Genomic DNA, 227281 nt, shown 5'->3' with positions numbered 1-227281 from the left:
CTGTCCCTTGCCTATACTGTGGACAACAGTTTTTATAAAAGTGAGGGGTTAGAGATGTTATTTCTTCATGATGTGTGGGTCAATTGGTTTGAAGGGGAAGAAAATGGCTACAATGTATGCCACTTTCACGAATGGCGCAAGGAAGATACGGTTGAGCTTTTGGATCAGGTGCCGCTGTTAAGGGTGCCGTCGGTACTGTTTCATTACATAGAAAACGATTTGTCTGAGCTTCCGAAAGGTTTGCTTGACGACGTACATCAGAAATCGTACATTCGGAAAAATCATGAGCGGACAAAGCTTGAGTATTGTTTTGTTGTAACAGACGGAATCGGCATTTTGGCTGTCGACACGATCGGCTACACGATCCCTGTCAGAAAAAGCCGTTTGATCCCAAGGCAGGAGCAGCTCGTTTATGAAATGGTAAAAGATGTAGAGCCTGAAACATATGAATTTGAGCCAAAGAAGCTGGAATCCTCTAAAGAATATCACATTTTATCATTAGCACCAGAGCACGTCAGAGGGCTGACAAGAAAAGAACGGCAAATCAAGCAGCTGATGTTTATGGCGCTGGACCAATTAAAAGGGCTGAAAAACCGCGCTGAAATCGGCTACTGGTACACAGAGTGGAACCCGCATATGTACGAACAAATCAAACGGATGAGCTTTGAAGAGATTTGGGACATGCTGTATAACGAAACAATTGAAGGCTGGTCGGACAAGCATCTGGCATTTTGCGAAAACCTGATAAAAGGACAGCCTTTTTTCGAAAAGCTATGGGAAATGGAAAATGAATCAAAGGTAAACTAAAAAAACCGCTCTTTGCAAAGAGCGGTTTTTTGATTAGCGTCTTTTTCGGCCAAGGCCCATGGCGTTCTCCATTTTTTTTAGCATTTTGTTCGCTGTCCGGTTTGCCCGTTCCGCGCCTTCATCGAGAATCCGGTCTAATTCATCAGATTCAATTAGTTCATGATAGCGGTCCTGGATCGGTTTTAGTGCGTTAACCACGACTTCTGCCAAATCACCTTTAAACTCGCCGTAGCCTTTCCCTTCGTACTTTGCTTCAAGCTCTTCAATTGTCGTATTACCGAGGATTGAATAAATCGTAAGAAGGTTGGAAACGCCTGGTTTGTTTTCCTTATCAAATTTTACAATGCCTTCAGAATCTGTCACAGCGCTTTTGATTTTCTTTTCAAGAAGCTTCGGTTCATCCAGTAATGTAATATAAGCTTTCTGGTTCGGATCGGATTTGCTCATTTTCTTCAGCGGATCATTCAGAGACATGATGCGTGCGCCGACTTTTGGAATTTTCACTTCCGGAACCGTAAAGATGTCGTTATATTTTTTGTTGAAGCGTTCTGCGAGATTTCGCGTCAGCTCAAGGTGCTGCTTTTGATCCTCGCCGACAGGCACAAGATCTGTTCCATACAGCAGAATATCAGCGGCCATCAGCGGCGGGTATGTTAACAGGCCGGAGACAACAGCTTCATTGCCTTTGGATTTGTCTTTAAATTGGGTCATCCGTTCAAGCTCGCCGATATACGCGACACACTGCATCATCCATCCGGCCTGTGCATGCGCGGGAACCTCTGACTGAATAAACAATGTTGCTTTTTCTGGATCAAGTCCGACAGCTAAGTAAAGCGCCGCCAGACTGCGGATATTCTTTCTTAGCTGAAGTCGGTCTTGAGGCACGGTTATCGCATGCTGATCCACGATGCAAAAATAGCTGTTATAATCATGCTGCAGTTCGACAAACTGCTTCATTGCACCGATATAGTTGCCGAGCGTAACGGAGCCGCTTGGCTGAATGCCTGAAAAAATCGTTTGTTTCATGAAAACATCAACCTCATTTCTTAAAACATAATAAAAAAGGCCCATTCTTCCCCTATAAAAAAGGGACGAATGAACCGTGGTACCACCCTGATTATTCCATTAAAATGGAATCACTCTGACGTTTGTAACGGAGACTGCTCCGGCTGAGCCTACTTTTTCGGTTTCGGTCAGCTGCTCCAAAGTCCATTCCACATTGCCCGTTATCTGCTCCCAGCACCGCAGACTCTCTTCAAACGGGTGAAATGTGTACTACTCTTTTTCATAGCACGCTTTTCTTTTGATTGCTTCATTATAAATCAATTATAACCAATTGTCATCATGAAAAAACATTCTTTTTTCCAGTAACATTGTAAAGATATAAATACCACTGGTGCTGTAAAACCCCTAAATGATAACTGCTATCAGCGTGAAAACAGCTAGATATTATATGTAAAAAGCAATATGGATAGAAAACTTATCAAATAGTTTTTAATCAATTTATGCTTTAAATGGTAGAAGGATATTATGTTCGTGGAAGAAAAACTAACGAAGTTCAAATATTTTAAATTGATAAAATAATATTGCAATAAATTATTTGTTTCATTATAATGAACTTGTTCACTCTATTGTTACAGCTTTTTTACAAAAATAATCAGAAAAGACGGAACAGAATAAAAGTTATGGAAACTCAGGTTCATTTGTCTGATATTTCTGAGGATTTAGCCGTAAGGAGCTGAAAAATTATTATTAGGGGGTTTGCGATAATGAAAAAGCGTTGGTCGATTGTCACGTTGATGCTCATTTTCACTCTCGTGCTGAGCGCATGCGGCTTTGGCGGCAGCGGATCAAACGGTGAAGGGAAAAAGGACAGTAAAGGAAAGACGACACTTAATATTAATATTAAAACTGAGCCGTTCTCCTTACATCCGGGATTGGCAAATGATTCAGTATCAGGCGGTGTCATCCGTCAGACTTTTGAAGGATTGACACGTATCAATGCAGATGGTGAGCCTGAAGAAGGCATGGCTTCTAAAATTGAAACGAGCAAAGATGGAAAGACATATACATTTACAATTCGTGATGGTGTGAAATGGTCTAATGGTGACCCTGTAACAGCACAAGATTTTGAATATGCTTGGAAATGGGCACTAGATCCTAATAACGAATCACAATACGCTTACCAGCTTTACTACATAAAAGGTGCTGAAGCGGCGAATACCGGCAAAGGCAGCCTTGATGATGTGGCAGTAAAAGCTGTAAATGACAAAACGCTAAAGGTTGAATTAAATAACCCGACTCCATATTTCACTGAATTAACAGCGTTCTATACGTATATGCCGATCAACAAGAAAATTGCAGAGAAAAATAAAAAATGGAACACAAATGCCGGAGATGATTATGTATCGAACGGACCGTTCAAAATGACGGCATGGAAACACAGCGGTTCTATCACTCTTGAAAAAAATGATCAGTATTGGGATAAAGACAAAGTCAAACTGAAGAAAATCAGTATGGTTATGATCAACAATAACAATACTGAACTGAAAAAATTCCAAGCTGGCGAACTTGATTGGGCCGGTTTGCCGCTCGGACAGCTTCCGACAGAATCTCTTCCTACCCTGAAAAAAGACGGTTCTTTACATGTTGAGCCGATGGCAGGTGTCTATTGGTACAAATTCAACACTGAAGCTAAGCCGTTAGACAATGTAAATATCCGTAAAGCATTATCTTATGCGATTGATCGTCAATCGATTGTTAAAAACATTACGCAAGGTGAACAAATCCCGGCAATGGCTGCGGTGCCACCGACAATGAAGGGATTTGAGGATAACAAAGAAGGCTACTTCAAAGACAACGATGTCAAAACGGCAAAAGAATATCTTGAAAAAGGCCTGAAAGAAATGGGCTTAAGCAAGGCATCTGACCTTCCGAAAATCAAATTGTCTTATAACACTGATGATGCACATGCGAAAATCGCTCAAGCCGTGCAAGAAATGTGGAAGAAAAATTTAGGCGTGAATGTTGAGCTTGATAACTCAGAATGGAATGTATATATTGATAAGCTTCACAGCCAAGATTATCAAATCGGCCGTATGGGTTGGCTTGGCGACTTTAACGATCCTATTAACTTCCTCGAGTTGTTCCGTGACAAAAACGGAGGTAATAACGATACTGGCTGGGAAAATCCAGAATTCAAAAAGCTTCTGAATCAGTCACAAACTGAAACTGATCCAACAAAACGTGCAGAGCTGCTGAAAAAAGCAGAAGGTATTTTCATTGATGAAATGCCTGTAGCGCCAGTTTATTTTTATACGATTCCTTGGGTGCAAGACGAAAATCTGAAAGGAACCATCATTACTGGAACCGGAGAAATTTATTTCAGAAACTCGTACTTTCAATAAGTCTTATTTGTGAAAACAAAAACCTCAAGGTATATGGGGACCTATTTCCCATATACCTTTCTTACTGAAAGAGTATAAAAATGTAAAAATCATGGAGGTGTTCCCCCTTGCTAAAATATATCGGAAGACGCTTAGTCTATATGATTATCACATTATTTGTGATTGTAACTGTGACATTCTTCTTAATGCAGGCAGCACCGGGTGGGCCATTTTCAGGTGAGAAAAAGCTTCCGCCTGAAATCGAAGCAAACTTAAATGCGCATTACGGCTTGGACAAGCCGCTGTTTGTACAATACGTCAGTTATTTGAAATCAGTTGCAATGTGGGATTTCGGACCGTCATTTAAATATAAAGGTCAGAGTGTTAACGACCTAATCAGTTCAGGTTTCCCCGTTTCATTCACTCTTGGAGCAGAAGCTATTCTCCTCGCTTTAGCGTTAGGTGTATTGTTTGGGGTCATAGCAGCCCTTTACCATAATAAGTGGCAGGATTATACCGTCGCGATTTTAACGATATTTGGCATTTCAGTTCCGAGCTTTATCATGGCGGCTGTTCTGCAATATGTGTTCTCCATGAAGCTTGATCTGTTTCCTGTCGCGGGTTGGGAGTCCTGGGCATACACCTTTTTGCCTTCAATCGCACTTGCTTCCATGCCGATGGCGTTTATTGCCAGACTTTCTCGTTCAAGCATGATCGAAGTGTTAAACAGTGATTATATTCGCACAGCGAAAGCAAAAGGGCTGTCCCGTCCAGCAGTTACAGTGCGGCACGCCATTCGAAACGCGCTTTTGCCAGTCGTTACATACATGGGCCCGATGGCAGCGCAGGTCTTAACGGGAAGCTTTATTATTGAGTCCATCTTTGGTATCCCGGGGCTTGGTGCACAACTTTGTAAACAGTATTACAAACCGTGATTATACAGTCATTATGGGTGTAACGGTGTTCTTCAGTGTCATCTTGCTATTGTGTGTATTAATCGTAGACGTGTTATATGGCATTATTGATCCAAGAATCAAGCTTTCAAAAGCAAAGAAAGGAGCCTAGGCCATGCAAAACATTCCAAAAAACCTGTTTGAACCAGCCGCAGCGAATGCCGGCGATGCAGAAAAAATAAGTAAAAAGAGCCTTTCCCTCTGGAAAGATGCGATGCTTCGCTTCCGCAGCAATAAGCTTGCAATGGTCGGGCTTATCATTATTGTACTCATTATCCTTATGGCAATTTTTGCGCCAATGTTCTCAAGATACGATTATTCAACTACTAATCTCTTAAATGCGGATAAGCCGCCTTCAAAAGATCACTGGTTCGGAACAGATGATCTTGGACGGGATATTTTCGTCCGTACTTGGGTAGGTGCGCGAATCTCAATCTTTATCGGTGTTGCAGCCGCTGTTCTTGATTTGCTGATCGGTGTGATTTGGGGAAGCATTTCAGGCTTCCGCGGAGGCAGAACGGATGAAATTATGATGCGTATCGCTGATATCCTTTGGGCAGTTCCTTCATTATTAATGGTCATCTTACTGATGGTTGTGCTTCCGAAAGGGCTATTTACGATTATTATTGCCATGACAATTACGGGCTGGATTAATATGGCCAGAATCGTGCGTGGACAAGTGCTGCAGCTGAAGAATCAGGAGTATGTGCTTGCTTCACAGACACTTGGTGCAAAAACATCCCGTCTGCTGTTTAAACATATCGTGCCAAACGCAATGGGTTCCATTTTGGTCACGATGACATTGACAGTTCCGACTGCGATTTTCACAGAAGCCTTTTTAAGCTATTTGGGACTTGGTGTTCCGGCTCCGCTGGCAAGCTGGGGAACGATGGCTTCTGACGGATTGCCTGCATTGACCTATTATCCGTGGCGTCTATTCTTCCCTGCCGGTTTCATCTGCATTACGATGTTTGGCTTTAACGTTGTCGGCGACGGATTAAGAGACGCATTGGATCCTAAGTTACGTAAATAAGGGAGTGATACGGGTGACACGCCTATTAGAAGTAAAAGATTTAGCGATTTCATTTAAAACATATGGCGGAGAAGTTCAGGCGATCCGCGGAGTGAATTTCCATCTGGATAAAGGAGAAACGCTGGCCATTGTCGGAGAATCAGGTTCCGGAAAAAGTGTGACCTCTCAAGCGATCATGAAGCTGATTCCAATGCCTCCGGGTTATTTCAAACGAGGTGAGATCTTGTTTGAAGGAAAGGATCTGGTGCCGCTGTCCGAAAAAGAGATGCAAAATGTCCGGGGAAAAGAGATCGGGATGATATTCCAGGATCCGATGACCTCTTTAAATCCGACGATGAAGGTCGGCAAACAAATTACGGAAGTGCTTTTTAAACACGAGAAAATTTCAAAGGAAGCGGCTAAAAAACGCGCGGTTGAACTGTTGGAATTAGTCGGTATCCCGATGCCGGAAAAGCGGGTTAACCAATTTCCGCACGAATTTTCAGGCGGGATGAGGCAGCGGGTTGTCATCGCCATGGCGCTTGCGGCGAATCCGAAGCTTCTGATCGCCGATGAGCCGACCACTGCTCTTGATGTAACGATTCAAGCGCAAATTCTGGAATTGATGAAGGATTTGCAAAAGAAAATTGACACGTCCATCATCTTTATCACACACGATCTTGGTGTTGTGGCTAACGTTGCTGACCGGGTCGCTGTCATGTACGCGGGACAGATTGTAGAAACCGGTACGGTAGACGAGATTTTCTACGATCCGAGACATCCGTATACGTGGGGGCTTCTTGCATCCATGCCGACACTGGAAAGTTCAGGAGAAGAACAGCTGACTGCAATTCCAGGCACGCCGCCTGATTTGACAAACCCGCCAAAAGGAGATGCTTTTGCGCTGCGGAGCTCTTACGCGATGAAAATCGATTTTGAACAGGAGCCGCCAATGTTTAAGGTGTCCGATACTCATTATGTAAAATCGTGGCTGCTTCATCCGGACGCGCCAAAGGTAGAGCCGCCTGAAGCGGTAAAAGCGAAAATGCGTAAACTGGCAAATACCTATGAAAAACCTGTCTTAGTGAGAGAAGGTGAATGAATTGAGTGAGAAACTATTAGAAATCAAACATTTAAAACAGCACTTTGTCACGCCAAAAGGAACGGTTAAGGCTGTAGACGATTTATCATTTGATATCTATAAAGGTGAAACATTAGGGCTGGTTGGTGAATCTGGCTGCGGTAAATCGACAACAGGCCGAAGCATTATTCGGCTATACGAAGCGACCGATGGTGAGGTGCTGTTCAACGGCGAAAATGTGCACGGGAAAAAATCGCGGAAAAAGCTGCTGGAATTCAACCGCAAAATGCAGATGATTTTCCAAGATCCATATGCATCCCTAAATCCGAGAATGACAGTTGCTGATATTATTGCTGAAGGCCTCGATATTCATAAGCTGGCGAAAACGAAAAAAGAGCGGATGCAGCGGGTCCACGAGCTCTTGGAAACAGTCGGTTTAAACAAGGAACACGCGAACCGTTATCCGCATGAATTTTCCGGCGGCCAGCGCCAAAGAATCGGGATTGCCAGAGCTCTCGCTGTAGATCCGGAATTCATTATCGCAGATGAGCCAATTTCCGCTTTGGATGTATCCATTCAAGCGCAGGTCGTGAATTTAATGAAAGAACTGCAAAAAGAAAAAGGGCTCACATACCTGTTTATTGCCCACGATTTATCGATGGTCAAATACATCAGCGACCGCATTGGAGTCATGTATTTCGGGAAACTGGTTGAACTTGCTCCGGCAGATGAGCTTTATGAAAATCCGCTTCACCCGTATACAAAATCATTGCTTTCTGCGATTCCGCTTCCTGATCCGGACTATGAGAGAAATCGCGTCCGCCAGAAATACGATCCGTCCGTCCATCAATTAAAAGATGGGGAAACGATGGAATTCCGTGAAGTCAAACCGGGACATTTTGTGATGTGCACGGAGGCAGAATTTAAAGCTTATTCATGAATCAAAAATCCTTCAAGAGATTTCTCTTGAAGGATTTTTTTCATAATCATAGAAAGTGAGAGTGATAACATTTACAATTAGAGGAAAAAGCGGAGGCGAAATACGATTCAATTTCTGCATAACAAAAATGTTTTTGCGCTATTACTGTCTCAATCTCTTCAATCTTTAGCAGGAGTTCTTGTCACAATCGTATTAATGGTCAGGGTCTATCAAATGACTGACTCCGTCTTTTTGGCGGGTCTTGTTTTATCATTCATGTCGTTTGCGAGTATAGCGGCAAGCTTTTGCATTTCCCCAGTGCTTCGCAATCTCGGTTTTAAAAAGGTGCTTGCGGGTGCAAATCTGCTGAGAGCGGTCTTTACAATACTGATGGCTTTTAGCGTCAGTCATCACGAACAGGTTTTCTTTTGGATAACGCTGCTGTTTGTCTTCTGTTTTTCCTTCGCGGGCGCCTTTTTTCAGCCGGCAAGATTCGCGCTGCTGCCGATTATTGTTCCAAAAGAGCAATATGTAAAAGCGAACGGTGTGATCTCCCTCTCGAATCAATTGTTTTTAACAGCAGGCTGGGGCCTTGGCGGCCTTCTGACGTATGCCGTACCTTTTGAACTCGTTGTCGGTGCAGCCATTTGCTTGTTTGTTCTTTCGGGAGCTTCCCTCATTGTGCTTCATATAAATGAAAAAACGACTGATGGAATAGCTGAAAAAGCATCTGCCAAAAGTATATGGAAGGATTTAATGATGATCCCTATTGTAAGAGACATTACTCTAATGGACATGTTAGAAGCTTTGGCGGGTTCTGTTTGGTCGTCTGCTATTCTTCTCGCATTTACTGCGGCTGTTTTGCATGAAACAGAGGTGTGGTGGGGGATGTTTAACGCTTCTTATTTTATAGGTGCGATTGTCGGCAGTGTGATTGCCATTCGTTTTTCTGCTTTTTTTGAGCGGAACATGGGCTACGCTATTATTTTCTGCTCGCTTGTGATGGCGGTGCTGACCCTTCTGTTCTCATTTTCTCCAATCCCGTTTTTATGTGCTCTGGCTTGTGCTGCAATGGGGCCTTTTTATCAGGTGCGTGATATTTGCCAGGAAACCTTGCTGCAAGAGGTCATTCCCAAGCAGAAGCGTATCGGGATCATGGCTGCCAAAAATGCGATTTTGACTCCTTGGTCAGGCGTCACCTACTCCATTATGGGGCTCATGGCTGATGCTGCGGGTGCGAAAACAGCTTTTATCGCGGCAGCTGCATTATATATCATGACGTTTCTTATTGCACTGGTGCAGCCCCGCCTGCTTCAGTACAAGCAGGAAAGCCAAGCTTAATGAAAGCTTTTTACATACACTTCAAAATGAACGGAGCATCTGACTCCGTTTTTTGCTGAAAAAAAATGAAACCATGGCGGAAGTTTGTACGTCTTTATAGATGTAAAGCTGTTTAAACAATATGAAATGGGGTATATCTAAAAGTATGAAGACAATGAACTCATAAGGAGCAAATCAATGAACTGGTATGAAAAGCTTAGCGAGTACTTTCCAATTGAAGAAATGAAATCAAAAGCGCATATGGAAGCTCTTCTGAAAGAGCGGAGCGATATTTATCATAAAGATGAAGGCAAACATCATATCTTAATGTTTGCGGAATTCGATTCTTTTATCTTCGTTGATTATCTGTATGTGTCTAAGGATGCAAGAGGGCAGGGGCTTGGCGGCAAATTGATCGCGAAGCTGAAAAAGAAAAATAAGCCGATATTGCTCGAGGTGGAGCCTGTGGATGAAGATGATACTGATACAGAAAAACGCCTGAGGTTTTATCAAAGAGAGCATTTCAAACATGCTCAGTCAATTGGGTACCGGCGCCGGTCATTGGCTACGAATGAAGTAAACAAGATGGAGATTCTGTACTGGTCACCGAAAACAGAATCAGAAGAAGAAATTCTTGAAGCCATGAAACAGACATATGAAAACATTCATACTTATAAAGATGAGAAATGGTACGGGGAATCGTACGAAAAAACAGATGAGGTCCTGAAACTCATTGATGAAGAAAAACAAAAAAATATTTTCGATCAGTTAAGCTAATTGAGAATTAGAACATATCATTAAAATTAAAAATTTGCCGGATTGACACATTTTTTTCTTAGGATACTGTTCACACTTACTTTTTTATAGTATAATACCTATAAAGATTCCTTTTTTAGAGTAATTTCAATTTAAGAATAAAATAGATGTTCATCCTACTAATTAGAGGAGTGAAGATGAATGGTTACACTATACACATCACCAAGCTGTACTTCATGCAGAAAGGCGAGAGCGTGGCTTGAAGAGCACGATATTCCATTTGAAGAAAGAAACATTTTCTCTGAGCCTTTATCAATTGATGAAATAAAACAAATTCTTCGAATGACTGAGGACGGAACAGATGAAATCATCTCAACCCGTTCAAAAGTATTCCAAAAACTGAATGTGAACGTTGAATCTATGCCGCTGCAAGATTTGTACCGCTTGATCAACGAGCACCCAGGTTTGCTTCGCCGTCCGATTATCATCGACGAAAAACGTTTGCAGGTCGGATACAACGAAGACGAAATTAGACGTTTCCTGCCAAGAAAAGTCCGCTCTTTCCAATTAAGAGAAGCACAGCGTTTGGCAAACTAATAGATCGTATCATCAAAAGAAGGCTGAGTGATCAGCCTTCTTTTTTAGATAGTTGACAAAATCCAAAAACGGTTTTTTGTTTTAGGATTTTGTTACCTTTTCAGTTCAGCGTGATTGAAAACCTTTGAAGTCTAGGAAGGCCGAGCATTGGAGCACAACGAATATGTTTATTCGTGAGCACCGACGCACAGGTCTGACAACGAATGCGAAGGTTTGTCGACACGCTGAAAGAAGGCTGAGTGATCAGCCTTCTTTTATTTTTCCACCTGCTGATAATAAATACTCGCCAGGATGACAAACGCGACCGTTAAAATGGGGAGGAGCGTTTCGACTGTGCCGTGCTGCGCCATAAAAAAAGACAGCTTTTTGTCCCTGACAATCATTTCTCCTCCTGTATAAGCAAGCAGACCGCTTCCCGCGTAAATCAGAACCGGTATTTTCTCAAGTGCGATGTGGATGAGTTTGCTGCCCCAAATTATAACCGGCACCGATACACACAAACCTATGACCACGAGAGAAAACTCACCGTGTGACGCTCCCGCAACTGCTATGACGTTATCCAGCGACATAAAGAGATCTGCAAGCACAATCGTTCGTATCGCTCTCCACAGGGAGGTGCTGCTTTTGATGTGCTGCGTGTCTTTTTTTTCAATCAGCAGCTGATATCCTAAATACAGCAGGAAAATTCCGCCGGCGCACTGCAAGAACGGAATGTTCAAAAGGTATACCGCTGCGCTTGTTAATCCGATTCTCATGGCAACGGCGATAAATGTTCCGAGAATAATGGCTTGCTGTCTTTGCTTGTCCGGCAAATTTCTGCTAGCCATGGCAATGACGACCGCATTATCTCCGCCGAGGATCAGGTCGATCCCAACAATAACAAGCAGAGAAATCAGATAGTCATGCTCCATGATCGGCACCTCGCTTTCGTTCCATCGCTTGTACTACTACTATATGAGACAGGTCATATTTTATGATATGAGCCGCAGATCTGCCGTTTTTTAGGTGAAGGTGCATTTTTATTTCTTTTGTGACTGTTTTATCATAAAATAGAAATACAAAGGAATTCACACTGGCCTTGCATCAAGGTTAAGATGTGGACGGAATGGGTAAAGTGTAGTAAAGTACTATTAATCGGGAGCTTAGATGTCCCTTCAACATCTTATATAGAAGGGAAGGTTGGCAAATGGAAATTGAAAGAATTAACGAGCATACAGTAAAATTTTATATGTCTTACGGAGATATTGAAGATCGCGGTTTTGACAGAGAAGAAATTTGGTATAACCGTGAGCGCAGTGAAGAACTTTTCTGGGAAGTCATGGATGAAGTTCATGAGGAAGAGGAATTTGCTGTGGAAGGCCCTCTTTGGATTCAAGTTCAGGCACTGGACAAAGGATTAGAAATCATCGTCACAAAAGCCCAGCTTTCCAAAGACGGACAAAAGCTCGAACTGCCGATTCCTGAGGATAAAAAGCAAGAACCAGCATCTGAGGATCTTGACGCCTTGCTGGATGATTTCCAGAAAGAAGAGCAAGCCGTCAATCAGGAAGAGAAGGTGCAAAAGCTTCAATTTGTCTTGCGGTTTGGCGATTTTGAGGATGTTATTTCTCTATCTAAATTGAACGTTAACGGAAGCAAAACGACTTTATATTCGTTTGAGAACCGATATTATTTATATGTAGATTTTGGCAATATGACTGATGAAGAGGTTGAAAATCAGCTAAGCATCCTGTTGGAGTACGCAAATGAATCCTCAATCAGCATACACCGTCTTGAAGAGTACGGCAAGCTGATTATTTCAGAGCATGCTCTGGAAACGATAAAAAAACACTTTGCATCATAGCAAACCGATTTCTTTCCGGAAATCGGTTTTTTTTATGCAATGAAATGCTATGTTTGAGACGTGAAAAATCAAAAACATACATACAAGAGAAAATACGGCGAACAGGAGTTGATCATCTTTTCCAGAAAGTATACCTCATCTGGAAAGGAGAGATGACAATTGTTTAGTGCTGTGACTGAAGACGGCCAAATGTTTCACCTTCTAGGCGCTCGGCAAAGCCAGAAATTAAAGCGGAGACGATTCTTCTGCCCGGTGTGCGGGGGTGAGCTTGCTGTGAAGCTCGGACTCCAAAAAGCACCGCATTTCGCCCATAAACAGAACAAATCCTGTTCGATAGACATAGAACCGGAAAGCGCCTACCACTTAGAAGGAAAAAGGCAGCTGTATATATGGCTGAAAACGCAACAGGCTTCCCCGAAATTAGAACCGTATATCAAGAACATCAATCAAAGACCGGACATCATGACAAAGATCAAGGGACGCATGCTTGCTGTTGAGTATCAATGTGCCACTCTTGCTCCAGATGTCTTTCAAAAGCGAACAGAGGGCTTCAAACAAGCAGGAATCATCCCGCAGTGGATTGTGGGACACAGCCGCTTAAAACGCTCTGCTCCATCCTTTTATCAGCTTTCTGCTTTCCATTGGCAGTTTATCAATGCAAGTCCATACAGGGAACTGATATGTTATTGCCCGGAAACACGTTCTTTCCGCCGGCTCAGCCACATCATTCCGTTTTACACAAACCATTCTTATTCCTCCGTTCAAACGATCCCTATCCATCGGGCTGCTGCAAACGATCTTTTTTTTACTGAACCGACGCCCGCATTTCAATATTCCGGCTGGACGAAAGCGATTCACCGTTTTCGCCATAAAGCCCATCGGTTTATCTCCAAGGAAACAAATCGCCTCAGGCTGCTGTTTTATGAAAAGAGGCAGACACCCCTTTCTTTTCTTCCGACGGAAGTGTTTGTCCCTGTTATAAAAGGGGCTGTTTTTCATAGTCCGGTTTTTGTGTGGCAGGGGTTTTTATATCTGTTTATTACGGATCTGGGATATAAACGCGCGCCAATTCGCTTTTCAGCCGTTTTACAGCAGTGCAAACTGCACATTCATAAAAAGAACATTTCACTCAGATACAAATGCAGCGAAGATTGTCTTTCTGAAGCGGTGAAACAGTACATTGATTTTTTGTGCAAGAAGGGATTTTTAAGGGAGACTCAGAAAGAAGTATATGTGCTGAATCAGCCTGCAGAGGGCGTACGCTCATTACAGGATCTCATAGAAAGTGACCGCAGCTGTTTTATAGAATGAGTTTGTCTCATTTGGCTCACCCTAAGACAAAGGTGGTGGGCTGGCTGTGAAAGGCACAAAAGAAAAGGTTTTTCGTGTTTTTACTGCTTTTTTGGCATTCGTTCTCTTCATTACTGCATATGATTTGACAAAAGGCAGTGAAAAACCGGAAGATATTCACAACACAAGTTTATTGAGAAACAGCGGTTTTTTCAATTGGCTTGAATCAAAGAAAACGAGGGGGATCACCATGGCTGAGGAAAAAAAAGCAAACCAACTGCCTGACAGAAGTGAGGTAAAGGCAGAAGACACATGGAGACTTGAGGATATTTTTCCTACTGATGAGGCCTGGAATAAAGAATTTCAAGCTGTAAAAGAATTAATTCCGAATTTATCTAAGTATAAAGGAAAGCTGGCAGATTCAGCCGATCATTTATACGAAGCTCTTACGTTCCAAGATAAAGTGATGGAGCGGCTGGGCAGGCTGTACACATATGCGCATATGCGCTCTGACCAAGATACCGGGAACTCTTTTTATCAGGGGCTGAATGATAAGGCGGGAAACCTATATACACAGGCCGCAAGCGCGACAGCTTATTTGGTTCCGGAAATTTTATCCATAGAAGAAGACAAACTGCAGCAGTTTATTCTTGAAAAAGAAGAACTGAAACTGTACTCTCATGCGATTGAGGAGATTACAAAGGAACGCCCGCACGTGCTGAGCGAGAAGGAAGAGGCGCTGCTTGCTGAAGCTTCTGATGTGCTGGGTTCATCTTCCAATACATTCAGCGTATTAAATAACGCCGAGATTACATTCCCGTCCATTAAAGATGAAGAGGGGAATGAAAAACAGATCACTCACGGGAATTTTATTAATTTCTTAGAAAGTGAAAACCGTGAAGTCCGCAAAAATGCCTTTGACGCAGTATATAAAACATACGGTCAATATAAAAACACAATGGCCACGACGCTAAGCGGCACTGTGAAAAAGGACAACTTCTACGCGAGAGTGAAAAAATACAAATCAGCACGTGAAGCGGCGCTTTCTAACAACAGTATTCCTGAGGAGGTATACGACAACCTCGTCAAAACGATTAATAAGCATTTGCCGCTCCTGCACCGCTATATCGCGCTGAGAAAGAAAGTGCTTGAGCTTGATGAGGTGCATATCTATGATCTGTATACACCGCTTGTGAAGGATGCGGGGATGAAGGTCACGTACGAGGAAGCCAAAGATTACATGCTGAAAGGTCTGGCACCTTTAGGGGAAGAATACGCATCCATCTTAAAAGAAGGGCTGGAAAACCGCTGGGTCGACGTTTATGAAAATAAAGGCAAACGAAATGGCGCTTATTCATCAGGAGCTTACGGCACGAATCCGTATATCTTGATGAACTGGCATGATAACGTCAATAATCTCTTTACGCTCGTGCACGAGTTTGGACATTCCGTACACAGCTACTATACGAGAAAGCACCAGCCATATCCATACGGCAATTACAGTATCTTTGTCGCGGAAGTTGCGTCTACGACAAACGAAGCGCTTCTTGGCGAATACCTGCTGAACAACTTAGATGATGAAAAACAGCGCTTATATATTCTCAACCATATGCTTGAGGGCTTCAGAGGAACGGTCTTTAGACAAACGATGTTTGCTGAATTTGAACATCTGATCCATACAAAGGCGCAAGAAGGGGAGCCACTTACACCTGAGCTTCTGACAAATGTCTATTACGATCTGAATAAAAAGTATTTCGGAGACGGCATGGTGATTGATAAGGAAATCGGCCTTGAATGGTCACGGATTCCGCATTTCTATTACAATTACTATGTGTATCAGTATGCGACAGGGTACAGTGCTGCCCAAGCGTTAAGCAGCCAGATTTTAAAAGAAGGAAAGCCGGCGGTTGACCGTTATATTGACTTCCTGAAAGCGGGAAGCTCACAATACCCGATTGATGTCCTGAAAAAAGCGGGCGTTGATATGACGTCTCCAGAGCCGATTGAAGCTGCGTGCAAAATGTTTGAAGAAAAACTTGATGAAATGGAAGAGCTGCTGATGAAAGTCAAGCAGTCTTAAAAAAGAAAGCCTGTGCAAAAATGACGCACAGGCTTTTTTAAAACCCTTTAAAGGTTTTCCGATGGTTCAGGCGATAGAGGGTAAACAAAATAGACAGAAACAGCAGAGGAGAGGTAATATAAAGCGGCAGCATATGCATCATGCCTAATATATTCAAACAGAAAAAAACGGCAATGCACACAATTAAGATCACAGTATACATCATGGCGGTCCCCCTCGTCCTTTTTCCTTATTAGGATATGAGTGAATGTACTTCGTTATGTTTTGTGACAAAAATATGAACATTAAGCATAGAGGTTGTCAACAGTCGACATCTTTTGTTATCATAAGGATGTGAAATTGATCACAAACAAACATTACCCCTTTGTTTGACCGTGAAAAATTTCTCCCATCCCCTTTGTTGTCGTTAAGACATATGAAACCGCGCTTATCCCGGCGCGGTTTCTTTAGTGCTATGGACAGAACGTATGTTTGGTGTCGGTGCAAAAAAACAGCCTCAAGCATATACACGCCTGCGGCTATTTTTCACATGATTGATATTCATCAGTATAAGTGCTGAGAGACTTCCAAAACATTCCGTGTTTGGCTTCCACTTTGGCAACCTTTTTAGCAAATGCCAATTTTTTCATTTCTTTTTCTACCTCTTCAAGGCTCAGGTCATAAACTAGAGCAATTTCCTTGGAGGCAACGAAGCGGAAATATTCAATAAAACATTCCAGAGGCGGTGTTTCCGACGGCTTCGGCTCGTCGCCAAGCATCTCAAATAAGATTTCTTCATATACATCATATGAATAGCTGCCGGGTACTTTAAGTCCTTCGTCCTCATGCTGTGTATTGAAAAACGTCAGTGTCGGATTGACGGAAACATCCATCTCAGCGGCAATTCTCATATCACATTGAAGCGCCTTGACCGCGCTTTGAGAATGCAGGTCATTTTTGAACTCTTCAAGATCGAGACTCGTTTTTTCTGCGATTTCCAAAAGCACGTTTTCATCCGTGATATTTTTCTTTGAAACAAACAGACTCTCCTGCATATTTCTGAGAAATTGCATGCCGACTTTTCTTCCTTGCAGTTCGGCTGCTTTAAAAGCGAGAGCAGCCATATAAGGCGATGAAAGCGGCTGATCCTGCTCGAACCAGACATTGCCGTCACACGACATGCCGGAGCGGCTCGCGATCTTTTCCCATGCTTCTGCGAGAAGATGCTTTTTCCGTTTCTTATTTAACGCGGTAAGGCTTGCGGAAGCTATAATGCGTAATGTGAAAAAGCGTCCGTATCTAATTTTCAGCTTTTTAATGACGGGCTCTAAGGACCAGCATTCAGGACATAAAGGGTCTACAAACATGTAAATTTCAAGCGGTTTTTTTGGATGGCCGTGGCAATGGGCGAAGTATTGCTCATGCTGATAGTTTGTCAAGATGATCGATCCTCCGCTTCCGTTTGATTCACCATATGCCTTGCTGTCAATTCCAGCCGGCCAAACAAAAACTCACGAATATCGCCCTCCAGCCCTACATGGTCCATTGCGTCCTTCATACAGCTGAGCCACGCATCAGCTCTCTCGTTTGTAATTGGAAAGGGAAGATGCCTTGCTCTGAGCATGGGGTGGCCGTGTTCCTCAGTATAAAGCGGAGGCCCGCCTAAATACTGAGTCAAAAATTGCTTCTGTTTCCTGGCGGTTTCTGTTAAATCGCTCGGAAAAATTGGCTTCAGCAAAGGATGAGACGCGACACGCTCATAAAAAGTATCAACAAGTTGCGATAGAAGTTCCTCTCCAATCGCTTCATAAGGTGCGTTAAACGATTGTCCCATGTTGACTACTCCTTTAAATATGGCTAATAGGAATCATAAATCCTATTGCAAAAAGTAATTTTCTGTATTTCAACATTTCATCTAAATTTATTTTAGCAACAAGGCATCATTTCTACAAACAAACTGCCTTTTATGCGTTTGATGACTAGTTTCGGCTGTAAGCCAGGGTTTGTATTTCATATCATATCACATAAAAATCAGGAATGCGTAAGATTTCACTTCGCAAAAAAACCAGAGGGCAGAAGCCGCTCTGGTTACGCGTAATAAGCTGAAGTTATTTTTTTTACATAGTTTTGCGTTTCTTGAAAAGGAGGAATACCTCCGTATCGGTCAACATTTCCCGGTCCGGCGTTGTAGGCTGCTAATGCCATAGACACATTGCCGTCGTATTTATTCAGCATTTGTTTTAAATATTTCGTTCCGCCCTCCACATTTTGCTGCGGATCCAGCGGATTAGAAACGCCAAGTGAGCTTGCCGTTGACGGCATGAGCTGCATTAGGCCCATTGCACCTGCTCCGCTGACCGCTTTTGCATTAAAGCCTGATTCCTGCTTGATGACGGCACGGATTAGTTTTTCATCGACGCCATATTTATCAGCTGCTTTTTTTATAGCGCTATCAATGGAGAAGTCTCCCGAACTGATCTGTTTTGCTTCATGTTTGTTTGAAGGTGAATCTGCAGCAGCTGTTTCGGTGCTTTCTGCCGCTTTTGTGATATAACCTGAATTGCTATTTGTATATGAATTAAGCCCATAAGCTGAAAGCAGTGACGGCGCTGTTGAAGAAGCGCTGTTCAGCAGACTGAGCGGGCTTGACGTTGCAGAGGATGCTGTTGGTTGCGGAGTCGCCAGACCGTTTGTATATTGGCTAAGCAAAGAGCTGAAGCTTGAGAGCGGGCTTTCCGCATCATTTTGAGTGCCTGTGCTGCGTGCATTAGATATGGACTGTAATGCTTGAAGCTGAAGTAAAGCTGCCCAATTCGTTACATTCACGATGTCATTCCACCTTATATAGACTTTCGTTTTTCTTCATAAAAACGCAGAATTTTATTTTTGGTTTCGCGCTGAGGAATGCTGAATTGCTGAAGCAGCTTCTCAAAGGCTTGTTTGCCCTCATGCCAGTCTGCCGCCTCAAATTCGATTTCATAGTCCTCTTTATTTAAATATCGGCTATGGTCTAAAACTATTAAGCCTTTTTCTGTTTCTTTTTCCGCGCGGTTTGTTGCTAAAGATCCAAAGTATTGAATGGCATCTGTATCGATCTGAAGCTTGTGCAGCTGGTCCTTCACAGGGCCTTCGGGAACTGAAAAGCCAGTAAGGTCTGATACCTCTGAAAGCCGCTGGTGCGTTTCCAGAAGCCCTACATCTGCCGGTTCTTTTAACGTCAGGACATACTCTCCGTTTTTTCTGCGGATTCGCAGCGCAGCGTGTTTTTGTTTCAGCGCAAAGCTGCCTGTGTCAAAATAATGATTCTTTTGATCTGTAAAATCTTTTTCTGTCAGCTTGAGTGCGGCTGTTATCGTTTCAAATTCTTGTTTGGTCAGCATGTTTTTAAATTCTATTTCAATTTCTTGGCTCATGATGCTCTTCCTTTCCGCCCTGTAAATCTTATTTTTACTATTATCTCTTTAGATGTTAGGTTTATCAATATCCAGCTTGATATGATAAAATGAATCTGTACTTTGTTTAAAAAGGAGAGCATTATGCAAAACAGAATCGAAATCTTGAACGCAACATTATCGGATGATCAGCTTCGCCTTGCCTGTGAGACGGAAGGAAACGAAGCAGAACGCAAGCCGTCAGGTCAAATGCTTGTTGATTCTGACCACTTTGCTTTTGTATACATACTTGAATTAGCTGATTCTTTTGAATATGTCATTATAAAGGAACATGTATGGCCGGAACTGAAGCAGGCTCATGCACAAAGAATCCCGATTGTTTTAGAGGCCGGAGGCAAAACCATTGAACTGGCAGGCTTGCATGAGGAACTGGAGTATCTTTTAGAAAATATTAAAGATAATGCAAACTACGGAGAAATGGAAGAAAAAGTGAAACGCGTGTTTTTATAGAAACTGGTTCGGAATTGGGGGATGTATGATGGATGACAAACAATGGGAGCGTTTTTTAGTGCCGTACCGCCAGGCTGTCGAAGAGTTGAAAGTGAAACTCAAGGGGATCCGCACATTATATGAATACGAGGATGACCATTCTCCGATCGAATTTGTGACCGGGCGCGTCAAACCTGTGGCGAGCATACTTGAAAAAGCGAGACGGAAAAGCATACCGTTACATGAAATTGAAACCATTCAGGATATCGCAGGCCTTAGAATCATGTGCCAATTTGTCGATGACATCCAAATCGTAAAAGACATGCTGTTTGCCAGAAAAGATTTCACCGTTGTGGATCAGAGGGATTATATTGCGGAACATAAAGAGAGCGGGTACCGGTCATATCATCTTGTTGTGCTATATCCTTTACAGACGGTGTCCGGAGAAAAGCATGTTCTTGTGGAAATACAGATCCGTACGCTGGCGATGAATTTTTGGGCGACCATTGAGCATTCATTGAATTATAAATACAGCGGAAACATTCCTGAAAAAGTAAAATTAAGGCTTCAGCGTGCTTCTGAAGCGGCTTCCCGGCTTGATGAAGAGATGTCGGAGATCAGGGGTGAAGTACAGGAAGCTCAAGCTGCCTTTTCAAGAAAGAAAAAAGGAAGCGAGCAACAATAGGTAAAGGGGAAGAAAAGCATGAAATTTGCCGTATCATCAAAAGGTGATCAAGTTTCTGATACGCTGAAAAGCAAAATACAGGCGTATTTGTTGGATTTTGATATGGAACTGGATGAAAATGAACCGGAAATCGTCATTTCAGTTGGGGGCGATGGAACGCTTTTGTACGCTTTTCACAGATACAGCGACCGCTTGGACAAAACAGCATTTGTCGGCGTTCACACGGGTCATCTGGGGTTTTATGCCGACTGGGTTCCTCATGAAATTGAAAAACTTGTTCTCGCGATTGCGAAAACGCCGTATCATACCGTCGAATATCCGCTTCTCGAAGTGATTGTGACCTATCACGAAAACGAGCGGGAAGAAAGATATTTAGCATTGAATGAATGCACGATTAAAAGCATAGAAGGAAGCCTTGTGGCTGATGTGGAAATCAAGGGACAGCTCTTTGAAACCTTCCGGGGCGACGGCCTCTGCCTGTCAACGCCATCTGGCAGCACCGCCTACAATAAGGCGCTGGGCGGAGCGATTATCCATCCGTCTATTAGAGCGATCCAGCTTGCGGAAATGGCTTCTATTAATAACCGCGTATTCCGGACGGTCGGATCGCCGCTGCTTCTCCCTTCCCATCATGATTGCATGATTAAGCCGAGAAACGAAGTTGACTTTCAAGTGACGATTGACCATTTAACCCTTCTTCATAAGGATGTAAAGTCGATCCGCTGCCAGGTTGCATCCGAAAATGTGAGGTTTGCGAGATTCCGTCCGTTTCCATTTTGGAAAAGAGTCCAGGATTCGTTTATCGGAAAAGGTGAATAGAAAGAGGACGTATCGTGGATTATTTTTTTATCAGAAAGAACATTACTTCCGCTGAAAACGGGATAACTCTAAAAGAATATGCCGCTGAACTGGGAATTTCGAAACGTCTGCTGACCGATATCAAGTTTGGCGGTGGAGACCTGCTTATCAACGGTGAGCATGTGACGGTCAAATACGTTTTGAGAGAGGGAGATCTTCTTGTCGTCAAGTTTCCTGAGGAACAGGTAAGCGAGACGCTATTGGCAGAGCCTGTTCCGCTCGATATCCTGTATGAGGATGAACATGTACTTGTGATAAACAAGCAGCCGTATGTGTCATCTATCCCTTCGAGAGAGCACCCATCCGGCAGCATTGCCAATGGAATTATCCATCATTATCAAAAAAACGGAGTGCGGGCGACGGTTCACCTTGTAACCCGGCTTGACCGGGATACATCTGGTGTCATGCTTGTTGCCAAGCATCGCTTTGCCCACTCCATTTTATCGTCAGCGCAAAAAAACGGGCTTGTGAAACGCCGGTATGCGGCAGTGGTCCACGGGCGGTTGACACAGGCGGAGGGAACAGTCGATGCTCCGATTGGCAGACATCCTGACAGTATTATTGAACGGACGGTGACACCGGACGGCCAGAAGGCTGTTACTCATTTTTATGTCACATGCGCAAATGACGACTTGACCTCGGTGACATTGCAGCTTGAGACTGGACGGACCCACCAAATTCGTGTTCATATGAGCTATCTCGGGCACCCGCTGTGCGGCGATACACTGTACGGCGGAACGAGGCGGGAAATTGGCCGCCAGGCCCTGCACAGCGAGCAGCTTTCATTTATCCATCCGCTGACACAGGAGAACATGACGTTTCATGCTTCACTGCCTCAAGATATGAAAGAACTGATAAAAGGAGAGAATCAATGATTCTCTCCTTTTTTATATGGGGCGAAATCTTGATTCGTCATAAGGCAGGGAACTTGGAACAGAGACGGTTTCTATTTCTGGAAAGCGAAAGCCTGTCAGTTTATTTCCGAACACGCAGCCTGTATCAATGTTGATGGTGCGATTGACCTTCCGAGGCTCTTTCACAGGTGTATGGCCGTATACGACCCAAGCCTTGCCGTTATAGGCTGCCGCCCAATCACGTCTGACGGGTCTGCCGTCCGGATACGTTTCACCCGTCACATCACCGTAAAGCACAAAGTCTTTCACTCTGCGGGTATATTTGCCGATATCGTCAGCCTTTATGCCAGCATGGGCGACAACTAATTCTCCGTTATGTAAGATGTCGTAAAGCGGCGCTGTTTCGTACAGATTCATAAACTGTTCGCTTACTGCTGTTCTTTCTTCTTTAGAAAGTTCTTCAAGCTCTGCCGCTGTTGTTTCGAGACCATGCATCACTTTCACCGGATTTCCTTTTAAGTAGCGGAACAGCTTATTGCAATGATTTCCCGGGACATAACGTACAGCGCCTTTTTCGTAAGCGCCCGCTACAAAGCGGATGACCTCTATCGATTTGGGTCCTCTGTCGGTTAAATCTCCGGCAAAAACAAGCATCCTGCCTTCCTCGTGGACAGGTACTCCATTTTTGATCGTATAGCCAAGCTTTTGGATTAATGCAGTCATTTCGTCATAGCAGCCATGAATATCGCTGATTATGTCGTAAGCCATTCGGCATCCTCCTTACCAATGATTTTATTTATTATGATGCAAAGTGTTGTGAGTCATCACAAGCTTTTATGTGCAAATTATAGAAGAATCATTTTCTAAACAGGATTTAGACCATATTACTTTATTTTTTATCATCACCCTTGTTAAAATCGCGTTATGTTTTTTTAAAAATTGAGGTTTTGTTCTTTGATTAAGAACTGGCATAACCCTGATCTAAAAAGGAGGTTCTGATTATGGCGCATACATCTGTCGCATCTTTAGTTGTTGTACTTATCGTTGCATTTTTGACACCCATCCTTTTGCATCGGTTTAAACTCAGCATCCCGGTTGTTGTTGCTGAAATCATTATGGGATTGATCATAGGAAAAAGCGGCCTTAATTTAGTTGTGGAGGGTGACACATGGCTCCAGACGCTTTCTATGCTCGGATTTATCTTTTTAATGTTTTTAAGCGGGCTTGAAATTGATTTTTCATCGTTTGAGAAAGGAAAGAAAAAGCAGCTTATGCCGAACGGCAAAGAAGCGCCTAATACGTTTGCTGCGGCATCTATTATCTTTGGCGGTATTTTTATTTTATCATTGCTGCTGTCTTATGGGTTCGTCTTGGCAGGATTTATCGAAAATGCATTCTTAATGACGCTTATTATTTCAACGATTTCATTAGGCGTTGTCGTTCCAACGTTAAAAGAAGAACGAATCATGAATTCAAATATCGGGCAGATTATTTTGCTCGTTGCTGTTATTGCTGATTTGGCTACGATGATTCTTCTTGCTGTTTTTTCCTCTTTATACGGAGAGGACAGCGGAAACATGTGGCTTCTGATGATCCTGTTTGCAGCCGGAGTGGTGCTTTACTTTTTCGGCCGGGTCTTCAAACATCGCTCTTTTGTTCAATCCATGTCAAAAGGGACGATCCAGATCGGAACGCGCGCGATTTTTACGTTAATTATCGTACTCGTTGCCCTGTCTGAATCACTTGGGGCAGAAAATATTCTCGGCGCTTTCTTAGCAGGGGTTCTCGTTTCCCTTCTTTCACCAAACAAAGAACTTGTTCAGCAGCTGGATTCATTCGGCTACGGGTTCTTAATTCCGATTTTCTTTGTGATGGTCGGTGTGAAGCTGGATATATGGACCCTTTTCCAAGATCCGAAAATATTAATCATGATTCCACTTCTGCTTTTGGCGCTGTTAGTCAGCAAAATCATTCCTGTCCTGTACTTGAAGAAGTGGTATGATAACCGAACCGTTTTGGCATCTGGTTTCCTGCTGACATCAACGCTTTCGCTCGTGATTGCCGCTGCGACAATCGGCCAGCAGCTTCACGTGATCAGCGCAAATATGTCAGGAGCGCTGACGTTAGTAGCCGTCATTGCCAGTATTTTTTCGCCGGTCTTCTTTAAAAAATTGTACAAACGGGAGGAGCAGCCGGAGGAGAAAAAGACGATTACGTTTATCGGTGCAAACCAAATGACATTGCCTGTTACTCTTGAGCTGCCGGAGGAAGAGTATGATGTGCGTGTTGTACACGTATACCAAGAGAATGCGGAGGAAAAGCTGTCAGAATCAGTATTTACTGTCGAAACGATTTCTGACTATGAACACGAGACGCTTGAGTCACTCGGCATTTTTGATACGGATATCCTCGTTGTTGCGACAGGGAATGAAGACATGAATGCGGACATTGCATTACTTGCAAAAGAAAAAGGCACAGAAAGAATCATTGCCAGCGTAGGATCACCGGAGAATGAAGCAGCTCTGAAGGAGCAGGGAATCAGCATCTTTTCTATTTTGTTGTCAACAAAAACACTGCTTCGCGCTCTGATAGAAGCGCCTGGAGTCATGAGGCTTCTCACGAACCAGGAGTCTTCGCTGTATCAAATTAATATGGAAAACAGCACTTACGACGGTGTGATTTTGCGGGAATTCCCTTTAACAGGCGACGTCATCTTTGTCAGGATTTTCAGAGGTGTGGATAGCATCGTTCCACATGGGGACACAAGGCTGAAACTGGGAGACCGCTTAATTGTTACCGGATCTCGCGGGTACGTAACGGAGCTTAAGAAAACATTAGAAGGATAAACCTTGACCAAATAGGGATTCGTGTTAATATAGAGGTGCAGAACAATTCAATATGTATTCGTATAACCACTAGGGGTGTCCTTCATAAGGGCTGAGATAAAAGTGTGACTTTTAGACCCTCATAACTTGAACAGGTTCAGACCTGCGTAGGGAAGTGGAGCGGTATTTGTGTTATTTTACTATGCCAATTCCAAACCACTTTTCCTTGCGGGAAAGTGGTTTTTTTATTTATCAGACAGGGGGAATGACGTGTGAAGTTTTCAGAAGAATGCCGCAGTGCAGCCGCAGAATGGTGGGAGGGGAGTTTTGTCCATCCGTTCGTTCAGGGAATCGGTGATGGAACGCTTCCGATTGACCGTTTTAAATACTACGTGCTTCAGGATTCTTATTATTTAACGCATTTTGCGAAGGTGCAATCGTTTGGCGCCGCTTATGCGAAGGACCTTTATACAACGGGACGGATGGCAAGCCACGCCCAAGGTACATATGAGGCGGAAATGGCGCTTCATCGCGAGTTTGCGGAGCTGTTGGAAATCAGTGAGGAAGAGCGTAAGGCGTTTAAGCCGTCTCCTACGGCATACTCTTATACATCCCATATGTACCGTTCGGTTTTGAGCGGGAATTTTGCTGAGATCTTAGCTGCCCTGCTGCCATGCTACTGGCTTTATTACGAGGTAGGTGAGAAATTGCTGCATTGTGATCCGGGGCATCCGATTTATCAGAAGTGGATCGGCACATACGGCGGTGACTGGTTCAGACAGCAGGTCGAAGAGCAAATCAATCGGTTTGATGAGCTGGCGGAAAACAGCACGGATGAAGTGCGCGCCAAGATGAAAGAGAATTTTGTTATTTCCAGCTTCTATGAATATCAATTTTGGGGAATGGCCTATCGAAAAGAAGGCTGGTCCGACCGCGGCATAAAAGAGGTGGAGGAATTTGGAGCTTCACGCCATAACTGATGACTGCAAGCCGGTTGAAGAGTTAGCGAGAGCCATCATAGCTATTCGGAATGAAGTTGATTTTATACACATTCGGGAACGGTCAAAATCGGCGGCCGACATTTTGAAACTGCTCGGGCTTATTTCCGAAGGCGGTGTTGATAAGCGAAAACTGGTCATGAATGGGCGAGTGGATATTGCGCTTTTTTCTACGATTCATCGCGTGCAGCTGCCGAGCAGCAGCTTTTCGCCGAAGCAGGTCAGAGCCAGATTTCCTCACCTTCATATCGGTCGGTCGGTGCATTCGCTTGAGGAAGCGGTTCAAGCAGAAAAGGAAGACGCTGACTACGTGTTGTTCGGCCATGTGTTTGAAACGGATTGTAAAAAGGGTCTTGAAGGCAGAGGTGTGTCATTGCTGTCAGATATCAAACAGCGGATATCCGTCCCGGTTATTGCGATCGGCGGAATGACGCCGGACAGATTAAGAGACGTAAAACGAGCAGGAGCAGACGGTATTGCAGTCATGTCGGGAATTTTTTCTTCCGCTGACCCTTTGGAAGCTGCCAGACGATATTCCCGCAAGCTAAAGGAGATGCGCTATGAAAAGGCATTATGATGCAGTTGTCATTGGAGGCGGAATTATCGGTTCCGCGATTGCTTATCATTTAGCAAAGGAAAACAAAAACATCGCATTGTTTGAAAGTGGAACAATGGGCGGCAGAACAACAAGTGCTGCTGCCGGAATGCTGGGCGCCCATGCCGAGTGCGAGGAACGTGACGCGTTTTTTGACTTTGCCATGCACAGCCAGCGTCTGTACAAAGGTCTTGGAGAAGAGCTTTACACATTATCCGGTATTGATATCAGACAGCATAACGGCGGTATGTTTAAGCTTGCGTTTTCTGAAGAAGACGTGCAGCGGCTGAGGAAGATGGATGACTTGGATTCTGTCAGCTGGCATACAAAAGAAGAAGTTTTAGAAAAAGAGCCGTATACGTCTGGTGACATTTTCGGGGCAGCCTTTATTCAAGATGATGTGCATGTTGAGCCTTATTTTGTTTGTAAGGCATATGCGAAAGCAGCGAAAGCGCTTGGGGCGGAGATTTTTGAGCATACTCCTGTCCTGCATGTCGACCGTGACGGTGAGGCGCTGTCCATCGAGACGCCGAATGGTAACGTATGGGCGGATCATGTCGCGGTTGCCAGCGGGGTGTGGAGCGGAATGTTTTTTAAACAGCTTGGGCTGAACAATTCATTTTTCCCTGTAAAAGGGGAGTGCCTGTCTGTTTGGAATGATGATATACCGCTGACAAAAACACTTTACCATGACCATTGCTATATCGTACCGAGAAAAAGCGGCAGACTGGTTGTCGGCGCGACAATGAAGCCGGGTGACTGGAGTGAAACACCGGATCTTGGCGGATTGGAATCAGTAATGAAAAAAGCAAAAACAATGCTGCCGGCCATTCAGAATATGAAGGTGGATCGTTTTTGGGCAGGACTGCGGCCGGGAACAAAGGATGGGAAACCGTACATCGGCAGACACCCTGAGGACAGCCGTATTTTATTTGCAGCGGGCCATTTCAGAAATGGGATTCTGCTCGCTCCGGCAACGGGCGCTTTGATCGGTGATCTCATGATGAATAAAGAGGTCAATCAAGACTGGCTGCACGCATTCCGAATTGATCGCAAGGAGGCGGTTCAGATATGATGCTACAGCTGAACGGTAAAGACGTGAAGTGGGAAAAAGACACAGGTACAATTCAAGACCTGCTGGCGTCTTATCAGCTTGAAAATAAAATTGTTATCGTTGAAAGAAATAAAGAAATTATCGGCAAAGAACATTATCACGAGGTTGAACTTTGTGATCGCGATGTTATTGAAATTGTCCATTTTGTAGGAGGCGGATGAGCATGTTAACAATTGGCGGGAAATCATTTCAATCAAGATTGTTGCTGGGCACGGGGAAATACCCATCGTTTGAAATTCAAAAGGAAGCGGTGGCCGTTTCCGAGTCTGATATTTTAACATTTGCTGTGCGGAGAATGAACATCTTTGAAGCGTCTCAGCCTAATTTTCTGGAACAGCTTGATTTATCCAAATATACGCTTCTGCCGAATACAGCGGGCGCCAGCACCGCTAAAGAAGCGGTCCGGATTGCAAGATTGGCAAAAGCGTCAGGGCTTTGTGACATGATTAAAGTCGAAGTCATCGGATGCAGCCGTTCTTTGCTGCCTGATCCTGTTGAGACATTAAAAGCGTCCGAACAGCTTCTTGAAGAAGGCTTTATTGTGCTCCCGTACACGTCGGATGACGTTGTACTGGCAAGAAAACTGGAAGAGCTTGGCGTGCATGCCATCATGCCGGGGGCATCTCCGATCGGATCGGGGCAAGGAATCTTAAATCCTTTGAATCTGTCATTTATTATTGAACAGGCGAAAGTGCCGGTCATCGTGGACGCCGGCATTGGATCGCCTAAAGACGCGGCATACGCAATGGAGCTTGGAGCGGACGGCGTACTTCTCAATACGGCTGTATCAGGCGCGAATGATCCTGTGAAAATGGCGCGTGCCATGAAGCTTGCGGTGGAAGCAGGGCGCCTTTCTTATGAAGCGGGGCGTATTCCGCTTAAGCAATACGGAACGGCAAGCAGTCCGGGAGAAGGTCTTCCTGTATGACGGACAGGTACTCCAGACAGGAGCTGTTTGCTCCGATCGGCCCAGCCGGCCAGAAGAAATTGAAAGAAGCGCGCGCCGTGATCATCGGCGCCGGCGCGCTTGGAACAGCGAGTGCTGAAATGCTGGTCAGAGCAGGAGTCGGCTCTGTGAAAATTGCCGACAGAGATTACGTTGAATGGAGCAACCTCCAGCGCCAGCAGCTGTATACAGAAGATGATGTCAAAAAAGAAATGCCGAAAGCGGCCGCTGCTGAGCATCGTCTCCGTTCGATTAACAGCGATGTCGATGTGACTGGCCTTGTCATGGATGTGACAGCGGAAAATATCTTCGAGCTGATTAAGGGCGCTTCGATCATTGTGGATGCGACTGATAATTTTGAAACCCGCCTGATCGTAAATGATGCTGCGGTCAAAGAAGGGATTCCTTTTCTCTACGGCGCCTGTGTAGGGAGCTACGGCCTCACCTTTACCGTAGTGCCGGGATCAACCCCCTGCCTGCATTGCTTGCTCGATACACTTCCGATTGGAGGAGCGACATGTGACACAGCCGGCATCATCAGTCCGGCTGTTTTGCAGGTAGCGGTCTTTCAGGTGACAGACGCGCTGAAGCTGCTGACGGGAGAGGGGTGCGAGCCAGTGCTGCGCTCCTTTGACTTGTGGAAAAACGAACGGTCAGAGGTGAGAGCGGCGGGTCTCAAACATGACGCATGCCCAAGCTGCGGCACAAAGGATTTTCCGTTTTTGTCATATGAAAACCAAACAAAAGCGGCTGTATTGTGCGGCAGGAACACGGTGCAAATCAGATCATCCTTTACAAAAGAAGCGGATCTTGAAGTGCTTGCCGGTCAGCTGAAGCAAGCAGGGCTTGAAGTAGCCGCGAACCCGTATTTAATTTCCTGCCGCTCGGATGATATGAAAATGGTGCTGTTCCGGGACGGCAGAGCATTGATCCATGGAACAAATGATATTGCCCGGGCAAAATCTATTTATCATAAATGGATTGGGTAATAAAAGGAGTGTAATGTATGAGTATATATAAAGCATTGACAATCGCCGGCTCTGATTCAGGCGGCGGCGCAGGGATACAGGCCGATATTAAAACCTTTCAGGAGCTTGAAGTTTTCGGAATGTCTGCGATTACGGCGGTAACCGCCCAAAATACGCTTGGCGTCCATGGGGTGTATCCGCTGACTGTAGAGGCACTGAGACAGCAAATTGACGCTGTTGCCGAGGATTTGAAACCGGACGCCGTAAAAACGGGAATGCTCTGGAATGCCGAAATGATTGAAGAAGTGGCGAGAAAAATTGACGAGTACGGGTTTAACCGTGTGATTGTTGATCCGGTTATGATCGCAAAGGGCGGTGCATCCTTGCTGCACGATGAATCAGTTGCTACCTTAAAAGAGCTGCTCATTCCGAGGAGCTACGCGATTACGCCGAATGTTCCGGAAGCAGAAACGCTGACAGGAATGACAATCCGCTCGCTGGATGACCGAAAAAAAGCAGCGGAGCAGCTCGTAAAGATGGGGGCGCAGCATGTGATTATCAAAGGCGGGCACCAGCCTGAGGACAATCACATTACTGACCTTCTTTTTGATGGAAACATGTTTATGCAAATCAGCCATCCTTATATCGATACGGAGCATACGCATGGCACGGGCTGTACCTTTGCTGCGGCTTTAACGGCTCAAACAGCTAAAGGAGACAGCATCCATCAGGCATTCGAGGTTGCGGCCAACTTTGTCCGCGAAGCGGTGGAAAATACGCTCGGCATCGGATCGGGCCACGGGCCGACAAACCATTTCGCCTTTAAACGAAACAGCTTAAAAACAAGCCAATGAGATCACCAGCGGATGGTGATCTCTTTCACGTTTGTCTATCGTATGCGCTTTTCATCTGGACAAGGTTATGATATGATAGGAATTAAGATCAGGTACTAATACTATGTCTTTATAAAATATAGGAGGCTTTATACATATGAATTTTTCACTTGAAGGCCGCAACATTGTTGTGATGGGGGTAGCCAACAAACGCAGTATCGCGTGGGGAATTGCGCGCTCTTTACACGAAGCGGGTGCACGTTTGATTTTCACATACGCAGGAGAACGCCTTGAGAAATCTGTTCACGAGCTTGCCGGTACGCTAGAACGCAATGATTCCATTATCCTTCCTTGCGACGTAACAAACGACGCGGAAATCGAAACTTGCTTCGCAAGCATTAAGGAGCAGGTCGGTGTGATCCACGGTATCGCGCATTGTATCGCGTTTGCCAATAAAGAAGAGCTCGTCGGCGAATACTTAAACACAACTCGTGACGGTTTCCTTTTGGCCCATAACATCAGTTCATATTCTCTGACAGCTGTTGTGAAAGCTGCACGTCCGATGATGACTGAAGGCGGAAGCATTGTCACTTTGACTTACCTTGGCGGAGAGCTTGTGATGCCGAACTACAACGTCATGGGTGTAGCGAAAGCTTCTCTTGATGCAAGTGTGAAATACTTAGCTGCTGACTTAGGAAAAGAAAATATCCGCGTTAACAGCATTTCTGCCGGCCCGATCAGAACATTATCTGCTAAAGGCATCAGCGATTTCAACTCCATCTTAAAAGACATTGAAGAGCGTGCGCCGCTTCGCCGCACGACAACACCTGAAGAAGTGGGCGATACAGCTGCGTTCTTATTCAGCGATATGTCCCGAGGCATTACAGGTGAAAATCTTCACGTTGATTCAGGTTTCCATATCACTGCCCGCTAAGCAGGATCTATGTCAAGCAATCCCGAACAGGGATTGCTTTTTTATTTCTTCTGATTTTCAGCTTTCTGTCATATAGATAGAATATGACACAATCGGAGGGATGAAGATGTCTAATAAGAAAAGAAACGCGGATAAAAAACCGCTCATGTATATTGTTCAGCCGGATTATGCAGAAACAGCAAGATCATCCATGCAGGAGATTGTCATCAAAAAAAAGGCTAAACCCGCTCCGCCAAAAGCAGAGGAAAAGCCGGCCTACCATGAGAAACAGCAGGAGGAAGCCGTGGCAAAGGAGGTCCAGCAAGCAGACCAAAAGCCTGCAGCTGAGCCAGTGAGTCAGCAAACACAAGAGGTGAGAGAGCCAGAGAACACAAAGAACCAGCAGGAGCAGGAAGCAGAGCCGCAGGCCATTGAAGAAACCGTCGAACACGAGCCTCCGAAAGCAGAAAAAAAGGAAGAGCCTGCGCTTGAGGCCCGGAAGCCTGAAAAAGAACCGGAAGCTGTCCACAGTGCTGATAAAGCGGAGGAAAAAGCACCGCCGGCACGAAAAGTGAAAAAGCCGATGAGCAAGATGACGATTCATGAAAAAATTGATTTTTTAACAAAGCTGCCTCATAACATGCCGAGAGCGCTTTGTTTGATTGAAGCCAATGGAAGAACGTACAGGGGCGTGATTGTCGGAAGAAGAAATGATTCCGTCCTGCTCCGGACGACTGGAAACGGTGCGCCGACTGAACTGTCGATTGATGAAATCACCTCTTTACATCCGCTCGGTTTTTAATAAAATGAAAAAAGCTGCCCGGCAGATCTTCCCGGACAGCTTTTTTACATAGAGAAAAGCCTGCAGGCCTGCAAGCTTTTCCAGCTTATGATTAATGGTGATGATGCGTGCGATTGATTAATCGTGGATTTAAGCAGTTGATTGCGCAAAAGCAGTCTAAGTCCACTTCAATGCAGTAGTTCGTTTTTTCAAGTCGGAACACTTCACAAACCGTATCTGTATCGGTGAAGTCCAAAATGTGTTTGTGTTCGTCAAATGCGATTAATAATGACAGTGTTGCGCAGCTGTCATGAACTTTTTCCACTCTGAAAAATACTGTATTAAAGCAAGGGCCGTTATCGAGTTCGCCGACATTTCCGAAGGCCACTAAGGGCTTTGATTTTGATGTAAATATTGCAAAAGGCACCGTATCGCCTAGCGAATGGGTTGGTGACAAAAGCTTTGAATGGCAGCTTGTCGGGCAGTCCTCTTCAACAGCGTGTTGCAGTTCTTCAATATTTTCTACAGCTTCACGCACGCAGCATGATGTTTTCTGGCTCATATTATCCCTCCTGCCTTATAAATTTGAGACTGGCGAAATGATGGAGAGTCAGCTGCCTCACGCTGGAAGCAGCTGAATAATTTGCACCTGTAATAGAGTTTGGAAGGGGATTCCTCTTTACAAGTGTTTATCCATTGTGATGATGCTTTTTATCTCTGTTAGGGGATGTTCTGTCAACTAACTCTGGCGACAGGCACTGAATGGCACAGAAGCATCCAAGATCCACTTCAATGCAGAAATCTGTTTTTTCAAGCCCGAAGAAATCCGGGTCGCAAGGGTGGCAAACACTTAAGGTATCGCCTTTGACATCGACCGGGCGTAAAATAGACAGTGTTGCACAGCAATCGCATAATTTTTCGACGCGGAAGAAAATGGATTCAAAGCATTGCATATCATCCACAAATCCCCCCACGTTTCCGAATGTGGAGAACAATCCGCCTTTTTTATCAAAAACGAGAAACGGAATTGTGTCTTTTCCAGCAATCGTAGGGTTTAAAAGGTTGGTATAGCAGCCAGTCGGACACTGTTCTTCAACTGCCTCCTGCTCTGCTAAAATCTTTTCCACTGCATCGCATACACAGTTCTCATGCCGGCCATGGGTTTTTCCGCAGCTCATTGATTTCAGCTCCTTCTTTATAGGGTATTTGACTTTAGTCCTTAACAACATATGTACCCGTGCCCCACTTGGTGTGGGTGAACGTCTATATATTCATCATATGCTTGGAAAATAAGAAAAAGCAGAGCGTTTTTAGCTCTGCTTTTAAGTCCTAGAGGACAAGAGTAATAACTAGGATAGCTACGAGGGTATTTGTTGCTGTAGAGATAAGTGTTGCGATATCGGCATCTACTGTTGAGACGTTTACGCCGCGGGAGCATTCGATGAGAACTTTTTGGCGGTTTACTTGTTTGTTAGCTGTAAGCTGCAATAAATCTTGTGCGACTAATTCGGCAATTACTCCGTCTGCAATGGATGTCAGAGTAGCTGTAACTACAGCGGCATTAAGCGCTGTTACAACTGATGTTACTGCTTGAACGTCTGTAGATGTAACGTTAATGTCACAAGAATCTCTGATAATAATCGTCTCATCGGAGACTTGTTTGTTGAGATTTGCCTGAGCTAGATCTTGGTCGATGAAGGCGTTGTCGTTGCCAAAAAACCCATTGCCATTACAGCAAACATCGCAATGACATTTTCTTTCGTGTTTTTCTTTCTCTTTCTCTTTGTCATCTAACGGATGGTCACAGTCAGGATCAAGTGCAACCCAAGAATATGGTCTGCTTTCCATATCTATTCCTCCTTTTCTTTTACTGTTATTAAATGAGCGAGCCTCTTACTTTGACTGAGTCATATATCTTGATGAAGCGCCCTATTTTTTATGATTAATTTGAATTGTTATTATTTTGCCGTCTTTGTCTGAGCTGTTCAATTAGCTGTTCTCTGCGGCTTAGCGGTTTTGCGTTCTTTTGCTCTTGCACCGATTCTTCTTTCTTCTTCTTCTTTTGGTTTTCAATTAATGCTTCTGATTTAGCCTGCAAATCCTTTACCAGATTCAAGAGCATTTCTTTTTCTTCGTCTGATACTTCTTTCATTTTGTCTTTCGTAACACCATGTTTAAGAAATATATTTTGGACCAGCATTTTCGTCATCGGATCAACTTCCGGAAGCTTAGCAAGCTCTTCTTTGATTTTATCGTTGTCTGACATTTGTTTTCACCTCGACTTTTAAGTTTGTGAAAAAGAAAGGGTTAAAGGACGTCAAGTTCATTGAGAATGCTGTTTAACACCTGAAGCAAGATTTGTACAAAGGTTATTATCTCGTCGGCAGACAAAGTAATTGTGATGTTTCGGCTGTTGATAATTTTAATAATGGTTCTTTTTTTGATTTGGGAGTTATCCAGAATAAGAATTTCACTTGCCACTGCGTCAGCCAAATCCTCGTCGGCGATGACGAGCTGAGTCGCCAGGATAATCATGGTTGTCACAAAGGCTTGTATAGAAAGGGCAGATGTTATATGTGATGTATCTATTGTGATATTTTCGCAATCAATGACTTCGATCTGCTGTTCGAATTCGCTTGATAATTGCTCAAATATTGCAGGGTGCAGGGATTCAACTTCTTCTTCAAACGACATAACCTTCACTCCTTTCTTATCCATACTCTATATAATGCAAATGGGGTGCAGAGCGGAATAATAAAAATAACCAATTTTCCGCCGGACAAGATACAATTCATGAAGAATAGGGTTTTGGCATATATGTGAAAGGGATCATGATTGGGAAAAGGAGTGAACAAGTGGTTATTAATGGGCTGACAATTGTTCTTCTTTCGCTTGCGGTCTTTCGGCTCGCTCGGCTGCTGGTGTTTGACACGATTATGGCGCCGCTTCGCAGCCTGTTTCATGAAGAGAAGGAGGAAAAGAATGCAGACGGGAACATTGAAACGTATATCGTGATTAAGGGAACGGGGGTAAGGGCGTTTATTGGTGAATTGCTGAGCTGCTATTGGTGCACAGGCGTGTGGTGCGCCGGCTTTTTGATTTTATGCCAGGCATTAATCCCGCAAATTGCCCAGTGGCTGATTTTGCTGCTGGCGATCGCCGGTCTTGCCGGTATTATTGAAACACTTGTATCAAAATGGCTGCAGGAATGAGGCGTTCCCACCAGCAACTTTTCACTAGCATCCGCATAAAGTAGCATATATGACATAAGGAAAGGAAGGGACCATAATGAATCAAATCAATAAACCTTCCCAAAAAACTCCATATACGGATTCATCGTCTCAATCAAAAAAGATCAAAAAGAAAGGCTGCGGGTGCGGAAAGAAAAAGAAAAAACCTCAATAACCTGGCAAAGAAACCGGAGATTTCCGGTTTTTTGTTTTTAACGGAGCGGTCTCACTCAGCATATATCATGAGTGGGGGGATGCCAGTGAATGAGTTTGAAAAATGGATTGACGGGAGATATGAAGCTCACGAACAAAAGCAAAAAGAGCATGAAGACACTATGAGCAGTATCAGAAAAGACTTGGATGCATTTGATGGAGCCGGTTTGGCGTTTGAAGAGGAGATTGAAGAACTGGCTGAAAAAACTGAAGCCTTGCTCAAAAAACACAAGGCTCAGTACGAACAATCATAAATCCGCAAACGCCCTATGCGAATATCCAAGCCGATTAAGGCTGCACACATAGTGTATAGAGAGTAAAGGAGGTGCTTATCTATGGGCTTTGGATACGGATTCGGAGGAGGCTACGGCGGCTGCGGCTATGGCGGCGGTTATGCTGGCGGTTACGGCGGCGGCTATGGTTCAACATTTGTTCTTTTAGTCGTATTGTTCATTCTCCTTATCATCGTGGGTGCATCTTTTTATAACTTCTAAGGTTTATTGAGGGAAGTACGGGTGATGTCCCGTACTTCCTTGCCTTGTGTTCATTTTTTATTTTTGGAAAAAGCACATTGAACAATGGGTATTCATACAATACCGTATCACTCCGCCAAAAGGAGGCGTATTATGGATAATCAATTTTTTAAGAACATCGAAAAGAAAACAGGTGTCAATATGCAGGATGTCATGAATCTTGCCGGATCCCTTCAAAACGCCAATTTTAAAGACGAAAACACAGTCCGCAGTGTCATTAAGCGCGTAGCGCAGCTGGCAAACAGACGCGTGCCGAAAGAATTAGAAGATAAGATTGTTCAGTCCATTACAAGCGGAAAAGAAAAGCTTGATTTTGGTACGATTTCTAAAATGTTGGATAATAAATAAGCAGAGGGCCTGGCTGACTCATTTCAGCGGGCCTTTTTTATAGAAAAAACCCGGCAGATCACTGCCGGACTGTTAGTTATGCAAGGGATGTCTTGCTTGCTGTAAAAGAGGATATAAAAATCTTGAACGGTGGGCCGTTTTGCCGCGCCTGTTTGCGGGACAAGACAAATATAAATGCTGTTTGGCCCGGGTCATGGCGACATATAAAAGGCGTCTTTCTTCCTCAAGAGGAGCTTCATCTCCTTTTCTCGCTGTTTCTAATGAGAAATCGTGCGGAATCGAGCCATCTACCGTGCCTAACACGTAGACGGTTTTGAATTCAAGCCCTTTTGACCGGTGAATGGTCATCAGCTGAACGCCATTTTCATCCGTTTTGTTTTTCTCAGCGGCTCTCATATGGTCTACGTGGGCGAGAAAATCAGGAATCGTTTTGAACTTCTTGGCGACGACCTTGATGTCACGCAGGTCATCGGATCCTTTTTCCAGCTTGTTGCTCTCATTGCCCCGTTTTTTTAAATACTCGGAGAAGCCCATTTTTCCTTCTGCAAAGGTGATCGCTTCCACCGGCTTCATTGTGCGGAGGCTTGCGAAAAACGGTACGATCTTCTTGATTTTGTCCAGCTGGAATGGCTTTAGATCAGACAGTTTGGCCAGCGCTTTAATCATGGAGCAGTCCTCGGTAATCGAGAGCGCCTTCAGCGTGTTCAAAGCGGACTGTTTTAAGAACAAGGCTGGCAGCAAGTGCTTAATCGCCTCAGTGTCATCCTCATTTTGGCTGGCGTACAAGTATGCGAGAATCTGGCGGACGATCCGTCTGCTGTAAAACGATTGGACGCCGCGGTCTGCTGTATATGGAATTGACGAATGATGAAGTCTTTCGTATATAGCACGGCCTCCGCTGTTTGTGCGGTAGAGAACTGCAAAGTCTTCAGGTCTTGCCCCGTTTTGAATTTTTTCTTTGATATCGGAAACGACCATTGTTGCTTCTTCCTCTTCGTCATAAGGATAAAACAGCACAGGGACCTGGACGTCATCTCGCGCCGCTTCAAGCATTTTGGCATACCTGTTTTTGTTCTTTTTCACGACGATATCAGCACTGGAGACGATCGGGTGCGTAGACCTGTAGTTCGCGGTTAAATAGATCGTCTTCGCTCCAGGGTAATCCTTTTGAAAATCAAGAATAAAAGACGGATTGCTTCCGCGGAATGCGTAGATAGACTGGTCATCGTCACCGACGCAGCACAGGTTTTGCTCCGGGCTTGCCAGCATTTGCATGATTTTATATTGAACCGGGTTAATGTCCTGAAACTCATCAATTAAGATATAAGTAAACCGAGATTGATATTGTTCCAGAAGATCCGGCCGATCGATAAACAATTCATAGCAGGCTGAAGCCATGTCATCAAAATCAAATTGGTTGTGCTCTTTTTTCTGGCGTTCATAATGTTCATATAATCGATAGACTTGTTTTTCCCACTCATCTTGTAAAGGGATGCGTTCATTCGGCACATAAGTGTTTTTCCAGAAACCAATCTGCTGCAGGGCCTGATCAACAGGGAAATCCTTCTCATCTATACCTTCTTCATAGAGTGCTTTTTTGATATATTGTTCCCGCTGCCACTCCATTTTCAGCAGATGCTCGCCGTTCCATTTAGCAGAATCATAGTGATACAAAATCTTATAAAACAAGCTGTGGAATGTTCCGGTGACAAGTCTTCTCACTTTTGCAGGCTGTAATCCGTACTGCTTCGCCATACGCTCTTTCATTTCGGCGACGGCTTTTGTCGTAAAGGTGACAAGCAGCATGTTTTCCGGCGGTATGTCTAAGTGTTCAATCATGTGGGCGGCGCGAGCCGTTAGCACCCGTGTTTTCCCGCTTCCCGCACCTGCAAGCACTAGCAGTGGGCCTTCCGTTTCCGTGACAGCTTTCAGCTGATCCGTGTTCAAGCCGACAGACGGAAATAGATTCGTATCAGGTTCTATTGTTTTTTGAACAAATGGTGTTCCGGGTTTAATGCTTCTCGGCCGCTTCCATTCAGTGACAGCTGAAGACGATTCAGCAGCGATCGCTTTTCCCTTGGGCAAACGAAAGACACCGGATTCCTGATCGTCTTCTTTTTTCTCCTCTTTAGCGGGTTTCGTTTCGCAGGCTTCCTCACATGCCGGAAAATGGCCTGGCTGGCGGTGGATAAACTCCGGCGGATCGGTGATATTGAGCCTTAACAAAACGGGTTTTCCGCAATGAGAACAAAATAAATGTCCTTTTATTCCTTCTTCAAAGAGGAATTGGTAATGTTCTCTCGAATATGTATGTAAATGTATAGTTCGATCATTCAGTCGGGCGCATTTCAAACAGGGATCCTCCCAATCAAAAAAAGGTGTTCATTACAGACAAAGACTATCATATCAAAAGAAACGTGTTTCAAAAAGTAAGTTTAAGGGAAAAGAGACAGCAGAAGGGTGGGTATCGTATGATATATGCAGGTCAAATTCAGAACCAGCAATACGCTCAATATGCAAATAGAACGATTGGACATAAGCAGGATTACGCCGGAACCGAAAAAATCAACTATGTCTCGTTTCAGCGGGTATACAAGGAACTTGAAAAGCAGCAGGAGAATCAAACGGCCGCTGAAAGAAAAGTAAACGAGACAAAACGTAAGCGCTCTCTTTATAAGAGATTGCGAGAAAAAGGAATGGGCACTTATATTAATCGATATGTATAAAAAACCGTTCACATCAAGAGAACGGTTTTTTATGTGCGGAAAAAATCCGGATCTCAATAGACCCGGATGCTGTTTAGTCTTTAATCATTTGTAAGTGGGGAATGCCGGCATCGAGAAATTTTTTTTCAGAAAGCACGCGATACCCGTGTTTCTTGTAAAACGGCACAGCCTGCGTTTGCGCGTTTAAAATGAAACCGGAAGCGCCGCCGTCTGCCGCCGCTTTTTCGAGTGCCTTCATAATGATGCCGCCGACACCGGAGGAGCGGTGGCTTTTCAATACGCAAATCCGCTCTAACTTGCCGTAGCCGTCCTTCATACGCCATCTTCCGGCGCCGACAGGCTTTCCGCCGTCATACACGACGATATGCTCCGACTCATTTTCAAGTTCGTCAATTTCTTCTTCAGCAGGTACGTTTTGTTCTTTGACAAAGACTTCTTTTCTTACATAAAATGCATCTTTCATTTGTTCTTCATTTTTTGCGATAACTGCTTCCAAACGATTATTCTCCTCCGCCTAGCAAGAAGGTTTCATATACTGTCCACGATCCGTTTTCTAGCTGGTAAAGCAAGTGGAAACGATCAACGATTTCTTCATGCGACACTTCCTGCATTTTTAATTGTCCCAGCACATCTGAATGCTCATCGTCGGAAAGATTTTGGCCGACCGTCACATGCGGAACGAAATTATATTCCTGTTCACCAGCCAACACACCGGTGTATAATTTTTCATTGAGTGTTTTTAATTCTTCCGTCGGCTCTGCTTTGATGTAAATGACATTATTGACAGGCGCAAATGAGCTGTATTTTGTCATTTTGAGAACGATCGGATGGGACTCCTTTGCGATGTTTCTCAGATGTGATACAAGCTGATCCGCTTTCTCCTCTTTACATTCAAACGATGCTCTCAGCGTCAAATGGGGCGGGATCAGGGAATAGCTCGGATCATAGCGCTTTCTGTAAGAGTTCGCAAGGTCTTGGAGTTTTTTTGATGGAAATAAAACGATTCCGTATTTCATATTATGTCCCTCCTGGAAATAAAGTATGATAGAATATCAAAGCATTTTTTTCAGCGCCGGCGTGATGAGCGGCTGCCAGTATGTCCATTTGTGATCTCCGTCAAATGATTCAAAATAATAATCGGAAAGCTTCTCCTCCAGCAGCTGTTTCAGCTCCTGATTCGGTTCTGTAAAGTCCAGAATGTTTCCGTCTGTCGTGTGGACGTCAGTTTCTTTTGTTCCGATTTGGTGATAAATAGAGAGGTGTTTGATATCGTCTGACTGTTTCACAGCTCCCAATACATGTTTGTCAACATAGGGAGACTGCATGATGATGTTTCCGAACATATTCGGATAATCAAGCGCTGTCATAAGAGAAACGGTCGCTCCGAGAGAATCACCGATCAGCGTCCGACCGTAGCCGACTTGATAGGTTGGATACTCGTCATCCGCAAACGGAACGAGCTCATGGGCGATGAACCGTTTATACGCCGAAAATTTTGAGCCTTCCGGATGATAGGTTTTTCTGCGCTCTTTTACATCCTTATAAGGAACACCGATAATAATGCTCCGGTCTATTTCTCGCTTGGACAGCAATTCTTCGACCTGTCTGCCGATTCTCCCCAGCCTGAAATAATCGTGGCCGTCCTGCGCGATAATGACATGGTATTTATAAAGCGGGGAGTAGTTGGACGGCAGATAAACGAGCAATGTCATTTCCTCGTTAAGCTCTTTTGAAAAGAATTTCTTTTCTTGCACTGTGCCGTTTTTCGGTGCCATAATGCATTCCTCCAGGACATCACTAGACTTTCTTGCTGTTTTCCATTATTGTACCATGAATTATTAGAAATTTCTCTCTTTAAACTGTTCGGAACTCGAAGAAAAAAGTGTTGAAATAAACTGCAAATTGCGCTAATATAAAACAATCAGAAAATTGAAATCGATATTTCTTATCGTGAGAGGTGGAGGGACTGGCCCTTAGAAACCTCAGCAACCGGCTTGTTTTGCATTATGTGCAAAACGCCAAGGTGCTAAATCCAGCAAGCGTTTTTTATGCTTGGAAGATAAGAAGAAGCGTTAAACCCCTTCTTCTTATGAGGAAGGGGTTTTTTATTTTGAAAAGGGAAGGTGTCAGCTATATGTCACAGCACGTTGAAACGAAATTAGCCCAAATTGGAAACCGAAGCGACGAAGTAACGGGAACAGTGAGTCCTCCTATTTATTTATCAACAGCATACCGCCACAGAGGAATCGGAGAATCTACCGGATTTGATTATGTCCGCACAAAAAATCCGACACGCCAGCTTGTTGAGGACGCGATCGCCAGCTTAGAAAACGGAGCGAGAGGGCTTGCCTTCAGTTCGGGAATGGCTGCCATCCAAACGATTATGGCGCTGTTTAAAAGCGGAGATGAACTGATCGTTTCATCGGACCTATATGGCGGCACATATCGTCTGTTTGAAAACGAATGGAAAAAATATGGATTGACCTTTCATTACGATGATTTCAGCGATGAGGACTGTTTACGCTCTAAGATTACGCCGAATACAAAAGCGGTGTTTGTGGAAACACCGACAAATCCGCTCATGCAGGAGGCGGACATTGAAAAGATCGCCCGGATCACAAAAGAGTACGGTCTTCTGCTGATCGTTGATAATACATTTTATACACCGGTCTTGCAAAGGCCGCTTGAGCTGGGAGCCGACATTGTGATTCACAGTGCAACCAAGTATTTAGGCGGGCATAACGACCTGCTTGCGGGACTTGTCGTTGTAAAGGATGAGCAGCTTGGTGAGGAAATGTTTCAACACCAAAATGCGATCGGCGCCGTCCTGCCTCCGTTTGATTCGTGGCTTCTGATGAGAGGAATGAAGACGCTGAGCCTCAGAATGCGCCAGCATCAGGCAAACGCGCAGGAGCTTGCGGCGTTTTTAGAAGAGCAGGAAGAAATTTCTGATGTACTATATCCCGGAAAAGGCGGCATGCTGTCCTTCCGTCTGCAGAAAGAAGAGTGGGTCAATCCATTTTTAAAAGCGCTGAAGACCATTTGTTTTGCAGAAAGCCTCGGCGGGGTGGAGAGCTTTATTACATACCCTGCCACACAGACGCACATGGATATTCCTGAAGAAATCCGCATCGCAAACGGAGTCTGCAATCGCTTGCTGCGTTTTTCAGTCGGAATTGAACATGCGGAAGATTTAAAAGAAGACTTAAAACAGGCGTTATGTCAGGTCAAAGAGGGAGCTGTTTCATTTGAGTAATCACAATTGGACGCTGGAAACCCAGCTCGTGCACAATCCATTTAAAACAGACGGCACAACAGGAGCGGTCAGTGTACCGATCCAGCACGCATCAACTTTTCACCAATCTTCATTTGAAGAGTTTGGCGCATATGATTACAGCCGCTCAGGAACGCCGACAAGAACAGCACTCGAAGAAACAATTGCCGCACTGGAAGGCGGAACGAGAGGATTTGCTTTCAGTTCAGGCATGGCTGCGATCTCAACAGCATTTTTATTGCTGTCACAGGGTGACCACGTTCTTGTGACAGAAGATGTATATGGCGGAACCTTCCGCATGGTAACAGAGGTGCTGACCCGGTTTGGCATTGAGCACACGTTTGTTGATATGACGGATAGTAACGAAGTGGCGCGGAATATCAAGCCGAATACAAAGGTCATTTATATGGAGACACCGTCAAATCCGACACTTGGGATTACTGATATTAAAGCGGTTGTTCAGCTTGCAAAAGAAAACGGCTGTTTGACCTTTCTGGACAATACATTCATGACACCTGCACTGCAGCGTCCGCTTGATCTCGGTGTGGATATTGTGCTTCACAGTGCAACAAAGTTCTTGAGCGGACACAGTGATGTGCTCTCAGGCCTGGCTGCTGTAAAGGATGAAGAGCTTGGGAAGCAGCTGTATAAGCTGCAAAACTCGTTCGGCGCCGTCCTTGGCGTGCAAGATTGCTGGCTTGTGCTGCGCGGATTAAAAACATTGCAGGTCCGTTTAGAAAAAGCAAGTCAAACAGCTGAGCGGCTTGCGGAATTTTTCCAGAAGCATCCGGCGGTGAAGCGCGTGTATTATCCGGGGCTGGCTGATCATCCGGGCGCTGAAATCCATAAAAGCCAGTCAACGGGAGCGGGCGCCGTGCTATCTTTTGAGCTTGAAAGCAAAGAGGCCGTTAAGAAATTAGTAGAGAATGTATCACTTCCGGTCTTTGCTGTAAGCCTCGGCGCCGTGGAATCGATTTTGTCTTATCCGGCAACGATGTCTCACGCGGCAATGCCTAAGGAAGAGCGTGAAAAACGCGGCATCACAGACGGCCTGCTCCGTCTTAGCGTGGGAGTCGAACATGCAGACGATTTAGAACGTGATTTCGCACAAGCGCTGAAAGAAATTGCGCCAGTGGCGGTTCGATAAAAAGAAGCCGGGGATGGCCCCGGCTTCTTTTGTTATTCATCATCAGGATTCAGAATCGCGAGGACTTGATGATCCTCCCAAACGCCGTTGATTTTCACATTTTTTCGGGCGATGCCCTCTTTATGAAATCCCGCTTTTTCCAATACACGCATGGACCCGAGGTTGCGGGGCATCACACCGGCTTCAATACGGTGCAGTTTCAATTCGTGAAACGCAAAATCAACAATCAATTTGACGGTCTCTGTCATAAGGCCCTTTCCATTATGGGCTTTGTCTAAAAAATACCCGATGAACGCAGTTTGCAGCGCCCCGCGAATGATTTGAAAGAGCGAAACCGTCCCGATTAATGTATTGTCTGACGCAGCGAAAATGCCAAAATGATACTCTTCATCTTCCTCCAGTCTTTGCTGATACTCTGCTATTCTTTTTCTTTGCCCCTCAACCGTATAGTAATCGTCTGCGCGTATCATGGAGAACTGTTCAAAGAAATCCTGGTTTTCGCTTTGCAGCCGCAGATTTTCTTCCGCATCCTTTACTTCTAAAGGTCTTACATAGATGTTTTTTCCTTTTAACATATCAGTGATCTCTCCGTTCTCATGTCAGCATTCCTCTTACATTATTCTGAGGAAAGTGTAAAAATCCTTTTTATAAGAAAGAAGAAAACCAGTTTCCCATAAAGGTGCCGACATAGTTCCCAATTAAGTAGCCGAGCGTACCGACAAGCATGATCGGGGCGACAAGCTCCCGCCATCCCTTGGCAATTGCCATCGCAGCTGCGGTCGTAGGCCCCCCGACAGCAGCGTTGACAGCGAGCAGAATTTCTTCAAGCCGCACGCGGAACAATTTTCCGACGGCTAAGGAAACAGTTAAATTGCTAATCGCAATGATAAACACAAATAATAGAATAAAAGGCGCATTGGTAACGATTAAGCGCAGATCTGCAGGAATGCCGATCACCACAAAAAACAAATATATCAAAAAGGTTCCAAGCTCTTGAGATCCATTAAGCCTTTCAAAAAAACGCGGGAATAGAAAAATGATAAAAACAGTTAAAGACGTGAGCATCAGATACTGATCGCCAAGCGTTCCGGTCAAAAGGGGATGAGAAAAAAGGCTTTTAAAAAAGCCGGAAATCTTCACACTAACTGCAACAAGCGCAAAAGCAGCACCAGCATTAAAAGCGATATCCTTTAAGGAAATGTCCTTCCGTTTCCAATAGCTTTCTGCACTGTTTCCGCTCTTTCCATCGGCTTTTACTTTTTCTTCAAACGGCATAGCATAATGCCGCTGAAACCATTTAACTGCAGGAATGCTGATTAATATAAAAAACAAAAGCGCCATCATAACATTATCAGCCACAACGGTAGCTGACACATATTCCCCCGGTGTCTCAAATTTTGCTGCCATCGCCGCAAAGTTGATCCCGCCGCCGATATATGAGGCGCTGATCATCCCGCCGATTTTATCGAGATAAGGAATATGCTGTTTGAAAAGAAAAAAAGAGAGAACGCTCCCAAGCACAGTGCCAGCAGAGCTAATCAGAAAAATAAACAGCAAACGCCTGCTTTCCTTAAAAATCTGCCGCACATTGATCTGAAACAGCAAAAGGGGAATCGCCAGGGGCACCACATAAGCCCACACAGTATCATACACAGGCGACTCAACAGGAAGCACTCCTATATTTGTAAACACCATAGCACCTAAAAGCGCAATGATAGCACCCGACACAGCGGACGCCCACTTAAAGCGCTGCTCCAGCCCGATGCTCACTGCCGCCCACACCGCAATAAACCCCCACAATACCCAAACATCATCAGAAGAAATCAAAGAATGCAAAACCCCATCACTCCTATTGTTGGAAAATTAAGACATATTATAATAGCCGGGGAACGGAACAGCAAGTCCGAAAAAAGTTTTTCTGAAAAAGCAGTTGACGAATAGAAGGGAAGGTTATATAATAGAACTTGTCAGAAAGACAACAACATACCCAGCAACACATACATATCATGATTCCGTAGCTCAGCTGGGAGAGCGCTACCTTGACAGGGTAGAGGTCGCTGGTTCGAGCCCAGTCGGAATCATAGCTTAAACCCTTGCGTAGCAAGGGTTTTTTACTTTGCTTATTTATTGATTTTGTCATCATTCATCGAGTTGGGGACGAATTGGGGACGAAATTATTTTTTTGAGCTGATTTTGAAGGGGAATTCAAAATCAACTCTGTTTTTGTGCTAGGTTTCTAGGATCGAACTGGTTAAAGTGTTTTACTGTGCTGTTTTCGAGTTTCTCGGTAACATGACCATAAATATCACTAGTTGTTCGAGCGCTGGCATGTCCAGCTCTTCTTTGAATAGCACTGAGACTTTCGCCAGCTTCCATAGGGAGAGCCACCATAGTATGCCGCAAGTCATGAAGACGAATATCTTTTAGGCCGTACTTCTTTTTTATTTTAGCCCATTTTGCGGTAGGGGTTGTATAGTAGTAAGGTTTTCCTTTACCACTGTGAAATACATATTGATGTTCTCCGCCTTCCCAGGCATCGCCAAGCGACAATTTTTCTTTTTTCCGTATGCGATAATATTTAGCCAACTCATCCATATAAAAATCAGGCATTTTAACGAATTGTTGAGGAACTTTTTGACTTTGGACTTTTGACGTGAGGTTCTCCGTTAATTGTTTTAGAAATTGATCTATTTACGTATATTCCACCTTTGGCCCAATCTACATACAAGTGCCATTCATAAGCAAGAGCTTCTCCACTACGAAGCCCCCCGATCAGAGCTGCAAGATAATATAATATCTATTTCATACAACACTTTAATACATTCAGCTGCTTCTTCCGATTCAAGAAAGTTCATTTCCTTATTCTCAGCTTCAAGTGAATTCAATCCCTCCATAGGATCATCTTTTATCAATTTCCATTCCTCTGTTGCGGTTTTAAGGACCCTTAAACACACAAAAAACACCGAAGCAGAGCCCGGCGCTTTGATATGAACTGGTACTTCTATCATAGCACAGGGGGGCGCTAAGAATGTACAACCCAAGAAAAAATAATTTAAGCAAAGATACAATAATCCAGCAGGCAATCGAGCCGGGCAAAATACAAATTCTTATTTTAGATGGGAACGAGGGCACTGCATATGTCCTTGAAGCCCCAGAACACGGAGAAACAATCATTCAAACAATTAAGGGCGGTCTGGCTCGTTTAGATTAAATAGCAGGGGCTTTCCCCTGCGGGGGAGGAACGGACATGTAAGAGAGAATTGAACGTCTAAAAAAACTGACATACATTCCTCAGAAGGAAATTGCTTGGCTTATCGAGCAAGCTGAACTGGCTGTTAAGCAACGAGAAATCATCGAGGAAAACAAACGCCAGCAGGAAGTAACGTTTCATCAATTCCGGCAGGCTCAAAAGGACATTCAGCATTTAAGCGGGGATAGGAAACGATCCAAACAGGCATTAGAGAAGATCATTACTAATCTGAATTTCACAATAACAGTTGGCCAAAACGAATTGGAGGGTGATGTGAAATGATCCCTTTACAAGTTGAGCTCCAGTGGGCAGTCAAAGCCACGAAAGACGAAGCGATGACAGTTGAGCAGGCGGCGGAATATTTGAAAGTGCATCCAGATTACATACCGGTGCTCGTTGCAAAGTCAGACGATCTGAAAATGATCGGTGAGGAAACTATCATTGCAAAACGTGATAAGACAAATGGCTGGCTTCTCGGTGGGGTTGCGGTGGTTTTATTCTTTGCAATTGCGGTTCTGCCGGGGATAGGGGGATAGGGACTTTTTATAAAGCCCCATAAGGAAAGTGAGTTAAACCATAAAGAATGGCTGCAGTTGCTAAAACACTGAATAAAATTCCAGCCAGTGGTTTTTCAAGAACAAATCTTATGTAGTCCAAAAACTTACCTCCAAACATATTTGATTAGTTCAATAGTAACAAATGGAAGAGTGAATTTCTGTTAAATCTTCATTACAAAAGGAAAGGTGAGCATGATCGAATACAGCTGCCCTGAATGTGATTAAGATAGATTAGAAAGGTAATGGGTTTGTCCAAAAAAAGAGATAAGAGAAAAATCTCTTATCTCTCAGATAATCTTAATACCAACCTTGGTATTCACCAGTCCATGTGCCATCACTGTTCTGCCAGGCATCTTTTAAATAGTATTTAACACCACTAAATACTGTTACATTAAGAAGTTCTCCACGCGTATTAGCTTTGATATATATAGTTTTTAACACAGCCTGAGGAGTTGCAGTTTTATGACTCGCGCCATCTGCGGTAGGGCCTGCAGCAAAAGCAGGAGCTGCGGAAACGAGTAAAGCAAGGGACAATGCGGAACCTGTTAAAACTTTTTTCAATTTCATTTTAAACACTCCCTTTGGTTTTTTAATACAACTGTATTATTGCATAGAATACAAAAATATCCAAGGGAATTTTTGTTAATGTTTTGTGAACTTAGTTGAAATATAGAAATCCGCCCAGATGTCTGCTGCCCGTAATACAGCTGCAGCATGGGCGTTGAGGAGGAATTTTGTGTGGGTTAATGGGAGGAGTAAGGTGAAGAGGCAAAAGGTTATTCTAACCAAAAGAAGAGCCAATATTTGGCCCTTCTTGATGGTTGGAAATATTTAAAAGATTATTTTACAGTTACAGTTACGACTCCGAGTATTGACCTGTCAGACTTAAATAAAGTAATGTGGGCAGTCCCTTTACTAACACCAGTAACAACACCATATTTATCTACTTTGGCTATTCCACTAGCATCAGAAGAGTAAGTTTCAGCTACTGGATTAGCTACACTTGCAGTTTTGCCTACTGCCAAATCAATTGAATAGTCTTGTACTTTTATAGGACCGGAAACAGTCGTAACACTTTCCGCTGTATTACTTGGAGAAATCTGTACTTCTTTTGCAGAGGCTGCACCACTAACCGCCAAAGCTAATGCTGATACTGATAATGCAGAAACCAACGTTTTTTTGAAATTCATTTTGAAACACTCCTTTAAAGTTTTTTGTGTGGCATATAATAGATGCGCCAAAAGTAATTATTTTCCTTGTAAATAAATGTTAATCATTTGTGAACAATAGGGGGATTGGATGGCACTCAGAATATTGTTTTTGCTGATAGGATGCGGGTTCTGGATTTATTTCCAACACGATTACAGGCCGGACATGAAAGCGAACCTTGCTTTGATCGGGGCAATCATTTCATTTACGGCTGCGGCTTACTTTAAAGATATTGATAAGTATATAAAGAAAGAGGAGAAAGGGTAATTATTAACCCAATAAAATCCTTAATAGAAATCGTATTAAAGCCGATATGATAAAATAGGGTTTATTGTAAATAATCGGTTTCAGGAGGAAATGGTTTGAAGGATGTTTTGTCTCTATTTGATTCACCAGAAGCTCTTTCTGCGTTGATGTCAGTATTTTTTAGCCTTACCTTTCTCTTTATAACAGTTTTTACTGTTATAAAGAGAAAACATGAAGAGAGATACTTAAGGACATTGAGGGAATTTGAATTTCTTAAAGAACATACTAAGAATCTCGATGAAAAAGAAGAACAAGAAGCACAAAAAAATGTGATGAAACAAGAACAAGAAGTAAAGTCTCATGAAAGACCCTATGAAAAACCTTATAAAAAACTTCATGAAAAACCATATGAAAGAACATTGGGTATATATCAACAACAAGCTACTAATCATTCAAATTTGCAATTCTATGTTGGTCTAATTATGTCTATAGTTGGTTTTATCCTTTTAATAGGTATCATCATTTTTGCTGTTGGCTCAGACAACACTGTTAGTAGTGCAATTAGTGTTGTTGGAAGTTTAATTTTTGAAGGGATTTCACTTATGTTCTTAAAGGAGTCACAAAAGCTACGGATACGTGTAAAGGAATACCATGATAGTGTATTAGAAAATTCTAATAGAAAAGAATCAATAGACTTGGCGGATAAAATTCAAGATGAAAAATTACGTTCATTAGTACAGGCCCAATTAGCTTTTCATTTAATGGGAATTGATCCTGGCACATTGAACATTTCAAATCTTTCAGACAATAATAGTTCTCTAACTGAGGATAATTCAAATTAAATAAGTCCAAGACGGAAAGCCTGCGGACACTGAACTTACAGCATTGCGCTGTTTGTTCGGTGTCCGTTTTTTATTTCGCAACTATCTGGATGTCTATCGCGATTACTAGCAATGAAAGGAGTGATTGGACATGAAACAAGCCAAAAAGAAATCATCACAGAAGCAACAGGAGCGCTCAGATCGTTTCTGGCAATCAATGATGAACACAAACATGCAAACACTCAGACGCGGCAAAGGCGGCGCTTATAAACGCAGAAAGTAAAAGGGGAGTTTCAGGATGAAATACGGATTCGCTTATAAAAACGGAAAGCTTGTAAATATCTTTTGCGGCAAAGAAGAGCTCTATAACGAGCTGAAAGCCTTCCTAGTCAAAACCTTCAGTATCAGCGTGAAAGAGGTATCAAGGCTTCAGTATATCACAAAACAAAAAGCAAACAACTGGCATGATACGTATTCATTTTGAAATAAAGGAATGATGGCTAATGCAGGATTTAATTCTTGAATATAAAAGAGCATTAAAAGAAGCGAGAAAGATGTATCGGGCATTCTCGGAAACACCAGAAATTGAAATGACAGCCAAACAAAAGAACGATAAGAAAATCATTGGCAGTATGATCAGCGATATTGAATTTACTCTCGAATGGCTGCAGAACGGAAGACAACCAGGAGCACGCCGGGGAGCTGATAGAAGGGACGTTTACCAAAGAACGATTCTTGCTGATCCTCGTATCATTGATGCAATGCCAGAGGAATATGCGATCAATCAGGAGCCAGAAGGAGAGGTAAGCGATTGGGACAAAGAAAGAATTGCTGATGCCCTTTCTGTCCTTACTGAAAGAGAGAAGGACATTTTCATTATGCACACTGTGCAAAACATGTCCTTTGAAGAGATCGCCCAGCTGCTGGACATTAAAAAAGGAACAGTGCAGAAAAACATTGAGCGTTCCCGTTTGAAAATGAAAAATAGAGCAGAACACAGCCTATTCTGTTTAGCATGAATAGGTTGTTTTTTTTGTCTAAAAACAATATTTTTTGGTAAAAAGCCTAAATTTTCTCTGTATTTATATTGACGGTGGTAAATATGGATGGTATAATTAAAGTATCGAAAGGAGGTGTTGAAAGAGCATGGAAATGGTTGAAATTATCCTTCGGGACTTGGCTTGGCTGGTTGCAATCCTTACCGGAATTACAACGATGGTCAAGAACATCAAGGAAATGAAGGATAATAAAAACAAAAAACGACGTTCTCCCGCCAAGAAGAAACGTCGCAAATAAGTCACCGAGGGGATTCACTTCCCCTCACCTTATTATAACACTTTGAGTTCCATGCTCAAACAAATGAAAAAATTAGTAGACGGGTCAACGGTAATATTCTTTGTTATGTTCGTGGCAGTGTTTGCAAACTTTGATTATGATCATCTTGGTACTTTGGATATCATTACAATGGTTTTGGCTCTTAGTTGGTTGGTAATCACTATTATAAATATCATCCTAAAATGGAGGAACACGCGGAATGACTAAGTTTGTTTTTGAAAGTATTGACGAGCTGAGAGAGTTCATGGACAAAGAAGTCATAACGACATCTGAAGCCATTGAGATTATCGGATGCAGCCGGCAGAACCTCAAGCAGCTGGTTGATTACAAAACATTGATTCCGATTAAAACAACAAATAGAGATCGCCTATTCTTGAGAAAAGACATTGAAGGCTATAAAAAGAAACGTTGATGGCACCCGCAGCTGAAGGGTGCTTTTTTATTTATCGTCATTATTTTTGCATACCTATTATTAAAATATGTTATTTACTGTCGATATTTGGTGTATTATACTAAAAAAAGTTGATTCAATTTGCTTGAATTATCTTAGAAAGGAGCATAGTATGAATGTATATCCAATCGTAAAAGAAGTCATTACAATGCTTTATTATATTGCTAGTATTGGGTTAGCTGCTGGTATTTTTATTGCAATTAAACAATTAAATCTAATGAAAGAAGATATGAGAACTAAAAATAAGCGAGCCTCAATTGAAAAAAGTATAGAGTATCTTAACTGGTTTGCAACTTCTTTTATACCGTTACAAATGGAGTATTCTTCAAGACTGGAAGGCAAACCTATTAAACTTACTGAAAGAAACCATAAAAAAGAATTTTTGGCTTCGGAAATTTTAGATCCTGCAAGTTTGGAATGTAAGTTTGATGCAGGTGTAAGTCATCTTGCTAATCAGTTAGAGTTTTTTAGTGCAGCTATGATGAGTGGTTTAGCTGATGAAGAATTGGCATTTAATCCACTTTCTCATATCTTTTGTGAATTTATAGATCATAATTACGATGTTTATTGCTACCTCAGAACGGATATAGAACATAACTTTAGTAATACAGTTCGTCTGTATAAAATGTGGGCAGAGAGAATACATTCCAATGAGCTTATGAAGGAAAAACAGGAAATTAGTGAGAAGTTGGCTAAACTGAACCTTAGTAAAGTTAATACGATTGGAAATGAAATTTAGAGGGGAGAATTTATATGTCAGTAATAGCATTCCCAACTCCAAAGACAAAATCTAATGAAGTACATAATTATGCTGAATTGTTATCTGAAGCATTTAAAGTTTTACAGGAGCAATCCGAATCTAAAAAATAATACCTGAAAAGCACCTTAAAGGTGCTTTTTTTTGTCTTACGACTGCCACCTATTTATGAAGGGGCTTTCGTTCGACAAATTTTGCAAATTATTCCTTTATCACGCTCCTTATCCGATAATAAGGTGGGAGGTGAGAGTATGAATGTAACTATAAAAATGAGTAATGGTGATAATTTTATAATAAATGACTTAAAAGATACAGAAGTACTGGAAGTCGCACTATACGATTTCTTAGATGGTGAGAAAGTTTTTAAAAACCGCATGATTCCACTTAGCGACGTTGATTTTATAAATCCAACACAAATATCATCAATTAAAATTGAAGAATAAAAAGGGAGAGCCATTCTGGCTCTTTTTTTATATTCTCTGTAAACCGGGTCCAGTGAATCTCAGGTAAGACTATTGGCGGCTGACGGCCTCTGAGTTTGGGCTTGGTTTAGAGAGAATATATAGTTTAGGTGGAAAATCTTTGATATATTATTTTTTAGATAGAGAGAGAGGTGATAAACATGGCGACCTATAAAATCACTTTTATAAATGGTGAAGTAGTTCATCATCAAGGTCGATTTAAAGCTGATCTTGACGACATTAGTAAAGGCAAAATCAAATTTTATGAATTTGACGGAGTCTTATATAATGTAGATCACATTTTTTCCATTGAGGAGATAGTTGGATAATCGTCACTAAGAGCCTATAGGGCTCTTTTTTATTTTCCGAAACAACACGAATCAGAAGGGGGCGGCGGTGAATGTAGATGGCCGAAAAGCACATTCAGGCGTATAAGGATTACGTCAAAGGCATGAAATACAAGGACCTTGCCGAAAAATACGGGGTGTCAGTGAACACCATAAAATCGTGGAAGCAGCGGCATGGTTGGGAAAGGAAAAAGGGTGCACCCTCTGAAAAAAGTGTGCACACAAAAAAAGGCGGGCAACCGGGCAACAAAAATGCAGTCGGGAACAACGGGGGCGCACCACAGAGGAATCAAAACGCTGTGACTCACGGCTTTTTCTCTAAATTCCTGCCAGAAGAGACGCTTGAAATCATGGAAGAGATTCAAGAGCGTTCGCCTGCTGATATGATATGGGATCAGATTCAGTATGCGGTTATTCTCCGGGCACAGCGTATCATGTTTGTTCAGGATAAAGACGACATGACTAAGGTTTTGAAAAAAGAGAAGCCGGGTGCATTTGGCGATGAGCAAGAATGGGAGTTCCAATTCGCTTGGGATCGTCATGCTACATTCCTGAATGCTCAATCTCGGGCAATGGGAGAGCTCAGGAGCTTAATTAAACAGTTTGACCAGCTGGCTCATGAAGAGGACGAGCGGCGCCTTAAATTGGAGCAAATACGCTTGAATATCGAGAAAACAAGAACATGATCGGAAATACCAGTTCAACGAGTTTCCACTTTGTTGTTGATGATAAAGAGGTAAGGCAGGGCATCCCAACAGACCGCAATGCATGGCACACGGGAGACGGCAAAAACGGCACGGGGAACCGTAAGTCTATCGGTGTGGAAATCTGCTACAGCAAGTCAGGGGGACCTAAATACAGGGCTGCTGAAAAGTTGGCCATCAAGTTTGTGGCTCAGCTTCTTAAAGAACGCGGATGGGGTATTGATCGTGTGCGGAAGCACCAAGATTGGAGCGGCAAGTATTGCCCGCACCATATTTTAGACGAGGGACGGTGGAATGAAGTTAAAGCGGCGATTGATGCTGAATTAAAAGCACTTGGCGGCAAATCATCCATCAAGAAAACAACTTCATTCAAAACGGTGAAAAAATCAAGCTCAAGCAAAAAGAAATCATCTTTTAATCTGCCTTCCGGCATCTTCAAAGTGAAAAGTCCAATGATGCACAGTGCTGCTGTTGAGCAGATTCAAACAGCGCTGGCCGCATTGCATTTCTATCCGGATAAGAAAGCCAAGAATTTCGGGATCGATAGTTATTATGGACCAAAAACGGCGGATGCGGTCAGACGATTCCAGCTGATGAATGGATTAAAAGCTGACGGCATTTACGGACCAGCTACAAAAGCAAAACTTGAAGCACTATTGAAGTAATAAAAAGGTCCCTTGAATTTCAAGGGACCTAAAAGCCTCAATCAACGCTCTTATACCTTTCCGGGATCTTGTCTCTCCAAACAAGCATAAGGTTTTTAAGTTTTTCTGTTTCCATGGAACTTTTGTCGTTTTCACTTTCTGTATAAAGGTGTTCTACGACTGTTTGATCTTTTTTTATATATGCAATGGTGGTGTTTAATTGAATCTCATATTCTTCAGAAGAGCCATCCAATACTTCTTGAATAATTTTTAAGTATTCATCAGCTTCATCCACCGAAACAATGTCTTCAATGAAATCAGAAAAGTAATCTAGTTCAGTAGGAAGAACTATTCTTAAGTATCCTAAAGGGTCTCTTTTAAATTCAAATGAATATTCCATGATCAATCATTCCTTTGGTTTTTTATATAAAGGATATGCAGTTGCTATTGAGCCATCCTTATTCATGTACATCTCCACATCAATTCCTGATGAAGTTTTGCCGATATACTTATTATCTCGTATTTGTTTTTTGTTTTTGTAAGCTTCGGAAATTGTATTGTAAACTTTTACTCTATCCCATTCTTTTGGAAAGAAAGATGACTTCGCTACTTTTTTTACTCCTTTTACTTCTACCTTAGCTCTATATACCCCGTTTATATCAGGTACTTCTTCTGTTCCTGGAATTATTCTGCTACCACTCATCATACTCTCATGATGATAACCGACAGCTTTGTTTTTTCTGTTAATTTCTCCATGATATACGTGCTTTACTGTTTTTTTAGTAATACCATTTGTGCCTCTATTACCATTTGGATTGACAGATTTAGTGAGAACACTCTCTTTTTTATCTTCCGCAATACTTTTTAGCAGCGGAGTATTTTTCACGTTAATGGTTTTCTCAGCATCTTGAAGGATTCCTTCTAATGCAGGAGTATACCGATTGACAGGAGATTTGACAAACTGTTTTACGGACTGACCACTTTTCTTAATTGTGCCACCAGCTGCTTTCCCAACTTTAGCAAGATCCTTCGAGCCTGTTGAGACAGAGGACTTTCCACCTTTCAACAACAGAAGACTTCCGCCCAAATAAGTAACATAGTGCAGCCGTGTGTATGCATCCCCGTGAATCATTTTTTTATCCCAATCATCCTTCAATGTGTCAACCATACTTTGAAAGGCAGCTTGATAGTCGTATTCCAGAACTGTATCCAACACTTTTTGAGGATCCTTGTTTAAGTTGTCAATTGTCCAACCGATATTCCATCCGAGTTGAATAGCTCCTTCACCGGTATCCTTGGCAAGATCGTATACACCAACAATCGCACCTTTGGCGCCATCACCTATGATTTGCAACACTTCTTTTCCGTTATCTAAGAAAGCTTTACGCTGTTCGAGAAATGAAACAAATTCAAGCTGTTCAGGGGTAAGGTTCTCATAGCCGACCTTCTTGGAAATTTCTAAGTATTCATCCGGGTCCGTAACTCCGTCAGCTAGCTTCTTCTTCAATTCTTTGATTTCTCGTTCTTTCGCTTCGTCTTTCTTGATCTTCAAATAAGCTTCAGTTTGTTTCTCAATATCGCCTTTTTTCTTATGTATATCACTTTCTCGATAAGCTTTGGCATTGTAGTGGATGGGTGTAGCATTTTTGCCTTTACCAGTTGATTCCTCAAGCTTATGGAAGTCCTTCTTGATGAATTGCTCGTTTGGCTCTGACTGGGCGTATTCAGTAACAAGTGCTTCGTCCACGCTTCCTAATTTATCGACTGTTTTTTTGCGTTTGTCCTCTGCATCTGCAAGTTCGTCTTTAAAGTCTTCTGTCGAGAACAAATCAAGCGGAAGAATATCGTCGATATCATTTAAGATATCTTTCATCGCTTTCTTCTGTTCAGACATAATGGATTTTGATTTTTTGTAGGCGTTAGCCAGCTCGTGTTCTAAGAATGATTCTTCTATGTATGCGTCAGACAAGCTGGCGTCCTCTAAAGCGCCTGAAATGCTTGTCAAGAAAGCAATTTTCATATCAAGTAAGTCAATCCAATTGTCAGCTACACCTGCGTGGTCTTGATAAAATGCTTTAATGTTGTCGGCGCCTTTGCCGGAAAACTCACTGTCATCTAAATCAGCTACAGCTTTAAAAGCCTTTTTTAGATTGACCATCTGACTTCTTAATTCCTTGTATTCTTTTGCGCGTTTATCTGCTTCGGAAAGCAACGTTTTAGCTTCAAATACTTTCATGTTCATATCCTTTCATTCATGCGGAATTAGCAACAAAATTTTACCACATGACCTAAGACAAAATTCGAAAGGAACCTCTTTATATGGAAAATGAAACTTTAGGATTAGGTGTAAATACCTAAGTGTGATTTAGGACAACAAAACTTTAGCAACGACAAAACTTTGCGGTTTTTTTGCGGACATACATATTTTTGGAAATGTTAGAATATTACATAAAAGGTGTTTGAGGAGGGGTCTCGTGAATCCAGTTTTACCGTCGTCTAAAGTTGGCGTAAAGATCAATGAATGGTATAAGATGATTCGTCAATTCAGTGTCCCAGATGCAGAAATTTTAAAAGCTGAGGTGGAACAAGAGATCAATCAGATGGAAGAGGATGAATATTTGCTAATTTATTTCTCATTAATGAAATTCCGTCATCAGCTGATGCTAGACTATTTAGAACCAGTAACTACACGCATAAGACCAACTATTGACGAGTTACTCGAAAAAATAGAGGCGTCAAATAAAGGGATATCCGGTTTATTGTCTTACTACTCCCTGTTTTTTCGGGGGATGTATGAATTTGATCAGAAGCAATATGTGAAAGCAATCGCCTATTATAGGGAGGCAGAGAAAGAACTTATCCATGTCCCTGATGAAATCGAAAGAGCAGAGTTTCATTTTAAGTTAGCCGAAGCGTATTATGGAATGAAGCAAAGTCATGTATCTATGCACCACGTTAAACAAGCATTAGACGTTTATAATCAATATGAATTGTATAAGGTACGGAAAGTTCAATGTCTCTTTGTTATTTCAGGGAATTATATTGATTTTAAGCGTTATGAAAAAAGTCAGCCACATCTTGAAAAAGCGTTAGAGTTATCCAGAGAATTAAATAATAAAAGGCTCATTAGTTCCGCACTTTATAACTTAGGTACAAATTTTGCGGACAGAGGGGATTATCAGCAAGCAGAAGTTTTCATGAAGCAAGCTGTGGAGATTACTGAAAAAGAAAAGTTGACGAATTTGCCACATTCTTTATTTTCTTATGCGAAAATCCTTTTCAAACAAGGAAAAATGAACGAAGCTATCCAAGTAAGTAAGAAAGGGTTGTCGGCAGCTATTTATCAAGGAGATGAGCTTTTCGCGAAATTACAGGGTTATTTAAAAGCTCTTTATGTCGATGCAGTGGACCAACAAGGTGTTAATAAAACAATAGAATACTTAGAAAGAAACAAGAACTTTTCGTATGTAGAAGACATTGCCTGTGAGACTGCAGCTGCTTACGCAAGCTCTAAAGAATTTGAAACATCTTATGTTTATCATCAGAAAATGATTGAAACTCAAACACAAATTCAAAGGGGAGAATGCCAGTATGACTTTTAAAAAGAAGGTATGCCTTATCTTGGGGTTGTCATTCGTTTTAGTGTGTGGGTTTGGATCCAGCTTAACAGAAAATCAAACTCAAAATTCATTTCAAATTACATCGGATCGTCTTCAAACATAAGCATCATCAATTCTAGAAAGCCCTTCTAAATTAGAGGGCTTTTATTTATGTGTTAAATAAACAGACAATAACGAATCGAATAAAATAAAGATATTACGGACCGAAAACAGCAAACGCGGTCAAACGGTTCCAGTCAGTAAATGGCCTTACTCCTGAGGGTATTTATGGGCCTGATACCAAAGCATAAAATAAGCGGAGACCCTTTCCTTCAATTTGAAAGTTTGTTAAATTTATAATGAGAATGAAAAAACACAATTCGGTTGGTAGTCCGGATGCATTTTTAAAAATGTCAGTAACCTTCCCCTCCTCGGGATGTCCATCATTCTTCAGTAACTTTTGGAGAAGGGAATCGTTATGAAATTAACGGTTTACTACGATGATCAGTTTTGGGTAGGAGTAATTGAAGTTGTGAATGATGGGAAATTAAGAGCAATTCGTCATTTGTTTGGACAAGGGACAAGAGCCAAAGGATTTAGAAATAATGCATTTTGTTAATAATCAACTTTTACAGACTATCTCCCACACTGAACAAGAAGGGGTTTGTGTTAAAGCAAAATCTAAGAAGTTAAACCCAAAAGATTGCAACGACAAGCTTCTAAAGAGATGAAAAATATCGGGATATCAACTAAGGCACAAAAAGCGATAAAACAGGAGCTTGAAACAAGAAAAGAAAAGAAAAAACAACTCAATAGAAAACAAAAAGAAAAAATAAAGGAACAAAAATATTTAATCAGAAAACAAAAAGCTAAAGAAAAGCATAGGGGCAAATATTTGGAGAACCCTATGAAGCCTTCTGATTAAAAAGTTGAGCGATATCAGTTTGTTTCTTCGGACTGATTTAAAGAAAAAGAATTAGAAGTCAGAGCCCTTCTCGAGATGAGGAGGGTTTTTCTGCAATTTATTTAAATTCACCTTCATCAATAAATGCGGTCAAACGATTCCAGTCAGTTAATGCTCTAATTCCTGACGGCATTTACGGATCTAAGACCTAAGACTAAAGCGAAAATTGAAGAGAAATTGAAGTGAAAATAGAGCCCTCTCATATAAAAGAGGGCTTTTATGTGAATAATTATAGAATTATCTGTTTTTTGTTGATTTCTGTATGGGAATAAGTTACATTTTTTATAGATCGACCTAAAGTATGGAAAAAAACAGGAGGTATTTGATGGGGAAGAAAGGATTTTTTTCACTGTTAATGGCTTTTACACTTTCATTAGTAACCATTTTTTCTTTTAATACTAGTGTTAAAGCTAATTCGAATGTTTTCGGGAAAGCAAAAACAAATTGTGAGTCATGTCAATCAGGGGTGCCTTAGTCATCAGGCTCAAAAGAAGATCAACAAAAAGCAAAAGAAATTGTTTATGCTTCAAAGGAATTCAAACAAAACAAGTTGGTAAAAAAGCCTGAAAAAAGTCTTTTCGGACTATCAAATGAACAAGATGAAGAGATTGTAAACGTAAAAGAAGGGATGGCTGTTGTAACAATTCCTGTTGAGGATATGGAATCAGGTCTAACCTCAGCACAATATTTTGTTGATCTAAATACCGAACAAATTTTTGATACAATTGAAACCTATATCACTTTTGATGAATCAACAAAACTTCTTAATTTGCAAATAAAACAATCTGGTGAAATTACGGAAGATGTTAAACTAACTGAAGGTGGAAAAGTCAAACTAAATGACGGAACTGAAGTTAGTGTAGAAGATTACTTGAAGGGTTCAGAGTCAGCTGAAGAAACAAAAGCATCGACAATGATGAGCTGCAAATCAGCAGTATCATGGTTATATGATATTGCGAATGGTGGATCTTGTGCTCTTTCGTGCTTGCGGGTTGCAGCCATCAATCTTGCAATTGGGATTGGATGCGGAGCAGTTTGTGTTATAATCAAGAACAATTCAAAAAGCAAAGCAATAAAATTAATTTGCGGATAAATAGGGAGAGAGGGGAGAAAATACCCCTCTTTTTTATAATTATAATGATGCATTGAAAATATCTAGGTGCATATTATGATATTTAGGAAATATTGTTATAAGGTGGTTGCGAATTACTCATGAACAGTATTCACAAAGAAACTGAAAAGAGTAATGCATCTAGGGATTGGTTAATTTATATCACAGTATCTATTGTATTTTTAATAGCAGTGTCGGTATTTAGTCTTTTTGAGCCTGAATTTGATTTTAGCATTATGGCTCTTCGATTGTTTGATGCTTTAATCAGTTGTATTTTAATTGTAAACGGACTTTATTTTATGCAGAGAAACAAAGGAATTGCATATGTCTCTTTCCTTTTAGGAATAGTAAATCTAGGGATATTAGCTACTCTTTTGTTTCGTTAATTAAAGGGGATAGAGGAGCCCAACTCACATGAGGTGGGCTTTATATAATCCATATTTTCTTTTCTTTATCCCAAGAAAGCGCAACTTTTCGAATCAAATTTTTTGTAGCCTCACGTATTTCCTGTTCGCTTTTCCCGGTCTTTCTTTTAGTTCTGGCAAAGTCGGGTTCTTTCCATCAGTCAATAGCAGTCTATTAAGATCGTAAGAGAGAGCAGGTGTAATACCTGCTCTTTTTTAGGAAACCTATTGACTATCGTAAATATTTAGTGTGGCAAGAGGAGAAATTTCACAATTTTTGAATAAGAGGGGATGCTTAATACTGTTGAAATTGTTTTGTAAGTATTTAATTCGGTAGGAAGTTGTGAGTATTTCCAGGCGCCCACAACCAAATCTTTAACGCTAAATATCGTACCGTCAATCGCATCATTAACTCCATCATTAAACCCCATCAATCAATTACTGTCTTAATTTCGTAGTTGTTTTTATTTTTCAAGAAAATGTTATAATGAAAAGCCATAAAATGATATGAAGAGGAGAATTTCGATGCATTACATAACGGCATGCTTAAAAATCATCAGTGATAAAGACCTTAATGAAATAATGAAGGAATTCAAAAAACTTGAGGAAGAAACGAACAAAGAAGAAGGGTGTATCAAATTCCATGCTTATCCGCTTGAGCCATCAGAACGTAAAATAATGCTTTGGGAGATTTGGGAAAACGAAGAAGCTGTGAAAACCCATTTCACGAAAAAACACACAATAGACGTTCAACAACAAGAATTAACGGAAGTAGAATGGTTAATGAAAAGCAATGTGAATGATTAAAAGGCTTCTTAAAAAGAGAGATAAAGTTGGCAGTTTGTTGTCCAACTCTATCAACAATCATCATTTTCATTCAGAAGTCATCAGATGTACAATTCAATAGCCTTGAAGTTATAGGGCTGGTCAGAATCGAATATACTTGTTCAAAAGGCATCAACTATCTTGACAGGGGAGAGGTCGCTAGTTCGAGCCCAGTCGGAATCATACACGGCGGTTAGAGGCGTTATCACGTTTCTAGCCGTTTTTTTGCGTTGACTTAGTCGTATTAAGGCGGAGAATAGCGGTGGACCATTACCGTGTCTGAGCGTTTCTTATTCTATTAAATGGGAATGGGAAGCGGGTAACTTACTTGATCATAGAACACTCTAATAACATAAAAAAACCTTTTTTCCGGAACCTTCGGTAAAAAACGAAACTTTTGAATCTATGATTTTACGTTATAATGTAAACGGTTACATTTATAGTATACTTATACTATCTATTTGTTCAAGTGGATATTGACAGGAAGGATAGAAAAACAGATGAAATACATGAATACAAGGCAAAAAGAGATTTTGTATCTGTTGTTATCTGAACCTGATGACTATTTAGTTGTGCAAGATTTCGCAGACAGGGTACAGTGTTCTGAAAAAACGATCAGGAATGATTTGAAAGCGATCGAGGATTACCTCAATGAACATTCTCATGCTCAGCTCATTCGGAAACCAGGGTTAGGCGTCTTTTTACATATAGATGAACAGGATAGGACCTGGTTAAGCCAACAATTACATACAGAACATTTTTATTCTAGGCAGCGAACCGATGAGGAAAGAATGTTGCAAATTGCTTATGACTTATTAATGAATCTAAAGCCTGTTTCTGCAAAAGAAATTGCCGCTCAGCATTTTGTCAATCGATCTTCCATTAAAAAGGATTTATGTGCGGTAGAGGAGTGGCTGAAGCGATTTGACCTCACGCTGGTTTCGAGGCAGCGGCTTGGTTTGAAGGTTGATGGGAACGAAAAAAATAAAAGAAAAGCATTGGCAAGAATATCTGATTTGATTGATAACACGGAGTTTACTAGCCAATTTATTAAAAGTAAGTTCTTAAGTCACGAAGTAGATTTTGTAGCGAAAGAAATCAAATCATTACAAAAAGAGCATTCGCTTTATTTCACAGATGAGACGTTTGAGAGTTTGCTGTTGCATACATTGTTCATGATCCGCCGAATCAAAATGAAGCAGCCGATCTCGATATCTCCAAGAGAACTGGCAGCAGTAAAAAAGAAGAAAGAATATCAATGGACATTTGCTTGTTTACAACGGCTTGAACCGGTTTTTGCAATCCGCTTTCCTGAAGAAGAGGCCGTGTATTTGACATTACATATATTGGGCGGGAAAGTTCGATATCCATTACAGAAAGAAGAAAACCTTGAAAATGCAGTACTTCCAAAGGTTGTAAGGCATTTAATCAACCGTGTTTCAGAGCTGAAAATGCTGGATTTTCATAAAGATCAGGATTTGATCAACGGATTGAATATTCATCTCAATACAGTGTTACAGCGGCTGAGCTACGATCTTTCTGTATCAAATCCTATGCTTAATGACATCAAAAAGATGTACCCTTATTTGTTTCATCTGATCATTGACGTTCTGGAAGACATCAATCAAACGTTTGATCTTCATATCCCTGAGGAAGAGGCAGCATATTTAACGCTGCATTTTCAGGCAGCAATCGAACGGCTGCATCACAGCAGTGATACACATAAAAAGGCGATCATCGTTTGTCACATGGGTATTGGGATGTCACAATTGCTGCGGACAAAAATTGAACGGAAATGTCATCAAATCGCTGTAATGGCCTGTATCGCAAAAGCCGATTTAAAGGACTTCATAAAACAGCATGAGGATATCGATCTTGTCATTTCAACCATAGCTCTGGAAAATATAACGATCCCATATATTGTTGTATCTCCGCTTTTGGAGCCTTCAGATGAGAAGGAATTACTTGCATTTGTGCATCAGCTTGATAAACCACAGCGCCAAAAACAAAAAACCTTTCAGATGCTGAACAATACGACTCCTTTTTTGGTTTTTTTACAGCAAGAGGCAGAGCACCGCTATAAGGTAATTGAACAGCTGGCGACAGCTTTGTTTGAGAAAGGCTATGTTGAAAAGGAATACGCGGTTCATGCGGTGATGAGGGAAAAAATGGCGGCGACAAACATTGGGGCAGGCATAGCCATTCCTCATGCGAACGCTAAATATATCAAACAATCAGCAATCGCAATTGCCACATTAAAAGAGCCGCTTGATTGGGGAAATGAGAAAGTATCGCTTGTTTTTATGCTGGCTGTCAAACATGAGGATCAAAATATGACAAAGCAGCTGTTTCGTGAGCTTTCATACCTGAGTGAGCAGCCGGCCTTCGTGCAGAAGCTGACGAAAGAAACAAACGTCATGACATTTTTATCTTATTTGGATTATTAAAAGCAGGGAGGCATTCCTTGCTTTTTTTGTTTATAAGGAAAAATGCCGTTATTTCCGGAACTTATGGTAAAAAAAAGCGATTTTAACGGCATGATTTCGGTATACAGTTGAGACAAGATCTTGTTATTCACACTTTAAAGGAGGTTTCGTATGAAACTGTTAGCGATTACATCTTGTCCGAACGGAATTGCCCATACGTATATGGCAGCGGAAAATCTGCAAAAAGCAGCTGACAGATTAGGCGTTAGCATCAAGGTTGAGACCCAGGGCGGAGTCGGGGTAGAAAATGAGCTAACCGCAGAGGAAATTCGGGAAGCGGACGCGATCATTATTGCGGCAGACCGCTCGGTAAACAAAGATCGATTTATAGGCAAAAAACTGCTGTCTGTCGGGGTTCAGGACGGCATCCGCAAACCGGAAGAATTGATTCAAAAAGCACTTAGCGGGGATATACCGGTCTATCGTTCCGCTTCAAAATCGGAATCCGGTAATCATCAGGAGAAGAAACAAAATCCGATTTACCGTCATTTAATGAACGGCGTTTCATTTATGGTTCCTTTTATTGTTGTCGGCGGATTATTGATAGCGGTTGCATTAACGCTTGGGGGTGAGAAAACACCTAAAGGCTTAGTTATTCCGGATGATTCCTTCTGGAAAACGATTGAACAGATCGGCAGTGCTTCATTTTCATTTATGATTCCGATTTTAGCCGGCTATATCGCCTATAGCATCGCTGATAAGCCGGGGCTTGTGCCGGGGATGATCGGCGGATATATTGCAGCGACTGGAAGTTTTTATGACAGCGCAAGCGGCGCCGGTTTCCTCGGTGGAATCGTTGCCGGATTTTTGGCTGGCTATGCTGCACTTGGGATAAAAAAATTAAAAGTGCCAAAAGCAATCCAACCGATCATGCCAATTATTATCATTCCGGTGTTTGCATCACTGATTGTAGGTTTAGCGTTTGTGTTTTTGATCGGCGCACCTGTAGCTCAAATTTTCACATCTTTAACGGTTTGGCTGGCGGGGATGAAAGGATCGAGCTCGATCCTTCTGGCACTGATTTTAGGCGCGATGATCTCATTTGATATGGGCGGTCCCGTAAACAAGGTGGCATTTCTGTTTGGCTCGGCCATGATTGGAGAAGGAAATTATGAAATTATGGGGCCAATTGCCGTCTCCATTTGTATTCCGCCGATTGGCCTTGGAATTGCAGCGTTTTTTGGAAAAAGAAAATTTGAGGCGTCGCAAAGAGAAATGGGGAAAGCGGCATTTACGATGGGGCTCTTTGGCATCACTGAAGGAGCCATTCCATTTGCGGCACAGGATCCTCTTCGAGTCATTCCCAGTATTATGGCAGGTTCTATGACGGGTTCTGTGATAGCGATGATTGGCAATGTGGGAGACAGAGTAGCGCACGGCGGGCCTATCGTTGCAGTGCTTGGTGCAGTTGATCATGTCTTGATGTTTTTTATTGCTGTATTGGCGGGATCTCTTGTCACTGCTCTGTTCGTCAACGTACTAAAAAAGGATATTACGGCGGCGTCCCCTGTGCTCAGCGAAGCGGCACCCCCAAGTGAAGCTGCTGCAGCAAAAGAAATACCGCAGCCGATTCAAGCCGAAAGCCAAAAAGCTGAGATGACGGAAATCAAAAAACTGACAGACATCATCATGCCCGAGCTGATTGAACCACATTTATCAGGGGAAACCAGGGATGACATTATTGATGAAATGATTCAAACATTGTCCCGCAATGGTATGCTGCTGTCCGAGAGCGGGTTTAAACAAGCCATTTTGAATCGTGAACAACAGGGAACAACGGCGATTGGCATGAATATCGCAATTCCGCACGGGAAATCTGAGGCGGTCAGGAAGCCGAGTGTTGCCTTTGGAATCAAACGATCAGGTGTTGACTGGAACAGCCTAGATGGATCAGATGCAAAATTAATATTTATGATTGCTGTACCGAAAGAGAGCGGAGGGAACCAGCATTTGAAAATATTGCAGATGTTATCCCGAAAACTAATGGATGATAGCTATAGGAAGCAGCTGCTCTCCGTGCAAACAAAAGAAGAAGTATACAAGCTACTGGATGAAATCGTGTAATGCGGGGGGATTTTCATGACGGCTGAACCGTTATTTTTCAAGCCTGTTTTCAAAGAGAGGATTTGGGGCGGCACCGCTTTATCTGCTTTCGGCTATAACATTCCGTCAGAACGAACAGGGGAGTGCTGGGCTTTTGCTGCTCATCAAAATGGACAAAGCGTTGTTCAAAACGGAATGTATAAAGGGTTTACGCTCTGCGAATTATGGGAGCAACACAGATATTTATTCGGACATCTTGAAGGGGACCGTTTCCCTCTTCTTACAAAAATGTTAGATGCAGACCAAGATTTATCCGTTCAGGTGCATCCGAATGATGAGTTCGCCAAAATACATGAAAACGGGGAACTCGGAAAAACCGAATGCTGGTACATCATTGATTGCGAAAAAGATGCTGAGATCATTTACGGACACAACGCAAAAACAAAGGAAGAACTGATCTCGATGATTGAACTTGGAGAATGGGACGAACTTTTGCGCCGGGTAAAGGTAAAGCCGGGGGATTTCTTCTATGTGCCAAGCGGTACCGTTCATGCGATTGGAAAAGGCATTCTCGTTTTAGAGACGCAGCAGAATTCAGATACAACCTACAGATTATATGATTATGAACGAAAAGATGCAGAAGGTAAGCTGCGCGAGCTTCATCTGGAGAAGAGCATAGAAGTGATAGAGGTTCCATCTATCCTAGATCGGCAAACAGTTCATCATGAACAAATAGAGGAGTTATTTACAACAACATTGATTGAATGCGCTTACTTTTCGGTAAAAAAGTGGAATTTGTCAGGATCAGCAAGCCTACAACAACAAAAACCATTCCTTCTTATCAGTGTTATTGAAGGGGAAGGCCGAATGATATCCAGTGGGTATGTCAATACCTTCAAAAAAGGAGATCATATGTTGCTGCCCTACGGTTTTGGAGAATTTAAACTGGAGGGACAGGCAGAGTGCATTGTCTCTCATCTATAATTGTTTAATGTAGCAGACTAAAGTGTTGCTGAATGTGGAAAAACCCTTCTTAAATTGGAGGGTTTTTATGTCCTTTATTTTAGTCCCACCCGCATTCACGATTTAAAGCCTGACGTTCTTTAAGTTCGTGGTTTTACATTATTTTGTTTAACTTTGTTAATTAAACCTTGAATCGGCTGTAACACATTTTTTCTGCTGTTATTTTTTCTTAAAACAATTGCAGCTATACTAGCTCCTCAACCTAAAAGAGACACCCACATCATCCCTCTGTTTCGGCGGTTATTCACCGGAAATGATTCATTTTAGAGCAAGTTTCTATCATAATTTTTGTTTCGATACTTAGTTTTCGAGGAATTGATATGCTGGAATGATAAAGATGGAATTCAAGAAAGAATATATAAGAATGCAACGAATTAAAGTAAACATGCTGGACAAACTTATAGGGATTAAAAAGAAGAAAGGAGGATGGAAATGAAAAAATGGCTGCAAATCGTTAGTGTGTTGTTTCTATCGAGTTTTGTATTAATGGGCTGTAATAATGGTCAAGATAATAATGATAATAATAACAATGCTCCGGATGTTGAGGAGAACGATCAAGATAATAACGGCAACAACCAAGATACTGACAATAACAACGCTCCAGGTGTCGATGAGGATGATACCATCAATAAAGATGATGAAAAAGATAATGATCCTGATCCTGAAGATCCAGTTGAGGATCCTGAAGATACCGATAAAGATAGAAAAGACGAGTAAGGAAACTGTACAAATATTGTTTGAAGAAAAACCCGCTCTCAGTTTAGAGGGAGGGTTTATCTCTTTGTTTTATTGTTTTACATGGTAACGTATCTCCAATGCATAAAATCTTCTGACTTATGCTCCAATTCAAACCCTAAGGTCTCTAAAATATGTTGTGAACCAAAATTGTTATGTTCACATCTAGCTGTGATATGGTTCACCGTATCTTGGCTTAAGGCCCAGTTTATTATTTTTTGGGCAGCCTCAACACAATACCCTTTGCGGCGTTGGCTTTTATTTGTTGCAAAGCCGATTTCAATCATGCCATTCGTATCCGGGTCACCTAAAAATCCGGTTCCTCCTACAATTTCATGATTGTCCTTCTTTACAATAATCCATGAATCAAATCCTTTTGTTCCATTGTTTTTAACTAATTTCTCGCGGAAATAAGGGATGGCTTCAAAAAAATCAGGATTTGGCCATTCACCATTTGTTTCATAACCTAGGTCTTTAATGGCCTGATGATCTCGTTTAGATGCAGCGTTAAGAAGGGGAATATCAATCGTTTTTAAAAGCAGCCGATTTGTTTCAAGAACCATATATCTAATCCTCTTTTCTTTTAACTGGTAATCATGATAACATATTGAAATATTTATCGGTGCAAAAATTCTTGGACATGAAGAACATGAGCTGAATTTGAAATGAATTGTTTTATTGAAACCAAATTTCTACGGGCACCAACTTCCTTTCGCACTGTCTTGACGGGGAAAGATCGGAAGTGTCATAAATCCAAAACGGGTAGGAAAGCGCTGATATCAAAGCGTTCCTACCCGTTTTTCTGTTTCTGCTGAAAACATTTTGTACTACCTTTTCGCAATCAAGTAAAGCGATATCGCTCTTTGGGTTTGAACAGGGTTATGAATGATTATGACCCATTGGTTTCTTCTCCTTGGAAAGCTTGCGATTGCATACAATGGAGCAGTATCGCGTGGGGTAAACCCGCCATTAATCACTTGTATATCTCTTCCTTCAAGATGACAAACAAGATATTCACCAGGATCTATTACCTGTTGGCCAGTCCATGCGAAGGAATAAAAGCCGTCTCCGAGATCCTCAGAGGAAGATGGCGGTATAATGCCATCTACATTCAGTGTGATTTCTCTTCTTCGCTGTCTTTCTGAAAAGTCTGGATTTCTTTGAGTGTTATGAGTATGTGTAAAGTAAGGAATTAACGCGGGACCATAATAGTAATGATACAAAGCAACCACTCCTTAATTTTACATTCATACAAATTGTATGTTATTACATGTCGTTCATTCCTTTTTGTTTCGTATTTTGGCTTTCTAGAGGTTTTTCTCTCTTTTGAACATGCAGGTTAATAGCATATGTCTGTTTTCGATGATAGTATTTATATATTAATCACAGTATATTTAGGTTTTTTTCGATAGTGGGGGAAAAGTATGGCGAAAAAAATGGCAAAAACAAATGCGGTTCGTTTGATAGAACAGCAGAACATCTCCTATGAGTTATTAGGGTATAAAACAGAAGGCGGCCAACCGGTAGATGGCATCTCTGTTTCGGAAAAAATCGGTTATCCTTCAGAATATGTATATAAAACATTGGTGGCAACAGCAGGAGCAAAAGATTATTACGTCTTTGTTGTACCCGTTGCAGAAGAATTAGATGTAAAAAAGGCAGCAAAAGTAATAGGAGAAAAGAAAATAGAAATGATTGCGATGAAGGAATTATTAGGGGTAACTGGCTATGTTCGCGGCGGCTGTTCACCAATTGGCATGAAAAAATCGTTCCCGACCTATATTGATGCAGCCGCTGAAACACTTGATTTTATCATTGTCAGTGCAGGGAAAATCGGTATGCAGCTAAAGGTGGCGCCTCAAGATTTAGCGAAAGCATGCGATGCCGCATTTGCAGAAATTGTATAGATGGCACGCAATGAAGATAAACCGAAAAAGCTTAGTCATATGGACTAAGCTTTTTCCACATCTCTTTCAAATATGATCTCAAAATAAGCAGCTGCTCCATACCCATCTATACTGGGAGCGAAAATCTGAATGAATGTCCAGCCTCTTTTCGCATAGTCATGGATGATTTGCTGGTAGTCTTCTTTAGGCCTTCTTCTCATCGTACTCAGTTCAACTCTTACGAATTCATACTCTTTCATCGTTTGATCCCTCCTATTAAGGTATACGTAAGAGTGAGAGGGATGTTCCGAAAACATGGGTGTAGGGCAAAAGTAAAATTTGTAATAGAAATAAGGCCTTACGAGTGTCCACTTTCTCAATGTCTTCTTTATAAATGGCAACACATGAAATTCTTTTCCGCATCTGCAATGACCCCAACAATAACAAGCGTAAGTTTTCAATGAAATAGGTCTGCAACAAGCTCGCTTCCACTAACTTTGGCAGCGGGTTCCGTTTCAATTTTCTAGACTTCCAAATCTATGAACATAGGCAAACTATCATATGGATAATCGGTACAATTTCTCTTACTGTTCTTGCATGCAGATAAAGAAAAATTCTTTTTTTGTTTGTTTTTGGCTTATAATACCTGATGATGGAAAAAAAGTTCGAGTTTATAGAGCGAACACCCGATAGTAAGCTGGGGGACGTGCTGTCTTTTCGTTTATGGGTTTATTTTTTCTTGTATCGGCTTTAAGAAAAAAGTGCATTTCCCGATTGACTTATTCTAATGTTCTTATTTTCATTAGGCGAGAGTACAGCAGCAGACGGTTCGAGCTTTCCGCTGCTTAGTTTATCGCAAAAGATCTGCTTTTTCTCTGAAGCAGTTTTCATCTGTTTGCCTGAACTTTGCAAAATGGCTGGCTGAAAAAAACAAGGATATCATTCAATTAAAACATGCAACGATGCAGACATGTTTTGTATCCGACTGGACTTTACCTCATCATTTATTTTGCATTTCAGTAATATTTTAAGAAGGCGATGGTATTTCATGAACAAAGAAACTTTAAAAAACATACTCATGATTTTTTCAATATGCGCAACCCTCCGAGAAACCGATGGTATGCGTATTGGCCATAGCTGGATTTTGAGTGAAATCGTCCGATTTTTGATTTGCATGGCTGTGTTTTTGATCGTGACATTTCTATTAGATGCAGTTTTTCCAAATAAAAAAGAGTCACATTAATGTGTGGCTCTTTTTGCATAACATCATCTGATCAAAAACATCACAAATGAATCAACCATCATGATCAAAAACAGCAAGCAAAAATAAATGAGCGAGTAGACAAACATATCCTTTGCCCACTTGACGTCATCTTCCGTTTTGAATCCCTGAATGCTTTTTTTGATCCATATGCCTCCGAGAACCAGGGCAGCTAAGAAATAAAATGGGCTGATATGGCCGGTGCCGAGAGAAAAAGGAAATAATAGCGTGACCGGCACCAGAACTGCAATATATTGAATCATTTTTATTTTTGTTACATGATTTCCTTTTACAACCGGCAAGAGCGGAACGCCTGCTGCCCGATATTCCTCTTTGCGTCTGATCCCAATCGCCCAAAAATGCGGGGGCTGCCACAGAAACATAATCGCGTACAACAGCACTGCAGTCATACTGATGTCTCCGGTTACCGCACAATACCCCATCAACGGCGGCGCAGCTCCCGGGAAGCTCCCGACAAATGTGCTCCACACAGAGGTTCGTTTCACCCATACTGTATAGATTATTGCATAAAAAATAAAGGCAGCCAGTCCGAGAAGGGCAGTTAATGGATTGAGGGAATACAGCATTGCAAGGCCTGCGATTCCTAAGACGGAGCCATACGTTAAGATCATGGCAGGCGGCATTTTTCCTGTGACGGAGGCCCTGCTGCGGGTGCGTGCCATTTTTGCGTCCATATGCCGATCAAAAAAGTTGTTATAAACAGTGCCAGAAGCCATTACAAACGCAGTTCCAAGCATTGCTGTCACCATTGTCATCAAAAAAGCCATTCCGGTTAATGGTTTTTCTGCGCTTGCAAACGCGATCCAAAATCCGCCGAAGGCTGCTATCGAGTTTGATATGATAATGCCGGGTTTTGCAAGTTTGATAAAATCGTAAACTGTTACCCGGTTCGAAGCTTTTATGTATTTCGTTTCAGATAGAGCTGCAGAATCTCTTGTATTCTCCAAAAACAGACGCCTCCCCCAAAACTGCATGCTTTTGTTATCGTAACAAGAGGGCTATGGAATCACAATTATTTCCTATATTTGTCATGATATTGTCATTTTTTAAAACAAAAAAATGGGGAGCTGGACTGCCCCCATTTTGGTAAACGGCGTTTAGTATCCGTATCCTCCGCCGTATCCTCCACCATATCCTCCGCCGTAACCGTACCAAGGGTAGTAAGGCGGGCGTGGGCGCGGGTAATAGTAAGGCGGACGCGGATAAAACGGATAGAACGGTCTTGGGTAATAATAAGGCGGATAAAATGGCGGTCTCGGGCGCTGATAATAATAAGGCTGTCTTTCATCATAAGGTGTAATTTGTTCAAATGTCTGTTCATTCAAAGGATAATCCAAGAGGAAAACCTCCCTAGTTTTTTTATTCCTTTTACCATATTCTTGATGTTTAGGTTGGGTGTATGTACATTCGAGAAATCGGATTTTTTTTATGATGAAATCCCTGAAAAAGGATTGACAAGAACTTCTAAATCTCATAGTATTACAAATGTGAAATAAATGTTACTCTAATGTTACAAAAGTATTTCTAAATAGATACAGTTCTAACTGATGAAAAATAAATCGAAACGGTTATGAAAGAAGGAATTTGGGTTGTTGGCAAAAAGAATCAAATGGTTTCATGTATTAATAGCAGTCGTATGTGTGGCGGGCCTTATCGGCTTTTTTCATAATTCATTAAAAAAAGAAACGGTTATGAATAAAGTGAAAACTGATTCTCAGTATGGGAATGTGGAGATCGCAACGCTTGTGAATGACGGGAAAACCTTCAATTATGCGGTCAACTATCCCGTTTTCAAAAATAAAAAAATGGATTCGGTATTAAAGAGTTTCGCAGAGAAAGAGGTTCGCCAATTTCAGAAGGAAACAAAAGACGTTGACCAGGAACATACGACAAAGCGCAACGAATTAAATGTTGATTATAAAATTGTCCATTATGCCAAGCAGACTGTAGCGATTGTATTTAATGAATATAAATATATCGGCGGTGCACACGGGCAAACTGTGAAAAAAACGTTCAACTATGATTTTAGTAAACAAGCTTTTCTTTCAATCGATGATATTTTCAAAGAGGACGCTGACTATTTACATAAGCTCTCGTTAATCGCTTATCATGAGCTGAAAAAGGATAAGGACATTGCTGCAGACGATGCGCTGTTAAAGGAAGGAACGGCACCGAAAACAGATAATTTCAGCCGCTTTGCCATCAAGGAAGATTATATCGAATTTTATTTTGATACATATCAGGTCGCAGCAGGTTATCTTGGAGAGCAATCGATTGCCATTAAGAAAAGCCTTTTGAAAGACATCGTGAAAGAACAATATATTGATAAAGCAAAAAACAAAAATAAAATCAAAGAGAAAAAGCCGAAGCATGAAGTAATTTCTTTGCCCAAAGAAGAAGCGGTTGATCCAAATCAAAAAGTCATTGCGCTTACTTTCGACGACGGCCCGAATCCTGCGACAACAAATCAGATTCTGGACTCCTTGAAGAAATATAAGGGACATGCCACGTTTTTTGTTCTCGGGAGCAGGGTGCAATATTATCCGGAAACGCTAAAAAGAATGCTAAAGGAAGGAAATGAGGTGGGGAACCATTCGTGGAGCCATCCGCTTCTCACAAGGCTTTCAGTGAAAGAGGCGTTAAAGCAAATCAATGACACGCAAGATATCATTGAAAAAATAAGCGGATACCGCCCGACGCTTGTAAGACCTCCATACGGCGGGATTAATGATGAGCTGCGGAGTCAATTGAAAATGGATGTCGCGTTATGGGATGTTGATCCGGAAGATTGGAAAGACCGAAACATAAAAACAATCGTTGACCGTGTCATGAGTCAGGCGGGAGATGGAAGAACCATCTTGATTCACGACATTTACCGCACCTCTGCTGATGCTGCCGATGAAATTATCAAAAAGCTCACTGATCAAGGCTATCAATTGGTGACGGTCTCTCAGCTTGAAGAGGTTAAAAAACAAAGAGAAGCAAATTAATACGTAAAGGCTGCCGCGGATATTGCCCGGACAGCCTTTTTTCTTTTTAATAAGAGCCTGTGGTGGCCCAAACATTCAGGTTGGGTCCTGAATACTTGCCAAAAGCGTAAGAAGTCCTTGGATCTAAATCATATACCATCGGTGTATAACAAGATTTTTGCCCGGCCACCGCTTTTCCATTGCCGCCTGCAGAATCACAATTATATCTCTTTCCGTCCGTGTTTCGGGTAATCTCCGCATTTGCTTCAAAGCCTGACGTCAATGTATGATTCATCGTGATTTTTGCCCAAGCCGTTTTACATGTACTGCTGAATTTAAGCTCGACTACTCCGATGACTTGATTGTTGGCATTCACTAAGTTTGAGGATTTTTTTGTAGAGCCGCTGGACGCACAATCATTGTAATAAGGGCTTTTTCCATCATAGGCATGGGTTTCCGCATTGGCGGGCGCTCCTTTGACGGCAAAAACAAATACAACTGCGAATAACACCAATGAAGCCTTCGTAAACAGTTTTTTCATGTCCTTTATGACCTCCTTAATATGGCAAACAATAAATCATACGGAGGAACAATCAAAACATGCATGCTTTTTTGTGAACAATAAAGGCGGCCGGGAGGATGGAGTTCTTGGCCGCCTTTGGTGTGGGGGTTAACCTTTTATATCAATGGTTTGTCCGAACGTCGGATGCTGAATCATCTTTAAGGTTTGATCGGCATTTTGCTGGGCGGTGTCCAGCATTTTTTTCGTTAAGGCGATATCAACATTTTGGGCAAGGGATGCTTGGTGCATCGCAACTGATAAAGCAGGAATATCCATCGTTCCACCTCCTATGCCTTACCTATCGGCGGCTTTGGATGATTTTACAGTGAAAAATGGCTTAATTTTCCCTGTTGACCCTTTCGCTGCGGCATACCGTATGTTTTTGACAAGGGGGGAATCAGGATGAATCTTGCAATGGAAAAGACCTTTGAGCAATATGAAAAGCTGTTTTCAATGGTAGAAGAGAAAAGAGAGGATGAATTTCGGTATATGATGATGAGGCCGTTTGAAAAGATGTGGAGCGCCATCCAAGTTCCCCTGAGAGCGAAGGAGCCGAACGGCTATGATGTAATCATGGCTGTGAAAATGCTTGGTTATTTGGATGTCCGTGATGCTGAAGCCGGGCAGCAAGCATTAAGGATACTGAAAGAATCACATGCTGCAGAGACAGCTGAATCTGCGCTCCGGCAATGTATCTATTTTGCAGAGCGCGAACAGCTGCGGGTGAATGCAGACGAGATCAAATTCGGCCTTTACATCGCCGATCCAAATAAGCTTCAGCTGCAAAAAGGCTACTGCGGATTTGGCGGGATACCGGGCTTTATACATGTATGGGTGAATCCGAACAGCTATAACCTGCCAAGGATACCTTCAATTATTGCTCATGAGTTTCATCATAATTTGCGGTTTTCGTATGTTGATTTTCATCATGGCTCTGTGAGTGTCGGAGATTATCTTGTGATTGAAGGGTTGGCTGAATCATTTGCCAGAGAGCTGTTTGGCGAGGCTCAATTGGGTCCTTGGGTAACACGCTTTGATCAAGAAGATTTGCAGTATTCCATTGAAGTCATCAATGAGGTGCTGGATGTGAAAGGCTTTTCGGAAGTAAGCCGTTATATGTTTGGTGATCCAATTGCGAAAGTCCAAGGCTTTGAGCCTGCCGGATTATCGGCTTTTGCGGGTTATGCCGTTGGATATCACGCCGTTCAGTCATTTATGGATAAGCATCAAGTCACGATAAGCGAGGCCACGCTCTTGGATGCGGAGACCATTCTGTCTCAGTGCGGGCTGTTTTCCAAATGAAAAAAGCGTCACATATAGCGGCGCTTTTTGATCCCCAGAGCCAGCAGTTCTATGGCGGCACAAAAGGCAATTCCAATCGTATACGCTTCGATATCGCTCCATAAAAATCCGTACCCCAGTACAAGCCCGCCAAGAGAAGTGTCTCTGATCCGGTCGATCCACTCGGCGTGATACAACTGGCTGATTTCAATGATAAAACAGAAAGAAAGACTGATAATGCCCGACAACATTGTCTTCATTTTCTGAAATAGAAACCCGCATCCCGTAAAGATCATGGCAGCCCAAAGCGAGTCTCCCAGATAAGTATTGATGGTATTGGGCAGAACATTGGAGAACGCTCTTGATCCCAGCCCCAGCACCATGATCAGAATGGTGACAGCTACATATATCCATCGATTTCGCTTCATTGAGAATTGATACCCCGTCTCTGCTTCATCTCCCATGTATTGTAAGGAATATATCTTCTATTTGTCCAATAAAAAAGCGCTGAACAGCCGCATGATGGGTTTATTTTGCTTTAAGGTTTACATGGTCAGCGGTCTGGTCCTTGCCAATTACAAAATGAAGTTCATATCGGCCTGTGTCATATACATAGTCGATTTCATCGGTAAACGGGACGGTTAACACTCGATTCGCGGGGCCTATTTCATTCCGCAGCATTTCCGGGGTAACTCCGCCTAAATTCAGCTGCCGTTCGACACCGGTTCCAAAGTAGCGGATTTCTGAAATGGTCATGTCTTTATGATAGGAAAATCCGTAGCCTGGGTTCCCCATATTCCAGTGATATAAATCAAACCGATTGTCTCCTCGGGACGGTCGTTCGGGTTCCCCTAATGTAGCATGAACATCACCTTTCGTGCTTTTGTTGATGGTAAGGCCTTGCACCCGCTGAGGCATTTCCCCTGTGTAGGCGGAGTTGTAAAGATTTTTGACAAGCTCGGCGGCTGATTGGTTTGTGTTTTCAGAGAGCGAGGTTGTTTGAGTTACGGCGTTTGCCGGTGTTGAAAAGGACGCCGCCCCAAAGCCGGAAAGAGAGCCTGTCAGTGCTGCTGCCACGGTTAGAACAGACATTGCTTTTTTCATGCTGATCCCTCCTTTTTCATCTACCCTCTCGTTTCCCGGTGATGATGCAATAAAACATGTGAGTGCGCTTTGTATGTTTTATTGATCCCTTGCAAGGGAAGAGAACTGGGTAATTCGGTATATACACAAGCAAGAAAGGGGAATGGAGATGGCTGAACAGAAAAAAATCACAATAAACGGCGTTGAAATGGAAGCATCCGAAGAACAGACGGTGCTTCAGCTTTTGAATAACAGTTCGATTGAAGTGCCACAAGTTTGCTATCATCCAAGCTTAGGGCCGATTGAAACATGCGATACGTGCATCGTCAGCATCAATGGCGAGCTGAAGAGGTCGTGCTCCGCTGAATTAAAGGATGGCGACGTCATTGATACGCTTTCGCCTGATGTGAAAAAAGCGCAGGTCATCGGGATGGACAAGATTTTATATAATCATGAGCTTTACTGTACAGTTTGCGATTACAACAACGGAGGATGCGAAATACATAATACGGTGAAGGAAATGAAAATCAATCACCAAAGCATCCCGTTTGACCAGAAGCCTTACCATAAGGATGAATCTCATCCGTTTTACCGGTATGATCCAGATCAATGTATTTTGTGCGGACGCTGTGTCGAAGCGTGCCAGGACGTTCAGGTAACTGAAACACTGACCATTGACTGGGAGCGGAAACGCCCCCGCGTCATTTGGGATAATGATGTGCCGATCAATGAGTCATCTTGTGTATCATGCGGCCACTGTTCTACCGTCTGTCCGTGTAACGCGATGATGGAAAAAGGAATGGAAGGGGAAGCCGGGTATTTAACAGGCATCAATGACAAAACACTGCGTCCGATGATTGAGATCACGAAAGGCGTAGAGACAGGTTACGGCTCGATTCTCGCCATTTCTGATATGGAATCCGCCATGCGTGATGAGCGAATCAAAAAAACGAAAACCGTCTGCACCTATTGCGGTGTCGGCTGCAGCTTTGATGTCTGGACAAAGGGCAGAGACATTCTGAAAGTTGAGCCGCAGGAGGAAGCGCCGGCCAACGGCATTTCTACTTGTGTGAAAGGAAAGTTCGGCTGGGATTTCGTGAATAGTGAGGAACGCCTGACAAAGCCGCTGATCCGCGAAGGCGACCATTTCCGTGAAGCGGAGTGGGAGGAGGCGTTATCACTGATCGCCAGCAAGTTCACGGATTTAAAAGAAGAGTTTGGCCCGGATTCACTTGCCTTTATTACATCATCTAAATGTACAAACGAAGAATCCTACCTCATGCAAAAGCTGGCGAGAGGGATCATTGGCACAAATAATGTGGACAACTGCTCGCGCTATTGCCAATCTCCTGCGACTGCCGGCCTCTTCCGGACAGTCGGCTATGGCGGTGACTCAGGGTCGATTACAGATATCGCGCAAGCGGACCTTGTGTTGATTATCGGTTCGAACACGTCTGAGTCGCATCCGGTCTTGTCCACTCGCATTAAACGGGCTCATAAGCTGAGAGGGCAGAAAGTGATCGTAGCGGATATCAGAAAACACGAAATGGCAGAGCGTTCAGATTTATTTGTCCAGCCGCGTGCCGGATCAGATATCGTCTGGCTGAATGCCATCGCCAAATTTTTGATTGAAAACGGCAAGGCCGATGAACGCTTTTTACAGGAAAGAGTGAACGGACGGGATGAATATGTGAAAAGCCTGGCACCGTATACCCTTGAATATGCCGAGGAGAAAACCGGAATTGATCAAGAAACCCTCATCCAAATGGCAGAGATGATTGGTCAGGCTGACAGTGTGTGCGCCTTGTGGGCAATGGGCGTGACACAGCATATTGGCGGAAGTGACACAAGCACGGCAATCTCAAATCTGCTGCTTGTGACAGGAAACTACGGAAAACCGGGAGCAGGCTCTTACCCACTGCGCGGCCATAACAACGTCCAGGGAGCAAGTGACTTCGGAAGCATGCCTGACAGAATGCCGGGGTATGAAAAAGTGACGGACGAACAAGTCCGCCAAAAATACGAGCGGGCGTGGGGTGTACCACTGCCGAAGGAGCCGGGCATGACCAACCACGAGATGATCGAAAAAATCCATTCCGGCCAGCTGAAAGCGATGTATGTAAAAGGTGAAGAAATGGGTCTGGTCGATTCCAATATCAATCATGTACACGCCGCATATGAAAAGCTTGATTTCTTTGTGGTGCAGGATATTTTCCTTTCACGTACAGCTGAGTTTGCTGATGTTGTTCTTCCTGCGAGCCCAAGCCTTGAAAAAGAGGGAACCTTTACAAACACTGAACGCCGTATTCAGCGGCTGTATCAGGTGTTTGAACCGCTGGGCGAATCAAAGCCTGACTGGCAGATTATTATGGAGGTTGCCAATAAGCTCGGTGCTGACTGGCACTATGAGCACCCTGGAGACATTATGGAGGAAGCAGCCATGCTGTCGCCGATTTATGCCGGCGTCACCTATGAGCGCCTTGAAGGGTACAACTCCCTGCAATGGCCTGTAAGCGCTGATGGAAAGGATTCGCCTTTACTTTTTACTGAGCGCTTCCCTTTCCCAGACGGCAAAGCCATTCTCTATCCTGTTCAGTGGACAGAACCTGAAGAGTTCGGTGAGGAATATGATATCCACGTCAACAATGGGCGGCTCTTGGAGCATTTCCACGAAGGGAACCTGACCTACAAATCAAAAGGCATTTCGAAGAAAACACCGGAAGTGTTCTTAGAAATTTCTCCTGAACTCGCGGCAGAACGGGGGATTCAGGACGGAACCCTTGTCAGACTCACATCGCCTTTTGGAAATGTCAAAGTGAAGTGCGTGATCACTGATCGTGTCAAAGGGAAGGAAGTATACCTGCCAATGAACGATTCAGGGGAAGCAGCGATCAACCTGTTAACAGGCAGCCATGCCGATAAGGATACCGATACGCCTGCTTATAAAGAAACATCAGCCAAGATGGAAATTTTGAAGTACGACGGAAGCAATCCGCTGCCTAAGATCAATCACCGCAACGGCAATCCGCAGCCGCAAATCGGTGTGCAGGTACAAAAGAAATGGGCGCGGAAGGATTATATTTTCCCTGGCGACGCTGTGAAAAGGGGGATTGGGCATAATGGCTAAAGCGATTAAACGAATTCAGAAAATCGAGATAACCGAAGAGGATCAGAGAAAGCGTGATATGAAAGAAATTGAAGATGCATTAGTCGAGAATAAGGAAGCCATTCTTGAAACGCTGCATATGATTGGCCACATGACCGAGCGTGGTGTTTTGCCATTGCTCCGCGGCCTTTTTGGCCAAGGAGATAAAGTCCTTGACATCTTAGTGAAAAAGGCAGATACAGAGGAAACAGCCAATACGTTGAAAAATTTGCTTCTTCTGTTTGGAACGCTAGGCATGCTGGATGTGAAACAGCTGGAGCCCCTCATTTTGAAAGTGAATGCGGGTGTGGCAAACGCGGTGGAACAGAAGGACAGCGAAGAGAAAACAGGTTATTTTGATATCATCCGCTCGCTCAAAGACCCGGAAATCAACAAAGCAGTTACACTGCTTTTCTCCTTTTTAAAAGGAATGGGACAAGATACAAAGGAGCTGGAACGCACGACTCAGCCTCCCGAGCACCAAAAACATCATCAGGAACCCCGAGAGAAAAGGGAAATGAATAAGCGAGATTGATCACCTGCCCGAGCCGGCTGCTGCCTGCTCGGGTTTTTTGTGAGATGAGCCTCGGGAACTAGGTATAAACACCCAAATTAGAAGCTAGACAAAGAAGCTTTTTGTTTTGGAAAATGATATGCCATCACCGGCCTGTCCAGTATTTTTTCCAGTAAAGGATAAATATCTATGTCATTGGCTGACCTATACTATGAATGGATATGATAGAGTAATTTGTTACTTTGTTCCCTGTTAAGAAAAGGAAAAGCGTGATTATAATAGAAAACGATTACTTTAGATGGAGGAACAGCAATGAAAAAAGCATTATTCATTTTGTTTGTGCTAACGATTGGATTTGCGCTTTCTGCGTGCAGCCAGTCCAGTGATGCGTCAGCTGAGCAAAAGACAGAAAAGAAAGAAGCAACAGCAACGGAAAAGAAAACAGAGGAAAAAGAAATCAAAACGGATGAAAAGGTGCATAAAGTAGGCGAAACTTTTAAAGCTTCCAGCACAAATTTCTCGGTCAATAAAGTATATACGACGGCAGAACAAGGCGAGTATAAGACAAAAATTGGCGACAAAGAAAAAACAATAAATAATAATGAAGAATTTTTAATAGCTGAGGTAACGATCGAAAATACAAGCGACAAGTCTTTCAATTATACGAGTGGCGGTTTTGAATTGAAAGACAGCAAAGATCAATCGATCAGAGCCAACATAGTATCTACTGCTGACCTGAAAACAAGCCTTAAATCAGGAAAGTTAGCCTCGGGTAAAAAGGTAACAGGCACAGTCAGTTTCGTGATTCCAAAAGGAGAAAAAAACCTTAATCTGTCATATAATCCATCATTTTTAAATTTTGAAACAGAGGATATTACATATTTCGTAAAACTGAATTAAGGTATCTTTTGAGCATGTCACCGGAAAATCGGAGCATGCTTTTTTTATTTTAAAAGAGATTGATAGTATAAAATGGTAGTGAGGTGATCAATTATGCAAACCAAATGGCTAGAACGTGCACAACGGATTCGGGCAATCGCACAAGCGGGGCTGGCTTTTTCCAAGGATGTGTATGACAGGGAAAGGTACGAAGAGCTGATGAAGCTCAGCGTAGAGATGATGGCGGATTACTCTCAGGCGGAAATTGAAGTTATCACTGATTTATGGAAGGGCGAGATAGGCTATCCGACACCGAAAGCGGATGTTCGCGGAGCAGTATTTCGAGAGAATCAGATTTTGCTTGTTCGGGAGAAGCATGATGAGCTGTGGTCACTGCCGGGCGGGTTTTGCGAGATTGGTTTATCACCGGCTGAAAACGTGATCAAAGAAATCAAAGAAGAGTCGGGTTACGATACTGAACCGTCCCGATTGCTGGCCGTGCTAGACAGCCATAAACACCCTCATCCGCCTCAGCCATATCATTACTATAAGATATTCATTGAATGCAGCATAACAGGCGGGCAGGGGGAAACAGGAATTGAGACGAACCATACCGCTTTTTTTCCGGAAGACAGGCTCCCGCCGCTTTCTCCAAAACGAAACACACCTTCACAGCTCAGCATGCTATTTGACTTTTTGCGCCATCCAGAAAAGAATACGATATGTGACTAAACAAAGAAAGAGCCCGGAAGGCTCTTTCTTTTTTATAGCGCAATATGTTTTTCATTGGCGAGTTTCAGAAGGGTCAAAATAGAATCGGCTTGTTTATGGCCGAGTTTTTGCTTTAATTTGTTTTCTTCAACTAATCGGCTGCCGTAAATCTCGACAGAGGCTTTGTCAACGACAGTATGCCAGTTTTCCTGCTTTTTTCCCTCAACAAGCGGTTTTTCATGTCTCTCAGAAAAAGAGAACACAAACAATACAAATGCAAGTGAAAGTAGGATGCCGACAACTTGTTTTTTGAAATCAGTCTGTGCTGCCATGTTGTTCTCTCCTTCACCTTTTACCTTTTATTTAATCATAGAATCAGCTTGCTTTATATAATGGAAAAGTCATTTTTTTAGGTTAGTGCTATTGGTTGGAAATAGGGGTATTTTCTGATTGGAGCGGTGCAATTGAATGCATATTGGATTTGCGTGCTTATGCCTAAGGTCACGTTGTGAGCCAAAACAGCAGTGCAGAATAGAAAAAAATTGAAAGATTATGGTAAGATGAACGAAATTCGAGGGGGAATATATGATGCCTGCATCGAACATCGTGATCGCCTGCCTGCTGTTATCAATTTGATTATATTTGGTAGTCCCTCTCTTTTTCGAAAGCGAGAGGTGAAATGGAACGTCAATTGCTGAATTCTTTCAAGGGGAGTGACAATGCATGAATGTGTTAAACCGCCGGCAAGCCTTGCAGCGAGCGCTGCTCAATGGAAAAAACAAACAGGATGCTTATCATCCGTTTCCATGGTACGAATCGATGAGAAAGGATGCGCCTGTTTCCTTTGATGAAGAAAACCAAGTGTGGAGCGTTTTTCTTTATGATGATGTCAAAAAAGTCATTGGGGATAAAGAGCTGTTTTCCAGTTATATGCCGCAGCAGTCGAGTTCTATTGGAAATTCCATCATTAACATGGACCCACCGAGGCATACGCAAATCCGTTCTGTAGTGAATAAAGCCTTCACGCCGCGTGTGATGAAACAATGGGAACCGAGAATTCAGGAAATCACAGATGAACTGATTCAAAAATTTCAGGGGCGAAGGGAGTTTGACATTGTTCACGGTTTTTCATATCCGTTACCGGTTATCGTGATATCTGAGCTGCTCGGAGTGCCTTCGGAGCATATGGATCAGTTTAAAACATGGTCTGATCTTCTGGTCAGCACGCCGAAGGATAAAAGTGAAGAAGCTGAAAAAGCTTTTTTAGAAGAACGAAACAAGTGCGAGGAAGAACTGGCCGTGTTTTTTGCCAACATCATTGAAGAAAAGCGGAACAAACCGGCACAGGACATCATTTCAATTTTAGTGGAAGCGGAAGAAACAGGCGAGAAGCTGTCCGGAGAAGAGCTGGTTCCGTTTTGCACGCTGCTGCTGGTGGCTGGGAATGAAACCACGACAAACCTGATTTCAAATGCGATGTACAGCATATTAGAAACGCCGGATGTGTATGATGAACTTCGCAGCCATCCTGAACTAGTGCCTCAGGCTGTTGAGGAGGCCCTGCGTTTCAGGGCGCCTGCACCGGTTTTGAGGCGAATTGCCAAACGGGATACGGAGATCGGGGGACATCTCATTAAAGAAGGTGATATGGTTCTGGCTTTTGTGGCATCTGCAAATCGTGATGAAACGAAGTTTGACAGGGCACACCTGTTTGATATTCACCGCCATCCTAATCCGCATATCGCGTTTGGACACGGCATCCATTTTTGTCTTGGGGCACCGCTTGCCCGTCTTGAAGCAAAGATCGCGTTAACGTCTTTGATTTCTGCTTTTCCTCATATGGAAAGCGTCAGTATCACTCCGATTGAAAACAGCGTGATATACGGATTAAAGAGCTTCCGTGTGAAAATTTAATAGATAAGGAGACTGGAGATTCATGAAAAAGCACCATATTTCGATGATCAATATCCCGGCGTACGGGCATGTCAATCCTACGCTTGCATTAGTGGAAAAGCTTTGTGAGAAAGGGCATCGTGTCACGTATGCGACGACTGAGGAGTTTGCGCCCGCTGTTCAGCAAGCCGGTGGAGAAGCATTGATCTATCATACATCCTTGAATATTGATCCTAAGCAAATCAGGGAGATGATGGAAAAGAATGACGCGACGCTCAGTCTTTTGAAAGAATCACTCAGCATTCTGCCGCAGCTTGAGGATTTATATAAGGATGATCAGCCTGATCTGATCATTTATGATTTTGTCGCGCTGGCTGGAAAATTGTTTGCTGACAAGCTTAATGTGCCGGTCATTAAGCTCTGTTCGTCATATGCCCAAAATGAATCCTTTCAGCTCGGAAATGAAGACATGCTGAAAAAAATAAGAGAAGCAGAGGCTGAATTTAAAGCTTACTTGGAGCAAGAGCAATTGCCGGCTGTTTCATTTGAACAATTAGCTGTGCCGGAAGCATTAAATATTGTCTTTATGCCGAAGTCATTTCAGATTCAGCATGAGACGTTCGATGACCGGTTCTGTTTTGTCGGCCCTTCCCTTGGAAAACGGACGGAACAAGAAAGTTTGAAAATTGAAAAGGGTGACCGCCCGCTTATGCTGATTTCATTGGGAACGGCGTTTAACGCCTGGCCGGAATTTTACAAGATGTGCATCGAGGCATTTCGGGGTTCTGCATGGCAAGTGATCATGTCGGTCGGGAAATCGATTGATCCTGAAGGCTTGGATGATATCCCTGCTAACTTTACCATTCGCCAAAGTGTGCCCCAGCTTGAGGTATTGGCGAAAGCCGATTTGTTTATTTCTCATGGCGGAATGAACAGTACGATGGAAGCGATGAATGCCGGTGTGCCGCTTGTCGTCATTCCGCAAATGTATGAGCAGGAGCTCACTGCTAAGCGTGTCGATGAATTAGGCCTTGGTGTTTATTTGCCGAAAGAGGACGTTAGTGTTTCCAAGCTACAGGAAGCAGTGCAGGCCGTATCCAATGATCAAGAGGTGCTCAGCCGCGTCAAGAATATGCAAAAGGATGTAAAAGAAGCAGGCGGAGCGGAGCGTGCAGCAGCTGAGATTGAAGCGTTTATGAAAAAATCCGCTGTACCGCAATAAATCACAAAAACCGAAATCAAAAATTAGATTTCGGTTTTTTGTTAAATATTTTTTTTCATCCCGCATCTCCGGCATTCTCTAAGAAATTTTCCGCCTTTTACAGAGCTTTTGAACAGTGTGTAATCACAGTTATCGCAGCGCCCGCTGCGGACGTCCGGATATTCATTGAATTCGTAAACGATCGATGTATCGTAGCCTTTTGTTTCATATTCTTCTTTTTTTGTTTCCATGGCGATCCCCCGTTAGCAAACGTATCTGCTGTCTATATTACAGCAAGCTTCAGGTGTATTCAAATGGATTTTAGAGGCTTGGGTTTATCTTGATTTCTCCCTTGGTTTGCGCCACAATAGCTTTATTAAACTTGTATACATAAAAAGCCTATGCAAAGAGGAGAGAAACGGGTATGGGAAAAGGGTTACATGGAAAGCGCGTGGCAATCGGGGGCTCCCGAAAAACGGAAGAAATCAGCACGATCATTGAAAAACAGGGCGGAACTCCTGTCATCCGGCCTCTCCAAGGCACGGTTTACTTAGCAGAGAAGCAGGTGGAGCCGGATTTGCGGACGTTTGTGGAGGAAAAAGCTGACTGGGTTATTTTCACGACAGGCATCGGCACGGAGACTCTTGTCGATATGGCAGAGAAAATCGGTCTGAAAGATGAGTTTCTGCAGGCCATTCGCCAAGCGAAAGCGGCATGCCGAGGATACAAAACGCTGGCTGCGCTGAAAAAGCTTGGGATCACCCCGGAAGCTTCAGATGAAGACGGGACAACAAGAGGTTTAATCCGTTCCTTGGAACCTCACGACTTTTCAGGAAAAACAGTCATGGTGCAGCTTCATGGAGAAAAAGCACCGGTCCTCATGGCATTTCTTGAAGAAAAGGGCGCGTCTGTCCTGCCGATTCTGCCTTATCAGCACATCCCGCCAGAGGAGGAAACGGTGGAGCGGTTATGCCGGGAGCTGATGAACGGTGAGATCGACGCCGTTTGTTTTACAACGGCAATTCAGGTTCGTTCCCTGTTTGATTTTGCCAAGGGGCACGGCTATATTGATGAAGTGAAGGCTGTATTCGAAGAGCGCGCCATCGCTGCGGCTGTCGGAAAAGTGACTGCTGAAGCACTTCGGGAAGAAGGCATCACGAGACTGCTTGCGCCGGAGATTGAGCGGATGGGCGCGATGATTGTTGAGCTGTCCAAGTATTATGAAGAAAAGGAATAACCAGTACAAAAAGCCGCTTTCCAAGGGAAAAGCGGCTTTTGTCTGTCATCCATTCTGCTTCAGCTGCTGATGCGCGGTGAATAATGACGGGTATGTCAGCACGCTTAAAATCACACATGTCAGCGCCGCTGACGCCATCGTTGTAAACACGATTAAGAGCTGAAAACGAACCGCCTGAATTGGGTCCGCGCCCGCTAAAATCTGGCCTGTCATCATGCCTGGAAGCTGAACAAGCCCCAGTGTTTTCTGGCTTTCCAGCGTCGGGATCATACTCATTTTCATCGCAGAAGTAAGAATACGCTGTATGGATTGCTTCGGTGTGCCTCCAAGAGACAATATTAATTGAATTTCTTCTTTGCGAACTTCGACTTCTGAGCTGAGCCGGTTTAAAAACAGGCTCGAGAGCACCATCGAATTTCCGATGACCATTCCGCTGATCGGAATGACATATCGGGCCGTAAGCGGGATGATATGAAGAGACAGCAGAATTCCCTGCGTTACAATTTCTACAATCGCTAACGCGGCGAACACTCTCCAAAACGAGCCGATTGTATTTTTCTTTCGTTTGATGACATTTTGCGCCGCCACCGCCAGCATTAACAGCACCATCAGCAGGATAAAAACGGGATGGTCTCCGCGGAAAATCAGCGACAGTACATAACCGATGATAAGCAGCTGTACCGCGGCCCGGATGGTGGCGATGATCATGTCTTTTTCTACGCCTGCTTTAAAGGATTTTGATAAAAACAAGGCGATCAAAACAAAGATCATCGTTAAAGAGAGGGAAAGGTAATCCATTACCGAGTGCCTCCCTTCAAAAAGTCTCTCGCTGCTTCATGTTGCGGATTGGAGAAAAATGTTTCGGTTGCTGCAGTTTCCAGAAGCCGTCCATCCGCCATAAACCAAATGGTATCGGCAACTCGTTTTGCCTGCTCCATATTATGAGTCACCCACATGACCGTCCATTTTTTCTCTTGATGCTGACGTTTGATCAGCTTTTCAATTTCAAGAGCAGAAACCGGGTCCAAGGCCGACGTGATTTCGTCTAATAATAGAATAGAGGAAGGATTTGCGAGCGTTCTGGCTAGTGACAGCCTTTGCTGCTGTCCGCCCGATAAGTCCTTGGCGCTTCTGTCTAACAGCTCTGGCGGGAGCCCTGTAAGAGAAGCGAGCTCTTCAGGGGAGTACAGCTGTGATTGGTGAAGCCTTTGGACCAGACTTAGATTATCACGCACTGTCCCGTCGAGGACGGGCGCCGATTGAAATGCGAGGGCTGCCGTTCGCCTCAGCTCATTGACATTCCATTCTCGGACTTCCTTTCCGTATATATTTACTTCGCCGCTGTCAGGCGTTCTCATTAAATTGCACATGGACAGGAGGGTGCTTTTGCCTGAACCGGAAGGACCTAAAACGGCCACGATTGTGCCCTGTTGAATGTCTCCGGTGACATCCTGCAATACATCATAGGTTTGTCCGTCTTGTTCATAGCTTTTTTTGACTGATCTGAAGGAGATGGCTGGTTTGTATTGTGTTTGATTGTTTGCTTCCATTACAATAATCACCTTTCAGTAAAGTAGGCTTATACTATATTTAACTATAACGTGAAACAGATGCCTTTTGGTAGCAAAAATAAAGGAGAACAGGCTTTCACCCGTTCTCCGGCAGATGCTACGCGGTCAGATTTGACCGTGTTTTCTTTTTCGGTTTTCCCGGCTGTGAAGCGAAGGTATGTAACACCATCCCCGCTATAATAATGAATAAACCGGCAAATGATAAAAGAGATGGGAAAACGCCTGACAGTAGAACAATTTCACCAAGCAGCGCGAAAATCACTTCACCGGATTGAGTTGCTTCAACGGCTGCGAGTTTTTGCGGATTGTCTCTGACCATATCAGTGGCCCAGAAAAATAAAACGGTCGCAATGATGCCTGAGCTGACGGCCACGATAAAGGATTGAACGGTTTGGCCAGCTGTCGGAAGGCCGTCTGACCACCAGCCGTAAGCTGCTACTATAAGCCAGAATGGAAGGCTAGCCAAGGTCATCCCCAGCACACGCTGAAATGTATCAAGCCGGCCCCCGTATTCTTCGAGCATTCTCCGGTTTCCTAGCGGATAAGCAAAAGCCGCAATGACAACCGGCAGCACACTGAAAAGCAGCATCTTCCCAGAAAGCGATTCTGCATGCTGAAGCTGTATCAGTGCCGCTCCGATCAGGATGATCACGGAAGTGCCAAGTGAAACTAGGGGAATCTTTTGCCGAACGAGCTGCGGCCCGTCCGGCATGTCTTTTTTGACATAGAAAAATGGAGATAGCAGAACACCGGCTACAATTGTGATTTGCCAGGTCCCGGCTACGAGCCAACCTGGACCGTATGCAGCTGCAAATGTGATCGGCGCGTAAAAAAGCACGAAGCCGACAAAGCTCCATTTAATCCAAAAGAACGGCTTTTTCCGCATCTCTTGTAAGAGAGGGGCGAATGTCCCTCTCATGATGACTATCAAACATAAAAACGGAACCATAAAAATAAAGCGCAGCGAAGAGCTCCAAAGCCAGCTGCCTCCGGATAACTCCATGGCTCTGTTTAAAATAAAGGTAACAGCGAAAAAGAGTGAAGCCAATATTCCGATAACGATTGCTTTCATGATATCCCTCATTCTGGCATTATTTTTTTATACTATACTATTCGATATCGCACAGATCAATGGAGTCGTGAGAAAATAAGCATGTTTTGCGAACCGCTAAGTGTGGAAGACAAAAAATGGAGGTGAGATTGTTGGAAGCAAGGACACAGACGTACTTCTTTCAGGATGACGGCAGGATTCCGAATCACCCTGATTTTCCGCTTGTTGTGTATCAAAACGCACTCAAGGACACCGGTCAGGCAGAGCGGATCGTCAACCGGCATGGCTGGTCTAACAGCTGGTCAGGGAGTGTTTTTCCATACCATCATTATCACAGCAATACGCATGAAGTCCTGATTGCAGTTAGGGGAGAGGCTGTGATTCAATTTGGGGGAGAAAAAGGGGCCGCCATACCTTTCAAATCCGGCGACGTAGTCGTGATTCCAGCTGGAGTCGGCCATAAAAAGCTAAGCTCAAGCGCCGATTTTACCGTCGTTGGCGCCTATCCGGGAGGCGTTCAGTATGATATGAAGACGGGAGAGCCGAATGAACGGGAGGAAGCGATGAAACAGATCAAGCAGGTGTCATTGCCGGCGAAAGATCCGATCACAGGAAAAAGAGAACCTCTATTGGGAATATGGGTAAAGTGAAGGGGAGAAAATTGCTGGATTGTCAATAACTAGTGTCGCAGAAATGTTATGACATGGGCTCCATATAAATTAATTTCATAATCGAAGCAATTCACGTTCAAATTTTGTTCAAAAAGTGTTATCATATAGAAGGTAATCGAATTGGAGTTTTTTGTGTTTGCTATTTTCAGAGAGAGTAAAGGATTTTTGACTTATTCAATTGTTTATTTTTGAGATAAAAATAATACTGAATATGGCAAGATGAAAAACTGGGTAGTAAACATTTATTTTTGTAAATGATTGTGCATGAATTCACAATCCTTATTCTTATGCTTTCATGCATGAGACCAGGGAGAGGCACTACCCTTTCCAAAAAAATCTGCAAACTGCTTATAGTAAAGGAGAATTGGATATGCCAGAAACAATCGATCAAACAAATGCGTCTGTCAGCCAAAGCCAGCAAGATCTTATTGATCAGCTGTTAAAGCCGGAAGTTCAAGAATCACTGACCGTTTTAGTTGACCAGCTTCCGAAGCTGACTGAGTTAGTGAATATTTTAACGAAGTCTTATGATTTCGCTCAGTCTGTAGCAACTGACGAAGTGCTAAAAAGCGACACTGTCGGTGCTATCACTGAAATTCTTGAGCCTGTAAAAGAAACAGCGAAAGAAGTAGCTGCGACTGCAATCGAAGCGAAAGACCGCGCGGATGCAAGCAACGAAACGATTGGTCTTTTCGGCCTGTTGCGCATGCTGAAAGATCCTCAAGCTCAAAAGCTGTTCCGTTTTGCTAACAGCTACCTTGAAGTCATGAACGAACGCGAAAACCAAAAATAATCTCAGATTCAAATTGATATAAAGGACGGAGGATATACGATGTCAAAACATATTGTCATTCTAGGCGCTGGTTATGGCGGAGTTCTTTCTGCTCTAACAGTTCGCAAACATTACACAAAAGAACAAGCACGCGTGACTGTGGTAAACAAATACCCAACTCACCAAATCATTACGGAATTACACCGTCTTGCAGCAGGCAACGTGTCTGAAAAAGCGGTTGCAATGCCATTAGAAAAACTTTTCAAAGGCAAAGACATTGATCTTAAAATCGCGGAAGTAAGCTCTTTCTCTGTTGATAAAAAAGAAGTTGCGCTTGCTGACGGTTCTACATTATCTTACGATGCGCTTGTTGTAGGTCTTGGTTCTGTAACAGCTTACTTCGGCATCCCAGGTCTTGAAGAAAACAGCATGGTATTGAAATCTGCTGCTGATGCGAACAAAGTCTTCCAACATGTTGAAGATCGTGTGCGCGAGTACTCTCAAACGAAAAACGAAGCTGATGCAACAATCCTTATCGGCGGAGGCGGCTTAACAGGTGTTGAGCTTGTCGGTGAGCTTGCTGATATCATGCCGAACCTTGCGAAAAAATACGGCGTAGACCATAAAGAAATCAAATTGAAACTGGTTGAAGCAGGTCCGAAAATCCTTCCTGTTCTTCCGGATGATCTTATCGAACGTGCGACTGCAAGCCTTGAAAAACGCGGCGTTGAGTTCTTAACAGGTCTTCCTGTTACAAATGTAGAAGGAAACGTGATTGATCTGAAAGACGGATCTAAAGTTGTTGCCAACACATTTGTTTGGACTGGCGGCGTACAAGGTAACCCATTAGTCGGTGAATCAGGTCTTGAAGTGAATCGCGGACGCGCGACAGTAAATGACTTCCTGCAATCTACATCTCATGAAGATGTATTTGTTGCCGGTGACAGCGCAGTTTACTTCGCTCCAGACGGCCGTCCATACCCGCCAACTGCACAAATCGCATGGCAAATGGGTGAGCTGATCGGTTACAACCTATTCGCTTACTTAGAAGGCAAAACGCTTGAAACATTCAAGCCAGTAAACTCTGGTACACTTGCAAGCCTCGGACGCAAAGACGCGGTTGCCATCATTGGTGCTAATTCTACACCGCTTAAAGGTCTTCCTGCTTCCTTGATGAAAGAAGCAAGTAACGTACGCTACTTAACACACATTAAAGGACTTTTCAGCCTGGCTTACTAATCCTTTTTGTGGACTCGGGCATTGCCAAAAGCGTTCCTTTCGGAATGCTTTCCGGCAATGTCTTTTTTTTATTTTTCTGCTAACGTTAACATTTCATTTTCAAAAAAGAGATTGATCCTAGAGGAATATAAAGGTAAAATAAAATTAAATCAAAATGTTAACGTTAACATTTTGAAATAGAATGAAAGACGGTGAGGACATGGAACCCTTTATGGGCGAGAATTTTTTGCTGAAAAATGAAACCGCTGTCAGCCTCTATCACAATTATGCGAAAGACATGCCGATTATTGATTACCACTGCCACTTAAGCCCGAAAGAAATCTATGAAAATAAGACATTTCAAAACATTACGGAAGCTTGGCTGTATGGAGACCATTACAAATGGCGCATCATGAGAGCCAATGGGATTGAAGAGACATACATTACCGGCGAAGCGGCAGATGAGGAGAAATTTATGGCTTGGGCGAAAACCGTGCCGATGGCGATTGGCAATCCGCTCTACAATTGGACTCACTTAGAACTGCAGCGTTTTTTTGGCATTTATGAGATTTTAAATGAGCAATCCGCGCCGGCTATATGGAAACGGACGAATGAACTGCTTCAAGGAGAAGGCTTCGGGGCAAGGGATTTAATCGTAAAATCAAATGTAAAGGTCGTTTGCACAACTGATGATCCTGTCGATTCTCTTGAATACCATCTATTATTAAAAAAAGTCAAAGATTTTCCTGTCAGCGTGCTGCCTGGATTTCGGCCGGATAAGGGACTTGAGATCAATCGTGAAGGCTTTCCTGATTGGGTGCAGGCACTTGAAGATGCCGCAGCCATATCGATTACAACCTACGATGAATTTCTAAAGGCACTGGAAAAACGGGTGCGATTCTTCCACTCAGCCGGCGGCAGAGTGTCTGATCACGCGATAGATTCGATGGTATTTGCCGAAACGACAAAAGAGGAAGCGGGACGGATTTTTTCTGACAGATTACAAGGAACAGAGGTTTCTTATGAAGATGAGAAGAAATTTAAGACGTATACGCTTCAGTTTCTTTGCGGTTTGTATGCGGAGCTCGATTGGGCGATGCAGTTTCATATCAACGCTTTAAGAAACACGAATACAAAAATGATGAAGAGACTTGGACCTGATACAGGCTATGATTCTATGAATGATGAAGAAATTGCTAAGCCTTTATATAAGCTGCTGAACTCAGTTGAGATGAAGAACAAGCTGCCGAAAACGATTTTATATTCACTTAATCCAAATGATAACTATGTCATCGCCAGCATGATCAACAGTTTTCAGGACGGTGTCACCCCGGGAAAAATACAATTCGGTACAGCCTGGTGGTTTAACGATACAAAAGACGGGATGCTCGAGCAAATGAAAGCGTTGTCAAACGTCGGGCTTTTCAGCCGCTTTATCGGCATGCTCACCGACTCCAGAAGCTTTCTTTCCTATACGCGCCACGAATATTTCAGGCGGATCGTCTGCAATTTGATCGGGGAATGGGTGGAAAACGGCGAAGTGCCGCGTGATATGGAGCTTCTGGGAAGCATTGTTCAGGGAATTTGCTATGACAATGCGAAACACTACTTTCAATTTCAAGAAGAGAAAGCAAACGTGTAACCAAATGTCCGCTCAGCAACGAGATCATGCGTCATCCTGAGCGGACCACTACCCGAAAATTCTTAAGACACAGAGGTGGAAGATGCGAACTGAACTGGCAAATAAGGTTGTGTCGATCGAAACGGAGAAAAGGCTTTCGTTGAAAGAGAAAATTTCCTATGGATTTGGTGATTTTGGCAACGGTTTTATGTTTGATCTCGGCCAGATTTATTTATTAAAGTATTTTACTGATGTAGCGGGAATCCCGGCTGCGATGGCCGGCGGCATTTTTTTAGTCAGTAAGCTGTTTGCGGCGATAACAGATCCAATTGTCGGCTCATCTATTGATTATCGCAAAAATATCGGCAAACGGGGGAAATTCAGGCCTTATCTATTAATCGGCAGCATCGTGCTTGCGGTGCTTACTGTTCTTATTTTTCTGTCTCCCAATGTATCAACGACCGGAAAACTCATTTATGCATATGCATCCTATATGGTTTGGGGCATCGGCTATTCATTTGTGAATATTCCGTATGGCTCATTAGGGGCAGCGATGACTCAAAATTCTGAGGATCGGACCTCTATTTCGACTTTCCGCCAAATCGGATCACTTGGGGCTTTGTTTATCACAAGTGTGGCAGTGATGCCGCTGCTCGTCAAGTTTGATAATCCGAAGGTCGGCTACCCGGTGGTCATGGGCTTGTTCGCCGCACTCGGTGTGATTTGGTTTTATATTTGTTACCGCAATTGCAAGGAGCGCATTGTCATATCGGAAGCGCCAAAAGAAAAATTAACACTCTCATCTGTCGTCAAAACATTTATCTCGAATAAACCGCTGTTAACCCTTGTCCTGATGACGATTTTTTCAATTTCCGCATACAACATTAAATCCGCCATGCTAGTCTATTTCGCACAATATAACCTGGGCAATGTTGAATTAATGGCTTATATGAACTTTATTATTATCGGTTCTTCCTTTTTGGGCGTCGTATTTCTGCCAAAGCTCGTCAAGATGTTTGGAAAGAAACGAACGGCAATGATCGGCTTCGGCATCAGTGTAGCCGCGGATCTGATCAACTTTATGCTGCCATCAAACGTTTATGTGTTTACGGTTCTTGCCAGTATCGCCTTTATCGGAATCAGTATTCCAAATGGCATCACGTGGGCGCTTGTCTCCGATATTATTGACTATGGCGAATGGAAATCCGGTGAACGGAAAGAAGCAACGACATATTCACTTTTTAATTTCTCCAGAAAGCTTGCTCAGTCATTGTCCGGTTTTCTCTCGGGAATCGGTTTGGGGCTTATCGGCTATGTGCCGAATGCAGTCCAGACAGCACAGGCGCTGATCGGAATCAAAGCGCTTCTGCTTCTGTATCCGGCCATTGCTTTGGCATTAGCGATGATCATTATCGGCTTTCTTTATAAACTCACAGACCAGCAGCATGCACAGATTGTTCAGGATCTTCATCAAAAGAGCTGACAACGTAATATAAAGAATATTTAAAATAATTTGTAAATATGATGTATTTGTAAGGGTTTTCGCTTAGGAGTGCCCGAAGAACTGAAAAGAAAGGAGGCACTTTATTGAAAACGGTAACGATACCAGCTGAAGAAGCAAAGGAACTCGTTCGGGTCAAGCTGATCGGTGCCCATTTGAATGAACGAGACGCTGAAAAAGTAGCAGATGTCCTCGTGCACGCCGATTTACGCACTGTACATTCGCATGGGGTGCTGCGAACAGAGCACTATGTGAACAGGCTAAGGGCGGGAGGGATCAACCCCGAAGCACATCCTGTTTTTAAAGAAACGGGGCCTGTGACCGGCGTGCTTGACGGAGATGATGGTTTCGGCCATGTGATTTGTGATATGGCGATGGACCGTGCAATTGACATGGCGAAGAAAAACGGAGTCGGCATGGTCACGGCCGTAAACAGCAGCCATTGCGGAGCGCTAAGCTATTTTGTGCAAAAAGCAGCTGAAGAAAAGCTGATCGGAATGGCAATGACACATACGGACAGTATCGTTGTTCCATTTGGGGGGAGGTCTCCTTTTTTAGGGACAAATCCGATTGCTTACGGTGTTCCGGCTAAGCATAAGAAACCGTTTATCTTAGATATGGCGACATCCAAAGTGGCCTTTGGGAAGATTTTGCATGCCCGTGAAGAGGGCAAAGACATTCCTGAGGGATGGGGGGTCGATGAAAACGGAGAAGCAGTAACCGATCCTTACAAGGTCGTCTCACTTTCAACCTTCGGCGGCCCGAAAGGCTATGGACTATCTATTGTGGTAGATGTGTTTTCCGGATTGCTGGCGGGCGCGGCTTTTGGCCCTCATATCGCCAAAATGTACAGCGGCCTTGATCAAAAAAGAAAGCTGGGACATTACGTTTGCGCGATCAATCCGTCCTTTTTTACCGACCGGGATACGTTTTTAGAGCAGATGGATGCCATGCTCAATGAACTGCAGCAGTCACCGCCGGCTGCTGGAGTCGAGAGAGTGTATGTGCCCGGCGAGATGGAGCAGCTGCATGAAGAACGAAATAAGGAACACGGAATATCAATTGCTCGAAGCGTGTATGAATTCTTAAAAAGCAGGTGAGAAAAATGAAAGCGGTTCAAGTGCGAAAAGCGTATGATCTGGTGACTGCGGAGATGAAGAAGCCGGTTCTTTCAAAGGATGATGAAGTGCTCGTGAAAGTCAAGCGAGTCGGGATTTGCGGCTCAGACATGCACATTTATCATGGCACGAATCCGCTCGCCACCCTCCCGAGAGTCATCGGACACGAGGTAACGGGACAAGTAGAGGAAGTTGGGGCGAATGTACAGAGCATAAAAACCGGTGACCACGTTGTGATTGAGCCGATTTCTTATTGCGGAACGTGTTACGCCTGCCGCAAAGGGCGCCCGAATGTTTGTGCCAAGCTTTCTGTGTTTGGCGTACATGAGGATGGCGGCATGCGGGAATATGTTGTGCTTCCGGAAAGGCAGCTTCACGTTGTATCAAAGGACTTGCCTTGGGAAGAAGCGGTCATGGCCGAGCCTTACACGATAGGCGCCCAGGCAGTGTGGAGAGGCCAGGTGGAAAAAGGTGATACCGTTCTGATTCAGGGAGCGGGACCCATCGGGATCTGTGTGTTGAAAATGGCTAAGCTGGCGGGCGCTGCCGTCATGATGACTGACTTGAATAACGAGCGGCTGGCATTTGCGAAAGAAAACGGTGCCGACGCTGTCGTGAATGCCCAAACAGAAAATGTTGCTGAGCGGGTCCGGGAATGGACTGGGAATGAAGGAGCCAATGTGGTCATTGATGCGGTTTGTCTGCCGGCGACTTTTGAGCTTTCAGTTGAGGTCGTTTCTCCCGCGGGACATGTGGTTGTGCTTGGATTTGATGAAAGAGCGGCACAAATTTCTCAGCTGCCGATTACAAAAAAAGAAGTCATGATAACCGGATCGAGATTGCAGACCAATCAGTTTCCCAAGGTGGTAGAGCTTTTGAATAAAGGACGGTTAGCGCATAACGGGCTGGTGACCCATACATTTTCAGTAGATGACGTCCATCACGCATTTCAGTTTATCAAGGAGCATCCAGATCAGGTGCGAAAAGCCGTTATCACGTTTGATTAATCCACTGAATCCGGAGGTGTACACATGAATATGACATTTCGATGGTATGGCCGAGGCAACGATACAGTCACACTGGAACACGTGAAGCAAATTCCCGGAGTCAAAGGCATCGTCTGGGCTCTCCATCAAAAACCTGTCGGCGATGTATGGGAAAAAGAAGAAATCAGAGCCGAGACCGAATATATTCAATCCTATGGTTTTCATACTGAAGTTGTAGAAAGCGTGAATGTTCATGAAGCGATTAAACTCGGTAACGAAGAACGCGGCCGGTATATTGAAAACTACAAACAAACCATCCGCAATCTTGCCGAATTTGGCGTGAAAGTGATCTGCTATAATTTTATGCCGGTTTTTGATTGGACACGCACGGACATGTTTCGTCCACTGGAAGATGGATCAACCGCTCTGTTTTTTGAAAAGGCCAAGGTAGAGAGCCTTGAGCCCCAAGAGCTGATTCGGACGGTGGAGCAAGCATCTGACATGACACTGCCGGGGTGGGAGCCCGAAAAATTAGCTCGGATCAAAGAGCTGTTTGCAGCCTACAGAACGGTCGATGAAGAACAGCTATGGGACAATCTATCATTCTTTTTGCAGGAAATTCTTCCGGTTGCAGAAAGTCACGGTGTTCAAATGGCCCTTCATCCGGATGACCCGCCATGGCCGATCTTCGGGCTGCCGCGTATTATCACAGGGGAGGCAAGCTATAGGAGGCTAAGGGCGATATCGGATTCACCGTCTAATTGCATCACTCTTTGTACAGGTTCAATGGGAGCCAATCCCGCTAATGACATGGTGGAGATTGCTAAGACGTATGCCGGCATCGCTCCATTTTCACATATTCGCAATGTGAAAATTTTTGAGAATGGCGATTTTATTGAAACATCTCATCTGACGAAAGACGGTTCGATCAACATTCAAGGCGTGATGGAAGAACTGCATAAGCAGGATTACAAAGGATATGTCAGACCGGATCATGGGCGCCATCTTTGGGGTGAGCAATGCCGCCCGGGATATGGCCTATACGATCGGGCACTTGGCATCATGTATTTGAACGGGCTGTGGGACGCCTATGAAGCAATGGCAAAAAAAGAGGTGGAAGTATGATCCCGCTGCATGAGAACCTGGCTGGTAAAACGGCTGTCATCACTGGCGGCAGCGGCGTGCTTTGTTCAGCGATGGCCCGGGAGCTTGCCCGCCATGGCATGAAGGTGGCGATATTGAATCGGACGGCTGAAAAAGGCCAAGCGGTCGTGAAGCAGATTATGGCGGCTGGCGGCACAGCTTGCTCTGTTTCTGCGGATGTGCTGGACAGGAGGTCACTTGTGCAGGCAAAGGAGGACATCCTCGGCCGATTTGGCTCTGTCGAACTGTTAATTAACGGGGCTGGCGGCAATCATCCTGACGCGATAACCGATGTGGAGACATATGTAGAAGCAGGAGAAGGCCAATCCTTTTTTGATATGGATGAGGGGGGCTTTTCAACTGTATTCTCTACCAACTTCACCGGTGCGTTTCTGGCCTCTCAAGTGTTTGGAAAAGAGCTGCTGAAGGCTGATTCACCGGCGATTATCAATCTATCTTCCATGAGTGCTTATTCACCTATGACGAAGGTTCCGGCATACAGTGCCGCCAAAGCATCGATCAATAACTTTACGATGTGGATGGCCGTTCATTTTGCTGAAACCGGACTGCGGGTCAATGCGATTGCCCCAGGCTTTTTTCTGACAAAACAAAATCATGATCTGCTGATCAATCGAGACGGAACCTTAACCGGACGTTCTAACAAAATTATTGCGGGAACACCGATGAAGCGTTTTGGAAAACCGGAGGACCTGCTCGGCACACTTCTTTGGCTGGCGGATGAATCCTATTCCGGTTTTGTCACCGGGGTCACTGTTCCTGTCGATGGAGGATTTATGGCTTATTCAGGCGTGTAACGAAAGCAGCGCAACAGAAGCTGAACCAACATAGGGGTGAGGTTGAGATGTTCTCAAAAGATAAGCTTCCCGTTATCCTTTTTTTGTTCCTGGCAGGAGTGATTAATTACCTGGATCGCTCGGCACTTTCCATTGCAGCTCCTTTTATTCAAGATGATCTCACATTATCTGCCACGCAAATGGGCTTGATTTTCAGCAGTTTTTCGATTGGTTATGCCATTTTTAACTTTCTTGGGGGCGTGGCATCTGACCGCTACGGGGCAAAGATGACCTTGTTTGTCGCCATGGTCGTTTGGTCGCTGTTCAGCGGAGCAGTCGCCCTCGCCTTTGGTTTTGTCAGCCTGCTGATTATACGCATCCTCTTCGGAATGGGAGAAGGCCCGCTGTCTGCGACCATCAACAAAATGGTGAATAACTGGTTCCCGCCGACCCAGCGGGCGTCCGTTGTCGGTGTGACCAACAGCGGAACGCCGCTCGGGGGAGCCATTTCCGGCCCGATCGTCGGCATGATCGCAATCGCGTTCAGCTGGAAGGTATCCTTCGTTCTCATTATGGTTATTGGATTAATATGGGCAGTGCTCTGGTTCAAGTTTGTCAAAGAGAAGCCGCCAGTAGCGATGGGGGATGCACCGGCAATCAAAGCAGAAACGCCTCCTAGAGAAAAAATTCCGCTCACCTTTTACCTGAAGCAAAAAACAGTCCTGTTTACGGCGTTTGCTTTTTTCGCTTACAACTACATCCTCTTCTTCTTTTTGACGTGGTTTCCGAGCTACCTTGTTGAAGAGCGGGGACTAAGTGTTGAATCGATGAGTGTCATCACGGTCATTCCGTGGATTTTAGGCTTTATCGGCCTTGCAGCGGGGGGATTTGTTTCCGACTATGTGTACAAAAAAACAGCCCGAAAAGGTGTGCTGTTCTCGCGCAAGGTTGTGCTTGTCTCATGTTTGTTTTCCTCAGCGGTCCTGATTGGTTTGGCCGGGCTTGTGACAACTACTGCGAGCGCTGTCACACTTGTCGCTTTATCAGTGTTCTTTCTCTATTTGACAGGCGCTATCTATTGGGCTGTCATTCAAGATGTGGTTGATCAAAACAATGTCGGTTCTGTAGGCGGATTCATGCATTTCCTTGCTAACACGGCAGGAATTATAGGCCCGGCTTTAACCGGCTTTATTGTTGACCGAACGGGCACGTTTTCTGGAGCATTTTTGCTTGCCGGAGGGTTAGCTGTCTTTGCTTCACTAGCTGTTATTCGTTTTGTCCGTCCGATCATCGGCAAACCAGCAGGAACAGAAGCGGAGAATCCGGTGTCTTATTAATCTGGAAATATAGTGGGAGAGGCGGTATGTTTGATGATACAATATACAGTAACTAATCGCAGCCGGTATGATAAGGAAGGGAATTAGATGGTAACCATAAAAGATATCGCAAAACTCGCAAACGTATCCCACACAACCGTTTCCAGAGCACTCAACAACAGTCCTTACATCAAAGAACATACGAAGAAAAAAATATTAGAGCTCGCAGCACAGCTCAACTATACACCAAATGTAAACGCGAAAAGCCTGGCGATGCAAAAGTCACATACGATCGGGCTTTTCTTTACAAGCATCACAAACGGAACTTCACACAGCTTCTTTGCTGACACAATCAAAGGCGTAAATCAAGCCATAAGTGAGGATTACAATCTCTATGTCCGCGGCATCGATGATCTGAAAAACTATGACTCCGTTACGCCGATGAGATATGACGGCATCATTTTAATGAGCCAAAGTGACATTGATAATTCTTTTATTTATCATATTCGAGAAAAAAACATCCCGCTTGTGGTACTGAATCGCGATATTGATGACCGCAGCATCACGAATATTTTGTCCAATGACAAAGAAGGCTCTCAGGAAGCTGTAGAATACTTCATTAAGAACGGACATCAAGATATCGCCATCATCGAGGGAATCGAAGGCTTTAAATCCTCCCAGCAGCGTAAGGAAGGCTACTTAGCCGCACTGATTCATCATCATATTCCGATCAAACATGAATACAGTGTCAAAGGGCAATACGATATGGAAAGCGGCTTTCAAGCGATGGAGCGGCTGCTGGCACTGCCGAATCCTCCAACTGCTGTCTTTTGTTCGAATGATGACATGGCAATCGGAGCGATGAATGCGATATTCGCAAAGGGCCTGCGCGTCCCTGATGATATTTCAGTGATCGGTTTTGATGATATTGGATTTTCACAATACATTACGCCAAGGCTTTCAACAGTGAAGCGTCCAGTAGAGAAAATCAGCGTGCTTGGCGCGCAAAAACTATTGACGCTGATCAGCGAGCCGGAAACAAAAGCAGAAAAAATCTTGGAAAACACAGAATTCATGGTGCGTGATTCAGTCAGACGATTGACGACGTGATGGCCCGTTTTCAGCGGGCATTCTTTATACAGAAAAATGTTAACGTGTGCATAAATGAGAGAGGGAGGCAATGAAGATGCAGAAGCTAAATAAAAGTGTGTACGATCACTATACTCAGTATCCGGAAAAAATTCTCCAATTCGGAGAAGGGAACTTTCTTCGAGGATTTGTCGATTGGCAGATTGATCAATTGAATCAACACACTGATTTTAATGGGAGCGTCGCAGTTGTGCAGCCAAGAGGGTCAGAAAAAATCAAAAGGTTAAATCAGCAAGATGGTTTATACACGCTTTTTTTACAAGGAATGAAAAACGGAGAAGCGGTAAACGAGCATATGATTATCAACTCAATCAGCCGCGGAATTGATCTGTTTTCTGATTATGAAGCTTACAAAGAATTGGCTTCAAGTGAAGAGCTGCGGTTTATCATTTCCAACACCACTGAGGCCGGTATCGTATGTGATGAAAAAGATCGTTTAGAGGATAGGCCGCAAAAAACATTCCCTGGGAAATTAACGGCATTTCTCTACTTTCGCTATCAAGCTTTTAAAGGAGATCAGACTAAAGGCTGTGTCTTGATCCCATGTGAGCTGATCGAGAATAATGGCGAAAAGCTGAAGGAAACGATTCTTCATTATGCAGATCTATGGAAGCTGGAAGAAGGGTTTACACAGTGGATTCATGATGCCAACACGTTTTGTAATAGTTTAGTAGACCGCATTGTCCCGGGCTTTCCTGTCGACAGCATTGATGAGATTACTGCAGATCTGGGCTATCAAGATGAACTGATAGTTGTGGGAGAGCAGTATTATTTATGGGTTATCGAGGGGCCGGATTGGATTGGGGAAGAACTGCCTTTTGCAGCTGCCGGGCTCCATACAAAGATTGTCAGCGACCTGACCCCTTACAGGATTAAAAAAGTGAGAATTTTAAATGGCGCTCATACGGCAATGACGCCAGTTGCTTTATTATACGGCTTAAAAACTGTGCGGGATGCTGTCGAGCATCCGGAAGTGGGGCAGTTTATCAAAGATATGATCGGTGATGACATTCTTCCTGTTTTAAAAATGGAAGGGCTTTCTCAATATGCTGATGATGTGCTGAATCGTTTTAAAAACCCGTATATTAAGCATTATCTAGAAAGCATTGCATTGAACTCCGTTTCCAAATTCAAAACGAGAAACCTGCCGACCATTCAGGAATATGCTGAACAGAAGGGACAGCTTCCTGAACGCTTGGTGTTTTCTTTCAGCGCTCTTTTGTATTTTTATCAGGGAAACGAGAAATTGCAGGATGATCCGGCTGTTCTTCAATTTTTCAAAGAGGTGTGGCATCAGGAGAATGGAGACATGCTGCGTATTGCCTCAAGGGTGTTAGGCGTAGAGCGGCTGTGGGGGGCAGATCTGAACGAGATACCGAGGCTGACTGAGAGAGTCGCTGATTACTTGAATCATATTCATGAGCTGGGAATGCAGCGGGCTCTTGAACAATGCTACACACAAAGGGGAGAGGTACGATGAAGTCATTTATAAAGATTCATAAACAAGATAATGTCCTTCTTGCTCTGCGGGATATTGAGAAGGGAGAGCGGCTGAATGCGGATGGCATGTCGATTGAAGTGAAGGATGATATAAAAAGAGGCCACAAGATTGCGCTTCAGCCTATCAAAGAAAACGACAGCATCATCAAATACGGGTTTCCAATCGGGCATGCAACACAAGATATATCCATCGGAGAGCATATTCATGTCCATAATACAAAAACAAACCTGTCTGATATCCAAACATACAGCTATACACCGAGATTTGATGAAAATCCGTACTCAAATGAGAACCGGACGTTTAAAGGATTTAAAAGAGAAAACGGAGCTGCCGGTGTACGCAATGAATTGTGGATTGTGCCAACTGTCGGCTGCGTCAATGGGATAGCTGAAAAAATGCTCCAGCGTTTTGTAAGAGAAACGGGGGATATCGCTCCATTCGATAACGTGCTCGTGTTAAAACACCAATACGGATGCTCGCAGCTTGGCGACGACCACGAAAATACGAAGCAAATCCTGCTGAATGCCATTCGCCATCCAAATGCCGGAGGTGTCTTGGTGTTAGGGCTTGGCTGTGAAAACAATGAGCTGGCAGGAATGAAGGAAGCACTGCAGGACGTGAATCTGAATCGGGTGAAGTTTCTCGAATCCCAGTCTGTGACCGACGAAATGGAGGCAGGCGTTGCTTTGCTGAAGGAGATTCATGAAGCGGCCAAAGGGGATAGGCGAGAAGACATTCCGCTGTCCGAACTGAAAATCGGGCTGAAATGCGGAGGTTCGGACGGTTTTTCCGGTATAACGGCAAACCCGCTGCTTGGACGTTTTTCAGATTATATCATCGCACAGGGAGGGAGTACGGTGCTGACGGAAGTCCCGGAAATGTTCGGTGCGGAAACCATCCTGATGCAGCGGGCTGCCAATGAAGAAGTGTTTCATAAGATTGTCCATTTAATCAATCATTTCAAACAATATTTTATAAAACATGATCAGCCGGTGTACGAAAATCCTTCACCGGGCAATAAAGCAGGAGGGATTTCTACGCTTGAGGATAAATCGCTGGGCTGCACGCAAAAAGCGGGGATTTCTCCTGTCGCGGATGTCTTGAAATACGGCGAAGTGCTCAAGACAAAAGGGCTGACGCTTTTGAGCGCGCCGGGCAATGATTTGATCGCTTCCTCAGCATTGGCGGCGGCGGGCTGCCAAATTGTCCTCTTTACAACGGGGAGAGGCACGCCGTTCGGCACCTTTGTCCCGACAGTGAAGGTAGCGACAAACACTCAGCTGTACGAGGCAAAACCGCATTGGATTGATTTTAACGCAGGTCTTTTAGCGGAGGATGATGTGCATGAGGAATTTGTGCTGCGGGAGTTTATCCACTATATGATTGAAGTGGCCAGCGGTCAGCTTGTGAACCATGAAAAAAATGATTTCAGAGAACTTGCCATTTTTAAATCGGGTGTGACGTTATAATGAAAAAGGCTATCCTCCGGAGGATAGCCTTTTTCATTAGATCAATTTTAAGCCGCTGACCAAAATGATGGACGCCATAATAAATTGCAGCGGACGCGGGGAGAATCGAGGCGAGAGATGGCTCCCGATAAGCACGCCGGGAATCGAACCGATCAGCAGATTAGCTGCCAGCATGTAATCCACGCTTCCGAAGCTTGCGTTCAAAATGCCTGCTGCCGTAACGAGAAGAAAAGCATGCGCGATATCTGTTCCGACAATCTGTGACGCTTTCATGTTGAATAAGTAGATCATGGCAATTGCAAATAATGACCCGGAACCGATGGATGTTAATCCGACAATAAATCCAAACACAACACCAATAAGAATCGTCAGCGCCCGCTTGTTTTCAAGCGGCATCAGCTGCCAGCGGTTCGGGCGAAGCTTTCTATCCAAAAACAAACGAACGATGATTGAAATGGCAACAAGCGTTAACACATAGCCAAGAGCGTGCTTAATAATTTCTTCCTGATGCTGATGAAAGGCGGGGAACAAATGCAGTATGCCAATGGCTAGCGACGCACTCGGAATACTGCCGATGGCTAAGTATTTTACTAATTTAAAGTTAATCGTTTTCTGCCGCCAATGGGAGGCAACGCCAAACAGCTTTGTGATCGAGTTATATACAAGATCCGTACCGACCGCGATGGAAGGATTAATTCCAAGCACAATTAAAAGAGGAGTTAATAAGGCCGCTCCGCCCACTCCCGTCAATCCGACTAAGGCTCCGACAAACAAACCCATCAATATGATGCTTACACTCATGATAAAGGCCTCCTGAAAACCCGACTATTTTTATCAGATTATATATGATTAGGTCACGTTAATCAATTAAATTTTTTGAATATTTGCACGTTAGCTTCTTGGGATTTTGGTTTGCTCAATATCTTTATTCATTTGACCTATAATGAGTGTCTGGACGAAATCTGGAAGTGAGCCGGAGGCATAAAAAAAGATACCCTAAACAGGTATCTTTTTTCTCGTTTACGTTACATGCGCTGCTGATAGAAAGGAAGCTCTGTGTGGCCCATTTCCCGCACATAAACGAACAGGTTGCCTTTATGATGAATTTCATGCTCCATTGCTAGCTGAAGCAGGGCGCTGCCTGTGACTTTTCTGCCGAAAGCGGCTGTCAGATCAATTTCTCTATCCAGTTGCTCTTCAGTCAGCTGTTCAAGAATAGCGGCCGTTTTTTCTGTATAAGCTTTTGCCAGAACATTGAGATCTGTTTCTGTTTCTTCCTGCTTGTTTTGAAATGGTGAAGCATTGCCTTCTTTAATGACATTTGCGAACAAGTGGAAAGACGTAAGAATGTGTTTGACCAGCTCTTCCGCTGACATTGACGTTTCAGCCGGTTTGTAGCCGTAATGGTCTTTGCTGATTTTTTCAGCAAGCTCATTGGTCACGTTTCGATGGGATAAAAAATGGCTGACAATTTGATTGGATTGGCTCAATATGATCTCCTCCATATGTAAAAATGAATGGTGCAATGAAATCCTATATCAACGGTTATCAATTCACAAGTAATATGCTGTGGGATGAAACAAAATGCTATGTCAATCGTATATATAACGTTCACAAAATATGAAATGGAGTATAAACATGACAAACATACCTTTCATTTATCAGTACGAAGAAAAAGAGAATGAAAGAGCTGCAGCGGGCTACGGCACTTTCGGTTACCTTATCACACGGATTGAAGAAACGCTTTATGATCAATACGGTATATTCTATGAGCTCTATGCCAGTGATGACCCGAACACGGAATACTGGGAGCTTCTTGTAGAAGATGTCCGCAGCGGTTCATTGGAGCCTGAGCATGTGGCATATATATTTGAAAAGCTTGAAAAGAAAACCTTTGCTTACGATGAAGATGAAAAAGAACCGGATTATACCGTCCATAAGTCTATAAGAAACAGTGTATACGCGTATCCTGAAAAGGGAGTTGCTTTTGCCAGAATTCCTTATTTTCAAGATGGGAGCATCATGAGTTTCGATTGTCTGTTTGCGGTTAACGATGAAAAGATGCGTGCATTTCTGGAGGGAGTCAGACCGCGTCTCTGGGAAAAAAGCAAGCGGAAAGTGACCGTTTTTACGGATGGAGATGGAGGAACTTCAAGAGAGCAGGAAGCGATTGTCAGAGAGGTTCAGCGGAGTCAGGTAATCATGAATCCGCTATTGAAAAAAGAGATATACAGATCAATTGATCAGTTTTTTCATAGTGATAAATCGTTTTATCAAACGTATGACATCCCTTACAAGCGCGGCATTCTGTTATATGGACCTCCTGGAAACGGAAAGACGACATTAGTGAAGTCGATCGCAGGCAGTATCGATGCACCTGTTGCCTATTGGCAAATTACTGAATTTACGTCGAGCGAGACAATAGAAGAAGTCTTTCAGGCAGCGAGACGCCTCGCTCCTGCAGTTCTCGTCATCGAGGATATAGATTCGATGCCGGAAGATGTGCGATCCTTTTTTCTCAATACGCTGGACGGCGCGACATCAAAAGAGGGGCTATTTCTCATCGGCACGACAAACTATCCCGAAGAGATCGATCCAGGTTTGATGAATCGTGCAGGACGATTTGACCGTGCCTATGAAATCGGGCTTCCGGATGAAGAGCTGCGGCTGGAATATATGAAAATGAGAGGCTTTGACATCTTTTTGAGTGAAGAAGAAATAAAAAACGCCGCAAAGCTTACAGAAGGCTTTTCCTTTGCACAGCTGGGAGAATTATATGTATCTTCAGCGCTTCAATGGCACCAAGAAGGGAATCATTATATTGAAACCATGGTGAAAGACATGACAGGAGAGCAAAGAAAAAGCCGGCAGGGAAGCTGGATGGAAAGAAACAAAGTCGGTTTTCACTAAAAGAAAGCACGGGTTTTTGAAAAACCCGCGCTTTTTTGTTGCGGTTAGCCGAAATTCGACAATTGCGGTCTTTTTGCGTTCTTCTTTTTCTTGTAAATATGATAAAATATGACATATCTCGGGTAACTCAAAAGGGGGGATTAATTGAGGATGAAGCAGACGATTCCGTCCTCTTATGTCGGGCTTAAAATTAATGAATGGTATACCCATATCCGGCAGTTCCACGTTGCTGAAGCCGAACGGGTCAAGCTCGAAGTAGAAAGAGAAATCGAGGATATGGAAGAAGACCAAGACTTGCTGCTGTATTATTCTTTAATGGAGTTCAGACATCGTGTCATGCTGGATTACATTAAGCCTTTTGGAGAGGACACGTCGCAGCTAGAGTTTTCAGAATTATTAGAAGACATTGAAGGGAATCAGTACAAGCTGACAGGGCTTCTCGAGTATTACTTTAATTTTTTTCGAGGAATGTATGAATTTAAGCAGAAAATGTTTGTCAGTGCCATGATGTATTATAAACGGGCAGAAAAGAATCTTGCCCTCGTCTCGGATGATATTGAGAAGGCAGAGTTTGCTTTTAAGATGGCCGAGATTTTTTACAATTTAAAGCAAACCTATGTTTCGATGAGCTACGCCGTTCAGGCATTAGAAACGTACCAAATGTATGAAACGTACACCGTCCGCAGAATCCAATGTGAATTCGTTATTGCAGGAAATTATGATGATATGCAGTATCCAGAAAGAGCATTGCCCCACTTAGAACTGGCTTTAGATCTTGCAAAGAAAGAAGGCAATCCCCGCCTGATCAGTTCTGCCCTGTACAATCTCGGCAACTGCTATGAGAAAATGGGTGAACTGCAAAAGGCAGCCGAATACTTTGAGAAATCTGTTTCTATTTGCAAGTCGGAAAAGTTCGATAATCTTCCGCATTCTATCTACTCTTTAACACAGGTTCTGTATAAACAAAAAAATGATGCCGAAGCGCAAAAACAGTATCGTGAAGGATTGGAAATCGCCCGTCAATACAGTGATGAATTATTTGTGGAGCTTTTTCAATTTTTACATGCGTTATATGGAAAAAACATTGACACAGAATCAGTCTCACACACCTTTCAATTTCTTGAAGAACATATGCTGTATCCTTATATTGAAGAGCTGGCGCATGATGCTGCCCAATTCTATATAGAAAACGGACAGCCCGAAAAAGCACTTTCATTTTATGAGAAAATGGTGCACGCACAAAAACAAATCCAGAGAGGAGATTGTTTATATGAAATCTAAATGGATGTCAGGTTTGTTGCTCGTTGCGATCGGGTTTAGCTTTACTCAGGTAATGGTCCATGCAGGAGAAACAGCAGACGCAGAGGGGAAAACATTCCATATTGCGGCACGCAATCAAACATGATGATGACAAAAAAGACCCTCAGGGGTCTTTTTTATTTTAGCTTCCATTCTTTTATGGTCAGCTCAGAAGATCCGCTTGCCACCAGAGGATCTGCATGTCCGATTTCCGCCGTTTCTTCCAGCGAACCTGCTTCGATGACGTAGGCTCCGCCTGTGGCGTCGCTGAATGGCCCGAACATTTTTAAGCGCTTTTCTGCCTGTAAGCGATCCAAAAATTCATAGTGGCCGGCTACATGCTCCTGATTGAATTGATCTGTTCTCGTTGTCAGCATTAAGTACGTATTCATCTCGTATCCCTCCTATTGAACTTCAGTTTAACACAATTATCCATATACCGGTGACGGATGATATGAGCTTTTCGTCCTACGAATGCCACCTATTTATGAAAAAGAAAAAGGAGAGATGATAGGTGAGCATTCAAGTGAAGAAAAATTTGGTTTCTGAAGCGAAATACGCGCTGAAGTGCCCCAATGCGATGTCCGCTGAATACATTACCATTCACAACACGGCAAATGATGCATCAGCGGCTAATGAAATCAGCTATATGATTGGGAACACCAGCTCGACAAGCTTTCACTTTGCGGTGGATGATAAAGAGGTGATTCAGGGTCTGCCGCTAAACCGAAACGCCTGGCACACGGGTGACGGCACTAACGGTACAGGAAACCGCAAATCAATCGGCGTTGAGATTTGCTACAGCAAATCGGGAGGTCCAAAATATGAGGCCGCCGAAGCCTTGGCGATTTCTTTCGTGGCTCAGCTTTTGAAAGAGCGCGGCTGGGGAATAGACCGAGTGAGAAAGCATCAGGACTGGAGCGGAAAGTACTGCCCACACCGTATTTTATCAGAGGGGCGCTGGGATCAAGTGAAGGCGGCAATTGAGAAGGAGTTAAACGGAGCCGTGTCAGCGAAAAAGGCTTCAGTCTCTTCTTCGTCGTCTGAATACCATGTGAAAAAAGGCGATACACTGTCGGGGATTGCCGCATCACATGGTGTCAGTGTGAAAACGCTGCAAAGCATAAATCATATCACCGACCCTGATCACATCAAAGTCGGACAGGTGATTAAACTGTCTCAGGCGGCAACTTCTTCTAAAAGCCATGCCGCGTCTTCCTATCCGCTCCCATCGGGAGTGATCAAAGTGACAAGCCCGCTAACGAAAGGGACAAACGTAAAGCAGGTGCAGACTGCTTTAGCTGCCCTTTATTTTTACCCTGATAAAGGAGCGAAAAATCACGGCGTTGACGGCGTTTATGGCCCGAAAACAGCAAATGCCGTGAAACGTTTTCAGTCTGTCAGCGGATTAACGGCAGATGGCATTTACGGTCCGAAAACGAAAGCGAAAATAGAGGAAAAGCTGTAATCAACAAACGGAAGCAGCCAAGCTTCCGTTTTCTTCTTACATACAAACTGCGGCAAGAGCCTTTTGAATATCATAAATGCTATCGTCTTTTTTAAACTGCTTTGAGACAGCGGGAAGTTCTGCGCCGGAGATCCAAATTTTCAACTCTGAATCAAGATCAAAGCGGCCGGCAGTCTCCACGCTGAATCTAGAAATGCTTTTGTACGGAATCGATTGAAATTCCGTTTTCTTTCCTGTGATTCCCTGCTTATCTACAAGAATAAGCCGCTTGTCAGTAAAGACAATTAAATCGCGAACCAATTTAAACGCGGCATCGACATCCTCACCATCGAGTAAAATATGAGCCAGCTCTTCTTTCACCGCAGCCGTTGACAGTGTTGACGCATTGCCAAGTAATCCTTCAATAAATCCCATGATATACCTCCTAATACGTATTCTATCAAATCATACTATAAAAAAGGTTTTCATACATAGGCGAGTAGAGTAAACTGGTGCTGACTGGTAAAGGAGAGCATTCAAAATGAAAGATATGTATGACAGCTTTGCAGCCCTTTCTGCTTCTGAATCGGAGTACCGGATTATTTATGAGGAGAAAAACGAAAGTGAGCTTATCGTCCTCGGTCCCCACGGCGGCAGAATTGAGCCTGGCGTCAGTGAGCTGGTGCGGGCATTTTCCGATCAATGTTCCATTTATTTGTTTGAAGGTGTGAAGCAGCGAAACAACCGTTCCTTGCACCTGACAAGCACTCGTTTTGACGAGCCGCTGGCTTTAGAAAAAGTGAATGCCCACTATTACGCATTAGCATTTCATGGGTATCATGATCCTAAAACTCCGCATACATTGGTCGGAGGCGCGGACCGTAAAAAAGCCAAGCGCATTTGTGAGCAGCTGAATGAAGCTGGCTTCAGCGCCGAGCTCACGAGTGAGAAAGACCGGCTGGCAGGTGTCCATCCGAAAAATATTGTCAATCGGACGAAGAGGGAAATGGGACTGCAATTGGAAGTAAGCACGGCACAGCGAAAGGCGTTATTCCGCAATTTTGGCTGCCGTGATGAAAGTTACACACAAAACGATCTGTTTTATCGATATGTGGAAGCCATTAAGCTTGGCTTTTATGAATAAATATAACGGGACCTGCACGATCGGCCTATTCCTTCATACGCTGGGGTTGTGCGAAAGTGTAGGGAGGAATGAATATGTTTTATCATATAAAAGAGCTTCAATATCAAGCAAAGCCAGCACGTCCTGATCCTGTCTATGCAAAAAAGCTTCAAGAAATACTGGGCGGCCAATTCGGTGAGATCAGTGTCATGATGCAATATTTGTTCCAAGGCTTTAACTGCAGGGCGGACGCCAAATATAAAGATTTGTTATGTGACGTAGGTACTGAAGAGATTGCACACGTAGAAATGTTGGCGACGATGATTTCCAGGCTTCTGGATAATGCACCAGCCGATGTACAGGAGGATGCTTATAAAAGCAATCCCGCCATTGCAGCAGTTATGTCAGGAATGAATCCTCAGCATGCGATTGTGTCCGGTTTGGGTGCAATGCCAGCAGATAGTGAGGGCTATCCTTGGAATGCCAAATACATTATTTCAAGCGGGAATTTGCTGGCGGATTTTCGCGCAAACTTAAATGCGGAATCTCAAGGACGCCTTCAGGTGACTCGGCTGTATGCGATGACCGATGATCCAGGGGTAAGGGATATGCTGTCATTTTTGATTGCAAGGGATACTTATCATCAAAATATGTGGTATGCGGCTATTAAAGAGCTGGAAGAAAGAGAACGGGATATTGTCGTTCCAACAACATTCCCGCGTGAGCTCGAAAAGCGGGAAGTGGCCTATGACCTGTTTAACTTTTCCAGAGGGGATGAAAGCTCACAGGGGAGATGGGCTCATGGCGAAGCCTTTGACGGCCGGGGAGAATTCCGGTATATTCCGGCCCCGATTGCATTCGGGCCTGCGCCTCATCTTAAACCGGCGCCAATGTGGGTGCATAATACGATGCCCCCAATGTCAAAATGCTAGTTTTTCTGCCGGGCTGAGGATATATATTCCCAGCCCGTTTTTCATCAGCTGTATTTGCCGATATGATATAACGCTTTTTCTTCAGCGACCTGCAAGTGCTGCTGATCGCCTTCCTCGTACACAATTGGCCGCTTGTGTGATAATAAGTAAGCGAGCCGCTTCTGAAATTGAATACCTGCTTTACGCCGTTCAAACATTTCAAGCCTTTTTTCAGCAAATTCCTTTGTTACCCGGAATACCCCCGCGATTGTGGCAAGCGCCTGGCTTCTCCATTGCGGCAGTTCCATCTGCAACAGCATAAAGGTTGGCACACAGAAGTGGTACATAAATTGATTCGCCTGAAATTCCTGCAGTTCCCTGAAGAGCTTGTTCATCTGAAAATGATTGCCTGCATGCTTTAACACGTGGCACAATTCATGGCCAAAATCTTCCCATTGCTCTTCCCGTGATCTTCTCTGATTCAATACGATACTATACATGCCGTCGTATTTGACCATCATGCTCCCCATATCCTCAAAATGAACCCAAATATCCAGATCCTTTGCGATTTTCAGCATGTCAATGTGATGGGGGGAGGTGATGCCCAGCCGACTGTATAAATTTTTTACGTATTCCTCCAGATGTGATAGGTAATCGCCCAATTGAATACTCCCTTTCGAACGTGTGTTCTGTTTTTAGCGAGAAAGAAAAGCCCTTATAGGACTGGAAAGTGTGTTGAAATCTTTCCCTTTTCTTAAAAAAATAAACACTTTTTTCTTTATATCGGTCTATTTTTCATATGTTTTAGAGAACAGAGAAATATTTATTTATTTTTTGGTTTCCGATTTTTCTCTTTTTCTTTTAAATAGTTGATAAATTCAATGGCTTGCTGTTTGCTTTCTGGGGAAAAATCCTGCATATCACGGTATGCTACCTGCAAGTCCGGATCTGAGAACATATCGTCATCGGATTTTTTGTCTTTCCCTGTTAATAAGTAATCAGTCGTTACTTGAAAGTAATCAGCCAGCTTTTGGAGTGTGTCGTAATCAGGTTCGCTTCGCCCGTTTTCATAGTGGGAATATCGTGCCCTTGACACACCGATGTGAGATGCGATTTCTTCCTGTGTCCTTTTCCCTCTGAGACTCTTCAATCTGCTGCCTATCATACTATGACCTCTCTTTTTTAAACTCCCTAAGTTACTTATGATTATAGATACAATCTGTATCAAAATAAAGTTATGATAAAAAAAGTATCAAAAATAACTTGATGATACAGATTGTATCGTTTATACTTGGTAACAGTTGATACGAAATGTATCGAAAACAGATCAGGAGAGTGATCACATGTATCCAATCCAAATTGTTTTTAGTGAAAATCCCATAGATCAGCGCCATCTCGGACAAGCCGGCGGCACCATATCGTTTACGGCATGCGGCCTTCCGGTGTTCCACTTTGAAACGCGAGAACAGTTTCAAACATACATGATGTTAAAAGGAGAAGCGGCGTACAATGAAAACCGATAAAAGCTATCCTTTTCCTACGTATTCAGGGTTATTGAATTCAGAACATTATGACAAAATTGGTCCAGCGCTATGGCTGTTTCTCTGGTTCATCAGCGCAACAACAAAAGAAATTGAAAAAGACGGCGTATGCTGGGGAATCGTACTTGGCCATAAGCCGTTAAAAGCGAGAGAAATGGCGGCTGTTTTCGGGGTGAGTGAGAAAACCGTCAGAAGATGGCTGGAGCTTCTCGAAACCCATGAGTACATAAAGGCTGTCCGCGCGCCATACGGACTGATGATTTCTGTAAAGCATTCCAAAAAATTCAGTTTCAGATCGGACAAAACTGCACACCGGAGCATAAAGGAACGGCCATTTTCGCCGCAGGCACCGGACACAGACGTCCGCTCAGATAAAGATAAAACAAATATAAATACTGCTGCTGATGATGCAGTGGATTACATTGCGAAGCGGTTTACACAATTACGTTCGGCTCAAGAAGGACGCACCGTGTATCCTTCCTCCAGAGATTATCAAGCCATCGCCCGTATTGTTGCCATTGGCGTTCCTGTAACACAAACAATCAAATGGCTTGAGGAATGCTTTCAAGCCTTTGAAAACCGGCGGACCGCCGCTTCAGAAACAATCAAGGCCTTTCGCTACTGCTCAAAATTCATTGAAGACCGTTTTTTAGCGCAGCAGGCCAAAAACAATGCCGCAATTCAACATGAGAGGATGGAAAGACATGACAAAACGAACAATCGAGCAAATTTTAGAGGAGCTGCGAAGAGGGAGACGTCCATTACTGGCGGACAAACCGGCCGAATCAGACGCAAGCCGGTATGATTGCCCGCGATGCAAGGATCAGGGAGGCTATCTCATCCGGCAGAACGGCCTGGAAGTCTGGACAATGTGCAGCTGCATGGCAGAACGGAAAGTGAAGCGGCTGCTCGGTGCCAGCGAGATTACCCACGCCTTCAGACAACTGGACTTCAGAGAATTCCGCACGGAGGGAAAGCCGCAGGCCATAAAAGACGCGTTTGAATGCGCAAAAGAGTATGTGGCCGATTATGAACAAATCAAGGAGAGCCGGAAAAACAGCATTGCCCTTTTAGGACAGCCCGGATCAGGGAAAACGCACCTTTTGACCGCTGTTGCCAATGAATTAATGAGAACACGCCATGTGCCGGTCATTTATTTTCCGTTCGTGGAAGGCTTTACCGATCTGAAAAATGACTTTGACCTTTTGGAAGCGAAGCTGAGCCGGATGAAGCAAGCAGATGTACTGTTCATAGATGACCTGTTTAAACCGGTTAACGGCAAACCGCGCGCCACAGATTGGCAATTAGAGCAAATGTATTCGGTACTTAACTACCGCTACTTAAATCATAAACCAATTTTGCTTTCAAGCGAGCTGACGATTGAAACACTTGTACGGGTCGATGAAGCGCTCGGCACGAGAATCTACGAAATGTGCAGCGACTATTTAGTGATTATCAAAGGAGCAGCGTACGAGCTGAATCATAGATTGGAGGGTGTCAGATAATGTGCAAGCTTTGTCAAACAAAGAAAGTCATTGTGGAGCATATCGAAATTGGAGCCGTTTTTCATCCATGTCCGAACTGCCGGTCCGGCACTGATTTAACGCCGGTCATTCGAAAGCTGGAACAAATGTTGACAGCGGAAAAAGCGAGGCTGAATGTCCATGATTAAACAGCTGACTGCTCTAATTGCTTTGCTGTTTCGGGCAAAGCGAACAGAAAAAAACATTGAACAATGGTATAAGGATGACGGGAAGTGAAAGTGTTGGCAAAAACAAAACAAGCAGAGAAAAGCCCTGCGCCGTGGCGTGCTGTCCCGTGCGGGGATACGAAACCGATCTATATTTATTCAGCGTACAGTGAAGAAGAAAAAGAAAGATTCCCATATTCAAACGGCCGGCTGATCGCCGCTGTATTTGACCTCAGCTCTTATTCGCAAAAAAGCAATGCCGCCTTGATGGCGGCTGCACCTGAACTGCTGGAAGCGGCTAAAGCAGCTCTTGATTTTCTGAAAGGGAATTCTGTTCATTCAAAGGAGCGCATTATTCAGCTATTAGAAAAAGCCAAAACAAGCGCTGCACCGGAAAGGGAGGAAAAGAAACATGATCAATCCTAAAAAACTGCTAGATATTGATTCTATCACGCTGGAGAGCCAGCTGGAGGAGGGAAAAATCCGTGTGATCATTGTGGATGGCATCAAGCAAGAAGCATGGATCACAGAAGCGCCGGAGCATGGAAAAACGCTCGTCGAAACGAGAAAGGGAGACCTTGCCCGCGTGGAGTTTGAAATCGGCTACAAATTAAATTAAAGCGAAAACAGAATACGTCCAAGACGGAAAGCCTGCGGACACTGATCAACTGCACAGCATTTGTGCGTTGATTGGTGTCCGTTTTTTATTGCCAAAAATGAGGAGGATCATAGAATGCAAGACTTACTATTTGAATATAAACGCACGCTAAAACAAACAAGAACACAATATAAACCGCTCGCTGAAGCAGATGAATCCGTGCTTTCAGCTGAGGAGCTGAAAGATAAAAAGATCATTAGAAATATCATCACGGATCTTGAATATATAACAGAATGGCTTGAAAAAGGAAGACAGCCTGGCATCAGACGGGCGATTGACCGGCGTGATGCCTACCAGCGGCTGATGATCAAGGACCCGAGAATCATCGAATCATTTTCCAGCACAATGATGGTTGAGCCGGACGGGCAGGTATCAGAAGAAGACAGAGAGAGAATCCAAGAAGCGTTATCCCTGTTAACGGACAGAGAAAAAGAAATGTTTTTGCTGCATAAGGTAGAGTGCTTTTCTTATGAACGGATCGCTGATCTTCTCGGTGTGAAAAAATCGACTGTGCAAACGACCATCAAACGGGCAATCGCAAAGATGCAAAGACAGCAGGAAGAAATGAATCGATCGCTTGCCTGAAAGCTTGTCATACGTTTGCCACCTATAAGTGAATAGAGCATGACACATAAGCGGCTGGCACGATCAGCCGCTTTTATGAATAGACATCCATGCTGGAGGTGGCGGTGATGCCGTAGCATGAAAACACAACAGCGCGAACAAGCATTAGCAATCTATCAACAACATCAAGGAAAGATCACAAATCGGGCGATCGCGGACACAATCGGCGTTTCCGCGAAAACAATCGGCATCTGGAAAAAACAAGACAAATGGAAAGAAGCCTTGTTTTCTGAAACCAGAAACGAACAAACACAGCGCCGGATAGACAATGAGGAATTAAATGAACGCCAGCGGCTGTTTTGCCTGTATTACGTCAAAAGCTTCAATGCCACACAGTCAGCAATTAAAGCGGGCTATTCTCCGGACAGCGCCCATGTGACGGGCAGCCGGCTGTTAAAGAATGAAAAGGTCGCTGCTGAAATCAGACGCATTAAAAAAGAAATGGTCAGTGAAATGTTTATTGAAGCGATGGACGTGCTGCAGGTTTATATCAAGATCGCTTTTGCGGATATTACGGACTATGTGACTTTCGGAAAAAAAGAGGTCCAGGCTGTCGGGAAATCGGGACCGCTGTTTGATGAAGATGATAACCCGATTATGAAGGAAATCAGCTTTGTCGATGTCAAAGATTCCGGGCTCGTTGACGGCACCATTGTGACGGAAGCGAAGCTTGGCAAAGAGGGCATCGCCATCAAGCTCGCCGATAAAATGAAGGCGCTTGAGAAGCTGTCCTTATATTTTGATTTGTTTCCGGATCAATTTAAACAAAAAATTGAAAACGAGAAATTAAAGCTTGCCAAACAAAAAGCGGAGAAAACAGATGACAGCCAAGAGCCGATTGAAATCATGATCAAACGAAAAGAGTCCAAGCCATGATTGTAAAAGAAATCAACCCTCATTTCGAAGATTATGTGTTCAATTGGGAGCAGACGTACCAGTTTCTCGTCGGCGGCTACGGCTCATCCAAAAGCTATCATACCGCATTGAAAATCGTGTTAAAGCTGTTGAAGGAAAAACGGACGGCCCTTGTCATCCGCGAGGTGTTCGATACCCATCGGGATTCGACCTTTGCCTTGTTTCAAGAGGTGATTGAAGAGCTCGGCCTCACAAAAGCTGTGGCGTCCCTTTCTTCCCCGCTGCAGCTGCGGTTTCAAAACGGCAGCCGGATCATGTTCAAAGGAATGGACAATCCGGCAAAATTGAAGTCAGTTCATAACATTTCATTAATATGGATTGAAGAGTGCTCAGAGGTGAAGTATGAAGGCTTTAAGGAATTAATCGGACGTCTTCGCCACCCTGAGCTGAAGCTTCATATGATCTGCACCACTAATCCCGTCGGCACCTCCAATTGGACGTACCGGCATTTTTTTCGGGATGAACGCAATAAACGGTTTGTGCTTGATGACAGCGAACTTTACGAAAAGCGGACGATTGTTAAGGGAGATACGTATTATCATCATTCCACAGCGAATGACAACCTCTTTCTCCCGAAAAGCTATGTGAAACAGCTCGACGGGCTCAAGGCGTATGATCCCGACCTGTACCGGATTGCCCGTAAAGGACGATTCGGCGTCAACGGGATCAGAGTGCTGCCGCAGTTCGAGGTGCTCCCGCATGGCCAAGTAAAAGAACGCATCGCAGCCATCAGCAAGCCGATATTTCGCACAGGCATGGATTTTGGATTCGAGGAATCCTACAATGCCGTCGTCCGGCTCGCTGTCGACCCTGAAAAAAAATACCTCTACATTTATTGGGAGTATTATCAAAACAAAATGACAGATGACAGGACGGCTGAGGAGCTTCGTGAGTTTATTGACACACAGGAATTGATCAAAGCCGACTCTGCTGAGCCGAAAAGCATCCAATATTTCCGCCAGCAGGGTTTTCGGATGGTCGGAGCCAGAAAGTTTCCCGGCTCCAGACTTCAATACACCAAAAAGGTGAAACGATTCAAAAAAATCTTCTGTTCGGACCGCTGTGAAAATGTCATCTATGAGCTCAAGACGCTAACGTATGCTAAAGATAAAAACGGCGCGCTGATAGAGGATGAATTTACGATTGACCCGCATACGCTTTCTGCCATTTGGTATGCGCTAGATGACTATGAGGTTGCTGATATGAAAGAGACAGCACACAAACGAATCCGGCCCAACCGGGAAAGGAGGAGGTCATAAATGATGCACAATCAAACAGTCAGAGCGACTGTGTTCAAAGCCAATGCCGCCGTTCCTCAGACAAAGCAAATCTATGAAGATGACTTTTCTGAGCTGTACGGAGAGGATATTATCGCACCGCCCTACAACATCATCGAGCTTAAGACCATTGCTGAATATTCGACGATTCTTCAGCAATGCATTGATGCGTACAGAGTGAATATTACGGGTTTTGGATTCGATGTTGAGTACACGTTTGATGTTAACGCAAGTGACGTTGATCAGACGAAAAAGAAAAGAGCGGAAAAAGAATGGGCCAGACTTGAAGCCTTCTATAAATGTCTTCACTTTGACGAATCAGCCGAAATGATTTTAGGTTATGCCATCGAAGACAGAGAAAAAACAGGCAACGGTTTTATGGAAGTGCTTCGCGACGGGATGAGAAAACCGGCCGGCATTGAATATTTAGATGTGAAAAATATGCGTGTATGCGGAGCCGGTGAACCTGTTGAGGTCTCATTTGTATATGAAGAAAACGGGAAAATGAAAAGGATCAAAAGGCAAAAACGCTTCCGAAAATATGTGCAGATGATCAATGGAAAGAAAGTATTTTTCAAGGAATACGGCGATCCGCGAAAAATGGACATGCGCACGGGTGAATATGTAAACACATTAGCAGAAAAGCATCAAGCGAATGAAGCCATTCACCTCAAAATCGGAAGCGGCGTGTACGGCGTGCCCCGCTGGGTCGGCAATATCGTCAACTTATACGGAGCCCGAAAAGCGGAAGAGCTCAATTTTATGTATTTTAAGCAGGGCCGTCACGTACCCGCTGCAATCACAGTGGAAAACGGGATGCTGTCGGAAACTTCTTACCGAGAGCTGCAAGAGTATATGAATGATCTTGAAGGCGTGGAAAACGCGCATAAATTTCTTCTGATTGAAGCGGAAGGAATCGCAAAAGAGAAGGATCTCCATGGAGGCGAGGATATTACGCCAGTGTCCGTGGAAATCAAATCCTTGGCGGAAATTCTGCAAAATGACGCCTTGTTTCTTGAATATGATGAAAAAAGCAGAAATAAGCTGCGCTCGGCGTTCCGCCTCCCGCCGCTGTATACAGGCGAGGCTCAGGAATACAACCGGGCGACAGCTGATACGGCTAGAAAAATTACGGAGGAGCAGGTCTTTCAGCCGGAGCGAAAAACGCTCGTGAATAAACTGAACACGCTGCTTTTGCCGGAGCTGAATATTCATGATGTCAGGCTGACATTAAAAGGACCGGACTTTCGTGATCCGCTTGAGATTGCGAAAGTGCTCGGTCCTTTTATTACAGCCGGAGCGGTCTCGCCGAATGATTTACGCGACCTTGCCGGACGGGTGCTTGGAAAAACGCTGGAGGAGTGGCCTGAGGAAATTTATAAACGGCCTGCAGGACAGGATGCGGAAAAGACAAACCTGACTGCGCTCATGCAGGAGCTGAAAGAAAGCATCGAAGACATCAAAACGTCCTGAAGGGAGGTGAATCAAGCAGGTGGCGCGGGAATTAAGAAATGCCAAAATCAGCTTTGTCAGCTATGTGGACAAGGCGGCTAACCAGACAGAATTTTTCTTTACGAAGTCAGCCGGACCTCCGTCATTTGAAAAAAAGGTTCGGCTGTTTACAAAAAGTGAGCAGGATGAACAAAAGCTCGTGTACGGAATCGTGTATGAGCCTGATGTTCCTGATGCCCACGGCGATTTTATGACCGCTGAGGAAATTGAAAAAGCGGCGCACGGCTTTCTCGCGGAGGCACGGGAGATTGATATCAATCACAGCTTTGAGGGCGGAACCGGCGTCGTGGTCGAGTCATATGTGGCGCCCGATGATTTTATGATCGGGTCAAAGCAGATTGCAAAGGGTTCGTGGGTGCTCGTGACGAGAGCGTCTGACGAGGTGTGGGAACAGATTAAGGCTGGAATCATCACCGGCTACAGCATGGCGGGCACTGCTGATGTGTATGAGGAAGAACCGGTTGAAAAGGCGGGATTTTTCAGTGTGTTCAAGCAGATGCTGGCTGACAAAACAGGGAAGGAGACTGAAGAAATGAGAAAAGAAGACATGAAAGAATCATTCGAGCATGCGCTTTACCCTCTGCTCAAACGGCTTGAGCGGATTGAAAAAAACACAGACACGGAGGAAAAGCCGGAGCAGACGGGTGATGACGAGCGTCTGAAAAAGCTCGTTGAGGACCTGCTCGCCCCGCTGATTGAACGAATCGAGGCTTTGGAAAAAGCGCGAGGCGCGTCTAAGCAGACAGCGGACGATGCGGGCGGCAATACAGAGCAAGTTAAAAAATCAATCTGGAGCGGACTGCTGTAAACCAGTCAAAGAGGAGGAAATCAATTGAGAAATCAAGAGATCATTCGGAAAGCGGAAATGTCGCTTTCTGCTTTAAAAAGCGGGGGGCTTATGAATCCTGCGCAAGCATCGGCTTTTATCCGCATGGTGCAAAACACGCCGACCATTTTTAGTGAATCCCGCGTGATTCAAATGGAAAATGACTCGCAAAAATTTGAGAAAATCGGGTTCGGCCAGCGTATTCTGCGGGCTGCTCAAGAAGGAAAAGCACTATCAAACGACGAGCTGACAGTTCCAACGACAAGCACTGTCCAGCTGAACACGAAAGAAGTCATTGCGGAAATCAACATTACGTATGACACACTCGAAAACAATATTGAAAAAGACGGCCTACAGCAGACGATCATGCAAATTTTAGCAGAGCGCGCAGCCGTTGATATTGAAGAGCTGATTGTAAACGGCGATACAGCATCAGCTGATCCGTATCTGGCACAGCTGGACGGCATCCGCAAACAAGCGGTGTCCCACATCGTTGACATGAACGGTGAAGAACTGTCCAGAGCGACATTCAAGAAAGGCTTAAAGGCTGTTCCGCCGAAATATTTGCGTATTCCTCAAGAATTCAGATTCTATACGTCTCACGGCTTAGAAGTTGAATGGAAGGACCGTGTGGCAGACCGCCAGACAAACCTTGGGGACCTGGCTGTTCAGGGTGGTTTATCAACAGCATTCGGCGTACCGGTTAAAGGGGTATCCAATATTCAGCCGTACACAGTCGGTGAGGGGGATGCGCAATATGACGCTTCTGATATCATTCTCACACATCCGAAAAATATCATTCTCGGCTTCTCCCGCAATATCCGAATTGAAGTCGACAAAGACATCCGCTCCCGTAAATTCATTATTGTCTTAACGGCCAAGCTGGACAGCAAGTTCGAAGAAGAGGATGCCTGTGCGAAATTAATTAACGTAAAAGAATAATAGAAACGAGGTGGTCAGCTCATGCTCATTGAACCATCTGACGTAGCCTCCTATTCGGTCTATGCTCGGGTGAAAAACAGGCCGGAAGAATTGCTGGCGCAGGATATCATTGAGGCGGAAGCGGAAGCGGCTCTCATCACGGGCCACTGCTTTGAAGACAGCGTTTATGACCCGCTGCCCAACAAGGCGAAATTGGCTTTGCTGAAGCTTGCCCAGTATTTTGCGCTTGTAAATAGCGATGAATCAGCATCATCAAGCTATCAGTCTGAAAAAATGGGGGATTATTCGTACACGATTTCTGGAGAAGGCGGCATTCAGCGGCCAGAGGTGTATCATTTGCTCGAAGAGTTTATCATACCGGGCTACGTCCCTGAATCTTCCAGACTGAAGGTGAGGTCTTTATGAGTTATCAGCAGATGCTCATTCACCGCTGCGACATTTATCATGAAGCGGCGCAAGCGCCGTCTGCAGGCCGATTCGGGATTCCGGCAGACAAGCTGCAGCCGGTGATTTCATATCCGGACACACCCGATGAACAAGGTGTCCCTTGCTATTTTTCTGAAAAAACGCAGCAGCTGACCCAGGAGGAGCCGGATCAAACTGTATATCACAGCTTTCTCGTCCATTTTCCGTTGTCAGCGGACATCCGCGTGAACGATAAAATCATTTGGGAGAATCATAAATATATACTAAAGCTGCCGAAAAAGATCAGACATCATCATTGGGAAGTCATCGCGGTCAGGGATGAAAGCCTATGAAAATAGCGGGACTGAAACAGCTAAACACGTCATTAAAAAAAACGACATCAGGCGGCTTTTCACGTCAGGCATCCCGGTGGCTTGAGGAGTGCGGGCAAGATTTTCTGGAGATCGTCCAATCTGAACTCATCAGCACACAAACGATTGATACAGAAAAACTGCTCAGCTCGTTCGAGAAAGGCGCCGAAGACAATCTCTGGATTGTGCAAAGCGGCGGGCTATCGCTTGAGGTGGGTACACAGCTTGATTACGCCTCATTTCTTAATGACGGCCATTGGACGTCAAAACAAGATGTGAGATGGGTGCCGGGGCATTTCCAAGGCTCGCGGTTTATTTATAATCCCGCGGCTTCAACGGGAATGGCGCTCAAGAGAAAATGGATCCCGGGCACGAGCTACTGGGATCATGCGCTGCTTTTATATGAACAGCTGTTTGAAAAATCGCTGGAAAGCAAATTGCGCCATTGGCTGAAGAAGCTGTAAAGGAGGAGCAGGATGAACAGCGAAACAGGATCGATCATGGCGTTTTTGTACAGCCGGTGGTCTGTTCCCATTTATGAACGTGAGCTGCCTGATCAATTTCAGGTGCCGTCGTTATACGTCCCATCGCCATCTGTTTTCGAGGAAACAGATACGGTCTCCACATTTAAAAAAACCTACAGTCTCAATGTGAAGCTGTTTCATCATGACTCCGTTCAGGCGCTGGATGAAGCGGACAGGCTCGCGGATGCCATCAGAGAAGCGAGAAATATGGTTCCGCTGCTCAGTGAATCCGGTGAGAAGACGGGGGATATGGTTCGCGTTACCCGAATTGAGACAAGGGTAGGAGACAGGGGCGAGGCGGTCATGGTGATCAGGTGGAGCAGCCGATATTATTATCACAAAACAGAACAGCCTGTCTTACAGGATATCGACATGAACAGCGGGGTGAAATAAGCGGTGGCAAAGAACAAACAACAGAAGAAGGCTGTACATACGGAGAGCCGGGAAGCTCTTTTTGATACAGCGGATTTGATTAAGCACGCGAAGGAGCTGTTTGGCGTTAAGCCGGATATCCTTCAGGGGGCTTTATTTGGCGTGGATCAAACACGTATGACGAAATCAGAAGCCAGTCAATTGATTCAAACATTTCTAACCAAGGAGGTCATGTCATCATGAATGGCGGAACATTTACAACAGGCAAAGAAAAAGAACGTGCAGGCATTTATTTTAACTTTAAAACGACAGCGCAGGAGCGGGTGTCACTCGGTGAACGGGGGACAGTCGCACTTCCGGTTGCATCAAGCTGGGGCGAAGCGAAAACGTTCGTCTCCATTTCCAGCGTTGAGGATCTCAACAAAAAAGTGGGCCTCAGCATTGATGATCCATCTTTATTGCTTTTGCGTGAAGCAAAGAAAAATGCGAAAACGGTATTGATGTACCGTCTAACCGAAGGTGTCCGAGCGTCTGCTGATATTGCTGAAGGCGTCAAAGCCACTGCGGTATATGGCGGAACAAAAGGAAATGACATTATCATCCGCATTAATCCAAATGTGCTGGATGCTGCTTCTTTTGATGTAACAACGTATATGGATGAATCAGAGGTTGATAAACAAACCGTCAAAAAGGCTGAAGAATTAACAGCTAACGGCTATGTCACCTTTACTGGAACAGGCGATCTTTCTTCGACGATTCCGCTCACTGGATCAGAAGGAGACACTTCAGCTGAGACATTGAATGCATCTGCAGGAATCCGTTTATCCGGCGGTACGGATAAAGCTCCTGTCAACTCCGACTATACAGATTTCTTAGCCGCGGCTGAAACGGAGAACTTTGATGTGATTGTGCTGCCTGTTGCGGAAGGTGATCAGCTGAAGGCGACATTTGCTGCTTTCATTAAGCGTCTTCGCGACGGCCAAGGACAAAAAGTGCAAGGGGTCACAGCCAATTATGCAGGTGACTATGAAGGCATCATCAACGTAACAGAAGGTGTGCTGCTGGAAGATGGCACGGAAGTTACGCCAGACAAAGCAACGGCTTGGGTAGCTGGAGCGAGTGCAGGAGCAACCTTTAATCAATCACTTACATTTGTAGAGTACGAAGGCGCGGTTGATGTGTTACACCGCCTTGACCACGATACGATTGTTGAACGCCTGGGCAAAGGCGAATTTTTATTCACATTCGACGCCCGCGATAAATCTGTCAGCGTAGAAAAGGACATTAACTCACTCGTTACGTTCACAGCTGAGAAAAACAAAAAATTTGCGAAAAACAAAATCGTCCGTGTCCTGGACGCTGTGAATAATGATTTAACACGCGAACTGAAAGCCTTAATTAAATCAAGAAAAGGCAGCGGAAGCGATATTCCGGCGTCTGAAGACGGACTTCAATATGTGAAAACGATGATCACGCAATATATGACAACTCTTCAGGATGCTGGCGGCATCACTGGCTTTGATTCTGATGAAGATATCACAATTTCAATGAATGAAGACCGTGACGGCTTCTTGATTGACCTGGCTGTACAGCCTGTCGACGCAGCAGAAAAATTCTACTTTAATGTGGAGGTAAACTAATATGGCATTAAAAGCACAGAACACAATCTCAGGAAAAGAAGGCCGCTTATTTCTCGATGGTGAAGAAATGGCGCACATCAAAACATTTGAAGCAAATGTGGAGAAAAACAAGTCTGAAGTAAACATTATGGGCCGCCGCATGACAGGCCATAAAACAACAGGGGCAAACGGAACTGGAACAGCAACGTTTTATAAAGTCACATCAAAATTCGTGATTCTGATGATGGACTATGTCAAAAAAGGCAGTGATCCTTACTTTACGCTGCAAGCTGTGCTGGATGATAAGTCCTCCGGACGAGGCACAGAGCGAGTCACGCTGTACGACGTCAACTTTGACTCTGCCAAAATCGCAAGCCTTGATGTCGATTCAGAAGCGCTAGAGGAAGAAGTTCCATTTACCTTCGAAGACTTCGACGTGCCTGAAAAACTTTCTGACACGTTTTAATCAAAGCTGAACCAGCCATACGCAGACCTTTCTCAGAAAGGTCTGTTTTTTACATGATGAAATCTATTAAAAGAGATAAGGGAGTTTTTTACATGAGCGAGAAGAACGAAAACGTATATGATCTTTCCTTTTTTATGCCGGGAAAAACAATTGAAGCTGAGGAAATCAAAGTGCCAATCTCAAAGCGTTTTGTTGATAAAAAAGGGAACATCGTGCCATTTATTTTTAAAGCGATCACGACGGAGCGCATTGATGAATTAGAGAAAGAAACAACAACGTATAAAAATGTCAAAGGCAGAGGCCGTGTAAAAGATTTAGACAGCCAGCGCTTTTATGCCCGAATCGCAGTTGAATCAACCGTTTACCCTGACTTCCGTTCAAAAGAGCTTCGAGAAGCTTACAAAACGGCCGACCCGGTAGAAGTTGCGAAACGCGTCCTCTCAGTTGGAGGCGAATACGCGAACTGGTTAAACAAAGCGATTGAGATTAATGGCTTCGAAGATGAATTAGAGGATCTGGAAGAAGAAGTAAAAAACTAATCAAGGATGGGCATAAAGAAGCCGTGTACCTCTACTATGCGATGCACGAGCTTCATTATTCTCCATCAGATTTATTAAAACTGTATGAAGCGCCCAGAAACTTTAAGGCGCTTTTGTATGGACTGATCGGCTATAAGCTGGATCTCCTTGAAAAACAAGCAAAGAAGGGAGGGGCATCGTAATTGGCAAAGCTGACAGCAAGATTTGATATGGAAGACCGTGTAAGCAAAAAATTAAGAAAGATACAAAATGGATTTAGAGCGCTTGAAAAATATAGAAAAATGGCGCAGCGAAAAAGCGCTATCGATATAAGAAAAGATAGTAAAACTATATTAAGAACTATTGACCGCATACAAAAATCTCTAAAGAAAAAGCTTGGTTCTCAAATGATTTCCATCTCAGCTGAGGATAACGCCAGCACTGTCATTCAGCAGGTTCAAACTCAATTGCAGGGATTGCCGGCATCCGTATCTATTAAAATCGGCGCTAGTGATCAAGCAACAGAAAGATTTGAACGATTAAGAGAGCTCGTTGCAGGTTTTAAAGGTTTTACGATCACGTTGAGTGCAGAAGATCAAGTTTCGCCGGCTGTGCAAAAAATAAAGCGTTATATGGAAACCGCACTTAAAAATGGTTACTCTGTTACAATACGCGTGATTGATCACGTCATGAAAACAGTCGGTCGCATTTCAGCCGGTATTGATGCCTTAACAGGAACAGACAATAAATTGGAGCTGGCTATTAATGACAAGGTGTCAGATAAGCTAGATTCATTGCAGAAAAGAATTGACAGCATAAGAAGCTCAGGTTCACCCGATAAAGCAACCCCTTCAGCTGGAGGAAATACAGGTGATATTGCAAGCATGTTTGATCCAGAAACGATTTTGACAGCACTGGACAAATTTGCTGCATCATTCATGGAAAAAGTGGATGAGATCGCCACAAAATTCAGCCCGGAAACAATCCTGACAGAGCTGGACAAGTTCACAACATCATTTATGAGTAAGCTGGATGAGATCGCCACAAAATTCAGCCCGGAAACAATCTTGACAGAGCTGGATAAATTTACAACATCGTTCATGAATAAGGTGGATGAGATCGCCACAAAATTCAGCCCGGAAACAATCCTGACAGAGCTGGACAAGTTCACAACATCATTTATGAGTAAGGTGGATGAGATCGCCACAAAATTCAGCCCGGAAACAATCCTGACAGAGCTGGACAAATTCACAACATCATTTATGAGTAAGGTGGATGCAATTGCGACAAAGTTCAGTCCAGAAACGATTTTGGCACAGCTGGATAAGTTTACAACATCGTTCATGAGCAAGGTGGATGCAATTGCGACAAAGTTCAGTCCAGAAACGATTTTGGCACAGCTGGATAAGTTTACAACATCGTTCATGAGCAAGGTGGATGCAATTGCGACAAAGTTCAGCCCAGAAACGATTCTGGCACAGCTGGATAAATTTACAACATCGTTCATGAGCAAGGTGGATGCAATTGCGACAAAGTTCAGCCCAGAAACGATTCTGGCACAGCTGGATAAGTTTACAACATCGTTCATGAGTAAGGTGGACGCAATCGCTACGAAGTTCAGTCCGGAGACGCTTCTAAAACAGCTGGACAAGTTTACAGGTTCATTTATGAAGAAAGTAGACGAAATTGCAAGTAAATTCAGTCCTGAAGCTATTTTTAAGCAGCTGGACAAATTCACAGGCTCATTTATGAAAAAAGTAGACGAAATTGCAAGTAAATTCAGTCCTGAGGCCATTTTTAAGCAGCTGGACAAATTTACAGAGTCCTTTATGAAAAAAGTAGATGATATTGTAAGCAAATTTAGCCCGGAAACCATTTTTAACGAACTAGACAAGTTTACAGAATCCTTTATGAAAAAAGTGGACGATGTCGTGAGCAAATTTAGTCCGGACGCGATTATCACTAAAGCAGAAGACTTTGTAACAAATATTGTTGACAAAATCTCAGAAAAATTCAATTTCCTGAACCCAGATAAAATCGCCAATAAAGCGGAAAAGTTTTTTGATAATATTATCTCAAAAATCGCGAAAAAATTTGAGAAATTCAGCCCTGATAAAATTATTGAAAAAGTGGGAGAGTTTTTTGAAAAGATTATAAAAGGCATTGCTGAAAAGCTAGGGAATCTGGATATTGGAGGACTGCTTGGCGGCAAATCCAGCGGAAGCAAAGGCAAACAAAAAGCCTCAAAAGCCAATACAAAGAACTCTATTTCTAACAACTCAAACCGCACTAAAAAACCTTCTATGAATCAAAAAGCGTCAGGTTCTAAATCGAAGAAGTCAGGCGGCAAATGGGGCGGGGCTTGCGGATGCTGCTGTGCCGGAATCAGTACAGGCAAAAGCAAAAAAGTCAAAAATAGAAATGGTTCATCAAACAAAGGCAATAAATCAAATCCTATGAATACGCCTAAATCGGCAAAAGCAGCTAAAGGCGGATCAGGCAAAGGTTTTTCAGGCCTTCTGAAAACATTGGGAGAATCAAAAGGTTTGAAGGGCGGACTGAAGGGCTTAAAAGGAGCTGCAAAGGGAATACCGGGATTAGGAGAAATTTTGTCTCTTACTGACTTAGCCGGAATCAATAAGGATAATGCCGGTGAAAAGGTAGGTTCAGCCGGCGGAGGGTTAGCAGGAGCAGCTGCCGGAGCGGCTATTGGAAGCGTTGTGCCGGGAGTCGGAACCGCTATTGGTGGTGTTGTAGGAGGAATTGCCGGCACTTTCGGTGGTGAAAGTTTAGGGAAGGCAATTGATGCCGGCGCTCTAAATGATACATGGAACAGCATTACAGAGGGTGCGCAAAATGCCTGGTCAGCCATTCAGGGTACTTGGGGAACTGTATCAACATGGTTTACGGACAATGTTTGGACACCAGTGTCATCCGCGGTTATGGGAGTGGCTACAAGTATATGGTCAAACATCGTAAACGCATGGACAACGATACAAACAATTTTCAGTACCGTATCAACATGGTTTATGGACAATGTTTGGACACCGGTGTCATCCGCGGTTGTTGGTGTGGCTACAGCCATATGGTCTAAAATTGTAAACGCATGGACGACGATTAAAAATGTGTTCAGTACAGTTGCTTCATGGTTTATGAGCAATGTGTGGGGACCAGTCAAATCGGCTGTTATCGGAGCGGCAACCACAATATGGGATAAAATGACCGGCGCTTGGACTAAAATTAAGAGTGTGTTCAGTACGGTATCGGGATGGTTCATGGATACAGTCTGGAACCCGGTGAAAAATACAGTCTTAGATGTAGGCAAGGGAATTTCTGACGCTTTCAAAAAAGCTATAGACACCGTTAAGAACATTTGGAAGGGTCTGAGCGGCTGGTTTAAAAAGAATATTCAAGAACCTCTTACAAAGGTTGGAGAAGCCATTTCAGATGCTTTTTCTAAAGCGTTCGGCTGGGTGAAGCAAATTTGGGATAAAGCTGGCGGCGTAGCTAGTAAAGTGATTAATTTTGTAACCGGCGGCGGAGATCCGAATAAAGGTAAGGATCCGGATAAAAATGCCACAGGCGGCTACATCACCAAACCAACCATCTCTTGGATCGGTGAAGCCGGCAAGGAATTCGTTATCCCGGTTGATAACAACCGAGGCCGGGGGAAGATGCTTCTTTCACAAGCGGCGTCTAAGCTGGGTATGCAAGTCGTAGACGACATGGGAGCCGCCTCGTCTTCTGGTGGAAATCCGGTATCATCTGTTTCAGCAGGAGGAGCCGCTTCCAGTCCGTTAGCAGGATCAGCCTCTCCATCAATGGACACTGCAAATCTTACAGGCCAAGCGTCCACACTCGGACAGCAATTTTCAGAAGGCTTTGGTAAAGGCATCAGCAATCAGCCAGTCAAAATGGAAGATTGGAAAAAGAAAAACATCAATACGCCATTTACACAAATGATCTCTTCTTCACCAAATTACGGAAAACAAATGGTGAGCGGCTATGCCAAGGGTCAAAACGGCACTGCAACCGGAACAGATGGCTTTTTGCAATCCAAAGTTAAAACGCCGTTCCAAGCTACTGTGAACAAATCGTCCTCATGGGGCACAGGAACGGTCAAAGGCTTTGCACAAGGGCAAAACTCAACTCAAACAGGGACAGCACAGTATGTCAGCACACATGTTGACAAACCGTTCCTGCGTTCAAAAGACACATCCAACAGCTGGGGTTCAGGCATGGTCGGAAACTTTGTGACAGGCATGAATTCTAAATCCAGTGAAGTAAAACAAGCTGCAAAGGATATGGCGAAGAGAGTGGAACAGGCTTTTCGTGAGGAATTAGATATCCATTCACCTTCCCGCGTCATGATGAGCCTGGGGCGTTTTGCTTCAATCGGTGTTGTCAAAGGTCTTGGATCAGTAGATGTAAAGAAATATGCTGAAAAACAAGCTGGATCACTAGCTGCTGCTTATTCAGGGATAGGCGCTATGAGCGGGAATGTGAAACAGTGGATTATGGCCGCTCTCATGGCCACAAAGACACCGATGAGCTGGCTTCCGGGACTAATGACAATTGCACAGCATGAATCCGGAGGCAACCCGAACGCAATCAACCTGTGGGACAGCAACGCAAAAGCGGGGCATCCGTCACAAGGGCTCATGCAGACAATCCCAAGCACCTTTAATGATCATAAAGCACCAGGTATGGGTAACATTAAAAACCCGATTCACAACGCAGCTGCTGCGATCGGCTACATTAAAAGCAGATATGGGTCAATCAACAATGTGCCGGGGATTAAAAGCTTGAATCATGGCGGTCCCTATGTCGGTTATGCCAACGGCGGGCTGATTACAAAAGAACAAATTGCCCGTGTCGGTGAAGGAAACAAGCGGGAATGGATCATTCCGGAGGAGCGGGGCATACGCGGCCGCTACCTCCTTCAGAAAGCGGCGCAAGCTCTTGGTATGGAAGTGACAGATCCATCTCAATCCCAGCAGTCTGAGCTTTCTTCAGGACAAGTTTCAGCCGTTACCTCTGGAACCCGGCAGACGATACACACAGTCGGAACGAAAAAAATTAAGATTGAGTTTAACGGCGATCAGCATTTCCATAATGAACAGGATGCTGACAGCCTAGTAGCAAAAATCAAGCAGGCATTACTTGATGAATTACAAAAAGACATTAACACCGGATCAAAGGGGGTCGTGGCTTTTGACTAAGTCTGTCTATGAATTTTGGATATCACAGGGAAAAGAAAAGCTGCGATTCCCTATTCTTCCTGAAGCGATTGACATAGCGAATAGTGTACAAAATGACTCAGTAAAGATAACAGGACTTGGTGAACTAACGTTTATTGAAGAACCCGGAGCGAAAGAAATTTCATTTTCTTCTTTTTTTCCAAAAAAGTATACGCCGATAGCTGAATATCAAAATCTCCCGTCTCCGGAAAATGCCATTGCGAAAATTGAAAAATGGATGAAAGCTAAAAAACCTGTCCAATTTTTAATTACGGGAACAAAAATCAATATGACATGCAGCATTGAAAGCCTTAAATACAGTGAAGGAGACAATGAGATAGGAGATAGGGATTTTGATATTGTACTAAAAGAATACAAAACCGCTTCCCCCCGAAAAATCAAGCAGAAGAAAAAAACAAAGGCAAAACGCCCGTCGAAGGCTTCTCCGAAAACTTACACAGTGAAAAAGGGAGACACGCTGTGGGACATTGCCGGCAGGTTTTACGGGAACAGCACGCAATGGCGCAAAATTTGGAACGCCAATAAAACAGCAATGATTAAACGAAGCAAACGAAATATCAGGCAGCCGGGCCACTGGATTTTTCCCGGCCAAAAATTAAAGATACCGCAATGAAACAGGTGATGTATGATGATTGAACTGTTCGTCATTAAAGACACAGAGTGGCTTGAGCTGGTTGCAGAAAGCGTATCGCTGGAAGGCCACCGTTATCAGGCGCCGCGCTCCATTGAAGCGACCATCGTCATCAAACAGGGCGACCAGACGTATTACAGCGTCACAGAAGGAGATACGGTCTTATTTAAGTGGAAGGGAAAAGAGCTTTTTCGGGGCATTGTTTTTGCAAGAACCCCGGACGAGCATACGCTTGCTTTCAGCGCATACGATATGCTTCAGTACCTGGTCAAAAATCAGGATGTGTACGTGTTTTCCAATCAGCGCGCTGATCAAATGATCAAAAGGATCGCCAATGATTTTCAAATACCGACAACCTCGATTGCGAACACAGGCCATACGATTAAAAGCCTAGTCATTAAAAATGATACGACCCTGTATGACATCATACTAAAAGCGTTGAAACAGACGAAAAGCCAGACGGGACGACATTATCAGCTGTATTCGGAAAAAGGAAAGCTCGGTCTGCGCGCTTGGCCAGATCCGTCAGAGGTATGGGTGCTGGAAACAGGCGTCAACATCACGGGCTACCAATTCAGCACTTCTATAAACGACACTGCCACACGGGTGGTGCTCCGCCGGCAGAAGGACAATAAGACGTATAAAGCCTCTGCCAAGGACAGTTCAGGCGTAAACAAATACGGTGTGCTTCAATATACGGAAACGGTCACTGATGACATCAACCAGGCACAGCTTCAGCAGCGGGCAGATGTGCGCCTTGCTGAAAAAAAGGGCGTGAAAAAAGAACTGAAAAATATTCAGGCAGTCGGCATCCCAGAAGTGCAAAGCGGTTTGCCTGTCTATATTTCCATACCGGAGGCCGGGATCAAGAAAACCTACTGGGTGGATACGGACCGGCACGAGTTTAAAGGAACGAAACATATGATGACCATTGATGTTGTCGAAAAGAATACGATGCCGGAAGGAGTTTCCTGATGAGATTGAGTGAGGCTATTAAACATTTGGCCGTTGGCGCAGTTGACGCTGAGTCTCCGGTGGAGCTGCTGCCGGCTGAGGTGGTTTCGGTTTCTCCAGTTGAAATCAAATTAAAAGAAAACAGCAAACTGATCATACCGGCTGACGCCATCATCATCCCAAAACGAATGCAGTCCGGAGGAGAAGATGCACTCGAGCCGGGGGATCGCGTCATGACCGCGGCTCTGGCTGGCGGGCAATCGTTTTTTATTTTAGATAAAGTATAGACAAACCGCTTCGTATGAAGGGGTTTTTATTTAGCTTGTAAAAAGGAGTGGGCATCATGGCCCTGACACCAGAAGTGGAGTTTGAGGATATCGAAGATGACAGCGAAGTCATTGAAACCTCTAAAACATACAAAATAGATTTTGAAAACGGAAGAATTACAAATGAACTGATTACCGGACTTGAAGCGATCAGACAGTTCGTGTATATCGCCTTACAAACAGAACGATATGCGTACTCCGTATACAGCCATAATGTCGGAAATGAGCTTCAGGACGTGCTTGCAGATCATGAGACGACTGATGCCTACAAAAAAATGGAGATTCCGAGGCTGATAGAAGAGGCGCTGGTTTATGACGACCGGATATCTGCTGTAACCGATTTTGAGATAGAAAAACAAGGCGATGCGTTTCATGTTTCCTTTGTGGTGGAGACAGATGAAGGGACGCTTGAGATTGAGGAGGTGATTGGCGAAGATGTTTGAAGATCAGACCTTTGAAGAGATTATGGAGCGTATGCTGAACAGCATCTCCGCAGATATTGACACAAGAGAAGGCAGCGTCATTTATAATGCCTTAGCTCCGGCGGCAGCCGAGCTTGCGAAGTCATATATATGGCTGGATACAGTGCTTGAGCTAGTCTTCTCTGATACCGCGCAAGGCGAATTTTTAGACCGGCGTGCAGCGGAAGCGGGGATTGAACGGACAGCCGCGACAAAGGCGGTCAGAGCGGGAGAGTTTACGTCTGGGATTACTATTCCTGTGGGCTCCCGCTTCTATGTGGATAATCTTTATTTTCAATATACGGCGGACGGGACGCTCATCTGTGAAACACCTGGTGAAGCAGGAAACGCCAATTTGACCGGACGCAATTTACTGTCGCTGGATACCATTCCCGGATTAGAAACAGCCATTGTCAAAGAAATCCTGATCCCGGGGCGAGAGGAAGAAGGAGATGACAGCTTAAGAGAACGGTATTTTACAAGGGTTCGGCGCGAGGCTGTCAGCGCTAACAAAATGCACTATAAAGAGTGGGCTGAAGAAGTGGACGGTGTTGGAAAAGCAAAGATCTTCCCGCTTTGGAACGGAGACGGCACGGTCAAAATTGTCGTCACGAATGCGAATCTTGAGCCGGCTTCCGATATCTTAATTCAAAAAGTGAAAAACTATATCGACCCTGAACCAGGACAAGGGGAGGGACAGGCGCCAATCGGAGCCGTTGTCACAGTAGAAAGCGCGGTCTGGAAGGAAGTTGAGATTTCTGCCGAAGTGCTGCCTGAGATCAATCACTCAATTGATGAAGTGAAGTCAGAAATTGAAGAGGGCGTTTTAAATCTCTTTAAAAAAATGGCGTTCGAAGACAACGTCATCCGCCTTTCTCAAATTAACAATATCGTCTATAATTCACCGTCAGTCAGTGATTATTCCAATATTAAAGTCAACGGCACCTCCGAAAATTTGGTGCTGAGCGACGTGGAAATTCCTAAGCTGGGGCAGGTGAAGATCATTGAGCAAACAAGATGACATGACAGCGTATCTGCCTCCGTTTCTCACCAGCCTTAAAGAAATGGCAGAACTGCTGAAAGCGGAAGTGCCTGAGTTTGATAAACAGAATCACAGCATATTTGATCTGACGGATCAGCTATTTGTGCCGACAGCGACATGGGGGCTCAGCCGCTGGGAAAAGATTTTAAACGTGCCGCGGGAATCAGGTGACACCGATGAAATCAGACGATTGCGGCTCATTTCTAAAATGTCGAACATCCCGCCAATCACCTACAGGGCCATTGAGCAGGCCGTGAATCGTTTCTTAAAAAACCCGTCTGCACAGATCCGCCTGCTGCCCGGCGAATACCGATTTACCGTAGATATCAATGTTGATGACCTTCAGCACATGAATGAACTGATCGAAGCCATCGAAAACATGAAGCCCGCTCATTTAGCGTATACGCTCAGAGGCGGATTAAATGAGACGATTCAAATCAAAGATACAGTTATCCTGAATCACCGCAGATACCGAACAGCCAGTGAGCTGAAAGTCGGTTATTCTGTCACCCTTAACAACAATGAGGTGGTTTTAACTTGATTTCAACCATATACAGAGAACGTACAGCTGCTGATCTAAAAAGCAGAATTGCTCACGTGCTGCTTAACGGACAAAAAACAGAAATAGTAGAGCTCTCCATTGACGGAGCGACAGTCACCGTTCTGACAAAACGTGAGGAAGACATCAAGCATATCGAAACGGTACAAATTTTTGACGAACTGGGCAACATCATTACAGAAAGAAAAACAGACCTGGACGTCAGCGAAAACAGAACACTCGATTTCAGATTTACTTTTGAGGTGGTGTAAACATGGCATACGAAGAAAAAACAGACTGGCTTCCGGATGACCCAATCAACGAAGATGACGTCAACCGCTGGGAAAAAGGAATAAAAGACGCCCACACAGACCTGGCCGCCCACAAAAACGACATGAACAACCCCCATAACACAACAAAGGCACAAGTCGGGCTGGGGAATTTGGATAATGTTCAGCAGGCGGCGAAGAAGGATTTTGAACTGCATGTGCAAGATCAGGTGCGGCATATTACAGAGAAAGAGCGGGAGAAATGGAACGGCGGTCAGTTATCTAAGATTACGAAAGATGATGGTTCAGTCTTTATCAGTATTGATAATGGACAAGACTTTAACGAGGTAGCTGCTCAACAAAAGAGATCATTTACTTTTCACACAGCAAAAACAAGCGTGAATACACCCCCGCAACCTACTAATGGCATTTATTTGTACTCTTCTGAAAATGATGGGGAAGCAATCGCCATGACAAATGACGGAGGAGTTTGGAGAAAAACATTAACCAGCGGTGAGTGGTCCGAATGGGTATCTTTCGAGACAGAAGCTGGATCTAGGAGTAAGGCTGAACAGGCTGAGAAAAATGCTAAAAATTATATAGACAATCATACTGATAATAGCAGTATTCATATCACCAATGATGAGCGTGTGAAATGGAACGGAGCTCAACTGACAAAGTTAACGAAAGATAACGGCAGAAGAACCTGGGTACCTGATGGGACTGATATTCTATCATTATCAACGGGATTTTATTATGGAGTAGGAAAGTATGTAGTAAACAATCCAGTTGATGATGATAATGCTTGGTATAACTACGATGTGATAGAGGGTGAGAGCGGCAGAAAAACAATTGTTGCTTACCAAAGCTTTGAAGTCACCATGTGGATTGGAATGGTGCATACTGACGGGGAATTCAGAGGATGGAAACGTCTGGTCACATCAGAAGAATTGAATAGTGAAAATATCAATAAAATTGCCGATGAATCTCTTTATCAGGATGCATCATACTCAGGAAACAACTATCCTATTGGTATTACCACTGTCGGAATTCTTCAGGGGTCTACAGGATATCCCCATGAGTACGGTGAAGTGCTGAATATAAAATCTAGTAAATACCGTTTTGCTCAATTTTTCTTTTATGCCGGTAACACAGGCCAAAAGAAAGTATTTATTCGTCATTGGTACGATACTGTAGGCTGGACTGAGTTTATTACCATTCCTTCATCAGATGAGCTAGAATCTGTTTTAAATACAGCAAAGCTTTATACGGACAGTCATGCAAATAACATGGAAATCCATGTCACGCAGAACGATAAAACTAAATGGAATAACAGCCAGATTTTCAAATTGACTCAAGATGATGGAACGTTGGGAAAATTCTACAATGAAGATTTAAATAATATAACAAAAACAGGATTTTATTATATTTATTCTTCGACCACGGAATTAAATGCTCCAATTAATAGAAATGGGTATTTGCTTGTCTATAATGTTGAAACTTATCCTTATCAAGAGTTTACTTCTTATTCGGGATATTCAGATTCAATTCCAGACAATAGAAGAAAATTTATCCGAAATAAAAAGCAAGATTCAGAAGAGTGGACTCCATGGATGGAGATCGAATATTCACAAGGAGCACAAGCAAAAGCAGATAAAGCCTTAGCTGATGCTAAAAACTATGTTGATACAAATTATACAAATCAAAAATTAACCAAACTTTCAGGCTCTAATGCAGTAACAGATGCAAGAACTGGAGGGGATGAGTATCCTCAGGGACTAACTTTGATGGATATAGGTCAAGGAAATAATACCGGTTACCCACTTCGTTATGGCTTCGTGAAAAATGAGAAATACAGTGATTTTAGATTTGCTCAATATTTTTATGGGACTGGAAATGAATCTGGCAGTTATATTGATAGTACCGGTACATGGATACGTCACTGGTGGAGTGGTTCAGGCTGGACAGCTTGGCATAAAATTTCTGGATTCGCTCATGCGTATATCCGAACTACAGGTATTCAGTATCTTGATAAAGCAGCCCATACAAAAATTCAGTTCAATCGCAAAATTAAAGATAGTCACAATGCTTTTGACACAAAAAATAGTAGATTCGTTGCTCCTAATGATGGAATGTTTTTAGTAGGAGTTGGGCTGTATATGATAAATACACCGGCTTACATCAATTTTCATTTGAAACTCTATCTAAATGGATCATTGTATAAACCAATTGACCATAAGAGAGGGGACTTTGTTGATAAGGAAAATGAAATGAACCTTGACTTAAATGGTAATGTAACCGTTCCTATGAACAAAGGTGACTATATAGAGATCTATTGCTATTGCAACTATCATGGTACTGATAGAAGAGGTGTATCCGATTATAACGAAGTATACAATTATATAGACATTCAAGAACTTGGAGGGCTTAACTATCCTACAGTATAAGTATAGGAGGAAAAACGATGATCGCAGAAGCAATCATGTATAAATACCCTAATACAGATCCAACAAAAGATTTTATCGTTCAAAATGACGGGGAAGGGTCTTATATAGCTGAATGGAACCTGCGCGCCCCAATCCCAACCCAAAAAGAACTCGAATCCTGGTGGGAAGAGCTGCAAAAAAACCCACCGTATGAGCCGCCTGATCAGGTGGAGCTTCTCGCTCAGGAATTGTCACAAGAAAAGCTGGCTCGTAAGCAGCTAGAAGAGCTGAACAAAACTTTAGGGAGCGAACTGGCAGATATAAAGCTCTCATTACTTTCTTTGAAAGGAGATCATGCTGAATGAATTATTGGGTGCTTGCCCTCTATTATGAGTGGGCGACAACGGATATGGTGAAACAGGCTTTAGCATATCAAGACTGTTCAATTGAGGATTTGGCAGAGGGGGTGAACAAAAAGCTGATTACATCTGACCAGTATGAAGAAATTACCGGTAAAGCCATGTAAGGCTTTTTTATTTTGCCTGTTTTTAGATCAAAAGGAGGATGAAGATGGTGAAGTATCAATATGAATTTCCTCTCGATAAGACTGGAAAAGCCGGAGCTGTAAAGCCCTATAGAGGAGAAAAAAATGATTTTGTGACACCTGTTTCGAACTTGTCAGGTGTTGCGGAGATTTTAACAAACGCTGCCTTAAAGGCGACTGAGGCATACAGTCAGCTCGGGCAAGACAGGCTGGGTGCAGTTTTGATTTCGAAAGTGAAGGGATGGGCGTATGCAGATCGTGAAGGCACGCTCTTTATAGAAGAAAGCGACAATAACAATGCTTGGACAACGACAGCAACAGTTAATGTCGCAGCGGGTGTCCTGACAGCGACAGACTGGGTGTACCTTTCTAAACGCTATTACCGCTTTCGTTATGTGAACGGGAACCTTCAGCAATCAGAGTTTGTATTATACCAATCAGTCGGCGCGGGAGAAATGGACGTGCGTGTAAATGAAAAAGCCCCTTTGCAGATAGACTTTTCGGAGATTCAAACAGGCGATGGACGGCTAAAAGTAAAAGCCAGCCAAACGTTTGACTTTGTCTTTCATGAAAATGCCGAGTCCGCCGGCGAGGGTGCCGCTTTACCAGTGGGCGGTGCCGCGCATTTACTCGTTGAAGTATACGGCACAGCGGAAACGAGTGAGGTGAAATTTTGGGGGAAATCAGTGTCAGGACAGAAACTTCCGATCAGAGGCGTGAAATCTGATGATGCGTCCTCAGCCTCGAGTACGTTAAGTAAAGCTGAGGCGTGGGCCTTTAATATTAAAGGGTTTAAGGAGATCATCATGGAGATCGCCAGTATCACCGGCGGGACTCTTTCGATAAAAGGAACCGTGGTTTCATAACCATTTCGGCCTTCGGAAGGGAGGTGATCCGCATGTAAAGGAGGAGTGAGTGATGCAGCAAGAGATAGATGTAAATGTGGTTCAGCAGGATTTAGCAGACATGAAAGGTGAGCACAAAGCGCTGGAGCAGAGGGTTTCCGTATTAGAACGAGTGTCTGACCGGCAAGATCAGCAAATCATGACGCTGAACGAAAAATTAAACAAAATTGATGAAAATACAACGTGGATTAAACGCACCATCACAGGTGCCATCATTACAGCAGTATGCACAGGGATCATTGGCGGAGCCATCGCCATTATGTATAACCTGCTGCAGCATTAAAGGGGGATTTTTATGAAAACGTTTGACAAAGGCACGGTCATTAGGACGGTGCTTCTTTTGGTTGCATTAATCAACCAGACCATGCTGATGCTTGGCAAATCACCATTGGACATTCAAGAGGAGCAGGTCAATCAGCTTGCCGACGCACTTTATTCTGCCGGATCTGTCATTTTCACAATTGGAACGACACTTGCCGCTTGGTTTAAAAACAATTATGTAACAGAAAAAGGGAAAAAACAGCGTGACTTGTTAAAGGAAAACAATCTGACCAAATAAGGAGAGATCTAAATGGTAAACATTATTCAAGACTTTATTCCAGTTGGTGCAAATAACCGTCCAGGCTACGCAATGACGCCGCTTTACATTACAGTGCACAATACAGCGAACACTGCAGCCGGAGCGGATGCTGAGGCGCATGCCCGCTATTTGAAAAATCCTGATACGGCGACAAGCTGGCATTTTACAGTTGATGATACAGAAATTTATCAGCATCTGCCTTTAAATGAAAACGGCTGGCATGCAGGAGACGGAAACGGCAGCGGCAACCGGGCTTCTATTGGGATTGAAATTTGTGAAAATACCGATGGGGATTTTGTACAAGCAACAGCTAATGCCCAGTGGCTCATCAAAACATTAATGTCTGAACACAATATCAGTCTCGCCAATGTCGTCCCTCATAAGTATTGGTCTGGGAAGGAATGTCCGCGCAGACTATTGGATACGTGGGATACATTTAAAGCAGGGATTGGGGGAGGCGGCAGCCAAACTTACGTTGTGAAACAAGGTGACACGCTTACATCCATAGCGAGAACGTTCGGTGTTACTGTTGCTCAGCTGCAAGAGTGGAACAATATCGAAGACCCGAATTTCATCAAGGTCGGTCAAGTGTTAATTGTAAGTGCGCCATCGTACGCTGAAGAACCAGAACTCTATCCGCTACCTGACGGCATTATCAAACTAACAACGCCTTACACCTCAGGAGAACACGTCTTTCAGGTGCAAAGAGCATTGGCGGCCCTCTATTTTTATCCTGATAAAGGAGCTGTTAACAACGGAATTGACGGCATTTACGGGCCGAAAACAGCTGATGCAGTTGCGCGTTTTCAGTCTGTTAACGGTCTAACCGCCGACGGTATTTACGGGCCGGCGACAAAAGCGAAGATTGCAGCACAATTAAGCTGATCACAGCGCACGGAAAATCCCGGAGTTTCTCCGGGATTTATTTTTTCTTCTTTAACTTTTTTAAAATTCCTGCACTCCGCTCTCTCACCCGAAGCGAATACCCGGAAAGGCCAAACTTTCCGTAATCAACAAACTTCACACGCCTCACCAATTTTTTCACTGTATCACCTGACAATATCCTCTGTTTGTTTTATTATATGTAACCCTTATAAGAAAAGGAATAAGGACAAGAGCTGTTTTCTCTTGTCCTTTTAGTGTGATCATGCTTTTTTTCGTTTATACTCGTCAATCAGCCGTTCGTTTTCTTTGAAGATTCTTGCAGTATGCGGACTGACTTGATAGCTCGCGACACTGGTAGTTGAACGTTTTTTCAGGATTTTAAACGGCTTCGCCGCTCGGGGCTCGCATCCGTTTTGAAATGCGCGTTCCATTATCCTTCACCTTCCTCCTCAATTGGAAGCACTAAATCATATATGCTTGTTAATGATGTGAAAAGCAAATAATCAAATTCCGTGACAATGCTGTCAGACGTCAGCTTGATGACGTAACTCTGTGTCTCGATGGTAAAAGGGATGAGAACCACTTTTCCGTATTGGTCGTAATAAACATCCTTTCGATCAAGCCGAGTTTGCACGTCTGCCGGATCGTCCATATGCTCGGTTAACCGGTCTTTATCAGCCTGTGTCGAATAGTGACAAAGGGAGGCCGTTAAGTTCATTTTATCGGCATAGGTTTTCAGCAGTTTATCAATACCTTCAGCATATGCTTCTATACTTCCATAATAAACGTGGATCGGTTCGTTTTTCAATAGGTATTGGTATGTTTTCAGACGATTGAGATACATGTGGAGCATTTCGTTGTTTTCTTCGAGGATTTCTCTTGTGTCTGTTTCCAGTTCGCTGCCGGCCAGTTTTTTGACGTATGCACTTAAGAAGATGAAAGCGTCAATTAAAGCAAAACTGACGGCGACAATGAGATACCGTTCCCAGTGAGTAAACAGGGAAGAGGAATCATATGTCCAGTATACCATAGCGCCCAGAACAAACAGCAAATACCATGTTTTCCGGATGGCGGACATTTTTTCTTTGACCTTCGATTCGAAACGCCACGTGGCATACACGTATAAGCCCAATCCGGCCATGATGCACCAGACCATGATCTGAAAGAATAAAAGCATACATCAATCCCTCACATCTGAAATAGGTTCTGCTTATTGTATTCGAGAGATACGGCTGGTTTTCCTGTTCCATCAAAAAAACCGCTCCTTTGACAGAAGCGGTGTAACATTAAAAAATCATATTTAAAATAAAGTAGGCGATGGCACCAAGTGTCGCTGAAATCGGAAGTGTGATGACCCATGTAATGAGCATCCGCTTGGCCGTACCCCAGTTTACGCCTTTTACCCGGTGTGACGCGCCGACGCCAAGGATTGATGAAGAAATGACGTGGGTTGTACTGACCGGCAAATGAATAAACGTGGCGCCGAAAATAATAGCTGCACCGGTTAAGTCAGCAGAAACACCGTTTACCGGACGAATTTTCATGATCTTTCCGCCAACGGTTTTGATGATTTTCCAGCCACCGATTGATGTTCCGAGACCCATGGCTGTCGCGCAGGCGAATTGCACCCAAGTTGGAATATCGTTAGACGAAGTATGTAAATTCGCTGTAATGAGAGCCATTGTGATAATTCCCATTGCTTTTTGAGCATCGTTTGTTCCGTGTGTATACGATTGCAGGGCAGCTGTTATAATCTGCACTCTGCGAAATTGCTTGTTCGTTTTCGCCAAATTGCTGTCTTTGAAAATCAGCTTGACGATGCTGTAAAGAATAAACCCAAGGACAAAGGCAATAATTGGTGAAAAGATAAGTGCTTCAATGATTTTAATGAATCCCTTATAATTTAACGCAGCAAATCCGGCTGACGCAATGGCGGCACCGGCAATAGCTCCGATGATGGCATGGGATGAGCTGCTTGGGATGCCGTAGTACCATGTGATCAGGTTCCAGGCAATCGCAGCGATTAATGCAGCCAAAATTACGACAGAGCCATTTTCTAATGTATAAGGGTCTACAATGTCTTTCGTAATGGTTTTGGCAACACCTGTAAATGTCATTGCTCCGATAAAGTTCATCACAGCCGCCATTATAATGGCATGGCGCGGTTTCAGCGCTTTTGTCGATACTGAAGTCGCAATTGCGTTCGCCGTATCATGAAACCCATTGATGAAATCAAACGCCAGAGCACAAATGACTATTAGTATCGTTAATATTAATAGAATATCCATTTTAACCCCTCGTTACGCGTTTTTCATAATGATGGTTTCAAGATTATTGGCAACACTTTGGCAAGAGTCGGCTATTTCTTCAAGCGTTTCGTAAATTTCACGATATTGAATGACTTTGATCGGATCTGTTTCATTTCCGAAAAGATTCTTTAATGATTTTCTGTGCAGGTTGTCACAGCTGTGCTCATACTCTTTAATTTTGATCGCGTGAGGCTGAATATCTTTTAAGCGGTTTTCTGCCAGCAGCTCAATTGTAATTAAAATTTCTTTGGCACATTCTCTGATGTATCCGCTGAATTTATCGATATGCTCGTCTGATGAAGTAATCGAGAAAATCTCCATCATAGCAGAGAAGTGTTCGATTCCGTCGAGCACATCATCCAGGCTGTTTGTCAGCTGAAGGATATCTTCGCGTTCAATAGGAGTGATGAACGCTTTGTTAAGCTCTTTAATCATGACATGAACATGATTGTCACCTTTTGTTTCAAATTCTTTTAACGTATCTGCGAATTCTTTAAGCGTCGTTTGGTTTGTGACCTTAAAGTTCACAAAATATTCGGCAGTTTCGTCTATATTTTTTGCGATTTCTGTTAAAAGGAGTGAGAACTTATCTTTTTTTCTTCTTATCATTAAAAACCCTCCATAGTTTGAATGAGACAATGCACACATCAAATTATTATATAGCCTTTTGTCGAAAAAAAACAGGTTAAGTCGAAAAAAACACGGCTTGACTTTTTCGGCAAATCATGTCCACTTATTTTGGCCTACTTCGGTTTAAAAAAACGACCCAAGTTTGCACAATCTTTCAGCTTAACGTAAAAAGTATATCAAAAGTTGTATTTTTCCTGTCAACTTTTATCTTCTGTTTCACCAAAAAACGGTTCCCTAAACAAGGGAACCGTTTTATCAGCTTGCTTTTCGTTTTTTCATCCAGTAGTAAACAGGCAGTCCGGCAAGGCCGATGAGGATGGATAAACCGCAGCTCAGTGTATCTGTAATGAGTGTGCTTCCTAACACAAAGAATGAACCTGCGATGGCCAAAATCGGCATGAATGGGTATAGCGGAACACTGTAAGCGCGCTTTTCTCCCTTTGTTCGCTTGCGGAGGATAAATACCGCAAAAAAGGCCATCACATAAAAAATGTAGATCATGAAAATAGAGATTTCCGAAAGCTTATCAGGGTTGCTGATCAGCATCAAAATCAAAGCCACGATAATTTGGAAGGAAATCGCAATCCATGGTGTGCGGAACGTCGGGTGTACTTGTGACAATTTTTCAGCAAATGGCAGCTGTTTACGTTCTGCCATCGCAAATGATACACGCGGGAAAGAAAGGACCTTTCCGTTTAAGCAGCCGAAGATGCTGACAATAATCCCGACACTGATCAGCTTTCCGCCAATTGACCCGAACAGCATGGTGGCAGCAGTGCTTGTCGCATTTTCACCAAGTGTGACAATTTCGTTCGCAGACAGGATGTGAAGCAATGCAAAATTAATGAAAATATAGATGGCTGTTACGATTAATAATCCGCCCGTCATTGCGCGTGGCAGCAGCTTTTCGGGATTTTTCATTTCTCCGCCGAGAGCGGCCAGAAGAATCCATCCGTCGTAAGCAAACAATGTAGCCAAAATCGCTGCTCCGAAATTCATATCGGCAATGCTTTCGTTTACTGCTGTGAAGATGTGCTGATCGCCTTTCCAAAGGCCAAAGATGATGATGCATGCAATCGGAATCAGCTTTCCGACCGTTGTCAGTGTTTGGACAAAGCCGCCGTATTTTGTACCGATAATATTAATGACACATAAAAAGAGAACTGCTATAATTCCGATTACTTTTGATAGTCCAGATCCCCAGCCGAAAAGATTGGCCATTAAAGATCCAAAATATAAACCCAGCGCACCGATAATCGCCGGACCGTAAATGATAATCTGCACCCAGCCGCACAAAAATCCCCAAAACTCGCCGTATACTTCCCCAAGGTACGTATAAAGCCCGCCGGTTTTTGGAATCTGCGTTCCGATTTCCGCGATTGTCAAACCGCCTGCCAATGTTAAAATACCGCCTAACAGCCAGGCGAACAGCGCTGTCTTTGAATCACCTGAATAAGCGAGCACAGCGCCAGGCTTCATAAAAACACCTGAACCGATAATGGTTCCGATGACAAGAGTAAGGGCAAACAAGAGGCCTATCTCTTTTTTCAAACCGTTGTCTTCAGTATGCATGTCCTTAACCTCCTATGATGTTGAAGCTTCATGAGAAGAATCTTTTTTCATATTGTAAACCCTATTTTAGAAAAGTGAAATAAAATAAATTTTCTGATTTTCGATATTTGCTTTGTTTGTGGTTAGTAAACCTGTGAAAACGTCTGATTTAATAAGTGATAAGCGAATAAATATATGGTTTTGTAGTTAGAAAGTTCGTGTTTTTCGGGCGGGATTTAACCGAAACTGAGGATGCGATGAGAACCCAGCAAAATAACGAACCTTCGCTGAAGCTGATATGTTGACTTTCCCATGCGAATAAAATACCTTGTAATTAGAACAATAAATATACAACTATGATATAATATCTCGAAATCGAGATAAAATGACCTGGAGGGACAGTATATGAAAGTCAATGGCATTCACCACGTGTCGGCATTAACGGCCGACGCACAAAAAAACTTAGATTTCTATAAGAAAGTATTAGGATTAAAACTTGTCAAAAAATCCGTCAATCAGGATGAACCGACAATGTACCATCTGTTCTACGGAGATGAAGTGGCAAATCCGGGAACTGAGCTGACGTTTTTCGAGATCCCCCGCATTGCGCCGTTTCATGCGGGAACAAACAGTATTTCTTGTATTGGTTTGCGCGTTCCAAGCACAGAAGCCCTGCATTACTGGAAAGAACGTTTTGAAGAGCATCAGGTGGCGCATAGCGGCATCACCCAAAGAGCGGGACGTGACATATTGGCATTCCAAGATCATGAAGGACAGCGCCTTGTGCTGAGTGCTGATGAGAAAGGAAAAGGATATGGCCTGCCTGTTAAACAAAGCGACATTCCAGAAGAATTTTCGTTTCGCGGGTTAGGGCCGGTTGAACTGACTGTGCCATATGCTGAACCAACCTTACACGTATTGACGAATATTCTTGGATTTACAGAAAACAATCGTGAAACAGTCGAAGGACAAGGAACCGCCGTTATTTTGGAATCTGGAGAAGGCGGTGCTGCAACGGAAATCCATTTAATAGAAAGAAACGATCTTCCCCGCGAGCGCCAAGGCAAAGGAAGTGTTCACCATGTTGCATTTCGGGTAAGAGATGAAGAAGAACTTGCCGGGTGGCACCAGATCATCAGCCGGGAAGGCTATAGCAATTCCGGCATCGTTGAACGCTACTACTTCAAGGCGCTGTATTTCAGAGAGCCGAACGGCATTTTGTTCGAGTTATCAACAGACGGTCCGGGCTTTATGGTTGATGAAAACCTTGATGAGCTCGGCCAAACGATCGCACTTCCGCCGTATCTTGAGCATCGAAGAGCTGAAATTGAAGCAAAACTAAAACCGATTCAATAAATTGTAATTGATTTGCCTTCCGGCGCTGCCGGAAGGCTTTTTTTTAATATCGTCATACATTTTGACATGAACAGGATGGCTTATTGGGGAGGAACTATCAGATACCGATTGGGAGAAATGGCTTAAACCCCGTTGTATATATGGGCGATTGGCATGAAATGGTCTCGGCAAAAATATTGTCTTTGTTTATTAATAGTTTATTCATATTTGCTTGTTACACTATTTCAAAGTTAGACAAAAAGGAGTGAAAAAAAGTGGAAAAGAAAAAACGCGAGCTGGATATTGTCCTCATCCTCATTTTGCTCGCATCTGCATTCTTAAATATCTATAACATTTGGACGGACGACACGGTGAATCCTTATTACACCGCGGCAGTTACAAGTATGATGCAAAGCTTTCATAATTTCTTTTATGCTTCGTTCGATGCTGCCGGCTTTATAACAGTTGATAAACCGCCTATTACATACCAAATCCAAACGATCAGTGCATTGATATTTGGTATGCATGGGTGGAGCGTCATTCTGCCTCAGGCATTAGCGGGTGTAGGTTCAGTCCTCCTTATGTACTTGCTGATTAAGCCGACATTCGGAAAAACAGCGGCGCGCATTGCCTCATTTGTTATGGCATGTACACCGATTGCTGTAGCTGTAGCACGTACAAACAATGTTGATGCATTACTAGTATTTTTCTTATTGCTGGCCACATGGCTTCTCTTTAAAGCGATCAGAAAAGGAAAGCTGATCTGGCTGTTAGCAGCATTTTTCGTTGTTGGAGTAGGCTTCAATACAAAAATGCTTCAGGCTTATATGATTTTGCCGGCCTTCTTATTGTTCTATCTGATTGCGGCAAACGCCACAATAAAGAAAAAAATCATTTCCTTGGTAAGTGCTTTAGCCGTATTAGCAGCCGTTTCCTTATCATGGCCGCTCATTGTTGACAATATCCCTGCAAGCAAGCGGCCTTATATCGGAAGCAGCCAGACCAACTCCGTTTTGGAATTGGCTTTCGGATATAACGGGATTCAGCGGCTGACAGGCCAAAATTCCGGCGGCGGCCAGGGCGGACCAAACGGAGACGCTTCAAAAGAAATGTCTTCTTCTGATAACAGTTCAACACAAAATCAAGCACCGCCTAATCAGTCATCAAGCAGCAGCTCATCAAGTGATGACAAATCATCAAATGGCAATATGACGGCACCTCCATCCAATGGTGAAATGCCAAGCGGCGGTCAAGGAGGCCCTCCAAGCGGCGGAGATGGCGGCCAAGACGGTCCTGGTGGAGACGGAGGGAAAGGCGGTGCAGGAACCAGCTCGAAAATGCAATCAGGTTCAGGAATGTTCGGAACGGGAACACCTGGTCCGCTGCGGCTTTTCCAACAAGAATTATCTGATCAAATCAGCTGGCTTCTGCCATTTGCGATCTTTGGAATCGCAGGCTTACTGATCGCTGGGGCAAGAGAAAGAAGAAGATTATCTGCAGAGCAGAAGGAAACGGTGTTCTGGGTTGCATGGCTTGTTCCGATTGCCGGATTCTTCAGTGTTGCAGAATTTTTCCATCATTATTATCTCATTATGCTGGCACCGCCGATAGCGGCTCTTGTCGGTGCGGGATGGGTTGCCCTTGTTCACCTGCACCGCAATCAGACAGGCTGGAAATCATGGCTACTGCCGGCAGCGATTATTGCGACAACTGGATTTGAATTGTTTATTCTCAGAAACTACAACGATCAAATTGGTGCAGGCTGGAGCATTGGCGTAGGTATTATCGGCGTGATGTCAGCGATTGCTCTGCTGCTGTTCAAACAGCGCCAAAAACCGATCAGTTATTATGTATCACTTGCAGCTCTTCTCGCATTGCTGGTGATGCCGATTTATTGGGCAAGCACACCGCTTCTGTACGGGGGCAACAGCTCACAGCCTGAAACAGGTCCTCAGCTTGCATCCACCATGAGCGGAAAAGGCATGGGAATGTCTGATGCAACTGTAAATGAAAAACTGATCAAATATTTAGAGGAGAATAACTCCGGAGCTGAATACCTGTTCGCCACAACCGACTCGAACACAGCGGCGCCATATATTATTAAAACGAAAAAAGCTGTCATGGCTATTGGCGGATTCAGCGGTTCTGACCCGGCTATCACGCTGACTCAATTCAAAAAGCTTGTAAAAGAAGGAAAAGTGAAATACTTCTTAGCTTCTGGAAGAGGAAGAGGCGGAAACAATGACATTGTTGAATGGGTTGAGAAAAATGGGAAAGAAGTGTCTTCAGATAAGTGGCAATCAAGTTCTGATCAACAATCATCATCTGATCAGAAAACAGAAAATACTGATTCAGCTGATACTTCAAACAACAGCAAGTCTTCAGGCGAAAACAGCCAAATGGGTGGCGGACCTGGCGGAATGAATCAGTCAGCTACATTATACGAACTACATGCTGATGAATAGGAGGAAAAAGCATGAGCAGACATATTCAATATTCAGTTGTTGTACCTGTGTATAACGAAGAGCTTGTCATTCATGAAACCTATCAGCGCTTAAAAGAGGTCATGGATCAAACGAAGGAAAACTACGAGCTGCTTTTTGTCAACGATGGAAGCAAAGATCGCAGTATTGAGATTTTAAGAGAACACAGCCTGATCGATCCGAGAGTGAAAATCATTGATTTTTCAAGGAACTTTGGGCACCAGATCGCCATTACAGCGGGTATGGATTATGCACTGGGGAATGCAATCGTCGTCATTGACGCCGATTTGCAGGACCCTCCTGAACTGATTTTAGATATGATTGACAAGTGGAAGGAAGGCTATGAGGTCGTATACGCCGTACGGACAAAACGAAAAGGGGAAACCTTTTTCAAAAAACAAACTGCGGCTATGTTTTACCGGCTTCTAAGCAGCATGACGGATATTGATATCCCGATTGATACAGGGGATTTCCGCCTCATGGACAGAAAAGTCTGTGATGAAATGAAGAGATTAAAAGAAAAAAATCCTTTTGTCAGAGGGCTCGTCAGCTGGGTGGGCTTCAAACAGACAGCGGTCGAGTATGTACGTGATGAAAGGCTTGCTGGAGAAACAAAGTACCCGCTGAAGAAAATGCTGAAGCTTTCAATGGATGGCATCACGACATTTTCGCACAAACCGCTGAAGCTGGCGAGCTATGCGGGGATGTTAATGTCAGGTGCTGGATTTCTGTATATGTTTATCGTGCTGTATCTGAAGCTATTCACAGACAGCACGATTACCGGCTGGTCATCACTTATTGTGATCCAGCTCCTGTTCAGCGGCATCGTTCTTCTAATTCTGGGCATGATCGGCGAATATATCGGCAGAATCTACGATGAAGCTAAAGACAGGCCGCTTTACATCGTTCAGAAATCATATGGAATTGAAAATAAAAGACTCTATAGAGACCAGCATATGTCGTAACCTGAAACCCCTGTCCGTGACGGACAGGGGCTTTTTATGTTCTGCGCGATGATCAAAGCAACAGATGCTGATCGTTTGATAGGACTAAGGGATTGTGAACTTGCACTGCGGTTCAGTCATGCTGAAATAAAAACAGCAAAGCTTAAAGATTTCGTCTTCGGCTTTGCTGCATGTCAGCTGTTATATTGAGGGGCTTTTAAGAAACGCATGATCACTGCCGTACCAGTGACGTTTAATAGAATACTGGTACCCAGTACAACTCCCCACGTCAACGTCGATTCAGAGAGAAGAAAGCTTAGCAAGAGAAAAGCCAATCCTGCGCAGATCATACTCAATCCCACGGTTTTCATGTTCATACCTCCTTGCAAACGATGTCTCAAGCATCGGATGAGAATGATGTCAGTCTGTCATATATACGGATGCCTCGGAAGAAAGTTTCATAGAGCAGTTAGGTCTCTAGTCTAATAAAAAAGCCTCAGACCGCTTTTGCGGCCTGAGGCGTTATGTCTTACGAAGTTGTTTCTTCTTTTTGGTCGAGTTTGATTTTTTTCGTCATTTCTTTGCCGTTTCTGAGAATTTTCACTTCAACAGTGTCACCGATGTTTGCGTCCTTATATAAGATATTGCGCAATTCACTGCCTGTATCGATTTCTTTGCCTTTCAGGCTGATGATAATATCCTCCGCTTTCAATCCAGCCTTTTCAGCAGGAGAGCCTGAAGCGACCTCACGGATGTATACGCCCTTATTTAGCTGATTGCCGAACAGGCCGAGTGTGCCTTCTTGGTAGTTTTGCGGCACTTGTTCTAAATCAAGCATGCTGACACCGATATACGGACGTTCAATTTGTCCTTTAGACAGCAATTCTTCTGCAATCGGTTTTACGTCATTGCTTGGAATTGCAAATCCGATGCCCTCTACATCATCTTCACTGATTTTCATACTGTTAATGCCGACAATTTTGCCGGAAGTATTTAACAATGGGCCGCCGCTGTTACCTGGGTTAATTGCCGCGTCAGTCTGTATCACATTAATGCTTGTTTGACCGGCTGATGTTGACATTGAAACCGTTCTGTCCACACCGCTTACAATTCCTTGTGTTACTGTGCGGGACAGGTCTTTTCCGAGCGGATCTCCAATCGCAATGACGGTCTCGCCTGTTCTGAGATCAGATGAATCACCGAAGCTTGCCACTTTTGTTACGTGGTCATCACTGATTTGGAGGACCGCTAAATCTGTTAAGGAGTCACTGCCTACCAGCTTTGCTGTCACCTCAGTGCCGTCATATAAAGAGACCTTCAGTGAAGATGCCCCTTCTACGACGTGGTTATTCGTAATAATATAAGCCTTGCCGTTCTCTTTTTTGAAAATGACACCAGATCCTGAACCGCTTTCTGTATCTTCGCTGGAACCAGATGAACTAGAGCCGAACAAAGAGCTGTTTGACTGAGCTTGAAGATTTGTAATACCGACAATCGCCGGTGAAATGTCTTCCACCATATCTGAGATTTTAGAAGAATCCTCGCTCTTAAATGCAGATGAGCTGCTTGTGCTTGACGTGCTTTTGCCAGATTCAGAGGACGTGCTTTTAGCTGTAACAGATTGTGTTTGCTGCTGGCTGGCTGATTGTTTTGCAGTGTCCTGAGAATCATGGTCGCCAAGCGGTGTAAACGTGTAAATGCCAAGGGCGAGACTGCCGCCGATCACTCCGCCAAGCAGCGGTCTGAACCATCCGAACCCACGTTTTTTCTTCTCCTGATCATGAATGACATTGCGGGCTGAGTAGGAGGTGCTCTGATCGTTCTCTTTCGCTAGAAAGACCTCACTCTCATTGCCTTCCGTTCTGTTTTCGTCACGATAGTTATCCATCATGTTCACTCCGTTTCTCTATTTTCACTAATTTCTTTTTGATTATGATAGGTTTATGACTTGAGTTTATCATAAACAAAAACTGTGGGATAAAAATGAAAAGATTATGGGAAATTGTGAAAAAGTGCGGAAAACGGTACACTTCATATTGTATATGAAAGGACTGAGTCGATGGAACAGATTGGATTGATTGGATATGGCAGCATGGCCGATATGATCGCCAGGCAGCTGTTGAAGCATGAACAAATCAAGGAGCATGAGCTCTTTATTGAAACAAGAACGAAGGGGGAGCGGCTGCAGGCGCTGATGTCAGATTATCCAAATGTATCGGCTGATTCGCTCGAGAACTGGGCGGCAACGTGCCGTTTGATTTTTATATGTGTCCCGCCGCTAAATATGATTGAAACGCTGCGCCGTCTGCACCCGTATGTGAACAGGAATACGCATATCGTTTCCATTGCTGCCGGTGTGCCGTTGCGTCTTTTGGAGGCTGAAACGGAAGCCGGTATATCACGTTTCATTCCTGCGATTACATCCGAAGCAGGAGCGGGCATCTCGCTTGTCGTTCACAGTGAAACACTGACAGCGGATAAAAAAGAACGCCTGAATGAACTGTTATCGGTTTTCAGCCGTGTACGAGAAATCAAAGAATCGAATTTGGATGCCGCCAGCAATTTGACGAGCTCGGCACCAGGGTTCATAGCTGCAGTCTTCGAAGAACTGGCTCTGTCTGCAGTCAGAAACAGCAGCCTGTCCAAAGAAGAAGCCTTTGATTTTCTGATTCATTCACTATACGGAACTGGCAAGCTGCTGATCGAAAAGAAGATGTCTTTCGAGGAAACGCTGGAACGTGTCGCAACGAAAGGCGGAATTACAGGTGAGGGAGCTGAAGTGATACACGCCTCTGTGCCGGACGTTTTTGATGAGGTGTTTGAAAGAACCTTGAAAAAATATAAGCTTCTTACAGAACAGGCGGAGAAACAGACATGAATCCTTTGAAAGAGGATTCTTCAGCGTGTCGACAAAGCCTCGCATTCTTTGTCAGATCTGTGCGTTGGTGTTCACATTCTCAAAGGAACGGCGATGTTCAGGCGTCCTGCCTGAACATCGCCGTCATCACATCCTGTGAAAGGCCTGCTCCAATGCTCGTCCTTCCTAGACTTCAAGGGTTTTCAATCACGCTGAAATGATGACAACATCCCAAAACGAAAACCGTTTTAGGATGTTGTCAACTATCTGTTGAATCCTTAAAAGAGGATTTTTTTTATCATTGAATCGTTGTGATTTCCTTCAGTTATATTGCATTTTTCCTCTTTTTTTAATATAATTTGTTAGAATATTCATAATTTAGTAAAAAAGGAGGAACGTTATGAAACTGTACATGTCAGTAGATATGGAAGGTATTTCGGGTCTTCCGGACGATACCTTTGTGGATTCCGGCAAGCGCAATTATGAACGCGGGCGGCTCATCATGACTGAAGAAGCAAACTACTGTATTGCCGAAGCGTTTAACAGCGGGTGTACCGAGGTGCTTGTCAATGACAGCCATTCGAAGATGAATAATCTGATGGTTGAAAGGCTTCACCCTGAAGCAGACTTGATATCCGGTGACGTCAAACCATTTTCAATGGTAGAGGGGCTGGATGATACGTTTACAGGCGCTTTGTTTCTCGGTTATCATGCGAGAGCTTCAACCCCCGGTGTGATGTCACACAGCATGATTTTCGGCGTCCGTCATTTTTACATAAACGATCGGCCTGTCGGTGAGCTCGGGTTAAATGCATACGTTGCCGGTTATTATGATGTCCCGGTCTTAATGGTAGCCGGAGATGACCGGGCGGCAAAGGAAGCGGAAGAGCTCATTCCGAATGTTACGACAGCCGCTGTCAAACAAACCATTTCAAGATCCGCAGTGAAGTGTTTGTCCCCTGCGAAAGCCGGCCGGCTGCTGACAGAAAAAACCGCATTTGCCCTGCAAAACAAGGACAAAGTCAAACCGCTCACACCGCCTGACAGACCGGTTCTGAGCATTGAGTTCGCCAATTACGGCCAAGCAGAATGGGCGAATCTGATGCCGGGAACTGAAATAAAGCCGGGAACCACAACCGTTCAATTTCAGGCGAAGGACATGCTTGAAGCCTATCAGGCGATGCTTGTCATGACTGAGCTTGCGATGCGGACATCATTCTGCTAAAGGGGTGTTGAGGCTTTGGCGCGATACATGATGAAGCGTTTTTGGGCAATGGTAGCTACGATTTTGGTGATTACCACCCTGACTTTTGTTCTCATGAAGGTCATTCCCGGATCTCCTTTTAACGAGGAGAGAGGTACAAATGAAGCCGTTCAAAAAAATCTCGAAGCCTACTATCACTTAGACGATCCTCTCATTTTCCAATACATCATCTACCTAAAATCCATCATTACATTCGATTTCGGACCTTCAATTAAAAAACCGTCAGACAGCGTAAATGATATGCTGGAACGCGGATTTCCCGTTTCCTTTGAGCTTGGAATGACAGCCATTGTCATAGCCGTGATCTCTGGGCTGGTGCTGGGCGTAATCGCTGCGCTCCGCCGCAATGGCTTTTTGGACTACGCCGCGATGAGTCTCGCGGTACTCGGCATCTCCATCCCGAATTTTATTCTGGCAACATTGCTCATTCAGCAATTTGCCGTCAATCTCAAACTATTTCCCGCTGCCACATGGACGAGCCCGGTCCATATGGTGCTTCCGACCGCAGCGCTTGCTGTAGGACCAATGGCGATCATTGCTAGGCTGACACGGTCAAGCATGGTCGAAGTCCTGACACAGGATTATATCCGCACTGCAAAGGCAAAAGGGCTTTCTCCGTTCAAAATTATCGTAAAACACGCACTCAGAAATGCACTCATGCCCGTCATTACCGTCCTGGGCACACTCGTCGCAAGTATTTTAACAGGAAGCTTTGTCATTGAAAAAATCTTTGCCATTCCGGGAATGGGAAAATATTTTGTTGAAAGTATTAATCAGCGGGACTATCCCGTGATTATGGGAACGACCGTTTTTTACAGCGTCATTCTGATCATCATGCTGTTTTTGGTCGATTTGGCCTACGGTCTGCTGGACCCGCGCATTAAACTGCATAAGAAAGGGTGAAGCGTGTGAATCTCCCTGTACAAACAAATGAACGCCAGCCAGAGCAGCACATTCAGGTGCCGGATGAGTGGTTTGTCTCGAATCAGGAAAAAACTCGAGAAGCCGATTCGGTCAAGCGGCCGAGTTTGTCATACACGCAGGATGCTTGGAGGAGGCTGAAGAAAAATAAATTAGCGATGGCGGGACTCTTTATTCTTTTATTTCTTTTTGTCATGGCAGTTATTGGGCCCTTTTTATCGACCCATAGTGTCGCGCGCCAATCGCTGACCGAGCAAAATCTCCCGCCTTCAGCCGATCATTGGTTCGGCACCGATGAGCTCGGCCGGGATGTGTTTACCCGAACATGGTATGGAGCGAGGATTTCGTTATTTGTCGGAGTGATGGCAGCGCTGATTGATTTTGTGATCGGTGTCATTTACGGAGGCGTTGCCGGCTATAAAGGCGGCAGGACTGACAGCATCATGATGCGGATTATCGAAGTGCTGTATGGCTTGCCGTATCTCCTTGTTGTCATTTTGCTGATGGTGCTGATGGGGCCGGGACTGGGCACCATTATTGTGGCACTGACTGTGACCGGATGGGTCGGGATGGCGAGAATTGTAAGAGGACAGGTGCTTCAGATTAAAAATTATGAATACGTACTCGCATCGAAAACCTTTGGTGCGAAAACCTTTCGTATCATCCGGAAGAATCTGCTGCCGAATACAATGGGAGCGATCATCGTACAAATGACATTAACCGTACCTGCCGCTATATTCGCAGAATCTTTTTTAAGCTTTCTCGGCCTCGGCATACAGGCTCCGTTTGCAAGCTGGGGTGTGATGGCGAATGACGGCCTGCCTACGATTTTGTCCGGGCATTGGTGGCGCCTGTTTTTTCCGGCCTTTTTCATCTCCTTGACGATGTATGCGTTTAATGTGCTGGGGGACGGATTACAGGATGCGCTCGACCCTAAGCTGAGGAGGTAGCTGTATGGAAAAAGTTCTGTCAGTCAAAAATCTGCACGTTTCTTTTACGACTTACGGCGGGACGGTTCAGGCGGTCAGAGGGGTGAGCTTTGATTTGTATCAAGGTGAAACCTTTGCAATCGTCGGCGAATCCGGCTGCGGCAAAAGCGTTACCTCCCAAAGCATCATGGGCCTGCTTCCGCCCTATTCGGCGAAAGTGACGGACGGCAGCATCCTATTTAAAAACAAAGACCTTTGCCGTCTCTCTGACAAAGAAATGAGAAGCATAAGGGGAGCCGACATATCTATGATTTTTCAAGACCCGATGACAGCATTAAACCCGACGCTGACTGTCGGAGATCAGCTGGGGGAAGCGCTCCTGCGCCACAAAAAAATGAGCAAAAAGGCGGTACGGGAAGAGGTACTGTCCATGCTGTCATTGGTCGGCATTCCCGATCCCGAAGAGCGTCTCAAACAGTATCCCCATCAATTCAGCGGCGGCATGAGACAGCGGATTGTCATTGCGATGGCGCTGATTTGCGAGCCAGACATCTTAATCGCAGATGAACCGACCACTGCCCTTGACGTGACCATTCAAGCGCAGATTTTGGAGCTGTTTAAAGAGATTCAGAGAAAAACGAATGTGTCTGTCATTTTGATTACACACGATTTAGGGGTCGTTGCCCAGATTGCTGACAGAGTTGCAGTTATGTATGCCGGTAAAATGGCGGAGATCGGCACGAGAAAAGATATTTTTTATCAGCCGCAGCACCCTTATACGAAAGGGCTGCTGAACTCTGTCCCGAGGTTGGATATGGAGGGCGCGGAGCTGATTCCGATTGACGGAACGCCGCCGGATTTATTTTCACCTCCGCCAGGCTGCCCGTTTGCCGCCCGCTGTCCGAACAGGATGATCGTGTGTGACAGGATATACCCGGGCAAGACCATCAGATCTGACACGCACACTGTCAACTGCTGGCTGCAGGATCAACGGGCTGAACATGCAATGCTGTCCGGAGGTGCGAAGGATTGATCATGAAAAGGGGGAAGAGGATGAAACGAGTGAAAAAGCTATGGGGAATGGGCCTTGCATTAGGACTTTCGTTTGCGCTGATGGGATGTACAGCGAACGAACAGGCCGGAAAGGAAAGCGGTAATGATAAGGCAAAAACAAGCGGGGAAAAGGTGCTGTATATAAATAACGAAAATGAACCGACTTCGTTCGATCCGCCGATCGGTTTTAATAATGTGTCGTGGCAGCCGTTAAATAACATCATGGAGGGGCTGACACGTCTTGGCAAAGAGAATGAGCCTGAACCGGCAATGGCGGAAAAGTGGTCTGTATCAAAAGATAAAAAAACCTACACATTTACGATTCGAGAAAATGCGAAATGGACAAACGGAGATCCGGTAACGGCCGGAGACTTTGAATACGCGTGGAAACGGATGCTTGATCCGAAAAAAGGCGCTTCATCTGCGTTTCTCGGCTATTTTATTGAAGGCGGCGAAGCGTATAACAGCGGGAAAGGGAAAAAAGACGGTGTGAAGGTGTCGGCAAAGGATGATCGAACCCTTGAAGTAACACTTGAAGCACCGCAAAAATATTTTCTCAGCGTCGTGTCCAATCCGGCGTATTTTCCAGTAAACGAAAAGGTCGATAAAGAAAATCCAAAGTGGTTTGCTGAGGCAGATACATTTGTCGGGAACGGTCCGTTTAAGCTGACGGAATGGAAGCATGATGACAGCATCACAATGGAGAAAAGCGACACGTATTGGGATAAAGATTCCGTGAAGCTTGATAAGGTGAAATGGGCGATGGTCAGTGACAGAAATACAGATTATCAGATGTTTCAGTCTGGTGAACTGGATACCGCTTATGTCCCTGCTGAATTAAGCGATCAGCTGCTGGATCAGGACAATGTCAGTATTGTTGACCAGGCGGGCCTCTATTTCTACCGGTTTAATGTGAACATGGAGCCGTTCCAAAATGAAAACATCAGAAAAGCCTTTGCGATGGCTGTCGATCAGGAGGAAATTGTAAAGTACGTCACGAAAAATAACGAAAAACCGGCACACGCCTTTGTATCGCCTGGATTTACGCAGCCTGACGGCAAGGATTTCCGTGAAGCGGGCGGAGACCTGGTCACACCAAATGAAAGCAAAGCGAAGCAGCTGCTGGAAAAAGGCATGAAGGAAGAAAACTATGATAAGCTTCCTGCGATTACTCTTACTTACAGCACAAAGCCGGAGCATAAAAAGATTGCTGAGGCGATCCAGCAAAAATTAAAAAATACCCTTGGAGTCGATGTGAAGCTGGCCAATATGGAATGGAACGTATTTTTAGAGGATCAAAAAGCGCTGAAATTTCAATTCTCTCAAAGCTCATTTTTGCCTGACTACGCGGACCCTATCAGTTTTCTGGAAGCCTTCCAAACAGGAAATTCGATGAACCGCACAGGCTGGGCCAATAAAGAATACGATCAGTTGATCAAGCGGGCGAAACATGAAGCCGATGAAAAAACGCGTTTCTCCCTAATGCATCAAGCGGAAAAGCTGCTGGTCAATGAAGCGCCGATCATTCCGGTTTATTTCTACAACCAGGTCAACCTGCAAAACGAAAATGTAAAGGGAATCGTCCGGCATCCTGTCGGCTATATCGATTTAAAATGGGCGGATAAAAACTGACGCCGGCGATTGGGAAAATACTGCTTCTTTATGCGAAGGAGCGGTATTTTTTCTCTTTCTTGCACGTATACGTAGGGTGCAGAGCAAATGAAAGGAGTGATTCAGTTGAATCACAAGCCGAAAGCGCTGAAAAAGGGTGACACAGTCGGAGTGATTGCGCCTGCAAGCCCGCCGGATCCAAAGCAGCTTGACACCGCGCTTTTATTTTTAAAAGAGCTCGGACTTCAGGTGAAATTGGGCAAGGCACTGAAAAACCAGCACGGCTATTTAGCGGGACAGGATGATGAGCGGCTGGCTGATCTCCATGAGATGTTCAGAGACGAGGAGGTAAAAGCAGTGCTGTGCGCATGCGGGGGTTTTGGGACAGGACGTATCGCCGCCGGCATTGATTTCAGCTTAATCCGCAAATATCCTAAAATCTTCTGGGGATACAGCGATATTACGTTTTTACATACTGCCATCCATCAAAACACAGGTCTTGTCACCTTCCATGGCCCGATGCTCAGTTCAGATATTGGTCTCGACGACGTTCACCCGCTGACAAAAGCGTCGTATGAGCAGCTCTTCCAAGAGAGGGAATTCACCTATACAGAAGACCTTTCTCCGCTGACCGTGCTTGTTCCTGGAAAAGCGGAAGGCGAACTTGTCGGAGGAAATCTCTCTTTACTGACGTCTACGCTGGGCACGCCGTTTGAAATTGATACGAGAGGGAAGCTTCTGTTTATTGAAGATATTGACGAGGAGCCATATCAAATCGACCGGATGCTGAATCAGCTGAAAATGGCGGGAAAGCTGACGGATGCAGCCGGAATTCTTGTTTGTGATTTTCACAACTGTGTCCCGGTGAAGAGGGAAAAGTCTCTGTCGCTTGAGCAGGTGCTTGATGACTATATTGTATCAGCGGGCAAACCTGCTCTGAGAGGTTTTAAAATCGGCCACTGTTCACCGAGTTTCGCCGTTCCGATCGGTGCGCAAGCTGCTATGAATACAACACAAAAAACAGTCGTGATCGAGGCGGGCGTTTCAGAAGGGGCGCTGAAGACATGAAAATCACGCGAATAGAAACAAGCCGAATCGCCGTACCGCTGACAAAGCCGTTTAAAACTGCGCTTCGCACTGTGCATACGGCTGAATCGGTCATAGTAAGAATCACTTATGACAGCGGCGCAATCGGATGGGGAGAAGCGCCCCCGACGATAGTGATTACAGGAGACAGCATGGATAGCATTGAAAGTGCAATTCACAATGTCTTGAAGCCGGCACTGCTTGGAAAAAGCCTGTCCGGCTGTGAGGCCATCCTGCACGACATCCAGCACCTCCTGACAGGTAATATGAGCGCTAAGGCGGCTGTGGAAATGGCGATATACGACGGTTGGGCGCAGATGTGCGGACTGCCACTTTATCAAATGCTTGGCGGATACCGAGATACGCTGGAAACGGATTATACAGTCAGTGTCAACTCACCTGAAGAGATGGCAGCTGATGCCGAGAATTATCTCAAACAAGGCTTTCAAACGCTGAAAATAAAGGTCGGAAAAGATGAAATCGCAACAGATATCGCCCGTATCCAGGAAATCAGAAAACGTGTCGGATCAGCCGTGAAACTGCGTTTAGACGCCAATCAGGGGTGGACGCCGAAGGAAGCGGTAACTGCTATTCGGAAAATGGAGGATGCCGGTCTTGGCATAGAGCTTGTCGAGCAGCCTGTCCATAAAGATGATCTCCCTGGGCTTAAAAAGGTGACAGATGCGACAGACACACCGATTATGGCCGATGAAAGTGTTTTTACGCCGCGGCAGGCGTTCGAAATTCTTCAAACCCGGAGCGCTGACTTGATCAATATTAAATTGATGAAAGCGGGCGGCATCAGCGGAGCAGAGAAAATCAATGCCATGGCTGAGGCGTGCGGAGTAGAGTGCATGGTCGGCAGCATGATTGAAACGAAGCTGGGCATTACGGCCGCGGCGCATTTTGCGGCAAGCAAAAGAAACATCACACGCTTTGATTTTGACGCGCCGCTGATGCTGAAAACAGATGTCATCAAAGGCGGCATAACATACAGCGGCAGCACGATTGCGATGCCTGACAGACCGGGTCTCGGAATCACCGGAGCTGCGCTTTTGAAAGGGGAAATAGAGCAATGATGCACACTGTCATATCAGCAGTGGCCAACATCTGGACAGCGCCTGATTCACCTCGGCCATCTGATCAAGCGATGCTTCGTCCGACCGTATTGATCAGAGACTGGCTGGAGCGCATGACGTATGATGAGCGGCTTGGATTATGTACAGACAATGTGATCCAAACTCAGGTTCTCTTTGGCGAAAAAGTACTGGTGACGGCGGAACAGGGTGAATGGGTTTCTGTGATCGTGCCGAGCCAACCATCCCGAAAAGATCCACGCGGATATCCGGGCTGGATGAAAAAGAACCAGCTGAAAAAAACAAGTCCCATCCATACACAAAAAGATGTCATGATCAGCAAACCTGCTGCCTTTTTGTACAAAAGCAATGGAGAAAAGGAGATCGAACTGAGCTTTTTGACGGTTCTTCCCCTCATTGCAGAAGAAAACGAATATTTTAAGGTTTCGACCGTTTTTGGGGAAAGGTTTGTGAAGCAAACTGATGCAGTGCCTGTCCGCGAACAGAAAGGGACTGCTGAAGACATCATTCAAACGGGGGCGTTTTTTCTCGGGCTTCCCTACCTGTGGGGAGGGATCAGCGGGTTTGGGTTTGATTGCTCCGGGTTTATGTACAGTATATTTAAGGCCAATGGATACAGCATCCCCCGTGATGCAGGAGATCAGGCAAAGGCTGGGAAGGAAATCCCGCTTGATGATATGAAAGCCGGTGACCTGCTGTTTTTTGCTTACGAGGAAGGAAAAGGAGCGATTCATCACGTCGGTCTGTCCGTCGGCGATGGGAAAATGATTCATTCTCCAAAGACGGGAAAATCAATCGAAATTCTTACATTAAAAGAGACAATCTATGAAAAAGAACGGTGTGCGGTGCGCCGCTGTTTTTCAGAATAAGGAGGGAGACAAATGACGCCACTGCCTTTGTTAGAGGTCAGCCAGCTGAAAATGCATTTTGACGCAGGAAAAAAGCGGACAGTTAAAGCCGTCGATGGGGTCACCTTTCAGATTCATGAAGGAGAAACGTTTGGGCTAGTCGGTGAATCAGGGTGCGGGAAATCAACCTTGGGGAGAGTGCTGATGCGCCTTTATCAGCCAACAGAAGGAAGTGTGAAATACCGCGGCACCAACCTCCACTCACTGAGTGAGAAAGAGCAGTTTGCCTTTAACCGCAAGCTGCAGATGATTTTTCAGGATCCTTATGCTTCGCTTAACCCGCGTATGACCGTTCGAGAAATCATTTTGGAGCCGATGGAAATCCACAACCTTTACAATACCCACAAAGCGCGGCTTCTCGTCGTGGACGAGCTGCTTGAGGCAGTAGGGCTTCACCCTGATTTTGGCAGCCGTTATCCCCATGAATTCAGCGGCGGGCAGAGACAAAGAATCGGGATTGCCAGAGCGCTGTCGCTGAATCCTGAATTTATCGTGGCAGACGAACCGATTTCTGCACTTGATGTCTCGGTTCAAGCGCAGGTGGTCAACCTGCTGAAGCGGCTTCAAAAAGAGAAAGGGCTCACGTTTTTATTTATTGCCCATGATCTTTCGATGGTGAAGCATATCAGTGACAGGATCGGTGTGATGTACTTAGGGCACATGATGGAAATAACAGAGAGCGGCACCTTGTATCGCGAACCGCTGCATCCCTATACAAAGGCGCTTTTGTCCTCGATTCCGATTCCAGACCCTGAATTGGAGGACAAGCGTGAGCGCATCCTCTTAAAAGGGGAGCTGCCGAGCCCTGTCAATCCGCCGAGCGGCTGCGTGTTTCGGACCCGCTGTCCGGAGGCGATGCCTGAATGCGGGGAATCCCGCCCTCAGCTTCAGGAAATTGAAGCCGGTCGATTTGTCGCCTGCCATTTGTATCGAAATGCTGAGACGACAGAAAAGGTAAGATAGTCAAAAAAGACTGGCTCCGGAGCCAGTCTTTGCTTTTATCATTGATGTAAAAATTTCACACAAACCGGGTAAGGGACAGAGACAGTTGATGGAAGCACTGTCAATCGGCCGGTTTCTTTGTCTCTTTCAAACAGGACAAGGTTGCCTGTTTCTTCATTTGAAGCAACAAGGAATGCTTCCGTTGGATCAAATACAAAGTCCCGAGGCCAGTTTCCTTCTGTCGAAACTCTTTCCACAAAAGCCAGCTCGCCTGAATATTGATTCACTTCAAATACAGCGATACTGTCATGGCCGCGGTTTGCGACGTAAACAAAACGGCCGTCCTGTGTGACATGAATTGCACTTCCCTGGCTGTTATCTGTAAAATCATCAGGGATGGCAGAGACGACTTGGATTTCTCTGAATTCGCCGGCTGTCGGATTGTATTCAAGCGCAACCACTTCATTGCTTAATTCTGTCATCACATAAGCGTATTTTTCTTTCGGGTGAAAAGCGATATGGCGAGGCCCTGCGCCGGGAGCGAAGGAATGGCTTCCGGATTTAGCCAATACGCCGTCTTTCAGCTTATAGGTGTACAGCTTATCGGTCCCTAAGTCAACCGCTACGACATAGTTATGTTCAGGTGTGAACCCTGCGTAGTGTGTATGCGGCTTTTCCTGTCTTTCGTGCGGTCCTTTTCCTGTGTGAGCGGCTTCTGCAGCAGGAGATTGCAAGCTTCCGTCTTCCTGAACCGGAAAAGCGTGTACCTTCCCGCTGTGATAATTGGCAGTTAGTACGAACTGACTTTGATCATCGACGCTTACGTGGCATGGCGATGGCCCATCAATTAACTGATGATTCAGAAATGTCAATTCACCGCTGTTTTTATCGATTTGATAGGCAGCAACTCCGCCTTGGCCGTCTGCTTTTTCAATTGAATAAAGAATGGTGTTGTCTTTATTCGGTGTTACATATGTCGGGTTGCCCAGCTTAGCGGCAAGCTTTGGCTCGCTAAGTGTTTTTTTCTCAGTATCAAGCTCAAATGAATAAATCCCTTCGCTTCCGCCTTTTGTATATGTTCCGACATATCCTATGTACTTTGTCATGCGATTTCCCCCTTAAAATGATGTCATCTCTATATTAACGTATCTTGATAAAATAAGCTGTTCAAAACATGAAAAAGGGGAATTTCTTCACTCGCCGCGAATCAGCGGCATCGTACAGCATCTGAAGGAGCCGCCTGATTTAATAATTTCTGACAGGTCAATTTCGATGATATGATAGCCTCTTTTCGTTAGCTGTTGATTGACATGGCGGTTGCAAGGGAGGCTGATGATCGTTTTTCTACCGATTGAAAGGACATTGGTGCCAAGCGTAAATTGTTCGTCCTCGGGCACTTCAATGAGATCGTAACGTTTTGCAAGCATATTAACTGCCCCTGGTTCAAGGGCTTTAGGATAAATTAACGCTTCGTTTTCAGATACGATGTTAAATACGCAGTCCAAATGCAAAAATTTTTCATGCAGCTGCACGGGAACGACTGTATATTCAGGTAGCGCCTCTTTTAGCTGGCCAATGGCTGACATGTCGGTGCGCTGGCTGATGCCGACGTAGACGATATCTTCATCGATAATGACGTCACCGCCTTCAATGCTTGTATCAAGCATACGGGTGTAAGAAATGCCTTGGCTGTGAAAAAAATCTTTTATGATGGCTTCTTCCCCTTGGCGAATCGGTTCAGTCATGCTTGAGAGGAAGGCTTTTTCTCCGATGACAAACCCTATGTCCCTGGTGAAGACCTGCTCGGGGAGCCCATCGCGCACGGGCAAAAGAATGACTTCAATGTTGTGTGATCTGAGTGCTTTAATTAAGCGGCTGTGCTGATCTGTGGCGGTTTTGACATGAATATTGTCATCTTCAAAATGTTTTTGGGTTTCGTTAATGACATCTTTTATGGTCATGTGCTCGGGTCTGCATAAAATGACTTTCTGAAGTGTGCCGTATTCCGTTCGGCATACCGTTTTGTGCTGATGTTTCGGGATGGATAAGTCCATTGTTTGTCCTCCTGACCGTGTGAAGAATACATTTATTATTCCCTCATCATGAAAATCATTAAACGTTTTAGCAAGAAATCCTGACAGACAAAGCATTTTAAATTTTAGACAAATGGCAGAGAATATTGTTTAATAGGAGAATATGAGTGCATTTAACTAAACGATCAGACATCAAAGGGGAGAAAGGTATGGAAACACCGGAAACAAAATTTTGTAAAGAGTCAAAGGTTGTAAAAACCAGCAGGGTGTTCCCGCTTGATACAAACAATCATAATACGCTGTTTGGCGGAAAATTAATGAGCTACATCGACGACATCGCTTCTATTTCCGCGGCGCGCCATTGCAGACGGGAAACAGTAACAGCTTCGATGGACTCTGTAGATTTTTTGAAGCCAATCGGGCAAAAGGATTCTGTCTGCCTGGAGTCATATGTGACATGGGTCGGCACATCTTCCATGGAGGTGTTTGTAAAAGTCATTAAGGAGCACCTGATGACTGGCGAAAGGGAGCTCGCTGCGACATCCTTTTTGACGTTTGTCGCATTAGATTCAAATGGCAAGCCGGTGCCTGTACCGAGAGTTGTACCGGAAACAGAGGAAGAAATTATGCTGCATAATACAGCGGTTCAGCGCGCTAATGAACGAAAGAACCGCAAAAAACACAGCCAAGCGCTTGCAAATGCGCTCGGAACTGAAAAGCCTTGGTAAACGTTAAACCCAAAACATATGTTGTTTTGGGTTTTTTTGTGCTTTTCACTTTTCTGATGGTGATAATTACAATGGTTAGTCCGTTTTTGCTAGGGGATTTTATAAAAAGCAACAATTGTCACGTTAAATTGATAATTTTGTGACAACTTTATTAAAGATTCATTTTAAATATATCTTTTATTCGTGAGATCATGTATTTTAAAGATATATTTTAAATACATCTTTTTGGAAGGGATTGTTTATACGATGTTAGATAATAAAACAATCGAAATCATTAAAAGCACTGTACCCGTATTACAACAGCATGGAGAAACCATCACTGGCCGTTTTTACGATCTGATGTTCCAAGACCATCCAGAGCTTTTGAACATTTTTAATCAAACAAACCAAAAAAAGAAAACACAGCGCGCTGCACTTGCAAATGCCGTTATCGCCGCTGCGGCAAATATTGACCAGCTTGGAAATATCATTCCAGTCGTCAAACAAATCGGCCACAAGCACCGCAGTATCGGAATTAAGGCTAAACATTACCCAATCGTTGGAAAATACTTGCTGATTGCGATTAAAGACGTTCTGGGAGACGCTGCGACACCTGACATTATGCAGGCATGGGAGAAAGCGTACGGAGTAATCGCTGACGCGTTCATTGGAATTGAAAAAGAAATGTATGAGCAGGCGGAGCAGCAAACTGGCGGCTGGAAGGAGTATAAGCCGTTCGTTATCGCGAAAAAAGAGCGGGAAAGCACAGAAATTACATCCTTCTATCTGAAGCCGGAAGACGGCAAGCCGTTACCTGATTTTCAAGCAGGGCAGTATATCAGCATTAAAGTGCAGATTCCTGATTCTGAATATACGCAAATCCGTCAATACAGCCTGTCAGATATGCCGGGAAAAGACTATTATCGCATTTCAGTGAAGAAAGACGGTGTCGTGTCTTCCTATTTACACGATGGACTGCATGAGGGAGATTCAATAGAGATCAGCGCACCGGCAGGGGACTTTGTTTTAGATGCTTCATCTCAAAAAGATCTCGTTCTGATCAGTGCCGGAGTTGGCATTACACCAATGATCAGCATGCTGAAAACGTCTGTTTCCAAGCAGCCTCAACGGCAGATTCTGTTCATTCATGCCGCGAAAAACAGTGAGTATCACGCATTGCGTCATGAGGTGGAAGAAGCGGCAAACCATTCTTCTGTCAAGACAGCATTTGTGTATCGCGAGCCGACAGAGGAAGACCGTGCAGGTGATCTTCAATTTCATGAAGGACAGATTGATCAGCAGTTCCTAAAAGAACTGATTGCCAATACAGATGCGGATTATTATATTTGCGGTTCACAGTCATTTATTACAGCAATGCATAAACTTGTGTCAGACCTTGGATCAGCGCCGGAGTCTATCCATTACGAGCTGTTCGGCCCGCAATTAAGTATGGCACAGTCCGTTTGATCACATAAATGAAACTCTTCTCTTTTCTGAGAAGAGTTTTTTATTGAGATAGAAGAAGGCGGACAAGCGCCTGCTTCTACATCCGGACAATCACTGACCCGCCTCCGCCGCTTGTGCATACACGGTTTTGCTGTTCTTGCATCGTTCTCAGCAATTCATTGTTTATCTCAATCGCTCGGATTAATTGCTCCATTTTCAGCTCTAAACCGGCTAGCCTGTCGAAAGACTGCTGTTGCTTATAGCCGGCGGGATGAGGAGCCGATGACAGATCATAGGGCCAATGGGTATTCGTTTTCTGATGTTTCATTTTGCGCCTCCAATCGATGTCATTTTCTATTATGTTATGTGCCGCCGATCTGCACGTTCGCCTATTTAGAACCGGATAAAAGGGAATGATGCATAGAGGGTCTGCCTCGGGGAACAATAGGCTCAAAATGACCAGCGGATGGAGGTAAGATCGGTGTTGTGGATGGTATGGGCATTTTTACTGAAGCCAATTATCGTATTTTCGATTGCGTATATTCTGTTTCGGCTTGCCGGTAAAAAAGCTGTGTCACAAATGAACAATTTTGATCTGCTTTTGACCTTCGCAATCGGAACCATTATCAGTGAGCCGATTCTTACATCCAGGCTGCCGATGTCGATTTATTACGCGGGCTCTTTTTTGGTGCTTTATCTTCTGATGAGCAAGCTCTCTCTTTCTAATAAATGGCGCTGGCTGCTGGTCGTAAGCCCGACTGTCTTAATCCGAAACGGGGATATTGATGAACGCGGACTTCGTAAAGAAAGGCTGACGGTTAATGAACTGCTCGGAAAACTAAGGGAAAAGGGCTATGCCGATCCGGCTGACATTGATCTTGCCATCATTGAAGAAACAGGAGAAGTAAGCGTCATTCCAAAAGAGGAAGCGAGAGCGGTGCAGGTGCGGGATTTGAATATGGAAGCTGAACGGAATTTTATCCCGATTCCTCTCATACTGGACGGCGAAATCCTTGATCATAATTTGAAATACCTCCAAAAAAACCGAACCTGGCTGTTTGAGAAGCTTGAGGAAAAAGGATACAGCCCAAAACGCCTCTCCTTGATCACGCTTGGCACGATGAATGCCCGCGGTGATATATCGCTTGATTTGAATACCTCAAACGAACCGCAGCATGATCCTTATTTATATAAACCGGGAAATAACAATTAAGATTGCTCTCTATTTTTAACGAGAGCTTTTTTCTTTTTTAAAGGGAATTTTTGTTTGGTGTCAAATGTACCTAGTTAGGAGGGGAACTGAACATGAAGGACTTATTCATTAGAAACGATATGGCACCAACGGTCAGTCTGTTGTATTCAGCAGTGGAAGAAAACAGTCTCCGTCTAGCTTCTATCGTAAGTCACATGACACACAATGAACTTTACTATAAGGGGCGCTGCCAAACAAAAAACAGCACAGCTCAGCTTTTGCACCATATCTCAAATGTTGATATCAGATGGGTCTGGCGTATCAAGGAAAACCGGATACCAGATCATATTGAACAGGTATACGGCCCGATGACAGATGAAAGCGGACGGCTTCCTGAACCGGAGAATCAGCCCGGATTAGATGAACTCCTGAAAAGACATCAGCATATGGTAAACGAGCTGAAATCATTATGTTACACCTTAACTGAAAATGATTTGCATCAGCCGCTTTCTTACGATGGTGACACCGCGACCATACGGTGGGGCATTTGGCATATGGCGGATCATAACCGCTATCATCAAGCACACATTGAAGCCCTCAAAAAAGAATGGAAGCAGGATGTAGCGAAATATGAGCGCTAAAACGAAGCTGCTGACCGATCGAATTCGTTTGCGCTGTATGGAAGATCGGGATCAAGCCTCTTTGTTTGAGCTTTTTAACGATCCTGACGTCATGAAATATTATTCCGGTTTAAAAGATAAAAGGCAAACCCGCGAGTGGATCAATTGGAACAAAAGAAATGAAAAAGGGTACGGCGTCAGTCTGTGGATCGCCGAAGATAAGCGGACAGGGGACTTTTTGGGGCAATGCGGCATCGTTCCTCAGCAGGTCGAAAATCAAACAGTAATGGAAATCGGCTATATGTTTGCCTGCCGCCACTGGGGGAACGGCTATGCGCAAGAAGCGGCTCGGGCCTGCCTGGACTACGGCTTCAACGAGCGGCAGTTCGGCAAAATGGCGGCTTTGATTGACCCTAATAACAAAGCGTCCATACGGGTAGCAGAGAAAATTGGCATGCTTTATGATAGAACGATCAGAAAATGGAATAAACCAATCGCAGTATATGAAAGAAAATCTTACAATTGAAAGATAGAGCTGAGTTTAGTATCATGATGTCAGGTAAAGTTTTCTAGGGTTCCGCGTGTCAATGGACATGGACTGGTCCGAGAGAAAACACATACGCGTAAATAGAGGCGTGTATGCACACGGAGGGAAAAAAGCCCGGGAGAGTCAATCTCATGAGAGACGACTGTCCGGGGTTTTTTTGTTTTCGGAGAATCTTACTGGAAAGAAAGGAATGACTTGAAATGAAATGGGGATTAGTCGTGCTTGCCGCCGTTTTCGAGGTGGTTTGGGTGGTAGGCTTAAAGCATGCTGACTCAGCTTTAACATGGAGCGGCACTGCCGTTGGCATCATAGTCAGCTTTTATCTTTTAATGAAGGCGACAAACAGTCTTCCTGTCGGAACCGTGTATGCTGTTTTTACCGGACTCGGAACGGCAGGGACAGTGCTGAGTGAAATCATTCTGTTTCATGAGCCGATTGGATGGCCGAAGCTTTTGTTAATCGGCGTGCTCCTCATCGGTGTAATCGGATTGAAGCTTGTGACACAGGATGAGAAAGAGGAAAAAGGAGGCGAGGCATAATGCTGCACTGGATCAGTTTATTGTGCGCGGGCTGTTTGGAGATGGCCGGCGTGGCCCTTATGAATCAATATGCGAAAGAAAAAAGCGTGAAATGGGTGCTGTTGATCATTGTTGGTTTTGCCGCTTCATTTTCCTTGCTGTCGTATGCCATGGAAACCATTCCAATGGGCACGGCTTACGCTGTCTGGACAGGCATTGGCACCGCCGGCGGAGCGCTTGTTGGCATCCTCTTTTACAAGGAGCCGAAAGACGCCAAACGGATCTTTTTTATCGCTTTGATTTTATGTTCAGCTGTCGGTTTAAAAATTCTGTCATAAATTGATTTTTATCAAATCTTCAGTATAATGGATAAATAGTTTAGACTTACAAAGATAAGAGGGATTATTCATGAAATCATATATGACACAGCGGTTGAACGAATACCGTGACGGAAATGAGGATAAAGGGCGTCTTTTGGTCAGCTGTCCCGATCAGCCTGGTATCGTCTCTGCGGTTTCCGCGTTTTTATTTGAACACGGCGCTAATATTATAGAATCCAATCAATATACGACAGACCCTGAAGGCGGCCGATTCTTCCTAAGAATCGAATTCGACTGCGAGGGTATTCGTGAGAAAAAAGAAACACTGCAGGAGGCGTTTGCGTCTGTTGCGGAAAATTTCGACATGACATGGAGCTTAACATTGGCAAGCGAGCTGAAGCGTGTCGCCATTTTTGTCTCAAAGGAGCTTCACTGCCTGCATGAGCTGATTTGGGAATGGCAAACCGGCAACCTGATGGCGGAAATCGCTGTTGTCATCAGCAACCATGAGGAAGCGAGAGAACTGGTTGAACGGCTGAACATTCCATTCCACTATATGAAAGCGAACAAAGACATCAGAGCGGAAGTCGAAAAGAAGCAGCTTGAACTGCTTGAGCAATATGAGATTGATGTGATCGTGCTTGCACGCTATATGCAGATCTTAACCCCTGACTTTGTTTCGGCTCATCCGAATCGCATCATCAATATTCACCATTCGTTTCTGCCTGCTTTTATCGGTGCGAATCCGTACAAACGGGCTTACGAGCGTGGCGTGAAACTGATCGGAGCGACATCTCACTATGTCACAAACGATCTTGATGAAGGGCCGATCATTGAACAGGATATTGAGCGCGTGGACCACCGCGATAATACGGAAGCACTGAAAAACATCGGAAGAACAATTGAACGCAGTGTGCTTGCCCGTGCTGTAAAATGGCATTTGGAAGACCGCGTTATCGTTCACGAAAATAAAACAATCGTCTTTAACTAGACGGCAAGATGCCCGCTCCATGCGGGCTCTTTTTGGTGACAAAAAACCTTGACAAGTGTCCTTTTTCTTTGCATAATATAAAAAAATCATTGAGCGTTGAAGAGGATTAGTAAGCAGACCTTTCTGTGACAGAGAGCAAAATGAACCGCTGAAACATTTTGCCGCATGAAACCTGCCGAACCTGCCTTGGAGTCTTAGGGGGAAAACCTAGGCGCGTAACCTGGCGTTACAGGAAAGCGGAGCGTGCATCAGCGCGTTCAATCAAGGTGGTACCACGGAAACCCATTTCGTCCTTATGAATCAGGATGAAATGGGTTTTTTTATTGTAAGTTGGCTGGCAAAAAGCCGCGGAGGAGAATAAATGAAAAAACAAAGAATAGTAGTGAAAATAGGAAGCAGTTCGCTCACAAATAGCAACGGAAGCATTGATGAGGCAAAAATCAGAGAGCATGTCCAAGCCATTTCCCTCTTGAAGAAAGCGGGACATGAAATGATTCTTATTACCTCGGGAGCCGTAGCGGCGGGGTTTTCCAGCCTCGGTTATCCGTCCCGCCCCGTTACCATTAAAGGAAAGCAGGCGGCGGCCGCGGTCGGACAAACACTGTTAATGCAGCAATATATGAATCAATTTAAACAATACTTATTGACTCCGGGGCAAATCCTTTTAACGAGAAATGATTTTTCGAAAAGAGAACGGTATCGAAACGCGTATGCAACGATAATGGAATTACTGGAGCGCGGCGTCATTCCGATTATCAATGAAAATGACTCTACATCTGTTGAAGAATTGACATTCGGGGATAATGACATGCTTTCTGCGTTAGTCAGCGGATTGATTCATGCGGACCAGCTCATGATTCTCACTGACATTAACGGACTGTATGATGCCAATCCGAATGAAAATCCTGAGGCGAAACGATTTGATTATCTGCCGGAGATCACGCCTGAATTATTGGGATATGCGGGCTCAGCCGGATCAAAGGTCGGCACCGGCGGTATGAAATCAAAGCTATTAGCCGCTCAAACTGCGCTGTCTCTTGGAGTGAAAGTGTTCATTGGAACAGGCAGCGGAGAGCAAAAGCTGGCGGACATATTGGACGGCAGGGGAGACGGCACTTATATCGGAGACAAAGAACTATCCTCGATTAACAACACGAGACAGTGGATTCAGTTCCACTCGCCGATAGCAGGAGAGATCCTCATTGATGCGGGTGCCGAGGAGGCGATGATCCATAACGGAAGCAGCCTACTGCCGGCTGGCGTAGTGGGCGTAAATGGAAGCTTTCCGAAAGGGGCGGTCGTGGAAGTCAGGGGACCGGGCGGCGTGATCGGCAAAGGCCAAACTCATTACTCCTCCGAGGAGATTATGGAGGCCAAAGGCAAACGAAGTAATGAACTTGATTTTGAGAGAACGTTTGAGGTTATTCATAGGAATGACTGGGTCAATTTAAAAGACTAGGAGGCAGAAAAATGAGTGAAGTTTCTGTAAAAGCGAAGCTGGCGAAAGAAGCAGCAGCCGAAATGATCATGAAAACAACGGTCGAGAAGGATGAGGCGCTCAGTCTCATTGCAAACGGACTCCGCAACGAACTGGACTTTCTCTTGTCAGAGAATGCAAAAGACATTAAGAACGGAAAAGAAAATGGTTTAACACCGGATGTCATTGACCGTCTCACGCTGGATGAGAAACGCATTCGTGACATTGCGGACGCGGTAGAGCTCTTAATCGACTTGGCGGACCCGGTCGGCGAATCTCTTGAAACGATTGAAAAGGAAAACGGCCTGTTTATTGAAAAAATCCGTGTGCCGCTCGGTGTTGTCGGAATGATCTATGAAGCGAGGCCGAATGTGACAGTCGACGCGGCGACCCTCTGCTTAAAGACGGGTAACGCGGTTGTCCTGAGGGGGAGCTCCTCAGCCATTCACAGCAATAAAGCACTCGTCAATGTTATTCACAGAGCACTCGAGCAATCAGCGCTTCCGATCAACGCTGTGCAGCTGATTGAGGATACGAGCAGAGAGACAGCAAAAGAGCTCTTTACGTTAAATGATGGCTTAGACGTATTGATTCCGCGCGGTGGCAAGAAATTGATCGATCTCGTTGTCAGAGAATCAACAGTCCCTGTATTAGAAACCGGAGCAGGAAACTGCCACATTTTCATTGACGAAACGGCCAAACCGCAAATGGCAGAAAAGGTTGTCGTAAATGCCAAAACGCAGCGCCCTTCCGTATGCAACGCGATTGAATCACTCCTGATCCATAAAGCATGGGCGAAGCAACACGGGAAAGAATTGCTGGCTCAGCTAGAAAACGCAGGAGTTGACATTCGCGGTGATGAATTTGTATGTGAACTTCATCCTTCAAGCAAACAAGCGTCAGAAGAAGATTGGGAAACGGAATTTTTAGCGCCAGTCATTAGCGTAAAGACGGTTGAGAACGTCCAAGAAGCTGTGAAGCATATCCAGCAATACGGCACCAATCATTCTGAAGCAATTTTAACTGAAGATGACAAGCACGCGGCTTATTTTCAAACGGCTGTCGATGCTGCAGCTGTCTATCATAATGCGTCAACCCGTTTTACCGATGGATTTGAATTCGGCTACGGAGCCGAAATCGGCATCAGCACGCAAAAGCTTCATGCAAGAGGACCGATGGGACTTCCAGCACTGACTTCTACAAAATTCATTATTAAAGGAACAGGGCAAATCCGCGAATAGCGGGGCAATATTCGATGAAAAAGCTTATCTCTAACGGGATAAGCTTTTTTTGTGCGCAGAAAAATTGACACTGTAAATTAGATTGTGTACAATTTAATTGTATAAAATATATTTAGGGGGATACAAAAATGAGTCAGCCATTATTTACAGCCACTGTTTCAGCGGTAGGAGGAAGAGAAGGAAAGGTGATTTCATCAGACCGCGTTCTCGAGCTCGATGTCGCAATGCCGGGGACACCGAGAGCAAAGAAATTAGAAAAAGCGACAAATCCGGAGCAGCTGTTTGCAGCAGGTTACGCAGCTTGCTTTGACAGCGCACTTCAGCTTGTAGCAAGAACAGAACGAATGAAAGTGGAGACAGAGGTTACAGCGCATGTCAGCCTGTTAAAGGATGAAGCAGATCAAGGCTACAAACTGGGTGTGACGCTGCAGGTGAAAGGAAAAGGAGTCAGTGCATCAGAATTACAGGCACTTGTGCAAAAAGCGCACGGCGTCTGCCCGTATTCAAAAGCAACCTCCGGAAATATCGATGTTACGCTTGAAGTAGCTGAATAATAGAAAAAAAGAGGATACCTCGTATAAGGTATCCTCAATTTTTTTGATGAAGTGTTTCCAGCAATGTATATAGAGCGGATTTTAACTGTTTCAGGTCCTCTCCGGACTGATTTGAAAGCCCTAGGATTGTCCCTGGAATGTCAGCCGCTTTTTCTTTTAGTAACTCTCCGTCCTCTGTCAGGCTGATCAACACGGACCGCTCATCCTCTTCAGATCTTTTTCTCGTAATCAAACCCTGCTGTTCCATTCGTTTTAGCATCGGAGTGAGCGTTCCCGAATCTAAATATAGCAGCTCGCCCATTTTTTTGACAGTTAGCGTTTCGTGTTCCCATAACAAAAGCAAAACCAAATATTGAGGGTACGTCACATTTAGCTTTTCAAGCAGCGGCTTGTATTGCTTTGTCATTTCCCGCGAGCTCGCATAAAGCAAAAAACATAGCTGATTCTCCAATTTCATATGGTCAAATTCATTTTCCATCTTGTTCACCAACTCTTTTTGTCATTCGATTCTATTGTATCTGAAAAACTTCACTTTTCCTATTCTCGGCTAACATAGCATGTTTAAAAAGATCAGAAAGGGAAATATAACAACTAGATACAAATAAGGAGGTTGGATAATATGGCACTATTTACAGCAAAAGTAACCGCGCGCGGCGGACGGGCAGGACATATTACATCAGATGACGGTGTTCTTGATTTTGATATTGTAATGCCAAATGCCAAAAAAGAAGGACAAACCGGCACAAACCCGGAGCAGCTCTTTGCGGCAGGATACGCTGCTTGCTTCGGCGGCGCGCTCGAACATGTGGCCAAAGAACAAAATATCGAGATTGATTCCGAAATTGAAGGACAGGTCAGCCTCATGAAGGATGAGAGCGACGACGGGTTTAAAATCGGCGTCACACTTGTTGTGAACACAAAAGATTTGGATCGCGACAAGGCGCAAGAGCTTGTCAATGCTGCTCATGAATTCTGTCCTTATTCAAAGGCAACCAGAGGAAATATTGATGTAAAATTAGAATTAAAATAATGAACGGCATCCTGAGGGTTCTCAGGATGTTTTTTTGTGGGGAAGCATGCGGGGCGGGCATGATCTTTTCGAAGTGTGAATACATGTAATATAGGTGAATTCAGACTAGAGAAAAGGTGAGTACATGAAGAGACCAAAGCTGTCAGTATGTATGATTGTGAAAAATGAAGAACGCCATATTGCCCGCTGTTTAGAGAGTGTGCAGCCTGTTGCCGATGAAATCATTGTGATTGATACCGGGTCAAACGATCGTACGGAAGACATTTGCACAAGCTTTCATGCCCAGGTGTATCATCATAGATGGGAGCAGGATTTTTCACAGGCGAGAAATGCCAGCCTGCAGCATGCCAAAGGTGAGTGGATATTGATCTTGGATGCCGACGAAGAATTAGATCCGGACACAGGCAGCCTATTGCCTTCGCTGCTGACTGACAGCCTGCCATCTCTCGGCTGCATGAAGGTTGTGAGCTATACAGGGAAGGAATGGGATGAAAACGAAGCGTTTGAACAAAGGCAGATCAGGCTGATCCGCAATCAGCAAAACATAACGTTTACGGGAAGGGTTTGCGAAAGGCCTGAGGGAGAAGAAGAAAGCAGTATTTTCTCACTTCCATGTATCATTCACCATTACGGGTATTTAGAGCAGGAGGCACAGCAAAAGCATAAACACAACATGAGCTTATTGAATATGGAATTGCTGACATCCAGTACTGACCCGTCTCTCCTTTATCAGAAAGCAGCTGAGTATGATAGAGGAAACGAACATGATAAAGCCCTCCGGCTGGCAGTGGATTGCATCAAGGAGTATAAAAGAAAAAAGCAAATTCCGCCGCTTGCTATCTATTATTTAAAGTATAAATTATTAATTGACGCAGAACGGTACGAAGAAGCGGAACGGGATATCCATGAAGCGCTGAGACATTATCCGGATTACTGCACGCTTCACTATTATAAAGGAATCATCATGTATCAGCTTAAAAAAGTCAGAGAAGCGATCACAGCGTTTGACACTTGCCTGCAAACCAATAATGAAAACCATCAGTACGTACAGGTGAAGGGGGCAGCTGATTATAGATCAAGCTGCTGGCTCGGTGTCTGCCATGCTGAATTGCGTCAGCATATGACTGCTGTTTTGTATTTGCAAAAGGCGCTGAAAGCCAACCCGAAGTGCATACGGGCACAGCGGCTTCTCAGCGAATTAACAAAGGATCAGGCCGCACATGCCTGATCCTTTTAATATTCTTTCTTATTGGCAAAATCCCGCCATGCCTGAAACGGGGATAAATGCTCCGTCAGCGTCACTTGATAAAAGGGGATCGTTCTTTCTTCAGCAGGTTTATCAATTTCTTCATAAATGAAAGAATCATCAAATCCGGCTTCAGCAGCATCTGTGTGCTCCGCTGCATAGTAAACAGCTTTGGGCCGGGCCCAGTAGATGGCGCCTAAGCACATGGGGCATGGTTCACAGCTCGTATATAAAATGCAGTCATCAAGCTGGTATGTTCCAAGTGCCTTGCAGGCGTTCCGAATAGCTGTCACTTCCGCATGGGCGGTCGGATCATTGCTTGTTGTGACGTTGTTCTGCCCCTCTGCAATAATGGATCCGTCTTTCACAATAATGGCTCCAAAAGGCCCGCCAACTCCTGCATTCACCCCATCACGAGCAAGATCGACAGCCCGCTTTAGGAACTTTTTATGATTCATCCCAAACCCTCCTGTCAATTGAGTGTTATAAGTATAGCCGAAAAAGGGGCAAAGAACATTCTCAAAAAAGTGCAAAATAAACAAAGTATTTGGGGGATTTGCTAAGATAAGAGGAGAAAAGAGGAGGGGTAATGATGCTGCATTTATATATTGCCAGGCACGGACAGACTCAATGGAACGTGGAAAAACGGATGCAGGGCTGGCTGGATTCTGATTTAACAGAACTTGGACTGTATAACGCCCGCGCTCTTGGGGAGCGTCTGAAGGATATTGAATTGAATCAGGTATACATCAGCCCGAGCAAGCGGACAGAAGAGACAGCAAAAACCGTACTGGGATCGCGGAGGCTCCCGCTGGTTAAAGATCATATGTTCAGAGAAATGTCACTGGGCTCATGGGAAGGGAAAAAACAAGAAGATATTGAAAGGGACGAACCAGATCTTTTTCATGCTTATTTTCATTATCCCGAAGCTTATCGCCAGCAGGGATGTGAAACGTTTTTTGACTTTGAAAACCGGGTAAGGCTAGCTCTCCAAACTATTTTAGACAGCCATTCTTCCGGTAATGTTCTCTTGGTTACCCATTCTGTCTTTATATTAATGCTGTTAAATATCATAAAGGGAAGACGCGTTCATGACATATGGAATTCTGCTTACATACATGATACATCATTGAGCCTTGTGGAATTTGATGAAAATGGAACAGCCAAAATATTAATAGAAGGGGACGGGAAGCATCGGAAACCGATTTCCGCTTTCTAATAGAAAAAACCATCTGCCAAAGACAGATGGTTTCTATTTTATACAAGCTGTGTCTGCTGAGCTCTTGCCTGTTTTGCGGCTTCAACCATGTTTTTCAATGCGGCAACTGTTTCTTCCTGCTGTCTTGTTTTCAATCCGCAGTCTGGGTTTACCCAGAAGCGGTCAGTCGGACAGACGGCAAGCGCGTCAACGATAATGTTGTACATTTCTTCAGTTGACGGTACACGAGGGCTGTGAATGTCATATACACCAAGGCCTAGCCCTTTCAAATACGGATGGTCTTTTAAATAATCTAAAAATCCTCCGTGGCTTCTGCTGTGTTCGATTGTAATCACATCGGCATCAAGATCATTGATCGTATCGACGATGTCTTCGAAGTTGCTGTAGCACATATGTGTATGAATTTGCGTCTCGTTTTTCACGGAAGAAGTGGTTAATCTGAATGCTTCTGCCGCCCAAGTCAAATACTCATCCCAATCTTGGGTTTTTAATGGAAGGCCTTCGCGCAGCGCCGGTTCATCCACTTGAATAATTTGAATGCCTGCGTCTTCAAGCGCTTTTACTTCTTTGCGAAGGGCAAGCCCGATTTGGAAGGCGATTTCTTTTCTCGAAATGTCGTTTCGAGGGAAAGACCAGTTTAAGATTGTAACAGGACCGGTCAGCATTCCTTTCACATGCTTGGATGTCAGGGACTGTGCATATACCGTGTCTTTCACTGTCATCGGTTCAATGAATTCAACATCTCCGTAAATGACTGGCGGGCGGACACAGCGTGAGCCGTATGATTGAACCCAAGCGTATTTTGTGAAGGCAAAGCCGGCCAGCTTTTCACCAAAGTATTCGACCATATCTGTCCGTTCAAATTCACCGTGCACTAGCACATCAAGATCCAATTCTTCCTGAATATCAATCCATCGTTTTGTTTCCGCATTGATAAAGTCTTGGTACTGTTCATCAGACCACTCATTTTTCCGCCATTTTTGGCGTGCGCTCCGCACTTCAGCAGACTGCGGGAAGCTTCCGATCGTAGTCGTCGACAAAAGCGGAAGGCCGAGAGAGTCATTTTGCAGGGCTAAACGTTCTTCAAACGGAATCGGGCGTTTGAAGTCTTTATCGGTTAATTGCTCAAGTTCTTTCTTTTGTTCAGAATTTGCGCCTGTTGCAAACTGTTTGAGCGCCTGAATATCAGCTTTCGCCTGCTGAATCTGTTCGCTGATCGCCGCTTTTCCTGATACTAAACCTTCTTTCAAAGCTGTCAGCTCGGCTAGTTTTTCTTTTGCGTAGGATAATCCGTTCAGCAGATCCTTTTCCAAATGCTCATCAGGGTGCTTCGCTACCGGAACATGCAGCAGGCTGCTGGAAGGCTGAATCCACAGTTCATCAACCTTTGCAGTGCTGAGAATATCAAGAACGGCATCGAGACGTTCTTCAAGATCCGCTTTCCAAATGTTGCGTCCGTCGATAACGCCGGCTGCTAGCACTTTGTCTGTTGGGAATCCGTGTGTTTTCAGCTGTTCCAGGTTTCTGCCTTTATCGTGAACGAAATCAAGGCCAATTCCCTGTACCGGGTAAGAGATCAGCTCTTCATAAGCATCAACAGAATCAAAATACGTCTGCAAAAGCACATTCAAGGATGAAAGCTCGTTAGTCATGCTTTCAAATAATTCTTTTGCGCCGCGGACATCTTCGGCAGAAGCTGTAACAAGCGCCGGCTCATCGATTTGAACCCATTTTACGCCTTCTTCTTCAAGCTCTTTCAGAAGCTGTACATATAACGGCACAAGGCGTTTTTGGATTGCTTTTGCTTCAGACGGTTCATAGCCTTTAGCAAGCGTGACGAACGTATAAGGGCCGACAATCACAGGTTTTGTTTCAACGCCGTATTCCTGTTTGATCCGGCGGTAATCTGTGAGCTGTTTGTTTCTTGTCAGGCGGAATTCAATGCTCTCGTCATATTCCGGAACGATGTAATGGTAATTTGTATTAAACCATTTTGTCATTTCACTGGATACGGCGTCTTTTATTCCGCGGGCGATAGCAAAGTATGTATCGGTAGCGTCAGTCAAATGTCTGAACCGTTTCGGAATCCAGTTGAAGCTGACTGCTGTGTCGAGTACATGGTCATACTGTGTGAAATCAGAAACAGGCACAACATCAATCTGCTGGTCAATTTGTGTTTTTGCTGCGGATAAAAATAGGTCGTCGATTTGCTTTAAAAACGTATCTTTATCAGTGCTGCCTTTCCAATACGCTTCAAGTGCTTTTTTCCATTCTCTGTTCAGTCCAATTCTCGGGAATCCTACATTCGATGTTTTGATGGTTGTCATTGTTTCTCCTCCTTTATATGTAAAACACTCTCGTTAACCCGCGGATACAGGCCGCTAAGAGGTTTTCTCACAATAAAAAGCCTCTTTCCCATGAGAGAAAGAGGCTTTTCTGCGTAAAACACTGCCTCTCTCATCTCTCAGACACAATCTGATGGAATTAGCACCGTGCCTTATGAGACATCAGTCTCGGCGCGAAAAGCAGTGCGCCCCATTTCACAATGGAATTACGGTCGGTTGCTGTTGGGGTCAAAAGGCCAATCCCTCGCCCAACTCTCGATAAGAGAAAATGTTATTAATTTTTTGAAAAGTTGAATCATTTGTTGGTAATCTTAACAGTAATTCAAATTCGCTGTCAACATAGAATTTGAAATTTTATTTACAATATTTGGTTTATGTTATATAAGAAAAATAATTTTATAGGGTCATCAAATGTGATTGCTCTGCTCTTTCTGCCAGCTCATCAGGAGCAGTTAAATACAGGAATCCATTGCCTGCCAGCGTTTTAGCAATATCAAGCGGAAGAGTCCTGCGGATCAGCTGTGCATAAACCTCAGATTCAGAAAGCTTTCTTTGAAATGATTCTTCTTCATAGCTTTTGATTAAAGCAAGCGCTCCGCTGACATGAGGAGCAGCCATTGAAGTGCCGGTAAGCTTACCGTACTTCTTGTTAGGAAGAGTGGATAAGATATTTTCTCCGGGAGCCACAAGGTCAATCTCTTTATTCGCGTTAGAAAATTCTGATAATTCTCGCGCTACCGAAACAGATCCGACCGCGATGACTTCATTATAAGCCGCAGGGTAGGAAAGCTCTTCTGTGCGTTCGTCTCCGTCACCCTCATTTCCCGCTGCGCAAACGACAAGCACTCCGTTTTTGACGGCGTTTTTCACTGCTTCTGCCAGCTCTGGCACATCGCTTGGTCCGCCAAGGGACATTGAGATGATATCGACTTTCTGTTCCACCGCGTAGTTAATGCCGTTAATAATCCATTCGTATTGTCCGCTGCCGTTTTCACCGCCAAGAACCTTTACAATCAATAGGCTTGCCTCAGGCGCGACCCCGGTAATGCCGCCGTTTGAATCGTTAGCTGCAATTGTTCCAGCGACGTGTGTGCCATGTCCGTTGTAGTCGGAGATCGCATCTTCCTTGCCGCCGTCATCATCCGTGAAGTTCTTTCCTCCGATGATTTGGTTCTTTAAATCAGGATGGCTTGTGTCGCAGCCCGTATCCAATACAGCAATTTTTACATTTTTGCCTTTTACCCCTTTTGCCCACATTTCTGGCGCCTTAATCACTTTAATGCCCTCAGGAAGCTCGTTTACATCCATGATCTGCTCATTCGTCACATACGGGATCAAGCGGATTTCACCATTCATAAAAAAGCCCTCCTTTTTTATGCTTTCAAGTGGATTCAAGGGTGTTGCCTCATATTATATGAAAAAATCAACCGCTCGGACAGAGCCATTTGAAGCATTTTGAAAAAATAGGATACAACCCAAAGAATTAGTAATTTTCAAAATATTGGATGGCTTCAGCATGTATGACTGGGATTCAGCTGTTAGTCAAGTTATAATAGTGTTGGGGAAAGGAGCAGTGTGATGAAACTGAATGAAAAATTATATGCATTTTTTTCAGAACATGTTGAACAAATGGCCGAGGAATGGATTGAAACGATGGAGGAAAGCGATCCGAATTCGCTTTACGCCTTACATAATGCTTCTGTAACGGAAGAATTGAAAGAGCAGGATAGAGAATTTTATCGGCATCTGAATTACATGTATGTTTTACCGGAAAAACAATTTCTCGAAGAATTTCAAGAGTGGGTCATTGAGCTGACGAACGATCAAAAGCATCTTGACACTCCGGTTCAGTATGTCATTCGGGAGTTTATGAGAAACCGGAGATTATATACGAAGTATTTTGAGAAGTTCGCAGAAGAAAACGAGTCGGCGTTTGAATCGGGAGAGAAACAAAAATGGGCAGATTTGATTGTAAAAGTATTTGATTTTACCATTTATACCTTCGTCGATCACGCTGAAATGAATGCCAAACAGCAATTAAACGCCCAAAGAGAAATGATACTAGAATTAAGCTCGCCTATCATTACCCTGAGCAAATCAACAGCTCTGCTTCCGCTTGTCGGTGACATTGATACAGAACGGGCAAAGTTTATTCTGGAAAACACGCTTCAGGCTTGTGCAAAAAGACGTGTGGAGCATCTGTTAATCGATCTGTCAGGTGTTGTGGTGGTTGATACGATGGTAGCACACCAAATCTTTAAATTGATCGAGGCGCTCAATTTGATCGGTGTTAGGTCAACCCTGTCAGGAATCAGGCCTGAAATTGCGCAAACCGCTGTACAGCTGGGGATTGATTTTTCGAATATTACAATTAAAACCAATCTTGCCCAGGCATTAAACTATCATCAATAAGAAAAAATCCGCTATCGCCGATAGCGGATTTTTTATGAGGCAAAACAGAAAGATACGAGAAAAGATCCTGCGAATAACAAGAGAACGAGGCAAAAGAACAGCCAGTCGCGCCGGTTGACGGTTAGTGTCCGGTAATATGTCCGGTTTCTGCTTCCAGTAAAACCTTTCGATTCCATCGCAAGCGCTGTCCGTTCCGCTTTTCTAATGGCGCTTGCCAAAAGCGGGATGGTATACCGCTTTAACGCGCTGATTTTCTCAATGAAGCTGCTCTCCGCCGCTCCTCCTCTGATCTTGTGAGCCTGCTGGATCAGCTGGACCTCATCCTTTAATAGCGGAAGAAAACGAAAGCCTGCAATGACGCCATATGCGAGCTTTGGTGAGAGCTTGCACTGCTGGACAAGGCTCAGCATAAATAAAATCGGATCGGTTGTAAAAACAAACATCATCGATAAGGCAGAAAAGCACAAAATACGAAACCCGAGAGAGATGCCGACAGATACATTATCGCTGTTGATCGAGATAGGACCGGCTTGAAATAAGAAATTATCCGGAGTTGTCGGAACCTTGCCAAAAACAGCGGCTGTCCATACGCATCCGAATGCCAAAATCAAAAACGGAATCGTAAACAAAAACCATTTTTTCAATGGGATTTTGGCCGCCAATAGGATACCCGCAACAATGATGATATAAAAACACGCAGGAGTGTAAGGATTGTAAATAAACGACAGCATGACAACACAGCAAAAAACGGCGGCCGCTTTCACTGTCGGATTAATGAGATGTAACGGCTGCTTCATCACGCACCTCCTTTTGATATGCCATCCATTCATATAAAAGGGGAAGGGTGAGCTTTGCTTTTTGGACAAGCCCAGTTTCCTGAGAAAATAACTGCGCTGGAGATCCGTCAAAGGCCAGGCCCGTATCGTGAAGCACTAGCACGCTGTCGGCATACGAAGACACAAGCTCCATATCGTGTGTAATCATGAGGACAGCGGTTCCTTCTGCCTTGATACGCTGAATCATGTCCATGCATTCAGCCGCCGTACGGGCGTCCTGGCCAAAGGTTGGTTCGTCTAATAATAAAACCTTTACGTCATGCATGAGCATGGTAGCGACGCTCAGGCGCCGTTTTTGCCCTTGGCTGATTGCAAACGGATGATGATCAGCCAAATGCGCAAGACCGAAACGATGCAGCAGGTGCTGCGCTTTTTTCTCAGTTTCAGCATTTACTTTCTGGCCGAACAGCAGCTCGTCATATACTGTGCCGGCGACGAACTGATGCTCCGGGTTTTGAAAAACAAATCCCATTCGTTTTCGCAGTTCAGTTTCTTTATACGATTGCAGCGGCTTATCATATAGAAGAATCTTGCCGCTTTTCGGCTTCATCAGACGGGCGAGGACGGATAAGAGTGTTGATTTTCCAGTGCCGTTCGGGCCGACAAGCGTCGTCAAAGAGCCTTCGCGCAATGAAAAGCTGATGTTTTTGAAAATCGTCTGCTGTCCTCTTGCGAACGAAAGGCCGCTGATTTCCAGCACACTCTTCCCAGAAGGAGCTTCCTTCTTTTCGGCATGCCCAGCAAAGGGTTCTTTGAAAAGCGTTTCTTTTGATAAAGTAAACGGCATACTGAGTTTTTCCTGCAGGCCACACACTTTTGGAATCGCGATGCCCAACTCCTTTAGGGTTTCCGCTTCGTGCTGAAATAGATCTTTCGTCCGGCCATCGAGCGCTTTTTTCCCTGATTTGTCCAGTACAATCGTTCTCTCAATCCAAGGCGTCCATTCTTCAAGCTGGTGCTCAATGACGAGGAGGCTGAAGCCTTTTTCTTGCTGAAGATCTTTCATCATGTGAACGAATTCCCGAGCTGAATAAGGATCTAATAAAGAAGTTGGCTCATCTAACATAATAAGCTCAGGCTCCATCGCCAAAATACAGGCGAGAGCCACTTTTTGTTTTTGTCCTCCTGACAGTGCAGATATTGTTTTTTCTTTTAAATGGGTAATGCGTAATTTTTCTAATACGGCATCAATCTTCTCCGCCATCTCTTCTTTCGGAACCTGCAGATTTTCTAGCCCGAAAGCGATTTCGTCCTCCACCGTCAGCATGCAAAACTGCTGATCCGGGTCCTGAAAGACGACCCCGGCATGCTGAGCAATTGTTTCGGAGGTTTCAGCACCAGTGACCGGCTTTTGAAATAAAAATACATGTCCGGACTGTATGCCGTCGCAAGCCTCCGGGTAAAGACCGTTTAAACAAAGGGCGAGCGAGCTTTTTCCGCACCCGCTCGGCCCTAACAATAAAGCGCATTCTCCTTTTTGAAGCTCAAACGAAATGTTTTGAAATACCGGTTTCTCGTCTTCTTCATAAGAGAAGCTGAGCTGGTCAACCGTCAGGAGGTCATCAAAGGCTTGCATGTTCTGATGCCTGCTTCCGTTTCTTTTTCAGTTCCTTTCCGAGTGCCATTCCGTTTAACACACCCGTATAAGCGAGAGAGTCACTGATCGCTTTTCCGAGCAGCCCCGCAAGCAACGCGCCGGAAATCAGACGGATGACAAGCATAATAAGAAGATAACCTGGTGAATAGGCTGCATAGCCAGAAACAAAGAGATCGTAGATAAAGCTGGCTACTGAAGATCCCATTCCTGCCAGCAGAAGTACAGGCAGAGAGTATACTTTCCAGCGTGTCGCGAGAAATACAGCCTCAGCCCCGAGACCTTGTACAATGCCGATGACGATGACCATCGGGCCAGACGGATTTCCCAGCAAGCATTCTACGAGAGCGGCAATGATTTCAGAAACTAGCGCCGCACCCGGTTTTCGAATAATGTACGCGGCGATGACAGAAACGATAAACCAAATGCCGTAAATCGGTTCATAGGCGATTGGCCCGAACATACCTGCAAGTACGTTTCCGAAATGCGTGAATAATAAATAAACAACGGCAAAAACGATACTGATAACGGACATGATGACAATTTCTTTTACTTTCCAGCTTTTCATTTTATCCCTGCTTTCTGTTTTTTCTTGATGGACTGTTAGCCGAGAGATTCACAGTCATGGTTACGTGGTTTGTTTGCTGTTCAGCCATGCGGAAAACGGCCTCCAGTGTTCTGAACACGTCATGCGCATCTCCGTCAAGCTCGCTCGCATAATGGACACCTTGTGCGAAGGTGCCTTCTGCTTTCGCAATATCGACAGCTTCCATGATCAAGCCCATATAATCCGGCTCATTCATCGGATAAAGCGCAAATTGGCACGGCGCTTCCGCGTTTAGGCTTCGGACAGCATCTTCATTGACACGCTTATCGTTCGCGGAAAGATATGTATCTCCCTGTGTATCGCCCGGGCATCCGATGGAAAACATGCCGTTCATGACGATGTGTTTTTCGCTGTTCGCCGCATAAAGATAAATGGCTTTGGCAGCGTCGAATACATGATCAATCGATCCGCGCAGAACTGTGCTGATATGGTCGGTTTTCGTCCAAACTTTAGATGTGTCTGTTTTTTTTAGCGCAGACTTGATCACACCGATAAAATCATCCGTCATCGGGTATAAAGAGAACCGAAACCCGGCAATTCTGCTTGTACCACAAATATGATCCATTTCTCCGACCTCCTGTTTTTTTTGTAAAATAAAAAACTGCATATCCTAAGGGAATATGCAGTCATAGATCGATTAAGCGCACAAAAAAATACACCATTCGGTCAACCTGCACTTCCCCACGCTGGTATTATCCAGATCGGGTCATAAGGGATCAAAGCGCGTGTTTGCGCGCTTTATCTCAGCCAAAACAGCACCCCTAGTGCTTTCCGTATACAATTTTTTATTTTGACATCATAATAGATGATAAGACTCATTTTGTAAACAATGAAATCATTTTTTTCATATAGGGACAGGAGAGGATGATCAAATTTGGAAAAAGGGCACATATTAATTGTGGAAGATGAAGAGAAAATTGCCAGGGTGCTCCAGCTTGAATTGGAATATGAAGGATATAGCGTCACTATTAAACACGATGGCACAGAAGGACTGAATGCGGCCGCGGAAGGCGGGTATTCCTTAGTGCTTCTTGATGTCATGCTTCCGGGACTTAGCGGCCTGGAAGTGCTGCGCCGCTTGAGAAAAACGGATCAGCAGACACCGGTCATTTTATTAACGGCACGCGACAGTATCCCTGATAAGGTAACAGGGCTGGACATCGGTGCGAATGATTATGTCACCAAGCCGTTTGAAATCGAGGAATTGCTTGCGAGAATCAGGGCGGCGCTGCGCCAAAATGGAACAAAAACAGAAGATATTGGCACCTTTCTTACATATGACGACTTGCGGGTGAACGAAAAAACCCGTGAAGTGAGACGCGGAGACAAAGAGGTGGAATTAACGCCCCGGGAATTTGATTTGCTCGTCTATATGCTGAAGCATCCGCAGCAAGTGCTGACACGGGAGCAGATTCTAAACTCGGTATGGGGATTTGATTATATCGGTGATACAAATGTCGTGGACGTCTACATCAGATACATTAGAAAAAAACTGGACTATCCTTACGAAAAACAGCTGATACATACCGTTCGCGGGGTCGGCTATGCCATTAAGGGGTAAACGATGAAGCTGAAGACCAAGATTCATCTGTACACATCAATATCGCTGTTGATTTTATTAATTTTGGTCCATACCGCAGTCTATCTCATTTTTTCGTCCGCGCTGACCTCAAAGGATGCAGCCCGGCTTGCAGATGAGACGGATAACATTGCCGAAGCGCTGCATGCTGCTGAAACAGAAGGAGTGGCTTTGCAGGACATGCTGCAGGCCTATCTTCCAGCAAACGGCATGGTTCGTGTAGTGAATGGTGACCAAAAAGCCGTCATGACCATGACAAAAGAAAAAGGGTATAAAGATTTTCCACTCTCTTTTCACAGCGGGGAAACGGCAGATGTAAGGAAACATGACGGCAAACTGTTTGCTGAAGCTGCTGTTCCGGTTATTTGGACCGATGGGCAAGTGGTATCTCTTCAGCTGGTTGAAAGGCTGGAGAACACAGAAGAGAGTCTGTTTCTGCTGAAAATCATTTTAATCGCTGCAAGTGCTGCTGTTTGTATCGCTTCTTTTTTTGCCGGCAGCTTGCTGGCCCGCCATATCATCAATCCGATCAGACGATTAATGATGACGATGAAAGACATACAGCGGGAGAAAGCATTCAAAACGATTTCCTTGGAAGGACAGTCGCACGACGAGTTATATCAGATGGGGCTGACATTTAATGAGATGGCGATGATGCTGAAAGAGCATTACGATAAACAGCAGCAGTTCGTTCAAGATGCTTCACATGAATTGAAAACTCCGCTCACGATTATAGAAAGCTACAGCAGCCTGATGAAGCGGTGGGGGGCAAAAAAGCCGGAAGTGCTTGAGGAATCGATAGAAGCCATTCACTCAGAAGCGGTGCATATGAAAAAATTGACCAATCAGCTTCTGGCGCTGGCCAAAAGCCATAAAGGATTTGAGCTTGACCTGAAAACAATCGATCTGGTTAAAGTATCGCGCGCCGTCATGCAAACGCTCCAGCCCGCCTATCAGCGTGACATTTTGCTTGAAACAGATAAGGAGAGCCTGCTTGTAACAGCTGATGAAGAACGGATCAAGCAGCTGCTGACCATTTTGCTTGATAATGCCATAAAGTATAGTGAAAAAGCCATTGTGATGTCAGCCGGAACGAGGAATGGACGGCCGTTTCTGTCTGTGAGAGATGAAGGCATCGGAATACCTGAGGAGCATATCCCGCACCTGTTCGAACGGTTCTACCGGGCGGATGAGGCACGAAACAGAAAAACAGGCGGGACGGGTTTAGGCCTTTCCATTGCCAAGCAAATCGCCGATGAACACGGCATTGAGCTGTCTGTCAAAAGCAAGCCGGGACAAGGAACAGCTGTCACCATACAATTCAGAGAACAGAATGGGGGAGGCCGATGAACAAAACAATCAAAGTAGCATCTGCTGCTGCAGCAGCGGTTTTAGCCGTCATCATCTGTGCGTTTCTCATCATTCGGCAAACCCATGAGGATGTACTGTCAAAGGAGGCTGTCGTAAAAAAAGTCGAAGCCTCTTATGAAGGTGAGGTCACGAAAGTAACACAATCAAAGGATAAAAAAACATATGATATGACCCTTGAAAATCCAAAGGGAACTTATTTTATAAAAACTGACGCAAAATCGGCTGACATTCTTTCGATGAACAGAGTAAAAGCGTTGAATCCATCTGCCATGACAGAAAACGAAGCCGAGCATCTCGCGCTTGAACGGGTGCCGGGAACCGTCAAAAAACAAACACAACAGAATCGTGTTGCCACATATACCATTCAAAAAGAAGATGGAGAAACATACGAAGTGAAGGTAGACATGCAGGCAAAAGCAGTCGTGTCTGCCGATCGAATCATCGGTGAAGATCAACCAAAAACACCGATTACGAAAAAAGAAGCCAAAACAATTGCTGAGCGAGAAACGGGCGGGACAGCGGATGACGCAGATCTCGAAAAAAGTGAGGGCACTCTCATCTTTGAAGTGGATGTTGATCTTCCGGATGATAAAGAAGCGACTGTGAAAATAAATGCCTACACGGGAAAGGTTGCAAACATTGTGTATGAAGACTGATGATTTCTCATCAAATTCTCATCTTTCTCTCGTTTTCCTTTCATGTTGAGTGTGTAAACTGTACTCATACAAAACAAAGGAGGAATCACATATGCTTAAGAAAAGATGGATGGTTGGTCTTTTAGCAGGGTGTTTAGCGGCTGGCGGATTCAGCTACAACGCGTTTGCAAAAGAAAACAATGAAAACACACAGCCTGCTTCTTCAAAGACTGATGCACTCACTGAACAGGAAGCGAAATCAATAGCCAAAACGGTTGTTGACGGAACAGTGGACGACATCGACAGAGACATTTACAACGGCAAAGAAGTCTATGAAGTGGAGATCGAAAAAGACGGTGAAGATTACGACGTTTATGTAGATATCAATACAAAACAAGCGCTCAATGACCCGTTAAAGGAGAAAGCAGAACAAGTCGTCATCACAAAAGAAGAAGCTGAAAAAATTGCCTTAAAGCAAACAAATGGTACCGTAACAGAAAGCAAGCTTGACGAAGACGACGGCGCTTACACCTACGAAATTGAGATCCAAACGAAGCAAGGAACTGAGGAAGAATTTGACATATCCGCAAAGGATGGACGTATCATCAAGCAAGAGATAGACGACTAATCAAAACCCCGCTGCTGCGGGGTTTTTTCATGATAAGAAACCTTCTTTTGGACAATCTAAGTAGAAAAGGAGGCGAAAAACGCATGGAAAAGAAAGAGGAGCAATACATCAATCAGGCTGAATATGTCCCTCATCCGACGAAGGAAGGAGAGTACGCTTTATTTCTTCATGAAACATATCATTTGCTCTCTGAAGATGATGAGACGCAAACAACAGAATAAGGGCTTAGGCCCTTGTTTTGTTCCGTAATTGTGATGAAAGCGCATTAATTAATTTTTTGAGTTGACACAGCTTGTTTTTTTCTGTAATCTCAGTGTGTCAATTCAATTAGGAACTTCGTTAGGTGAGGCTCCTGTATGGAGATACGCTGCTGCCCAAAAATGTCCAAAGACGCCAATGGGTCAACAGAAATCATCGACATAAGGTGATTTTTAACGCAGCTGGATGATTAGATCCTATGCCATACAGTGCTAAAGCTCTACGATTGAAGGCGCCCGCACGCTTTTTTTGCCGTGCTTCTTTCTCCTTCAATCCCGAAGGCTTTTTTTATGCCTTTAAAACGAAACTTATCAAAGGAGGTGCGGAGTATGGATTCTCCCCATTCGAGTCAATCTGAAGAAGTACCCATATACTATGACAGCAAGGCAATTGATTACACGATGAGGAGACGATCTGCCGCACCTTCAGGCGAGGCCGGCACGTCTCCGTAGAGGAGGTACGAGTCCCGATGGTTCAAAACATGACCTATGACGAACTCATTTTACGCATCATTATTTTATTGCGAGACGGGAAAATTAAGGATTTCAGAAGCGTGATTGATGAGCTTCAGCCCTATGATATGGCATTTATTTTTAAGGAAATGCCGGAAAAACACCGCGCCCGCTATTTATCTTATTTAACTGTAGATGATATCACTGATATGATTGGGGAGCTGGAACGCGAATATCAGCTTGCCGTCTTAAATAAAGTTGGAAAAACAAAAGCAACACTGGCGATGAACAAAATGGACAACGATGACCTCGCTCAATTGCTAGAAGAAATGGACGAGGAACTGAAGGAACAGCTTTTGTCCAGCATGGAAGCGTCAGAGTCAAAAGCTGTACAACTTTTGATGAATTATCCGGCTGACTCAGCGGGACGCATGATGACAAACCGCTATGTATGGATTCCTCAGCATTATACGGTAAAAGACGCGGTCGTCAAACTGAAAAGCTTTGCTGAAATAGCTGAATCGATCAACTACTTATACGTCATCAATGAAAGCAAACAGCTGGTTGGCGTACTTTCGTACCGCGATTTGATTCTGGGCGAGCCTGAAGAAAAGGTGCAGGATTTAATGTTTACCCGCGTCATATCAGCAGACGCTCTTCAGGATCAGGAGGAGGTTGCCCGCCTGATTGAACGTTACGATTTCTTGGCCATCCCGGTTGTGGAAGAAAACAACGTGCTTGTCGGTATTGTAACGGTCGATGATATTATCGACGTCGTCATTCGGGAAGCTGATGAGGATTACGAAAAATTTGCCGCTTCAGGTAAAGACATCACCTTTGACACAAAGGCTTACGTGGCGGCATACCGGCGCCTGCCATGGCTGATTTTACTCTTGTTTATCGGACTGATTTCAGGAAGCATTATCAGTTACTTTGAAGATGCGCTGCAGCAGGTTGTCGCGCTGGCGTTTTTCATGCCGATGGTGTCAGGGATGACAGGAAATACGGGAACACAATCCCTCGCAGTTGTCATCAGAGGTTTGTCTAAAGAAGAAATGAACAAAAAAACGATTGTACGCCTGATCTTCCGGGAGTTCAGAACAAGTATTTATATCGGAGCGGTTTGTTCTGTGCTGATTGCGATTGTCTCTATCTTATGGCAAGGAAACGCACTGCTGGGATTTGTTGTCGCCTCTTCACTGTTCTTCACTTTAATTATCGGCACGATGTCAGGAACGGTTATCCCTATTATTTTGCATAAGCTGAAAGTAGACCCGGCGATCGCTTCAGGGCCGCTGATTACAACGTTAAACGATATTTTGTCTTTATTAATTTACTTTGGCATTGCCACTGCATTCATACACTCATTATAAATGATAAAAGTCCGTCTCAATAGCGAGTCGGACTTTTATCATTTAACGGTTTTTGTACCGAAAGTGAGCATTAAGCTGCCCCTCCAGCATTTTTTTCCGCACTTGCGGATCGTTTTTTAACATTTGCTCTTTTTTGCGCATATCCTTTAAAATCTCTGCCGTCTGTACGCCGTCTTCACGCTTATTGGCAATATCCATCAGCCGCTCCACATCGGCAAAAGAATATTTTCTCGTTCCCCTTGAAGAACGCTGCGGATAAATGAGCTTTCGTTCCTCATAATACCTGATCTGTCTTACGGACAATCCTGTCAATTCACTCACAATCCCGATTGAAATCACTTTTTTGTCTTTATAAGAATGATCTTCTGTGGCCATTTTTCCACCCCTGGATGTCTTTTGATAATAGTATATAAAAAACAAAGCGAAAAAACCTGACGCTTGTCATATTTTCTAACATCAAATAGAAGATTTTTGAAAAAACACGGAAGAAAAATTAACAAGAATAATGCGTAACACACAATCGCGTTTTATCCTTTATGTAACGAATAACTGAGGAGGAAGGATAATCATGGAGGAAGAAAAAGCGGTCTCGCTGGCAAAAGAAATTATAGAGTTGGATATCAAGCGTGATGAAATGCTGGAGACGTTTATGCAGCTTGCCGGAGAACATGCTTTTCAATTATTAAGATCGGTTCAAAACGGACTTTACCGAAAATCTTCGTAGACATAAATTCTTTACATTAGATTCATACCACGTTCATTTAAAAAGAGTATCTTGTGTATAGGATACCTCAAAATGAAGGAGGACGCTATGAGTAATTTATTGAAATCCGCTTTAGAAAAAGAACGACGCCATTATTCTGAAAAACTCTGTCAAATTGGAGTTTATAATAAAGAAGTCATGAACAAAATGACGATTTCTGAGCTTCGGAAGGAATATGCTTATTTCTTTCGAAGCATTCAAAATCACAAAAAATATCCTTATACAAGATAATGTATAAGGATTTTTTTGCTTTCAGAAGGAATTTCTCGAATTATAGCGAATACGTATAGTAAGGGACTGAACTCTTATTATATGTAAGGGTTTTCATTATTTTTTTATAAAAATCCTATATACGAGGTAGATATGATGAGATTATCGTTTAACGAAGAAGAAGTTGAGCGTGCGATGAATTTGTACAGAGTTTTTGCAAGGGCTTTCAAAAGTGTGTCTGAACATAGTATCCGTGACAGCAAAGAGCACGGCTTTAATCCCACTGAGTTTGCTGTACTAGAGCTCCTGTACACAAGAGGCCCGCAAAAATTACAGCAAATTGGGTCGAGACTTCTGCTTGTGAGCGGAAACGTCACATATGTCATTGACAAATTAGAAAGAAACGGATTTTTAGTAAGGGAGCAGGATCCGAAAGATAAACGCTCCGTTTACGCGCATTTAACTGACAAGGGAAATGAGTATTTGGATAAAATTTATCCAATTCATGCTCTGCGTATTGCGAGAGCGTTTTCAGGCCTTTCGCCTGATGAACAGGACCAGCTGATCGACCTGCTGAAGAAAGCAGGCATTCACAGCCAGCATTTGCTGTTTCGTTAACTATTCTACACTCTCTGTTTCAGGGAGTGTTTTTTTATGTCATATCATTCTTTTTAAAACATCTACAATCTTCCGGTCAGATATTTCGCCAAGATATCCATTGACATGTTTTTCATATTCTTTCATCTGTTCATTCGATTGAAAAAATGCCGCAATACGCTCCTCTGCTTTCTGTATGTCCCAGTTTCTCATATCTGTGACAAGCTTCCGTTCCTTTAGAAGGTTCAAATTCATTTCCTCCTGTCCCGGCAGCGCATGATAAATAAATACCGGAAGCCGTTTCTGTAAGCATTCGCTAATGGTCACGCCTCCGGGTTTTGTCATGATGCCTGCTGCTTGATCGTATAAACGATTCATCTCTGCTTTGCTGTGAAGGTAGGGAATCGCCTCAATAAAAGGGTGGCGTAAACTTTTGACATAGCAGTAGAGCTTTTCGTTTCTGCCGCATAATATTTTGTATAAGATGTTTCCGCCTGGCGACAGATCCTGAACCCATTTTAAAATACCCCCGACCCCCATGCTGCCGCCTGTGATAATGATGGTATATGGCGGATGATGCTGACAGGTGTCTGCTGATTCCATTTCAAACATCCGGTGAACGGGAATGCCGGTCAAGTATATGTTTTTCTGATCGATTCCTTCAGACATGAGCTGCTTCTTGACATCCATGATCGGCACAAAATGGTAATCAATATTCTCCCGCCCCCATAATTGATTCATAAAAAAATCAGTATAAACATTCACAACCTTCATATTCGGATATTCCGGCTTTAGCCGGTTCAGCAGATAAGAAGGCAGCGCGTGTGTGCAGAAGGCAATATCAGGCTGTTTTTCTTTTAGGATGTGTCTCATTTGTTGTGTGAACAGCCATTCGTACATGGCATAGCGTTTGTCATTCTGATATTTTCCGCAGGCGAGGAGCCTGTAAATGCCGCTGTACGTTTTCGGGAAATATTGAATCCATTTTAAATACGCCTCAGAGGACAGTTTTTCTAACCGTCTATACGTATGTGAAAAGATATCAATTTTCTCAGCTGCCAGTCCTTGAGACTCCAGTTCAGCCTCCAAGGCATCTGCAACATGGTGATGCCCGGTAGATATACTTAAAAAAGGAAAAATGAGAATGTTTGTCATGGTGTCCTCCTAAAAAAATATGGCAACTATATTTTGGGGAGAACGTTCACAAAATATAAGGGTGTTTTTGATCATAAGGAAGGTGAAGAGATGAAAACCTGTTTCCTTTCTATTTGGAGAGTGGTTGACCCGATTTATTTCTTTTTTTCAAGACTGACCTTGATTGACAAAGATCGAAAAAGCGTCTTTCGAGTCAGGCTGACAAAGTACAAAGGACATCATGTTGTACTGAGCGATGGAACGCATATCAGAAAAAATGATGTGCTCGTTAAAATACACCTGCACAACATTAAGCTGGTCAGGGAGCTGCAAAGCATTGAGAGCGCAGTCAGAAAGGGAATCATTATCTATCAAAAAGTATATCAATCGATGCCGATTCTATTGGATTACATCAATAATCACAAAAAAAGTGAAAAAATTAAAGGGATTGTGGGCATTACAATGCTTGACAAAGGTGTCGAAAGGCTCGGTTTTGATGTGGTCACCCCGGTCAACCCTTTTTACAGGTGCTTTAAAAAGATCACACATATACCGATTTTTTATCTCACTTCAAAGCAGGTGAGCTTGCGGCGTTTACCGAATACATCCTATTTGTTTATTTCGAAAGAAAAGCTGCAGAAAACCTATCAAAAAAAAGACTGATGCCTTGGTCAGCACAGTCTTTTTTGATTATATCTGATGAAATGTCACTTCAGGGCGGCTACCGACACGGATATTTACACCGGTTTGTCCCAAGCCTTCGCTGATATAAAACGGTTTATCATGGTGATAATGAAGGCCTTTAACCATGTTCATGCGCACAAGCTTGCCCATTTTCGCCAAATGGTACGGTTTTGGCCAGTGAATTTGCCCGCCGTGAAAATGGCCTGAAAGCAGGTAATCATAATGAACATCTTTCATATCCAGAATAATGTTTGGGTCGTGTGTTAATACAAGATGGTAGCCGTTTTCTAGATTTTGATAAGAGCCGGTAATATTACTGCGATTCGTGCTGTAATCATCAATGCCGATAATATTGACAGGCCCTGCGGCCGTCTCGATTTGAACATGTTCATTTTGCAGTGTGATACAGCCGTTTTCCTCTAAAACATGCTTCAAACTCTGAAAGTCCTTTTCTTTCAATACATAATCGTGGTTACCGAAAACCGCGTACATTCCATATGCAGGCTTCAGCTTTTGCAATGCGTTCAAGTAACCTGCTAGCTTCGGGATATTACGTTTCCGATCTAGAAAATCCCCGGTAAGCGCGATGATGTCCACAGGCTGGTCTTTTGTTAAATGATATAGCTCTTCAGGTGAAACAGAAATGTTTTCTAAGTGAAGATCTGATAAATGAAGGATATTTAATTTTTTTCTGGCTGAAAGGCCGTCTTTTTGATCGATTGAAATGGTGTTGACCTTTACATCTTTTGTATTGCGGTTCGCTTTATATATAAATGGCACAGATACGAGTATGGCCAATGAAAGTAAGATTGTAAACAAAATATATCCCCTCCCCACCTATCAGTATAGTAAGTAATCGAGCCTTATGGATAGCGGGAATTAATGGGTAAGAGACAGGTTGAAAAACGGATTGTCATCTGATGAATGTTTTGGAAAGGAAAAGGGATAATAAATTTTGACACATGAGGTAGAACATGCCGGATATGGTGTCAGAATAACAGATGGATGTGTAAGCGATGTTACGATTAATGAGACAACACAAAAAAGAAACATATTATCTCTGGATCGCATTATTTCTCCTTTTGCTGTATGTATCCCCGCTTTTTATTTTAAAGGAAGATGCCCATATTCGCGTCCACGACAATTTAGATTCCAATATCGCTTGGTACAAGGTACTGGCAGATAGCGGAGAAATCATCGGCAAGGTTGACGCGGCCATTCCGCAAATCATTAACGGGCTGCCGCGGGATGCCTTTGGCACTGAGTTGAGCGGAATTGTTTGGCTGCACGCTTTCTTTTCTTCCATGACCGCCTATGCAATAAGCCAGACGATTACAAGGGTTGTCGCTTTTTTTGGAATGTATATGCTGCTGAAGAAACATGTAATTCCGGAGCCAAAAGCGGCTTTCATCCGGATAGGCGTATCACTGGCCTTTGCCTTAACACCTTTTTGGCCTTCGGGAATGCTAAGTACGCTAGGATATCCTTTGGCACTGTGGGCTTTTTTAAATATCCGAAAAGGGGATATCTCTTGGAGAGAGTGGCTGACGCTCGGTTTGCTTCCTTTATATTCAAGCTTTGTCTTAGGCTTCTTCTTTTTCTTGGCAGGAATGGCGTGCTTTTGGTTGTATGATGCCATCACAAATAGAAGATGGAACCTGATTTTTTTAGGCAGTATTGCATTTATGACGAGTATTTATCTTTTCGTTGAATATCGGCTTGTCTATTCGATGCTGTTCTCGCACGCACCGATGCATCGGATTGAATTTATTTCATCAAGGCATGACGTTTGGCATTCTCTCCGTCTCTCCGTCAAAAACTTTGTCTATGGGCATAATCATGTGATGACCGTTCATACCGTTGTCATCCTTCCGATCCTGCTGCTCGTATTTGCAGCTGTACTGTTCAAGCGAAACCGGACAAAGTTAGAAAATGTTTATCTGTTTTTATGTGTGCTTAATTACGGACTGTCATTATGGTATGCATTTTGGTTCAACAAAATATGGGCGGTGCCAAAGCAGAAATTTGCCTTTTTAGCCGAATTTAATTTTGCCCGTTTTCATTTTCTGCGGCCGCTTGTCATATACGTAAGCTTTGCGCTAGCTTTGTATCTCATTTGGCGGATGAGAAGAGGATGGAAATGGCTTGTATATGCTGCGGTTGCTGCTCAGCTGATGGTGTTGGCGCCTTTTAATGAAGAATATACGTATGGCGTTCACTACAATGCGCCGACATTCCGGGAGTTTTATGCATCCGAGCAATTCAAAGAGATTAAGGAATATATCGGGCGTCCTCAAGATTCATACAGGGTGGCAAGCATCGGACTGCATCCGTCTATTGCCCAATATAACGGGTTTTACACGTTAGATACGTATAACAATCTGTACCCGCTCTCATATAAATATGAATTTAGGAAAATCATTGAAAAAGAGCTGGAAAAAAACGCTCGGCTGAAACAATATTTCGATGAATGGGGCAGCCGCTGCTATCTTTTCGTTGATGAACTCGGGAAACGATATGATTTCAAAAAGAACTCGAAGAAAACGATTAACAATCTTCAATTAAATACAGATGTATTTAAAAAAATGGGCGGGCGTTATATTTTTTCTTCAGTTCCGATCAAGAATGCTGAGCAAAACCATCTTGCGCTCGTTAAGACGTTTGACCATAAAGATTCTGCCTGGCGCATTTATTTATATGAAACAAGATAAGGAGGATATCGATTGAAACAGTCACAGCCAGTATTAACCATCGTCGTTCCGTGTTTCAATGAAGAGGAAGTGTTTCAAGAGACAAGCCGTCAGCTGACAGAGGTTGTAGACAGCTTAATTGAAGAGAAGTTAATCGGTGAAGACAGTAAAATTCTGTTTGTCGATGATGGCAGCAAAGACCGCACCTGGGCCTTGATTGCTATGGAGAGCATAAGAAACAAGAAGGTTACGGGCTTAAAATTAGCCTGCAATGTCGGACACCAAAAAGCGCTTTTAGCCGGGCTGCATAAAGCGAAGAACAGGTCAGACTGCGTCATTTCGATTGATGCTGATCTTCAGGACGACATCTCTGTGATCCGTGATTTTATGCTGAAATATCATGAGGGCTGCGAAATCGTTTACGGTGTCCGCCGCAGCAGAAAAACTGATACCTTTTTTAAACGTACGACCGCTTTAGGGTTTTATCGCCTCATGAATAAGCTTGGGATTAAATTAATTTATAATCATGCTGATTTTCGTTTAATGAATAAAAGATCGCTTGAAGAGCTCGCTCGTTATCCGGAAGCGAATCTGTTTTTAAGAGGCATTGTTCCCATGATCGGCTTTAGATCAGCCGAAGTCTTGTATGACCGTAAGGAACGCTTTGCCGGCAAAACGAAATATCCGCTGAAAAAAATGCTATCATTCGCTTTTAACGGGATTACATCATTCAGTGTCGCGCCGATCCGATTCTTTACGATTTTAGGTTTTGTTTTATTTTTCTTCAGCGCTGTGGCAGGAGTTGGCGCATTTATACAAAAGCTGCTAGGCCATACAAATGCAGGATGGGCGTCGCTCATCATTTCCATTTGGTTTTTGGGCGGGCTGCAACTAATGGGAATCGGGATCATCGGAGAGTATATTGGAACGATTTTTTCTGAGGTGAAAAGACGGCCGAAATATGCGATTGATATCGATTTATATAATGAGCCGCTAAGCCCGCTCCAGCGCCAGGAAAAAGAGCGGTTAGAAAAAAAGTACAGTTGAATGGAAAGAGCTGACTTCATTAGTCAGCTCTTTCAGCGTGCCCGACAAACTTTACTTTTGATACAACGTACTTGAATGATAGGTGGCTAATGACTCAGGCGTCCTGCCTAAACGCCACCTCCATCACATCTGGTGAAAGTCAGCTCTTTTTCTTCAACTGATGTAAAATGGCGTTAAGAGGTTCGTCTTGCGGGTTACGGTAAAAATCAAAAAATGGGCAGCCCTGCTTCTTAATCCGATCAACGACGGTGTCAATTGTAAACATAGCGGGTGTCAAGGAGGTTTGTACCTCGTGCCAATAGAGCGGTGCCGCGACAGTGCCAAGGCCATTCCCTCTTGTCGAATAAGGACATATAATCGTTTTTCCTTCTGCATGCTGCAAATAATCAAGATACAATTTGCCGTGCCTGTTTTTGATCAAGCGTTCAGTGGTAAATAGCTCGGGAAATGCATTGGTGCAGTACTCAGCGATCAGCTGTGTAAACTGGCGTGTTTCTTCATACGTAAATGCCTCAGGGGACAAGGGGATATAAAGCTGGATGCCCTTGTTGCCGGACAGCTTTGGAAACGATGTGATGCCGAAGGAGTCAAACAGCCGCTTCAGCTCATTTGCAGCCTGTACAGCCATGAGAAAGTCATCTCGTGAAGGCGGGTCCAAATCAATCACAATCTCAGCCGGACGCCTGCTTTGAATGGTTTGAAAAGGGACATGAAACTCCAAAGCAAGCTGGTTGGCAAGCCATAATAAAGTGGACATATCCTCGCAGACAATATGTTCATGGCTTCCGTCATAGAAAGATTGAACAAAATCCGGCGCATAGTCCGGCTTGTTTTTTTGGAAAAACGATTCGCTCCTTGAACCATGCGGATAGCGGATGACGGTGACAGCACGGTTTTTCAGAAATGGGAACAGGTAGTCACTGACTTCAATCATATACTGAATAAAATCTTCTTTTGTTTTTTTATTCTTTTCAAATATGATTTTATCCAGGCTTGTGAACTGAAGCTTTGGATGGACCGGTTTGGAGTGGCGTATGACTTGCGCATAAGTGCATTCGGTCCAGTCCATATGGAATTCAAAACCGACAAACGATACCTCTCTCAATGTGCCTTGGAGAATCGTTAAGTATTGAACGGTTGCACAAATCGATGGTTCAAGCGTAAATTCGCCTGAAGATGTTTTATGTCCGTGCTGTTCCATAATCTCACGTATGGCGTTTTTTTCCTCATCACGCATTCCGTGTGAGACAGAGGCAATCGGTGTCATTACGCCGTTTTTTAACACAGACACCGTCAGAAATCCATTGTGTGGGTTGAACCCTGTTATACAAACATAAGCTTGTTTAAAGTTTTTATATTTGAGCCAATCGGACGACCGCTTTCTTTCAAGCCATTTGCTGTTTGTTTTCTTCGCTACGATTCCTTCTCCGTCATATTTCGTAACCATTCTCCAAAGCGGATCAAAATGATCATAGCATGGGATATACTGGATAGTTTCCTTAGCATAAGGGTCTGGAGAAGCAGGAAGCTTTGCCGCAGACATGAGATCGTACAGCGATTTTTTCCGGTCCAGATACGAAAGAGGCGAAATATCTTCTCCGCGGCGCTCTAACAGATCAAAGGCGAGAAAGCAACACGGACGCGCGTTTGCCGATTCCTGAATCTTATCTGGTCTTTTCAAACGTCCCCGCACCTGAATGTGTTCAAAATCTGAACGGCAAGTGTTCACCAAACAGACGATTTCGCCATCAAGTGTCAGCGGAAGATCTTTTTCCATATGCAAAAAGGCGGTTTTGGCGAATTGCGTGATTTCAGGAAAGCTACTGTTAAGCTCCAAGCCATTTCTGCTGGTTAAGGTCACACCTGCTGAATGGATGCGGAGAATACAGCGGTACCCGTCATATTTTACTTCGTAGCGCCATTCTGCTCCTATTGGCGGTGACGAAGTAAGAACGGGCTGCATGGTGAACGCCATGGGCTATGACGTGCCGGAGGCTTTTTTTCTAGTCGTTTTTCGTTTTTTATCTCCGGCTCCTTTCGGTTCAGCATTTTGTGCTGGTGCGGCTGCCGGGGTTTCCCGGTTCGGCTTTCTGGTGCGGTCGATGCTGGCTTGCAGGGCGCTGACCAGGTCAATGACATCTTCACGAGGAGGCGCTTTATCAGGAGTGACGGCTGTTTCTTTATTTTCAAGCTTGTCGTTGACTCTTTGCAGCAGGGCGTGCCGGTACGTGTCCTCATATTTCTCAGGCTCAAACTCAGCCGTCAGCTCGTCTATTAATGTGATAGCGGTTTGCAGTTCCTTCTCGTTTACATTCGATTGATCCGGTACACCTGGGACATGGGCAGCGCTTCTGACCTCATCCGGATAATGGATAGACTCCATCACGATACAGTTTTCATAAACGCGGAGAATGGCTAGCTGCTGCTTCGACCTGATTGTCATATTGGCGATGCCGATCTTTCCGGTTGAGCGCAGCGCCTCACGCAGCAGGGTATAAGCTTTTGTGCCGTTATCCCCGGGTCCGACAAAGTAGGAGCGGTTAAAATAAATCGGGTCAATTTCCTGAAGCTGAACAAAATCAACAATCTCAACCGCTTTCTCCTCATGCTCCTGCTTTAAGCTTTTTAAATCTTCTTCTGTCAGCACCACATATTTTCCTTTTACATATTCATATCCCTTCACAATTTCATCAGGACCGAGTGTTTTTTCGCAATTCGTGCAAATCTTTTCGTATTTGATTGGCGCGTGATCCTCTTTATGAAGGCTGCGCAGCTTAATGTCTTTATCTTCTGTGGCCGCATAAAGCTTGATGGGGATGTTTACTAATCCAAAACTGATAGATCCCTTCCACATTGTATGCATATCGATAAACCCCTTTTTTTCTTTAGTGTGAAGAGGAGGAGTATGATTCATGTGTAGTAACTTATGGGTGAAAAACAGCCATCGCTGTTATTGCGACGGCTGTTCGAGAATTAATTGTTCGAGTTGTTCCGGCGGTATCGGCCTGCTGAAAAAGAAGCCTTGTAAATGGTCACAGCCTTTTTCGTAAAGAAGCTGTTTTTGAGCAGAATTTTCCACGCCTTCAGCAATCACCTGCAAAGACAGCTGATGTCCCATGGCAATAATGGCTCCGGTAATTTGCTCTGATTTCGGATGGGTCTGAATATCGTCGATAAATGATTTGTCGATTTTCAGCCTGTGAATCGGAAAGTCCTTCAAATAGCTAAGGGAGCTGTGTCCTGTTCCAAAATCGTCAATACTGATTCTGATGCCTAATTCCGTTAAAGATGACAAAACCTTCTTGGAGTGATCGAGATTGTCCATTGTCATGCTTTCTGTCACTTCCACTTCAAGAAGCTGCGGAGGGAGCTGGTATTTATCAAGCGCGTCCTTGATCAGGGGAATCAGATCTTCAGATTGAAATTGTCTTGCGGAAATATTAATGGCGACAGAAAGGTCATAGCCTTTGTCATACCAAACCCTTGCCTGCTTGCATGCTTCATCTACAATCCACTTTCCGATATCAATAATGAGACCCGTTTCTTCAGCAACACCGATGAATTCTCCGGGCGGACACAGCTGCCCATCGGGTGTGACAAGGCGTATCAGCGCTTCTGCACCTGTCATTTTTTGATTTTTTGCACTGAATTGCGGCTGATAATGCAAGACAAATCTATTGTTATCGATTGCTTCTCTTAGTACCATTTCTTGGTTAAGCTTAACGGTTTCTTTGTTGCCGATCGAAAAAGAATAGTATCTGTATTTGCTTTTGTTTCGTTCTTTAGCGGCATACATCGCCATATCAGCCTTTTTCATCAATTCAAGACCATCCGTCCCGTCTTTCGGTGATATCGCAATCCCGATACTGACAGATATAACAAGCGTGTGATCCTGGATTTTAAATGGTTTTTTGAATTTTTGGATAATTTTTCTTGCTAAAACATCTGCTTCTCCTGTTCTGGTATTGGCATCCGTCAAAATAATAATAAATTCATCACCACCAAGACGGGCGATAAATCCATTATCAGGGACAACAGATGACAGACGTCTGCCTGCCAGCTGAAGCAGCTGATCGCCGACATTATGTCCTAATGCATCGTTAATCACTTTAAACCGGTTTAAGTCCAGAAAGAATACAACTGTGCTATTGTTCAACGTATGCTCGCGATTCATCACCGCTGTTAAGTGTGAAATGGCATGTCGTCTGTTGGGTAAATCTGTAAGTGAATCATAATGAGCCATTCTATGGATTTCTTTTTCTGCCCTGTGCTGCTTTGTCATGTCCTTGCAAATGACATAAATGCTGTCCAGCTCTTGATTCACCTCAACGGGTATGAGCGTAATATTTAAGTGAAACTGGCCTTTTTCAGTGATAAGATCGCTATCACTGTTAATGGCTTGTTTTTCTTTTTTGACTTGCTCAAAAAGGCGATTAATCTTCTTTGATGTATAATGTCTCCAATCGTGCATGCTAAAGCCAAATTTTCTGATCATGTCTTCACCAGCATGATTGGATGATATAATGTCTCCATCTAATGACAAAATAAAAATCGCATCAATATTGTGGACAACTAAAGACTGAAACCTCTGTTCGTTATCCTTTATGCGTTCGCTCTGTTTAATAAACTTTCGGTCCGCATGGGAACTGAATAATAATAGCGTTTGTATACAGAAAACGATTAACGTAACAAAAATCGACCAATGAAACGTTTGCACCTCCATATGGCTTCCGGGCGGTCCCATGTCCTCGTGGAAAGATGCCGCAAGCATCCCTGTATAGTGCATGCCTGAAATCCCGATACCCATGACAAACGAACTGATGACTTTATAAAACATAAGATGATCAGAATGTTTTTTTAAGGCCAAGTCAAAGAATATTTTTAACGAGACGAAAGATGCCGCAATCGCAATGATAATGGAAACTGTAAAAAGAATCGGTTCGTACATAATCATTACCCGGGAAATGGCAGACATTCCGATATAGTGCATTGATGCTATAGATGCGCCAAGCACAACTGATCCAGTAAGCAGTCTGTAATATGTAAGAATGTTCCGGCTGACAAAATATAATGACACAAATGATCCGGAAACAGCTGCGCCAATGGATGCAATTAAAGGCATGAATTCATATTGCATCGGCATCTCCATATGGACGGCCATCATCCCTACAAAATGCATTGACCAAATACCGAATCCCATAATAAGTGAGCCGGCGATCAGCCAAACTATGCTTTTTAAACCTGTGTTGATAGTGACTTTCCTTGACAGTTCAAGGGAAATGTACGATGCGGCACAGGCAATAAGAATAGATAAACATATGAGCGTTGTATTATATGTAACGTGTATTTCCAAATGGAGATTCCCCCCGTGTCGTGAGTTCCAGTCTTGTTGACCTTCTTTATTATCGGCTGCTTAACCGCAGAGTTCCAGCCTTTAAGACCATAGAAATAAGGTAAGATCTATTTTTAGTTCAGCTGACCGTGAAAAATGTGTTAAAATCATGTTGACGTTTGCCGAAAAAACAAAAATGCATTATACATAAATATGGGAAAAGGGGAAGTGATGGCTATCGAAGAGCTGGTTATGTCATGGATAGAAGCATTTAAAAGCTTATCTTATTTTGGAATATTTCTAGCGCTCTGCATTGAGTTTATCCCTGCTGAAATCGTCCTGCCGCTTGCGGGCTATTGGGTATCTAAAGGTGATATGACACTTTTTGGCGCTGTTTTGGCAGGATCTCTTGGAGGAGTGGCCGGCCCGCTTACGCTGTATTGGATAGGCCGGTACGGAGGAAGGCCGTTTCTTGAACGTTTCGGGAAGTATCTCTTTATTAAGCCTGAAGCGCTTGATAAGTCTGATGAATTTTTCAAAAAGCATGGGGGATTTGTAGCCTTCAGCGGCCGTTTCTTGCCAGGCATCCGGACATTGATCTCCATACCGTGCGGAATTGCAAAAATGAACGTTTGGGTGTTTTCGTTTTATACGTTCATCGCCATGCTGCCGATTACATTTGTATATGTTTATCTCGGTGTGAAACTCGGTGAAAATTGGAAGGAAGTCGGCTCTATTCTCGATCAATATATGCTTCCCATCGGGATAGCGATTTTGGCACTGTTCCTGCTCTATTTGCTGATAAAAAAGAGGAAGAAACGCACCCATTCCGAACAATTATCTGTATTTTTTAAAAATAAACGTTGACAAAGTATCGCGCTGCGCATATCATTGACGTATAATATCATATTTCTTGAAATCCCAAAGGGGAGTAGCGTCCGGAATGTTTTCCGGAAACAAAGTCGTCATTTCATGGATTGCGATATCCATCGGCTTTGTTGGCATGCCTGAATTCATGTCTAGCAAGACCTTTGCCTTATGTCGGCAAAGGTCTTTTTTGCATGGTCCGGCCGGCATAAGATCGGATGAAGAGAAAGAAAACAACTTTTTTGGGAGGGTATCATTTATGGATGCAGCATTATTATTAGAGTATGGTTGGGTTCTTCTCGTCTTGATCGGGCTGGAAGGGATTTTAGCCGCCGATAACGCGCTGGTTATGGCGGTAATGGTAAAACATTTGCCGGAGGAAAAACGAAAAAAGGCGTTATTTTACGGGTTGGCAGGGGCTTTTGTTCTGCGGTTTGGCTCTTTATTCGCGATTTCTTTTTTAGTCAACGTATGGCAGGTTCAAGCGATTGGCGCGATCTACTTGCTGTATATCTCAGCAAGCCATTTATTAAAAAGATATGTATTTAAGAAAGAAGACACGCATAAAGAGACAAAGCAAAGCGGTTTTTGGCCGACTGTTTTAAAAGTTGAATTGGCAGATATCGCGTTTGCGGTTGATTCTATCTTAGCGGCAGTCGCGTTGGCGGTTACGCTTCCTGGAACATCGCTTCCGAAGATCGGCGGACTTGACGGAGGACAATTTCTCGTTATTTTGGCCGGAGGTATCATCGGCCTGGTGATTATGCGGTTTGCCGCTTCAATGTTTGTTAAGCTATTAAAGGAACGTCCAAGCCTAGAAACAGCAGCCTTTGTGATTGTCGGCTGGGTCGGAGTGAAGCTTGCTTTATATACACTTGCCCATCACGACATAGCGGTTGTTTCTGAGCACTTTATCCATTCTGGAACATGGAAGCTCATCTTCTGGGGTGTTTTAGCGGCAATCGCGGTTTGCGGCTGGTTCATGTCAGGTGGAACAAAACAGCCGGAGGGCGCACAAAACGAACAAAAAAACAGCAGCCGGGAACGGGCGTAATCTGAAAGACTCTGCTTAAAAAGCAGAGTCTTTTCATGTTTAAAACGTTTTCATGAACGAAATAAAATAACATTTTTATAACAGCTTTGTTACAAAAAACACGGATAAAACCCCCTTAATTCTCTAGAAAGGCACGAAATCATGTATAGTACGTCAGAATGGTTTGTCACAATTGAGACATTGGAAATCAATATTTCTTTTTCTCCTTTGCGAATCCCTACCAAATTAGCTATCATTAATGAGTAGTTATAGGGAGGAACTGAGGTGAAACCAGTGCTTAGCCTTTTGTTTAAATTAGGAAAAAAGAAGCAAACGCTTGAAAAAACTGTTGAAAGTATACAAAAAGGCAATAAAGATCTTCAAAATGAATTAATACAGCAATATAAGCCATTTATCGCAAAGACGGTTTCATCCGTTTGTAAACGATATATAGATGAAAAAGACGATGAGTTCAGCATCGGACTGATCGCGTTTAATGAAGCTATTGAAAAATACTCACCTGAAAAAGGCAATTCTCTGCTCGCATTTGCTGAGCTAATTATAAAAAGAAAAGTCATTGATTACATCAGAAAAGAAGCCAGAAGCGCACAAAATATAAATATCGATTTACAGGAAGGAGACGATCAGGAGTCATCACAAAGCCTGATTGAAGCCGAGCTTTCCATTGATGAATACCGCCGTCAGATTGAGCAGGAGCAGAGGCGGGAGGAAATCATCTATTTTCAGAAGCAGCTCAAAGATTATGGTTTATCGTTTAAAGAACTGCTTGAAAACTCTCCAAAGCATTCGGACGCTAGGCAAAACGCCATAAAGGTGGCAATGACCCTTGTTGAACATGAAGAATTGGCCGCTATCCTGTATACAAAGAAACAGCTTCCGGTGAAACAGCTAGAACAGCTTGTCTCTGTAAGCCGAAAAACGATTGAGAGAAACAGAAAATATATTATTGCGATGTGTATTATCATTACGGGTGATTATATTTATTTAAAAGATTATCTTAAAGGGGTGCTGCACTCATGAGAAGAGGGATTATAGTAGAGAAAAATAGAAAATTCGTCACGTTGCTGACCCCTGACGGACAATTTTTAAAAGCCAAAAATGATCGCCGCAGCTATGAAATTGGAGAAGAAATCATGCTTCCGAGTGAATCACGCATGGGCAGAAGGGCCAGCTTTTTTGATTTTTTAAAACTGCGCCCTTTCAAAATGGGGATTGTTACGATGACTGCTATTATGCTTTTTATTTTTATAGTTCTCCCTGTTTTTTCTAATAATAAGGCCTATGCGTATATGACAATCGATATCAATCCAAGCTTCGAAATGGCGTTAAACAGCGATTACGAAGTGATTGAACTGACGCCTCTAAATGATGAGGGAAAGAAAGTCGTGAATGATATAGATGATTGGGAGAAGACTGATTTTAAACAGGTGATTGACGATATTATAACCGACTGCAGTGAGCACGGGTATGTAAAGAAATCGAAAGAAATATTGATTTCCACTGTTTATGAAAATACGGAAGACAATACATATAAAAAAGCTGTGAAAAAACAGTTGAATGATGTGACGGAAAAATATAAAACGACATACCGCATGGAATCTCTCGAGTCAGATATGCAGACGAGGGAAAAAGCGAAAAAGAAAGGCGTTTCAACAGGCAGCTACATCAAATCAAATGAAAAAAATGACACTAAAGAGTCAAAAGATGACTCCAGCAATCCATCCGGGGAAGAGGATCAAAAGAATACCGGAAATGAGGATGAAAATATCGATCAAACTGACGCCCAGGACGGCAAGCAAGGAGATAATGAACAGCTGGATGATACGGATTCCGGAGACCAGAAAGAAGATAAGACGGATGAACAGACTGATGATAGTGACAAAGATCAGAATGTAAAGGAATCAGATGAAAACACAAATGCCGAAAAAGATGGGGATCATGAGCAAACCCCAATACAAGATCCTCAAGATAAAGGAAATGAAGACAACCGCACTGATAAGGGGCAAAGCCAATATCACAGGGACTGGAATAACGGTGAACAAGGCAGAAATCGTTCTTCGTCCAGCAGGGATAACGCTTCTGACCGCCGTAATCCAAACGGCTACAGCAGTGATAATAATTCAGCTCAAACTGAAGATTCGCCGAGTGACCCCGGCGAATAAAGACCTGAATTTATTTAGTTGTGCCATTTAATTGTGATTGTGCTTGCTGCACCAGCCGCTTTGTCATTTCCCCGCCTACAGAGCCGTTAGCGCGTGCGACTGTATCAGAACCAAGGTTCACACCGAATTCTTGAGCCACTTCGAGTTTAAATTGGTCTAGTGCCTGCTCCACCCCTGGAACAACGAGTTTATTTCTGCTCGCCATCTTTTTCATCTCCTTTTTCTATAAAGAAATTCTTAACGCGTACTTAGTTTGAAATGTACGGGGGTTATTTATGCTGGCAATTGTTGTGGAGAATAAGAAACCCCCGGCCTCTAAGCCGGGGGTGACGCAGACTATATAATGTCTGCTGTCATTTTATGTGCGGTTGCCTGAATATGGAACGTCAAAATGGAGAGGACTGTAATGGCGATAATCTGTCTGATTTTAAGCCATTGGCTGTCATTCAGTTCTTCAAAACGGTGGCGGAGACGCTCTGTCTCCTGTTCGACGATCTCCTGCAGATTCGATTCTTTCATAGAAGGCGTGTCTTGGTGATGAACGGCATCAAGCACATATGCACAGCTTTCATAATAAGCAATCGGGCTGATGACATCATCGGATCTGTCTGAGATTGTGTTAAAGGCCACTTTTAAAATAGCCCGTATGTGTTCAAAGTCATAAATGGATTTTAAATCACGTACAATTAAAAGAATGACTGCCTGTTCAACTGAGTATTTTTTGCCCAGCTCAGGGTGTCCGATCAAATCCTTAATATCACGCTTTACCCAGTTTTGAATTGCAGTTGACTTTAACGAAGTCAGCTCACATAGGTTGCCAAGCTCTACGATTTCGTTTGTAGAGAGACCGTATTCTTTTCTCTGCTTTTTTCGTTCGTATCTTGTAAGAAATTCAGGAATTTCAAGATGATTGGCTGCTTTTTCTGCTGACATGTTCGCTGATTGGATGAGAATGTCGAGCGGGCTTATTTCTCCTTTCCCTTTTAGGGAATAGAGCAGCCGCACCATATCGGTTCGAGTGAGTTTAAAAATGTTCATTGTTCACCTCTTTAAAACAATTTGACGCGGATATAAGTCTATGTATGAGTTTAAAATTGAAGCGTCAGCAATTACATTAACATCATACGTCGAATTCCTTGCATTTTCAAACGGATGATTTATAATTTAAGTATACGGGTTCTTTTGAACTTAAAATAACGGAGGTTGTCATGGCGAAAAGAATTTTTCTGTTTATTTTAACGAATATTTTGGTGCTTACAACAATCGGGATCGTTTTGTCTGTTTTAAGCTCGGTTACCGGAGTCGGGACGTACTTTACAGCTGATGGCGGTATCGACCCAATTGCGCTCCTTGTATTCAGTTTAGTCGTTGGTTTTGTCGGTTCCTTCATGTCTCTTGCGATGTCCAGATGGATGGCAAAGACGATGATGGGTGTCAGAGTGCTGAATCCGAAAAAACACACGCTCAGCTATGAGGAACAGCAATTGGTTGACCGTGTTCACCGATTAAGCCGCTCTGCCGGTTTAACGAAAATGCCGGAAGTCGGAATTTACCGTTCACCTGAAGTGAACGCGTTTGCGACTGGGCCGTCAAAACGCCGTTCCCTTGTGGCAGTGTCGTCAGGGCTGCTGGAGCAAATGGATGATGCCGCAGTTGAAGGTGTGCTTGCCCACGAAGTCGCGCATATCGCTAATGGTGATATGGTAACAATGACGCTTTTGCAAGGTATCGTCAATACCTTTGTCGTCTTTTTATCGCGTATCGCAGCATGGATTGCGAGCCGTTTTGTCAAGGAAGATCTTGCGCCGATCGTTCATTTTATTGCAATGATTGTCTTTCAGATTATCTTTTCCATTCTCGGCAGCCTGGTTGTGTTTGCGTACTCACGCCATCGCGAATTTCATGCTGACAGGGGAGGAGCGGATCTTGCCGGCAAGGATAAGATGATTCATGCGCTTCGGACGCTTAAGAGCTACTCTTCCCGCATTATGGAAGACGATCAGACAGCTGTCCAAACATTAAAGATTAATGGCAAGAAGCGTTCTTCGCTTTTCTCAACTCACCCTGATTTAGATGAGCGAATCAGACGGTTAGAAGCTAAATAATACAAACACATTGTTCCTCTGAGAGAATCTCTCAGAGGTTTTTTATTTTATCCTTTGACTAAAATAATAAAAAAATAAGCAAGTTAAGAAAATGTTTCGTAAAAGCCTTTAAAAATGGGTCCAATATCTTTAGAATAATTACCGTACTTAAAAAGAGAGGCAGAAGGATTTTACATGAAATTAAAGTTTGGAAAATTGATACAGGCATTGTCGCCGGCCCAGCTGATTGCTGTATATTATTTTCTTGCGGTGACGGTTGCAGTTATTTTATTAAGTCTTCCTGTTGCCCATAAACAAGGAGCAGAGTGGTCTTTTATCGATGCCTTGTTTACAGCAGTCAGTGCCGTGAGCGTGACGGGTCTTTCTGTTGTGAATACTGCTGATACATTTAACACAATAGGAATTGTTATTCTTGCGTTTGTTCTGCAGTTTGGCGGAATTGGCATTATGACATTAGGCACTTCTGTTTGGCTGCTAATGGGCAAAAGAATAGGTTTAAAAGAACGGAAATTAATGATGATCGATCAAAACCAATCACAATTTTCTGGGATCGTTAATCTCATGAAACAGATTCTCTTTCTCATATTATGGATTGAGTTCTTTGGCGGCATGATTCTTGGGACATATTTTTTAACCTACTACGATTCCATTCAAGATGCTTACTTACATGGTTTTTTTGCGAGTGTCAGTGCAACCACAAATGCCGGTTTTGATATAACAGGAAGCTCTCTGGTTCCATTTCGGCATGATTATTTTGTGCAATTTATAACACTGTTATTGATTGTTTTCGGAGCCATTGGTTTTCCTGTTCTAGTGGAAGTGAAAGACTTTTTGTTTTCAAAAAACCGAAGATATCCGTTTAGCTTATTTACAAAAATTACAACCATTATGTTTGGCTTACTTGTTTTGTTTGGCTCTATAGGGATCTATGTGCTTGAAGCAAATCATTTGTTTGCAGGTAAATCGTGGCATGATATTTTATTCCTTTCTCTATTCCAATCAACCACAACAAGGAGCGGAGGGCTTGCTACGATTGATATAAGCCAGCTGACTGACCCCACTTTGCTTTTTATGAGTGCGCTGATGTTTATCGGAGCGTCGCCAAGTTCAGTAGGGGGAGGCATACGGACAACGACTTTCGCTCTGAACCTTCTTGCGCTGTTTCATTTTGCCCGCGGCAATAAGTCAGTCAAGGTATTCAAACGGGAGCTGCATCCTGCTGATCTCATGAAGTCGCTTGTTGTCACAATGATGGCGATTCTGCTCGTTTTTGGCTCGACACTCATTCTTACGATTACAGAAAAGCACTCCCTGCTGGAGCTTTTGTTTGAAGTGTGCTCGGCATTCGGCACAACCGGTCTGTCACTTGGAATTACTGCTGATTTAAGCAACGTTGGAAAATGTGTCATTATGATTGTCATGTTTATCGGGCGAATCGGTATCCTGACCTTCCTGTATCTGATCGGAAGAAAGGAAATTGAAGCGAATTATCATTATCCGAAGGAGCGAGTGATTATCGGATAGAAAAAACACCGCATGTTTTGCGGTGTTTTTTGATTGCCAAAAAAAAGATGTGTGGCGCCGTTTCAGTTGGAGAACCTAACATCAACAGATGCAGTTTTTAACGCTCCTGCATCTTTAAGTGAAATAAAATGTTTGAAAAACTGGCGAGGAGGATTCGGATGAAGCGAAAAGCTGAAGTGAATGAAGCCATTAAAAATAACAATACACCTACTGAGAGCATGGACCCAAATTCTTATAAGACACAGTATCATGACGACCCGAATTTTAGGGGTGCAAACCGCAATTCCAAACAGGGTCAGCAAGGAGGCATGTGATTTTGAAGAAAAACCGTCATAGCAGAGATATGCAAAATCATAAAAAGCCTATGAATAAGAAAGTGCTGGAGGAAGAATTCTCAAGTGAACTTGGGGATTACAATGCCGGCAAGATCATCGAAACGCTAGAAGTCACAAAGCCTAAAAAGAAAAAAGAGAAAAAACAAAAATAAAAAAAGACCTCTTAGGCGGCGTCCCGCTTAAGAGGTGCTTTTCTATTTTAAATAAGCATTTTTGCCCGTTCCTCTGACAAATTGCAATAAGCTGGTCATTCTCAGCTCAATGAAGGGCTGAGCAACTGTCTTAACAAAATTGCTGGAGAGTACTGATGTCAGGGCTGCTGTTAAAAGTAAGAGAATCACTAAGCTCTGATAGTCAGTAAGCGAATCCTCAAGCCCGGCCTGTCTCAGCGTTTTAATAATAAACCCATGAAGCAAATACACGTAAAATGTCCGGGTTCCCCATTTCGTAAAGAAGAACCGTTTTTGCGGAACGAGCGCTAAAAAGCTGAAGGTCGCCGCAAAGGCGAGTACATACCAGCCGATTCGGGAAAGTCCGCTTGCCAAGGTAACGTCTCCAAATGAAGAATACGGTTTTGAACCAAACAGAAAAGAATAGTCAAAGTCGATGCCCCAGCAGATGACGAATACGGCGGCAAGTACCCCGATCGCAATTTGTTTGCCTCGTTTTGATCTCAATAAATCAAAATGATGTTTATTTAAATAAAACCCGACAAGGAACATCGGTAAGAATACAAATGTCCGCGACAGGCTCAGCGTGCTGCTGACAAAGTCTAAATAGCCGATCAGCACGGCAATTCCGCAGCTGACAAACAGCGCCCACCGCTTTGAAAGCTTTGAAAAAGGATAAAGCAGCAGGTTCCAAAAAAATAAGCTTACGAGAAACCATAACGACCATTGCGGATCAATCGGATTCACATTTGCCATGCTTTCGTCTTGCATAATGTAGTAGAAGACAGAATAGATGATTTGGAAAATCAAATACGGAATAATCAGCTTGACCGCCAGCTTTTTCACATATCCAGCGCGTTTAAAGCCTTTTGCGAAATAACCGGATACGAGAATAAAGGCAGGCATGTGGAATGTGTAAATGAACTTGTAGAGGTAGAGCATAAAGTTGTTATCATTAATAAAGGAACGAAGAATATGACCGAATACAACAAGGAATATCAATAAGAATTTTGCATTATCGAAATAACTGTCCCGCGATTTACTCATAGCATCACCTTCTCTTTAATCAGTCACTAAGAGATTATTCCCTGCTGGTATATATTTTAAAATAAAAGATGAAAAAGGAATTGAAAAAATGGCTGATTGTTAGGACGATGTAAAGTGGCGGTAAGGATCGTAGAAAATGTCTTCGTTATGTAATCGCGCTGAAATTTTCTGAAATTTATAGGGCAAATGAAGGAAGTTACCGCATTTTGTAGAAATATTGAGGGATAGGTTTTGAAGAAGGAGTGTACACGCATGGAAACTCTTGGTGTCCAGACAAATTCGGAGCTACGGGAAGAACTGAAGCGGCTCAAAGAAGAAAATGCCCGGCTGAAAAAGGAATTGAATCAGCATCAAGTGATTGTTAACAATACGCTCGATGCTATTTTTATATGTGATAATGAAATGCGAATCGTTCAGGCGAATGAAGCAACAGAGAGGATGCTTCAAGTTGATTCGGAAGATTTGAAAAAGCGTTCCGTTTTGGATTTTTTGTTTTCAATCCCAAAGGATGAACTGAATCTTGCCGTAAAGAAGTTTTTTAAAAAAGGTTTCCTATGGAAGGAGGTCCCGATCAGGCTTGATGGCGGGGCGACAAAATACATAGAGTTTCTGGCCAAAAGAGGGATTGGCGAGGATTTCTTTTTTGTTGTCATGAGAGACATATCTTCAAAGAAAATTCTGGAGCGGGAATTCTCTATGAATGAACAGCTTTTTAAGGACTTGTTTGACAGAGCTGTTGACGGAATCGTCCTTTTTGATAAAGATGGCGGTTTTATTGATGCCAATTTGTCCTTCTGTAAAAGCTTTGAAATCAATCAAAATGAGCTGTCTCATTTATCGTTGTATGAGTTCATAGACAGCGGCTCACGAAAAGATTTTGATAATATCTGGAAGATGCTCAACCGCAAGGGAAAAGCAAAGGGGGAGCTGCCCGTCAAGCTTCGTTCAGGAGTTCAAAAGCTATTTGAATTCACGATTACATCAAACATCATCAGCGGGTTTTATATGTCCATTATGAGGGATATCACAGAGAAGCGGTCTATGGAGCTTCAGCTCTTTAAAAGTGAGGAGCGCTTCAGAGAAATATTTGAAAATGCGATGGACGCTATTATTATCTGGTCGAATGACGGAAGAATCGTGAAGGCGAATCAGTCAGCCTGTAAAATCTTTGAGCTGCCGATGAATTTGCTGTTGAAACGAAGGCTGTGTGATTTTCTCGTTGACTCGCAGCAGAAATACAGCATAACGAAGAGGAAATACGCAAAATACGGAGAGATCAGAGAAGAGCTGCTGTTTCAAATGGGGAATGGCCAGTTCAAAGAACTTGAATTCACTTCAAAGCGGACAATATTAGAGAACCAGCACTTGACGATTTTAAGAAATGTCAGTGATAGAAAGCGGATGGAAAAGGAGCTTCGAGAAAGTGAGCTGAAATTCAGAAAAGTGTTCAACGGCTCAATGGACGGCAATGTATTGTTCGACAATCAATACAGGATCATCGACGCCAACCCGTTAGCAAGCCATATTTTAGGCCTGTCACATGAAGAGATTAAACAGCACAGCCTGTTAGATATTATTTCTTCGTATGAAATAGAAAATCTTGCATCACCGGCAAGGCAGATTAATTTTGATGAAATGGACAACGAAATTCCATTTTTGCTGAGCAGCAGTAACAACAGAAAACTGGAATTCTCATTTAAACGAAATATTATTCAAAATATGAACCTGGCTATCTTTAAAGACGTAACGGAGCGAAAAGAACTGGAGGAACGCCTGCGCAAGTCAGATACCCTTCATGTTGTCGGCGAACTCGCTGCCGGCATCGCTCATGAAATCAGAAATCCGATGACAGCTCTTAAAGGCTTCATTCAGCTCCTGAAAGGAAGTGTAGAGGGAGACTACGCCCTTTACTTCAACGTGATCACCTCAGAACTAAAGCGCATCGAATCCATCATCACCGAATTCTTGATTTTAGCCAAGCCCCAGGCCATTATGTATGAAGAAAAACATGTTACCCAAATTATGAGAGACACCATAGACCTTCTAAACGCGCAAGCTAATTTAAGCAACGTACAAATGCATCTTGATTTAATGGACGACATTCCCCCGATCTACTGTGAACCGAATCAGCTGAAACAGGTATTTATCAATATATTAAAAAATGCCATCGAAGTGATGCCTGACGGCGGAAATATTTTTGTGACGATAAGGACACTGGATCAAGATCATGTTCTCATCTCCTTAAAAGACGAGGGAATCGGAATGACAGAAGATAAATTAAAGCGCCTTGGTGAACCGTTTTATACGACAAAGGAACGGGGAACTGGACTTGGGCTTATGGTAAGCTATAAAATTATTGAAGAACATCAAGGCGAAATCATGGTAGAAAGTGAAGAAGGGAAGGGCACCGTTTTCCACCTCACGCTTCCCGTCAGACAGAATGCTGAAGAAAGAAGGATTGATGAATGAACTACTACACAACAGCGGAAACGCCGCTCGGGGAACTCATAATTGCCGAAGAGGATGGCCAAATCACCCGTCTATTTCTCAGTCAGGAAGATTGGATGGATTGGAAAGAAACCGTTCAGAATACAGAGCACAAGGAAACACCTTATCTGGCAGAAGCGAAAAAACAGCTTCATGAATATTTCGCCGGCGAAAGAAAAACATTCTCACTGCCGCTGAGCCAAAAAGGCACTCCTTTTCAGCAAAAAGTGTGGGAGGCGCTGGCGATGATACCATACGGAGAATCCCGAAGCTATGCTGACATTGCCGCTGCGGTCGGCAGTCCGAAAGCGGTGCGCGCAGTCGGACAGGCTAATAAACGTAACGACTTGCCTATTTTTGTCCCGTGCCACAGAGTGATCGGCAAAAACAGCGCGTTAACGGGGTACGCCGGGAGCAAAACCGATATCAAAGCATTTTTGCTGAACATCGAGCAAATCTCCTATAAAGAAAAATAAAACATATGGCACGTTCCCTTTTTTCACGGCCGACATATCATTTTATTAAGTTAAAAAAGTTGGTCTGATGAAAAAGGAGGACAAAGCAATTGAAGCCGAGCCGCTCTGAGAAAATAGCCGTTTTTGCCAAACTGTTTGTGAAACTGCATATCCTATCAAGCGCTCAAAAAGATGAAATCATCAATATCAATAAAAACAAACAAAAAAACCGCTGACTCGGCCCGAAATGAGCAAAGTCCAGCGGTTTTTTAATGAACCTTTTCGCCTCTAAACAGCTGTTCAATATCTTCTTCGTAGTTACCGGTCATAATCCCTTTTTCTGTGATGATTCCTGAAATGAGGTCATGAGGTGTAATGTCAAAAGCGGGATTAAAGACAGGCACATCGGATGGAGCGGTCCGGACTCCGGAAATCTGTCTTACTTCCTCAGGATCCCGTTCCTCTATCGGGATATCAGCGCCGCATTTCACTTTTGGATCAAATGTAGATAAAGGTGCGGCGACAAAAAACGGTATATCAAAGGCGTTTGCTAAAATCGCGAGACCGTATGTTCCGATTTTATTTGCCGTATCACCGTTCTTTGCAATTCGATCGGCTCCGACGATGACAGCGGAAATTTGTTTTTCCTTCATCGTATGGGCGGCCATGCTGTCTGTGATCAGAGTGACATCAATGCCTCCCTGCATCAGCTCCCACGCAGTCAGGCGTGAACCTTGAAGGACAGGCCTTGTTTCACAGGCATAAATATGCAGTCCCAAATCCTTTTGTTTGGCCAAGTAAAATGGAGCGAGCGCCGTTCCATAGCGGCTTGTCGCGATAGAGCCGGCATTGCAGATCGTCATAATCCGGTCGCCTTTTTTGAAAAGCTGCAAGGCGTTTTGGCCGATCATCCGGCACGTCTCCTCATCCTCGACCTGAATCTGAATCGCTTCATGGACAAGGTTTGTTTTTGCTTCATTTACGGAAATGGCGTTTTCGATTGAACGACTCAGTCTCTCAAGCGCCCAAGATAAATTAATGGCGGTAGGCCGTGAGCTGTTTAAATATTGTTTGATATCTTCCAGTCTGCGGCGGAATTCGGTGACATCATCTGTTTCAATGTCTTTTGCAGCAAGCGCAAGTCCGAAGGCAGCCGTAATGCCGATGGCCGGGGCGCCTCTTACTTTGAGCGTGACGATGGCGTCAAATACATCCTCTTTCGTCGTCAGCTCCAAATATTCTGTCACGTCAGGAAGCTTTTGCTGATTTAAAATGGTAATGGCTGTTTCCTTCCATTCAACAGAACGGGGAACAGCAAATGAATGGGTCATGAATGGATCATTCCTTTACAAGTAACTGAAATAATTCAATAACATCCGTTATCGTTTTGAATTCCGAGCGTTTTTCGATAAAGGCTGTGCCTGTTTCGAGCGCCAGCCGTTTTCTGCCGATTCGTTTATCAAACGGCACGATTGTATCCAGATCAGCCACATGGGCAAGGCCGATCGCGCGGCGGATCAGCTCGCAGCCCGCAAACCCAATCGCCTCTTCAAAAATATGACTGAGCGTATCAGTAAGGTACCCGTCGATTTTGGCGTAAACCTCCAGACTGTCCTTTTCCCACGCTTCAGTGAATGTCTTTTGAAATGTTTCCCAGACCTGTTTGACATGGTGATATAACGGCTCTCTGTCAGCCCCGTCACGGCCGAGTGCGTTCAAAAATAAGTTGGCAATAAATTGGCCTACATCAAAGCCGATCGGTCCGTAAAAAGCAAATTCAGGATCAATCACCTTTGTTTCATGTTCGCTGGCAAAAATGCTTCCTGTGTGCAGATCACCATGAATCAGCGTTTCTGCCGATGTTAAAAACGACTTTTTCAGCTTAGCGGCTTCGATTTTGACGTTGTCATTATTCCAAAGCTTCTCGACAAAAGGACGAAGCTCTTCTTCAAAATCATTTGTGTCATGGTCAAAGAAAGGGTCTGTAAAGACAAGTCTTTCCGTAATGTCGCACAGCTCCGGATTTGTAAACTGTTTAACAAGCTGTTTTTTTACCTTGGGTTCAAGCGCGTAATCTGATGAATAGAAAAGGGTCTTTCCTAAAAATTCACCGATGTGCTGTGACAGATGCGGATAATGTTCACCCTCAATGAGTCCTTTTCTTACGATTTTCAGGTGAGAGAGATCCTCCATGACGGTAACCGCCATTTCTGTATCAGAATAAAACACTCTTGGAACGAGATGAGGGACATGCTCGCCCTGTCGGATGAGAGCGCTGCTTTCGATTCTTGCGCGATCGATTGTCAGCGGCCAGCTTTCTCCGACGACTTTTGCATAAGGAACCGCCTGTTTAATGATCAAAGCTCTATCATGTTCTTGATCATAAATATGAAAAACGTAATTTAAGTTGCCGTCGCCGATCTCCTGGCATGTCAGCGTGCTTTTGCTTGGAAATAAGCCAAGCTTCACCGCCAACGCCACAGCGGAGCTTTCATTTAACGTTTCGTATAAAGGTGTTTTTGTGACTGCCATTGTCATAACCTCCAATTATGTAATCTCTTGATATGTTTGCAGCTGTATGGTATGGCCGTAAAAAAGCCTCCTTCTCAGAGAGAAGGAGGCTTAACATGTATGTCCGCCTCTCTTATCTCTCAGATCAGATCTGATGGAATTAGCACCGTGCCTTAGAGACGAGCGTCTCGGCGCGAAAAAGATGCGCCCCATTTCGCAATGGAATTACGGTCGGTTGCTGTTGGGGTCAAAAGGCCAAATCCCTCGCCCAACTCTCGATAAGAGAATATATTCACTTGTTAAACAATTCTAATTTATCAGTTGATGAACATAGTAACAGGTGTTTTATCAAGTTGTCAATATATTTTTTAATATAAATCTTTTCTGATATCATCGAAAACAGGAATGCTCTCTCGTACCTTAACGCTTTCCTTAAGGTCGATTTCAGCTCGGACAATGCCTTCTTCCCGGCCGCCTTCAGCAAGTACACGCCCCCATGGATCAATAATCAGGCTATGCCCGGCAAATTCATTATCTGGATTTGAACCGGTACAATTGCAGGCAGCGACAAAGCATTGATTTTCAATGGCTCGGGCAATAAGCAGACTTTTCCAATGATCAAGGCGGGGAAGAGGCCATTCCGCAGAAATAAACAGTACGTTGGCACCTTTTATCGTATGTTTTCTGATCCACTCCGGAAAACGGATATCGTAACAGATCAGTCCTGAGCTTTTGACGCCATCAAGCTCAAAGTATCCGTCTTCGGAACCGGCTGATAAATACACATGCTCATCCATCAGCTGAAAAAGATGGGCTTTTCGATACTCTTTAATGATTTGTCCTTCCTTATCCGCGATGTACATTGTATTATAAACATCAGAATCATTTCTGACTGCGACCGATCCGGCGACAATATGAACGCCATGTTTTTTTGCTGTTTTCTTCAGCCAGCTCTGAGCAGAATGCCCGTCTTCATCAGCGAGCTTATCAAGGTTGGCCAAGTCATATCCAGTTGTCCATAATTCAGGAAGAACAAGAACATCAGCATGTTTGCTTTCTTTTTCAATCAAAAATTCAGCCTTTTTTATATTTTCCGAAGGTTTACCGTATGAAATATCAAATTGAAGACAAGATATCGTCCATTTCATCTTTTTAACACCCCAAATTTTTCTTTACTTTTTTCATTTAACCATATATGATGATGGACTATCATTTCAAGATTTTTTTAGAAGGTGAGAATAGATGAAATTTGAACAGTCTCATGTATTGAAAGAATTGCCTAAACAATTCTTCGCTTCTCTGGTGCAGAAAGTGAACCGAAAGCTCGCAGAAGGACACGACGTCATCAATCTCGGACAGGGAAATCCGGATCAGCCGACTCCGGAACATATCGTCGAGGAAATGAAACGAGCCGTTGCGGATCCTGAAAATCATAAATACTCGTCTTTTCGCGGCTCATACAGTCTGAAATCAGCCGCTGCAGCATTTTATAAACGAGAATACGGTATCGATCTTGACGCGGAAACTGAAGTCGCTGTATTATTCGGCGGGAAAGCCGGTCTGGTCGAGCTCCCGCAATGCTTGTTGAATCCGGGTGATACGATTTTAGTTCCGGATCCGGGCTATCCTGATTACTGGTCAGGTGTCACACTCGCGAAAGCGAATATGGAAATGATGCCGCTCGTAAAGGACAGGGCGTTTCTTCCTGATTACAGCAGCATCGCGGCTGAAGTAAGGGAACAGGCGAAATTGATGTATTTGAATTATCCGAATAATCCGACGGGAGCTGTTGCTACCTCCGAGTTTTTTGAAGAAACAGTGAGTTTTGCGAAAGAAAACGGGATCTGTGTCGTTCATGATTTTGCTTACGGCGCTGTAGGATTTGACGGCTGCAAGCCGTTAAGCTTTTTGCAGACTGAAGGTGCGAAGGATATCGGAATTGAAATTTATACGCTGTCAAAAACGTATAACATGGCAGGGTGGCGGGTCGGCTTTGCTGTCGGAAACGCTTCGGTCATTGAAGCGATCAATCTTTATCAAGACCATATGTTTGTCAGTCTTTTCAGAGCGACTCAGGAGGCTGCAGCGGAAGCACTGCTAGCTGATCAGACGTGTGTGGCGGAGCAAAATGCCCGATATGAGAGCAGGCGAAACGCTTGGATTGCGGCATGCCGGGAAATCGGCTGGGATGTGACAGCTCCGGCAGGTTCATTTTTTGCCTGGCTGCCTGTGCCTGAAGGCTATACTTCCGAGCAGTTCTCAGACCTTTTGCTGGAAAAAGCGAATGTGGCGGTTGCGGCTGGAAACGGCTTCGGTGAATATGGCGAGGGCTATGTCAGAGTCGGACTGCTGACAAGTGAAGAAAGACTCAAAGAAGCCGCTTATCGAATTGGGAAACTGAACCTGTTTACCCAAAAAAGCATTGACAAGATCTGATAACGATGGGATAATTCAAAATAATTTATAAAATCTATATTTTCTTATCAAGAGCAGGCAGAGGGACGAGCCCGATGAAGCCCGGCAACCGACTTATAAAGCACGGTGCTAATTCTTGCAGCTGGCGGCTGAGAGATAAGATTCGGACGAGAAACGAAACCTCTTTAGACGCGATTGCTGTTTGAAGAGGTTTTTTTATATGGATGAAATGAAAGGAGCTCTGGCATGAGTGAGTTATTAGCAACATATCTCCTGACCGAACCGGGAGCCGATACAGAGAAAAAAGCAGAACAAATCGCAACAGGATTGACAGTAGGCTCATGGACAGATCTGCCCCTTGTAAAACAGGAGCAAATGCAAAAGCACAAGGGGCGGGTGATAAAGGTCGAGGAAAGAGAGGGAACTCCTGCATCAGGGAAACAAGCGGTGATCACAATTGCCTATCCTGAAATCAATTTCTCTCAGGATATTCCGGCTTTGCTGACAACAGTGTTTGGCAAGCTGTCGCTGGACGGAAAAATCAAATTACTCGATCTTCACTTCTCTGAAGCATTTAAGCGCACGCTGCCGGGACCGAAGTTTGGCGTATACGGCATCCGGAAGCTGCTGGGAGAGTTTGAGAGACCGCTGTTAATGAGCATTTTTAAAGGGGTTATCGGAAGGGACCTGAGTGATATTAAAGAACAGCTCAGGCAGCAGGCGCTTGGCGGAGTTGATTTGATTAAGGACGATGAAATTTTCTTTGAGACAGGTCTGGCGCCTTTTGAAACAAGAATTACAGAAGGAAAGCAAATATTGAAAGAAACGTATGAGCAAACCGGGCATAAAACGCTGTATGCGGTCAATTTGACTGGACGTACGGCTGATCTGAAAGACAAAGCGAGACGCGCTGCCGAATTAGGAGCAGATGCGCTTTTGTTTAATGTCTTCGCTTACGGCTTGGACGTCATGCAAAGCCTAGCGGAAGATCCCGAAATCGCAATCCCGATTATGGCACATCCAGCTGTCAGCGGGGCGTTTACGTCTTCTCCGTTCTACGGATTTTCTCATGCTCTTTTGCTCGGAAAATTGAACCGGTATTGCGGTGCTGACTTCAGTCTCTTCCCATCTCCATACGGTTCGGTTGCGCTTCCAAAAGAAGATGCGCTGGCGATTCACGAAGAATGTGTAAGAGAGGATGCCTTTAACCAAACATTTGCTGTTCCGTCAGCAGGCATTCATCCCGGTATGGTTCCGCTTTTAATGCGGGATTTCGGCATAGATCATATTATTAACGCCGGGGGAGGCGTACACGGACATCCGAACGGCGCCCAAGGCGGGGGCAAAGCGTTCAGAGCCATAATTGATGCGGTCTTAGAAGCCCAGCCGATTGATGAAAAAGCCGAACAATGCAAGGATCTAAAGCTTGCCCTTGATAAATGGGGAAAGGTTGAAGCTGTATGACGACTCGAAAGCCTTTAATTATTTGTGATTTTGACGGAACCATCACGATGAACGACAACATTATAAGCATCATGAAAACATTTGCTCCGCCGGAGTGGACGGCATTAAAAGACGGCGTGCTGTCCAAAACGCTGTCGATCAAGGAAGGTGTCGGACGGATGTTCGGCCTTCTGCCAAGCAGTTTAAAAGAAGAGATTACAAGATTTGTATTGGAAGATGCAAAAATCAGGGAAGGCTTTCGGGAATTTGTAGCGTTTGTCAAGGAGCATGAGATTCCGTTTTATGTCGTAAGCGGAGGAATGGACTTTTTTGTATATCCATTGCTTGAAGGCATTGTGGAGAAAGACCATATTTATTGCAACCATGCTTCATTTGACAATGACTATATTCATATTGACTGGCCCCATTCTTGCAAAGGGACTTGCAGCAATCAATGCGGGTGCTGCAAGCCGTCAGTGATACATGAACTCGCTGAACCGAACCAATATATCATCATGATCGGTGATTCGGTTACAGATGTAGAGGCAGCAAAGCTGTCTGATCTTTGTTTTGCAAGGGATTATTTATTAAACGAATGCCGGGAGCAGAACCTGAATCATCTCCCGTATCAAGATTTTTATGAGATAAGAAAAGATATTGAGAATGTAACGGAGGTACAGGAATGGCTGCAAAACAAGAACGCTGGAGAGAACTCGCTGAAGTAAAACGAGAATTGGCTGAACGAGATTGGTTTCCGGCGACTAGCGGCAATCTGTCTATTAAAGTTTCTGATGAGCCTTTAACATTTCTCGTCACTGCAAGCGGAAAAGATAAACGCAAAGAGACGGATGAAGATTTTCTGCTGGTGGATCAGTATGGAGAGCCTGCCGAAAGCGGGCATTCTCTGAAACCGTCAGCGGAAACGCTTTTGCACACACATTTGTACAATAAAACCAATGCCGGATGCTGCCTGCATGTCCATACGGTAAACAATAATGTGATCTCAGAGCTATACGGAGATCAAAAGAAAATCACATTCAGAGGCCAGGAAATAATAAAGGCGCTCGGCCTGTGGGAAGAGAATGCAGAAGTGACCATTCCGATCATTGAAAATCCGGCTCATATTCCGACGCTCGCGGCACTGTTTGCCGAAGAGATTTCAGAAGATTCAGGAGCTGTTCTGATCCGAAATCACGGTATTACCGCTTGGGGAAGAACAGCATTTGAAGCAAAAAGAGTGCTTGAAGCATATGAATTTTTGTTCAGCTACCATTTGAAATTGAAAACACTCCAGCACCAGCTGGTTAAATAAAAGGAGGAACTGAAATGGCAACAATTCGAATTCATGATGAGGCAAATACAACGATTGAAAATCAAGAGGAAGTAGCAAGCTTTCTGGACAGTCAAGAGGTTATTTATGAGCAATGGGATATCGCGAAGCTCCCGGAACAGCTTTCAGAGAAATATGATCTGACAGAAGAAGATAAACAGCAAATCCTTGATACCTTTGAAACTGAAATTAAAGATATCTCAGCCCGCCGAGGCTACAAAGCACAGGATGTTATTTCTTTGTCAGACAGCAATCCGAAACTTGATGAACTGCTTGAGAACTTTAAAAGAGAGCATCACCACACAGACGATGAGGTCCGTTTTATCGTAAGCGGACACGGCATTTTTGTCATTCAGGGCAAGGATGGCACGTTTTTTGATGTCCGTTTAAACCCTGGAGATTTAATCTCCGTGCCTGAAAATATCCGCCATTATTTCACACTTCAGGAGGATCGCAAAGTTGTCGCGGTGAGAATCTTTGTCACAACAGAAGGCTGGGTTCCAATTTATGAAAAAGACAGCGTGAATCAATAAGCAGGAAAAGCCCCGTTCGAAGAACGGGGCTTTTTATATTTATTGCAAACGCCACTTTTCATATTGTGACATTTCTTTTTTAATCAGCATCCAAATCAAACCTAAAACAGCTGCATCGTCAATGATCCCAAGACCGAGTATAACATCTGGAATGACATCGAGCGGCATGGCGATATATAAGATGGCAGCAGTTAGAAGAAAAAGTGTTTTAACCTGAGAACGTGGATAGTCGCCGTTTCTCCAATCGCGAAGCATTTGAAAAAAAACAGTAATGTGCTGGATACATTTTTTTCGGTTTTTCCTTTTTAACATCGCTTTTCCGCCTGCCGCTCCGAGCATCATTGCTTTCTTTTTCTTCATCGGGCATCCCTCCTGCCTGGCGGTGTGTTTAAGATATTCTTCATCTGGGTATTGTTCTTCTAATCCTATCAATATATCTATTATACCTGAAAAAATAACTTATTTAATGAAAATATGTTTACAAATAAAGTATAATCTGTAATAATGCACAATAACCCAATCAAACTTGTTTCCTATTTCTTAGCGGCGAGGGGTGAAGTGAATGGGCGGTTCTTCTGAACAAGAAAGATTGTTGGTGTCTATTGATGAAAAAAGAAAGTTAATGATAGATGCCGCTAGAAAGCAGGGATTTACAGGGCATGACACGATCAGACACAGTCAGGAGCTGGATTGTTTAATAAATGAATATCACCAGCTCATGCAAGAAAACGAACATTCTCAAGGGATTCAAGGCCTTGTAAAGAAATTAGGCTTGTGGCCCCGCAGAGATGTTATGCCAGCATATGATGCAAATAAATAGCGGCGCTGTCAAATGCATATATAAAGAGAGAGCTTTTCAGAAGCGCTCTTTTTTTCTGGAAAAATTCATATGAAAGAGGGAACTGATGAAAGAACTGGCGATTCTCATTACTGAAATGGTCAATCAATTTCATGATGCTTTTATCTCATTATGCGGAATGTTTGGCATTCATTTAACCGACAAAGAGATGCATTTTTGGGTGATCGGCATTTTTGGCATAATCTTTTTCGGCGTCACTCACGCTGTGTTTTCATGGCTTTCTAAATGGAGCATGACAGCCTTGTCCTTTATCTATACCGTTACAGTGATCATTGTTATCGTATTTGCGATTGAAATTCAGCAAAAAGTGACGGGGAGAGGGAACATGGAGTTTTTAGATGCCACGGAAGGGTTAAAGGGTTTTTTAGTATTCTTTATGTTTTTTTTGCTTCTGAAATTGCTGTTCCGCTTCATCAAAATACTTTTTTCTGGCAGAACAGCAAGCAAGTCGACTGGCAATCCACGGTCACGAAGATAAAAAACCCTCCTGACACGGTCAGGGGGGCTATGAAGCGGATACGGGGAGGGTGATCGTCACCTCTGTGCCTCTTCGCACTTCACTTTCGATATGAATAGAGCCACCGTACATCAGAACGATCCGTTTACATACGACAAGGCCGAGACCGGTTCCTTTTTCTTTAGAAGTAACAAAGGGAAGGAAGATATGATCCAGCATTTCCTGAGAAATCCCTTCACCGTTATCCACAACTTTGATAATGGCCTTTTTATCCAAAGCTCCCACTGAGATCGTCAGTTTGCCTCCTTCAGGCATTGACTCGAGGCCATTTTTTGCTACATTTAAAATCACTTGTTTAATATGATCTTTGGTGCATTTTACGAGCAAAGGCTGCTCAGTTAAATACTGTAATTCGACTTCAACATTGTATAGGTTGCCCTCAGAATAGATGATCGGCATAATTTCACCGATAATATCCTGGAGCGAGTTCAGCTCCCATTTTTCAGCTGTCGGCTTGCCGAGAACGAGAAACTCACTCACAATTTGATTAATGCGCTTTATCTCTTGTTCGATAATGGAGAAGTAAAGCTGATCTTCTTCACCTTTATATTTCTTTTGCAACAGCTGAATAAAGCCGCTTATGCCGGTGAGCGGGTTACGGATTTCATGGGCTGTGCTGGCAGCAAGCGTTCCGATCAGCTCTAATTTTTGCGCCTCATTTTCTGAGCGCTCCAGCTGTGTCTGCCGCTTCAGCAAATAATACAGCACGAGAATAAAAAGGATATTCAGCAGAACAATACTACATGAAAGCGGAAGCACAAGGCTTTTCGTCAGTTCTTCTATTGTAACCGGGTTCGGATATACTTTCATATTCCAGCTGATATCATCCAGATATCCGCTGACAGG

249 protein-coding genes, 1 tRNA gene, 13 pseudogenes, 8 riboswitches and 1 other annotated feature (1 of these 272 running past the window's edge) are annotated in these 227281 nt (G+C 43.9%); of the genes and pseudogenes, 185 read left to right on the top strand and 78 right to left on the bottom strand.

What is annotated here, in order from left to right; all coding sequences use genetic code 11:
- Positions 1–54: 54 nt before the first annotated feature.
- Positions 55–807 carry a YjbA family protein gene (locus AC0DBE_RS09135; protein WP_014113365.1) on the top strand — a complete coding sequence of 251 codons (753 nt, stop codon included), beginning with the start codon at positions 55–57 and terminating at the stop codon, positions 805–807.
- Between the two features lie 33 nt (positions 808–840).
- Here AC0DBE_RS09135 and trpS read toward each other — a convergent pair whose 3' ends face one another.
- Entirely contained in the window at positions 841–1833 is a 993-nt protein-coding gene (gene trpS, locus AC0DBE_RS09130; RefSeq protein ID WP_003224581.1) for a tryptophan--tRNA ligase, read from the bottom strand.
- Positions 1834–1891: 58 nt separating this feature from the next.
- Positions 1892–2105, bottom strand: a binding site (T-box leader).
- A gap of 471 nt (positions 2106–2576) precedes the next feature.
- Here trpS and oppA point away from each other — a divergent pair.
- The 8 genes and pseudogenes from oppA to spx all read left to right on the top strand — a co-directional run bounded on the left by oppA (position 2577) and on the right by spx (position 10831).
- Entirely contained in the window at positions 2577–4214 is a 1638-nt protein-coding gene (oppA, locus tag AC0DBE_RS09125) for an oligopeptide ABC transporter substrate-binding protein OppA (protein ID WP_014113367.1), read from the top strand.
- A 107-nt stretch (positions 4215–4321) separates the two neighbouring features.
- Positions 4322–5258, top strand: a pseudogene (oppB, locus tag AC0DBE_RS09120) (oligopeptide ABC transporter permease OppB).
- A gap of 3 nt (positions 5259–5261) precedes the next feature.
- Positions 5262–6179 carry an oligopeptide ABC transporter permease OppC gene (gene oppC / locus AC0DBE_RS09115; protein ID WP_014113369.1) on the top strand — a complete coding sequence of 306 codons (918 nt, stop codon included), beginning with the start codon at positions 5262–5264 and terminating at the stop codon, positions 6177–6179.
- Between the two features lie 4 nt (positions 6180–6183).
- On the top strand, positions 6184–7260 hold the full coding sequence (gene oppD, locus AC0DBE_RS09110; RefSeq protein ID WP_072182805.1) for an oligopeptide ABC transporter ATP-binding protein OppD: 1077 nt from the start codon (positions 6184–6186) through the stop codon (positions 7258–7260).
- Between the two features lies 1 nt (position 7261).
- Complete coding sequence (oppF, locus tag AC0DBE_RS09105; RefSeq protein ID WP_014113371.1) at positions 7262–8179, top strand: oligopeptide ABC transporter ATP-binding protein OppF; 918 nt, start codon at positions 7262–7264, stop codon at positions 8177–8179.
- 105 nt (positions 8180–8284) lie between these two features.
- On the top strand, positions 8285–9499 hold the full coding sequence (locus tag AC0DBE_RS09100; RefSeq protein ID WP_472961952.1) for an MFS transporter: 1215 nt from the start codon (positions 8285–8287) through the stop codon (positions 9497–9499).
- A gap of 177 nt (positions 9500–9676) precedes the next feature.
- On the top strand, positions 9677–10255 hold the full coding sequence (locus tag AC0DBE_RS09095) for a GNAT family N-acetyltransferase (RefSeq protein WP_003224597.1): 579 nt from the start codon (positions 9677–9679) through the stop codon (positions 10253–10255).
- Positions 10256–10435: 180 nt separating this feature from the next.
- Positions 10436–10831: a transcriptional regulator Spx gene (spx, locus tag AC0DBE_RS09090; protein ID WP_003239281.1), complete on the top strand. Its 396-nt coding sequence runs from the start codon at positions 10436–10438 to the stop codon at positions 10829–10831.
- A gap of 254 nt (positions 10832–11085) precedes the next feature.
- Here the strand turns inward: spx and AC0DBE_RS09085 are convergent, their stop codons facing one another.
- Positions 11086–11742: a TerC family protein gene (locus tag AC0DBE_RS09085; RefSeq protein ID WP_041905005.1), complete on the bottom strand. Its 657-nt coding sequence runs from the start codon at positions 11740–11742 to the stop codon at positions 11086–11088.
- Between the two features lie 183 nt (positions 11743–11925).
- Here AC0DBE_RS09085 and AC0DBE_RS09080 point away from each other — a divergent pair, with 183 nt between their 5' ends.
- Together AC0DBE_RS09080 and mecA are read left to right on the top strand one after the other, a co-directional pair.
- Positions 11926–12051, top strand: a complete 126-nt coding sequence (locus AC0DBE_RS09080) for a hypothetical protein (RefSeq protein ID WP_120698858.1) — start codon at positions 11926–11928, stop codon at positions 12049–12051.
- Positions 12018–12674 (top strand): adaptor protein MecA, encoded by a 657-nt coding sequence (gene mecA, locus AC0DBE_RS09075; RefSeq protein ID WP_472961863.1) that lies wholly within the window; start codon positions 12018–12020, stop codon positions 12672–12674. Before AC0DBE_RS09080 ends, mecA begins: the two co-directional genes overlap by 34 nt.
- Here the strand turns inward: mecA and AC0DBE_RS09070 are convergent.
- Positions 12669–12790: pseudogene (locus AC0DBE_RS09070) on the bottom strand (hypothetical protein). The gene mecA and the pseudogene AC0DBE_RS09070 sit on opposite strands and share 6 nt — an antisense overlap.
- A gap of 73 nt (positions 12791–12863) precedes the next feature.
- On the opposite strand from AC0DBE_RS09070, the gene AC0DBE_RS09065 reads away from it, so the two are divergent.
- Together AC0DBE_RS09065 and pepF are read left to right on the top strand one after the other, a co-directional pair.
- Positions 12864–13985 (top strand): competence protein CoiA family protein, encoded by a 1122-nt coding sequence (locus tag AC0DBE_RS09065; protein ID WP_457895990.1) that lies wholly within the window; start codon positions 12864–12866, stop codon positions 13983–13985.
- Between the two features lie 229 nt (positions 13986–14214).
- Positions 14215–16044: an oligoendopeptidase F gene (gene pepF / locus AC0DBE_RS09060; RefSeq protein WP_176364382.1), complete on the top strand. Its 1830-nt coding sequence runs from the start codon at positions 14215–14217 to the stop codon at positions 16042–16044.
- Between the two features lie 37 nt (positions 16045–16081).
- On the opposite strand, the gene AC0DBE_RS09055 is transcribed toward pepF, so the two are convergent.
- From AC0DBE_RS09055 to AC0DBE_RS09035, 5 genes are all read right to left on the bottom strand, one after another.
- Positions 16082–16249, bottom strand: coding sequence for a hypothetical protein (locus AC0DBE_RS09055; RefSeq protein WP_041520918.1), 168 nt, complete (start codon positions 16247–16249; stop codon positions 16082–16084).
- A gap of 313 nt (positions 16250–16562) precedes the next feature.
- A complete protein-coding gene (gene spxH / locus AC0DBE_RS09050) occupies positions 16563–17462 on the bottom strand; it encodes a protease adaptor protein SpxH (protein WP_072566099.1) in 900 nt (299 codons plus the stop codon).
- A complete protein-coding gene (locus tag AC0DBE_RS09045) occupies positions 17459–17857 on the bottom strand; it encodes a globin domain-containing protein (RefSeq protein ID WP_003224612.1) in 399 nt (132 codons plus the stop codon). Before AC0DBE_RS09045 ends, spxH begins: the two co-directional genes overlap by 4 nt.
- 254 nt (positions 17858–18111) lie before the next feature.
- Positions 18112–18849: a lytic transglycosylase domain-containing protein gene (locus AC0DBE_RS09040; protein ID WP_250621493.1), complete on the bottom strand. Its 738-nt coding sequence runs from the start codon at positions 18847–18849 to the stop codon at positions 18112–18114.
- 14 nt (positions 18850–18863) lie between these two features.
- Positions 18864–19436, bottom strand: coding sequence for a CYTH domain-containing protein (locus AC0DBE_RS09035; RefSeq protein ID WP_014113380.1), 573 nt, complete (start codon positions 19434–19436; stop codon positions 18864–18866).
- A 123-nt stretch (positions 19437–19559) separates the two neighbouring features.
- On the opposite strand from AC0DBE_RS09035, the gene AC0DBE_RS09030 reads away from it, so the two are divergent.
- From AC0DBE_RS09030 to AC0DBE_RS09015, 4 genes are read left to right on the top strand one after another with little or no spacing between them, the layout of a single operon-like run.
- The gene (locus AC0DBE_RS09030; RefSeq protein WP_372402640.1) at positions 19560–19925 is read left to right on the top strand and encodes a UPF0738 family protein; all 366 of its coding nucleotides are present in this window, start codon (positions 19560–19562) and stop codon (positions 19923–19925) included.
- A 28-nt stretch (positions 19926–19953) separates the two neighbouring features.
- Positions 19954–20589, top strand: a complete 636-nt coding sequence (yjbM, locus tag AC0DBE_RS09025) for a GTP diphosphokinase (protein ID WP_019713982.1) — start codon at positions 19954–19956, stop codon at positions 20587–20589.
- A gap of 18 nt (positions 20590–20607) precedes the next feature.
- Positions 20608–21408, top strand: coding sequence for an NAD kinase (locus tag AC0DBE_RS09020; RefSeq protein ID WP_003224622.1), 801 nt, complete (start codon positions 20608–20610; stop codon positions 21406–21408).
- A gap of 14 nt (positions 21409–21422) precedes the next feature.
- Positions 21423–22322, top strand: a complete 900-nt coding sequence (locus AC0DBE_RS09015; protein WP_193427793.1) for an RluA family pseudouridine synthase — start codon at positions 21423–21425, stop codon at positions 22320–22322.
- 12 nt (positions 22323–22334) lie between these two features.
- Here AC0DBE_RS09015 and prpE read toward each other — a convergent pair whose 3' ends face one another.
- Complete coding sequence (gene prpE, locus AC0DBE_RS09010) at positions 22335–23069, bottom strand: bis(5'-nucleosyl)-tetraphosphatase PrpE (RefSeq protein ID WP_472961857.1); 735 nt, start codon at positions 23067–23069, stop codon at positions 22335–22337.
- Positions 23070–23302: 233 nt separating this feature from the next.
- Between prpE and AC0DBE_RS09005 the strand changes: the two genes are divergently transcribed.
- The 10 genes from AC0DBE_RS09005 to cotO all read left to right on the top strand — a co-directional run bounded on the left by AC0DBE_RS09005 (position 23303) and on the right by cotO (position 32295).
- A complete protein-coding gene (locus AC0DBE_RS09005) occupies positions 23303–25147 on the top strand; it encodes a monovalent cation:proton antiporter family protein (protein WP_014113385.1) in 1845 nt (614 codons plus the stop codon).
- 61 nt (positions 25148–25208) lie between these two features.
- A riboswitch (TPP riboswitch) is annotated at positions 25209–25317 on the top strand.
- Between the two features lie 81 nt (positions 25318–25398).
- Entirely contained in the window at positions 25399–26106 is a 708-nt protein-coding gene (tenA, locus tag AC0DBE_RS09000; RefSeq protein ID WP_019713986.1) for a thiaminase II, read from the top strand.
- Positions 26084–26701 carry a thiazole tautomerase TenI gene (tenI, locus tag AC0DBE_RS08995; protein ID WP_072182825.1) on the top strand — a complete coding sequence of 206 codons (618 nt, stop codon included), beginning with the start codon at positions 26084–26086 and terminating at the stop codon, positions 26699–26701. Before tenA ends, tenI begins: the two co-directional genes overlap by 23 nt.
- On the top strand, positions 26685–27794 hold the full coding sequence (thiO, locus tag AC0DBE_RS08990; RefSeq protein WP_472961854.1) for a glycine oxidase ThiO: 1110 nt from the start codon (positions 26685–26687) through the stop codon (positions 27792–27794). The genes tenI and thiO overlap by 17 nt, the downstream gene beginning before the upstream one ends.
- Positions 27794–27994: a sulfur carrier protein ThiS gene (gene thiS, locus AC0DBE_RS08985; RefSeq protein ID WP_072182824.1), complete on the top strand. Its 201-nt coding sequence runs from the start codon at positions 27794–27796 to the stop codon at positions 27992–27994. The genes thiO and thiS overlap by 1 nt, the downstream gene beginning before the upstream one ends.
- Positions 27991–28761 carry a thiazole synthase gene (thiG, locus tag AC0DBE_RS08980; RefSeq protein ID WP_472961852.1) on the top strand — a complete coding sequence of 257 codons (771 nt, stop codon included), beginning with the start codon at positions 27991–27993 and terminating at the stop codon, positions 28759–28761. Before thiS ends, thiG begins: the two co-directional genes overlap by 4 nt.
- Entirely contained in the window at positions 28758–29768 is a 1011-nt protein-coding gene (gene thiF / locus AC0DBE_RS08975) for a thiazole biosynthesis adenylyltransferase ThiF (protein WP_372402644.1), read from the top strand. Before thiG ends, thiF begins: the two co-directional genes overlap by 4 nt.
- Before the next feature lie 17 nt (positions 29769–29785).
- Entirely contained in the window at positions 29786–30601 is an 816-nt protein-coding gene (gene thiD, locus AC0DBE_RS08970; RefSeq protein WP_014113391.1) for a bifunctional hydroxymethylpyrimidine kinase/phosphomethylpyrimidine kinase, read from the top strand.
- A gap of 136 nt (positions 30602–30737) precedes the next feature.
- On the top strand, positions 30738–31514 hold the full coding sequence (gene fabI, locus AC0DBE_RS08965) for an enoyl-ACP reductase FabI (protein WP_014113392.1): 777 nt from the start codon (positions 30738–30740) through the stop codon (positions 31512–31514).
- Between the two features lie 100 nt (positions 31515–31614).
- Positions 31615–32295, top strand: a complete 681-nt coding sequence (gene cotO, locus AC0DBE_RS08960) for a spore coat protein CotO (RefSeq protein ID WP_072566104.1) — start codon at positions 31615–31617, stop codon at positions 32293–32295.
- Between the two features lie 91 nt (positions 32296–32386).
- On the opposite strand, the gene cotZ is transcribed toward cotO, so the two are convergent.
- The 5 genes from cotZ to cotV form a co-directional block, all read right to left on the bottom strand.
- Entirely contained in the window at positions 32387–32836 is a 450-nt protein-coding gene (gene cotZ / locus AC0DBE_RS08955) for a spore coat protein CotZ (RefSeq protein WP_014113394.1), read from the bottom strand.
- A gap of 127 nt (positions 32837–32963) precedes the next feature.
- Complete coding sequence (gene cotY / locus AC0DBE_RS08950) at positions 32964–33452, bottom strand: spore coat protein CotY (protein WP_014113395.1); 489 nt, start codon at positions 33450–33452, stop codon at positions 32964–32966.
- 151 nt (positions 33453–33603) lie between these two features.
- Positions 33604–34122, bottom strand: coding sequence for a spore coat protein CotX (gene cotX / locus AC0DBE_RS08945; RefSeq protein WP_014113396.1), 519 nt, complete (start codon positions 34120–34122; stop codon positions 33604–33606).
- Between the two features lie 94 nt (positions 34123–34216).
- Positions 34217–34540, bottom strand: a complete 324-nt coding sequence (cotW, locus tag AC0DBE_RS08940) for a spore coat protein CotW (RefSeq protein ID WP_090557728.1) — start codon at positions 34538–34540, stop codon at positions 34217–34219.
- Positions 34541–34581: 41 nt separating this feature from the next.
- The gene (gene cotV / locus AC0DBE_RS08935) at positions 34582–34968 is read right to left on the bottom strand and encodes a spore coat protein CotV (RefSeq protein WP_014113398.1); all 387 of its coding nucleotides are present in this window, start codon (positions 34966–34968) and stop codon (positions 34582–34584) included.
- A 161-nt stretch (positions 34969–35129) separates the two neighbouring features.
- Here cotV and yjcA point away from each other — a divergent pair, with 161 nt between their 5' ends.
- The 4 genes from yjcA (at position 35130) to spoVIF (ending at position 36598) form a co-directional block, all read left to right on the top strand.
- Positions 35130–35486, top strand: a complete 357-nt coding sequence (gene yjcA, locus AC0DBE_RS08930) for a sporulation protein YjcA (protein WP_090557727.1) — start codon at positions 35130–35132, stop codon at positions 35484–35486.
- A 278-nt stretch (positions 35487–35764) separates the two neighbouring features.
- Positions 35765–35971 carry a hypothetical protein gene (locus AC0DBE_RS08925; RefSeq protein ID WP_072566105.1) on the top strand — a complete coding sequence of 69 codons (207 nt, stop codon included), beginning with the start codon at positions 35765–35767 and terminating at the stop codon, positions 35969–35971.
- 81 nt (positions 35972–36052) lie between these two features.
- On the top strand, positions 36053–36211 hold the full coding sequence (locus AC0DBE_RS08920) for a YjcZ family sporulation protein (protein ID WP_014113402.1): 159 nt from the start codon (positions 36053–36055) through the stop codon (positions 36209–36211).
- A 132-nt stretch (positions 36212–36343) separates the two neighbouring features.
- Positions 36344–36598, top strand: a complete 255-nt coding sequence (gene spoVIF, locus AC0DBE_RS08915; protein ID WP_014113403.1) for a sporulation-specific transcription regulator SpoVIF — start codon at positions 36344–36346, stop codon at positions 36596–36598.
- A 72-nt stretch (positions 36599–36670) separates the two neighbouring features.
- On the opposite strand, the gene AC0DBE_RS08910 is transcribed toward spoVIF, so the two are convergent.
- Entirely contained in the window at positions 36671–38950 is a 2280-nt protein-coding gene (locus tag AC0DBE_RS08910; RefSeq protein ID WP_472961844.1) for an ATP-dependent helicase, read from the bottom strand.
- Positions 38951–39069: 119 nt separating this feature from the next.
- On the opposite strand from AC0DBE_RS08910, the gene AC0DBE_RS08905 reads away from it, so the two are divergent.
- Positions 39070–39324, top strand: coding sequence for a hypothetical protein (locus AC0DBE_RS08905; protein WP_003224670.1), 255 nt, complete (start codon positions 39070–39072; stop codon positions 39322–39324).
- Positions 39325–39397: 73 nt separating this feature from the next.
- Here AC0DBE_RS08905 and AC0DBE_RS08900 read toward each other — a convergent pair whose 3' ends face one another.
- The 3 genes from AC0DBE_RS08900 to AC0DBE_RS08890 are packed head-to-tail and all read right to left on the bottom strand — an operon-like array spanning position 39398 to position 41099.
- Entirely contained in the window at positions 39398–39820 is a 423-nt protein-coding gene (locus tag AC0DBE_RS08900) for a GNAT family N-acetyltransferase (RefSeq protein WP_090557725.1), read from the bottom strand.
- Positions 39821–39824: 4 nt separating this feature from the next.
- The gene (locus tag AC0DBE_RS08895) at positions 39825–40340 is read right to left on the bottom strand and encodes a YjcG family protein (RefSeq protein ID WP_014113407.1); all 516 of its coding nucleotides are present in this window, start codon (positions 40338–40340) and stop codon (positions 39825–39827) included.
- Positions 40341–40376: 36 nt separating this feature from the next.
- A complete protein-coding gene (locus AC0DBE_RS08890; protein ID WP_014113408.1) occupies positions 40377–41099 on the bottom strand; it encodes an esterase family protein in 723 nt (240 codons plus the stop codon).
- A 167-nt stretch (positions 41100–41266) separates the two neighbouring features.
- A riboswitch (SAM riboswitch) is annotated at positions 41267–41390 on the top strand.
- A 68-nt stretch (positions 41391–41458) separates the two neighbouring features.
- On the opposite strand from AC0DBE_RS08890, the gene metI reads away from it, so the two are divergent.
- Positions 41459–42580, top strand: coding sequence for a cystathionine gamma-synthase/O-acetylhomoserine thiolyase (metI, locus tag AC0DBE_RS08885; protein WP_072566832.1), 1122 nt, complete (start codon positions 41459–41461; stop codon positions 42578–42580).
- Positions 42573–43745, top strand: coding sequence for a cystathionine beta-lyase (gene metC / locus AC0DBE_RS08880; RefSeq protein ID WP_061188379.1), 1173 nt, complete (start codon positions 42573–42575; stop codon positions 43743–43745). Before metI ends, metC begins: the two co-directional genes overlap by 8 nt.
- Positions 43746–43777: 32 nt before the next feature.
- Here metC and AC0DBE_RS08875 read toward each other — a convergent pair whose 3' ends face one another.
- The gene (locus tag AC0DBE_RS08875) at positions 43778–44320 is read right to left on the bottom strand and encodes a GNAT family N-acetyltransferase (RefSeq protein WP_014113411.1); all 543 of its coding nucleotides are present in this window, start codon (positions 44318–44320) and stop codon (positions 43778–43780) included.
- 70 nt (positions 44321–44390) lie between these two features.
- Positions 44391–45581 (bottom strand): DUF819 family protein, encoded by a 1191-nt coding sequence (locus tag AC0DBE_RS08870; RefSeq protein WP_472961839.1) that lies wholly within the window; start codon positions 45579–45581, stop codon positions 44391–44393.
- A 172-nt stretch (positions 45582–45753) separates the two neighbouring features.
- Between AC0DBE_RS08870 and AC0DBE_RS08865 the strand changes: the two genes are divergently transcribed.
- Positions 45754–45826, top strand: a tRNA-Val gene (locus AC0DBE_RS08865).
- Positions 45827–45956: 130 nt separating this feature from the next.
- On the opposite strand, the pseudogene AC0DBE_RS08860 reads toward AC0DBE_RS08865, so the two are convergent.
- A pseudogene (locus AC0DBE_RS08860) lies at positions 45957–46684 on the bottom strand (site-specific integrase); the annotation flags it as partial.
- A gap of 89 nt (positions 46685–46773) precedes the next feature.
- Here AC0DBE_RS08860 and AC0DBE_RS08855 point away from each other — a divergent pair.
- Positions 46774–46956: an XtrA/YqaO family protein gene (locus tag AC0DBE_RS08855; RefSeq protein WP_061187579.1), complete on the top strand. Its 183-nt coding sequence runs from the start codon at positions 46774–46776 to the stop codon at positions 46954–46956.
- Positions 46957–47273: 317 nt separating this feature from the next.
- Entirely contained in the window at positions 47274–47531 is a 258-nt protein-coding gene (locus AC0DBE_RS08850) for a hypothetical protein (protein ID WP_061187578.1), read from the top strand.
- Between the two features lie 318 nt (positions 47532–47849).
- On the opposite strand, the gene AC0DBE_RS08845 is transcribed toward AC0DBE_RS08850, so the two are convergent.
- Together AC0DBE_RS08845 and AC0DBE_RS08840 are read right to left on the bottom strand one after the other, a co-directional pair.
- Complete coding sequence (locus AC0DBE_RS08845; protein ID WP_061187232.1) at positions 47850–48119, bottom strand: hypothetical protein; 270 nt, start codon at positions 48117–48119, stop codon at positions 47850–47852.
- 272 nt (positions 48120–48391) lie between these two features.
- Positions 48392–48742: an Ig-like domain-containing protein gene (locus AC0DBE_RS08840; protein WP_061187233.1), complete on the bottom strand. Its 351-nt coding sequence runs from the start codon at positions 48740–48742 to the stop codon at positions 48392–48394.
- A gap of 109 nt (positions 48743–48851) precedes the next feature.
- Here AC0DBE_RS08840 and AC0DBE_RS08835 point away from each other — a divergent pair, with 109 nt between their 5' ends.
- From AC0DBE_RS08835 to AC0DBE_RS08780, 12 genes and pseudogenes are all read left to right on the top strand, one after another.
- Positions 48852–49028, top strand: a complete 177-nt coding sequence (locus tag AC0DBE_RS08835; RefSeq protein WP_157883191.1) for a hypothetical protein — start codon at positions 48852–48854, stop codon at positions 49026–49028.
- Positions 49029–49123: 95 nt separating this feature from the next.
- Positions 49124–49849, top strand: a complete 726-nt coding sequence (locus AC0DBE_RS08830; protein WP_061187234.1) for a TRADD-N-associated membrane domain-containing protein — start codon at positions 49124–49126, stop codon at positions 49847–49849.
- A gap of 130 nt (positions 49850–49979) precedes the next feature.
- On the top strand, positions 49980–50111 hold the full coding sequence (locus AC0DBE_RS08825) for a hypothetical protein (protein ID WP_061187235.1): 132 nt from the start codon (positions 49980–49982) through the stop codon (positions 50109–50111).
- A gap of 15 nt (positions 50112–50126) precedes the next feature.
- A pseudogene (locus AC0DBE_RS08820) lies at positions 50127–50296 on the top strand (hypothetical protein).
- 35 nt (positions 50297–50331) lie between these two features.
- Positions 50332–50847: a sigma-70 family RNA polymerase sigma factor gene (locus AC0DBE_RS08815; protein ID WP_472961835.1), complete on the top strand. Its 516-nt coding sequence runs from the start codon at positions 50332–50334 to the stop codon at positions 50845–50847.
- A gap of 127 nt (positions 50848–50974) precedes the next feature.
- Positions 50975–51124 carry a hypothetical protein gene (locus AC0DBE_RS08810; RefSeq protein WP_186302382.1) on the top strand — a complete coding sequence of 50 codons (150 nt, stop codon included), beginning with the start codon at positions 50975–50977 and terminating at the stop codon, positions 51122–51124.
- 238 nt (positions 51125–51362) lie between these two features.
- A complete protein-coding gene (locus AC0DBE_RS08805) occupies positions 51363–51575 on the top strand; it encodes a transcriptional regulator (RefSeq protein WP_044445062.1) in 213 nt (70 codons plus the stop codon).
- A gap of 151 nt (positions 51576–51726) precedes the next feature.
- A complete protein-coding gene (locus AC0DBE_RS08800) occupies positions 51727–52353 on the top strand; it encodes a hypothetical protein (RefSeq protein WP_242734973.1) in 627 nt (208 codons plus the stop codon).
- Between the two features lie 269 nt (positions 52354–52622).
- The gene (locus tag AC0DBE_RS08795) at positions 52623–52814 is read left to right on the top strand and encodes a hypothetical protein (protein ID WP_242734971.1); all 192 of its coding nucleotides are present in this window, start codon (positions 52623–52625) and stop codon (positions 52812–52814) included.
- Positions 52815–52993: 179 nt separating this feature from the next.
- The gene (locus AC0DBE_RS08790; RefSeq protein ID WP_242734969.1) at positions 52994–53161 is read left to right on the top strand and encodes a hypothetical protein; all 168 of its coding nucleotides are present in this window, start codon (positions 52994–52996) and stop codon (positions 53159–53161) included.
- A gap of 77 nt (positions 53162–53238) precedes the next feature.
- Positions 53239–53859: pseudogene (gene terS / locus AC0DBE_RS08785) on the top strand (phage terminase small subunit); the annotation flags it as partial.
- 11 nt (positions 53860–53870) lie between these two features.
- Positions 53871–54548 (top strand): annotated as a pseudogene (locus tag AC0DBE_RS08780) (peptidoglycan recognition protein family protein); the annotation flags it as partial.
- A gap of 37 nt (positions 54549–54585) precedes the next feature.
- Here the strand turns inward: AC0DBE_RS08780 and AC0DBE_RS08775 are convergent.
- On the bottom strand, positions 54586–54927 hold the full coding sequence (locus AC0DBE_RS08775) for a tRNA-Val4 (protein WP_472961832.1): 342 nt from the start codon (positions 54925–54927) through the stop codon (positions 54586–54588).
- 6 nt (positions 54928–54933) lie between these two features.
- Positions 54934–56763: a T7SS effector LXG polymorphic toxin gene (locus AC0DBE_RS08770; RefSeq protein WP_472961830.1), complete on the bottom strand. Its 1830-nt coding sequence runs from the start codon at positions 56761–56763 to the stop codon at positions 54934–54936.
- Between the two features lie 238 nt (positions 56764–57001).
- Between AC0DBE_RS08770 and AC0DBE_RS08765 the strand changes: the two genes are divergently transcribed.
- From AC0DBE_RS08765 to AC0DBE_RS08715, 11 genes and pseudogenes are all read left to right on the top strand, one after another.
- Positions 57002–58129, top strand: a complete 1128-nt coding sequence (locus AC0DBE_RS08765) for a response regulator aspartate phosphatase (RefSeq protein ID WP_114150680.1) — start codon at positions 57002–57004, stop codon at positions 58127–58129.
- 215 nt (positions 58130–58344) lie between these two features.
- Positions 58345–58437 (top strand): annotated as a pseudogene (locus tag AC0DBE_RS08760) (peptidoglycan-binding domain-containing protein); the annotation flags it as partial.
- A 167-nt stretch (positions 58438–58604) separates the two neighbouring features.
- Positions 58605–59051 (top strand): annotated as a pseudogene (locus tag AC0DBE_RS08755) (YjdF family protein).
- Positions 59052–59167: 116 nt separating this feature from the next.
- Positions 59168–59276: pseudogene (locus tag AC0DBE_RS08750) on the top strand (peptidoglycan-binding domain-containing protein); the annotation flags it as partial.
- Positions 59277–59391: 115 nt separating this feature from the next.
- Positions 59392–60183, top strand: a pseudogene (locus AC0DBE_RS08745) (putative immunity/bacteriocin fusion bifunctional protein).
- Positions 60184–60302: 119 nt separating this feature from the next.
- Positions 60303–60587 (top strand): hypothetical protein, encoded by a 285-nt coding sequence (locus tag AC0DBE_RS08740; protein WP_242734965.1) that lies wholly within the window; start codon positions 60303–60305, stop codon positions 60585–60587.
- A 505-nt stretch (positions 60588–61092) separates the two neighbouring features.
- Positions 61093–61412 (top strand): annotated as a pseudogene (locus AC0DBE_RS08735) (putative quinol monooxygenase).
- A gap of 518 nt (positions 61413–61930) precedes the next feature.
- Positions 61931–63877 (top strand): mannose transport/utilization transcriptional regulator ManR, encoded by a 1947-nt coding sequence (gene manR, locus AC0DBE_RS08730; protein ID WP_472961828.1) that lies wholly within the window; start codon positions 61931–61933, stop codon positions 63875–63877.
- 150 nt (positions 63878–64027) lie between these two features.
- On the top strand, positions 64028–65980 hold the full coding sequence (gene manP / locus AC0DBE_RS08725) for a PTS mannose transporter subunit IIABC (RefSeq protein WP_472961826.1): 1953 nt from the start codon (positions 64028–64030) through the stop codon (positions 65978–65980).
- 15 nt (positions 65981–65995) lie between these two features.
- Positions 65996–66943 carry a mannose-6-phosphate isomerase, class I gene (gene manA / locus AC0DBE_RS08720; RefSeq protein ID WP_072183571.1) on the top strand — a complete coding sequence of 316 codons (948 nt, stop codon included), beginning with the start codon at positions 65996–65998 and terminating at the stop codon, positions 66941–66943.
- A gap of 471 nt (positions 66944–67414) precedes the next feature.
- Positions 67415–67699, top strand: coding sequence for a hypothetical protein (locus AC0DBE_RS08715; protein ID WP_072182414.1), 285 nt, complete (start codon positions 67415–67417; stop codon positions 67697–67699).
- Positions 67700–67776: 77 nt separating this feature from the next.
- On the opposite strand, the gene AC0DBE_RS08710 is transcribed toward AC0DBE_RS08715, so the two are convergent.
- Positions 67777–68280, bottom strand: a complete 504-nt coding sequence (locus tag AC0DBE_RS08710) for a GNAT family N-acetyltransferase (RefSeq protein WP_014113418.1) — start codon at positions 68278–68280, stop codon at positions 67777–67779.
- Between the two features lie 264 nt (positions 68281–68544).
- Positions 68545–68940 carry a hypothetical protein gene (locus AC0DBE_RS08705; RefSeq protein WP_072182415.1) on the bottom strand — a complete coding sequence of 132 codons (396 nt, stop codon included), beginning with the start codon at positions 68938–68940 and terminating at the stop codon, positions 68545–68547.
- 201 nt (positions 68941–69141) lie between these two features.
- Here AC0DBE_RS08705 and ybaK point away from each other — a divergent pair, with 201 nt between their 5' ends.
- Positions 69142–69624 (top strand): Cys-tRNA(Pro) deacylase, encoded by a 483-nt coding sequence (gene ybaK / locus AC0DBE_RS08700; protein WP_072566116.1) that lies wholly within the window; start codon positions 69142–69144, stop codon positions 69622–69624.
- A 44-nt stretch (positions 69625–69668) separates the two neighbouring features.
- Here ybaK and AC0DBE_RS08695 read toward each other — a convergent pair whose 3' ends face one another.
- The 3 genes from AC0DBE_RS08695 to cotT form a co-directional block, all read right to left on the bottom strand.
- Positions 69669–69863, bottom strand: coding sequence for a DUF4177 domain-containing protein (locus tag AC0DBE_RS08695; RefSeq protein WP_014113421.1), 195 nt, complete (start codon positions 69861–69863; stop codon positions 69669–69671).
- 1006 nt (positions 69864–70869) lie between these two features.
- Entirely contained in the window at positions 70870–71859 is a 990-nt protein-coding gene (cyoE, locus tag AC0DBE_RS08690) for a heme o synthase (protein ID WP_072566118.1), read from the bottom strand.
- A gap of 123 nt (positions 71860–71982) precedes the next feature.
- Positions 71983–72222 (bottom strand): spore coat protein CotT, encoded by a 240-nt coding sequence (gene cotT, locus AC0DBE_RS08685; protein ID WP_061187246.1) that lies wholly within the window; start codon positions 72220–72222, stop codon positions 71983–71985.
- A 252-nt stretch (positions 72223–72474) separates the two neighbouring features.
- On the opposite strand from cotT, the gene pdaC reads away from it, so the two are divergent.
- Positions 72475–73875, top strand: coding sequence for a peptidoglycan-N-acetylmuramic acid deacetylase PdaC (pdaC, locus tag AC0DBE_RS08680; protein ID WP_472961821.1), 1401 nt, complete (start codon positions 72475–72477; stop codon positions 73873–73875).
- 46 nt (positions 73876–73921) lie between these two features.
- On the opposite strand, the gene AC0DBE_RS08675 is transcribed toward pdaC, so the two are convergent.
- Both AC0DBE_RS08675 and AC0DBE_RS08670 read right to left on the bottom strand, forming a co-directional pair.
- Complete coding sequence (locus AC0DBE_RS08675; protein ID WP_014113426.1) at positions 73922–74395, bottom strand: YjfA family protein; 474 nt, start codon at positions 74393–74395, stop codon at positions 73922–73924.
- 129 nt (positions 74396–74524) lie between these two features.
- Positions 74525–74692: a YjfB family protein gene (locus AC0DBE_RS08670; RefSeq protein ID WP_472961819.1), complete on the bottom strand. Its 168-nt coding sequence runs from the start codon at positions 74690–74692 to the stop codon at positions 74525–74527.
- Between the two features lie 126 nt (positions 74693–74818).
- On the opposite strand from AC0DBE_RS08670, the gene AC0DBE_RS08665 reads away from it, so the two are divergent.
- The gene (locus tag AC0DBE_RS08665; protein WP_457895823.1) at positions 74819–75718 is read left to right on the top strand and encodes a DUF2268 domain-containing putative Zn-dependent protease; all 900 of its coding nucleotides are present in this window, start codon (positions 74819–74821) and stop codon (positions 75716–75718) included.
- Positions 75719–75726: 8 nt separating this feature from the next.
- On the opposite strand, the gene AC0DBE_RS08660 is transcribed toward AC0DBE_RS08665, so the two are convergent.
- Entirely contained in the window at positions 75727–76125 is a 399-nt protein-coding gene (locus AC0DBE_RS08660; RefSeq protein ID WP_472961817.1) for a ribosomal maturation YjgA family protein, read from the bottom strand.
- Between the two features lie 100 nt (positions 76126–76225).
- Positions 76226–76801: a YjgB family protein gene (locus tag AC0DBE_RS08655; protein WP_472961815.1), complete on the bottom strand. Its 576-nt coding sequence runs from the start codon at positions 76799–76801 to the stop codon at positions 76226–76228.
- A gap of 148 nt (positions 76802–76949) precedes the next feature.
- Between AC0DBE_RS08655 and fdhF the strand changes: the two genes are divergently transcribed.
- The 4 genes from fdhF to AC0DBE_RS08635 all read left to right on the top strand — a co-directional run bounded on the left by fdhF (position 76950) and on the right by AC0DBE_RS08635 (position 82050).
- Entirely contained in the window at positions 76950–79907 is a 2958-nt protein-coding gene (gene fdhF, locus AC0DBE_RS08650) for a formate dehydrogenase subunit alpha (protein WP_088679488.1), read from the top strand.
- Entirely contained in the window at positions 79900–80460 is a 561-nt protein-coding gene (locus AC0DBE_RS08645; RefSeq protein WP_409509617.1) for a helical membrane plugin domain-containing protein, read from the top strand. The genes fdhF and AC0DBE_RS08645 overlap by 8 nt, the downstream gene beginning before the upstream one ends.
- 291 nt (positions 80461–80751) lie before the next feature.
- Positions 80752–81339, top strand: a complete 588-nt coding sequence (locus AC0DBE_RS08640; protein WP_014113433.1) for a DUF4352 domain-containing protein — start codon at positions 80752–80754, stop codon at positions 81337–81339.
- A gap of 93 nt (positions 81340–81432) precedes the next feature.
- Positions 81433–82050 carry an NUDIX hydrolase gene (locus AC0DBE_RS08635; RefSeq protein WP_472961812.1) on the top strand — a complete coding sequence of 206 codons (618 nt, stop codon included), beginning with the start codon at positions 81433–81435 and terminating at the stop codon, positions 82048–82050.
- A gap of 32 nt (positions 82051–82082) precedes the next feature.
- Here the strand turns inward: AC0DBE_RS08635 and AC0DBE_RS08630 are convergent, their stop codons facing one another.
- Complete coding sequence (locus tag AC0DBE_RS08630; RefSeq protein ID WP_061187251.1) at positions 82083–82361, bottom strand: hypothetical protein; 279 nt, start codon at positions 82359–82361, stop codon at positions 82083–82085.
- A gap of 391 nt (positions 82362–82752) precedes the next feature.
- On the opposite strand from AC0DBE_RS08630, the gene yjiB reads away from it, so the two are divergent.
- Together yjiB and AC0DBE_RS08620 are read left to right on the top strand one after the other, a co-directional pair.
- Complete coding sequence (gene yjiB / locus AC0DBE_RS08625) at positions 82753–83943, top strand: monooxygenase YjiB (protein WP_472961809.1); 1191 nt, start codon at positions 82753–82755, stop codon at positions 83941–83943.
- A gap of 22 nt (positions 83944–83965) precedes the next feature.
- Complete coding sequence (locus tag AC0DBE_RS08620; RefSeq protein ID WP_090557697.1) at positions 83966–85144, top strand: glycosyltransferase; 1179 nt, start codon at positions 83966–83968, stop codon at positions 85142–85144.
- 41 nt (positions 85145–85185) lie between these two features.
- On the opposite strand, the gene AC0DBE_RS08615 is transcribed toward AC0DBE_RS08620, so the two are convergent.
- Positions 85186–85374 (bottom strand): DUF8096 family protein, encoded by a 189-nt coding sequence (locus AC0DBE_RS08615; protein WP_014113438.1) that lies wholly within the window; start codon positions 85372–85374, stop codon positions 85186–85188.
- 173 nt (positions 85375–85547) lie between these two features.
- Here AC0DBE_RS08615 and AC0DBE_RS08610 point away from each other — a divergent pair, with 173 nt between their 5' ends.
- Positions 85548–86360, top strand: a complete 813-nt coding sequence (locus AC0DBE_RS08610; RefSeq protein ID WP_061187254.1) for a uroporphyrinogen-III synthase — start codon at positions 85548–85550, stop codon at positions 86358–86360.
- 45 nt (positions 86361–86405) lie between these two features.
- On the opposite strand, the gene AC0DBE_RS08605 is transcribed toward AC0DBE_RS08610, so the two are convergent.
- The 3 genes from AC0DBE_RS08605 to AC0DBE_RS08595 all read right to left on the bottom strand — a co-directional run bounded on the left by AC0DBE_RS08605 (position 86406) and on the right by AC0DBE_RS08595 (position 89003).
- Positions 86406–87158, bottom strand: coding sequence for an ABC transporter permease (locus tag AC0DBE_RS08605; RefSeq protein WP_014113440.1), 753 nt, complete (start codon positions 87156–87158; stop codon positions 86406–86408).
- A complete protein-coding gene (locus AC0DBE_RS08600; protein ID WP_472961806.1) occupies positions 87158–87910 on the bottom strand; it encodes an ABC transporter ATP-binding protein in 753 nt (250 codons plus the stop codon). The genes AC0DBE_RS08605 and AC0DBE_RS08600 overlap by 1 nt, the downstream gene beginning before the upstream one ends.
- Before the next feature lie 118 nt (positions 87911–88028).
- Positions 88029–89003: a DMT family transporter gene (locus AC0DBE_RS08595; RefSeq protein WP_072566123.1), complete on the bottom strand. Its 975-nt coding sequence runs from the start codon at positions 89001–89003 to the stop codon at positions 88029–88031.
- A gap of 131 nt (positions 89004–89134) precedes the next feature.
- On the opposite strand from AC0DBE_RS08595, the gene AC0DBE_RS08590 reads away from it, so the two are divergent.
- The 13 genes from AC0DBE_RS08590 to AC0DBE_RS08530 all read left to right on the top strand — a co-directional run bounded on the left by AC0DBE_RS08590 (position 89135) and on the right by AC0DBE_RS08530 (position 104241).
- Positions 89135–89632, top strand: coding sequence for a cupin domain-containing protein (locus AC0DBE_RS08590; RefSeq protein WP_472961804.1), 498 nt, complete (start codon positions 89135–89137; stop codon positions 89630–89632).
- A gap of 391 nt (positions 89633–90023) precedes the next feature.
- Positions 90024–90446, top strand: coding sequence for a DUF1641 domain-containing protein (locus tag AC0DBE_RS08585; protein WP_003239166.1), 423 nt, complete (start codon positions 90024–90026; stop codon positions 90444–90446).
- Between the two features lie 39 nt (positions 90447–90485).
- On the top strand, positions 90486–91664 hold the full coding sequence (locus AC0DBE_RS08580) for an NAD(P)/FAD-dependent oxidoreductase (protein WP_003239165.1): 1179 nt from the start codon (positions 90486–90488) through the stop codon (positions 91662–91664).
- 199 nt (positions 91665–91863) lie between these two features.
- A complete protein-coding gene (uxaC, locus tag AC0DBE_RS08575; protein ID WP_087987218.1) occupies positions 91864–93285 on the top strand; it encodes a glucuronate isomerase in 1422 nt (473 codons plus the stop codon).
- An 82-nt stretch (positions 93286–93367) separates the two neighbouring features.
- Positions 93368–94747: an MFS transporter gene (locus AC0DBE_RS08570; protein ID WP_087987217.1), complete on the top strand. Its 1380-nt coding sequence runs from the start codon at positions 93368–93370 to the stop codon at positions 94745–94747.
- Between the two features lie 104 nt (positions 94748–94851).
- On the top strand, positions 94852–95865 hold the full coding sequence (gene allD, locus AC0DBE_RS08565; protein WP_087987216.1) for an ureidoglycolate dehydrogenase: 1014 nt from the start codon (positions 94852–94854) through the stop codon (positions 95863–95865).
- A gap of 5 nt (positions 95866–95870) precedes the next feature.
- A complete protein-coding gene (locus AC0DBE_RS08560; protein ID WP_087987215.1) occupies positions 95871–96890 on the top strand; it encodes a zinc-binding alcohol dehydrogenase family protein in 1020 nt (339 codons plus the stop codon).
- 24 nt (positions 96891–96914) lie between these two features.
- The gene (uxuA, locus tag AC0DBE_RS08555) at positions 96915–97994 is read left to right on the top strand and encodes a mannonate dehydratase (protein ID WP_087987214.1); all 1080 of its coding nucleotides are present in this window, start codon (positions 96915–96917) and stop codon (positions 97992–97994) included.
- A complete protein-coding gene (locus AC0DBE_RS08550; RefSeq protein ID WP_014113450.1) occupies positions 97991–98827 on the top strand; it encodes an SDR family oxidoreductase in 837 nt (278 codons plus the stop codon). The genes uxuA and AC0DBE_RS08550 overlap by 4 nt, the downstream gene beginning before the upstream one ends.
- Positions 98828–98874: 47 nt before the next feature.
- Positions 98875–100143: an MFS transporter gene (locus tag AC0DBE_RS08545; RefSeq protein WP_087987213.1), complete on the top strand. Its 1269-nt coding sequence runs from the start codon at positions 98875–98877 to the stop codon at positions 100141–100143.
- Between the two features lie 87 nt (positions 100144–100230).
- Entirely contained in the window at positions 100231–101232 is a 1002-nt protein-coding gene (locus AC0DBE_RS08540; protein WP_072566130.1) for a LacI family DNA-binding transcriptional regulator, read from the top strand.
- Between the two features lie 76 nt (positions 101233–101308).
- On the top strand, positions 101309–102751 hold the full coding sequence (locus tag AC0DBE_RS08535; protein WP_472961798.1) for a tagaturonate reductase: 1443 nt from the start codon (positions 101309–101311) through the stop codon (positions 102749–102751).
- Positions 102748–104241, top strand: a complete 1494-nt coding sequence (locus tag AC0DBE_RS08530) for a UxaA family hydrolase (RefSeq protein ID WP_472961796.1) — start codon at positions 102748–102750, stop codon at positions 104239–104241. The genes AC0DBE_RS08535 and AC0DBE_RS08530 overlap by 4 nt, the downstream gene beginning before the upstream one ends.
- Before the next feature lie 36 nt (positions 104242–104277).
- Here the strand turns inward: AC0DBE_RS08530 and AC0DBE_RS08525 are convergent, their stop codons facing one another.
- Both AC0DBE_RS08525 and AC0DBE_RS08520 read right to left on the bottom strand, forming a co-directional pair.
- Positions 104278–105042, bottom strand: a complete 765-nt coding sequence (locus AC0DBE_RS08525; RefSeq protein ID WP_014476525.1) for a sulfite exporter TauE/SafE family protein — start codon at positions 105040–105042, stop codon at positions 104278–104280.
- A 224-nt stretch (positions 105043–105266) separates the two neighbouring features.
- Positions 105267–105731 (bottom strand): DinB family protein, encoded by a 465-nt coding sequence (locus AC0DBE_RS08520; protein ID WP_061187269.1) that lies wholly within the window; start codon positions 105729–105731, stop codon positions 105267–105269.
- Positions 105732–105879: 148 nt separating this feature from the next.
- Here AC0DBE_RS08520 and yjoB point away from each other — a divergent pair, with 148 nt between their 5' ends.
- The 3 genes from yjoB to phrA all read left to right on the top strand — a co-directional run bounded on the left by yjoB (position 105880) and on the right by phrA (position 108556).
- A complete protein-coding gene (yjoB, locus tag AC0DBE_RS08515; protein WP_326197992.1) occupies positions 105880–107151 on the top strand; it encodes an ATPase YjoB in 1272 nt (423 codons plus the stop codon).
- 144 nt (positions 107152–107295) lie between these two features.
- Positions 107296–108432, top strand: a complete 1137-nt coding sequence (rapA, locus tag AC0DBE_RS08510; RefSeq protein WP_079288553.1) for a response regulator aspartate phosphatase RapA — start codon at positions 107296–107298, stop codon at positions 108430–108432.
- Complete coding sequence (phrA, locus tag AC0DBE_RS08505; protein ID WP_014113458.1) at positions 108422–108556, top strand: phosphatase RapA inhibitor PhrA; 135 nt, start codon at positions 108422–108424, stop codon at positions 108554–108556. Before rapA ends, phrA begins: the two co-directional genes overlap by 11 nt.
- Before the next feature lie 31 nt (positions 108557–108587).
- Here phrA and AC0DBE_RS08500 read toward each other — a convergent pair whose 3' ends face one another.
- A complete protein-coding gene (locus AC0DBE_RS08500) occupies positions 108588–108842 on the bottom strand; it encodes a YciI family protein (protein WP_326197991.1) in 255 nt (84 codons plus the stop codon).
- Positions 108843–108964: 122 nt separating this feature from the next.
- Between AC0DBE_RS08500 and AC0DBE_RS08495 the strand changes: the two genes are divergently transcribed.
- Positions 108965–109918, top strand: a complete 954-nt coding sequence (locus AC0DBE_RS08495) for an N-acetylmuramoyl-L-alanine amidase (RefSeq protein ID WP_072566134.1) — start codon at positions 108965–108967, stop codon at positions 109916–109918.
- Positions 109919–109954: 36 nt separating this feature from the next.
- Here AC0DBE_RS08495 and AC0DBE_RS08490 read toward each other — a convergent pair whose 3' ends face one another.
- Positions 109955–110332: a PH domain-containing protein gene (locus AC0DBE_RS08490; protein ID WP_090557668.1), complete on the bottom strand. Its 378-nt coding sequence runs from the start codon at positions 110330–110332 to the stop codon at positions 109955–109957.
- 106 nt (positions 110333–110438) lie between these two features.
- On the opposite strand from AC0DBE_RS08490, the gene AC0DBE_RS08485 reads away from it, so the two are divergent.
- Both AC0DBE_RS08485 and AC0DBE_RS08480 read left to right on the top strand, forming a co-directional pair.
- The gene (locus tag AC0DBE_RS08485) at positions 110439–111041 is read left to right on the top strand and encodes a poly-gamma-glutamate hydrolase family protein (protein WP_061187275.1); all 603 of its coding nucleotides are present in this window, start codon (positions 110439–110441) and stop codon (positions 111039–111041) included.
- A 74-nt stretch (positions 111042–111115) separates the two neighbouring features.
- On the top strand, positions 111116–111952 hold the full coding sequence (locus AC0DBE_RS08480) for a manganese catalase (RefSeq protein WP_014113464.1): 837 nt from the start codon (positions 111116–111118) through the stop codon (positions 111950–111952).
- Positions 111953–111996: 44 nt separating this feature from the next.
- On the opposite strand, the gene AC0DBE_RS08475 is transcribed toward AC0DBE_RS08480, so the two are convergent.
- Together AC0DBE_RS08475 and xre are read right to left on the bottom strand one after the other, a co-directional pair.
- On the bottom strand, positions 111997–112593 hold the full coding sequence (locus AC0DBE_RS08475; protein WP_472961790.1) for an ImmA/IrrE family metallo-endopeptidase: 597 nt from the start codon (positions 112591–112593) through the stop codon (positions 111997–111999).
- Between the two features lie 161 nt (positions 112594–112754).
- Positions 112755–113096, bottom strand: a complete 342-nt coding sequence (gene xre / locus AC0DBE_RS08470) for an HTH-type transcriptional regulator Xre (protein ID WP_003220555.1) — start codon at positions 113094–113096, stop codon at positions 112755–112757.
- Positions 113097–113274: 178 nt separating this feature from the next.
- On the opposite strand from xre, the gene AC0DBE_RS08465 reads away from it, so the two are divergent.
- The 36 genes and pseudogenes from AC0DBE_RS08465 to AC0DBE_RS08290 all read left to right on the top strand — a co-directional run bounded on the left by AC0DBE_RS08465 (position 113275) and on the right by AC0DBE_RS08290 (position 141013).
- A complete protein-coding gene (locus AC0DBE_RS08465; RefSeq protein ID WP_061187276.1) occupies positions 113275–113454 on the top strand; it encodes a hypothetical protein in 180 nt (59 codons plus the stop codon).
- Positions 113441–114277, top strand: coding sequence for a hypothetical protein (locus tag AC0DBE_RS08460; RefSeq protein WP_061187277.1), 837 nt, complete (start codon positions 113441–113443; stop codon positions 114275–114277). Before AC0DBE_RS08465 ends, AC0DBE_RS08460 begins: the two co-directional genes overlap by 14 nt.
- Positions 114177–114977 (top strand): ATP-binding protein, encoded by an 801-nt coding sequence (locus AC0DBE_RS08455; RefSeq protein WP_114150647.1) that lies wholly within the window; start codon positions 114177–114179, stop codon positions 114975–114977. Before AC0DBE_RS08460 ends, AC0DBE_RS08455 begins: the two co-directional genes overlap by 101 nt.
- Positions 114977–115144 carry a hypothetical protein gene (locus tag AC0DBE_RS08450; protein ID WP_090557664.1) on the top strand — a complete coding sequence of 56 codons (168 nt, stop codon included), beginning with the start codon at positions 114977–114979 and terminating at the stop codon, positions 115142–115144. The genes AC0DBE_RS08455 and AC0DBE_RS08450 overlap by 1 nt, the downstream gene beginning before the upstream one ends.
- 84 nt (positions 115145–115228) lie before the next feature.
- Positions 115229–115588 carry a phage portal protein gene (locus AC0DBE_RS08445; RefSeq protein WP_072182447.1) on the top strand — a complete coding sequence of 120 codons (360 nt, stop codon included), beginning with the start codon at positions 115229–115231 and terminating at the stop codon, positions 115586–115588.
- Positions 115575–115781, top strand: coding sequence for an XtrA/YqaO family protein (locus tag AC0DBE_RS08440; RefSeq protein WP_061187280.1), 207 nt, complete (start codon positions 115575–115577; stop codon positions 115779–115781). Before AC0DBE_RS08445 ends, AC0DBE_RS08440 begins: the two co-directional genes overlap by 14 nt.
- Positions 115782–115895: 114 nt before the next feature.
- Complete coding sequence (locus AC0DBE_RS08435) at positions 115896–116405, top strand: sigma-70 family RNA polymerase sigma factor (RefSeq protein WP_072566140.1); 510 nt, start codon at positions 115896–115898, stop codon at positions 116403–116405.
- Between the two features lie 117 nt (positions 116406–116522).
- A complete protein-coding gene (xtmA, locus tag AC0DBE_RS08430; RefSeq protein ID WP_087987207.1) occupies positions 116523–117320 on the top strand; it encodes a phage terminase small subunit in 798 nt (265 codons plus the stop codon).
- Complete coding sequence (locus AC0DBE_RS08425; protein ID WP_268444786.1) at positions 117317–118618, top strand: PBSX family phage terminase large subunit; 1302 nt, start codon at positions 117317–117319, stop codon at positions 118616–118618. Before xtmA ends, AC0DBE_RS08425 begins: the two co-directional genes overlap by 4 nt.
- Before the next feature lie 3 nt (positions 118619–118621).
- Positions 118622–120109: a phage portal protein gene (locus AC0DBE_RS08420; RefSeq protein WP_472961950.1), complete on the top strand. Its 1488-nt coding sequence runs from the start codon at positions 118622–118624 to the stop codon at positions 120107–120109.
- Between the two features lie 19 nt (positions 120110–120128).
- Positions 120129–120956 (top strand): XkdF-like putative serine protease domain-containing protein, encoded by an 828-nt coding sequence (locus AC0DBE_RS08415; protein WP_014113475.1) that lies wholly within the window; start codon positions 120129–120131, stop codon positions 120954–120956.
- A gap of 24 nt (positions 120957–120980) precedes the next feature.
- Positions 120981–121916, top strand: a complete 936-nt coding sequence (locus AC0DBE_RS08410; RefSeq protein ID WP_003220578.1) for a phage major capsid protein — start codon at positions 120981–120983, stop codon at positions 121914–121916.
- Positions 121917–121937: 21 nt separating this feature from the next.
- Positions 121938–122321 carry a protein YqbG gene (gene yqbG, locus AC0DBE_RS08405; protein WP_072182452.1) on the top strand — a complete coding sequence of 128 codons (384 nt, stop codon included), beginning with the start codon at positions 121938–121940 and terminating at the stop codon, positions 122319–122321.
- A complete protein-coding gene (locus AC0DBE_RS08400; RefSeq protein WP_472961783.1) occupies positions 122318–122674 on the top strand; it encodes a YqbH/XkdH family protein in 357 nt (118 codons plus the stop codon). The genes yqbG and AC0DBE_RS08400 overlap by 4 nt, the downstream gene beginning before the upstream one ends.
- Positions 122671–123156 carry an HK97 gp10 family phage protein gene (locus AC0DBE_RS08395; RefSeq protein ID WP_472961781.1) on the top strand — a complete coding sequence of 162 codons (486 nt, stop codon included), beginning with the start codon at positions 122671–122673 and terminating at the stop codon, positions 123154–123156. Before AC0DBE_RS08400 ends, AC0DBE_RS08395 begins: the two co-directional genes overlap by 4 nt.
- Positions 123157–123168: 12 nt before the next feature.
- Positions 123169–123609: a phage tail terminator family protein gene (locus AC0DBE_RS08390; protein WP_072182454.1), complete on the top strand. Its 441-nt coding sequence runs from the start codon at positions 123169–123171 to the stop codon at positions 123607–123609.
- Positions 123610–123612: 3 nt separating this feature from the next.
- Positions 123613–123831, top strand: coding sequence for a YqzN/YkzM domain-containing protein (locus tag AC0DBE_RS08385; protein WP_014113480.1), 219 nt, complete (start codon positions 123613–123615; stop codon positions 123829–123831).
- Positions 123828–125228, top strand: coding sequence for a phage tail sheath family protein (locus AC0DBE_RS08380; RefSeq protein ID WP_003220591.1), 1401 nt, complete (start codon positions 123828–123830; stop codon positions 125226–125228). The genes AC0DBE_RS08385 and AC0DBE_RS08380 overlap by 4 nt, the downstream gene beginning before the upstream one ends.
- A 1-nt stretch (position 125229) precedes the next feature.
- Complete coding sequence (locus tag AC0DBE_RS08375) at positions 125230–125673, top strand: phage tail tube protein (protein WP_003220592.1); 444 nt, start codon at positions 125230–125232, stop codon at positions 125671–125673.
- A gap of 92 nt (positions 125674–125765) precedes the next feature.
- On the top strand, positions 125766–126212 hold the full coding sequence (locus tag AC0DBE_RS08370) for a phage tail assembly chaperone (RefSeq protein WP_063335092.1): 447 nt from the start codon (positions 125766–125768) through the stop codon (positions 126210–126212).
- 41 nt (positions 126213–126253) lie between these two features.
- Positions 126254–126394, top strand: a complete 141-nt coding sequence (locus AC0DBE_RS08365; RefSeq protein ID WP_080010069.1) for a hypothetical protein — start codon at positions 126254–126256, stop codon at positions 126392–126394.
- Positions 126395–128767: 2373 nt separating this feature from the next.
- Positions 128768–131413 (top strand): annotated as a pseudogene (locus AC0DBE_RS08360) (transglycosylase SLT domain-containing protein); the annotation flags it as partial.
- Entirely contained in the window at positions 131406–132065 is a 660-nt protein-coding gene (locus AC0DBE_RS08355; protein ID WP_461719887.1) for a LysM peptidoglycan-binding domain-containing protein, read from the top strand. The pseudogene AC0DBE_RS08360 and the gene AC0DBE_RS08355, both read left to right, overlap by 8 nt.
- Before the next feature lie 15 nt (positions 132066–132080).
- Positions 132081–133058, top strand: coding sequence for an XkdQ/YqbQ family protein (locus AC0DBE_RS08350; protein ID WP_472961776.1), 978 nt, complete (start codon positions 132081–132083; stop codon positions 133056–133058).
- Positions 133058–133324, top strand: a complete 267-nt coding sequence (locus AC0DBE_RS08345; RefSeq protein ID WP_472961773.1) for a DUF2577 family protein — start codon at positions 133058–133060, stop codon at positions 133322–133324. The genes AC0DBE_RS08350 and AC0DBE_RS08345 overlap by 1 nt, the downstream gene beginning before the upstream one ends.
- Positions 133325–133380: 56 nt before the next feature.
- Positions 133381–133806 (top strand): DUF2634 domain-containing protein, encoded by a 426-nt coding sequence (locus tag AC0DBE_RS08340; protein ID WP_472961771.1) that lies wholly within the window; start codon positions 133381–133383, stop codon positions 133804–133806.
- On the top strand, positions 133799–134845 hold the full coding sequence (locus AC0DBE_RS08335; RefSeq protein WP_332606695.1) for a baseplate J/gp47 family protein: 1047 nt from the start codon (positions 133799–133801) through the stop codon (positions 134843–134845). Before AC0DBE_RS08340 ends, AC0DBE_RS08335 begins: the two co-directional genes overlap by 8 nt.
- Positions 134829–135407: a YmfQ family protein gene (locus AC0DBE_RS08330; RefSeq protein WP_242733427.1), complete on the top strand. Its 579-nt coding sequence runs from the start codon at positions 134829–134831 to the stop codon at positions 135405–135407. The genes AC0DBE_RS08335 and AC0DBE_RS08330 overlap by 17 nt, the downstream gene beginning before the upstream one ends.
- A complete protein-coding gene (locus AC0DBE_RS08325; protein ID WP_014113490.1) occupies positions 135404–135676 on the top strand; it encodes a hypothetical protein in 273 nt (90 codons plus the stop codon). Before AC0DBE_RS08330 ends, AC0DBE_RS08325 begins: the two co-directional genes overlap by 4 nt.
- A gap of 2 nt (positions 135677–135678) precedes the next feature.
- Positions 135679–138120, top strand: a complete 2442-nt coding sequence (locus tag AC0DBE_RS08320) for a pyocin knob domain-containing protein (protein WP_472961768.1) — start codon at positions 135679–135681, stop codon at positions 138118–138120.
- 17 nt (positions 138121–138137) lie between these two features.
- Positions 138138–138464 (top strand): XkdW family protein, encoded by a 327-nt coding sequence (locus AC0DBE_RS08315; protein WP_472961766.1) that lies wholly within the window; start codon positions 138138–138140, stop codon positions 138462–138464.
- Positions 138461–138625 carry an XkdX family protein gene (locus AC0DBE_RS08310; protein WP_472961764.1) on the top strand — a complete coding sequence of 55 codons (165 nt, stop codon included), beginning with the start codon at positions 138461–138463 and terminating at the stop codon, positions 138623–138625. Before AC0DBE_RS08315 ends, AC0DBE_RS08310 begins: the two co-directional genes overlap by 4 nt.
- A gap of 44 nt (positions 138626–138669) precedes the next feature.
- On the top strand, positions 138670–139509 hold the full coding sequence (gene xepA / locus AC0DBE_RS08305; RefSeq protein ID WP_472961762.1) for a phage-like element PBSX protein XepA: 840 nt from the start codon (positions 138670–138672) through the stop codon (positions 139507–139509).
- A 52-nt stretch (positions 139510–139561) separates the two neighbouring features.
- A complete protein-coding gene (locus AC0DBE_RS08300) occupies positions 139562–139831 on the top strand; it encodes a hemolysin XhlA family protein (protein WP_014113495.1) in 270 nt (89 codons plus the stop codon).
- 12 nt (positions 139832–139843) lie between these two features.
- Entirely contained in the window at positions 139844–140107 is a 264-nt protein-coding gene (locus tag AC0DBE_RS08295) for a phage holin (RefSeq protein WP_061187296.1), read from the top strand.
- A 12-nt stretch (positions 140108–140119) separates the two neighbouring features.
- A complete protein-coding gene (locus tag AC0DBE_RS08290) occupies positions 140120–141013 on the top strand; it encodes an N-acetylmuramoyl-L-alanine amidase (protein WP_014113497.1) in 894 nt (297 codons plus the stop codon).
- Positions 141014–141050: 37 nt separating this feature from the next.
- On the opposite strand, the gene spoIISC is transcribed toward AC0DBE_RS08290, so the two are convergent.
- The 6 genes from spoIISC to steT form a co-directional block, all read right to left on the bottom strand.
- A complete protein-coding gene (gene spoIISC / locus AC0DBE_RS08285) occupies positions 141051–141188 on the bottom strand; it encodes a three component toxin-antitoxin-antitoxin system antitoxin SpoIISC (protein ID WP_136654612.1) in 138 nt (45 codons plus the stop codon).
- Between the two features lie 85 nt (positions 141189–141273).
- Positions 141274–141444, bottom strand: coding sequence for a three component toxin-antitoxin-antitoxin system antitoxin SpoIISB (gene spoIISB, locus AC0DBE_RS08280; protein ID WP_003239095.1), 171 nt, complete (start codon positions 141442–141444; stop codon positions 141274–141276).
- The gene (gene spoIISA, locus AC0DBE_RS08275; RefSeq protein ID WP_114150636.1) at positions 141444–142190 is read right to left on the bottom strand and encodes a toxin-antitoxin-antitoxin system toxin SpoIISA; all 747 of its coding nucleotides are present in this window, start codon (positions 142188–142190) and stop codon (positions 141444–141446) included. Before spoIISA ends, spoIISB begins: the two co-directional genes overlap by 1 nt.
- 109 nt (positions 142191–142299) lie before the next feature.
- Positions 142300–143301 (bottom strand): inorganic phosphate transporter, encoded by a 1002-nt coding sequence (locus tag AC0DBE_RS08270; RefSeq protein WP_079288532.1) that lies wholly within the window; start codon positions 143299–143301, stop codon positions 142300–142302.
- Between the two features lie 12 nt (positions 143302–143313).
- Positions 143314–143931 carry a DUF47 domain-containing protein gene (locus tag AC0DBE_RS08265; RefSeq protein WP_014113501.1) on the bottom strand — a complete coding sequence of 206 codons (618 nt, stop codon included), beginning with the start codon at positions 143929–143931 and terminating at the stop codon, positions 143314–143316.
- Positions 143932–144207: 276 nt separating this feature from the next.
- Positions 144208–145524: a serine/threonine exchanger gene (steT, locus tag AC0DBE_RS08260; protein ID WP_472961757.1), complete on the bottom strand. Its 1317-nt coding sequence runs from the start codon at positions 145522–145524 to the stop codon at positions 144208–144210.
- 384 nt (positions 145525–145908) lie between these two features.
- Between steT and AC0DBE_RS08255 the strand changes: the two genes are divergently transcribed.
- The 4 genes from AC0DBE_RS08255 to AC0DBE_RS08240 all read left to right on the top strand — a co-directional run bounded on the left by AC0DBE_RS08255 (position 145909) and on the right by AC0DBE_RS08240 (position 150286).
- On the top strand, positions 145909–146859 hold the full coding sequence (locus AC0DBE_RS08255) for a ring-cleaving dioxygenase (RefSeq protein ID WP_472961755.1): 951 nt from the start codon (positions 145909–145911) through the stop codon (positions 146857–146859).
- 101 nt (positions 146860–146960) lie between these two features.
- Positions 146961–147107, top strand: a complete 147-nt coding sequence (locus tag AC0DBE_RS08250) for a hypothetical protein (protein WP_120698821.1) — start codon at positions 146961–146963, stop codon at positions 147105–147107.
- Between the two features lie 6 nt (positions 147108–147113).
- Positions 147114–149303 (top strand): glycosyltransferase family 39 protein, encoded by a 2190-nt coding sequence (locus AC0DBE_RS08245; RefSeq protein WP_472961752.1) that lies wholly within the window; start codon positions 147114–147116, stop codon positions 149301–149303.
- Positions 149304–149314: 11 nt separating this feature from the next.
- A complete protein-coding gene (locus AC0DBE_RS08240; RefSeq protein WP_014113506.1) occupies positions 149315–150286 on the top strand; it encodes a glycosyltransferase family 2 protein in 972 nt (323 codons plus the stop codon).
- 173 nt (positions 150287–150459) lie between these two features.
- Here the strand turns inward: AC0DBE_RS08240 and AC0DBE_RS08235 are convergent, their stop codons facing one another.
- Positions 150460–150636, bottom strand: a complete 177-nt coding sequence (locus AC0DBE_RS08235; RefSeq protein WP_041520925.1) for a hypothetical protein — start codon at positions 150634–150636, stop codon at positions 150460–150462.
- Positions 150637–150794: 158 nt separating this feature from the next.
- On the bottom strand, positions 150795–152153 hold the full coding sequence (htrA, locus tag AC0DBE_RS08230) for a serine protease HtrA (RefSeq protein WP_041520926.1): 1359 nt from the start codon (positions 152151–152153) through the stop codon (positions 150795–150797).
- Positions 152154–152324: 171 nt separating this feature from the next.
- On the opposite strand from htrA, the gene proG reads away from it, so the two are divergent.
- The 10 genes from proG to AC0DBE_RS08180 all read left to right on the top strand — a co-directional run bounded on the left by proG (position 152325) and on the right by AC0DBE_RS08180 (position 162954).
- The gene (gene proG, locus AC0DBE_RS08225; RefSeq protein ID WP_014113509.1) at positions 152325–153143 is read left to right on the top strand and encodes a pyrroline-5-carboxylate reductase ProG; all 819 of its coding nucleotides are present in this window, start codon (positions 152325–152327) and stop codon (positions 153141–153143) included.
- Positions 153144–153522: 379 nt separating this feature from the next.
- Positions 153523–154347: a D-aminopeptidase DppA gene (gene dppA / locus AC0DBE_RS08220; protein WP_014113510.1), complete on the top strand. Its 825-nt coding sequence runs from the start codon at positions 153523–153525 to the stop codon at positions 154345–154347.
- Positions 154348–154362: 15 nt separating this feature from the next.
- Entirely contained in the window at positions 154363–155289 is a 927-nt protein-coding gene (dppB, locus tag AC0DBE_RS08215) for a dipeptide ABC transporter permease DppB (protein WP_014113511.1), read from the top strand.
- Positions 155290–155294: 5 nt separating this feature from the next.
- Positions 155295–156257, top strand: coding sequence for a dipeptide ABC transporter permease DppC (dppC, locus tag AC0DBE_RS08210; RefSeq protein ID WP_472961747.1), 963 nt, complete (start codon positions 155295–155297; stop codon positions 156255–156257).
- A 4-nt stretch (positions 156258–156261) separates the two neighbouring features.
- Entirely contained in the window at positions 156262–157269 is a 1008-nt protein-coding gene (gene dppD, locus AC0DBE_RS08205; RefSeq protein WP_061187309.1) for a dipeptide ABC transporter ATP-binding subunit DppD, read from the top strand.
- A 2-nt stretch (positions 157270–157271) separates the two neighbouring features.
- Positions 157272–158921 carry a dipeptide ABC transporter substrate-binding protein DppE gene (dppE, locus tag AC0DBE_RS08200; protein ID WP_242733421.1) on the top strand — a complete coding sequence of 550 codons (1650 nt, stop codon included), beginning with the start codon at positions 157272–157274 and terminating at the stop codon, positions 158919–158921.
- Between the two features lie 87 nt (positions 158922–159008).
- Positions 159009–159968 carry a S66 peptidase family protein gene (locus AC0DBE_RS08195; RefSeq protein ID WP_409509642.1) on the top strand — a complete coding sequence of 320 codons (960 nt, stop codon included), beginning with the start codon at positions 159009–159011 and terminating at the stop codon, positions 159966–159968.
- The gene (ykfB, locus tag AC0DBE_RS08190) at positions 159965–161065 is read left to right on the top strand and encodes an L-Ala-D/L-Glu epimerase (protein ID WP_472961744.1); all 1101 of its coding nucleotides are present in this window, start codon (positions 159965–159967) and stop codon (positions 161063–161065) included. Before AC0DBE_RS08195 ends, ykfB begins: the two co-directional genes overlap by 4 nt.
- Complete coding sequence (locus tag AC0DBE_RS08185) at positions 161062–161952, top strand: C40 family peptidase (protein ID WP_087987188.1); 891 nt, start codon at positions 161062–161064, stop codon at positions 161950–161952. The genes ykfB and AC0DBE_RS08185 overlap by 4 nt, the downstream gene beginning before the upstream one ends.
- A gap of 12 nt (positions 161953–161964) precedes the next feature.
- Positions 161965–162954: an ABC transporter ATP-binding protein gene (locus AC0DBE_RS08180; protein WP_088679473.1), complete on the top strand. Its 990-nt coding sequence runs from the start codon at positions 161965–161967 to the stop codon at positions 162952–162954.
- Positions 162955–162992: 38 nt separating this feature from the next.
- Here the strand turns inward: AC0DBE_RS08180 and pgl are convergent, their stop codons facing one another.
- Together pgl and AC0DBE_RS08170 are read right to left on the bottom strand one after the other, a co-directional pair.
- Entirely contained in the window at positions 162993–164039 is a 1047-nt protein-coding gene (pgl, locus tag AC0DBE_RS08175) for a 6-phosphogluconolactonase (RefSeq protein ID WP_472961741.1), read from the bottom strand.
- Positions 164040–164126: 87 nt separating this feature from the next.
- Positions 164127–164987, bottom strand: coding sequence for a dimethylarginine dimethylaminohydrolase family protein (locus tag AC0DBE_RS08170; protein WP_268454027.1), 861 nt, complete (start codon positions 164985–164987; stop codon positions 164127–164129).
- A 188-nt stretch (positions 164988–165175) separates the two neighbouring features.
- Between AC0DBE_RS08170 and AC0DBE_RS08165 the strand changes: the two genes are divergently transcribed.
- Positions 165176–165694, top strand: coding sequence for an acyl-CoA thioesterase (locus tag AC0DBE_RS08165; protein ID WP_041520929.1), 519 nt, complete (start codon positions 165176–165178; stop codon positions 165692–165694).
- A gap of 246 nt (positions 165695–165940) precedes the next feature.
- Positions 165941–167140: an NO-inducible flavohemoprotein gene (hmpA, locus tag AC0DBE_RS08160; protein ID WP_472961739.1), complete on the top strand. Its 1200-nt coding sequence runs from the start codon at positions 165941–165943 to the stop codon at positions 167138–167140.
- 76 nt (positions 167141–167216) lie between these two features.
- Here hmpA and AC0DBE_RS08155 read toward each other — a convergent pair whose 3' ends face one another.
- Entirely contained in the window at positions 167217–167447 is a 231-nt protein-coding gene (locus AC0DBE_RS08155; protein ID WP_014113523.1) for a hypothetical protein, read from the bottom strand.
- A 153-nt stretch (positions 167448–167600) separates the two neighbouring features.
- Between AC0DBE_RS08155 and AC0DBE_RS08150 the strand changes: the two genes are divergently transcribed.
- From AC0DBE_RS08150 to AC0DBE_RS08110, 9 genes are all read left to right on the top strand, one after another.
- Entirely contained in the window at positions 167601–168332 is a 732-nt protein-coding gene (locus AC0DBE_RS08150) for a DUF421 domain-containing protein (protein WP_014113524.1), read from the top strand.
- A 92-nt stretch (positions 168333–168424) separates the two neighbouring features.
- Entirely contained in the window at positions 168425–168952 is a 528-nt protein-coding gene (locus AC0DBE_RS08145) for a DinB family protein (RefSeq protein WP_472961736.1), read from the top strand.
- Complete coding sequence (locus AC0DBE_RS08140) at positions 168942–169457, top strand: GNAT family N-acetyltransferase (protein WP_014113526.1); 516 nt, start codon at positions 168942–168944, stop codon at positions 169455–169457. The genes AC0DBE_RS08145 and AC0DBE_RS08140 overlap by 11 nt, the downstream gene beginning before the upstream one ends.
- A gap of 32 nt (positions 169458–169489) precedes the next feature.
- Positions 169490–169601, top strand: a riboswitch (guanidine-I (ykkC/yxkD leader).
- A 77-nt stretch (positions 169602–169678) separates the two neighbouring features.
- Positions 169679–170017 carry a multidrug efflux SMR transporter subunit YkkC gene (ykkC, locus tag AC0DBE_RS08135; protein ID WP_326197972.1) on the top strand — a complete coding sequence of 113 codons (339 nt, stop codon included), beginning with the start codon at positions 169679–169681 and terminating at the stop codon, positions 170015–170017.
- Positions 170017–170334 carry a multidrug efflux SMR transporter subunit YkkD gene (ykkD, locus tag AC0DBE_RS08130; protein ID WP_003218500.1) on the top strand — a complete coding sequence of 106 codons (318 nt, stop codon included), beginning with the start codon at positions 170017–170019 and terminating at the stop codon, positions 170332–170334. Before ykkC ends, ykkD begins: the two co-directional genes overlap by 1 nt.
- A gap of 70 nt (positions 170335–170404) precedes the next feature.
- Positions 170405–171307 carry a formyltetrahydrofolate deformylase gene (gene purU, locus AC0DBE_RS08125; protein ID WP_014113528.1) on the top strand — a complete coding sequence of 301 codons (903 nt, stop codon included), beginning with the start codon at positions 170405–170407 and terminating at the stop codon, positions 171305–171307.
- 361 nt (positions 171308–171668) lie between these two features.
- Positions 171669–172766 (top strand): glutamate 5-kinase, encoded by a 1098-nt coding sequence (gene proB, locus AC0DBE_RS08120; RefSeq protein ID WP_061187321.1) that lies wholly within the window; start codon positions 171669–171671, stop codon positions 172764–172766.
- 11 nt (positions 172767–172777) lie between these two features.
- Complete coding sequence (gene proA / locus AC0DBE_RS08115; RefSeq protein ID WP_014113530.1) at positions 172778–174025, top strand: glutamate-5-semialdehyde dehydrogenase; 1248 nt, start codon at positions 172778–172780, stop codon at positions 174023–174025.
- A gap of 128 nt (positions 174026–174153) precedes the next feature.
- Positions 174154–174579: an organic hydroperoxide resistance protein gene (locus AC0DBE_RS08110; protein WP_072182938.1), complete on the top strand. Its 426-nt coding sequence runs from the start codon at positions 174154–174156 to the stop codon at positions 174577–174579.
- Between the two features lie 34 nt (positions 174580–174613).
- Here the strand turns inward: AC0DBE_RS08110 and ohrR are convergent, their stop codons facing one another.
- Positions 174614–175057: an organic hydroperoxide resistance transcriptional regulator OhrR gene (gene ohrR, locus AC0DBE_RS08105; RefSeq protein WP_003218505.1), complete on the bottom strand. Its 444-nt coding sequence runs from the start codon at positions 175055–175057 to the stop codon at positions 174614–174616.
- Between the two features lie 141 nt (positions 175058–175198).
- On the opposite strand from ohrR, the gene AC0DBE_RS08100 reads away from it, so the two are divergent.
- Positions 175199–175609, top strand: coding sequence for an organic hydroperoxide resistance protein (locus AC0DBE_RS08100; RefSeq protein ID WP_014113533.1), 411 nt, complete (start codon positions 175199–175201; stop codon positions 175607–175609).
- 124 nt (positions 175610–175733) lie between these two features.
- Positions 175734–176837: a glycosyltransferase gene (locus AC0DBE_RS08095; RefSeq protein WP_472961730.1), complete on the top strand. Its 1104-nt coding sequence runs from the start codon at positions 175734–175736 to the stop codon at positions 176835–176837.
- Between the two features lie 5 nt (positions 176838–176842).
- On the opposite strand, the gene guaD is transcribed toward AC0DBE_RS08095, so the two are convergent.
- Positions 176843–177313: a guanine deaminase gene (guaD, locus tag AC0DBE_RS08090; RefSeq protein WP_061187325.1), complete on the bottom strand. Its 471-nt coding sequence runs from the start codon at positions 177311–177313 to the stop codon at positions 176843–176845.
- A 134-nt stretch (positions 177314–177447) separates the two neighbouring features.
- Here guaD and AC0DBE_RS08085 point away from each other — a divergent pair, with 134 nt between their 5' ends.
- Positions 177448–178074, top strand: a complete 627-nt coding sequence (locus AC0DBE_RS08085; RefSeq protein WP_014113536.1) for a histidine phosphatase family protein — start codon at positions 177448–177450, stop codon at positions 178072–178074.
- A gap of 38 nt (positions 178075–178112) precedes the next feature.
- Here the strand turns inward: AC0DBE_RS08085 and metE are convergent, their stop codons facing one another.
- On the bottom strand, positions 178113–180401 hold the full coding sequence (metE, locus tag AC0DBE_RS08080) for a 5-methyltetrahydropteroyltriglutamate--homocysteine S-methyltransferase (protein ID WP_472961728.1): 2289 nt from the start codon (positions 180399–180401) through the stop codon (positions 178113–178115).
- Positions 180402–180528: 127 nt separating this feature from the next.
- Positions 180529–180684: riboswitch (SAM riboswitch) on the bottom strand.
- 131 nt (positions 180685–180815) lie between these two features.
- Positions 180816–181775, bottom strand: a complete 960-nt coding sequence (gene isp / locus AC0DBE_RS08075; RefSeq protein ID WP_014113539.1) for a serine protease Isp — start codon at positions 181773–181775, stop codon at positions 180816–180818.
- 222 nt (positions 181776–181997) lie between these two features.
- On the opposite strand from isp, the gene rsbRB reads away from it, so the two are divergent.
- On the top strand, positions 181998–182831 hold the full coding sequence (gene rsbRB / locus AC0DBE_RS08070; RefSeq protein WP_014113541.1) for an RsbT co-antagonist RsbRB: 834 nt from the start codon (positions 181998–182000) through the stop codon (positions 182829–182831).
- Between the two features lie 32 nt (positions 182832–182863).
- Here rsbRB and thiX read toward each other — a convergent pair whose 3' ends face one another.
- Genes thiX through AC0DBE_RS08050 form a run of 4 tightly spaced genes read right to left on the bottom strand, consistent with a single transcriptional unit; the run spans position 182864 to position 186433 of the window.
- Positions 182864–183628 carry an HMP/thiamine ABC transporter permease ThiX gene (gene thiX, locus AC0DBE_RS08065; protein ID WP_088679459.1) on the bottom strand — a complete coding sequence of 255 codons (765 nt, stop codon included), beginning with the start codon at positions 183626–183628 and terminating at the stop codon, positions 182864–182866.
- Positions 183603–185243, bottom strand: a complete 1641-nt coding sequence (locus AC0DBE_RS08060; RefSeq protein WP_472961725.1) for an ABC transporter ATP-binding protein — start codon at positions 185241–185243, stop codon at positions 183603–183605. Before AC0DBE_RS08060 ends, thiX begins: the two co-directional genes overlap by 26 nt.
- Complete coding sequence (locus AC0DBE_RS08055) at positions 185230–185829, bottom strand: ECF transporter S component (protein WP_014113544.1); 600 nt, start codon at positions 185827–185829, stop codon at positions 185230–185232. The genes AC0DBE_RS08060 and AC0DBE_RS08055 overlap by 14 nt, the downstream gene beginning before the upstream one ends.
- Before the next feature lies 1 nt (position 185830).
- Entirely contained in the window at positions 185831–186433 is a 603-nt protein-coding gene (locus AC0DBE_RS08050; RefSeq protein ID WP_472961722.1) for a YkoF family thiamine-binding protein, read from the bottom strand.
- Positions 186434–186529: 96 nt separating this feature from the next.
- A riboswitch (TPP riboswitch) is annotated at positions 186530–186641 on the bottom strand.
- 101 nt (positions 186642–186742) lie between these two features.
- On the opposite strand from AC0DBE_RS08050, the gene ykoG reads away from it, so the two are divergent.
- The 7 genes from ykoG (at position 186743) to mgtE (ending at position 192164) form a co-directional block, all read left to right on the top strand.
- Entirely contained in the window at positions 186743–187429 is a 687-nt protein-coding gene (gene ykoG, locus AC0DBE_RS08045; protein ID WP_014113546.1) for a two-component system response regulator YkoG, read from the top strand.
- Between the two features lie 3 nt (positions 187430–187432).
- Complete coding sequence (ykoH, locus tag AC0DBE_RS08040; protein WP_087987176.1) at positions 187433–188797, top strand: two-component system sensor histidine kinase YkoH; 1365 nt, start codon at positions 187433–187435, stop codon at positions 188795–188797.
- Entirely contained in the window at positions 188794–189474 is a 681-nt protein-coding gene (locus tag AC0DBE_RS08035; protein WP_061187332.1) for a PepSY domain-containing protein, read from the top strand. Before ykoH ends, AC0DBE_RS08035 begins: the two co-directional genes overlap by 4 nt.
- A 91-nt stretch (positions 189475–189565) precedes the next feature.
- The gene (locus tag AC0DBE_RS08030; protein ID WP_061187333.1) at positions 189566–190081 is read left to right on the top strand and encodes a PepSY domain-containing protein; all 516 of its coding nucleotides are present in this window, start codon (positions 189566–189568) and stop codon (positions 190079–190081) included.
- An 83-nt stretch (positions 190082–190164) separates the two neighbouring features.
- On the top strand, positions 190165–190302 hold the full coding sequence (locus tag AC0DBE_RS08025; RefSeq protein ID WP_003218541.1) for a transcriptional regulator SplA domain-containing protein: 138 nt from the start codon (positions 190165–190167) through the stop codon (positions 190300–190302).
- A gap of 107 nt (positions 190303–190409) precedes the next feature.
- A riboswitch (M-box (ykoK) riboswitch) is annotated at positions 190410–190577 on the top strand.
- Positions 190578–190668: 91 nt separating this feature from the next.
- Entirely contained in the window at positions 190669–190791 is a 123-nt protein-coding gene (locus AC0DBE_RS08020; protein ID WP_014113549.1) for a hypothetical protein, read from the top strand.
- A 17-nt stretch (positions 190792–190808) separates the two neighbouring features.
- Positions 190809–192164 (top strand): magnesium transporter, encoded by a 1356-nt coding sequence (gene mgtE, locus AC0DBE_RS08015; protein ID WP_061187334.1) that lies wholly within the window; start codon positions 190809–190811, stop codon positions 192162–192164.
- Between the two features lie 42 nt (positions 192165–192206).
- On the opposite strand, the gene tnrA is transcribed toward mgtE, so the two are convergent.
- Positions 192207–192539: a MerR family transcriptional regulator TnrA gene (gene tnrA / locus AC0DBE_RS08010; protein WP_003218544.1), complete on the bottom strand. Its 333-nt coding sequence runs from the start codon at positions 192537–192539 to the stop codon at positions 192207–192209.
- Positions 192540–192732: 193 nt separating this feature from the next.
- Between tnrA and AC0DBE_RS08005 the strand changes: the two genes are divergently transcribed.
- The 3 genes from AC0DBE_RS08005 (at position 192733) to AC0DBE_RS07995 (ending at position 193755) form a co-directional block, all read left to right on the top strand.
- A complete protein-coding gene (locus tag AC0DBE_RS08005) occupies positions 192733–192888 on the top strand; it encodes a hypothetical protein (protein WP_003218545.1) in 156 nt (51 codons plus the stop codon).
- 87 nt (positions 192889–192975) lie between these two features.
- The gene (gene ykoL, locus AC0DBE_RS08000; RefSeq protein WP_014113552.1) at positions 192976–193158 is read left to right on the top strand and encodes a stress response protein YkoL; all 183 of its coding nucleotides are present in this window, start codon (positions 192976–192978) and stop codon (positions 193156–193158) included.
- A gap of 132 nt (positions 193159–193290) precedes the next feature.
- Complete coding sequence (locus tag AC0DBE_RS07995; RefSeq protein ID WP_014113553.1) at positions 193291–193755, top strand: MarR family winged helix-turn-helix transcriptional regulator; 465 nt, start codon at positions 193291–193293, stop codon at positions 193753–193755.
- Between the two features lie 39 nt (positions 193756–193794).
- Here the strand turns inward: AC0DBE_RS07995 and AC0DBE_RS07990 are convergent, their stop codons facing one another.
- Complete coding sequence (locus AC0DBE_RS07990; RefSeq protein WP_472961714.1) at positions 193795–194889, bottom strand: MGDG synthase family glycosyltransferase; 1095 nt, start codon at positions 194887–194889, stop codon at positions 193795–193797.
- Positions 194890–194979: 90 nt separating this feature from the next.
- On the opposite strand from AC0DBE_RS07990, the gene AC0DBE_RS07985 reads away from it, so the two are divergent.
- Positions 194980–195531, top strand: a complete 552-nt coding sequence (locus AC0DBE_RS07985) for a YkoP family protein (protein ID WP_014113555.1) — start codon at positions 194980–194982, stop codon at positions 195529–195531.
- Between the two features lie 27 nt (positions 195532–195558).
- Here AC0DBE_RS07985 and AC0DBE_RS07980 read toward each other — a convergent pair whose 3' ends face one another.
- On the bottom strand, positions 195559–196371 hold the full coding sequence (locus AC0DBE_RS07980) for a metallophosphoesterase (RefSeq protein ID WP_014113556.1): 813 nt from the start codon (positions 196369–196371) through the stop codon (positions 195559–195561).
- 197 nt (positions 196372–196568) lie between these two features.
- On the opposite strand from AC0DBE_RS07980, the gene AC0DBE_RS07975 reads away from it, so the two are divergent.
- On the top strand, positions 196569–198263 hold the full coding sequence (locus tag AC0DBE_RS07975; protein WP_472961711.1) for a DUF6044 family protein: 1695 nt from the start codon (positions 196569–196571) through the stop codon (positions 198261–198263).
- Positions 198264–198275: 12 nt separating this feature from the next.
- A complete protein-coding gene (locus AC0DBE_RS07970) occupies positions 198276–199289 on the top strand; it encodes a glycosyltransferase family 2 protein (RefSeq protein ID WP_072566174.1) in 1014 nt (337 codons plus the stop codon).
- A 139-nt stretch (positions 199290–199428) separates the two neighbouring features.
- Here AC0DBE_RS07970 and AC0DBE_RS07965 read toward each other — a convergent pair whose 3' ends face one another.
- The 3 genes from AC0DBE_RS07965 to AC0DBE_RS07955 all read right to left on the bottom strand — a co-directional run bounded on the left by AC0DBE_RS07965 (position 199429) and on the right by AC0DBE_RS07955 (position 204642).
- Complete coding sequence (locus AC0DBE_RS07965) at positions 199429–201264, bottom strand: DNA ligase D (RefSeq protein WP_472961708.1); 1836 nt, start codon at positions 201262–201264, stop codon at positions 199429–199431.
- A 3-nt stretch (positions 201265–201267) separates the two neighbouring features.
- Complete coding sequence (gene ku / locus AC0DBE_RS07960) at positions 201268–202152, bottom strand: non-homologous end joining protein Ku (protein ID WP_114150618.1); 885 nt, start codon at positions 202150–202152, stop codon at positions 201268–201270.
- 87 nt (positions 202153–202239) lie between these two features.
- The gene (locus tag AC0DBE_RS07955) at positions 202240–204642 is read right to left on the bottom strand and encodes an EAL domain-containing protein (protein ID WP_409509648.1); all 2403 of its coding nucleotides are present in this window, start codon (positions 204640–204642) and stop codon (positions 202240–202242) included.
- A 179-nt stretch (positions 204643–204821) separates the two neighbouring features.
- On the opposite strand from AC0DBE_RS07955, the pseudogene AC0DBE_RS07950 reads away from it, so the two are divergent.
- The 4 genes and pseudogenes from AC0DBE_RS07950 (at position 204822) to AC0DBE_RS07935 (ending at position 208704) form a co-directional block, all read left to right on the top strand.
- Positions 204822–205488 (top strand): annotated as a pseudogene (locus AC0DBE_RS07950) (DedA family protein).
- Between the two features lie 259 nt (positions 205489–205747).
- Positions 205748–206542 carry a TerC family protein gene (locus AC0DBE_RS07945; protein ID WP_472961705.1) on the top strand — a complete coding sequence of 265 codons (795 nt, stop codon included), beginning with the start codon at positions 205748–205750 and terminating at the stop codon, positions 206540–206542.
- A 264-nt stretch (positions 206543–206806) separates the two neighbouring features.
- Positions 206807–207562 (top strand): RNA polymerase sigma factor SigI, encoded by a 756-nt coding sequence (gene sigI / locus AC0DBE_RS07940; protein WP_014113564.1) that lies wholly within the window; start codon positions 206807–206809, stop codon positions 207560–207562.
- Positions 207559–208704 carry an anti-sigma-I factor RsgI family protein gene (locus AC0DBE_RS07935; protein ID WP_061187340.1) on the top strand — a complete coding sequence of 382 codons (1146 nt, stop codon included), beginning with the start codon at positions 207559–207561 and terminating at the stop codon, positions 208702–208704. Before sigI ends, AC0DBE_RS07935 begins: the two co-directional genes overlap by 4 nt.
- A gap of 10 nt (positions 208705–208714) precedes the next feature.
- On the opposite strand, the gene sspD is transcribed toward AC0DBE_RS07935, so the two are convergent.
- Positions 208715–208909 carry an acid-soluble spore protein SspD gene (gene sspD / locus AC0DBE_RS07930; protein WP_003218568.1) on the bottom strand — a complete coding sequence of 65 codons (195 nt, stop codon included), beginning with the start codon at positions 208907–208909 and terminating at the stop codon, positions 208715–208717.
- A gap of 131 nt (positions 208910–209040) precedes the next feature.
- Entirely contained in the window at positions 209041–209742 is a 702-nt protein-coding gene (gene htpK, locus AC0DBE_RS07925; protein WP_014113566.1) for a transcriptional regulator HtpK, read from the bottom strand.
- Between the two features lie 170 nt (positions 209743–209912).
- On the opposite strand from htpK, the gene htpX reads away from it, so the two are divergent.
- From htpX to AC0DBE_RS07905, 4 genes are all read left to right on the top strand, one after another.
- Positions 209913–210809 (top strand): protease HtpX, encoded by an 897-nt coding sequence (gene htpX, locus AC0DBE_RS07920; protein WP_061187341.1) that lies wholly within the window; start codon positions 209913–209915, stop codon positions 210807–210809.
- A gap of 174 nt (positions 210810–210983) precedes the next feature.
- A complete protein-coding gene (locus tag AC0DBE_RS07915) occupies positions 210984–212333 on the top strand; it encodes a TrkH family potassium uptake protein (RefSeq protein ID WP_014113568.1) in 1350 nt (449 codons plus the stop codon).
- Positions 212334–212491: 158 nt separating this feature from the next.
- A complete protein-coding gene (locus AC0DBE_RS07910) occupies positions 212492–212647 on the top strand; it encodes a hypothetical protein (RefSeq protein WP_003232510.1) in 156 nt (51 codons plus the stop codon).
- Between the two features lie 2 nt (positions 212648–212649).
- Positions 212650–212820 (top strand): hypothetical protein, encoded by a 171-nt coding sequence (locus tag AC0DBE_RS07905; RefSeq protein ID WP_014113569.1) that lies wholly within the window; start codon positions 212650–212652, stop codon positions 212818–212820.
- A 42-nt stretch (positions 212821–212862) separates the two neighbouring features.
- On the opposite strand, the gene AC0DBE_RS07900 is transcribed toward AC0DBE_RS07905, so the two are convergent.
- Positions 212863–213885 carry an acyltransferase family protein gene (locus AC0DBE_RS07900; protein ID WP_061187342.1) on the bottom strand — a complete coding sequence of 341 codons (1023 nt, stop codon included), beginning with the start codon at positions 213883–213885 and terminating at the stop codon, positions 212863–212865.
- A 252-nt stretch (positions 213886–214137) separates the two neighbouring features.
- On the opposite strand from AC0DBE_RS07900, the gene kinE reads away from it, so the two are divergent.
- The 3 genes from kinE (at position 214138) to AC0DBE_RS07885 (ending at position 217063) form a co-directional block, all read left to right on the top strand.
- Positions 214138–216354 carry a sporulation two-component system sensor histidine kinase KinE gene (kinE, locus tag AC0DBE_RS07895; RefSeq protein ID WP_072566180.1) on the top strand — a complete coding sequence of 739 codons (2217 nt, stop codon included), beginning with the start codon at positions 214138–214140 and terminating at the stop codon, positions 216352–216354.
- A complete protein-coding gene (locus tag AC0DBE_RS07890) occupies positions 216351–216848 on the top strand; it encodes a methylated-DNA--[protein]-cysteine S-methyltransferase (protein ID WP_072183220.1) in 498 nt (165 codons plus the stop codon). The genes kinE and AC0DBE_RS07890 overlap by 4 nt, the downstream gene beginning before the upstream one ends.
- An 89-nt stretch (positions 216849–216937) precedes the next feature.
- Complete coding sequence (locus AC0DBE_RS07885; protein WP_003218585.1) at positions 216938–217063, top strand: hypothetical protein; 126 nt, start codon at positions 216938–216940, stop codon at positions 217061–217063.
- A 33-nt stretch (positions 217064–217096) separates the two neighbouring features.
- Here AC0DBE_RS07885 and mtnA read toward each other — a convergent pair whose 3' ends face one another.
- The 3 genes from mtnA to AC0DBE_RS07870 all read right to left on the bottom strand — a co-directional run bounded on the left by mtnA (position 217097) and on the right by AC0DBE_RS07870 (position 220486).
- Complete coding sequence (mtnA, locus tag AC0DBE_RS07880) at positions 217097–218158, bottom strand: S-methyl-5-thioribose-1-phosphate isomerase (protein ID WP_072566181.1); 1062 nt, start codon at positions 218156–218158, stop codon at positions 217097–217099.
- A gap of 7 nt (positions 218159–218165) precedes the next feature.
- Entirely contained in the window at positions 218166–219359 is a 1194-nt protein-coding gene (gene mtnK, locus AC0DBE_RS07875) for an S-methyl-5-thioribose kinase (protein ID WP_409509652.1), read from the bottom strand.
- A 109-nt stretch (positions 219360–219468) separates the two neighbouring features.
- Positions 219469–219623, bottom strand: a riboswitch (SAM riboswitch).
- Positions 219624–219706: 83 nt separating this feature from the next.
- Entirely contained in the window at positions 219707–220486 is a 780-nt protein-coding gene (locus AC0DBE_RS07870) for a carbon-nitrogen family hydrolase (protein WP_053407020.1), read from the bottom strand.
- A gap of 94 nt (positions 220487–220580) precedes the next feature.
- On the opposite strand from AC0DBE_RS07870, the gene mtnE reads away from it, so the two are divergent.
- The 5 genes from mtnE (at position 220581) to mtnD (ending at position 225059) form a co-directional block, all read left to right on the top strand.
- A complete protein-coding gene (gene mtnE / locus AC0DBE_RS07865) occupies positions 220581–221774 on the top strand; it encodes a methionine-glutamine aminotransferase (RefSeq protein ID WP_472961697.1) in 1194 nt (397 codons plus the stop codon).
- Positions 221775–221815: 41 nt separating this feature from the next.
- Positions 221816–221916, top strand: a riboswitch (SAM riboswitch).
- An 83-nt stretch (positions 221917–221999) separates the two neighbouring features.
- Positions 222000–223217 (top strand): 2,3-diketo-5-methylthiopentyl-1-phosphate enolase, encoded by a 1218-nt coding sequence (mtnW, locus tag AC0DBE_RS07860; RefSeq protein ID WP_072566184.1) that lies wholly within the window; start codon positions 222000–222002, stop codon positions 223215–223217.
- Positions 223214–223921 (top strand): 2-hydroxy-3-keto-5-methylthiopentenyl-1-phosphate phosphatase, encoded by a 708-nt coding sequence (mtnX, locus tag AC0DBE_RS07855; protein WP_014113578.1) that lies wholly within the window; start codon positions 223214–223216, stop codon positions 223919–223921. Before mtnW ends, mtnX begins: the two co-directional genes overlap by 4 nt.
- Positions 223879–224508, top strand: a complete 630-nt coding sequence (locus tag AC0DBE_RS07850) for a methylthioribulose 1-phosphate dehydratase (RefSeq protein WP_061187349.1) — start codon at positions 223879–223881, stop codon at positions 224506–224508. The genes mtnX and AC0DBE_RS07850 overlap by 43 nt, the downstream gene beginning before the upstream one ends.
- A gap of 14 nt (positions 224509–224522) precedes the next feature.
- Complete coding sequence (mtnD, locus tag AC0DBE_RS07845) at positions 224523–225059, top strand: acireductone dioxygenase (RefSeq protein WP_072566187.1); 537 nt, start codon at positions 224523–224525, stop codon at positions 225057–225059.
- Between the two features lie 39 nt (positions 225060–225098).
- On the opposite strand, the gene AC0DBE_RS07840 is transcribed toward mtnD, so the two are convergent.
- Positions 225099–225419, bottom strand: coding sequence for a YkvA family protein (locus tag AC0DBE_RS07840; protein WP_061187351.1), 321 nt, complete (start codon positions 225417–225419; stop codon positions 225099–225101).
- Positions 225420–225621: 202 nt separating this feature from the next.
- Between AC0DBE_RS07840 and spo0E the strand changes: the two genes are divergently transcribed.
- Both spo0E and AC0DBE_RS07830 read left to right on the top strand, forming a co-directional pair.
- On the top strand, positions 225622–225879 hold the full coding sequence (gene spo0E / locus AC0DBE_RS07835; protein WP_003218598.1) for an aspartyl-phosphate phosphatase Spo0E: 258 nt from the start codon (positions 225622–225624) through the stop codon (positions 225877–225879).
- Positions 225880–225964: 85 nt separating this feature from the next.
- Complete coding sequence (locus AC0DBE_RS07830; RefSeq protein ID WP_014113583.1) at positions 225965–226396, top strand: hypothetical protein; 432 nt, start codon at positions 225965–225967, stop codon at positions 226394–226396.
- A gap of 27 nt (positions 226397–226423) precedes the next feature.
- Here the strand turns inward: AC0DBE_RS07830 and kinD are convergent, their stop codons facing one another.
- A protein-coding gene (kinD, locus tag AC0DBE_RS07825) for a sporulation kinase KinD (protein ID WP_072566188.1) crosses the window boundary here: on the bottom strand, positions 226424–227281 show its 3' portion. The gene runs 663 nt beyond the window's last position; only the last 858 of its 1521 coding nucleotides appear in the window; its start codon lies beyond the right edge, outside the window; the stop codon is at positions 226424–226426.

The organism is Bacillus sp. VA15, assembly GCF_055721145.1.
The sequence above is the reverse complement of the archived record's forward strand: the minus strand, read 5'-3'. Positions and strand labels throughout refer to the sequence as shown.

Coding starts and splice junctions, on each gene's coding strand:
- AC0DBE_RS07985 (WP_014113555.1), top strand. CDS start 194,980: ATGAAAACCTGTTTCCTTTCTATTTGGAGAGTGGTTGACCCGATTTAT.
- manR (WP_472961828.1), top strand. CDS start 61,931: ATGAAATACATGAATACAAGGCAAAAAGAGATTTTGTATCTGTTGTTA.
- AC0DBE_RS09135 (WP_014113365.1), top strand. CDS start 55: ATGTTATTTCTTCATGATGTGTGGGTCAATTGGTTTGAAGGGGAAGAA.
- cotY (WP_014113395.1), bottom strand. CDS start 33,452: ATGAGCTGCGGAAAAACCCATGGCCGGCATGAGAACTGTGTATGCGAT.
- AC0DBE_RS08290 (WP_014113497.1), top strand. CDS start 140,120: ATGGTAAACATTATTCAAGACTTTATTCCAGTTGGTGCAAATAACCGT.
- dppA (WP_014113510.1), top strand. CDS start 153,523: ATGAAACTGTACATGTCAGTAGATATGGAAGGTATTTCGGGTCTTCCG.
- AC0DBE_RS08165 (WP_041520929.1), top strand. CDS start 165,176: ATGGAAACACCGGAAACAAAATTTTGTAAAGAGTCAAAGGTTGTAAAA.
- AC0DBE_RS08180 (WP_088679473.1), top strand. CDS start 161,965: ATGACGCCACTGCCTTTGTTAGAGGTCAGCCAGCTGAAAATGCATTTT.
- cyoE (WP_072566118.1), bottom strand. CDS start 71,859: ATGCAGTTTTGGGGGAGGCGTCTGTTTTTGGAGAATACAAGAGATTCT.
- AC0DBE_RS08235 (WP_041520925.1), bottom strand. CDS start 150,636: ATGAAAACCGTGGGATTGAGTATGATCTGCGCAGGATTGGCTTTTCTC.
- mtnK (WP_409509652.1), bottom strand. CDS start 219,359: ATGGCAGTCACAAAAACACCTTTATACGAAACGTTAAATGAAAGCTCC.
- AC0DBE_RS08605 (WP_014113440.1), bottom strand. CDS start 87,158: ATGGATTACCTTTCCCTCTCTTTAACGATGATCTTTGTTTTGATCGCC.
- ykoL (WP_014113552.1), top strand. CDS start 192,976: ATGAGTAATTTATTGAAATCCGCTTTAGAAAAAGAACGACGCCATTAT.
- AC0DBE_RS08270 (WP_079288532.1), bottom strand. CDS start 143,301: ATGGATATTCTATTAATATTAACGATACTAATAGTCATTTGTGCTCTG.
- AC0DBE_RS08710 (WP_014113418.1), bottom strand. CDS start 68,280: ATGGTTCTTGAAACAAATCGGCTGCTTTTAAAAACGATTGATATTCCC.
- AC0DBE_RS08365 (WP_080010069.1), top strand. CDS start 126,254: ATGCACGAGCTTCATTATTCTCCATCAGATTTATTAAAACTGTATGAA.
- AC0DBE_RS08485 (WP_061187275.1), top strand. CDS start 110,439: ATGAAAGATATGTATGACAGCTTTGCAGCCCTTTCTGCTTCTGAATCG.
- AC0DBE_RS08185 (WP_087987188.1), top strand. CDS start 161,062: ATGATGCACACTGTCATATCAGCAGTGGCCAACATCTGGACAGCGCCT.
- AC0DBE_RS08810 (WP_186302382.1), top strand. CDS start 50,975: ATGGAAATGGTTGAAATTATCCTTCGGGACTTGGCTTGGCTGGTTGCA.
- AC0DBE_RS09055 (WP_041520918.1), bottom strand. CDS start 16,249: ATGATGTATACTGTGATCTTAATTGTGTGCATTGCCGTTTTTTTCTGT.
- AC0DBE_RS08640 (WP_014113433.1), top strand. CDS start 80,752: ATGAAAAAAGCATTATTCATTTTGTTTGTGCTAACGATTGGATTTGCG.
- AC0DBE_RS08645 (WP_409509617.1), top strand. CDS start 79,900: ATGGCTAAAGCGATTAAACGAATTCAGAAAATCGAGATAACCGAAGAG.
- AC0DBE_RS08450 (WP_090557664.1), top strand. CDS start 114,977: ATGTGCAAGCTTTGTCAAACAAAGAAAGTCATTGTGGAGCATATCGAA.
- yqbG (WP_072182452.1), top strand. CDS start 121,938: ATGCTCATTGAACCATCTGACGTAGCCTCCTATTCGGTCTATGCTCGG.
- AC0DBE_RS09030 (WP_372402640.1), top strand. CDS start 19,560: ATGCAAAACAGAATCGAAATCTTGAACGCAACATTATCGGATGATCAG.
- AC0DBE_RS08875 (WP_014113411.1), bottom strand. CDS start 44,320: ATGTTAAAAGGAAAAAACATCTATGTAAGACCTTTAGAAGTAAAGGAT.
- mecA (WP_472961863.1), top strand. CDS start 12,018: ATGGAAATTGAAAGAATTAACGAGCATACAGTAAAATTTTATATGTCT.
- xepA (WP_472961762.1), top strand. CDS start 138,670: ATGGTGAAGTATCAATATGAATTTCCTCTCGATAAGACTGGAAAAGCC.
- AC0DBE_RS08320 (WP_472961768.1), top strand. CDS start 135,679: ATGGCATACGAAGAAAAAACAGACTGGCTTCCGGATGACCCAATCAAC.
- thiX (WP_088679459.1), bottom strand. CDS start 183,628: ATGAAGCAGCCGTTACATCTCATTAATCCGACAGTGAAAGCGGCCGCC.
- AC0DBE_RS08895 (WP_014113407.1), bottom strand. CDS start 40,340: ATGAAATACGGAATCGTTTTATTTCCATCAAAAAAACTCCAAGACCTT.
- AC0DBE_RS08375 (WP_003220592.1), top strand. CDS start 125,230: ATGGCATTAAAAGCACAGAACACAATCTCAGGAAAAGAAGGCCGCTTA.
- AC0DBE_RS09065 (WP_457895990.1), top strand. CDS start 12,864: ATGTTTCACCTTCTAGGCGCTCGGCAAAGCCAGAAATTAAAGCGGAGA.
- phrA (WP_014113458.1), top strand. CDS start 108,422: ATGAAATCTAAATGGATGTCAGGTTTGTTGCTCGTTGCGATCGGGTTT.
- AC0DBE_RS08440 (WP_061187280.1), top strand. CDS start 115,575: ATGATCAATCCTAAAAAACTGCTAGATATTGATTCTATCACGCTGGAG.
- AC0DBE_RS08530 (WP_472961796.1), top strand. CDS start 102,748: ATGAAGTCATTTATAAAGATTCATAAACAAGATAATGTCCTTCTTGCT.
- hmpA (WP_472961739.1), top strand. CDS start 165,941: ATGTTAGATAATAAAACAATCGAAATCATTAAAAGCACTGTACCCGTA.
- AC0DBE_RS08155 (WP_014113523.1), bottom strand. CDS start 167,447: ATGAAACATCAGAAAACGAATACCCATTGGCCCTATGATCTGTCATCG.
- AC0DBE_RS08240 (WP_014113506.1), top strand. CDS start 149,315: ATGAGCAGACATATTCAATATTCAGTTGTTGTACCTGTGTATAACGAA.
- cotV (WP_014113398.1), bottom strand. CDS start 34,968: ATGTCGTTTGAAGAAGAAGTTGAATCCCTGCACCCTGCAATATTTGAG.
- ykkD (WP_003218500.1), top strand. CDS start 170,017: ATGCTGCACTGGATCAGTTTATTGTGCGCGGGCTGTTTGGAGATGGCC.
- htpK (WP_014113566.1), bottom strand. CDS start 209,742: ATGAACATTTTTAAACTCACTCGAACCGATATGGTGCGGCTGCTCTAT.
- uxaC (WP_087987218.1), top strand. CDS start 91,864: ATGGAACCCTTTATGGGCGAGAATTTTTTGCTGAAAAATGAAACCGCT.
- mtnA (WP_072566181.1), bottom strand. CDS start 218,158: ATGACCCATTCATTTGCTGTTCCCCGTTCTGTTGAATGGAAGGAAACA.
- AC0DBE_RS08620 (WP_090557697.1), top strand. CDS start 83,966: ATGAAAAAGCACCATATTTCGATGATCAATATCCCGGCGTACGGGCAT.
- AC0DBE_RS08195 (WP_409509642.1), top strand. CDS start 159,009: ATGAAAGGAGTGATTCAGTTGAATCACAAGCCGAAAGCGCTGAAAAAG.
- AC0DBE_RS08795 (WP_242734971.1), top strand. CDS start 52,623: ATGAATGTAACTATAAAAATGAGTAATGGTGATAATTTTATAATAAAT.
- AC0DBE_RS08770 (WP_472961830.1), bottom strand. CDS start 56,763: ATGAAAGTATTTGAAGCTAAAACGTTGCTTTCCGAAGCAGATAAACGC.
- steT (WP_472961757.1), bottom strand. CDS start 145,524: ATGCATACTGAAGACAACGGTTTGAAAAAAGAGATAGGCCTCTTGTTT.
- AC0DBE_RS09080 (WP_120698858.1), top strand. CDS start 11,926: ATGTGGACGGAATGGGTAAAGTGTAGTAAAGTACTATTAATCGGGAGC.
- AC0DBE_RS08595 (WP_072566123.1), bottom strand. CDS start 89,003: ATGAAAGCAATCGTTATCGGAATATTGGCTTCACTCTTTTTCGCTGTT.
- AC0DBE_RS07900 (WP_061187342.1), bottom strand. CDS start 213,885: ATGAGTAAATCGCGGGACAGTTATTTCGATAATGCAAAATTCTTATTG.
- AC0DBE_RS09045 (WP_003224612.1), bottom strand. CDS start 17,857: ATGGGACAATCGTTTAACGCACCTTATGAAGCGATTGGAGAGGAACTT.
- AC0DBE_RS07870 (WP_053407020.1), bottom strand. CDS start 220,486: ATGAAATGGACGATATCTTGTCTTCAATTTGATATTTCATACGGTAAA.
- AC0DBE_RS08670 (WP_472961819.1), bottom strand. CDS start 74,692: ATGGATATTCCTGCTTTATCAGTTGCGATGCACCAAGCATCCCTTGCC.
- AC0DBE_RS08345 (WP_472961773.1), top strand. CDS start 133,058: ATGAGATTGAGTGAGGCTATTAAACATTTGGCCGTTGGCGCAGTTGAC.
- AC0DBE_RS08060 (WP_472961725.1), bottom strand. CDS start 185,243: ATGCAAGCCTTTGATGACCTCCTGACGGTTGACCAGCTCAGCTTCTCT.
- AC0DBE_RS08295 (WP_061187296.1), top strand. CDS start 139,844: ATGAAAACGTTTGACAAAGGCACGGTCATTAGGACGGTGCTTCTTTTG.
- AC0DBE_RS09085 (WP_041905005.1), bottom strand. CDS start 11,742: ATGGAGCATGACTATCTGATTTCTCTGCTTGTTATTGTTGGGATCGAC.
- AC0DBE_RS08580 (WP_003239165.1), top strand. CDS start 90,486: ATGTCAAAACATATTGTCATTCTAGGCGCTGGTTATGGCGGAGTTCTT.
- isp (WP_014113539.1), bottom strand. CDS start 181,775: ATGAATGGTGAAATCCGCTTGATCCCGTATGTGACGAATGAGCAGATC.
- prpE (WP_472961857.1), bottom strand. CDS start 23,069: ATGGCTTACGACATAATCAGCGATATTCATGGCTGCTATGACGAAATG.
- xre (WP_003220555.1), bottom strand. CDS start 113,096: ATGATAGGCAGCAGATTGAAGAGTCTCAGAGGGAAAAGGACACAGGAA.
- AC0DBE_RS08500 (WP_326197991.1), bottom strand. CDS start 108,842: ATGAATACGTACTTAATGCTGACAACGAGAACAGATCAATTCAATCAG.
- sspD (WP_003218568.1), bottom strand. CDS start 208,909: ATGGCGAGCAGAAATAAACTCGTTGTTCCAGGGGTGGAGCAGGCACTA.
- AC0DBE_RS08310 (WP_472961764.1), top strand. CDS start 138,461: ATGAATTATTGGGTGCTTGCCCTCTATTATGAGTGGGCGACAACGGAT.
- AC0DBE_RS07840 (WP_061187351.1), bottom strand. CDS start 225,419: ATGAAGAAAAAGAAAGCAATGATGCTCGGAGCGGCAGGCGGAAAAGCG.
- pepF (WP_176364382.1), top strand. CDS start 14,215: ATGGCTGAGGAAAAAAAAGCAAACCAACTGCCTGACAGAAGTGAGGTA.
- yjoB (WP_326197992.1), top strand. CDS start 105,880: ATGACAAACATACCTTTCATTTATCAGTACGAAGAAAAAGAGAATGAA.
- AC0DBE_RS08255 (WP_472961755.1), top strand. CDS start 145,909: ATGAAAGTCAATGGCATTCACCACGTGTCGGCATTAACGGCCGACGCA.
- rsbRB (WP_014113541.1), top strand. CDS start 181,998: ATGAAACTGAATGAAAAATTATATGCATTTTTTTCAGAACATGTTGAA.
- AC0DBE_RS09020 (WP_003224622.1), top strand. CDS start 20,608: ATGAAATTTGCCGTATCATCAAAAGGTGATCAAGTTTCTGATACGCTG.
- AC0DBE_RS08100 (WP_014113533.1), top strand. CDS start 175,199: ATGGCACTATTTACAGCAAAAGTAACCGCGCGCGGCGGACGGGCAGGA.
- AC0DBE_RS07975 (WP_472961711.1), top strand. CDS start 196,569: ATGTTACGATTAATGAGACAACACAAAAAAGAAACATATTATCTCTGG.
- spx (WP_003239281.1), top strand. CDS start 10,436: ATGGTTACACTATACACATCACCAAGCTGTACTTCATGCAGAAAGGCG.
- AC0DBE_RS08890 (WP_014113408.1), bottom strand. CDS start 41,099: ATGGCACCGAAAAACGGCACAGTGCAAGAAAAGAAATTCTTTTCAAAA.
- ykfB (WP_472961744.1), top strand. CDS start 159,965: ATGAAAATCACGCGAATAGAAACAAGCCGAATCGCCGTACCGCTGACA.
- yjiB (WP_472961809.1), top strand. CDS start 82,753: ATGAATGTGTTAAACCGCCGGCAAGCCTTGCAGCGAGCGCTGCTCAAT.
- AC0DBE_RS09095 (WP_003224597.1), top strand. CDS start 9,677: ATGAACTGGTATGAAAAGCTTAGCGAGTACTTTCCAATTGAAGAAATG.
- AC0DBE_RS08340 (WP_472961771.1), top strand. CDS start 133,381: ATGGCCCTGACACCAGAAGTGGAGTTTGAGGATATCGAAGATGACAGC.
- fdhF (WP_088679488.1), top strand. CDS start 76,950: ATGGCTGAACAGAAAAAAATCACAATAAACGGCGTTGAAATGGAAGCA.
- AC0DBE_RS08055 (WP_014113544.1), bottom strand. CDS start 185,829: ATGAAAAGCTGGAAAGTAAAAGAAATTGTCATCATGTCCGTTATCAGT.
- AC0DBE_RS08390 (WP_072182454.1), top strand. CDS start 123,169: ATGAACAGCGAAACAGGATCGATCATGGCGTTTTTGTACAGCCGGTGG.
- AC0DBE_RS08840 (WP_061187233.1), bottom strand. CDS start 48,742: ATGAATTTCAAAAAAACGTTGGTTTCTGCATTATCAGTATCAGCATTA.
- AC0DBE_RS08905 (WP_003224670.1), top strand. CDS start 39,070: ATGATATATGCAGGTCAAATTCAGAACCAGCAATACGCTCAATATGCA.
- proB (WP_061187321.1), top strand. CDS start 171,669: ATGAAAAAACAAAGAATAGTAGTGAAAATAGGAAGCAGTTCGCTCACA.
- ybaK (WP_072566116.1), top strand. CDS start 69,142: ATGGCGAAAAAAATGGCAAAAACAAATGCGGTTCGTTTGATAGAACAG.
- uxuA (WP_087987214.1), top strand. CDS start 96,915: ATGAATATGACATTTCGATGGTATGGCCGAGGCAACGATACAGTCACA.
- AC0DBE_RS08030 (WP_061187333.1), top strand. CDS start 189,566: ATGCTTAAGAAAAGATGGATGGTTGGTCTTTTAGCAGGGTGTTTAGCG.
- cotZ (WP_014113394.1), bottom strand. CDS start 32,836: ATGAGCCAGAAAACATCATGCTGCGTGCGTGAAGCTGTAGAAAATATT.
- AC0DBE_RS08145 (WP_472961736.1), top strand. CDS start 168,425: ATGAAGGACTTATTCATTAGAAACGATATGGCACCAACGGTCAGTCTG.
- htrA (WP_041520926.1), bottom strand. CDS start 152,153: ATGGATAACTATCGTGACGAAAACAGAACGGAAGGCAATGAGAGTGAG.
- cotX (WP_014113396.1), bottom strand. CDS start 34,122: ATGGAAAGCAGACCATATTCTTGGGTTGCACTTGATCCTGACTGTGAC.
- AC0DBE_RS08540 (WP_072566130.1), top strand. CDS start 100,231: ATGGTAACCATAAAAGATATCGCAAAACTCGCAAACGTATCCCACACA.
- AC0DBE_RS08095 (WP_472961730.1), top strand. CDS start 175,734: ATGAAGAGACCAAAGCTGTCAGTATGTATGATTGTGAAAAATGAAGAA.
- AC0DBE_RS09005 (WP_014113385.1), top strand. CDS start 23,303: ATGGCGCATACATCTGTCGCATCTTTAGTTGTTGTACTTATCGTTGCA.
- ykkC (WP_326197972.1), top strand. CDS start 169,679: ATGAAATGGGGATTAGTCGTGCTTGCCGCCGTTTTCGAGGTGGTTTGG.
- AC0DBE_RS08660 (WP_472961817.1), bottom strand. CDS start 76,125: ATGAAGCGAAATCGATGGATATATGTAGCTGTCACCATTCTGATCATG.
- AC0DBE_RS08535 (WP_472961798.1), top strand. CDS start 101,309: ATGCAGAAGCTAAATAAAAGTGTGTACGATCACTATACTCAGTATCCG.
- AC0DBE_RS08800 (WP_242734973.1), top strand. CDS start 51,727: ATGAATGTATATCCAATCGTAAAAGAAGTCATTACAATGCTTTATTAT.
- AC0DBE_RS08550 (WP_014113450.1), top strand. CDS start 97,991: ATGATCCCGCTGCATGAGAACCTGGCTGGTAAAACGGCTGTCATCACT.
- AC0DBE_RS08380 (WP_003220591.1), top strand. CDS start 123,828: ATGAATGGCGGAACATTTACAACAGGCAAAGAAAAAGAACGTGCAGGC.
- AC0DBE_RS07990 (WP_472961714.1), bottom strand. CDS start 194,889: ATGACAAACATTCTCATTTTTCCTTTTTTAAGTATATCTACCGGGCAT.
- AC0DBE_RS08395 (WP_472961781.1), top strand. CDS start 122,671: ATGAAAATAGCGGGACTGAAACAGCTAAACACGTCATTAAAAAAAACG.
- AC0DBE_RS08455 (WP_114150647.1), top strand. CDS start 114,177: ATGACAAAACGAACAATCGAGCAAATTTTAGAGGAGCTGCGAAGAGGG.
- oppA (WP_014113367.1), top strand. CDS start 2,577: ATGAAAAAGCGTTGGTCGATTGTCACGTTGATGCTCATTTTCACTCTC.
- AC0DBE_RS08170 (WP_268454027.1), bottom strand. CDS start 164,987: ATGGACTTATCCATCCCGAAACATCAGCACAAAACGGTATGCCGAACG.
- AC0DBE_RS08740 (WP_242734965.1), top strand. CDS start 60,303: ATGAACAGTATTCACAAAGAAACTGAAAAGAGTAATGCATCTAGGGAT.
- AC0DBE_RS08545 (WP_087987213.1), top strand. CDS start 98,875: ATGTTCTCAAAAGATAAGCTTCCCGTTATCCTTTTTTTGTTCCTGGCA.
- AC0DBE_RS08465 (WP_061187276.1), top strand. CDS start 113,275: ATGTATCCAATCCAAATTGTTTTTAGTGAAAATCCCATAGATCAGCGC.
- AC0DBE_RS08600 (WP_472961806.1), bottom strand. CDS start 87,910: ATGGAAGCAAACAATCAAACACAATACAAACCAGCCATCTCCTTCAGA.
- AC0DBE_RS08855 (WP_061187579.1), top strand. CDS start 46,774: ATGTACAACCCAAGAAAAAATAATTTAAGCAAAGATACAATAATCCAG.
- manP (WP_472961826.1), top strand. CDS start 64,028: ATGAAACTGTTAGCGATTACATCTTGTCCGAACGGAATTGCCCATACG.
- AC0DBE_RS08920 (WP_014113402.1), top strand. CDS start 36,053: ATGGGCTTTGGATACGGATTCGGAGGAGGCTACGGCGGCTGCGGCTAT.
- guaD (WP_061187325.1), bottom strand. CDS start 177,313: ATGAATCATAAAAAGTTCCTAAAGCGGGCTGTCGATCTTGCTCGTGAT.
- AC0DBE_RS08050 (WP_472961722.1), bottom strand. CDS start 186,433: ATGGATCATATTTGTGGTACAAGCAGAATTGCCGGGTTTCGGTTCTCT.
- AC0DBE_RS08085 (WP_014113536.1), top strand. CDS start 177,448: ATGCTGCATTTATATATTGCCAGGCACGGACAGACTCAATGGAACGTG.
- spoIISA (WP_114150636.1), bottom strand. CDS start 142,190: ATGCTTTTATTCTTTCAGATCATGGTCTGGTGCATCATGGCCGGATTG.
- AC0DBE_RS08615 (WP_014113438.1), bottom strand. CDS start 85,374: ATGGAAACAAAAAAAGAAGAATATGAAACAAAAGGCTACGATACATCG.
- ohrR (WP_003218505.1), bottom strand. CDS start 175,057: ATGGAAAATGAATTTGACCATATGAAATTGGAGAATCAGCTATGTTTT.
- xtmA (WP_087987207.1), top strand. CDS start 116,523: ATGAAAACACAACAGCGCGAACAAGCATTAGCAATCTATCAACAACAT.
- AC0DBE_RS08300 (WP_014113495.1), top strand. CDS start 139,562: ATGCAGCAAGAGATAGATGTAAATGTGGTTCAGCAGGATTTAGCAGAC.
- AC0DBE_RS07890 (WP_072183220.1), top strand. CDS start 216,351: ATGAACTACTACACAACAGCGGAAACGCCGCTCGGGGAACTCATAATT.
- AC0DBE_RS08630 (WP_061187251.1), bottom strand. CDS start 82,361: ATGGCAGCACAGACTGATTTCAAAAAACAAGTTGTCGGCATCCTACTT.
- tnrA (WP_003218544.1), bottom strand. CDS start 192,539: ATGGCCACAGAAGATCATTCTTATAAAGACAAAAAAGTGATTTCAATC.
- thiO (WP_472961854.1), top strand. CDS start 26,685: ATGAAAAGGCATTATGATGCAGTTGTCATTGGAGGCGGAATTATCGGT.
- spo0E (WP_003218598.1), top strand. CDS start 225,622: ATGGGCGGTTCTTCTGAACAAGAAAGATTGTTGGTGTCTATTGATGAA.
- proG (WP_014113509.1), top strand. CDS start 152,325: ATGGAACAGATTGGATTGATTGGATATGGCAGCATGGCCGATATGATC.
- purU (WP_014113528.1), top strand. CDS start 170,405: ATGAAATCATATATGACACAGCGGTTGAACGAATACCGTGACGGAAAT.
- AC0DBE_RS08400 (WP_472961783.1), top strand. CDS start 122,318: ATGAGTTATCAGCAGATGCTCATTCACCGCTGCGACATTTATCATGAA.
- thiD (WP_014113391.1), top strand. CDS start 29,786: ATGAGTATATATAAAGCATTGACAATCGCCGGCTCTGATTCAGGCGGC.
- AC0DBE_RS08335 (WP_332606695.1), top strand. CDS start 133,799: ATGTTTGAAGATCAGACCTTTGAAGAGATTATGGAGCGTATGCTGAAC.
- AC0DBE_RS08850 (WP_061187578.1), top strand. CDS start 47,274: ATGATCCCTTTACAAGTTGAGCTCCAGTGGGCAGTCAAAGCCACGAAA.
- AC0DBE_RS07945 (WP_472961705.1), top strand. CDS start 205,748: ATGGATGCAGCATTATTATTAGAGTATGGTTGGGTTCTTCTCGTCTTG.
- spoIISB (WP_003239095.1), bottom strand. CDS start 141,444: ATGGAACGCGCATTTCAAAACGGATGCGAGCCCCGAGCGGCGAAGCCG.
- mtnE (WP_472961697.1), top strand. CDS start 220,581: ATGAAATTTGAACAGTCTCATGTATTGAAAGAATTGCCTAAACAATTC.
- pgl (WP_472961741.1), bottom strand. CDS start 164,039: ATGACAAAGTACATAGGATATGTCGGAACATATACAAAAGGCGGAAGC.
- AC0DBE_RS08665 (WP_457895823.1), top strand. CDS start 74,819: ATGAATCTTGCAATGGAAAAGACCTTTGAGCAATATGAAAAGCTGTTT.
- AC0DBE_RS08825 (WP_061187235.1), top strand. CDS start 49,980: ATGAAACAAGCCAAAAAGAAATCATCACAGAAGCAACAGGAGCGCTCA.
- AC0DBE_RS08425 (WP_268444786.1), top strand. CDS start 117,317: ATGATTGTAAAAGAAATCAACCCTCATTTCGAAGATTATGTGTTCAAT.
- yjbM (WP_019713982.1), top strand. CDS start 19,954: ATGGATGACAAACAATGGGAGCGTTTTTTAGTGCCGTACCGCCAGGCT.
- dppE (WP_242733421.1), top strand. CDS start 157,272: ATGAAAAGGGGGAAGAGGATGAAACGAGTGAAAAAGCTATGGGGAATG.
- AC0DBE_RS08695 (WP_014113421.1), bottom strand. CDS start 69,863: ATGAAAGAGTATGAATTCGTAAGAGTTGAACTGAGTACGATGAGAAGA.
- AC0DBE_RS08140 (WP_014113526.1), top strand. CDS start 168,942: ATGAGCGCTAAAACGAAGCTGCTGACCGATCGAATTCGTTTGCGCTGT.
- dppD (WP_061187309.1), top strand. CDS start 156,262: ATGGAAAAAGTTCTGTCAGTCAAAAATCTGCACGTTTCTTTTACGACT.
- oppC (WP_014113369.1), top strand. CDS start 5,262: ATGCAAAACATTCCAAAAAACCTGTTTGAACCAGCCGCAGCGAATGCC.
- AC0DBE_RS08435 (WP_072566140.1), top strand. CDS start 115,896: ATGCAAGACTTACTATTTGAATATAAACGCACGCTAAAACAAACAAGA.
- AC0DBE_RS07935 (WP_061187340.1), top strand. CDS start 207,559: ATGAGAAGAGGGATTATAGTAGAGAAAAATAGAAAATTCGTCACGTTG.
- AC0DBE_RS08315 (WP_472961766.1), top strand. CDS start 138,138: ATGATCGCAGAAGCAATCATGTATAAATACCCTAATACAGATCCAACA.
- AC0DBE_RS08490 (WP_090557668.1), bottom strand. CDS start 110,332: ATGGGATTTATTGAAGGATTACTTGGCAATGCGTCAACACTGTCAACG.
- ykoH (WP_087987176.1), top strand. CDS start 187,433: ATGAAGCTGAAGACCAAGATTCATCTGTACACATCAATATCGCTGTTG.
- AC0DBE_RS07850 (WP_061187349.1), top strand. CDS start 223,879: ATGGCTGCAAAACAAGAACGCTGGAGAGAACTCGCTGAAGTAAAACGA.
- AC0DBE_RS08035 (WP_061187332.1), top strand. CDS start 188,794: ATGAACAAAACAATCAAAGTAGCATCTGCTGCTGCAGCAGCGGTTTTA.
- AC0DBE_RS08790 (WP_242734969.1), top strand. CDS start 52,994: ATGGCGACCTATAAAATCACTTTTATAAATGGTGAAGTAGTTCATCAT.
- AC0DBE_RS08775 (WP_472961832.1), bottom strand. CDS start 54,927: ATGGAATATTCATTTGAATTTAAAAGAGACCCTTTAGGATACTTAAGA.
- AC0DBE_RS07995 (WP_014113553.1), top strand. CDS start 193,291: ATGATGAGATTATCGTTTAACGAAGAAGAAGTTGAGCGTGCGATGAAT.
- manA (WP_072183571.1), top strand. CDS start 65,996: ATGACGGCTGAACCGTTATTTTTCAAGCCTGTTTTCAAAGAGAGGATT.
- mtnD (WP_072566187.1), top strand. CDS start 224,523: ATGGCAACAATTCGAATTCATGATGAGGCAAATACAACGATTGAAAAT.
- thiS (WP_072182824.1), top strand. CDS start 27,794: ATGCTACAGCTGAACGGTAAAGACGTGAAGTGGGAAAAAGACACAGGT.
- mtnW (WP_072566184.1), top strand. CDS start 222,000: ATGAGTGAGTTATTAGCAACATATCTCCTGACCGAACCGGGAGCCGAT.
- AC0DBE_RS08815 (WP_472961835.1), top strand. CDS start 50,332: ATGCAGGATTTAATTCTTGAATATAAAAGAGCATTAAAAGAAGCGAGA.
- mtnX (WP_014113578.1), top strand. CDS start 223,214: ATGACGACTCGAAAGCCTTTAATTATTTGTGATTTTGACGGAACCATC.
- fabI (WP_014113392.1), top strand. CDS start 30,738: ATGAATTTTTCACTTGAAGGCCGCAACATTGTTGTGATGGGGGTAGCC.
- thiG (WP_472961852.1), top strand. CDS start 27,991: ATGAGCATGTTAACAATTGGCGGGAAATCATTTCAATCAAGATTGTTG.
- AC0DBE_RS08020 (WP_014113549.1), top strand. CDS start 190,669: ATGGATTCTCCCCATTCGAGTCAATCTGAAGAAGTACCCATATACTAT.
- ku (WP_114150618.1), bottom strand. CDS start 202,152: ATGCATACAATGTGGAAGGGATCTATCAGTTTTGGATTAGTAAACATC.
- AC0DBE_RS08585 (WP_003239166.1), top strand. CDS start 90,024: ATGCCAGAAACAATCGATCAAACAAATGCGTCTGTCAGCCAAAGCCAG.
- AC0DBE_RS08560 (WP_087987215.1), top strand. CDS start 95,871: ATGAAAGCGGTTCAAGTGCGAAAAGCGTATGATCTGGTGACTGCGGAG.
- AC0DBE_RS08610 (WP_061187254.1), top strand. CDS start 85,548: ATGGGAAAAGGGTTACATGGAAAGCGCGTGGCAATCGGGGGCTCCCGA.
- cotO (WP_072566104.1), top strand. CDS start 31,615: ATGAAGATGTCTAATAAGAAAAGAAACGCGGATAAAAAACCGCTCATG.
- AC0DBE_RS08420 (WP_472961950.1), top strand. CDS start 118,622: ATGCACAATCAAACAGTCAGAGCGACTGTGTTCAAAGCCAATGCCGCC.
- trpS (WP_003224581.1), bottom strand. CDS start 1,833: ATGAAACAAACGATTTTTTCAGGCATTCAGCCAAGCGGCTCCGTTACG.
- AC0DBE_RS08005 (WP_003218545.1), top strand. CDS start 192,733: ATGGAGGAAGAAAAAGCGGTCTCGCTGGCAAAAGAAATTATAGAGTTG.
- AC0DBE_RS08110 (WP_072182938.1), top strand. CDS start 174,154: ATGAGTCAGCCATTATTTACAGCCACTGTTTCAGCGGTAGGAGGAAGA.
- AC0DBE_RS07910 (WP_003232510.1), top strand. CDS start 212,492: ATGAAGCGAAAAGCTGAAGTGAATGAAGCCATTAAAAATAACAATACA.
- AC0DBE_RS08370 (WP_063335092.1), top strand. CDS start 125,766: ATGAGCGAGAAGAACGAAAACGTATATGATCTTTCCTTTTTTATGCCG.
- spoVIF (WP_014113403.1), top strand. CDS start 36,344: ATGGATAATCAATTTTTTAAGAACATCGAAAAGAAAACAGGTGTCAAT.
- AC0DBE_RS08845 (WP_061187232.1), bottom strand. CDS start 48,119: ATGAAATTGAAAAAAGTTTTAACAGGTTCCGCATTGTCCCTTGCTTTA.
- AC0DBE_RS08570 (WP_087987217.1), top strand. CDS start 93,368: ATGCGAACTGAACTGGCAAATAAGGTTGTGTCGATCGAAACGGAGAAA.
- kinE (WP_072566180.1), top strand. CDS start 214,138: ATGGAAACTCTTGGTGTCCAGACAAATTCGGAGCTACGGGAAGAACTG.
- AC0DBE_RS08635 (WP_472961812.1), top strand. CDS start 81,433: ATGCAAACCAAATGGCTAGAACGTGCACAACGGATTCGGGCAATCGCA.
- thiF (WP_372402644.1), top strand. CDS start 28,758: ATGACGGACAGGTACTCCAGACAGGAGCTGTTTGCTCCGATCGGCCCA.
- proA (WP_014113530.1), top strand. CDS start 172,778: ATGAGTGAAGTTTCTGTAAAAGCGAAGCTGGCGAAAGAAGCAGCAGCC.
- AC0DBE_RS08460 (WP_061187277.1), top strand. CDS start 113,441: ATGAAAACCGATAAAAGCTATCCTTTTCCTACGTATTCAGGGTTATTG.
- AC0DBE_RS08265 (WP_014113501.1), bottom strand. CDS start 143,931: ATGATAAGAAGAAAAAAAGATAAGTTCTCACTCCTTTTAACAGAAATC.
- cotW (WP_090557728.1), bottom strand. CDS start 34,540: ATGTCAGACAACGATAAAATCAAAGAAGAGCTTGCTAAGCTTCCGGAA.
- AC0DBE_RS08655 (WP_472961815.1), bottom strand. CDS start 76,801: ATGAAAAAAGCAATGTCTGTTCTAACCGTGGCAGCAGCACTGACAGGC.
- AC0DBE_RS08025 (WP_003218541.1), top strand. CDS start 190,165: ATGGAAAAGAAAGAGGAGCAATACATCAATCAGGCTGAATATGTCCCT.
- AC0DBE_RS08805 (WP_044445062.1), top strand. CDS start 51,363: ATGACTAAGTTTGTTTTTGAAAGTATTGACGAGCTGAGAGAGTTCATG.
- metE (WP_472961728.1), bottom strand. CDS start 180,401: ATGACAACCATCAAAACATCGAATGTAGGATTCCCGAGAATTGGACTG.
- AC0DBE_RS09035 (WP_014113380.1), bottom strand. CDS start 19,436: ATGAGCCAAGAAATTGAAATAGAATTTAAAAACATGCTGACCAAACAA.
- mgtE (WP_061187334.1), top strand. CDS start 190,809: ATGGTTCAAAACATGACCTATGACGAACTCATTTTACGCATCATTATT.
- AC0DBE_RS07915 (WP_014113568.1), top strand. CDS start 210,984: ATGAAATTAAAGTTTGGAAAATTGATACAGGCATTGTCGCCGGCCCAG.
- AC0DBE_RS08480 (WP_014113464.1), top strand. CDS start 111,116: ATGTTTTATCATATAAAAGAGCTTCAATATCAAGCAAAGCCAGCACGT.
- AC0DBE_RS08835 (WP_157883191.1), top strand. CDS start 48,852: ATGGCACTCAGAATATTGTTTTTGCTGATAGGATGCGGGTTCTGGATT.
- htpX (WP_061187341.1), top strand. CDS start 209,913: ATGGCGAAAAGAATTTTTCTGTTTATTTTAACGAATATTTTGGTGCTT.
- AC0DBE_RS08715 (WP_072182414.1), top strand. CDS start 67,415: ATGAAAAAATGGCTGCAAATCGTTAGTGTGTTGTTTCTATCGAGTTTT.
- AC0DBE_RS08525 (WP_014476525.1), bottom strand. CDS start 105,042: ATGAGTGTAAGCATCATATTGATGGGTTTGTTTGTCGGAGCCTTAGTC.
- AC0DBE_RS07965 (WP_472961708.1), bottom strand. CDS start 201,264: ATGGCGTTCACCATGCAGCCCGTTCTTACTTCGTCACCGCCAATAGGA.
- AC0DBE_RS08350 (WP_472961776.1), top strand. CDS start 132,081: ATGATTGAACTGTTCGTCATTAAAGACACAGAGTGGCTTGAGCTGGTT.
- AC0DBE_RS07830 (WP_014113583.1), top strand. CDS start 225,965: ATGAAAGAACTGGCGATTCTCATTACTGAAATGGTCAATCAATTTCAT.
- AC0DBE_RS08675 (WP_014113426.1), bottom strand. CDS start 74,395: ATGAAAAAACTGTTTACGAAGGCTTCATTGGTGTTATTCGCAGTTGTA.
- metI (WP_072566832.1), top strand. CDS start 41,459: ATGTCACAGCACGTTGAAACGAAATTAGCCCAAATTGGAAACCGAAGC.